Consider the following 211,839-nt stretch of genomic DNA (forward strand, 5'->3'; position numbering starts at 1 on the left):
ATTCGTGTGTGCCGATCCCCGCGGCTTTTCGCAGCTTATCACGTCCTTCTTCGCCTCTGAGAGCCCAGGCATCCCCCATACGCCCTTCTTTTGCTTGTCACACCTGTACCTATGTACAAATGCCCTCGTAATCCTTTATTATATTCTATTCTACTTCGTGTTTCTTCTTTGACTTCGCAATGACGATAAAATCGTCACGCTCCGTCCCAATATGTCAATGAACTTGTGGCGAGTCGCCACTGACAAAAATCAATCGCGAACTCTACCGCAACACACTTGAAATTTACATCTCAAGGCATTGCCTTGGTGGAGAATACCGGAGTCGAACCGGTGACCTCCTGCGTGCAAGGCAGGCGCTCTAGCCAGCTGAGCTAATTCCCCGTCATCCCAGTGATCAGTTAACAGTTATCAGTTAACAGTACTATATAACGGTAACCCAACACCTAGAATTTCCTATTTTAATGAACGTACAGCCATAAGGCTGGTCCTCGTAGTCTCAGGCAGACTCGAACTGCCGACCTCTACATTATCAGTGTAGCGCTCTAACCAGCTGAGCTATGAGACTGTTTGGCCTAATTTGCCAGTATGTTTGCATATTATAAGACAGCATAAAAGAAAAAAACAAGCACCACCAAGATACGGGACCCTGTCGATAGGTCCGTCTCTTCTCTAGAAAGGAGGTGTTCCAGCCGCACCTTCCGGTACGGCTACCTTGTTACGACTTAGCCCTAGTTACCGATTTTGCCCTAGGCCGCTCCTTGCGGTGACGGACTTCAGGCACTCCCGGCTTCCATGGCTTGACGGGCGGTGTGTACAAGGCCCGGGAACGTATTCACCGGATCATGGCTGATATCCGATTACTAGCGATTCCAGCTTCACGGGGTCGAGTTGCAGACCCCGATCCGAACTGTGACCGGTTTTATAGATCCGCGCCCCCTTGCGGGGTGGCTTCCCTCTGTACCGGCCATTGTAGCACGTGTGTGGCCCAGGACGTAAGGGCCGTGATGATTTGACGTCGTCCCCACCTTCCTCACGGTTTGCACCGGCAGTCCCGTTAGAGTCCCCATCTTTACATGCTGGCAACTAACGGTAGGGGTTGCGCTCGTTATAGGACTTAACCTGACACCTCACGGCACGAGCTGACGACAACCATGCAGCACCTTGTAATATGTCCGAAGAAAAGTCTATCTCTAAACCTGTCATACTACATTTAAGCCCTGGTAAGGTTCCTCGCGTATCATCGAATTAAACCACATGCTCCACCGCTTGTGCGGGCCCCCGTCAATTCCTTTGAGTTTCATTCTTGCGAACGTACTCCCCAGGTGGGATACTTATCACTTTCGCTTGGCCGCCGAGACCGAGGTCCCGACAGCTAGTATCCATCGTTTACGGCGTGGACTACCGGGGTATCTAATCCCGTTCGCTACCCACGCTTTCGTCCATCAGCGTCAGTACGTTGTTAGTTACCTGCCTTCGCGATCGGTGTTCTATGTGATATCTATGCATTTCACCGCTACACCACATGTTCCGGCAACTCCACAACGACTCAAGACCTACAGTATCAAAGGCAGTCCCACGGTTGAGCCGTGGCCTTTCACCTCTGACTTATAGGCCCGCCTACGGACCCTTTAAACCCAATGATTCCGGATAACGCTCGGACCCTCCGTATTACCGCGGCTGCTGGCACGGAGTTAGCCGGTCCTTATTCTTACGGTACCGTCAGCTACTTACACGTAAGTAGGTTTCTTCCCGTATAAAAGCAGTTTACAACCCATAGGGCAGTCATCCTGCACGCGGCATGGCTGGATCAGGCTCCTCGCCCATTGTCCAATATTCCTCACTGCTGCCTCCCGTAGGAGTCTGGTCCGTGTCTCAGTACCAGTGTGGGGGATCCCCCTCTCAGGGCCCCTAACCATCGTTGCCTTGGTGGGCCGTTACCCCACCAACAAGCTAATGGTACGCATGGCCATCCCTGTCCGATAAATCTTTAAACAAAATATCATGCGATATCTCGTTACCATGGGGCATTAATCCAAGTTTCCCTGGGCTATTCCCCTGACAGGGGCAGGTTCCATACGCGTTCCGCACCCGTGCGCCGGTCGTCAGCAGTTTGCAAGCAAACTCTGTTACCCCTCGACTTGCATGTGTTAGGCCTGCCGCTAGCGTTCATCCTGAGCCAGGATCAAACTCTTCATTGTAAAAAGTTGAATGTCATAAAACTTCACTACACAACAAAAGGTCCCCCGCATCAAAATGGTTCTTGTCTAAAATTCTCTTTTACGCTGTCTATACAATATGTCAAATGAACTTCTAAATCTTTCCAAAGGAGAAAAAAAACCGGGCAATACACCCCCTTGATCCTCCCCCAAAACACCCAGCCTCATCAGCTAAGCGGGTGCAAATATAGAACCCTTTTTTTCTTTTGACCAAACTATTCCCAAACTTTTTTTGAAGATTTTTAGCCCCATTCTACAAACCCCTTTAAAACAGGCTGTTTCACAAGGATTTATATCGAAAAAAAACTTTATTTTTTTTGAAAAGTATATGCCCGATAATCACATTTTAACTTATCCGAAGAACTTATTCCCTAGACATCAACTTTGGCTTCATCACTTAAACAAGCTTTGGAGTTTATTTTTATACGCTTGAGCGTAATGCCACATTCCCAAATCAGTTGGATGAACTCCATCCACCGTATCGTCCATTTTTAAACCAATCTCTTCCTTTTTCAAATAATGAAGGTTTTCAACTCCTTGCTTTTTTAATTGTAGATAAACTTGGTACTGAAGTTTATTTACTTTTTGAAAACGGTCCTTTTGTGAATCACTAACATATTCATCAGAATATCCAGCATGCTCTACCAGAAGTATAGGTGTACCTTCTCTCTTAGATCTTAGTTGATTTACAGCTTTCAATACACGTTCTTTAAAAGCTTCCTCATTCTCAATACCAAGACTTTGCCATGTAACTTGTGTAAGGTTAGGCATACAGTCTAAAATATATACTTCAGCATCTATCTCAGCGATAAGATCTATCATGGGCAGCTCCAAACGACCCGAACCACTAAAACCAAGATTAACCAAGGGTAAATTCAATGCCCTGTCCAATTGAGCTGTCCAGGCCATCCCAGGTCTTGAAGCACAAGCACCTTGGGCAATGGACGTGCCATAAACAACCATGGGTTTTTCCTCTCTAATCGATAAAAACTCAAAATCGGATTTTGACTCCACCCCCACCTCAAGATGTGTTACTTGGTTATATAGTGGTAAATACAGTCTGTACTCTCTTGGCGTCTTTTTAACTCCTATTTTCTTATAGTCATATATAATAGTATCTGAAAACTTACGAGTGGCCGCACACCATATTTCTTTTCCACTATCATCAAAAGTATAAAGGTCAACACCGCTAACTGCTGTAGCTGGCATATGATTCATACCAAAACCATCTTTTCTTTTTACCGAATACTTTACAGTAATCTTAGAACTATTTGTATTAAACCTAATCATAAGTCCTGCAGACTGCTTCCCCAAATTATAGACCCCGCTGCTAAGTTTGTTGGCAACTCGCTTAGGAAGGCGATGATAATGCTCTGCAACCTCACTAGGCCAAGCTTGACCTTCAATTATATGTTTGTTGTCATTTATTGGGTTCCACCATGTTATTTCTTCTTTTTCTTGGGAAAAACAATAGGTACAGTTTATACTTATAAGTATTAGAAGGATTTTGTTCATGATTTTCTGACTGGCGACTAATTCATTTAGTCCTTTCTTGCCCTTCAAAGATATGCACTATTACAACTTCATCACTTCCTATGATTTTAAACTAAAATAAATCAGACCAAACTATATTGTGTGCCTTACGGCAAGATGTTATCTTTGCCTCCTTATTATCATATAAAAAGGGAATGATCAAAATCACATTACCAGACGGGAGTATCAAGGAGCATCAAAACGGTGTCACTCCAATGGAGGTTGCAAAGGGAATCAGTGAAGGATTGGCGCGGAATGTTATTTCGGCCTCATTTAACGGTGTGACCGTTGAAAGCACGACCCCTTTAACCACGGATGGCAGTTTGGTATTGTACACTTGGAAGGACAAAGGTGGAAAAACAGCTTTCTGGCATTCAACATCACACATTGTTGCCCAAGCTTTGGAAGAGTTATATCCCGGAATTAAATTGACCATAGGTCCAGCCATAGAAAATGGATTTTATTATGATGTGGATTTTGGGGAACAATCCATTTCAGAAAAAGATTTTCCAGCCATTGAAAAGAAAGCATTGGAAATAGCACGTGGCAAGCATGATTATAAAATGCGAAGTGTTACCAAGGCCGAAGCACTTTCGTTCTATAAAGAGCAAGGCAATGAATATAAGGTAGAGCTTATTGAGAATCTTGAAGATGGGACAATCACTTTTTGTGATCATAGCACATTTACCGATTTATGCCGTGGTGGCCATATCCCAAACACTGGAATTGTTAAGGCCATAAAAATATTAAGTGTTGCCGGTGCTTATTGGAGAGGTGACGAGAACAATAAACAGATAACCCGTGTTTATGGGATTTCTTTTCCAAAACAAAAAGAGCTTACGGAATATCTTGAATTACTGGAAGAGGCCAAAAAAAGGGATCACCGAAAACTGGGCAAGGAATTGGAGTTGTTCACTTTTTCAAAAAAGGTAGGGCAAGGTTTACCATTATGGCTCCCCAAAGGTGCTGCCCTTCGGGAGCGCCTGGAGCAATTTCTAAAAAAAGCGCAGAAAAAAGCAGGTTATGAAATGGTGGTGACACCACATATAGGTCAAAAAGAGCTGTACGTGACCTCAGGTCACTATGCAAAATATGGTGAAGACAGTTTTCAACCCATCCATACACCAAAGGATGACGAGGAATTTTTGTTGAAGCCCATGAATTGTCCTCACCATTGTGAAATTTACAACAGCAGCCCATTTAGCTATAAAGATTTACCAATAAGATATGCCGAGTTCGGTACTGTTTATAGGTATGAACAAAGTGGGGAGCTTCACGGACTTACTCGGGTTAGGGGCTTTACACAGGATGATGCCCATATTTTTTGTACCCCCGACCAATTAAATGACGAATTCAAAAAGGTCATTGACCTATCATTATATGTATTGGGTTCATTAGGCTTTGAAAATTTTACTGCCCAAGTTTCGGTTCGTGATTTGGAAAAACCTGAAAAATACATTGGTGAAGCAGATAATTGGGAAAAAGCAGAGCAAGCCATTATCAATGCTGCGGAAGAAAAAGGGCTCAATTTTGTGATTGAAAGCGGGGAGGCTGCTTTTTACGGCCCAAAATTGGATTTTATGGTAAAAGATGCCCTTGGCAGACAATGGCAATTGGGTACCATTCAAGTGGATTATAATTTACCTGAACGTTTTGACCTTACTTATAAGGGCAGTGACAATGAACTTCACCGCCCCATTATGATACACCGTGCACCTTTTGGCAGTATGGAACGTTTTGTGGCTTTGCTATTGGAACATACGGGTGGAAACTTCCCATTATGGTTGATTCCAACCCAAGCTATTGTACTGCCCGTCAGTGAGAAACATGAAAAATATGCGGAAAAAGTTTTGAATTCGTTGGAAAATCACGAAATTCGCGCGCTCATTGATAACAGGAATGAGACGGTAGGGAAGAAAATCCGTGAAGCTGAGCTTAAAAAAATCCCATTCATGCTCATTGTTGGTGAGCAGGAAGAAGAAGCCCAAACCATTGCTGTAAGAAGGCATGGAGGTGAAGATTTTGGAAGCATCAGCTTAAGTAAGTTTTCTGACTTGGTAACTACTGAAATAAATAGTACCTTAAAGTCGTTCTAAAAATTTAGTTTAATTAAAAAGTATACGTCATAGCAATACGAAGAAGATTTAGGCCCCAACCTAGGAGGGAAAACAAAAACCCTCATAATATCAATGAAAAGATTACAGCCCCAGAAGTCAGACTTGTTGGGGACAATGTAGAAATAGGAGTATATCCCATTGCCAAAGCAATGGTCAAGGCAAGAGAATTGGAATTGGATTTGGTAGAGATTTCACCAAAAGCCAATCCTCCTGTCTGTAAAATTATAGATTACAAGAAGTTTCTTTACGAACAAAAGAAAAGGGACAAGGCCATGAAGGCCAAAGCCACCAAAGTGGTTGTAAAGGAAATTCGTTTTGGTCCACAGACCGATGACCATGATTATGAATTTAAAAAGCGACATGCTGAAAAATTCTTAAAAGATGGCGCCAAACTAAAGGCCTATGTCTTTTTTAAAGGGCGTTCCATTGTCTATAAGGATCAAGGAGAAATATTGTTATTAAGGTTGGCGCAGGAACTGGAGGAACTTGGAAAAGTGGAGCAAATGCCAAAATTGGAGGGAAAACGTATGACCATGTTCATCGCTCCAAAAACAAAAAAATAATTAAAGCGGGATGCTGAATATACTTCAGCTGTAATATATAAAGAGGAGAAAATGCCTAAAATGAAAACAAAATCCAGTGCCAAAAAGCGTTTTAAGCTTACCGGTTCTGGTAAAATCAAAAGAAAGCACGCTTTCAAGAGTCATATTTTGACCAAGAAATCCAAAAAGCGTAAGCTTAAGTTGACGCACTCTACCCTAGTGCATGAGTCAGACGTCAACAGTATTAAAGAACAATTGCGTTTAAAATAAATTGTTCAAATTACGGTACATTAATTATTAACCATGGAGTCAGGCTTTTAAAAGTGTCAAAAATTGACCGCCTGCTACAAAAAAATGAAACATTATGCCAAGATCAGTAAATTCAGTTGCTTCTAGAGCCCGAAGAAAAAAGGTGATGAAGCAAGCCAAAGGTTACTTTGGAAGACGTAAAAATGTCTGGACAGTAGCCAAAAATGCGGTAGAAAAAGCAATGCTTTATGCTTACCGTGACAGAAGAAACAAAAAACGTAATTTCCGCTCGCTTTGGATTACCCGTATCAATGCAGGGGCCAGAATGCATGGAATGTCTTACTCCCAATTCATGGGCAAGGTAAAATCCAACGGTATAGAACTTAACAGAAAAGTTTTGGCCGATTTGGCAATGAACCACCCAGATGCTTTTAAAGCAATAGTTGAAAGAGTAAAATAAGAATCAATATAAACTTACCCCGCTTATTAAAACCCGCTCAATTGAGCGGGTTTTTGTATTTTAAGGCTACTAACCCAATAAAATGTCAAGAAATGCCTCTGTAAATTGACCATTAATTGGCTCGGATATTCTTCACCCGTCTAAAAAATACCCAAAATAGTTTTTTGGTCCTTACCCTTAGCACCTGTTTGGATCAATTGCCAAAAGCGGTCAGCAACAATTTTCTTCCAGAAGCATGGTCTCGGTGTTCGCACAAATAGATCCCTTGCCAAATTCCCAAGTTCAATTTTCCGCTGGTTATGGGAACTTGAACCGAACTTCCCAATAAAGAAGCCTTAATATGAGCCGGCATATCATCCGGTCCTTCATAGGTGTGAACATAATATGGGGCATCCTCAGGGACCATTTTATTAAAATGACTCTCAAAATCAGTACGTACCGTTGGGTCTGCATTTTCATTTATGGTCAACCCTGCCGAAGTATGCTTTATGAAGACTTGTAGCATGCCTGTATTTATTTTTCGTATCTCAGGAAATGCATTGATGACAATTTCCGTTATCAAATGAAATCCCCTGGAGTAAGGCTTAAGTGTTATTTCTGACTGGTAACTTTTCATAATCGGTGAAATTAATACAAACTTTACTTCATTCCCCTATCAACCCATACCTTTGCAGCTTTAAAACACAATTATGGATTTTTCCAAAATAAAAATGGTTGTTTCCGATATGGATGGAACCCTTTTAAACTCCAACCACGAGGTAAGCAACCGGTTTTTTGAAATCTTTGAAGTACTCCGAGATAAAAATATACAGTTTGTAGCTGCTAGCGGAAGGCAGTACCACAGTATGGTGGACAAATTAAAAACAATCAAGGATGATGTTATTTTTATTGCCGAAAATGGCGCTTTCACAAAGCAAAAGGAAGATGTTTTGCTTACAACCCCAATTGACCGTTCAGATGTCAACCAAGTACTTTCCGCACTTTCCGATGTCCCTGACGTACATCCTGTCCTGTGCTGTAACAGCAAGGCATATGCAAATGGAAGTTCGCAAAGTTTTTTAAGGTTACTTTCCGAATATTACACAGAATATGAGACTGTTAAGGACCAAACCTCCGTGGATGATCAAGTCTTGAAAGTTGCAATTTACCATTTCGAGAATTCAGAAAAGCATATTTACCCTGCAGTAAAACATTTAGAAGGTCCTTTAAAAGTAAAAGTCTCCGGCTCCAATTGGGTAGATGTATCCCATAAAAATGCCCATAAAGGATACGCACTGGAAAGATTGATGCAATCACATAACATTACCTCCGATGAAATAATGGTTTTTGGTGACTATAACAACGATTTGGAAATGTTGCAGCTGTCCAATTATAGTTTTGCAATGGCCAATGCACATCCCGATGTAAAAAAAGTGGCCAAGTTTGAAACATTGAGCAATGATGATTTTGGCGTGGAACAAGTTTTGGAAAGAGTGATATGAGTGAAATTGATTTTCTTATAGAAAAATTCAACCTAGCCCTGCATCCAGAGGGAGGTTATTTTAAAGAGAGTTATAGAAGCACTGAAAAAATTGAGCAACGGGCATTGCCAAAAAACTATCAAGGAGATAGAAATCACTCCACATGCATCTATTTTTTATTGACATCAAATACCTTTTCTGCTTTCCATAAGATAAATCAAGATGAAATCTGGCACTTTTATGCTGGTTCCCCACTGAAGTTATATATCATTTCAGATTCGGGCAAGTATTCCGAACACATAATCGGGAATAATTTTTCGGCAGGACAGGTTCCTCAATTTGTTGTGCCTGGAGGTCATTGGTTTGCAGCCAAGACCATTGACGCCAACGGTTATTCCTTTGTTGGATGCACGGTAGCTCCTGGGTTTGATTTTGCGGATTTTGTTTTGCCAGAAAGAATGACATTGATCGAGAAATTTCCACAACACGAAGCTGTTATAACCATGCTTACCGCACCACAAACCTAACCCATTTCAGATGCAAAAGTCAACTCTTTTATTAAGTTTTGTTGTTTTGATTTTCAGTTCATGCAAATCGGTACAGCAAAAGAATATTCAAGTTGTTACTCTTGCAAAATCATCCAAAAGTTGGGGAGGCAAGCTATTGCCAGAGTATCCCTCAGAGCATCCTGAGGTAACAATCATCAAGGTAACCATTCCGGGAAAAACAAAATTGGACTGGCACAAACACCCCAATATAAATGCAGGAGTTCTTTTAAAAGGTGAGCTGACCGTGATTAGCGAGTATAATGATACCCTTAGGTTAAAAAAGGGTGACCCCATTGTTGAACTTGTAAATACATGGCATTATGGAGTGAACGAAAAAAACAGGCCGGCTGAAATCGTTGTCTTCTATGCTGGCACCAAGGATAGCCTGCTTTCCATTAAAAGAAAGTAATTATTATGTTTTTAAAGTTCAAAACGGTTTGTAGCCTTTTCCTTAGTGCGGTAACATTTATAACCAGACACTTAGGTCTTTTGCTTTTTCTTCCGCGCTGCGGGAAATAACACATTATTCAAAATAAGCCGGTACCCAGGCGAGGTAGGGTGTAATTCCAGTTCTGTTTTTGGGTCCCCTACCCTATGCTGGTAATCTTCAGGATCATGCCCACCATAAAACGTGAAAAAACCTTTTCCCTTTATGCCATGAATGTAACGAGCTTCTCCATTAAGCTTGTTTTCTCCTAGAATCATTACAGTTGGTTTCACCTCTGAACGGGTGAAAGCTGTGGTCTGCCCCATAAACCCCTTGACCAAGGCCGTATGGTTCTGGGTCAACATCGTAGGAATGGGGTCCCATTTGGCCGAAAATTCCATTAAAGAAAAATAATCAGATTCTTTGGGAACGTTCCTCCGCTTATTGGTCATATCAATAGACGAAAACTCATAACGTAGCGGATTACGTTCCAAAACAAAATTGGAAAAAGCAAAAGTTCTGCTAAAATCCAATTTACCCTGATAATTGGCATCAGATGGGTCACCATCGAACATGGGTTCGCAAATATCGACCCCTTCAGCAGCCAAAGCTATATCAAAACTGTCCGTTGCAGAACACATAGCAAACATAAAACCACCACCAATAACATAATTTCTGATTTTCAGGGCCACTGCCCTCTTTTCTTCAGAAACCTTGGAATAGCCCAATTTTTGGGCCAAAGCCTCAGCTTCAGTTTTCGCCTCTATATACCATGGAGCGGCTCTATACACACCGTAAAATTTACCATACTGTCCGGTAAAATCTTCATGGTGCAGGTGCAGCCAATCATAAAGTGCCAATTTATTGTCCAGCACTTCCTCATCATAAACCGTAACATACGGAATCTCGGCATAGGTGAGCACCATGGTCACAGCATCGTCCCAGGGTTGGTTACCCTTTGGGGAATACACTGCAATTTTGGGTGCTTTTTCCAGTATTACAGCTTCCTGGTTTTGGGAAGGACTGCTTATTTCATCCAAAATGGATTCTGCCTGGGCATCGGAAATCACTTCAAACGAAACTCCTCTGATTTGACATTCTTTTCGTATGGATTCTCCATCTGGCAACAAAAACGAACCGCCCCTATAATTTAGTAGCCATTGTACTTTTTGTTGTTTGGTCAGCACCCAATAGGTAATGCCGTAGGCCTTTAAATGGTTTTCTTGACCTTCGGCATCCATAGGAATAAGGATAACGGAGGCAAATGATTTAAAGGAGAATAAAAAGAGGCAAAAAAGGACAAAACCTCTCGACTGCGCTCGAGGCGACAAATAGAAAATAATCTTAAAAAGGTACGTCATTATCTGGGTCATCGTCACTGTTCATTGCACTGCCAAAAGCTTCATCCGTACTGGGAAGGTTTGGCGTGGCAAATGGGTTTTCTTCATCCGCATTCATCTTCGATTGGAATTCGAATGGGGAATCAAAGTCATCCAAGTTATCAAATTTACCCAGTGCTCCAATAAACTTTAACCTAATATTATCCAATCCACCATTACGGTGTTTGGCCACAATGAACTCTGCTTGACCTTGTGTAGGGGTACGTTCTTCATCATCCCATTCGTCAATCTTATAGTACTCCGGACGATAAATGAACGAAACAATATCGGCATCTTGCTCAATGGCACCAGATTCCCTCAAATCTGAAAGAATTGGACGCTTACTTCCCCCTCTGGTCTCAACAGCTCGGGAGAGCTGTGAAAGTGCAATTACTGGAACATTAAGTTCTTTGGCCAATGCCTTTAAGTTTCTTGAAATTGTAGAAATTTCCTGCTCACGATTACCTCCTTTTTGACTTCCACCTGCAGTCATCAACTGCAAATAATCAATTATGATAAGCTTTATACCATGCTGGGATGCCAATCTTCGAGCTTTTGCTCTTAAGTCGAAAATAGAAAGTGATGGGGTGTCGTCAATAAATAAAGGAGCTTTTTCTAAGGATTTTACCTTTACATTGAGCTGTTCCCACTCATGCTTTTCCAATTTCCCCGTTCTGAGTTTTTCAGAGGATAGCCCCGTTTCTGACGAAATTAAACGGGTAATCAACTGTACAGAAGACATTTCCAAGGAGAAGAATGCCACAGGAATTTCTGAGTTTACGGCTATGTTCCTAGCCATCGAAAGCGTTAAGGCTGTTTTACCCATACCAGGCCTTGCAGCCACAATAACCAAATCACTGGGTTGCCAGCCGGAGGTCAGTTTGTCCAATTTATCAAATCCTGAAGGAATTCCGCTTGTACCTTCTTTATTGGAAATCTCCTCAATCTTCTTTTTGGCCTGAATTACCAAATCCAAAGCAGTTTCAGCAGATCGTTTCAGATTGCCTTGAGTAACCTCGTATAATTTGGCTTCCGCACTATCCAACAAATCGAAAACATCGGTAGAATCACTATATGCATCTTCAATGATCTCGTTTGAAATCTTAATCAAACTACGCTGAATGTACTTTTGAAGAACAATACGGGCATGAAACTCAATATGAGCAGAGGAAGCTACTTTTTGAGTCAATTTTATGAGGTAAAAGTCCCCTCCCACTGCCTCTAGCTTGCCATCCTTCTTTAATTGTGCTGAAACGGTTAATAAATCCACCGGTTCCGAAGATTCGAACAATTTGAAGATGGCATCATAAATAAACCTATGGGCATCTTTGTAAAAAACATCAGGATGTAAGATATCTATTACCTCATCCACGCCTTTTTTATCAATCATCATTGCTCCAAGTACAACCTCCTCTAAATCAACGGATTGCGGAGGAATCTTTCCTCTCTCCAGATTAATGAGGGTAGACTTGTCAACTTTGTGACCAATAATCGGGCTAGGCTTGTCCATAAATGCGAATGTAGGTAATTAACCTTTAGTTAACTTTAAACTTACATCTTTCGATGTTCACAGGTCATTAACAAAATTAATGTTGAAAACTATAAATATTTGTTAATAACCCAAAAATGTTTGAAGAAAAAATCTAATAAAAAAGAATGACCGCTGAAAAACCGTAATTACCCGTTGAACACGCCCATTTCGGCATATTTTTCCATTCTTGTTTTTACCAATTCTTTTGGTGATAACTTTTTGAGCTCCTCAAAATGGGTAGAAATTTTATTCTTGACTGTCTCGAAAGTTTTTTCCCTATTGGTATGCGCGCCCCCTAAAGGTTCACGGACAATTTCATCAACAAGCTTCTGTTTTTTCATGTCCGTTGCGGTAAGTTTTAATGCATCGGCAGCTTGTTCTTTATACTCCCAACTTCTCCATAAAATTGAAGAGCAAGATTCTGGCGAAATAACAGAGTACCAAGTATTTTCCAACATCAATACTTTATCACCTACCCCTATTCCCAAGGCGCCTCCTGACGCTCCTTCACCTATTATTACTACAATGATGGGCACTTTAAGGCGTGTCATTTCCAAAATATTACGTGCAATGGCTTCTCCCTGACCTCTTTCCTCAGCTTCTATGCCCGGATATGCTCCAGGGGTATCTATAAAGCAGACTACAGGAATCCCAAATTTCTCAGCGGATTTCATCAAACGCAACGCTTTGCGATATCCTTCCGGGTTGGCCATACCAAAATTTCGGTATTGACGGGTCTTGGTGTTGTATCCTTTTTGTTGACCAACAAACATATAGCTCTGATCGCCAATTTTACCCAAACCACCGATCATGGCTTTGTCATCTTTTACATTTCTGTCCCCATGAAGTTCCAAAAAAGTATCTCCGCAAATGGCATTTATATAGTCCATGGTATATGGCCTATTGGGATGCCTTGATAGCTGTACACGTTGCCATGCAGTCAAATTTTTGTAAATATCCTTGCGGGTTTCCCCCAGCTTCTTTTCAATCTGCTGACAAGTTTCGCTGACGTCAACGTCACTTTCTTCTCCAATGACCATACATTTTTGAAGTTGGTCTTCTAGTTCTTTTATGGGAAGTTCAAAATCGAGGTATTCCATGTAAAGTTGATTTCAGAAATATGGTGGGGACAAATATAAAACTTTAAAGATGACTCCTAAAAACTTGATTTACTATTTAACGGATATAGCGATCGTCATTTAGGCTTATCGTTTGGCTTTCATCAACATATAAACCGCAAATGCCCCAAAAATAAGATTTGGGATTACTACTGCCAACAATGGTGAGAAACCAGATTGCTCTGCCAAGGTTCCAAAAACCTTATCAAAAAAGATATAGATAAAAGCCACCCCAATACCAAAAGCTAGGTTTAAACCCATTCCACCTCTGCGTTTTACAGATGAAACCGCAACAGCTATAATGGTAAGCACAAAGGCTGCAATGGGCAAGGCCCATCTTTTGTACTTTACCAATATATAAGCGTTGATATTGGAAGCTCCCTTGCTCTTTTGGTCTTCAATGAACTCATTTAGTTCAAACAAGTTTTTGGTTTCCGCTACATATGACACGGGGGTAAGATCTTCTATTTTGAAGGTAAACAAGGTATCCAGTCGCCTTTTGGTTTCAATACGTTCAACCCCATTCTCCAGTTTTCTCTTTACATAATTTGTTAATCGGTAAATACTATCTTTTTCCACCCACCTAATACCAGATGCAGAAATTTTCCAATCAAGTTTCTTATCCGCATCAAAATGCTCGTAGGTAAAATCTCTTCCATTTTTTCTGCTGGGATCAAAACTGCTCACATAGATGTAGTCGTTTTCATTCAATTGATTGAAAATATTACTGGTAATCTGAACCTGTCTTCCCTTTTTAAAATACTTGTACTCAAATTCATTAAATCCAATACTGGCATTGGGCACAATGAACATTCCCATCATAAAAATAAGAATGGCCACTAGAGTAGCTCCTAATAAATATGGTCTTAAAAACCGGGTATACGACACTCCAGAGCTAAGAATGGCAACAATTTCAGTGTTACTAGCCAATTTGGAGGTAAAAAATATGATGGACAGAAATAAAAATATAGGAAGTAACAGATTGCCGATCACCAATGTAAAATTGCCATAAAAAACAATGACTTCGCTTAATGGAGCTTCATTATCAATAATTTTCCCAATCTTCTCCGCAAGATTGGCCATGATCCCAATGGGTACAAAGAGCATAAGCATTCCCAAAAAGGTAACCAAATAGCGCTTTAAGATGTATTTGTCAAGTATCGTAAGCATTACAATCTTTTATCCATTTGTTGTACCATTTTGGTCTTCCATTCCTGAAAATCCCCTGCTAAAATACGCTCTCTTGCGGTACGCACCAACCAGAGGTAAAAACCTAGGTTGTGAATGGTGGCGATCTGCTTGCCCAAATACTCATTAGCCGCAAAAAGATGCCTTAAATAGGCCTTGGAATATTCGGTGTCCACGAAAGTGATTCCCATCTCATCAATAGGTGAAAAATCGTCTTCCCACTTTTTATTTTTGATATTTATGGTACCATGGGCCGTGAACAGCATTCCGTTACGGGCATTTCGTGTGGGCATAACACAATCAAACATATCAACTCCCAACGCAATATTTTCCAGAATATTGATAGGTGTTCCCACACCCATCAAATATCTTGGTTTGTCTTCCGGAAGAATATCGCAGACAATTTCAGCCATCTCGTACATTTCTTCCGCCGGTTCTCCTACCGAGAGCCCCCCAATAGCGTTTCCCTCAGCACCTACAGATGCAATATATTCCGCAGATTGTTTTCTTAAATCTTTATAGGTGGAGCCTTGAACAATTGGAAAAAAGCTTTGTGAATATCCATACTTAAATGGGAGCTTGTCCAAATGCGCTATACATCTATCCAGCCATCTATGGGTCATGTGCATAGATCTTTTTGCATAGTTGTAGTCACAAGGATAAGGTGTGCATTCATCAAATGCCATAATAATGTCGGCCCCAATGGTGCGCTGGATTTCCATGACATTTTCCGGGGTAAAAAAATGTCGAGATCCATCAATATGTGATTTGAAATTTACTCCTTCCTCCTTTATTTTTCTATTATTGGAAAGGGAATAGACTTGGTAGCCACCACTATCGGTCAAAATGTTTCTATCCCAGCCCATAAACTTATGAAGCCCTCCTGCTTTTTCTAAAATGCCCGTTCCCGGACGCAGATATAAATGGTAGGTATTTCCAAGGATGATATCAGGATCTATTTCATCTTTAAGCTCTCGTTGGTGCACACCTTTTACAGAAGCCACTGTGCCCACTGGCATGAATATAGGTGTCTGAATTTTGCCATGGTCCGTGACAAGTTCACCAGCTCTTGCTTTGCTCTTATCGTCTTTTTGAAAAAGGGTAAATTTCAATACGTACTTTTAAGACCGCAAATATAGCCAACTCATTTCCACAAAGCCTTAACAAAAAAATAAAGTTTTTTACTCAAAACGTTTCGTAAAATATTATAACTAAGCTTGTTTAACAATGTTAATGCCGTTACTTTTGACGCCATAAAATTAATACGATGCCGAACACGCAAGAATTAGAGAATTTAGTGACCCAGGTCCGGAGGGACATTTTAAGAATGGTGCATAAGGTAAATTCAGGACACCCAGGGGGTTCCTTGGGCTGTGCCGAATTTTTTGTAGCACTATATAATGAAATTATGGAATTAAAGGATGGTTTTGATATGGATGGTCATGGCGAAGACCTCTTCTTCCTTTCCAATGGACACATTTCTCCCGTGTATTACAGCGTTTTGGCAAGAAGGGGATATTTCCCTGTTGAAGAGCTCAACACCTTTAGGCTGATAGATTCTCGCCTTCAAGGTCATCCCACAACCCATGAGGGCTTACCAGGAGTTCGTATAGCTTCAGGATCCTTGGGACAAGGGATGTCTGTGGCCATTGGAGCCGCTTTAGCGAAAAAGCTGAATGGCGATAATCATTTGGTCTATAGCTTACACGGAGATGGTGAATTGCAGGAAGGCCAAAATTGGGAAGCTATTATGTACGCCGCCGGTAATAAAGTTGATAATCTCATTGCCACCGTAGATAGAAACTCCCAACAAATTGATGGTAATACGGAAGATGTGCTTCCTCTTGGAGATGTTGCCGAAAAATTTAGGGTGTTTGGATGGGATGTTTTAGAGATTGAAAATGGAAATGACCTAGAGCAAGTAATTGCAGGATTGAAAGAGGCTAAATCCAGGACAGGCAAAGGCAAGCCGGTATGTATTGTGATGACTACGGAGATGGGCAACGGTGTTGACTTTATGATGCATACCCATGCATGGCACGGAAAGGCCCCAAGTGATGAACAATTGGAAATTGCATTAGGACAAAACCCAGAAACTTTAGGTGACTATTAATTCGTAAGAAAAAAACATGACAAAATATATAGATCAAGGAAAACAGGATACCCGAAGTGGTTTTGGAGCAGGAATGACCGAACTGGGAAGAACTAATCCAAATGTTGTTTCACTTTGTGCCGATTTGGTTGGATCACTTAAGATTCAAACGTTCATTGATGAAAATCCAGAGCGTTTTTTCCAAGTTGGAATTGCCGAGGCCAATATGATGGGCATTGCAGCAGGATTGACCATCGGAGGTAAAATTCCTTTTACGGGTACTTTTGCAAATTTCTCTACGGGCAGGGTGTACGACCAAATCCGTCAATCCATAGCTTATTCGGGTAAAAATGTAAAAATTTGTGCTTCGCACGCAGGTATAACTTTGGGAGAAGATGGCGCAACACACCAAATTCTGGAAGACATCGGTCTTATGAAAATGTTACCAGGCATGACAGTAATAAATCCTTGCGATTTTAACCAGACCAAAGCGGCAACAATTGCCATTGCAGAGCATGAGGGACCTGTTTATCTTAGGTTTGGAAGGCCAAAAGTGGCCAATTTTACTCCTGTTGACCAAAAATTTGAGATTGGAAAGGCTTTGATGCTCAGTGAAGGGACAGATGTAACCATTATTGCCACAGGACATTTGGTTTGGCAATCGTTGATTGCTGCTGAAAATTTGGAAAAACAAGGTATTTCGGCGGAAGTAATTAACATTCATACAATCAAACCCCTCGATGATGAGGCTATCTTGGCCTCAGTAAAGAAAACCGGATGCGTTGTTACTGCCGAAGAGCATAATTATTTAGGAGGTCTTGGAGAAAGTGTTTCTAGAGTTCTTTCATCCCATCATCCTGCACCACAAGAGTTTGTAGCCACTAAGGATACTTTTGGTGAAAGTGGAACCCCAGACCAGCTTATGGACAAATATGGGTTGAACAATAAAGCCATTGAGGCTGCCGTTTTAAAAGTGTTGAAACGAAAATAGTTTTCGGTATCATCTTTGATATTCTTCAATCTATTAAAACGAAACACTTATGAAAAAAACACTTCTAGTAGCAGTGTTGTCCCTTATGGGTACAGCTGCATTTGCCCAAAGCGGAACAGGATTTGGTATTAAGGCTGGACTCAGCTACAACAAAAATGGAGATTTGATAGGCTCTGTTGGTGATGCCGGTCAGAATATTACTGAAGGTGCGGAAGGAAAGTCGGGATATCATTTTGGTTTTTGGGGAAAATTGGATTTTCCTAAAATGTACATACGTCCCGAATTGGTCTACTCAAAAACCAAGAGTTCCTATAATGTTGAAAACAGCTCCAATGATTATGACCTATCCAAGTTGGATCTTCCGGTATTGATAGGCGTTAAAATTGTTGGACCATTACATGTTTTTGCTGGACCAGCATTCCAATATGTCCTGAGCAATGACCTAGGAAACATTGAAGTTCAAGATGTTGAAAATGATTTTTCAGTTGGTCTAAATGCGGGTGTTGGCGTAAACCTAGGAAAGATTGGATTGGATGTTCGCTATGAGCGTGGGTTCTCAGAGAATGAAGCCAGAATTGTTTCCAACAACATTACTGATATTACTGGACGTGTTGATTCCAGACCTTCGCAGGTAATTTTTGCTTTGTCTTTAAAATTGTAAAAAAGGATTACATAAAATAAAAAAGGCCACTTAAAAGTGGCCTTTTTTATTTTTATCAGTTGACATCTGGGTCCAAATAATCCGGAGTTCCATCATTATTGGAATCTGGATATGGAGGGCCAATGATTTTGCCGTTGTCATCGGATATTTCATTTTTAGTGGATACCCCATCCCCGTCATCGTCCGCATCTTGAAAATTGGCAAATCTTACGTTTAATCCTGCATCTATTTCACTTTGTGAATCTGTATTGTCATCATACAAATAACCATTACCATTAACGTCTTCATCAATAGATGGGATGCCATCACCATCATGATCTGTTCTATTTAGAGTAAACAAATCTATAGAGAACATCAATGGAGTATACTGCGGAATCAACCCTTGGGATCTATTAAAATTAGCTAAACCTGAAGGAAAGATAATAAGTCCAACACCATACTCATCCACTGTTACTGTGCCATCCGGATTTTCAGTTATCGTACTTCCTTTTTTAAAATTGGGAATCCCTTCTGCAAACCCTCTGAATCCTTGTGTAAGATCTTGCAATCTTGCCAGATCAAACCAAACTGGGTTGTTTAAAGAAGCATCAAACGAGGTACCGTTCAAAAGTTTTCCCTCATACCTCACAAATACGGAGTCTGCCACGGTTGGAAAACATTCCTCACAATCTCCAGCAGTCCGTATGGCATCAAGTTCTTCCATAGTGGGTCTGGCAGAAAGGTAATAAAGGGTGTGGGGAATATCATTTTCCTCTTCACTCAATAACAATTCTGTTGATGAAATTTTGACCACAGTACTTTCAACAAATTCGGCCAACGGTCGTTTTCCGGAATTAGAGCCTGCTATGGTATCAATTTTTATTCTGTAATCAAAACCTGCAGGTGGATTTTCAAATTCATCATAGTTGTAGAAGTGGGTATCCAAAAATTCCTTTATCTCATCATCATTTTCTGGAGCCACTTCCGCCAGCAATCTTGGCGGAACGGTAGTGACACCCCCATCATCATCATTGTTGCATGAAGAAAGTAATACCACTGAAAACAAACAAACAAAAAAACCGTACTTCATCAAGTATATTATTTTAGCTGCGCAAGATACAATTTTCAGTTATTTTTGCTTATTGCATTAACAAAGATTTGCAGAGTTTATGCGAATAGACAAGTACCTTTGGTGTATTAGATACTACAAAACAAGAAACGTTGCTACCAATGCTGTTAAAAAAGGCCATATAAAAGTCAATGGGAGCGTTGTAAAACCTTCTAGGGAGATATATCCTATGGACAAAGTTGTGGTGAGAAAGAACCAAATTGAGCACCAACTTATTGTATTGGACATACCAGAAAGTCGTGTTGGGGCAAAACTGGTAGATATTTATAGAAAGAATACCACTCCCAAAGAAGCTTTTGAGCATAGTGATATGCTTAAGCATGCCAAAGAGCATTATAGAAAAAAAGGATTGGGGCGCCCAACCAAAAAAGACCGAAGGGATATTGATGGTTATTTGGATGAGTCTGAATAATTGGTTTCTTTATCTTTGGTACTTATATCCTTAATTTATGGAGAATCGAATTCTGACCCACGATCAAGTTCAGCATATCGCCAAGCGTATTGCATATCAAATCTATGAGGCAAATGTTGATGAAAAAGAAATAATTATTGCTGGAATCGATGGTAGTGGTTCGCTTTTTGCCAAAAAGATAGCCGCGGTTTTAAAAAAAATAACTGAGGCCAATATTGTATTGTGCAATATGAAAATGGATAAAAAGAATCCTTTACAAAGCGGTGTCAACATTTCGATTTCTGAAGATGCCTACAAAAACAAATCCATAGTTCTTGTGGATGATGTACTTAATTCTGGCACAACATTGATTTATGGCGCCCACCATTTCTTAAGAACTCCAATAAAACAGTTAAAAACTGCTGTTTTGGTAAATAGAAATCACAAAAAATATCCTATAAAAGCAGATTATAAGGGCATTTCGTTATCCACATCATTGCATGAGCACATTAGAGTGGAGTTTGAAACCAGAAATGATGCAGTTTATTTAGAGTAACAATTCCTTAATTTCGGATACCACCTCTTCCACTGTTTTTTTTTCATTGCCAACAATGTGTTTGGCCTGCTCGTAATATTGTCTTCTTTCAAAAAGGTGTTTTCCTATAAATTCTGGCAGTTCGTCATCTTGAAGATCTTTTACCAAAGGTCTCTGGTCTTTTTCATTTGAAATTCTTTCCACTAGGGCAGAAACAGATAATTGCAAATAAATAGAGTGGTCTGAGTTATTTAAAATAGTTTCAATATTATTACCGTAGCATGGTGTGCCCCCACCCGTGGAAAGAAGTATGGATTCATGCTCTTTCAAAACCTTTTGTAACATTTCATTTTCCAGTTTTCTAAAAAAGATCTCTCCCTTTTCAGAAAAAATTGTATCAATCGATTTTTGTTGCTCCTTTTCAATATATGTATCCAAATCAATAAACTCTACGTCTAATTCGTTGGCTAACAACCTCCCAACGGATGACTTACCGCTTGCCATATAGCCCACTAAAACTACTTTCATTTGTAAGATTTAAAAGTGATTTCAAAAAAACACAAATTTATCATTAAATCATCTTGCAAAATAGATTATTGATATTATATTTGCACCCGCTTAGAGCAACAGATACTTGTTCTAATTTTTTTGGAAGACCTGATAGCTCAGTTGGTAGAGCATCTCCCTTTTAAGGAGAGGGTCCTGGGTTCGAGCCCCAGTCAGGTCACTTTTAAAACTTCACAGATTATTAAAAAGCCCATAAATTATGGGCTTTTTATTTACATCATACTTACGGTAATACATCCTTTCATAACCTAGTTTTCTTTACTTAAGCGTCCAATAGCGCAGCTCACATAAGATTTAGCTTGACTGATTTTCGGGTTGTTCTCCCCCTCCAATGGATAGCCAAGCTTTGAAAGTTCCTTCTTTACCACCTTAAAATCTTCACTTCTCCCATATCCAAAAGAAACCTCATGAGTTTCCACATTGACAAAAACATCTTCAATATTTTTTAGAGAGCCTATTTTTTTGCTGACGGTATTTGCACAACCTCCACATTTCAAATTCTGAATTTTTACTGTTGTCCTCATTTTATATCAAATTAATAAGAACAGCAAAGTAATATCGTTTCAATCCCCAAAAAATGACAAGTGTCATTGGAGTTCGTGATAATTGTCATTTCAGTCGGATATATCCATCGGTATATTTGATAATACCCCATGTTTTCAAGGATATAGGTATGACCATTACAGCTCAAATAAGAAATAATGTCATTGATTTTCTGAGGCAGGTTGGTGGCCTTTCCTACTTCGTTGGCCGTTTCTTCAAGGAAGTTTTTAAACCTCCATTTGAATTTAATGAGTTATTGCGCCAATGCTACAATGTTGGCAACAGGTCCACCCCATTGGTTGGGATTACCGGTTTTATTATTGGACTGGTACTGACCTTACAGACCAGACCAACCATGCAAGAGTTTGGAGCAGTTTCGTGGATGCCGGATATGGTAGGCATTTCAATAGTGAGGGAAATCGGTCCAGTGGTCGTAGCGCTTATTTGTGCCGGACGTATAGCCTCGGGAATGGGTGCTGAATTAGGTTCAATGCGAGTTACAGAACAAATTGACGCCATGGAGGTTTCCGGTACAAATCCTTTTAAGTTTCTAGTGGTTACCAGGGTGGTGGCCACAACACTTATGGTGCCTTTACTTGTAATTTTTGGAGATATGTTGGCCCTTTATGGCTCTTCGCTGGTAGAATATTATAAGGGCAATGTGTCATTCCAACTATATTTTAACGAAGTATTCAATTCCCTACAATATGGAGATTTAATCCCAGCTACCATCAAATCCTTCTTTTTTGGTTTTGCCATTGGTTTGGTAGGATGCTATAAGGGTTATTACTGTAAAAAAGGCACTGTTGGCGTAGGCAAAGCGGCAAACACCGCTGTGGTCATGGCCTCCATGCTCATTTTCATCTTGGATTTGATTGCAGTTTTCATATCCGATATTTTTTATGAATTATGAAGGAGGAAATAGAAATAATCGATAAGGATTCCCAGGTTACACAGCGTGAAAAGATAATCGACATTAAAGAGCTTCAAAAGAGCTTTGGGGACAATCATGTGCTCAATGGATTCAACATGACACTCTTCAAAGGGGAAAATTTGGTGATTATGGGCAAATCCGGATCAGGTAAATCAGTCATGATCAAGTGCCTTGTCGGTTTGATGTCTCCCGACAGTGGTAGCGTAAATGTCATGGGAAAAGATTTGAAGGGCCTGGACCGCACCGCTTTGGATGAACTACGGACGGATGTAGGCTTTTTGTTTCAGGGAAGTGCCCTGTACGATTCAATGACCGTTCGGGAGAATCTAGAATTTCCCTTGCGAAGGCACAAAGACAAATTTGATGGGGCTTTGAATGTTGAGAAAAGGGTCATGGAGGCTTTGGAAAATGTTGGATTGGCTCATACTGTGGATTTAATGCCCAGTGAGCTTTCCGGAGGAATGAAAAGAAGGGTTGCTCTGGCCAGAACCCTGATCATGCAACCAAAAATTATTCTTTATGATGAACCAACCAGCGGGCTCGACCCGATAACATCAAAAGAAATCATAGAACTCATGCTTCGTATACAGGAGCAGTACAAAACATCCTCTCTGATCATAACACATGATGTGGACTGTGCACGGGTAATTTCGGACCGGATGATTTTGCTGGTAGATGGCATAAACTATGCTGAAGGAACATTTAAGGAACTTTCAAAGGTAACCGACCCAAAGGTCCGGGCCTTTTTTAAATGATACAATATGGCAAGGACAAACGCTCAAAAAACAAGGCTTGGTTTTTTTGTGGTACTCGGAACCGCTTTGATCATTATTGCTTCTTACCTAATTGGCAATAATCAAAGCCTTTTTAGCAAGACTTTTACTGTTACAACGGTTTTCAATAATGTAAATGGACTTCAACTGGGTAACAATGTGCGGTATTCAGGAATCGTTGTGGGTACCGTAAAGGGCATTGAAATGGAAAATGACAGCACCATTAGGGTACGCATGTCCATTGAGGAAAAAATGCACAGACATATTAAAAAAGATGCCATTGCGACTATCGGTTCAGATGGATTGGTGGGAAGTATGATTGTAAACATTATTCCGGGCAAAGGGGCAAGTGAAGTTGTTGGCAGCGGAGAAGAAATAGATTCGTACAGTCGTATTGGTGCTGAAGATATGTTGAGCACCTTAAATGTCACTAATCAAAATGCAGCCTTGCTCACGGCAGATTTACTCAAGGTCACCCAATCTTTAAAAAATGGAGAAGGTACTCTCGGAAAACTGTTGAACGATACCCTAATGGCACAAAATCTTCAAGAAATCGTGGTCAATCTAAAATATACCAGTGTTGAGGCCAATTCGGCGATGAAGGAACTTAATTCTATCATAGAAGCCATTGATCTGGAAGAAAGTGTTGCCGGGGTTTTGCTCAACGATTCACTAATGGCTCAAAAAATGAGAAAAACCATTCAAAATATGGAAACTTCAAGTGTTGCTATGGACAGTCTTTTGCAGAATCTTAACGGAACGGTCAATCAAATGAAGGAAGGAAAGGGTACCGTAAATTTATTGGTGAAAGACACCTTATTGGCAAACCAATTGCAACGAACAATGGATAATATTGAACAAGGCACGGAACGTTTCAATGAGAACATGGAAGCATTAAAACACAATTTTTTAACCCGCAGGTATTTCAAAAGACAAGAAAAAGAAAGCAGAAAAAAAGAGTAAGCCCCCTAATTGACAACGCTACCATCTTCCATTTCAATTATTCTATCCGTTCGCTCGGCAAAGTCCATATCGTGTGTCACCACCAACAAGGAAAGTCCCTGCTCTTCCTTGAGTTTTTTGAATATTTGGAACACATTTTCAGAATTATAGCTATCCAGATTCCCTGTGGGCTCATCTCCCATTAATATGGACGGATCATTGATCAATGCTCGTGCTATAGCGACCCGTTGCTTTTCTCCTCCGGAGATTCTTGAGGCCCTTTTCTTTGCCAAATGTCCAATGTTGAGCATTTTTAATTTTTCCATAGCATTATGCTCAATTTCAACATCCGTTTTTTCCGCTAATTTTTTGGCGGGCAGCATTACATTTTCCAGTACGCTGAACTCCGAAAGCAAATAATGGAATTGAAATACAAACCCAATATGCTTGTTGCGTATCCTTGAAAGTTCTTTCTGGGGCTTTCCTGTTACCAGCTCATTGTTCAAGAACAACTTTCCTTCATAATCGGTATCCATTGTGGACAAAATGTATAGCAGCGTAGACTTTCCGCAACCTGATTTGCCCATTATGGAAGCAAATTCACCTTTTTTCACCTCAAAACCTATGTCTTTAAGTACATGGAACAGTACTGGTTTCTTAAAGTGTTTGTTGATTTTTTCCGCTTTTAAAACTAGTCCCATTCCCTCTGGTTTAAGTACCCCTGATTATTCGGACAGGGTCTATTTTCCTTGCCTTGTTCGACGGCAGATAACCTGCAACAAAAGTGGAGATCAAAGCGAAGGTGATTCCGATGACATAAAACCACGGATTATAATTTATGGGATAAGTGGTTATGGTTGGAAGCGCTTCGGTTTCAAAAGCAACATTATCTATCAACCTTGAAAGGCCAAATCCAATGACCAGACCGCTTAATCCCCCAATGACCCCAATCAGCACTGCCTGGCTCATAAAAATCAGTTGTACATCCAAACCGGAAAACCCTGTAGCCTTTAAAATGGCAATATCCTTCATTTTTTCATAGATCAGCATGTTCAGAATATTATAGATTCCAAACCCTGCCACAATCAAAAGGGTAATGGAAACGGAGTAGGTAATCAGATTCCGAATAGTGGTTCCCGCCTCAAATTGAGCATTGGCCTCCTTAATGTCCGTAGCCTTAATCTTAAATTGTTGTTCCAATTGCCTTGCCATGGGAACCGCCAAATCCATGTTGAACAGTTTAATATTAATGTCCGTAATGTAGTTTTCTGCTTCACCCAAGATGCGTTGCACGGTTTTGAGCTTTGCAAAGCTTTGAATATTATCTACATCTGAAATTCCACTTTGATAAATACCTACAATCTTTAAAGGAAAAACATCCCCCTTTACGGTGCTGATCTGTATTCTATCACCTACATCCAAGGACATCTTTTTGGCCGCCCCTGCCCCCAATAAAATTCCATTTTCCGTGTTTTGAAGGGCCTCTGGCGTTCCCTTGACAATATAATCGTTCATATTGTATAGACGGACTTCTTCCATCACATCAATCCCGGCAAGGTTACCCCCTAGTTCTATGGAGCCGGATAAATAAAAAATCTGGGTGCGAATCTGCGGAGTAGCTCCCCTAATTGATTCATCCTTTCGCAAATGACTTAAAATTGGTAATGCATTATGGATTTTGGTCTGACTCTGTTTGGGTTTGATGGAATGGACAATATTGAATGCATCGGTATACTCCTCAAAAAAAGCAATGGGTTGTTTTACCGAAGGTTCAATCTCATTATACAAATGAATGTCTGGAGTTTGATTGAGAATAAGGTCATCCAACATTTTGTTGAGGCCTGTCATAAAGCTCACCAAGGTAATATAGGCGCCTATCCCGAAGGTAACTCCCAAGGATGCGGTCACGGTGGACTTCATTTTGGTAACCAAATGGGTTTTGGCAATGCCCAATATCACCTTCCAATTGATCATCTTTCCGGTTTTAGAATATAGGTTTCTGCATCTAATCCCGATGTGATTTCAACTTGATCCAAACTTTGTAGGCCAACAGTAACAGCAATGGGGCCATCTTCGGTCAAAACCTGGTTTCCATCCATCAAATATTCCTTTGGAATTACCAGTGTCTCCAATTTTTCGGCAATTATTATATTGGCTTCCCCTGCCAATCCGGGATACAAGACCTCTGGTGGATTCAAAAAAACAGCCTCAATGGTGAAGGTCTGTGAGCGTTCATCCTTTCTGGGATAAATCTTGTCCACTTTGGCCTCAAAAGCTTTGGAATTATATGCGTCCAGGGATATGATTACCTTCTGCCCAGTCCGTATCTTCACAATATCCACCTCATCCACCAACATTTCTATTACAAATTCATTACTTCGTCCTACCGAAGCCAAGGGTTCCATTGTGGTCACAATCTCCCCGGGACTCTTGAACAGGGCATATACCTTCCCATATATTTTACTGGTCACGGTGAAATCCTCTGTAGCAATTTGCGAAGTTCGATACATATTCTCCGCCTGTTGAAGTTGCGTGGATAGTTCTTTTTTAGTCCTATCATGTTTGCTCTTCAATACTTGTAGGTTGTTTTTTGAAAGCTCGAATGCAAGTTTTTTATTGTCATAGTCCGCTTTTGAGCCAATCTTTTTACTCCATAGGTTGTGTTGCCTGAAGAAATTGATGGAATCATTGGTAAACTTTAAAACTGCAGCATCAATCTCATCTTCAATGCTCTTGAGAATAGCTGCCGAGCCATTGTAATTTTCCTTGGCCAGTTCATAGGTCAGTCTGGCATTTTCTGAGCTTAATTTAGAAGTGTTGTTGATAATCTGAAGAATGGGCTGCCCTTTTTCCACAATATCCCCTTCTTCTACGAGGTTTTTATCCAAAATTCCAGCAACAATGGCATAGGTTTGGTACAGACTATCCGGTTGAATGGTCACAGAGGCATATACCGATTCCGTGATTTTGGTCTTTTTGGGAAGCTTTTTCTCATCCTCATTACCGCATCCCCAAAAAAGCAGTATCAAAAAAGCTATTACAAGGTGACTAAAGTTTTTCATTCTACTGTGCGGATAGATTGGTTTGCAAGAGTATAAATTCTCCAATATTAGTTCTGTCAATAGCACCGACCAGTATCTTTTTTTTGGTCACCGCCAAAAGTTCAATGTTTTTCTTCGCTAACATTTCAAATGCCGTCCAGATTTCGGTAGAGGCTTCAACCTGATCCACTTCCTTTTTCATGATCTCAATTACGGGGCGTTGGGCTTCTTTGGCATGTTTCAATACCGCTCTGTGGTCCACAGTTCCCATAATTTCATTCTGTTCAGCAACCAAAAAGTGTTTTTCGGTCCCTTTAAGTAAAATTGCAATGACTTCTTCCACCGTTGTAGATGGATTCAATATGGTGATATTGGTGAGCATGGCTTCTTCAACCAAATGCCCTTTAAGTAGAGCCCCTTGTTTTACCATTTGATTTTCACCATATGCCCCAAAGAAAATGAACAGTGCAATGAGGATCAAAAAAGGATTCAGCATCAAACCAAGTATGAAAAAGAGCACCGCCAAGATTTGACCAAGTCCAGAGGCCACTTCCGTAGCTTTTACGCGGCCCAATCTAAAGGTCAACAAAGCCCTAAAAACTCGACCTCCATCCATGGGAAAGGCAGGAATCATATTAAAGACCACCAACATTACATTGGCAACAAAAAGAAAGAAAAGAAAAGTCTGGAAGTCCGGTGCATTCACAAGTTGATTCAAAGCTTCAACATCCAAACCCAGATAACTTTGCAATGGAATAAACAATAACAAAACCATGGCAATCAAAACATTTACCGCCGGTCCTGCAAGGGCAACCAGTAATTCTTGAGCAGGTTTCTCAGGAATTTTTTCCAACGATGCAACTCCACCTATAGGCAAAAGCGTAATCTGTTTTGTACCTATTCCAAACTTTTTAGCCGTGAGGGCATGGCCAAGTTCGTGCAGCACCACACAAAAAAAGAGCACTACCACCAAAGCCATGTTCATAAAAATGGATGTTGCGTTACCCCCTCTTTGTATTTCCAAAAAGGCGACCCATAGCAATAGTAAGCTAAAAGTCCAATGGACTTCTATTCCAATGTCGGATACCTTGCCCAATTTGAGTACACCTTTCATATTTGAAGTTTTAGTGAAATTAGGTACATCCACCAATATCGGAAATGACAAAAATCATAACCCATGGTATATCAGAAGGTTACTTTTGCTATAGCTCGCAAACTGGAAGACGTATGGAAACATCAATACTATTGGCAAAGTTTTGGGGATTGTACCTGATCATCTTTTTTGTGGTACTGGTATTTAATCCAAAACGCATCCATAACATTTTCGGCTACTTAAAAGACCCCAAGTTTTTATTGATAACCGCCTTTATGGCCATTATTATGGGAATACTGAACATTTTATTCCATAATATTTGGGCAAATGACTGGAGATTGTTAATTACCCTGATCGGTTGGGTTTCCATGTTCTCTGGCATCGTTCTTTTTACATTTCCCACGAAATCGGCAGAATGGCTGCAGTTCCAAAATGTCAAGTTTTTCCAAGTATTTTACGTGTTATTACTGTTTTTGGGTGCTTTTCTACTAAGCAAAGGTTTCGGATAAATTCCATGGAACATACATCTCCATAACACAACAAAAAAGAGGAGGCTTAAGCCTCCTCTCCTATTTCTCCAAAGAAAGTGATTTCAAAATGGTTAGACCGTTTCCTTTTCTTTTTCCCTACTTCTAGTCTCGACTAATTTTGTAACCATCTCTGGAACCTTTTCTATAGCCGCTGAAAGACCGTGTGTCTTCCCAGACTCCACAAAGAAAATTTTGTCCTCCTTGGTCACCAAAAACCCTATAGGTTCTATGCCTACCCCGGCACCGGCACCCATACCTTCACCCTTTTTTCCTTTGGCTTCTGTTCCTTCTCCTCCTCCGGAGCCAAACCCCATTCCGACCTTTATAACCGGCACACATTTAAACTCTCCAAGTTCAAACTGCTCTCCAATCACAGTATCGGTGTTTGCTTCAGATTTGATAAAATCTGTAATCTGTTTCAGTAATTCTTCAAAATGTAATTCCATGACCTTAATTTTTATGAGTTAATAAATACTTTGATAATGTTTATGGGCCTATTCCTTGCCATTAGAACCATCCTGTTGTTTCCTTGAAAATTTATATTGAACCTTCCCACACGGTAATCCAAAAAATGAAATATTGGATACAATTTGGCATTCAGGACAAAATCGCCGGTATCTAAATTCAAATACAACTTTTCAAGTTTAAATGACTTTAGCAAGGCCGTAATTTGTTTGATACCAATATTGCGTTTTTTAATGAGCTTTTTTTCTCCAACTTTTTCTTTTTTGGAGTGATGACTTTTTCGTAAAGGATAAAAGTCAAAGTTCATGAAAGCTATTCGGAGTTTAATTTTGATAAATTCCAATTTGTCCGGTTCAAAACTAGCTTTGGCCAAACCCTTCAATTTTAAAAAATAGGTGTTGTCTTTGGTATCTATGAACAGCACCAATGGTGCAAACAACAGGTAGATCCCAAAAAGAACAAGCAATGTTAAAAGGAGTATCCACCACATCATCAAAGCTTTTCGCAAAGTACGTGGTTGCGACATGAAAGCTCAATGATCTGGATCACTTGGCACAAGAAATTTTCTGTGGGATAAAAATCTATTAAATGGTTGTATTAAAGCAATACTTTCCGGATTTCCCATCCTTTTCCTTCAATAAATATGGCAACCCTATCATTGGAAAGATATTTGACATGCAATGCCGGCATTTTATACCGCTTTTTTGTCATTTGTATGTTGTAGCGTCTGTCAAAAAATTCGATGATCTTTCCTTTGGAATCGATTAGGACATCATGAAATTTGAAGTCATAAATCTTTAGCTTGAACTCATTGGTCCCTCTTAAAACCTTATTGAAATACACCCCCGTGGCATACCCATTCGTAAAGGATGAAACGTTCAAAAACTGATAGTCCACCACCAATTCTCCCTGTTTATTGATAAAACCATAAATTGGAATTTCATCTTCCAATTTTTGAACCGGGCACATCCCATTTTCAAAGGAAGGGTATCTAATTCCTAATAATCCCTTATCTCTTGAATCTGCATCCTTATTCCAAACAATGTCACCTCTAAAATCAATGGCAAGCTCTCCCTTCTCATTAATGAACCCCCATTGGGTTCCTTTGCGGACAGCGGCAAGGCCTTCATTATACCCCATGATTTCGTCCAAACCCTCCAACTTTTCTTGAGCCACTATTGGGAATTGCAAAAGAAAAAATGCTGCCAAAAACATACCTGTAGTCCTCATAACTGAAAAATTTACTTGTACCAAGATATGTGGATGTATCCCAATACGAAATGATCAGGATCAACTCAAGAAAGGTCTAATTTTGTTAATTACAACATTGTAGTCGGGGCCTCATATTTGGAGATATCAAACTTCCCAGAGGTTTTCATGGCGTTGAAACCTCCTTTGACATCAATCAAGTTTTCATAGCCCATTGACCTTAAAATGGATACAAATACCATAGATCGATAACCTCCCTGACAATGAACGTAATAAATCTTTCTTTTGTCTATTTCACTAAGACTATCCTTTACATAATCCAAAGGTATATTTAGTGCATGAAGTACATGTTCGCTATTGTATTCACTTTTTCGCCTGACATCAATAATGTTAACGTGTTTTTCCTCCATGATCGAAGCCAATCGTTCTACGGAAATAGATTTTATCCGTTCCAACTGTTTCCCAGCTTTTTGCCATGCTTTTATGCCTCCTTTTAGATAGCCCAAAGCATTATCAAAACCTATGCGTGCCAAACGCGTGGCAACTTCTTCTTCCCTACCTTCATCCGTAACGATCAGCAAAGGAGTTTTCACATCAATTATAGTGGTCCCCACCCAATTGGCGAAACTTCCATCCAAACCAATATTATAGGAATCTTCAATGAAGCCACGAGCAAATTCTTGGGCATTTCTGGTATCAATGATGGTAGCACAGGTTTCTTCTTTGGCCGTCTCAAAGGCTTTCACTGTAAGTGGTTTTGTGCCTTTTTTAACTACTTCGTCTATGTTTTCATATCCCCTGATGTTCAACAAGACATTTTGTGGAAAATATCCTGGGGGTGGCGTAAGCCCCGTTAAAACACTATCTATAAACTCTTCCCGGCTCAACGAGGGATTTAAAGCATAATTCGTCTGTTTCTGATGTCCCAGGGTATCGGTGGTTTCATTGCTCATCATTTTTCCGCAGGCACTACCCGCTCCATGACCTGGATATACGATCAAATCATCATTCAATGGCATTATTTTATTTCGTAACGAATCAAACAGTAGTCCGGCCAATTTTTCCTGGGTAAGTTCAGAAATCACTTTTTGGGCCAAATCGGGCCTCCCTACATCTCCAATGAACAAGGTATCACCAGTAAATATGGAAGTGGGATTTCCGGTTTCATCGATCAACAGATAACAACTGCTTTCCATGGTATGTCCGGGCGTATGCAGCAGGCGAATGGTGGCATCTCCCAACTTAAACTCTTGCCCATCTGTTCCAGACATAAACTTGAACCCTGTTTCCATGGTCGTTGGTCCATACACAATTTGTGCTCCGGTCTTATTGGCCAAATCAATATGTCCCGAAACAAAATCAGCATGAAAATGGGTCTCAAAAACATATTTTATCTGGGCGCCCCGCTCTTCGGCCATTTTAATGTAAGGCTCAACCTCTCTTAATGGGTCAATAATGGCGGCCTCACCATTGCTCTCAATATAATAGGCTCCCTGCGCCAAACATCCGGTATATATCTGTTCTATTTTCATGATCTGTTCATTTTGATTCGTATTTATCTCTTTTTCAGCAATCAAAGATTGTAGCGGCCACAAAACTCTTGAAAAAAGCAAAGAAAAAAACTGATATAGATCAGCTTATCCTTTCATTAAAATATTTGCCAATTCAAATCGGAAAATCTTGTATACCTGATCTTGGTCATATGGATTGAACAGATGCTCTTCTATATTTGATGAAGGTCATTAATCGCATTCCCATGAAAAAGATTTTAGTCCCGGTAGATTTTTCCAAGCACTCGGAGTATGCCTTGGAAGTGGCGGCACAAATCGCCAAGGAAAAGCATATGGAAATCTGCGTTCTGCATATGATTGGTCTATCCGAATCCGTGCTTTCCAAGAACGAAGCAGAGGAATACAAGGAGGCCAAATATTACATGAAACTGGCAAAAAAACGATTCAAGCCATTCTTGAACAAAGAATATTTAAAAGGTATAAAAATATTGCAGTTGGTTCAGAATTATAAAATCTTCAGTGAAATCAACGCTATTGTCAAGGAGCTGAACATGGATATGGTGGTCATGGGGTCGCACGGAGTAAGTCGGGCCAGGGATACTTTTGTGGGGTCCAATACCGAAAAGGTGGTCCGCACTTGCGAAGTCCCCGTTCTTGTCATTAAACAGCCTAGGCATAACTTTAAACTCAATGCGCTTGTCTTTGCCTTTAATTTTAAGGATGAAATTGTGCAGACCTATAAAAGAGTCAAGGAGTTTGCCCATTTTTTCCATGCAGAGGTGTACCCTGTTTTTGTAAACACACCTTCCATTAAATTTCTGAGCAATACCAGTATTGAAGAAAAACTCATCTATTATAAAGAGCGGTTTGATATTAAGGAGAAAGTAGCTGTTTATAATGACACTTCTGTAGAAAAAGGAATCTTGAACTACGCCGAGAAGATGAATGCTGATGGAATAGCCATTCCCACCCATGGAAGAAAAGGAATTTCCCATTTTTTAAAAGGCAGCATTGGGGAAGCGATGGCCAATCATGCCAATATTCCTGTGATAACCTTCAAAACAAACACCTAAACTTTATTGAAAAAGTAGTTGCAGATTCGCCAAGGCGATGAGTTCCGCTTTATTTTTACCATAAACCGTATTGGCAATGGCATTGGCCGTATCCAAAATCAACACTTTAATATAGGAATTGAATCTCTCCTTGTACTCAGTGTAAAATGATTTGAACTCTTTAAAACTGGCCTCGGCATCTGCTTCATATTCCAACAATCGATTAAAAACAGCTTCAATCTGAAATGCGGCATCCTTACCATATTCATCTTCAATATCGTCCAGGTCAAGCCAATATTTTCTGATAAAGGTTTTCAGTTTGTCAATTTCCTCAACACGGATACTTTTATCTGCCATGGCAATATAATAGAATAGCTTTCCCAAGCTTTGGTAAAACTCATTGCCGACCATTTGTGATTCCTTCATCTTACTTCTCTTTCAACGTTCTCATCAAATGTAGGCTTACAAAATGGTTCAGGATATGACCATTATCAATTTTACATTCGTAACCTTATCACCAAAAACACTATACATGGATTATAGCTTCTTCTTGATTGGTTTTCGTATTTTTAGATGGAGCAAATGCGGTCAATTCTGTAACAGGCTGACCATCAAACAACCCTGGTTTACCTTCTTGTTTCCTCGACAGTTAGATTAATGACTTGTTGTAAAAAAGGTACGTCCAAAAGAAAAGAACATGCAAGTTTTTGAAAAAAACAGTGAAATGTTTAATCTCCTTTCCGAAGGCGTATCGGAAGGTATTGTTGTGGTAAACGAGAAACAACAAATTGTAGCGGTCAACTCAGCAACCAATGAAATATTTGGATATGGCCAAGATGAGCTTGTTGGGCAATCCCTTAACACTCTTATTCCCACTAAATACCGTCATAATCATGGAGGACATTTCAAGGAGTTCATGGTGCAGGGCAGAAAACGGAAAATGGCTGAGGGCCGTGAACTTTATGGTTTGCGTAAAGATGGTAAGGAATTCCCAATTGAAGCAGGACTCAATCCGTTCAATATAAACGGTACCATCTATATCATGGCCTTGATCATGGATGTTTCGGCAAGAAAGGCCATAGAACGGGATTTAAATCTACGAAGTAAGGCCTTGAGCTCAGCGATTAATGGAATCACCATAACAGACGTTCAACAAGAGGGTAATCCAGTCATCTACGTCAACGCTGCTTTTGAAAAGTTGACCGGTTACCCTAAAGAGGAGATTTTAAACAAGAACCTTCGGTTCTTGCAGGCACATGACTCTAATCAAGAAGGGGTCAAGGAATTGCACAATGCGGTTAGGACAGGAAACAGTTGTGAAGTTGAAATCCGTAATTACAAAAAGGACGGAACCCTTTGGTGGAACAAAATTTCCATTACTCCAATAAAGGATTCCTACGGAAACGTTACTCATTTTGTGGGTATACAGAACGATGTTACTGATCGTATTGAAGCCGAAGAGGAGCGTAATCATTGGAATAGAATTTTTGAAGAGTCCCTCAACGAGATTTATATCATTGATGCAAAAACCTTAAAGTTTTTACGAACCAATCAAGGCGCTCAAAACAATCTGGGATACAGTTGGGAAGAACTTCAAGAGTTTACACCCGTTGATATTAAGCCCGAATACAGTGAGGCTACATTTAAAAAGCTCATCTCACCCTTACAATCTGGAAAAGAGGAGAAAATTACTTTTGAGACTGTCCATCTCCGAAAAGATGGGAGCACGTACCCAGTGGAGGTTCATTTACAAAGCTCGTTTATTGAACATCAAAAAGTGTTGGTCGCCATTGTATTGGACATCACCGACCGAAAGGATTATACTGAAAAATTGGAACGAACCGTTGAAGAACGTACCAAACAGCTCCGCCAGGCCTTAGAAAAAGAGAAGGAACTAAACGAGTTGAAAACCAGGTTTCTGTCCATGGTTTCCCATGAATTTAAAACCCCTTTAAGCAGTATTCTCACCTCCACTACCTTATTATCAAAGTATACTGAAACAGAGCAACAACAAAAAAGGGACAAACATATTACCACCATAAGAAGTAAAGTAAAACAATTGGATACTATACTCACTGATTTTTTGTCCATTGAACGACTCGAAACGGGTAAGGTGAAGTACAACTTAGAGCAGTTTCCGTTGAGCAAAGTGGTCAATCAGGTCATTTACGATGCCAATCTATTGTTGAAATCAGGGCAGAAAATCAACTATCCGGAAGATATTGACGATGTTAGTATCACCTTTGATGAAAAAATCTTTGAGCTGGTCCTATCTAATCTGATTCACAACGCCATTAAATATTCCCCGGAAAACACAACAATTGAACTTAAGGCTAAAAAAAACAGTAGTAGTTTAAAGTTGATAATCAAGGACCAGGGAATAGGTATTCCTGAAAAAGAACAAAAGTTTATCTTTAATAGGTATTTTAGGGCCAACAATGCGTTGCTCAACCAAGGCACCGGTATTGGGTTGAACATAGTAAAACAGCACCTTGAAAACTTGGGAGGGAACATCACATTCACTAGTCTAGAAAATAAGGGAAGTACTTTTGTTGTTGAAATCCCTACTAACATTGAAGAACCAAAAGACAGATGAAAACAATTTTGTTGATTGAGGATGACCTAGCGTTAAGGGAGAATACCGCAGAATTGCTCGAACTCAGCGATTATATGGTTTATACAGCTCCAAACGGTAAAGTTGGCATTCAAATGGCCAAGGAAAAAATGCCGGATATAGTGGTCTGCGATATTATGATGCCTGAAGTAGATGGATATGGCGTATTGGAAGCGCTGTCAACTGATGAGGCCACAAAACATATTCCTTTCATCTTTTTATCTGCCAAAACCGAGCACAAGGAAATTAGAAAAGGAATGGATATGGGTGCCGATGACTACCTCACCAAACCCTTTGAAGAGGAAGACCTGATCAGTGCCATTGAAAGCAGGCTGGCCAAGGCCGAAATCCTTCAAAACATAATGTCGGGAAGCGCTGCTGGAAAACACGATGGAGATGAAATGCGCTCGTTGAATGAGCTGAAGAATTTTTTTGATGACAATGGCGAAATTCTCGAGTATGACAAGGGTAAAGCCATTTATAAAGAAGGGGAACATTCCAACAAAATCTTTTTGGTTCTCAAAGGTGTGGTCAAGTGCCATAAGATGGATGAGGATGGAAAAGAGCTGATTACCGCGCTGCATCGTGCAGATGACTTTTTAGGGTTCGCTTCTTTTATGGATCACGTGCCTTATTTGGAATCGGCAACCGCCGTTGAACCAACGGAACTAGCAGCCATTTCCAAGACAGAATTAAAAGGTGTGTTGGAAAACAACCATACCGTTTCACTGGAACTTATGGAGCTTTTATCTGAAAATATCACGGATTTTAAGGACCAACTGCTTCAGATGGCCTACAGTTCGGTACGAAAGAAAACCGCACAGACCCTTTTACAATTTGCCGAGATATTAAATCGAAAAGTAGAGGAGCCCATTAAAATATCACGAAGTGACCTAGCCAGTGTTGCCGGAATTGCCACCGAAAGTTTAATCAGGACCTTATCCGGTTTCAAAAAAGAAGGACTGATTGACATTGAAGGTAGGAATATTCGGATTCTTCAGTTGAAACAATTGCAGTACGTTAATTAAAAAGTGTTTATTTTATGACATTTGTCATAACTACGGTCTTTTAGCAAAGCTACTTTTGTAGCTGTGTCAAACTATTCGGCTAAAAATATCCTCGTCCCAGTAGATTTTTCCGAGAATTCTTGGAATGCCTTGTGCTATGCTGTTGCCCTTTACAAAAATGTGAAGTGCAATTTTTATATTCTTCATGTGGCCGGTTTAAAAGATTTGCCTGTGGATGCTGCAAGGATGTTTCCCATACCTACAGATTTAAAGGACCAAACCAAGTTGGACAAAAAGACTCTTTTGGACAATTTCCTAAGCAAAGCCTGTCATCATTTTGAAAACGAAAAGCATGGTTTCTATGCTCAATTGGAGCATGGCGGCCTAATAGAAGCCGTGCAAAAACAATTGTCGGAAAAACGCATAGATCTTATTGTGATGGGCACCACTGGAATTGACAAATTGAAAAAAAAGGTTATGGGAAGCAATACCGGTGCAATGATCACCCGGGTACGCTGTAATACCCTTGTTGTTCCAAAGCATGCTAAATTTAAACCTTTGCAGCGCATCACATTCCCAACCGACTTTAATATTTTTTATACCCCTAAGGTACTAAAGGACCTCTCCGAAATCCTAGATGTCAGCTCGGCCAAATTAAGTGTGCTCCATGTCTCCGGTTCCCAAATGGATTTTACCGACGGCCAAAAAACAAACAAGGACTATCTATTTGATTATTTAGAAGAGGTTTTCCCGAAAAAATATAACTTCAGTATTATTCACGACAAAAAAATAATAAATGCCATACAGGATTTTGTTCGTGAAAACAATATTGGGATGATCAGTATGATAGGTAGAAACCTGAATTTTTTACAACAACTATTTTTTGACTCTAAAGTGGAAACCATGAGTTTTCATACCATGGTACCCATGATGGTAATTCATGAGTAATCTAAATCACACACACTTAGGCTAATAGTGACATTTATCATTTGGTAATTGCCTTTTCACAGATACTTTTAGAATGGTACAAAGTGAAGAGCAATGAAAAAAATCCTTATACCCACCGATTTTTCAAAAAACGCAGATCATGCCATTGATTATGCATTAAATCTTTTTCGGTGTACTCGTTCCCATTTTTATTTTGTTCATGCCTACGCAGATGAGGTCTATGAAATAGGAAGATCAAAATCCAAGGTAGATTTGGACCTCATTAAAAGCGAATTGGAATCCAAAGCAAAATTGGCCCTGGAAAAGACCCTTGCCTATATCCAAGACCCAATATCCAACCCAAGGCACAATTATTCCATTGCAGCAGTCTTTGAATCCCTGGTGGACAGTGTCAACAATTTGGTGAATCAAGAAAACATAGATTTAGTGGTTATGGGAACCAAGGGAGTTACCATGGAAAAGACCACTTCTTTTGGAAGCAATACGGTTCAGGTTTTTAAGTATGTAAAGTGCCCTGTGCTCGCCGTTCCAGAAAATTACGAATATCAGGAACCCAAGCATATTTTATTCCCAACAGATTATCAATTGCCCTATAAACGGAGAGAACTCAAGCTCTTGGACAATATTGCAGGCTTCTTTAAGTCGGAGGTACACTGCGTGTATTTTACAAAGTTTGACACCTTATCGCACAGGCAAGAGGACAATAAACGCTTTGTTGAGGGAACACTCTCCAGGTCGTACATATTTTTTGAAAACCAACAAGCCAATACTGTGCTGGAAGGTATCTCAACGTACACGGAAAACCACAAAGTAGACATGCTGGTCATGATAAATTCAAGACACTCCTTTTTGGAAGATCTGTTGTACCGAAGTACGGTAGATAAAATGGGACTCCATACCGATGTTCCCTTTATGGTCATGCAGAATATCGCTAGATAGCATAAAATAGAAGCTATGAAACAGATTTTGATACCAACGGATTTTTCGAAAAACGCAAGGAATGCTATTGCTTATGGGCTCAATTTTCTGAAAGACCAGCAATGTAATATTCACTTTTTGCATACCTATACCCCTGCATTCTATAGAATGGACTATGTTATGGGCGGACCTACATTTAGTGCTATACCCGATCCAAGCGTAGAACTTTCACTCATTGGTCTGGAAAAATCCGTTAATTACGCCAGGGAGAAATTTCCCAATCCCAATCACAAATACAATATGCTCTCATCTTTCAACACATTGACGGATGAAATCAAAACTTCCTGCGAGAAATGGAATATTGCGCTTATTGTAATGGGTACACAGGGAGCCACCGGAGCCAAGGAGATTTTTTTGGGCACAAACACGGTTCATACCCTTAGAAAAGCACAGGTGCCCGTTTTGGTCGTTCCGGAGAAATGCGAGTACAGGAAGGTGGAGACCATTTTGTTTCCTACCGACTATTTGAGCGATTACAAAATGGAAGAATTGGAATTTCTAATAGACCAGGCAAAAATGCTAAACGCCGAGATTACAGTGCTCCATGTCAACGAAAAGGCCCACATTTCAGAAATTCAGAAAAAAAACAAGCAGTTACTTGCCGAAAAACTGAAGGATGTGAAACACAAATTTGCATGGGACAACGAAAACTTCATGCCCAATGCCATCCATCAATTCATTCAAGAAAATGACATTGACCTTTTGGTCATGATGAACAGAAAACACAATTTTTTTGAGCGGCTTTTAATCAAGCCCAATGTCGACACTATAGGGTTTCATATTACCATACCATTTTTGGTGATACCAGATACTGCTTCGGTAATAACTTAAAAACAATACGCCATGAAAAATATTCTTTTACCCACGGATTTCTCAGACAATTCTTGGAATGCCATATATTTTGCCCTAAAACTCTTCAAGAACGTTCCCTGTCAATTTTTTGTTCTGAACACCTATGACCCTAATCAAAAAAATGTGATTGGTGCACGGACTTATGTTCGTACGGGAATGATCATAGATGCCCTTGCGGAATCCTCTGAAAATGGGTTAAAAAAAATAGAAACCTACCTAAAGGAAAATCATGAAAATCCATTGCACCGTTTTGAGTTTGTTTCACTTAAAGGGGATTTAGGAAGTGTTTTAAAGGGCTACCAAAAGCAAAAAGATGCGGATTATATAGTTATGGGAACTCTCGGAGCAACCGGAGCCAAAGAAGTTTTTATGGGAACCAACTCCGTTCGTGTACTGAAATCAGTAAGGGAATGTCCCATTATTTTGGTACCCCACGCATACGACCTACAACAATTTGAGTGCATTGTCTTCCCTACTGATTTCTCTCGATTCTATGACAAATATGAACTTACACCACTTATTGAATTGGCCAAGCTAACCAATGCAAAATGCAAAGTTTTGTATTTGACACAAGAGTTTGACAAAAACGAAGTTCAGGAACAGAACCAAAAAATTCTGCAAGATCGATTGAGTGGATTGGATATTGAATTTTACGATGTGGAATACGACTCCAAACTGGCCAAAAGCATTAACAAATTTGCCCAGGAAGAGCAAGCGGATTTAATTGCCATCATACACTATCAACATACATTTTTTGAAAAACTGACCCGTGAGCCAGTGGTGAAACGTGTGGCCTTTCATTCGCAAGTGCCCCTTATGATTCTACCGGACCTCATTTAATGTACAACCCTCAATACATTGGATATGAAACATATTCTTTTGCCCACGGATTTTTCAAAAAACGCCTTAAAAGCGTGCGAATATGCTATTGCGCTGTTTAAAAAGGAAGCCTCTACTTTTTATGTGCTCCATGCCGACCCAAGTGCCACATCCACTGGTCGGGGAGCATCCCTGAACAAAGAACTCGCCAAAACCGTAGCACATCTTAAAAACATATCCACAGGTTCGGAGCACCATTTTGAAACCAAACTCCTATTGAAAGACCTGTTTGCGGGCGTGGAACGCTTTATCATTGAAAAGGATATCGACTTTATTGTGATGGGTACCAAAGGATCTTCGGCACTAAAAGAGCTTTTTATGGGAAGTAAAGCCGTAAAAATGCTCGAAAGCATCCGTATTTGCCCCATTTTAATGGTGCCAGACACCTATCAACATGTTCCTATAGAACGATTTATGATCGCCACCAACTTTGATCATTATTATGAAAGGGTGGAATTGAACCCAGTCATTCGTTTGGCAAAAAATTCTGGGGTTGAAATACAGGTCGTGCATGTAATTGATGGCGCGCCGCTGAGCGACTATCAAGAAAAATTAAAAGCATTATTGAAAAAGAAAATGAAGGGTATCAACTTCAGTTTTGAAGAAGTATCCCAAACTGAATCCCTGGCCAATACCATTACCGAACTGGTCGCAGAACGAAATGTGCATCTTTTGGCGATGATCTATCACAGGTATGGCTTTTTTAAAGAGCTGTTCGCTACAGGTGTCATCAAAAAGTTGGCCTTCAATACTTCGGTGCCCTTTCTAGTTCTACCGGAGGTGGAGTGAAATTTTAATGGGAATTTATAATATTGACCAGTTCATTTTTTTGAACCACTCCTGATTGCCTCCACACCTGTTTTCCATCTTTGAAAAGTAACATTGTGGGAACACCTCGAACCTGATACTTCCCTGCAATTTTTGGGTTTTTGTCCACGTCAATCTTTGCAATCCGTATTTGATCTCCGAGCTCCTCCTTTACCTGACTCAGAATAGGTGCCAATACTTTACACGGTCCGCACCAATCTGCATAAAAGTCAACCAAAACTCGCGGTTTCGACTTAATCAGCTTGGTAAAACTTGTTTTCATCTGTATTTCATTTTGATGGTTGAAATTTAGAAAAACCATTGCTATTGCAAACTGACCAAAATCATGGACTTGAAAGATGTCCGATAGTAACTTTGGTACATATCCACTTAATATAAACGTCATGAAAAGAGTGTTATTACCGACCGATTTTTCGGAAAATGCGTATAACGCTATCCGATATGCACAAGAACTTTACAAAGACGAGTCTTGCCTCTTCTATTTGCTGCACACCTATTCCCCACCAATTTATTATGTGGAATATGCCTCTTTCAGTTCAGAACAGATCGGGCTGGATGACTTCTACCATGCCAAGGCCATGGAACAGTTGGAAGAACTTAAACAAAACTTGGAAAACTCGTTTAAAAATCCACTGCATCAATTTCAGTTAAAAGCTGCCTTCAATACGTTGATGGACGAAGTATTGGAAATGGTAGAAAATGTGAATATAAGTGTAATTGTAATGGGCACTAAAGGTGCAACAGGTACCAAAGAATTGTTGTTTGGCAGTAACACCGTCCATGTGATCAAAAAAGCCAAATGTCCCGTAATAGCAGTTCCAGATGGGTTTGCCTATGAAACCCCTAAAGAAATTCTTTTTCCCACGGATTATGAAATATCCTATAAAACAAAAGCGCTCAAAGAATTGTTATATCTGGCCAATGAACATATTTCCCGAATCGATGTGCTCCATGTTGCCACTGGCCATCCCTTGACAGATTTACAAATTGCAAACAGGGAAAGGCTGGAAAATTTGTTAAAGCCTTTTGCTCATGTGTTCCATGATATGCCCAATAATGAGGTCATCAATGGAATCAATGAATTCCAGCTTAAAAACAAGATCAACCTCTTGGTCATGGTCATGAACAAACATACATTTCTTGAACGACTGTTCTTAAAACCTGTTATCAAAAAGATAGGTCTGAATCTTCACATTCCTTTTATGGTTATTCCTTACCCCGATTAAATTAATGATGTCATGAAAAATATCCTAGTGCCCACAGACTTTTCAAACGATGCCTATAATGCTTTGCATTATACCACTCAGCTCTTGGCCGATGAAGAATGCACATTTCATATTCTCAATGTTTATGACGAGCATGTTACGTTGAAAACCTCCAGGTTTTTGAGAGAAGGTGGGAAAGTACTGCTTAAACTAATCGCCGACGAATCCAAGGAGGGATTGACGCAAACGGTTCACAGAATCAATTTGGATACCGAAAATCCCAAACATACCTTCAGGGCAATTTCCAAAAAAGGAGAAATGCTCGAATGTATTGGATTATGTGCTTTTGACTTGGATATAGACCTTGTTGTAATGGGGAATAAGGGAAAAATGGGGGTCAAAGAAATCCTTATGGGCAGCAATACCATTCGGGCCATAGGTAGAATTAAAAAATGTCCAATACTCATGGTGCCAAAGGAAATGGAGTTCGTTGAACCAAAACAAATCACCTTTGTCACCTGCTATAAAAGAAACTTCTCCCATAATGTACTGGATCCGTTGTTATACATAGCCAGAATGCACCAGTCCTCAGTCCAAATAATGCATATTGATGAGGACAAGAAGTTAGATAAGAACCAAAAAAACAATAAGGTCATACTTGAAAAAGAATTAAGTGAGATTGAATACAGTACACATTGGAGGCCGTATTATACCGAAAAAACCAAGGTAATCAATGACTTTGTTAAGGATTTAGGTACAAACCTATTGGTCATGGTCAACTACGAACACAACCTATTGGAAAAAATCATCAGGGAACCAGTGATCATGGAAATCGCCTCATACCTTAACATTCCTTTTTTGGTCATCCCCTGTAAAGACTGACAATGGTCATTGTAAAGATGCTTACATGAGGTTAGTTTTAAAAGAATAAAAGCAAGATCATGGATAAGCGAATATTATTCCCCACGGACTTTTCACAGAATTCTTTCAATGCCATTCGCTATGGCTTGAAACTTTATGAAGATCAGTATTGCGAATTCTATTTTCTAAATGCCTTCCATGTAAACATGTACACTTTAGACAATATGATGGTTCCAGAACCGGGTGATAGTACCTATGATGCGGCCAAAAAGCAATCCGAAGAAGGCTTTGTAAAACTAAAAGCCCTCCTGAATCTACAGGAAGATAATCCAAAGCATACTTACCACACCATTTCCACCTTTAACTATCTTTTGGAAGCGGTGCGTGATACCATTGCCAAAAAAGATATTGATCTGGTCATGATGGGCACCAAGGGGCTTACAGGATCCGAGTCCAAGGCATTTGGTACCAATACCGTAAACATAATGGAGAAGATTGTAGAGTGTCCGGTTATGGCCGTTCCCGAGCAATTTGGCTATGCTCCTCCAAAACAAATTGTGTTTCCAACCGATTATAAGGCCAACTTTAAGCGAAGAGAGCTAAAATATCTCTTGGAAATAGCAAAACTCCATGACTCCCAAATCCATGTGGTTCATGTGGAACGTGAATCCAAACTCAGCAAAAAACAGGAGAACAATAAAGAGCTTTTGGAAGACATCCTCCATGGTGTGGATTTTGAAAACCATATCCTCCCGAAAGGAAAGGTGCAGGAAGCCATTTTCTCTTTTATTGAAAACCGAAAATGTGATATGATCGTTTTTGTGAATAAAAAACACTGGTTCTTTGGCAGCATTCTAGCCAATCCACTCGTAAAGGAGCTGGGGTATGACGCCACAATTCCCATTCTAGAACTTAACGATAACCCATAAAACAAAGCTTTATGAAGAATATTGGTATTTGGATGGACAAGGAAAAAGCCAAAATTGTTACCCTCAAAGATGGTAAAGAACGTATGGAGACCGTATACTCGGAAATAGAGTTTTTTAATCCAAAGGGAGGTTCGCGTTCCAAAACCAGATGGGGGCCGCAAGATGTGGTACAGGACAGTAAATATTTGGAACGTGAGAAACACCAAATAAGAAACTACTTTAAAAAACTGCTTCCGTTTCTAAAAGATGCCAACGGTGTCGCTTTGTACGGTCCGGCAGAAATTTTTGAGAAATTCAATACCGAATTGGAAGAAAATCATCCTGAATTTGCAAAAAAAGTAAAAATAGCGGCAACAAAAGATAGTATGACCGACAACCAGGTCAAAGCCATGATTCGTGATTTTTTCAAGGTTGATGACTACTGACCATTTCAACAACATTTCAGTTAAACTTTCATGTCCAAACAAGAGTTCGATATCATCAAATCTTCAGGGGAAACGGTCAGGTTTTCGGTGGACAAACTTCGGGATTCTTTAAAAGTAAGCGGCGCAAATGACCAGGTCGTAAAGAGAATTATAAATCAAGTAATGGATGAGCTTTATGTGGGTATTTCCACCAAAGAAATCTACAACCGAGCCTTTTCTATGCTCAAAAAGCAAAAATCTATTTATGCTTCAAAATATAAGTTGAAAAAGGCCATTTACGAGCTCGGTCCCACTGGTTTTCCTTTCGAACGTTTTGTCAGTGGAATTTTAGAATACTCCGGCTATGATACGGAGGTTGGTACCGTGGCCCAAGGAGTATGCGTTCCCCATGAAATTGATATCATGGCCACCAAAAATGGTGTTTTGAATATCATCGAATGTAAATTCCATGGAGAGGAAGGCCGTAAGTGCAATGTAAAGGTCCCTCTCTACATACATTCCAGGTTTAATGATGTAAGTCAACACATGAAATCCAACAAAAAAGCGGCTAGCAAAACCATCTTGGGGTGGGTGGTGACCAACACCCGTTTTACTGCCGATGCCCTAGATTATGGAAAATGTGCAGAACTGTATCTTTTAAGTTGGGATTATCCCCATGGAGATGGGTTAAGGGACAGAATCGATAGGCTTGGACTCTATCCCATTACCGTATCTACCTTACTTTCCAATCGGGAAAAACAATTTTTATTGAGCAGGGATATTGTGTTGTGCAGACAATTGTTGGGTGATATGTTCTATTTGGACCATTTGGGAATTTCCAATGGTAGAAAAGAAAGAATTTTAAAGGAAATGGACCTACTGTGTCAACTATAAAATTTTATGAAAAAGGTCAAAATCCAATTTTTGGGAGGAGCAGGAACTGTAACGGGTTCCAAATTTTATCTGGAAACTCCTGACCTTAACCTATTGGTGGACTGCGGTGTGTTTCAAGGCGCGAAAGTGCTTCGGGAACAAAACTGGCTACCCTTACCCATCGATGTATCCAAAATTGACATGGTTCTATTGACCCACGGACACCTAGATCACACAGGATATCTTCCCAAACTGGTAAAAGAAGGTTTTAATGGTACCATTCTGGGCACCTCCCCCACCTTGGCCATTACGGAAATCATACTGAGGGACAGTGCCAAAATCCATGAAGAAGAAGCTGAAAAAGCCAATAGGGAAGGATATAGTAAACATGAGCCCGCATTGCCATTGTACACTTTGGATGACGTGACCAAAACGCTCAAGCTTTTAAAAAGCGCGAAAAATGAAGCGTGGATAACATTGGCTTCCCAATGTAAAGGGCGGTTTAGATGCAATGGCCATATCATTGGATCTACTTTTATTGAATTGGACCTGTACGGAAAACGTTTTGTGTTCTCAGGAGATGTGGGTAGGATTGAAGATAGCCTTTTGGATGCTCCCTTGCGGCCCGATTGGGTGGATTATTTGTTTGTGGAGAGCACCTACGGAAATAAAAACCATCCGCAAGAGGATTTGGAGGGTATTCTTATCGATTTAATATCAAGGACCATTCATGAAAGGGGGACATTAATCATACCATCATTTGCGGTAGAACGATTGCAGTCCCTAATGTACCTGCTTTGGAAACTCTACCAAAAAAACAAGATTCCCAACATTCCGATATTTGTGGATAGCCCCATGGGAAGCAATGTATTGGATGTTTTTGAACGCTTTCCCAATTGGCACAAACTCTCCATCCAAGAATACCATAATATGTGCAATCATGTTTCCATTATAAGCTCGTATAGGGAAACTTGGGAGACCATAGACGACCCAAGGCCCAAAATAGTGATAGCCGGAAGTGGCATGGTGACCGGAGGAAGGGTACTGACTTATCTGAAACAGCTGATTGATTCATCCTCAACCACCATTTTACTTGTGGGCTTTATGGCTGAAGGAACCCGGGGAAGACAATTGTTGGAAGGAACCCATGAGTTGAAGCTTTTTGGAAAGTACCATCCTGTAAAAGCGAAAATTGTCCATTTGGAAAGTCTATCGGCCCATGCGGACCAGAAAGAGCTCTTACACTGGTTAAACAACATCAAGAATATTCCTGAAACGGTTTTTCTAGTGCATGGGGAAACTACTGCTTTAGATGCTTTTAAGGTAAAAATAGAAGACGAAAAGGGGTGGCGTTGTTACATTCCCAAGTTGCACGAAACCATTGAAATCTTAATATGATTTTATAGTTGCGGAACCCTATACCTACAATTTCACCCCATAAGATAGATCTCCGGCATCACCCAATCCGGGAACAATATATCCTTTACTGTTCAATTCCTCATCAATGGCGGCAATCCATAGTTGTGTTTCCTTCGGAAATACCTTTTCCACATGTGAAACTCCAGCCAGGGAACCAATTACGGAGATAATATGGATATTTTTTGGCGTTCCATGCTTTTTCATGGCCTTTATTACGTTTTCCAGTGTTTTGCCCGTGGCCAACATAGGGTCCGTAAGAACCAAGGTCTTTCCTTCAAGTGATGGTGCTGCCAGGTACTTGACAATGACCTCAAATTCATCATCATCATTTGGATGATGCCGATAGGCGGATATAAACGCATTTTCAGCGTCATCAAAATAACTCAAAAGACCATGATGTAAGGGCAATCCTGCTCTGAGCACGGAACACAGGACAAGCTGATCGGTGGGCAAAGCTATATTTTTAGTTCCTAGCGGGGTATTTACCACCGTATTTTCGTAATCCAGGGTCTTGCTCATTTCATAACCCAAGACCTCCCCTATCCGTTCAATATTTCGTCTAAAACGCATAGCATCCTTTTGGATGTCAACATCACGTATTTCGGAAACAAACTTTTTTAACAGGGAATTTTTTTGGTCGAATTGGTGGATTATCATCTATATCAGATTTTGTCTTCGAAGGTAAATTGGAATCGCAATGAAGCTACTAATTTTTGTCCAAAAAACCTGTATTGTTTCTTCGGACGACCATGGCCTGCCTCCGTATCTTAATTATCTAAGTTGGTGTTCTTCCACATAATGTTCCAATAGCCCTCTTAATCCCATCAGGTAGTTTTCCATGGTTTCCCTGTCAATTTCTGGCTTGTCTTCAGCCGGTATGGTCATAGGCTGTTCCTCCAGAAACTTATATAGTTCAGGATATTCCGTTTCAATTTGATTGGTCAAAAGAACAATCTCGCTTAAAATTTCCTTCATCTCTTTCATTGCTATTTTCTTTAAGGGTCATCAAACTATCTACTCCAAAGTTTTAAGAATTTCTCTCCTTCCCGATTTTTTTGAGACCTTGATTTTTCAATCTTTTTGGAGGGTTCAACTAAATTAGTCGATGGTTTCTGTCATGGAAATGACCCTTATCAATCCAAAACTTTTGTCAATGTGCTGATCTAAGTCATTTGAATCCATCTCCATTCCTTTTTTCTTTGATTGTTGATGCAAGCGCTATTCTATTTTGGATACACGCAAACAAATTTGAAACAGAAAGACAAATAAATTGGAAATACCATGGAAACAACAACAGCATTAAATGTGGAAATAAGGGAATTTCCCAAACGCACCTTCGCCTATGTATCCCATACCGGACCTTATAAAGGTGATACAGAGCTTTTCGGAAGCCTTTTTACCAAGGCATTGGTCTGGATTCAATCCGAAGGATTGGCAACCAACCCAGAAATGGAGACCATAACGGTGTACCACGATGATGAAACCGTTCCGGTGGACCAACAGCGCATAAGTGTTGGCTTTACGATTTCTGAAAGTCGAGAACCAACTGATGAAATCAACATAATGACTTTACCCAAGGGCAAGTATTTGGTCGGTTCCTTTGAAATTCTACCAGCTGAATATGAAACCGCCTGGTTTGAAATTTTTGATTATCTAAAAGATAAAAGTTTGATTCCTGCGGAAGGACCCATGTACGAATCGTATAAAAATGACCCTACGCAACATCCCGAAGGAAAGCATATCGTGGATATTTGTGTAGCACTGAAAAACTAAAGGCATGAAAAAATATCGAAATTGCCAAAGCTGTGGAATGCCTATAAAGAAAGACCCTAACAAAGGGGGCTCCAATGCCGATGGTTCTAAAAGTAAGATGTACTGTAGCTACTGTTATGAAAAAGGAGTCTTTACACAGCCTGATTTTACCGTGGATCAAATGAAACAGTTCTGCACACAAAAAATTATGGAGCAGGGTATTCCAAGTTTCTTTGCCTCCATGATGGTTTCCCGACTCCAAAAATTGCAACGCTGGAAAAACAAAACCATTAACTAGCTCAACGAAATTGGGCATCTCAAAATCAAGAAGAGATGCCCAATTTAAATGTTAAGCTGTTGTGGAATCTTCCAAAATACCAAAGCATACTTTGGCATTTACCCTATACTCCGCAATTTGATTGTTCTCCACCGTAACCTGCATATCCTTTATGTAAACAGATTTGATGTCCCTTACCGTCTGTGACGCTTCAGTGATAATGTTCTGCACTGCGTCTTCAAAACTCTTGGTCGAGTTTCCCAAAATTTCTATAACCTTTAAAACCGACATAACTCATTATTTATGGATTGTACTTCATTTTTATAAAAAGTTCCCGCCAGCATCAACTTTGGTGCGCAACATCTTATCGCCATTTACCAGTTTAAGCTTGTACTTTTTGGTTATCCCTTTATCATCATGATAACGCACTAGGTAAACATCTTTGGTTATCGTCCACCCTGGGAATCTTTTATAGATTGCTTTTTTTACCGTATTCGGTAAGTTGATATCCTTATACTTTTCAATGGTCCTCATTATTTTGCCGTCTTTGTCATATGCGGCCAAGATTTTGCCATCTGGAATGTAAAAAGTGACTTCATAGAAATCATATTCATCATGGTAGATATCAGAATTTTTGATATTATAGGCAGCAGCCTTTCGCTCCAACATTGTCACCGGGACAGATGCAACTTCCTGTGTGTTCACATTGGTCAAGTATTTATAGTTGGTTGCATACACAATTACCTCGTGTAGTTCTTCCGTCTTAATGATTTGGGAATACGCTTGAATGGTCAGTCCAAAAGCCAGTAGACCTAATAGTAGTTTTTTCATGACATTTCATATTTAAGTGTTACAAATTCCTTTTTAAGAACCTTTATGTTCATGTGGCCAAATTATAGGGAATAGGTTCCAGGGGCAATGATCTGGATCAGTCCAAAATCCTTCCCTGTATTGATTTTCAAAAGGTTATACTAATGTAGTATTGGTAAAAATAAGATGTAACTAGTAGGGATGTTGCCTACTATTCCGATGCAAAGTAAGCCTTGTACTTTTTTAGCTCATCATTGACCATTTTGATCGTTAATCTACTGGTGGTGGTTGCCCCAGAAATTCCATCTATGGTTTGTACACCTTCAAGTAAGATCTTGCCATTTTGGTTTAGCCCGAAAGGATTTTTCTCAAAATGGATAGTTGCACCCACAAATTGATTCTCAAAGGGAGAGCCCGCTATGGAAGCACCATATCCCTCGGACTCCGCCATGTGCTCAAATTCAGCTTTTTTGATTTCCAACGAATTCCTATTGATTAAAAAAATGCCTCTGATTTTTCCACCATATCCCTTGCTCACTGTCGTAACTACCACATCTTCAAAACCATCAACTTCAAAAATGGGGTAAACATCACCCTTCCCGGATTTAATCCGTGTTTTATATAATTCAATGGCTTTGTCCATATCCACACTATTCAGGGTCTCATTCCTATCAATTGTCCTAAAACCAATCTGAGAATTGATATCAATGCTATCGGACAGGGAGACCCCGGCAAACTCTACAATCTTGAATAGCTCTTTCGGTAGTTTTTTGGGTTTCTCAACCTCAACCAATGTAGGCTCATGTACTGCCTCTTTAGTCTTTTCTTTACAACCGAACAACACTGAAATGAGCAGTGCAAGTAGTAGATATCTTGTTCCCATGATCTTTGATGTTATTATTTTGAGTGCGATTTATCGGTAGATATCCATCGAGATAAATACACCATCAAAGATGCGTACTATTCAAACGTTATAAAATGATTATGATCATGCTAGGGAAAGGGCAATTTCCATCATATCCTTAAAAGAAGTTTCGCGCTCCTCTGCAGATAGTTTTTCACCCGTGACCAGAGAGTCCGAAATAGTCAATATGGCAAGGGCATTCACCTTGTGTTTGGCTGCAACCGTATAGAGACCAGCGGCTTCCATTTCTACACAGAGCACACCATATTCAGCCCATAATTTATAGGATTTGGGGTCGTCTTCGTAAAATTCATCCGAGGAAAGCACATTACCTGCATGTACGGGAATACCATTTTCACCCGCATATTGGACAGCTTCCATGAAAAGTTCAAAACTTGCCGTGGGCGAATAGTCCGAGTTTACAAATCGGGTATTGTTGATTCCAGAGGTTGTTGAGGCTGACATGGCCAGGACAACGTCCTTTAGTTTTACATGTTCTTGGTACGATCCCGCTGAACCGACCCTGATCAAGTTCTTAGCACCATAATTATTGATCAACTCATGAAAATATATCAAGGCCGAAGGTATTCCCATGCCACTTCCCTGCACCGAAACCCTTTTACCTTGGTAGAGGCCAGTATAACCCAACATACCACGTACGTTGTTGTAGCAATGTGCATCTTGTAAAAAGGTCTCTGCGATCCATTTCGCCCGTAAAGGATCTCCGGGCAATAAAACCGTATCCGCAATTTCTCCCTTTTTGGCTTTAATATGTATACTCATAAACTTGATTTTGGGGAATCTCCCATAAGTTTAGGCCCCGAAGACGTTCCTATTCGTGACACACCCATCTCAATATACTTTAGGGCCGTTTCACGATCACGAATACCTCCCGAAGCTTTGACCAAAGCGCTATCGCCAACCGCCTCCTTCATCAAGGCTATATCTTTAAAAGTGGCCCCTCCACTTCCAAAACCTGTTGATGTTTTTACAAAATCGGCTCCGGCCGAAACGGCTAATTTGCATGCTTTCTCAATCTCCTTATCAGATAAATAGCAATTTTCCAATATTACTTTGAGCGTTTTATCTCCCAATTCCTGTTTTATTTGGAATATCTCATCCCGAACTTGTTCGTCCAATCCTGATTTGAGCCATCCAATGTTTATGACCATATCCACCTCATCGGCCCCATTTTCAATGCAATCGCGAGCTTCAAAAATCTTGGCCCTGGCTGACATTCCACCCAAGGGAAAACCTATCACAGCGGCCAATTTTACTGTAGAACCCTTTAATTCGTTCTTTGCCAAGGTCACATGACAGCCATTTACGCAAACCGCCTTAAATTGATATTGTATGGCTTCCTTGCACAGTTTTTTAATGTCAGCCACCGTTGCCGTTGGGTTCAAAAGGGTATGGTCAATATAATCCTGTATGCGCATTTGAGTATTTAAGGTGATGTTCTTCAATTGCCCAAAAGGTCTTTCAACTGTTGCAGAAATACTATTTCGGACCTGTTCTTACCTGCAAAAGAGGAAGCAATGGAATCTGCGGTCTCTATAACCAGTTTTTTAATCTTTGGTCCAAACTTCTCCGGATGTTCTTTATAGAATGTTTCAAAATCCGAAAAATATGCACTTCCCTCCTTCTCCTCTTCTTGTAGCCAATCAAATACGATTTCTATTTGAAAAGCGGAATCTGTGCCAAATTCATCTTCCATTCCATCAACCTCCAACCAATGTTGTCGAACATATTTGCGCAGCCGTTTTACCTCCACAGGCCTTACCGAGCCATCCGTCATGGCCATGGCGTAGTATAATTTACCTAAATTTTGATAAAACTCGTTGCCTATTTTTTCAGAATTCAACATAACAAAAGTATTTATTCATTAACAAAAATAGGTTGATGGATTTTCTTTTTTAATGACATGCATCAGAATTGGAATCAATATTTCATTTAGTGATAAAAAAAATGTCGTGGAATGATCTGGATCATTCCATGGACGGCAATGCCTCCTTATCTTAGCACCATAATTATACGTTCTTAAAATATTGGTTAAGGTCATGGAGATAGCAATAGATTCATGGCTTAAGCGGGCAGAACAAAAATTTTATCGCCCATTTGGTTTTCCGCCTGTTTCACAGGCCACTGAAAATTAGTGTAAGTAGTGATAAAATAGATGCAACGCCTGCTGTGAGACCGGGGTACCTCGGTGCTTCGGTCTCTTCTATCGAAATCATGAAAATGGTCGTTGCCGTCGCAAGTCGACAATTACCAGAGTGAATGGATCACTTCTTGAGATGCCAAAATTATTTGATTATTGAGTTTTAGCGATAAAGTTTTGTAACCGATTGGTTTTTGTATTGATGAGAGATTTGATTTATTCATAGGAAACAGGGAGTTTAGGCTCCCTGTTTTTGTTGGTATCAATTTCCAAATTCGGCAATTCGTTTCAGTCGATTCTTATTGAGCAAGACCAGCTTTCTTTTTTTACCTACGCCCACCAATCCTTGTTCTCTAAAATCCGTTATGGCCCTAATCGTTGTTTCCTTGGCGGTCCCAATCATGCCGGCAAGGTCTTCCCTTAGTATTTCCACCCCTGTCCTTTCTTTATTCTCCTTGTCTTCAATGAAACCCTTTTTATGGAGCTCCAGCAACGCCCTTGCCGTTCTTTGTTTTACCGTGGAATATGCAACATCGACCAATTGCTCTTGCAAATGAATCATATTATTGGAAATGATGTCCAAAAATTTATTGGAAACCTCTCGGTCTTTGTACACCAGCTTGGTAAAATCTTCCTTGGGGATGCTCATCACTTTTGCATGTTCCAAGGCAATCGCCGTGTCCAAATAGGTACCTTCACTGTTCAAAAGGGAAAGTTGACCTATAAAATCACCCTTGCCGTACATTCCGGTCACCATTTCCTTCCCACTTTCCGTAACCCTGAAAACCTTAACATTACCTTCTTGGATAAAATAGAGATGATGGGCTGCATCGCCTTCTTGATAAATTTCTTCTCGATTTTTAAACTTTTGGAGTTTTCTATCCTTGGACAGCAGTTCAATTCCCAAATAAGCTGAGGCTTCCTTAATAAAATGATTTACGCCTTTGGTCGTTTTGGAAAATTTTTGCTGTAGGAAATCGGTTTTTTTAAGCCGTGTGTTTATTGCATCCAATAACTCTTGCGCTTCAAAGGGTTTAAAAAGATAATCATCGGCACCCAAATTCATTCCTTTTCTCAAATCTCCCTTTTCATCTTTTGCAGATAAAAAAATGAAGGGAATACCTGCTGTTTGTTCATCTTGGGACAAGGCCTTTAAAACGTCGTACCCATCCATTCCGGGCATCATAATATCGCTCACAATAATGTCCGGTAGCCATTCTTTGGCCTTTTGCACGCCCATTTTTCCATTTTCTGAGGCAACAACCACATAATTAGCCAACTCCAGAATTTCCATGGTGTTCTCCCGAACGTCCTTATGGTCTTCAATTATTAATACTTTTTTCATTTTTTTGAATGATTTTGGGAAAGGTCACTTTAAAAGTGCTTCCTTTATTTTCCATACTTTCAAAACTTAAGGTTCCGTTCATTAGCTCTGCATATTGCTTTACGATATGAAGCCCCAAACCGGTTCCTGCAATGTTCAAGCTGTTTTTTGCCCTAAAAAAACGCTGAAAAAGATATTGTTGTTCATTGAGCGGTATGCCTATGCCCCCATCCTCCACTTTTAGAGATACCTGTTGTTCATTTTCTTGGACTTTCAAGATGATTTTCTGGCCTTCTGCCGAGTATTTAATGGCATTACCAAGAAGATTCAAAACTATATGCCGCATGAGTTTACTATCCAAGAATACTGGTACTTTTTCTGTTTCATATTCAAATACAATGGTTTGCCCTTCTTTTTTGCTCAACTCCATTTGGTCTATCATTGATTTTGAAAAATCGACAAGATCAAACCATTCCAATTGGGCAATGGTCTTTCCCTCCTCTAGTTTACTCAAGGAAAGGAAATCGTTCAGTACCGTTACCAAGTGTTGCACATTCGATTTTATCCTGCTCAAGTGTTTTAACCTTCTCTCTTCCGACCCGGGTTGGTTTTGTTTTTCTATTAAAGTGGCAGAGGAAAGTATAACGCTCAATGGTGTCCTGAACTCATGTGAAGCCGTGCTGATGAACCTGGATTTTAAATCACTCAATTCTTTTTCCTTTTTTAGGTTTAGAAGCATATTTTTTTCGTTTTGTTTCCTGTCGGTGATATTTAGCAAAACAAAAAGTGCATAGGTTATACCTCCATTATCGGTTGAAAGCGGTGTTGTATTTATGGCGTATGGAACCCGACGGTACTCGGTTTCAAAACTCAAATGCTCACCCTTTAGGGTGCGCTTCACATATTCAATGAACAGACTCTTCCGCTGGCCGGAAAACTCTTGCAATTCTTCAATCTTGACTTTTTGAGATTTTTTTACCTGTTGCTGTACATCTTTTAATTCGGAGCCTTCCATAAAATGGATCTGCATTTCGGTATCTACCAGCAAAATGGCTCCTTTTGGAAATTTTTTGATAATGGCCATCAAAATTGCCTCGTTGGTCTCTGCCCTAAGCTCTGCAGCTTTCGCCTCATTGGTCTGCTCCACCAGTTCAACATTGGTCACTTCAAGGTCCATGATGGCTTTTTTCAGGTCTTCTGTCTTCCTTTCCACCTTTTTTTCCAATCCTTTGGAATAGGATGCCAACTCTTCAAGATTGGCCTGTAATTGCTTGCGAAGACTTATTTGTTCCACCGCCAAACTTACCAAGTTCACCATTTCCCAAATCAGCTCTTCATCTAATTCAGAAGGAGTTTTGGAGTCTTGGTGAAAAATGGTCAACACCCCCAAAATTTCGTTCTTCACATCCAAAATGGGATAGGACCAACAAGATTTCAATCCACTGCCATTGACAATATCCGCATACTTTTTCCATTTGACCTCTTGTCCAATATTTTCTTGAATCACCCTTTTCTTGTAATAGGCAGATGTGGCACAACAGCAGAAATCAGGCTTTATAGGTACGTTTTCCAATATTGCCCTTGTCAAACCTTTGGAAAGTTTTGGTGCGGTAACTTCAGATAAGGTTTTTCCTTTTGAATCAGCAGTCATGATGGCAACGATTGCATCTGGTATTTGCTTTTCAAGGATTTGCTGAATTGCTTTTACAATATGGACAAAAGAACTTCTTTTGAGCACCATTTCAAGAACATCACTTTTTGCCTTTCTTAACAATGCCCGCTTCTTTCTCTGAGTAACATCACTTTGAATGCCAATAAAATGGGTAAGCTCTCCATTTTTATTTTTGACCGGGGTTATTGACAGTTGATTCCAAAACATAGAACCGTTTTTTTTGTAATTGCGCAGTGTAACATTGCAAGATGTTCCAGACGTTAGGGCTTGTCGGATGGTTTCTATTTCTCTCTGGTGCCTATCATCACTCTGCAAAAAATTGCAGTTCATGCCCAATACCTCCTTCATCCTATATCCGGTAATCTTCTCAAAGGCTTTGTTTGTATAAATAATGGGGAATCTATCCATTTTTGCATCTGCAATTACAACACCATTGCCTACCACTTCCAATACACCCTTACCTATTTCCAGTATATCGGTGCTGCTCATTTGGGCAATGGTATTTCCTAACTTCTCTTTTTCGGTGACCTTAAAAGAAGTTTTATGCATAGTCCTCTTCTTGAAATCAAGCTCGTTCATAAAAACAGCTTTAAGTGAAGTACTTCTTGGTTACTCGTCAACCATTTAAGTCATGGCCGAAACAAATACTATCTCTAACTATATTCTTAATCCACCTAGAACTTTATGGAAAATCAAAGTTCTATTTATGTTATCTACTGGGACAGAGTGGTTCTCGTGTTGAATCTTCCAAAAATATTGGTTTATTCACTATTTGTCCATGATATTAATCATGTTGGAACAGACAAATCCCCATCTCCAAAAAACAGGGATGTTGTTGCTTTATGGCGACAGGGATTCTTAAAAAAAAATGGTCAGCTATGAAACCTCGATCACTTTTGGTTTCTGTTTTTTGGTTTCTTCTTTTTTGGCCAGTTTAAAGCTAAGAATACCATCATTGTATTTAGCTTTTACCTCTTCCTGTTTCACGCTTTCTGGAAGTTGCAATGAACGCTCAAAGGAATCGTAACTGAATTCCCTACGGGTATAGGTTTCATCCTTTTCTTCCTCAGAGGTGGTTTTTTCAGCCGAAATATTGAGGCATCCATTGTCGATGGTAATATTGAAATCTTTTTTACCAAACCCTGGGGCTGCCAATTCAATTTCAAAATTGTCATCTGTTTCTTTAATGTTCATTGCCGGATCAACGGTTTTTCCATTCCAAAAACGACCCCTTAACAAACTGTTGTCCCACATACGATTGTCAAAAAAATCGTCCATATCAAAAAAATCCGATGATATAAGACTTCTAAAAGGTCTTCTTTTAAATTTTACTAATGACATAATACTAGATTTAAGGTTACACGTTTCATTTAACTGGTTCTAAATTAGGCGCAAAGCCATCATACTGAAATGATCTAGGTCAATCCAGCAACAACCTTTTCAGTTCAAATTGAATAAATAACTACACTGATACTCGTCATTTTATTAAACTATCCTTTACCCTAAATTGTAGAAAATCAAGGCCATGAAAAATTCTTCGACAACATCGGAACGGGAAAAACTACATTGGGAAACTTTGAAATGGAAATCACATTTGCTGTTGATGGATAGTGAGTTGTATTTTATAACCCAATTGCTCAACTCCTATGCGTTTGAACAACATACACCCAATTTATTTGAGCGGCTTACGGATTATAAATCCCAAATCAAAAAAATCGAGGAAAGGAAAGACAAGCTCAAAACAAGATTGGTTTTACACGAAAGCACCCATGGTGATTTGGACAAACCATTGGAAATAACCTATAAAAATGAGCATGTAGCCATTGAAACCGAGGTGATGTCATGCATAGAGGGTTTTCAGAATCTGAAATTGGAAATTTTCAACTATACCGGCGGTATATTAAGAAAGGTCTAACCAAGCTGCTCATTTCCAAGGAAAACCCAAACTGATTTTTGTCATTCTTCATCTTGGGTCAATGGGGTACATTAGTTAAGAGTCAGTTATGACATCGGAAATTAATTAATTTTTATAGCAATGGAAAAGTCAAAAAAAAGATACAGTTACGCAGAATGGTTGAGTGCCGACGAAATGCACCGGGCATCTTTGGACTGGTTGTCCGAATTACATTTTTGTGCGGATGAACAGACTTTCTTGAACGGTCTGGTCAAATCATATACACTTCAACTCACGGACAAGAGCATTTTTGGAGATAGCAAAAAGTTGGTCAATCAACTTTTGGATCATGAAAAACAGCTTGTAAAACTGTTAGAACAAATACAAGCCCATGAAAGGCTATTGCAAATAATGATTGATGATGTTGACCAAATCAAAATGGAAAAGGCTTACGTGGAAACGCACAACGACCTTACCAACGATATCCACCAGTATCTGGTGACTTATAGGGATCTTAAGAAAAGCTTGTTCGCTTTGCTGTCAAAGATCATGAAATCCCAAAAGCAGAAAAGACTGCTGAATTAACCTTAAAAAGAACATCATGAGAAATTTACTTTCACTCGGACTCGGAATTTTGCTTTTAAGCAGCTGCGCCTCTACACAATTGGTGAGCAATTGGAAGAATCCTGACTACGTTATCTTCGATGCGAGCAAAGTACTCATTGTGGGAATGACCCAAAACGAGGATGCCCGAATCGATTTTGAGACCAAACTTAGACGTGAGTTCAGGAAAAGGGATATTGAGGCCATGCGCAGCATTGACCTTTTTGATGTTTCTTTTACTGATTCGGTCAAATCCGAACAAGAACTGGATGATGTGGAACAACAGTTGCTGGATAAGGATTTTGATGCCATTCTTTTTACCAAAGTTATAGGCTCGGAGGATTTTAAAAAGTTTAGAAAGCGAATGTCCGAAATTAACGGACTCTATGGAAAATTCAGGGAAGATTACCTGGAGCACCAACCCATTTACTACGAATCTGATTATTATGACGAATACACGGTATACCATGCCGAAACTTCACTGTACTGCATTTGTGTGGACAAAGAGAGAGAACTTATTTGGCGTGGAGGTATAGACATTACCGACCCTGTGAATATTGAAAAAACCGTGGATGAATACATCAAATTGATTGTTTTCGCTTTTGAGGAGCAAGACATTATTTTCAGAAAAGAAACAAAGGACGAGGACAATGAAAGTATTGGTTTATAGCGCCAAGGATTTTGAAATTCCCTTTTTGGAACGGGCCAACAATGGTCGTCACCAAGTTACTTATCTCAAAGAGGCATTGAACCTGGAAACAGCTTTTAAGTCCATTGGGCATAAGGCCATTTCCATTTTCTCCGGGGATGATGCATCTTCCCTAGTTCTGGAAACTTTGAAAGGTTTGGAAGTAAAATATATCTCCTTGCGTTCTACAGGCTACAACAACGTTCAGCTAAAAACTGCCAAAAAATATGAATTGAAGGTGGCCAATGTACCCGATTATTCCCCGCATGCTATTGCTGAGCATGCCGTTGCTCTGTTGTTAGCCATCAATCGTAAAATCATTAATGCCAACAATCAGGTACAAGTCTATAATTTTTTGCAGAGCAATCTAATGGGCTTCGACTTAAAAGGAAAGACCGTTGGTATTATTGGTACTGGGCACATAGGTTCGGTAATGTGCAAGATCATGCACGGTTTTGGGTGTAACGTTCTAGCGTATGATATTAAACAAAATGCCGACCTGATGGATTCGTACAAGATAAAATACACAGATTTGGAAACACTTTGTGCCCATTCCGATATCATAAGTTTGCACGTCCCCTTGAACAAAGAGACATATGACCTGATCAATAAGGAAACCCTGGCCTTAATGAAACCAAATACTGTGTTGATCAATACGGCCCGGGGTGCAATTGTGCATACCGATGCATTGATTGAAGCATTGGAGAACAATCAAATTGCCGCATACGGAACCGATGTTTATGAAAGGGAAAAAGGAGTTTTCTTTAAGGACAATTCAGAGAGTGGGATTAAAGACGACCGGCTAAAAAAATTGCTTTCTCTACCCAATGTTTTGCTCACCCCACACCAAGCGTTCATGACCGCCGAAGCTGTACAGAACATTGCCCAAACCACTTTTGAAAATATTGATGCATGGGCCAAGGGAGAAAAGTGTACAAACGAGTTGCAACCTGAAGAAAGCATTACAGAATGGGACTGAAAATTTTGGCGGTTCCCTCCTTAAGCCTTGTTCCCCAAGATCTTTGTTTGTGTTCATGGTAAGTCAGCTCTCTACTTCTAGCACAATCTTTTAAAAAATCAGCTTTCAGCTGTTGTGAAAAGTACCTATCGAAAATCAATGCATTGACCTCAAAGTTATGTTCAAAACTGCGTACATCAATATTTGCGGTCCCTATAGACACAATTTCATCATCACTAACGATGACTTTACTATGTAAAAATCCATCCGGAAAAAGAAACAATCGAATCCCTGCTTTTAACAAAGGTTCAAAATAGGAACGAACGGTCCAACCCACCAAATTGCTGTCAGCGTGCTCAGAGACCAGTAGGCGTACATCCACACCGCTCAAAGATGCAGTCTGTAATGCCAGTAAGATTTCGTTACCGGGAATTATGTATGGATTGGTGATATACACATATTGTTTAGCCTCGTTTATCATCTCAAAATACACCTGTTGAATATTAGGAAAATCATCCTCAGGGCCGCTGGACACTATCTGCACGATCTTGTCTCCATCATTTTTAAACTTTCCTTTATCAACTTCATCTCCCAAGGACAACTGCTCTTCAGCCACTAAATACCAGTCGGCTATGAAAACCTCTTCCAACTGTTTTACAGACGGGCCTGTGAGTTGCAGATGCATATCATGCCATGTGCCAAGGTTGGGGTCCCCTTTAAGGTATTTGTCAGAAATATTTATACCTCCGGTAAACCCATGGATTCCGTCTACAATGATTATTTTTCTATGGTTTCTGTAATTCAGGGAAGAAAGAAAATAATCGAATCGGAAGGGAAGAAAAGGATATACCTCAACTCCAACAGATTTAAGAGCATTCACATACCTATTGCTCAACGTATAACTTCCAATACTATCATAGATCATACGTACCTTGACTCCTTCTTTTACCTTGGATTGAAACAGCTTCAAAAGCCGATCTGCCAATTCGCCATCTTCAAAAATGTAATATTGTAAATAAATGTAGTTTGATGCCCCCTCCAGCGCTTCAAAAATAGATTCAAATGTAGTCTTGCCATCCTTTAACAAAACTGCCGAATTTTGCAGTGTTGGTTGAAATCGGCAATTCTTATTGATCAAGTCCATTAACCTGCCATATGTATGGTCAGTCTTTGATATTTCAATGGGGATTGGTTTGATTTCCCTTGAAAAAGCAACTTGTTTTTCTCTGAGTATCTTATTTTTTCTCCTATTTCTACCTAATAAGAGGTAAAGAATGATTCCACCCACCGGGATGGTAAAAATGGCCAAAAGCCAAGCCAGGGTTTTTGATGGCCTTGCTCCATTGACCAATATACCGATGACCATGGCAATTGCCACGATTATATACAAAATCACTAAAACAACTGATAGTGTCATTTTTGAAACGATTTTTTCTCAGCTCCGCGTCAAAATAAGAAGTAAGGTACTTTTTTATTATGATAAGGGTCATTCCCTTGGCATAGTTTGTTAAGGTCAATCTACCCAATCCCAACATCTTGGGGCTGTATATGGGATTATCGCAAAACGAAGGGTTTTAAATCCCGTTGGAGAATGGTATTTGGAATAGGCGATTGTTCAAAACCATAATATCAAAATTACACGGTAAATCACCCTAATCATCCAAAATTGTTAAGGAATAGTGCCTTATTGGTTTTTTGGGACATGGTTCCGTACTTTGGTAATGAAATATTAGAATCAAGGACCTAAAAAGTTAATGAATGGGCTTTTAATCGCTCGTACCCCTTTTAAAGAATGCTAAAAAATACCCTCCTGCTATTGGTCTCTGGTTTGGTTTTCTTCCAAATCAATGCCCAAAAAAAGAATGAAGCTTTTCAATTGCACATCCGAAAGACCCAGCTTCCGATTGTTATTGATGGAATAGTAGATGAGAAGGCATGGCTAGAAACCGATGTAGCCGATGATTTTTTTATGGTATTGCCCATGGACACAGGAAAGGCCAATGAACGTTCCGAAATTCGAATGGCCTACGATTCCAAAAATATTTATTTAGCGGCCACTTTTTATAATAGTGTTCCGGGAAAATATTATGTAGAATCCTTACGTAGGGATTTTTCATTTGGTAAGAACGACAATTTTTTACTGTTCATTGACCCCTTTAACAATCAGACTACGGGGTTTTCTTTTGGTTCCAATGCCTCTGGAGCGCAATGGGACGGAACAATGTTTGAAGGAGGTAGGGTAGATTTGAATTGGGACAGTAAATGGGTGTCCAAAGTCAAACAAGATCCGGAAAAGTGGGTGGTTGAAATGGCCATTCCTTTTAAATCGATAAGATATAAAGATGGTGTAACCGAATGGGGAATCAACTTTAGCAGATTGGATTTAAAATCAAGTGAAAAATCGAGCTGGACCCCAATACCGAGACAATTCCCTACAGCTTCATTGGCCTATACTGGAGTTTTGGTATGGGATGCTCCCCCACCCTCGCCAAAAACGAACATATCCGTAATTCCGTATATTTTGGGAAGAGTTACAAGTGATTTTGAAGGAGAGCGCACAACACAGGAAAAAATAGGGGGCGATGTTAAAATTAGTCTCAGCTCTTCCCTTAATCTGGATTTGACCGTAAATCCTGATTTTTCCCAAGTGGAAGTGGACAGACAGGTTACCAATTTGGACCGTTTTGAGTTGTTCTTTCCTGAGAGAAGACAGTTCTTTCTTGAGAATGCAGATTTATTTGCCAACTTCGGCTACCCTACCATTCGTCCTTTCTTCTCCAGAAGAATTGGACTGGGCGTGCCCATTAGGGCCGGTGCCAGGTTAAGTGGAAATTTAAACGAGAAATGGCGTTTGGGTGTCATGGATATGCAAACCGAAAGTATTGACAATCTTGGACTGCCCAATCAGAATTTTGCGGTAATGTCATTGCAACGTAAGGTTTTCAGCAGATCTAGTATTGGATTGATGTTGGTGAATAAAGAGTCATTGCGATATCCACAGGACACGGATTCTTTGCGTACTGTATTCCCAAAGTTCAATCGGAATCTGGGAGTGGAGTATAACCTGGCTTCCTTCAACAATCTGTGGACCGGTAAAGCCTTTTTTCTTAAATCCTTTGCGCCCAGTCGTATTGGAAATGGAATCACCCAAGCAGCGCATTTGGAATACAAAAGCCGAAAATGGAACTGGAGGTTGCAAGAACAATCCGTAGGAAAGAAATATACCGCCGAAGTGGGCTTTGTTCCCCGAAATGCTTACGTGAATATAAATTCATTCGTTGGACATACTTTTTTTCCAAAAAATGAACAGGGTAAACTGGTCAGCCATGGTCCAAAATTTAGCAGTAGTTACTTCTTTAATGAGAAGATGAAGCGAACGGACAACCTGAGCGAATTGGAGTATCTATTGAGTTTTAGGAACAGAAGCAACTTTGAAATTGGTTTTACCAACGAATATGTGGAATTATTGGCGCCTTTTGACCCAACGCGGTCTGGCAAGGATTCCTTGGCAGTAGGGACAAAACATCGTTGGAATGCAATTAAATTTGGATATTTATCAAAACCGCAAAGCATGTTTACCTATTCCGTCAGTGGTCGTTATGGAGGGTATTACTCCAATGGTAATCGTTTGAATTTAAGCAGTGAGCTCGGTTATCGCTTTCAACCCTTTGTCAGCTTAAATGGAACCCTGAGTTATAACCATATCAGTTTACCACAGCCTTGGAACACAACGGAGTTTTGGCTAATTGGTTCAGAAGTGGATATCACCTTTACCAACAAGCTGTTTTTTGCGACCCTTTTTCAGTATAATGAACAATCCAGAAACTTTAACCTGAATTCCCGTCTCCAATGGCGATACAAACCTGCTTCGGACTTGTTTATAGTATTCACCAACAACCAGCTATTGCATCCCAATAATGATGAAAGTTGGTCACTTACCTTGAAATTCAATCATTGGTTTAATTGGTAAAGGTTGGTACAACATAAATACAGAAAAATAATTTCTTGAATTTATAACCATTCTCCTCTTGATCAAACTCTCAAATTCATAAATACACCTGTCAATTGTTAATTTAGATGAACGGGCATTTTACAGAACAACATCTTTATAAAAAAGCAGTTCTATAGTAAAAATACGCCCCATGAAAAAAGTAATGTTTCTGATTTTTGTCAGTTTAACGTTTTCATCATGTACCAAAGATGATGATTCGGAAAAAGACCTCGCAAAAGAACTGAATGTCCAACAAAAAGAATTCATTGAAGAATATAAGCACGTTGTGGTTGATGACCTAAACCTCAAATGGAAAAAAGAGATCAAGCTTTTTTTAGATGGTAATATAACCGCTGATTATGAGAATATGGTCAATAGTACTTTGGCCACTTACAACAGTTTTTTCTCAGATGGTATGAAAATCACTTTAGTGAACAATTTGGATGATTCCAATGTACATCTATATAATGGACCCAAGAACGAAATAGCCTCTTTATGGACAGACATTTATAACGCAATTGACGATACTACAGTTGGGTATGGGTCTTCCTCTTGGTCCTCAAATTCTGCCGAAGGAGAGAAAATTGTCGATTCAGGAAGAATTTGGGTAGATCAAAATACGGGAATGCCGCTTTTCTCACATGAACTTGGTCATGTTTTAGGTTTGGGGCATAGCAGCCAAAAGTATTGTGATTCTTCCATTATGTGCAGCATTCCGGCTCAAGAATTTTCATCTTTTGATAAGGCAATGCTAAAAATATTATATCATCCACAAATTAAATCCGGTGCTTCCTTTGAAGAAATAGAGTCGATAATATCAGAATTATTGTTGACCAATGAGGTTGCATTATAAATCAGAGAATTGTACATAAAAAAAAGCGGAGTAAAAATCTCCGCTTTTTTTGGTTAACTTTTAAATCCTACTTAATATCTCCGTTGGAAACCTGAATCGTGATGGAGGCTCTTTCTCCTGTGGCTTTCCAAAAATTGTAGGTATCCCCCCAATAACTATCAGGTTCTCCCTTTCTGGAAAAATTTTCTAAATCCTTATTTATTGAATCAATTTTTTCCTGTCCGAGTTTTGAAGTAGAAATAATGACCGTCAAGGCGTTGAATTCTTTTTGTGAGTTTTGAACTGACGGAATCCGCTCCCCATGTTCCGTCACAAGGTCCGCGCTCGTTAATGTTGTAATACCATCTGCGGTAAACTTTCCATATTCTCCAGTGGAAACAGGGTTTTCCGCCACTTGAATAGATTCCAACTCATCTTTACCAATGAGTCCCATTACATAAAGCTCAACATTACTATATGGCAAAGAGTTTCCTCCATTGGCATTGGCTCCAAAACCATTTCTGCCATTTACCTTTCCGTGGTACGTTCCACCACCCAAATCATCAAGTTCATCAAAGCCGCCAAGCTGTCCCCCAGCGCTTGAATACCCCCAATGGCCACCTACCGTTGTAGAGAGAAATCCGTGATTGGCCCAATAATGGGCTATTTCATGTAAAAAAGGGCCGGATACAATATACTCTGTACGCGGCATGTAGATTACACTTTTTAACTTTCCATCAGAACCGTACTGAGATGTTCCGTCATAGATTGAAGATCCTATCCCCTCAACATCATTTTTAACCTTATATGATATTCCGTAATACAGATTCTGGGGTTGACTTTCCTCTACTGATAATACAAATATGAAGTCAAATTCATCATTAAAGTACTCATAGACCTTTTTTGAGACCATCTTTAGGTCACCATCGTCAGTTATAAATTTATTGTACTCCGTATCGGACAAAACAAAATTTACCAACTTCATATCTTCATCCAATACAAAGTTTTCTTCAAACTCCATGGTCTCTGGGGAGTTGGAGTCATCAGAATCTTCAGTGTTTTCAGGATTTTCAGGGCTTTCGGGTTCGTCGGTGGACGTTTCATCATCAACAATCCCTACTTCCTCCAAATTGTCGGTACTACAGGAAATGTTGGTGATTGAAAATAAAAAAAGAAAAAACAGGGCGTTTAAAAGGGTTATTCCCTTTCGTTTTGGGGCTCTTAACATAAGTGTTCAATTTAAGGTTTGAGGTATGGTTCTAACGTAGAAAAAGGCAACATATTTTACCAGCACTGGTTCTAATGAGCTGATTGACCATAACATATCAACCTAAATCAATGCATACCTATCCTAAAAAAGTTTTAATTATAGGGGAAGGATAGATTTTCCATCCCTAACATCAGAAATTAAACTCTCAATTGTGGTTTCTTCCAAATTTTTGATGAAGTAGCTGTTTGCGTCGCCAACCAAGTGATGAAGTGCACAAGGGTTTTCATTATCGCATTCTTTTAAACTCAACATGCATGAGCGCAAACGTTGCTCACCATCAATAACATCAATAATCTTAATCAATGGGATGGATTTGTTTGCGGCATCCAGATAGAATCCTCCTTTGGGACCTCGCGAAGATGAAACGATATTGTGCTTTGAAAGCTCTTGTAACAGTTTGGCCAAATAAGATTGGGGAACATTTATGCGCTCATAGATATCCTTGACCATCATTTTATTATCCACATCGGTGTTAAGTGCCAAAAAAAGGACAGCCTTCATGGCATATTTAGCAGAATTGGTAAGCATATACCTATTTTCAATTTTTATACAATACTAAAAAGATGTTTTTGTCGCAAATATGACGAATATCATATTCTAACCTAACGTTGGACAATACTTTTGGTGAAAATTTAACAATTATTGACCAATGAGAATTATTGTAAAAAACAGCGTTTTCTTTTTCATGTTACTCCTTTTAAGCTGTGGAGGAAAAGAAGAGAAAAAAAAGGAAGGCTTTGAAGTTCAAAGGCAAAAAACAACAGAACAACCCGTAAAAGCTGTTGAGACAAACACCCAAAAAGCTTCAGAGAAGGTTGATCTCACCAATAAAGGTGTGGGTCCGATTAAATCCATAACCATATCTGATGATATAGATCAAACTCTTGCAGAAGAAGGCAAAGCTGTATATGACCAAATGTGCTTGGCTTGCCATAGAATAGGCAAAAAGTTCATTGGTCCCGCTCCCAATGGTATCTTGGAAAGACGTACTCCCGAATGGGTCATGAACATGATTCTTAACCCAGAGGGCATGGTAAAAGAAGACCCGTTGGCAAAAGAACTTTTATTGGAATTTAACGGATCACCCATGGCAAATCAAGGCCTTACAGAGGAACAGGCCAGAGCCGTGCTCGAATATTTTAGAACCTTATAACACTTTACTATGAAAGTACTGACCAAAATCAAATTATCTTTTGGTTCGTTACTGGCAGTTTTCATCATACTGAGCTGTAAGAACGAAGCCAAAACGGAGACCACTGCCTCCAAAACGGTGGAAACTCAAACAAGCAGTAAAAAACAAGGACAGGCCTTCCTTAAGGATGATGAATCCCAACCCAATGTTTTGGATATTGCAGTTGGCTCACAAGATCACAGTACCCTGGTTGCAGCCGTACAAGCCGCCGAGCTGGAAAATGCACTGGTAAATGCAGGACCATTGATGGTTTTTGCCCCAACCAATGCAGCATTTGATGCTTTACCTGAAGGAACCGTGGAAAACTTATTAAAACCAGAGAACAAGGATGCCCTGGCCAACATCCTAAAATATCACGTTACACCAGGAAGATACACCAAAGATTTTCTCAAAAAGTTCAAAAAGCTGGGGCAAGCCAATAATCAAAATGTTCCGGTTGAAATTAAAGGAGATGATGTTTATGTGGGCGGAGCCAAAATTGTGGCCAGTGTTCCTGCTGGTAATGGTATAGTCCATGTTGTGGATAAAGTAATATTACCTCCTAATGAATAAGCAAAACTTTCTTAAAACAATGACAATGAAAAAAATACATTATTTAACCTTAGCTCTTGCCGGAGTTGCCATGCTGTTCACCAGTTGCAACCAACAAGGGAACAAAAGCTCTAATGGAGCTCTTTCTTCCAGTGCGGCCGAAAAAGTATATGTAGCACCAGGAGAACATGACGAATACTATGCCTTTATTTCTGGTGGATTCAGTGGGCAACTTTCAGTTTATGGACTTCCATCAGGGCGTCTCTTTAAAGTTATCCCTGTGTTTTCCCAAGATGCTGAAAAAGCCTGGGGATACAATGAAGAAACAAAGCCTATGTTGAATACTTCCCACGGTTTTATTCCTTGGGATGACTCTCACCACCCCGATATTTCCCAAACCAATGGGGAACTTGACGGACGTTACGTATTTATCAATGGGAACAATACACCGCGTATTGCCAAAATCGATTTGAGTGTATTTGAAACCACTGAGATTATCGAAATTCCAAACAGTGCAGGTAACCACAGTTCTTCTTTTGTAACCGAAAATACCGAGTATGTAGTTGCTGGTACGCGTTTTTCAGTACCTGTACCTCAAAGGGATATGCCCATCAATGAATATAAAGGAAACTTTAAGGGAGCCCTGACATTTATCAGTGTTGCTCCCGAAGATGGTAGAATGGACATCAAATTCCAATTGATGATGCCTGGATTTGATTATGACCTTTCCCACCCCGGTAGAGGTGCATCCCATGGTTGGTTCTTCTTTACTACCTATAATACGGAAGAATCTCATACATTGATGGAGGTTAACGCTTCGCAAAATGATAAGGATTTTATTGCCGCAGTAAACTGGAAAAAAATCGAAGAATATGTAAATAATGGCGGTGGAACCATGATGCCATCAAATTATGCACATAATGTATATGATGAGCATACCCATACGGCCACTTCTACTATGAAAAAAGAAGTATTGACCGTAGATCCAACCAAGGTGCCAGGCGCAGTTTATTTCTTACCCACTCCTAAATCACCTCATGGTTGTGACGTAGATCCTACGGGTGAGTACATTGTTGGTAACGGAAAATTGTCCGCCGATTTAACAGTGCACTCCTTTACCAAGATGTTGGCAGCCATAGAAAATGAGAAATTCGATGGCGAGGCCTATGGAATTCCAATATTAAAATTTGAGGATGTTTTGGCCGGTACCGTTCAAAGCGGTGGCTTAGGGCCATTACACACCGAGTTTGATGCTCAAGGAAATGCGTATACTACCTTCTTTATTTCCTCAGAGGTGGTAAAATGGAAAGTAGGTACTTGGGAAGTTATAGATAGACAGCCTTGCTATTACTCCGTAGGTCACCTGATGATACCCGGCGGTAACTCAAGAAAACCATTTGGAGATTATGTTTTGGCCATGAACAAGATAACCAAAGACCGTTATCTGCCTACAGGACCGGAAGTAACCCAATCAGCCCAATTATATGATATCTCGGGTGATAAAATGGAATTGTTATTGGACTTTCCAACTGTTGGTGAGCCACATTATGCAGCTGGTATTGCAGCGGATATTGTAAAACAAAGATCCAAGAAAATCTTTAATCTTACTGACAATAAGCATAAATACGCAACCACTTCAGATGCTAATGTTAGAGTGGAACGCAATGGAAAAGAGGTCCATATTTATATGACCATGATTAGAAGTCACTTTAACCCAGATAATATTGAAGGAGTAAAAGTAGGTGACAAGGTATACTTCCATGTCACCAATTTGGAACAGGATTATGATGTACCTCACGGGGTTAGTATGATCGGAGCCAACACATCTGAATTGCTAATCATGCCAGGGCAAACCGAAACCTTTGTATGGGAACCCAAACAAGTTGGGGTATGGCCATTTTATTGTACAGATTTCTGCTCTGCACTTCATCAAGAAATGCAAGGTTATGTTAGAGTTTCACCAGCCAATTCAAATCTTGATTTAAGCTGGTCATTAGGAGAAGATTAGATTGTTTAAATTGACTCTCATTTAGAAAAGCGGGAGGGTTACCCTCCCGCTTTTTTCAAATACACAAGTATTAAACAAATGAAAAAGAAAGCTAAAATTTTGATGTTTGCCGGTGCATTATTGCCCCTATTGCTCTTTGTGTTTCCACTTTGGAAAATAACATTGGAAGCTCCACAATATCCTACCCCTTTGGGTATGTACATCTATATCAATGATTTTGCAGATGCCAATCCACATGACATCAAAAATATCAACTTGATGAACCACTATGTAGGAATGAAGTACATTCCAGATGCCATACCTGAGTTCAAAATATTTCCAGCAGGGATTATCATAACTACTATTATTGGCCTCCTAATTGCTTTTAAGGCCAATTATAAATGGTATTTGTATTGGTTTATCCTAATGGCCGTTTTAAGTGCCGCAGGCTTATATGATTTTTATTTGTGGGAGCATGACTACGGATATGACCTTGACCCAAAAGCCATTATGAAATTTACCAATCCAGATGGATCTGTAATGGGCTTTCAACCGCCACTTTTTGGCACAAAGAATATTCTTAATTTTACGGCACACTCCTATCCTCAATTGGGAGCATTTAGCCTTGCAGCAGGAATGGGACTTTCCATGATTGCTTTCTTAATTGGAAAAAAGAACAACAAAATACAAGTAAAATGAAAAGGCAATATGGGGCTTATTTAATGATTGTTTTGGCTGCGACCATTCTTGTTGGATGCAGTACTAAGCCCCAGCCCATTGCCTATGGCTCTGATGGGTGTCATTTTTGCAGTATGACCATCGTGGATACCCAACATGCTGCCCAAATTGTTACCAAAAAAGGTAAGGCCTTTAAATTTGATGCCATCGAATGCATGGTTAATTACCGCAAAGAAATCAACCCTGATGACATTGCTCAATATGTATGTAACCATTACACAATTCCAGAAGAATTAATTGACGCCACCCAAGCAACATTCTTGATCAGTGAAGGTATTCCAAGCCCCATGGGAGCCTATTTAACTGCTTTTGATTCTGATTCTGAGGCGAAATCTGCACAAAATGAACATGAAGGTAAGTTGTTTACGTGGGATGAATTGTTGGAACACTTCAATAACTGAAATCAAAAATCTTGAGTATCAAATACTGTCATGAAGAAAACTGTACTGATTTTTCTATCTCTTTTAGGTTTCTTATCCCACGCTAAGACTATTGACATTTGTTCTTCATGTACAGTAAAAACAATCAAAGATGGTGTTGCCGCAGCTTCGGATTTTGATACCCTTCTCATTAAAAAAGGCACCTACAAAGAATTCAATATAGTAATTGATAAGCCTCTTACGCTTTTCGGAGAAAATTACCCAGTAATAGATGGGGAAGACAAAGGTGAAATCATTACCATAATATCTGATAATGTAACCGTAGATGGGCTTTTTATCATCAATGTTGGAACAAGTTACACCTCAGATTATGCAGCCATAAGGGTGGTAAAGAGTAAAAACTTTCTAATCCAAAATGTGGTTTTGGAAAAACTTTTTTTTGGTATTTATTTGGAAAAATCCAGCGATGGCAGGGTCTATCACAACAAAATTATAGGTGACGCCGTAGAAGAGTTCAATTCTGGCAACGGAATACAATTATGGTATTGTAAAAACATTGAAGTGGAGCAAAACATTGTACAACATGTTCGCGACGGTATTTATCTGGAATTCTCCGATGACATTATTATCAAGAACAACGTTAGTTCCAACAACGTACGCTACGGACTGCACTTCATGTTTTCAAACAACGATGTCTATGAAAACAACGTGTTTGAAAAGAATGGTGCCGGTGTAGCCGTTATGTTTTCCAAAAAAATAAAAATGCTCCATAATACTTTTCGTGAGAATTGGGGAACAGCCTCATTTGGTATGCTTTTAAAAGAAATCAATGATGCTGAAATAACTGGTAATTCATTTGAAGAAAATACGGTTGGCATCAGTATTGAAGGGTCCAATAGGATCAAATACCATAAAAACGACTTTATCAGAAATGGGTGGGCACTAAAAGTGAGAGGAGCCTGTTATGGCAATTCCTTTTCTTCCAACAACTTTCTTCACAACTCTTTTGACGTTTCCTACAACAGTAAACTAAACGATAACGTCTTCAATGGAAATTACTGGAGCAAATATACCGGATACGATCTGGACAAAAATGGAACAGGTGATGTTCCCTATAGACCCGTAAAACTATTTTCCTATATTGTTAATCGCACCCCGGAAACCATTGTATTACTACGGAGTTTGTTTATGGATATCATCGATTTTTCTGAAAAAGTATCTCCCGTTTTCACTCCGGATAATCTGATGGACAATGCTCCACTAATGAAAAAACTGAAATGATAGCCATAACCGACCTTCATAAAAAATTTGGAAAAAACCAGGTATTGACCGGATTGGATCTCGCCATTGAGGGTGGTGGGGTTTTTGCCGTTCTTGGGCCCAATGGTTCTGGAAAAACCACGTTGATAAAAAGTATCTTAGGGATGGTTACCATGAACCAGGGAGAAATATCGGTCTTGGAAAATCCTGTAAAAACTAAATGGAAATATCGTAAAGAGATCAATTACCTTCCCCAGATAGCTAATTTTCCGGGTAACCTTAAAGTAAAGGAGCTCATCCGGATGATTATAGATCTTAGACAAAAACCCAGTGATTCTGAAAGACTGATCGAGATGTTCAAATTGGAACCCTTTCTGGATAAAAAATTCTCAACGCTTTCCGGTGGCACCAAACAAAAGGTAAATATTGTACTTGCCTTTATGTTTGATAGTCCTTTACTCATTCTGGACGAACCTACCACAGGCCTGGATCCTGCTGCTTTGATAAAACTGAAGGAATTATTACAGGAAGAAAAGAAAAAGGGCAAGACCATTTTGGTCACCTCACATATCTTGCAATTTGTTGAGGAAGTGGCCGACGAGATTGTATACCTTCTTGAAGGAAAAATATACTTTAAGGGCAGTATTCCCCAATTGAAGACCATGACCAAACAAACCGATTTTGAACATGCCATTGTGGCCATTGCAACCCAGGAAAACCATGCTTAAGATTTTAAAATATAGTTTTTACGACCTTATGCGCAGCCGCTGGAGCTACGTATACTTCTTTTTCTATTTGGCATTGGGGTTTGTGCTGCTGTTTTTGAACAATGATGTATCCAAAGCGGTGATAACACTTATGAACGTGATAATTGTTTTGGTTCCCTTGATTGCAACCATTTTTGGGGTAATGTACTACTATAATTCCAAGGAATTTATAGAGTTATTGCTAGCACAGCCCATTAAACGTTCTTCCATTTTTCTTGGCCAATATTTGGGAGTGGCAGGCTCTTTGTCCATGAGTTTGGTACTGGGTCTGGGGATTCCTTTCATTCTTTATGGCCTTTTTAGGAGTAATGCTATCTGGGATTTCTCACTTTTATTGGTTACAGGAGGTTTTCTTACCTTGATTTTCACAGCATTGGCATTCAACATTGCGCTTTCAAACGAAAACAAGATCAAGGGGTTTGGCTACGCCGTTCTGCTATGGCTGTTTTTGGCGGTCATTTATGATGGATTGTTTTTAATGTCATTGATTGTTTTTGAGGAATATCCCTTGGATACTTTTTCATTGGTTTCCACAATGCTCAATCCTATTGATCTGTCTCGAACACTGATACTCCTAAAATTGGACATTTCAGCCTTGTTAGGCTACACCGGGGCTACTTTTAAAAAATTCTTCGGTACCAATTTTGGTTTTTTTGTATCGATGGGCATTTTAATTATTTGGACAATCCTTCCTATTTGGAGGTTGGTGCACAAAGCTGGAAAAAAGGATTTTTAGAACCAGCATTAGTCAGGACACCACAATCAATTATCGCGTTATCAGTGGGTTATATCCAATTTTCATATTGCAACGGTACATTGCGATCCATTTGCTCAAAAACAACATTTTGTTATTCTTCTAAATTTATTGTCAAAAAACGTAAAAAACGGCGATCAATCCTCTGATATTTTATATTTTGCTGGAATAATTTTTCAATAAAATGCAGATAATAGAATCTTCCGAAGTTTATGATGTAATAATCGTAGGCTCAGGTGCTGGTGGCGGAATGGCTACTAAAATTCTCTCCGAAGCTGGACTCAAGGTAGCCGTTGTTGAAGCAGGACCTTTTTTCGACCCAGCAGATCCCGAACAAATGACTCAGTTAAAGTGGCCCTACGAATCACCCAGAAGAGGTGCAAGTACAACTAGGCCCTTTGGTGATTTTGACTCGGCCTACGGTGGATGGGATATTGAAGGAGAACCTTATACAAATACTGAAAACACCGATTTTAAGTGGTTCCGTTCAAGAATGCTCGGTGGGCGTACCAATCACTGGGGAAGAATCTCCCTCCGCTTTGGACCAAAAGATTTTAAGAGAAAAGATCAAGATGGCTTAGGCGACAATTGGCCCATTGGCTATGAAGATGTTAAGCCCTATTATGATAAAGTAGATAAGTTAATTGGTGTATTTGGAACCAATGAAGGGCTTCCCAATGATCCTGATGGTTTCTTTCTACCCCCGCCAAAACCAAGATTACACGAACTTTTTTATATCAAAGGGGCTAGAAAATCGAACATTCCGGTGTACCCTTCAAGAATGTCCATGCTCACCAAAAAAATAAACAATGACCGGGGAGTATGTTTCTACTGTGGTCAGTGTTCAAGAGCTTGTCAAGTTTATGCCGATTTCTCCGCAGGGACCTGTCTTGTCTTCCCTGCTCAAAAAAACGGTGGCCAAATAGACCTCTTTGTCAACTGTATGGTTAGGGAAGTGACCACCAATGACGAAGGAAAAGCAACTGGTGTTTCCTATATCAACAAAGAAGACAGAAAAGAATACAAACTAAAAGGAAAAGTAGTGGTAATGGGTGCTTCTGCATGCAGTACCGCAAGAATTCTTTTAAATTCCAAAAGTTCACAACATCCCAATGGCTTGGGCAACAGCAGCAATATTGTTGGTAAATACCTTCATGACTCTACAGGAAGTAGCAGGGTAGCTTTTGTTCCAGACATGATGAACAGAAAAACCTATAATGAAGACGGTGTAGGTGGTATGCATGTGTACACCCCATGGTGGTTGGACAATAAACAACTGGATTTTCCCAGAGGATACCACACAGAAATTTGGGGCGGACTGGGAATGCCCAGTTATGGTTTCGGTTTCAACCCCAATGATTTCAACAAGTTCTTTGGACTTAAAGTTGGAGGTTACGGCAACGATCTTAGAAAAGATGTTAAAAAATATTACGGTTCGGTTCTTGGTATCGCGGGAAGAGGAGAATCCATTCCGCAGAAAACCAACTACTGTGAAATTGATAATACCAAAGTGGACGAATATGGTATTCCAATTTTAAAGTTCAATTACCAATGGACGGATCATGAAGTAAAGCAGGTCAAACATATGCACGACACTTTTGAGGAAATCTTTCATAACATGGGTGCAGAACCATTGGGCAGCAAGCCTGGTAAAGAGCAGAATTATGGCATCTTAAAACCGGGTGAGATCATTCACGAAGTGGGTACCACCAGAATGGGTGACAATGAAAAAACATCCGTGGTCAACAAATACCAGCAATTACATGATGTCGACAATGTTTTTATAGTGGATGCAGGTCCGTTTGTATCCCAAGCAGATAAAAATCCAACATGGACCATTTTGGCACTCTCATGGAGAACCTCAGATTATATAGTTGAACAACTCAAACAGCAAAACATCTAAGTAATGGATAGAAGAAAAAGTTTAAAATCGATTTTGCTTGGCGGTGTTGCCAGCGGATTGGCTGTCCATGGGTGTAAACCCAATCTGGATGAAACGGTTACCCAAGAAATTATAGCTTCCAACAACTATATATATGGCAGAACCCCTAAAGAAAAGGAGCTGGATGAAAAATTGTTGAAAGAAGTCTTTTTTAACGAACATGAAATGGAGACCATGGCTGTGCTCTGCAATCTGATATTACCTGCAACCGAAGATTCTGGAAGTGCTACCGATGCGGAGGTTCCTGATTTTATTGAATTTATGGCCAAGGACATTCCAGAACTACAAACTCCGTTGCGAGGTGGTTTTATGTGGTTAGATCATAAAAGTAACACGGATTATAACCTAATGTTCAAATCAGCTTCGGAAGAACAACAAAAAGCCATTTTAGATATCATAGCTTATCCAGATCCAGAAGTTCCAACTGATGAACAACCTTTGCAAATTCAATTTTTTACGCTGATACGTAACTTGACGGTAAGTGGATACTATACTACAAAAATGGGAATAGAAGACCTCGGTTATAAAGGAAATATGCCCAATGTTTGGGATGGAGTTCCTGAAGATGTTCTGGCACAGCACAATGTGGCTTATGATGAAGAATGGTTGACTAAATGTGTGGATCAAAGTAAACGAGGCATTATAGCAGAATGGGACGAGAATGGAAATCTCTTGACCTAACAGTTTCAAATAGTTTGCAAAATAGTATTGGTACAACTTAAATTTTAACGATATTTGCCCGCAAATTCCAAAGAGGCCCACGTGGTGGAATTGGTAGACACGCTACCTTGAGGGGGTAGTGTTCGAAAGGACGTGCTGGTTCGACTCCAGTCGTGGGCACTTTAACTCAATGTTTATATGGGTTTAAAGGTGCAAGGGGAAAATTAGGGGAAAACCTTGGTTTATCCCCTTTTTTGAAGATTTGTAGTTAACAGATTAAATCTACTTCCTTCCTTTCCTTTTGTTCCTAATCCTAGCAATGTAAATCACAAGAAGGGAGAGCACCAACAGTACAATTGTTGTTATTATTGCCAGCATCTCGGAAGCAGATATGCCTTGCAATTCTGGTTCTTTATCCTTATTGGAAATCAGAGAGATAACGACTGAAAATAATGTTGTCATACGTACAATTTAAGAATTATTGTTCATCCATCCCATAACTATTCGGTCAATCCGGAATAAATGTGTCGTAAACCAACATTCAGGTTTTTGTCCCTACTACTTAAATTAAAGTACAGTACCAATTTTTGGAAATCCAATTGTAGGTTAATATTTCTTATGGAAGAAAGAAATGCCAGCATTTTGTGCGTATAGTTTTCGAAAACCTTTGATTGGGCAAAATGGAACGAAAAATTGAACACCAAATTGTCCGGCATTTCCATTGTTATCAACTCGCTGTTAGCGGCTTTGTAGATATTAATGTAACTACAATCCCTTGTCATTTGTTTAAGAAGTATTCCATCATGGATAACCTCTATGACAAGATTGGTAAAAGCGAATCCCAAAGACGAGTCAACATTGCCATTAGAAAAAGAACATACAGTTTGCACAAGATCAGGTTTTGGATATTTTAGGATGTTTTTAGATTTGAATTTTATTAGAAAGAGACATACAAATAAAACAACCAAAAAGTTGTTACAAAAACTGATTTTTAACTGGAAATTGCTCTCATGGAAAATGAGAACAAGGAGCAATTATTAAAAAACCAGACCAAGCGGATCAAACAATTGCGAAGAGTAAAGGGAGTTACACAAGAGGAAGCCCTAATGATACTGGAATACAGTTCTCAAGAACTGAGCAGGGCAAGTGTGATGTTCAGCTTTCCACCATCAAACAGCTCTGTAGATACTTTGGAATTTCCTTGGGTTATTTTTTGATGAATCTTTTTAATATTTAAAAATGTCCTTGAACTTGTAAAAGATTCTTTCTGCCACACTAAGATCTTCTGTTATGATTTCAGCATTTCCAATAAGTTCCTGATCAAAAGGCAGTCTCCTATTATATGAAGTCATTGTTCCGTTAGGAAGGGAAATGTAAACAAAATAGTTTCCTTCTTTATCGGGTGATATTGATATATTCTTGACCTTGCCAGATAACATACCATGCTGTTGATAAGGGAAATTATCAAGTTTAACCAATGTCTTTTGACCCAAAGTTACCTTTCCTGCATTTTGGGATGGGATGGTCAGTTTGCCCACCAAGGTGGATCTATCTGTAGGCAATATGGAAAAAACCACTTCACCTGAATTGATATATTGGTTTACTCCCCAAAATTCTTGAAAACTTACCACTCCTTCAATAGAAGATGAGAGCACATAGGTGTATTCCCAATCTCGAATTGCCTTTTTAAGTACATTATAGGATTGTGAAAGATTGGTCAGAAAACGGGTATCATCTTCCTGTTGGTTAATTTGTGTTGTCTTTAGGTTTTGTCCGGCAGAGGAAATGGCCTCGCGCATTTGTGATATAGAAATGGCCATAGTGCTGATGTTTTTTTCCATTTGCAAGAATTCCAGCTTCTTGGCTTCATATTCCTGTTCCGAAATAACTCCCTTGCCATATAGTCTCTCATGTCGTTCAAAGTCCCTCTTTTCAAGTTTGTACTCTTGTTCCAGAACTTTCTTTTGTCTGATTTGATCCTTAAGCCTCAGTTTTATCTCCACCAAGGATTGTCGGTTCCCTGATAATTGGTTAGTGTATGGGTCCAATTCTTTCAATAAAATATAGTCCACAAAGCTTTTCTCAAAATTGATATAGGCTGTTTCAATATCTCCCAACACAAGATTGGATGTTAAATCTGTAGGAAATATAAACCCCTCGGACCTCAAGGGTAAAGTGTCCAAAATTGCCTTTAAAAAATATACATCTTCAGTATTTGCAGTGTTCCGAATAATCGCCAAACGTTGTCCAACCCCAACCGTATCTCCATTCTGTATATAAATGTTATTCAAAGCTCCAGAAAATCTTGTCACAACCCTTTCAGTAGGCTTTTCCGTAGTTACAATGATTTTAGCGGTGACAAAATCTGGATACTTTATAATAAAGGAAAGGGTCAAGATGATAATGGTAAACATAAAGATCAAGGTAATGCCCCAACGTACAATCCATGCAGGGGGGGTGGACAGTATTTCCTGTACTTCTTCTGACCTTAAATTGAGTTCCTCTATATTAGGGCTTTCTGGCATCTTTCCTTAAGCATTTAGTTTTTCAAGTTCCAATTGATTCTTCACCAAATTATAGTAAGAGCCTTTCAGTTCCAACAGTTCCTGATGTGTTCCAGACTCCGTTATCCTGCCTTCATCCATGACCACGATTTGGTCGGCATCCTTTACCGTACTCAACCTATGGGCAATAATAATTACCGTTCGATTTTCAAAGAACTTGTTCAGATTTTCCATGATTACCCGCTCGTTTTTGGCATCAAGGGCCGAGGTGGCCTCATCAAAACATAGCACGTGGGGATTCTTATATACCGCTCGGGCAATGAACAGCCGTTGTTTTTGTCCAGTACTCACTCCAACTCCTTCATTGCCAATCTTAGTGTTGAATCCCAAGGGTAGGGATTGTATAAAGTCATAAATATTGGCAATTTTGGTTGCATTTACCAGTCGTTCCTGATCAATGGTATCCTCGCCTACGGCAATGTTATAAGCAATTGTATCGTTGAACACATATCCTTCTTGCATGACCACTCCACAATAGTCGCGCCAGGCGCTATGTGAGATTCCCGATAAATACTGATCTCCATAAAGGATATTGCCTTTGTTAGGATTATAAAACTTTAATAACAACTTCATCAATGTGGTCTTACCGCTACCACTAGCCCCCACAATGGCCGTTATTTTATTTGAGGGAATTACCATATCAAGCCCCTTGATGACGTTTTCATCACTGCCCAAGTACCTGAAAAATATATTTTTTAGCACGAGTCCTTGATCTGGCTTTATTCTGTTCACCAATTGTTTTTCCCGATCTTCTTCATCCTTTTTGTCATGAATCTCTGCCAAACGTTCCATACTGATCTTGGCATCTTGGTAGGAACGGATAAAACCTACCATCTGTCCAATGGGGGCATTCAATTGTCCTATAATGTACTGTATGGAAAGCATCATCCCAAGCGTGATGTTACCTTCTATCACTAAGACGGCTGAAGTGAAGGTGATAATGATGTTCTTAAGTTCGTTAATTACGGATGACCCTACTCCTTGGGTCTGTTCCAATGCCAAACTCTGGATTGATACCTTAAACAGGCGTGCCTGAACAAATTCCCACTTCCATCGCTTCTGCTTTTCCGCATTGTGCATTTTAATCTCCTGCATCCCATTTATCATTTCAATAACCGTACTCTGTTCTTGGCTCAATTGTGAAAATCTCTTATAATCCAGTTCTTTCCTTCTTTTAAGGAAGTATAATATCCAAAGTATATATAGGATGCTCCCGATGGCGAATATTCCAAAAATGGAAGGACTGTAATAAATAAGTACCGCTCCAAAGACCACTAAGTTGAACATGGAGAACAACGTGCTCAGTGTAGAACCTGTCAACAGGTTTTCAATACGACTGTGATCATTGATACGTTGCATGATATCCCCCGTCATACGCGTATCAAAATAGGCAATAGGGAGAGCCATAAGCTTGATAAAAAAATCGGATACTAAAGAGATGTTGATACGGGTACTTAAATGCAATAATATCCAACTTCTAAACACCTCTACGCTAGTACGACCTAAAAACAACATTACCTGTGCTGCCAATACCACATAAATGAAATTGACATCCTGGTTCTGTATTCCTACATCAACAATACTTTGGGTAAGGAATGGGAAGATAAGCTGTAACAAACTTCCAACTAATAGTCCAATGCAAAGCTGAATCAATAACCCTTTATATTTAAACAGGTATTGGAAAAGAAAGCGAAGTGATTTCTTATCCATATCCTCCCAGTGTAGTTTTTTAAATTTAGGAGTGACCTCTAACAACAGAGCAATTCCCTCTTTGATATGCTCCGTCGCGTTGTTACCTATCCAACGGGTTAAAAACTCTTTTTTGGAATAGCTAATCAATCCATAAGACGGGTCTGAGATATGGACAATCCCCTTCCTTATTTTGTAGACCACTACAAAGTGGTTTTTGTTCCAATGTACAATACAGGGCAAGGGGGCATCTTCCAATTGGGTGTAATTCAACTTTACCCCAATGGACTTAAAACCTATGGCCTCTGCGGCATCACTTAACTTTAAAAGATTGCTACCTACTCTAGTGGTCTCTGAAAGTTCCCTTATTTCTTGTAGTGAAATCAATTTGCCATAGTGTTTGGCAATGATACGGAGACAAGTTGGACCGCAGTCCTTAGTATCAGGTTGTTTGTAAAAGGGAAAGCTATTTTTTTGGCTATTCATTAAATTTTCAAAAGCTACCATCGATTAATAATGGGTTAAGAATCATTAACCGATGATAGTTTGGTTCAATTATTATGAACAAGAACAACTTGCTATAACACTACCAGGACCACCAAAGTGATAACAAATGGAATTTCCCACACTTAGACAGTCTGACCCTACAGGATTTGGATATGTCCCACCAATGGTACATGTTAATGTGCAACTACCACTTCCGCCTAAAACAGTCTTCAATTGTTCTCTTTGAAGAAAATCAGCAGAATCCAAGTTCAATGCTTTTAAACTCTTTTTTTTCATGACTAAACAAATAATAAAATTAATTTTGCCTGGACGGTTTAGGTCACCCAGGTTTGTGACCATTCTTCGCGAAAGAATATCGTCCGGGCCTAGGTTTTCCTAGGCCTTTTTAGCTCTTTAATTCAAAACTTCTTTTAAATCCTCTACGCTATATTCTTTGGGCAGCTCATGCCCATTGATAAATATGGTAGGAGTATGGGTTATTTTTTCTACATCACACCACCTGCGCATAGCCTCAATTTTCTTATACTGCTCTTTTAGTTCCCCATTCATGGGATGCTTTTTGGAAAAGACCTCATAATCTTTATTATCTGCCAGATACCAATCATCTAATGCCATTTGGGTTTGTTCTTTATTTCCTTGGGCTTCAATTGCTAGAAAATGAGCTACAGCTTTTGCCTTAATATTATTTTCCTCTGCACTTGCAGTGAACAGAATTTGCAAGTTGATTTTTCCAGCTTCCATAAGTTCTTCCAAAATAGGGTGTGCTTTGGCACAAGGTCCACAATACGGGTTACATACCTTAACCACATTAAATCTAGCCGTTTTGCTGATAAAAGAGATTCCCAAACCTTCCGTACTCTTTTCAATTTTACGGCTCTTTGCCAATAAACCGCTCAACACATTAGGATTGTTCTTTATCTTCTTAAGCCCTCTTTTATATAGGTTCTTCTCCTTTTTTCCTTCCAATAAAGGTTTGAACCATTTCCAAGTAGGAATGGGCACTAACAACAGAGCGGCCAAAAGAAGAAGAGAGTCCGGCTCAATTGACCCTTGATAAAAATTTCCAAAATAAACAAGTGTAATTTCCATGAGGAGAACAGCCTGTACAATGATGCAAAACTTACACCATTGTTTTATGATCAATCCCTGATAATACAGCGATACTGCCACAACGGGTAATGTTGCAAAACTAAGATATGCCAGTAAGGTTAAGGAAGTATTTGAAAATCCATTGAAGAGTAAGAAGAATAGCGTACCAAAAAAGTAAGCAAACCCTATAAGACCAAGACTAAATTGCCCATTGAACACTTTGGAATATTTTGAATTCAATACCACCTCACAATTAACTTTTTTACCTCCGGAGCAGAAACTTTGGAGGGTGGGATTGTACTTGTCCACCTCATACCACAATAACATAACTCCAGTTATCAGTCCTATAAGCTTGAGTAGCGTATAACCAACAAAATATTGAGAATCCTCATTATTAAACAACGTAAAATCAGAAATATTTGTACCAGCCCATAACAACAAAAGAACTATTATGGCCCATTTAAAAATATCTGACATCCTTTTTTCATCAATACTCTTCTCAATGCCTGGTTCTTTGGACTGTTCATTTGACTCTACCAAAAGACAGATGCCCGTCCATCTGCTTAAAAAGTCCTTGGTAGGTAGGGCAACAGATTTTCCTTTTTCATCCAAATAGACAACTTTATCATCTGAATACTGTTTTAACACATGGAACATTCCTCCTTGATCCGATAGTTGCACAATACAAGGAAGGGGAATTTCCTTCAACTTTTCAGTGCCTATCTTCACTGCCAAGTTATCAATCTTGTACTTTTCCAATGTATCAGAGACACATAGCAAACTTGGATGTTCAGGATGGGACAGTATATTGTCTTCTAGAAATTGCCTTGTATACTTAATGTTCAGTTGAGGCAATAAATATTTTGTCGTGGATACACAATTATCCATAGTAAAGCTTTTGACTTGATTTAGGGAAACTTATTACATTAAAAGTAGGAATTATTGTATAACAATAGATTTCTTTTCTGTTAAATCATGTTAAGCAACAATTAAAATCCTGAAATTTTCATAGCGCACTCAACTGGAAATACACATTCTATATACAATAATGCGTCCTCTTGTTTAAAATCAATCCTATCCTTATTCAGTATACTTTACAATTTTATGATCATAAATTAGGTCAACTCCAATTAAAGTGTAAATTTGTTTAACGTTAATTCACAAAAGATGAACAATGTTAAAAGTTCTTTCAGCATCAGAGATATGGAAAACCTATCCGGCATCAAGGCGCACACTATAAGAATTTGGGAAAAAAGATATAATCTTTTTGCACCAGAAAGAACCACCACTAACATTAGGACCTATAGCCTTGGCAGCTTGCAAAAGCTGCTCAATATTACATTGCTGTACAATAATGGTTACAAAATTTCCAAGATTGCAAAACTGGAAGAATCACAGATTCCGATGGTTGTGCGGGAAATTGTATCCAACAACAGTGAAAAAAGTCATGCTATCAATACCTTTAAGCTGGCCATGGTCAACTTTGACCAAACTCTTTTTCTCAATACATACAACAGCCTTTTATCAGAACGATCTTTCAGGGACATCTTCAATGAGGTTTTTATTCCCTTGTTGAACGAGTTGGGTCTTTTATGGCAAACGGACACCATCAGTCCAGCGCATGAGCATTTTATCTCTCATTTGATCAAACAAAAAATATACATCAACACAGAGAAACTGCAACTGATAGAACCCTCAAAAAAGGATAAGATATTTGCACTTTTTTTGCCGGAAAACGAAATCCACGAACTTGGACTATTATACCTTAACTATGAAATAACCCTTAGGGGTTACAAATCCATCTATTTGGGACAGACTATGCCTATGGAAAGTCTTACGGATTTGTTGAAGTATTACGAGAATGTCCATTTTGTATCCTATTTTACCGTCGCACCTACCAAGGATAAATTAACTACTTATCTAAATAAATTCTCTACAACCTTAAATACCTCCAACAACGCAAAACTTTTTGTTCTGGGACATCAGATTCAATACCTTACAGAGGAGGAACTTCCAAACACCATCAAAATATTTCATTCTATTGAACAATTGACCGCTTCACTTTAATATGCTGAAAGTAACATGAAAAAAATCATCATCATCGGTTCTGGATTTTCCTCCCTGTCTGCGGCCTGCTACCTAGCAAAGACTGGACATCAAGTGGAACTGTTTGAGAAGAACGGTACCGTTGGTGGAAGGGCCAGACAATTAATCAAAGACGGTTTTACTTTTGATATTGGTCCAAGTTGGTACTGGATGCCTGATATTTTTGAAAAATTCTTCGCAGATTTTGGTAAAAAACCTTCTGATTATTACCAATTGGACAAGTTAGATCCAGCTTACAAGATTTTTTTCAAGGATGATGTAATGACCATTGGGGATTGCATGGATAAAATAAGTGCGGAATTTGAACGCATAGAATCTGGAAGCGGTAAACATTTAAAGGAGTTCATTGGTAAGGCCCAAGAGAATTATGATATTGCTATAAATAAAGTGGTGCTTCGTCCTGGTCTTTCACCTTTAGAATTGGTTACCAAAGAAACCGTGTTTCGAGTCGACCAATTTTTTAAAACTATAAGCTATGAGGTGCGTAAAAGGTTTAAAAATCCAAAACTGATTTCCACCTTGGAATTTCCAGTGCTCTTTTTGGGAGCCAAACCCAACAAAACCCCATCTTTCTATAGTTTTATGAATTTTGCCGATTTTGGATTGGGCACATGGCATCCAAAAGGAGGGATGTATGAGATTATTAAGGCCATGAAGCATCTGGCCGAGGAATTGGGTGTAAAAATCAATACCAACAGTGCTGTGGACAAAATTCTTGTCACTGATGGAAAAGTATCCGGAATACGTAGTAACGACAAAGATTATAGCACAGATATCGTCATCAGTGGAGCAGATTATCATCACTCCGAAACCCTATTGGAGAAAAAAAACAGGCAATACTCCGAATCATATTGGAACAAGAAAACCTATGCGCCTTCCTCCCTACTCTTCTACATTGGTTTCAACAAAAAACTAAAAAACATAGAGCACCACAACCTCTTTTTCGATACGGATTTTGAAAAACATGCCCAGGAAATCTATGATAGTCCCCAGTGGCCAAGTGAACCGCTATTCTACGCAAACTTTCCTTCTGTAACAGATATTTCAATGGCACCCGAAGGATGCGAGGCCGGATTTTTCCTGATTCCCATTGCACCGGGATTAAACGACACCCCGGAATTGCGCTCACAATACTTTGATATTGTAATGGATAGGTTCAGTAGACGCACCGGTCAAGATGTCAAAAATTCCATTATCTTTAAAGAGAGCTTCTGTGTAAACGACTTTATTGAACAATACAATTCTTATAAAGGCAACGCTTATGGCATGGCAAATACACTTAAGCAGACCGCCTTTTTAAGACCTAACCTCAAAAGTAGCAAAGTAAAAAATTTGTTTTTTACAGGTCAACTTACCGTTCCGGGACCTGGGGTTCCCCCGTCATTAATTTCCGGAAAACTGGTATCTGACCTGATAACCAAAAAAACGTAAGCCCTATGAAAACTATTTTTGATCGTGTTTCTTATGACTGTAGTAAAATTGTTACGGAGTCCTATAGTACTTCATTTGCCTTGGCCACAAAAATGTTGGCGACTTCCATAAGAAAGGACATCTACAATATTTATGGTTTTGTTCGTTTTGCGGATGAAATTGTGGACACTTTTCACGATTACGACAAAGAACAATTGTTTTCAAATTTTGAGCAATCCCTTGAGAATGCCCTTACCAATAAAATTAGCTTGAACCCCATACTCAACTCTTTTCAATATACATATCACAAATATGATATCCCCCACCATTTGGTCGAGGCCTTTATGAAGAGCATGCGTATGGACCTCCACAAAAAAGAATACAATACCATTGATGAGTATCAAGAATATATATATGGCTCCGCGGATGTAGTTGGGCTAATGTGCCTCTGTGTTTTTGTAAATGGTGATAAGGAGAAATACGAAGAACTGAAAGAATCGGCGATGGCTTTAGGATCCGCTTTCCAAAAAGTGAATTTTCTCCGTGACCTGAAAGCTGATTATGAAGACCTAAACCGTTCTTATTTCCCAGAAACCAATTTGGCGGAGTTGGATGAGGTATCAAAAAAACGTATTGTTGAAGAGATTAAAGCAGATTTTGCGTTAGGTTATTCGGGAATTGTAAAATTGCCAGAAGCTGCCAAGTTTGGGGTTTATACTGCATACAAATACTATAAAAAATTGCTTCAGAAATTGCAAAGCACCCCTCCCGTGGAAATAAAAAATACTCGAATTCGTGTTCCAAATTATCAAAAATTTGGACTTTTGGCCGAGTCTTACGTGAATTATAAACTACAATTGCTCTAGATGAAAGTTTTTGTTTGGATACTAATATTTCTTGCCACCTTTTCAGTTATGGAATTTATGGCGTGGTTTACCCACAAATATGTCATGCACGGATTTCTTTGGAGCCTACATAAAGATCATCATAAAAAAGACCACGACTCATGGTTTGAACGGAACGATGCTTTCTTTATTTTTTATGCGGTAGTGAGTATGGTTTGCTTTTACTCAGGGGCAGAAACCACATTTTGGTACGGATGGCCCTTGGGTTTTGGAATTCTGGCCTATGGTATTGCCTATTTTTTAGTACACGATATTTTCATTCATCAGCGATTTAAACTTTTCCGAAATGCCAACAATTGGTATGCCCGTGGTGTACGCAGAGCGCATAAAATACACCATAAACACTTAGGAAAAGAAGAAGGTGAATGTTTTGGAATGCTGGTGGTGCCCTTTAAATACTTTAAGAAATAGGCTATTCCGCCAAAAGTTTATCAAGAAGATTTCTTGTTCTTTCAGAATTCCAATTTGCGGCACCTCTTTCATCTACCACAATTTTTCCCGATTTACTTATGATATAGGTAGCTGGTATGCTCCTATAAAACAATTCATCTGGAGTTGAAGACACCTCAAAATAAACAGGTATTTTAGACTTCTTTTTTTGAAGGAATGGGGATACTTTTTCAGGCTGCTCATTGGTCACAAATGCAAATTTCACCCTATCCCCATAATCGTCATGCAATTTTTCTAGGCTTGGAAGTTCAGCCACGCAAGGCGGGCACCATGTTGCCCAAAAATTGATTAGAACAACTTCACCCCTATTCGTTTCAAAGTCAATTCCATCGCCGTTCAGGTCAACCAACTGCCAATCATAGTCCTCAAGGTTTTTTTGTTTATCACCTTCAACAATAGCCGCACTTGTGGCAAAAATCTTTCCAACAAGTACCTTAACATGGAACCCTAGCGGGGTAAACACAATTAAAACAATCGCCAATATCCAGAGGATATTGCTCATCTGATCTTTAGAAAGTTTCATTAATTATTCAGCAATCAGTTCATCCAACAGCTTGTACACCTTGGTCGTACTCCAATCAGCAATCTTTCTTTTGTAGATGACAATATTGCCTTTTTTGTCAATAAGGTATGAAGAAGGGACTTCATCAGGATTGATGGGTGTTTTCTCTCCAATAATTAAATAAGTAACCGGAAAGGTGAATCCATGTTTTGCCATAAATTCCTCAACCGGAGGCCTGTTTTCATTGGTGATGATATAAAAATCCATTTTCCCTTTATACTGATCATACATTTCTTGAACACTTACAAGTTCTGCCTCACTGGGTAACTTCCAAGATGCCCATAGGTTTATAAAAATCACATTTCCCTTAGATTTTTCAAAATTGAAAAAATTCCAGTCCGCATCTTTAAGTTTCCAATCATAGTCGGCAATTGTTTCTCTTTTAGAAGCTTCAATGACTGGTGGGGAAAAAGAAAATAACCGATTCAATAAAATTTTGCCATAATCTCCCATTGGGGTCATAAAAAAGGATAGCACAAAAAGAATCAGTGCAATATTAACTATGGTCTTTTTATTGATCTTCATTTTTTGAATTTGATCAAAACTAAAAAACTCCTGAAACAATATCAGGAGTTTTTTCAATAATCTAAAAATAGATTTATTTATGCATTCTCTTTTTTAATCACGTTCAACGCAGATCCTTCTTTGAACCATTCAATCTGGGATGCATTGTAGGTGTGATTGACCATAATGGTATCTGCACTTCCATCTGAATGAACAACTTCGAGAGTCAGCTGTTTTCCTGGAGCAAACTCTGCTATATCCACAAAGTTGAATGTGTCGTCTTCCTGAATCAGATCATAATCACTCTCATTGGCAAAGGTCAATGCCAACATTCCCTGCTTTTTCAGGTTGGTTTCATGGATCCTTGCGAAAGATTTTACCAATACCGCTGCTACACCCAAATGTCTTGGCTGCATTGCCGCATGCTCTCTTGAAGAACCTTCACCATAATTATGGTCACCTACCACAATGGTTCTAATTCCTGCCTTTTTATAGGCTCTTTGTGCATCCGGCACAGCGCCATATTCTCCTGTCAACTGATTCTTTACAAAGTTGGTTTGATTGTTAAAAGCATTGACCGCACCGATTAAGGTATTGTTTGCAATATTGTCCAAATGTCCGCGATATCTTAACCAAGGTCCAGCCATGGAAATATGATCTGTAGTACATTTTCCAAGTGGCTTGATCAGCAATTTAACGCCTTGAAGGCTTTCCGTAGCAATAGGAACGAAGGGTTCCAGAAGTTGTAATCTTTCAGAAGTTGGTGAAACCACAACCTGAACACCACTTCCATCTTCCATGGGAGCTATAAATCCTGCATCCTCAACAGCAAATCCTTCTGGCGGAAGTTCATATCCCCGTGGCTCATCCAACATTACTTCTTCACCATCCTCATTGATTAGTTTATCGGTAATCGGATTAAAATCCAAACGTCCGGCAATGGCAATCGCTGTCACCAATTCCGGGGAACCAACAAAAGCAAGTGTATTTGGGTTACCATCAGCACGTTTTGCAAAGTTTCTGTTGAATGAATGAACGATAGTGTTTCGTGGTCCATCAGCAGCTTTATCACCATAACGGTCCCACATTCCAATACAAGGTCCGCAGGCATTGGCAAAAACCGTAGCTCCAATAGAGTTAAATGTATCTATAAATCCATCTCTATCAATGGTATACCTTACCTGTTCAGAACCAGGTGTTATGGTAAACTTTGACTTTGTTTTTAAATTTTTATCTGAAACCTGTTTGGCCAAAGATGCCGCTCTTGAAATATCTTCATAGGACGAGTTGGTACAAGAACCAATCAATCCAACTTCCACATTGATAGGCCAATCGTTTGCCTTGGCAGCTTCGTTCATTTTGGAAATTGGCGTTGCCAAATCTGGTGTAAAAGGACCATTTAAATGAGGTTCCAATGTATCCAAATTAATTTCGATTACTTGGTCAAAATACTGTTCTGGATTGGCATAAACTTCAGCGTCACCAGTTAAATGTTCTTTAACCTCAAGGGCAGCATCAGCAACATCCGCTCTGTCCGTAGCTCTTAAGTAACGGTCCATGGACTCATCATAGCCAAAAGTTGATGTGGTGGCTCCAACTTCGGCACCCATATTACAAATTGTACCTTTACCCGTACAGGACATTGAAGTTGCCCCTTCGCCGAAATATTCAATGATAGCTCCTGTTCCTCCCTTAGCAGTAAGGATATCCGCCACTTTTAAGATTACATCTTTGGGCGCAGTCCAGCCTGAAAGCTTTCCAGTTAATTTAACCCCTATCAATTTTGGAAATTTCAACTCCCAAGCCATTCCAGCCATAACATCAACAGCATCCGCACCACCAACTCCAATGGCAACCATTCCTAATCCACCGGCATTTACCGTGTGGGAATCCGTACCAATCATCATCCCTCCAGGGAAAGCATAATTTTCAAGTACCACCTGATGAATAATTCCCGCTCCCGGCTTCCAAAAGCCAATACCGTATTTATTCGAAACTGATTCCAAAAAGTCAAAAACCTCATTGCTGGTTTCGTTGGCTCTTTTCAAATCCGTCTTTGCATCCACCTTTGCCTGAATCAAGTGGTCGCAATGTACTGTTGTAGGTACTGCTACTTTTGGCTTACCAGCATGCATAAATTGCAACAACGCCATCTGTGCCGTAGCATCTTGACAAGCCACTCTATCAGGAGCGAAGTCCACATAGTCTTTACCTCGTGAAAACTGTTTGGAAGGCGTTCCTTCCCAAAGGTGTGAATACAATATTTTTTCAGCGAGTGTCAAAGGTTTTCCCACAAGCTCACGGGCTTTTTCTATGCGCTCACCCATAGAGGCATAAACCCCTTTTATCATGTCAATGTCAAATGCCATTCTAGATTGGATTTAAGATTTTTGTAATTCGGCTAATTTACTAAAATACCTTCGATTTAGTAATTAGAATTTGGCAAATAAGTCGTGTAGATTTTGTATTTATAACAATTCTGAAATAATTTTTTCTTCAGAAATGCCTTCAGCCTCCGCTTTGTAGTTTTTTAGTATCCTATGTCTAAGGATTCCCATGGAAACTGCTTTTACATCTTCAATATCTGGTGAAAATTTTCCGTTTATAGCCGCATGTGCCTTTGCTCCCAATACCAAATTCTGTGAAGCTCTCGGTCCTGCACCCCAATCCACATAATTATTGATGAACTCTAAGGAGTTTTCCATGCCCGGTCGTGTTTTATTGACCAATTTAACCGCATAATCAATTACATTGTCCGGTACAGGGATTCTACGGATCAAATGTTGCACCGCAATTATTTCCTCTGCATTGAACAGTGTTCCTACCTGTACTTCCTCATCAGTTGTTGTGGATTTTACAACTTGTATCTCTTCAGCTATAGATGGGTATTTTAGCTCTATTGCAAACATAAAACGGTCCAACTGGGCCTCTGGTAAGGGATAGGTCCCTTCCTGTTCTATAGGGTTCTGGGTTGCTAGCACAAAATAGGGCATGTCCAGTTTGTGTTGTTCACCGGCAATTGTAACAGCTCTTTCTTGCATAGCTTCCAAAAGTGCTGCCTGGGTTTTGGGAGGGGTCCTATTGATTTCATCGGCCAAAATAATATTGGCAAAAACAGGACCTTTGATAAACTTAAAGTTTCTGCTTTGGTCCAATACCTCACTTCCCAAAATATCACTGGGCATTAAATCCGGTGTAAACTGAATTCTTTTGAAGTTGAGACCCAACGTTTGGGCAATAGTGTTGACCATCAAGGTTTTTGCAAGACCCGGAACACCAATCAACAAAGAATGTCCTCCCGTGTATATGGAAAGTAATATTTGTTCAACAACCTGCTCTTGACCAATTATGATCTTGGCAATTTCGGTTTTTAAAGCTTGGTGTTTTTTTACAAGATTTTCAATGGCAACAACGTCCGACATGTATTTATTCCTTTACCCAGTTGTTAGCAAAATCGCAATCTCTGTTTTCGGCATTCACATGTATATAAGTATCCTCAATATGCTCATTCATCCATTCCTTAATGGCATTGAACTGCTTTTCTCGAAGTGCCAATTCTTGAATTTTCATATAATCTTGGGCAAAATCGGCCTTGTGCTCGTCATACCGGTTGGAGATTTTCATGATTTTGAACTTGGGAGGACCGCCCCTTGGATCATCTTCTTTAAGTGGTTTGGTAATTTCCCCATCTTTGATATCACGCACCTGATTGTAAAGTGCGGGATCCATATTGGTCAGTTCAAAACGTGATCCAAAATTAATGGGGTTTCTTAGAATACCTCCGTCAAATTTGGTCTCTTTTTCATCCGAGAAATTCAATGCAGCTTCTCCAAAGGTGTATTTGCCATCCAAAATATGCTGGCGAATGGAATCCAGTTCCTTTACAGCAATATCCATTGCACTTTGCGGAACTTCTGGAATCATTAGAATGTGTCTTACATCCCTTTCCTGCCCCCTCACTTTTTCTACTAACAAAATATGATATCCAAACATAGTTTCAAATGGTTCAGAAATCTCGCCTTGCTGTAAGCTGAATGCTACATCTTTGAACTCTTTGACATATCCAGATTCTTTTGTTATTGATCCTATAAGTCCCCCTTGTGATTTAGATGGTCCTTGCGAATACAAAATGGCCTTTACATTAAAACTGGCTTCGTTGTCCTCAACATCAGCTTTTATTTGATTTAACCTGTCAATAACTTTTTGTTTTTCTTCCTCAGGTGCAGTCGGTTGCTTTACAATTTGTGCAATTTCCAGCTCTGCACCAAAAACGGGTCTTTCATTTTCAGGTATCTTATTAAAGAACTGGCGTACTTCCTCAGGGGTGACCTCAATTTCTTCAACAATCTTGCTTTGCATTTTCTCAGAAAGCATGCGTAGCTTGTTGATTTCAAAAAGTTCGGTCCTGAAACTTTCGGCATCCGGTTTTTTATAAAACTTCAATACTTTTTCCATGGAACCTACCTGCGCCACCAACTGCTGAATCTGTCTATCGCTCTGCGCATTCACTTCATCATCAGAAACCAACAGACTATCCTGTACAGCCTGATGTGCATATAAACGGTCTTCCATCAATTTTCCCAAAAGACTACATTTTGTTATATCCTGGGTAGATGCTCCCTGGCTTTTTAAATCAATCAGAGTCTTGTCAACATCCGAATCCAAAATCACATAATCCCCAATTACAGCTGCAATACCATCCAACTTTATCTTTTTGGTATTGTTCGTTGTATCCTTCTTTGCCAAAAGAGTTTCATCCGCGTCTTGTGCCTGCACATATCCCAATGTCAGCACAAAAATTGCAGCCAATATTATACTATTCCTTTTTTTCATAAACCTCAAATTCATTCTTCTTAATTGCTTCATCAATGATCTCGGTTTCCAACTTTCTTATATAATCCAGTCTTCTTCGATTTAAAATCAATTGTTTTATATCCGGTGAAATATATTCAAATGGCGCAGTATCATTGATTTCCAATACATCCGTCACCTTTCCCAAATATACCCCTAAGGAATCCTCCAATTCAAAAAATTGTGATTTTTTTAAGTACTTCTCCTCATTGAGTGATGTAAGTAAGGGTATTTCTTGCTTAACCCTTGACGCACTTACCCAAATAGAATCGTTAAAATGTATTTTTTTAAACTGGACTGCAATGGAGTCCAGATAATTTTTATCCTCGTCTTCCCAATTCTTCATTTTGGTTATCACCCCTTCCTTATCCAAAAATTGACTGGGCAATCCAACAAACCGTAGTTGTACCAACTTTTCATTAAGCTTAAAATTCTCTTTTTCCCTTTCATAATATTGCCTAAGCTGTGAGGTGGTCACTGCAGTGTCCTGAGCTTTGATCACCAATGCTTCCACGTAGGCCCTGGTGTACAAATCCGATCTATAATCCGAGACCAAACGGTCAAATTCTGCCAGCTTTTCCTCAGGAAGATTGATTTTTGACTTTGACAGCAACAATTGCTTGGATGCCCAATTGTTTATATAATCGGTAACAAAGAGGGTACTGTCCTCTGTAGACATATCTTCCCTGATCAAGGAGGCAATATCTTCTTTATACAAAAATGCATCCCCTACTCTGGCCAAGGGTTCTTTTTCTTCTTTCTCTTTAAATAGCGAACTACAGGAGGAAAAGATGAAAATCACAACAACACAAAATACTGGGGCAATATTTTTTCTAGGGAAAAACATTTCGCAAAAATAACAATTACATAATGGCTTGCAAGCAGGTTGCTTTCTCATTAACAGATTTTTATCATGTCACTTAAACTGTGGAATTTATTACATTAGTGCAACCACAGACCAAACTAGTATGGAAAAGATTTTGGATCGGAAAATAAAGATGATATGGGATTTTAGAGGACCCGGAGCTGCAGATACTGCAAAACATTATCAAAAACATTTGGAAGAGTTTATCGTAATTGAAGAACTGAAGTTCGACATTACAGGCGTACAACATTTTAGTATGACCCATAGTATTACCTATATGGTGGTGGCAGAGTTTGAAATGCACGAAGTCCGTGAAATCCTGAAACCACATAGAGGTGAGGTTTATTTGGATGACCATTGAACGTCCAATATTAAAGAATGGGGCATATGCGATACACGTATTTCTTTACAGTCCTTGTTTTGATTTCAGTAATTGTTCAATGTAAGAAGGACCAAAACATTGATCCGTTACAAAAGGTACTTGCATCAAACAATCCAATGATCAAAAAAGTGATGGACAGTGTTGATCAGTACGAAGTCCAGATCAGGTATACCCAAATTGATAGAAAAAATGAGACCATCCGTTTTACGGATTTTGATTTTCAGGTAGACAAGAACAATTATTTCTATCCGGCCAGTACGGTTAAGTTTCCCGCCGCTGTTGCCGCCTTGGAAAAACTCAACGAAATAGATTCTCTAACAATGGATACCCAATTTTACATTGAGGGAGATTCTGTGGAGACCACTTGTGCCAAGGCCATCTCCGAAATTTTTGCAGTTTCGGACAATGCCGCCAACAACAGATTAGTTGAGTTCTTGGGCCAGGATGACTTAAACCATCGCATGCAATCCCGTGGGGTTGTTCCAATTCAAATCAATCATCGTCTCTCTACCCCCAATGCTGATGAAGTGACCACCAAACCATTAATCATATATTTAAACGATTCAACAACGGTTGCCAGTGCTCCAATCATAAATACCTACCCCAACCCCATAGAATTAAACAAAACTTTAAAGGGCAACGGTTTTTATGCTGATGATTTACTTCACCTAGATCCTTTCGATTTTTCATTAAAAAATTATTTTCCCATAGAAGCGCAACATGCCTTGTTAAAGCGAATTATTTTTCCTGAAACTTTTCCCAAAGAGCAACGGTTTAATTTAAGCCAAGCGCAACATAAGTTTTTGCTCAAGGCCATGCATGCCCTTCCTAAAGATTTGGGTTATGACAGTGAAATCTATTATGATAGCTACGTAAAGTTTTTAATGTTCGGGGATTCTTCAGAACCCATGCCAGAGGATATTAAAGTTTACAACAAAGTAGGCTACGCCTATGGAACCATAACAGATTGTGCATACATCCATGATGAAAAGAACAACATAGATTTTATGGTCACAGCTACCATTTTGGTCAATAAAGATGGTATCTTTAATGACAATGCTTATGAATATGACGAAATTGGAATACCTTTTTTGGCACAATTAGGTAGGGAACTGTACAACTTTGAATTAAATCGCAAACGATGAGCAAGCTGACTTTTGATTGTTTCACAAAAAAAATCTATATCAAGGCCCCCATGGAAAAGTTATACTGGTCTTGGGGAACCTCTGAAGGAATAACTTCTTGGTTTTTGAGCGACGCGGACTACGTTTCTGCTTCAGGGGAGAAACGAGCTACAGATGAAAACATTCAACCAGGGGACACCTATACTTGGAAATGGCACAACTGGGACAGCAATGAAATTGGAAAAGTCCTCAAGGCCAATGGAACGGATTTTTTGGAAATCTCATTTGCAGACAGCAAGGTTTCCGTATCCCTAGAAGATCATGACAAAGCCGTATTGCTTGTTCTAAAACAATATGAAATATCCACAGATGAAGATAGCAAATTAAGTATTCATCATGGATGCAGCAATGGCTGGACATTTTGGTTGACCAACCTCAAAGCCTATTTGGAACATGGAATATTGCTCAATGAAACCGAATATGATCTAAGAAACATTCCTTTATCCGGTTACGAGTTTGTGAATATGTAGTACTTCCCTATCCTTCCAAAATCTCAGTAGGCGTTTCCCATTTTCCGTTAAAAAGTAAGACCTCATCAAAATTTATCCCTTCTATAGGTTTGAGCATCTCATTTTCGGAATCCCATTCAATTCTTCTTCCCAGTTTCCAGGATAATCCGGCCATGTGAGCTGATATTGCCTCATCAAAGCCCTCTTTGATTCCACAACTTACTTCACCACCATTTTTGATGACACTCAACCATTCCCGCATGTGCAGAAAGGTCGAATCTACCCGAACCCCATCAATATAGGTCCACATAAGGCCTTTATCAGCAAAATATTGCGAAGTAGCGGAGGATATGGCATCCGGTACATTTGCTGCAGGATTGTACTGATAAATTGGAATGTTCGGCCTCATTTTTTCCGCTTCCAACATATCAGCATACCGGGTAGAGGCAACATCGGGCCAAATGGTAAGCTTATTACCCAATTCCATAGTGGCATCATGTCCCATTAAAATGGTTGGTCTACCAAATGAATTGCCAAGGGAAGCACTATAACAGAACGTCATTCCTTTTTCTTTTCCCTTGGCCTGACTGCTTCCAGTTGAAAACCTAGGGAATTCCATGTTTACTTGAAGTACATCGGGTACGTTTCTACCATCATTGTGGGTATAAATACCACCTGATGCAGATACGGCATCTGGGATACCCATGTTAAGTACACAGTTCAACCGGTCGTAATCATGCGTTAGTAGGTCACCTGAAAGTCCTGAACCATAGGCCCACCATTTACGCCATCTAAAAAAATGGTTTTTGTTAAATGGAATTTTAGGAGCTGACCCTAAAAACTGTTCCCAGTCAATGGTCTGAGCACTGGCTTGGTCATGGATATCATAATTCCATGCACCGTTGTCATCATTTCTGTTGGTATTGGTCTGAATCAATGAAACATGGCCCAACGTACCTTTTTCCACAATATCCCTGGCTGTTCTAAAGCTCAAGGTCTGTCTGTGTTGATGCCCTACCTGTAGGGTAGCTTTAGATGCTTGGGCGGCTTCCTTTAAACGATAGGTTTCTTCAACCGTATGCGTCATTGGTTTTTCCACATACACATGAACATTGTTGTTCAATGCTTCAATGGCCATTGGTGCGTGCCAATGGTCCGGCGTAGCAATGACCACTGCATCTATTTCCCCACTACTAATCATTTCTTTGTAAGTGGTATACCGCTTAATTTTATTTTCAGGAGTTGAAAATGACCTCAAAGCTTTTTCCGCCCTAACATCAAAAACATCACAGATTCCTGCCAAATTCACATTGAGTTTGTTTTGTGACAAAAAGTCCTCCAATGCCTTGTTATTGGGATCTTCTTCCGCCGCTAATCTCATCTCCTCTTTCCATTCGTCAGTGGCAAAGCCCAATGATCTGCAGAGTTGTTCCCCTCGAATCCCAAAACCAATAATTCCAACCCTTACCGGATCACCACCAATTCCCGGTACAGCTGGAGGCAGGGATGGACTGATATTCAATTGGTTTAAAATCTCCGATCTTTTCTTTTTACGGTTGACCACTGAAGCGGCACCGGCCCACCAAACAGCTCCTAAAATGGGAAGTCCGCCCAATCCTTTCAATAAATCTCTTCTAGTCCAGCTCATAGCTATTGTGTTTTGGTTAATTGTCGTTTTCTAAAATGACCAAGCCCAAAAAAGTGGGCAGTTGGGTAGTTGTAAATTAAAATACAGGCCACCAGCTCAATCAGATTTTTGTTCACCAACCAGTAATTGCCTTCTACATTAATTTGTTGGACACCTGGTAATGAAGGATGAGCCAAATAGTACAGACTTAAAAGACCGATACCTATTAAAGCTCCTTTTTTTTCAAAAATTCCAAGAATAAATGTAATCCCAACCACCAAAAGTGCGGTAACATTCAAGGTGTCTACCCAATCTATTATCGCAGGAGATGTTAAGGCATGAAAAATGGATTTGAAAGGTCCTTGGGCCGAGGCAAGGTATCCAAACGAAGTCCATTCTGGATTGTACAACTTAACTATACCTTCATATAAAAAGTGCCATCCAATAAAGATTCGCAAAAGTGTAATGCTGATTTTGACCCTACGGTCGTGAGCAGTTGTGACCATAATTTGGTGTTTTTTGATTAGTATTGAACCTATCAAATCTACAACAAACTCAAAAAAGGTATCATGACATTTATCAAAAATATTTCTTCTGGAGTCAACTAGGATTGGCGGGGTATACCATAAAGGTCAAAGTCGGAAGCATCCGTAATTTCAATATCAGTAAAACCACCAACTTTTACATAATGCTGGGTAGCATCAATAAGCACTTCATTATCCACATCGGGGGAATCAAACTCTGTTCTAGCCACAAAATGGTTGCCTTCCTTACGATCAACAATACATTTAAAAGTCTTGCCTATTTTTTCTTGGTTCAGCTCCCATGAAATTTGGGACTGCAATTCCATAATCTCATTGGCGCGTTGTTGTTTTACTTCTTCGGGCACATCATCTTGCAACGAATAGGCATGGGTGTTTTCCTCATGACTATAGGTAAAACATCCCAATCGTTCGAAACGCATTGCTGCAACCCAATCTTTTAAGGTTTGAAAGTCTTCCTCGGTTTCTCCAGGATACCCAACAATCAAAGTGGTACGTATCGCCATTTCGGGAACCGCAGCTCTAAAGTCTTGCAACAACTTTGTTGTTTTTTCTTGGGTGGTGCCTCTTCGCATGCTTTTTAGGATAGCATCTGAAATATGTTGAAGTGGAATATCGATATAATTGCAGACCTTCGGTTCCTTCTTCATCACCTCCAAAACATCCATTGGAAAACCAGTAGGGAATGCATAGTGCAACCGAATCCATTCTATACCTTCTACCTTTACCAAAGCTTGAAGCAATTCGGCCAGATTTCTTTTTTTATACAAATCCAATCCATAATAGGTCAGGTCCTGAGCTATTAGAATCAATTCTTTTACCCCTTTGGCAGCCAGCTTTTCCGATTCTTCCACTAGCTCCTCGATAGGTTTGCTTTTATGCTTTCCGCGCATTAAGGGAATGGCACAAAAAGAACACGGTCGGTCACACCCCTCTGCAATTTTTAAATAGGCATAGTTTTTTGGGGTTGTGGTCAATCGTTCCCCGATCAATTCATGTTTGTAGTCCGCTCCCAAAGCTTTGAGCAAATTTGGAAGGTCACTTGTCCCAAAATATTCATCAACATTCGGAATTTCCTTTTCTAAATCCGGTTTGTACCGCTCGCTCAAGCACCCTGTCACAAAAACCTTGTCCACATCCCCGGCTTCCTTTTTTTGAACATACTCCAAAATCGTATTCACGCTTTCCTCCTTGGCATTGGCAATAAATCCGCAGGTATTAATGACCACTACATTACCTTCTTCTTCATGGGCCACCTCTTTATTATTGGCCTTGAGTTGACCCATAAGCACCTCCGAATCGTAGACATTCTTGCTACAACCAAGGGTAACCACATTGATTTTGTTCTTTTTGAGGGATTTTGTGCGCATAGTTCCTATAAATGGGGTGCAAAAATACAAAAGTTAATCCCATTGAAACCATAAGGTCAGTCCTTATAGCTTTCTGGAATTTTACGTGCTCTGACCAGAGCTTCAAAAGCAGCTCCAATAGCATATAATTTTCCTTCTTGATACTGCTTTGCAATAAAAGTTAAGTTAACGGGTTCGCCTGAATCCTTATACCCCATGGGAATTGTTAAGGCCGGATATTCTGCCACTGCGGCAGCGCCTGCATCGTAATTGTTAATGGATAAAACAGCATCCAACCTGAGCTCATTTAAAGGTGTATTGAAATAGGTCCGGCCGTTCATTTTCAACCTTTTTTTAATTGCCTTGAGTCCCTCGGTGGATGTAGTATCGGCTAAAATGCCATCAAAACGGGCCTGTCCATATGGAATTCTAACCAAACTATCTTGTAAATTAAACTCCGCTACATCTTGCACTGTTTTTATATGGAAAGAATCCCTGTTCTTTATCTGGGCTTCAATATAATGGGGAAGGTCATTTTTCATATCAATGTTCAAAATAGAAAGAAAGCCGTCAAATTTCACTTCTGGTGGTTCAAACTCAATAATGACAGCTCCGGCAGCCTTCAATTTTTCCATGGTTTGGACATAAATGGAATCGCTTTTCATGTAGTTTTTGAAAGCTCCAAACCGCATCCCCTTAAGTATGATGTTTTCGGCATACCATTGCTCTGGCCAATCCGCCTGTACAGATTTATCGTCGCTTTCATCAAAACCTCGCATGGCATCCAATAAAATTCCATTATCAATCACATTTTTGGTCATGGGGCCTGGGGTGTCCAGCGTGCTGGAAATCGGTACAATTCCGGTTCGACTTAAAAGACCCACAGTAGGTTTCATCCCCACTACGGAGTTCTGACCTGATGGCGACAAAATGGAACCTGATGTTTCTGTACCCACCGCTGCTACGGCATAATTTGCGGCCACCGAAGTTCCGCTACCTGCGCTTGAGCCTCCTGTATCAAAAACACGACGACCATACGGGTTCAGCGTTTGTCCTCCCACCGCACTTTGCCCATTTGGACAATCACAAATAAAATTCGCCCACTCGCTAAGGTTTACCTTACCCAAAATAAGAGCGCCATTCGCTTTTAGTTGCTTTACTATAAAAGCATCATCGGTCTGGTTGTGTTGCAAAGCAATGGCGCCCGCCGTTGTATTCATTCCTGCAACACCAATATTGTCTTTTAACAGAATGGGCATCCCATAAATGGGATGTTGACCTTCGGAGTTGGTATCCAAGTTTTTTGCCTCTTCCAAGATAGTTGGATTCAAGGCGATTATAGTATTGAGCGTGGTTCCATTGGGCAATTCGTACTTATAAATACGATACAGATAAAAAAGAACCAAATCAACATTACTGAATTTTCCTTTGGAAATATGTTCTTGAATGGTCAGGATATTCTGCTCCAAAACCAAAGGTTTCATAATTTCATAGGTTTCCTTTGGAAATTTGGCAACCTCAGCATACAAAGGTGTAAAAACTTCATTCTTATCCAACACTTTGGATTGAATAAACTTGTACCGCATTCGTTCCCGTTCGTGATTGGCATTATCAGCAACTTCCGCTGAATCATTGTAAGGAATCCAGAGTGGTTGTTCTTTTTCAATTTCCTCAACATCAACTAATACTGGAGACTCCTCAGTTTTATCCTTCGCTTCCTTCTTTTCCAAAAACTGACAGGATTGCAACATGAAAAAAAGTAGCGCTAAGCTTAAAGCAATTCGATTGGTATTTCTTTCCATGGCTATTTCTGTTTTAACTGTTGTTTCCAAGCATTAATGTTTTTCTGGTTCATTCGTACAAACTCATCTTTTCCAAGAGCATTGGCTATTTTCAAAGACTTTTCTGCAGATTTGACTGCGGATTCATGGTCTCCAAGTTTTGCTTCCACAAGGGACTTGACCCTATGAAAATAATAGGTGTCACCACCCAGTTCCAGTGCCTTGTTTAGGTAATCCAAAGCCCGTTGATAATCCATTCCTTGTTCCTGTAAATAACGCGCAGCCTCATAATACGTTTGCGCCGTGGGGTTTTCAGCAATCTCTTTGGCTATTTCCTTTTTCATTTGCGCATGGGTATCCACCTCAAATGGGATTTCAACCATCGTGCTTGCCCAAATCAGTTTCATATAGGCCGTATTATGGGTGATGGAGTCAAAAGTGATCAAGAAATTTTCTTGATGATATGATATTTGCTGAGGTTCGACTGAAATCCGAAACAAATCTTCCTCAGGTTTGTAGTTTGTTCTACCATCGCCCCAATGTGAGGTGTTGGTATGAAAAACAACCTGCCAAGATTCTTTCTCTGGGAAAGCATATAGCGCATAAGTACCTTTCAGCAGGGTATTCCCCATCACTTTCACATCGGAATTCACCGTTATTTTAGTACTCTCATTGGCTCCAGCCCGCCATATTCGACGGTAGGGCACTAATCCTGGTTGACCATCCTCCCTACTTCCAAAAATATGTCGCCCTTTAACCGCCGGACGAGAATATTGCACCGTTATTTTGGATAAGCCAATCTCTTGTTCAACCTCTGAAAATGGACTTGCCTTGGGATGATTAATCTGGGCTGTGCTTTGCACATAACCAAGGAGAAAGAAGAAAAACAGGACACGAAACATCATAATGTCATTTTAATCAATTGCTATTTCCCAATCATCTGTCCGGAAGGCGGAAGTGGGCAATCCGGCGTTATTGAAAAGATTGGGAAGCGCCTTGTCATAAAAGGCAAATCGTACCGCCACAGGTTCCTTCACTTCTTTAGAGTAAACTTCAACTGTATTTCCTTTAATTCTAGCCCTAGCATCAACAAAATGTTTGTTCGCACCAGCTATTTGGAATTCTTTCAACGCTTTTCCTTCCATTTTTAAACCATCCTCGGCATAATCAAAGGACAGGATAATTTTATTCCTTTTGATTTCCATGCTCTTATACACCGGTCCGCTATACACCACATCTTTCACCCCATACGTTTTGGCCAAGGCCCAAAGGGCCAACCGTCTGCCTACCTCTTGTTTGTTGGTGGGATGAATATCTTTTAGGTTTCCGATGTCATTGGTAACGGCCATTCCCGTGTTTGGTACGGAAAGCATGGTTTGTAATTGGGCATCCCGCACCACAGCCGCCTTAATATCTTTTTTGTCTTTTTCATAATCGTACGGAGCAATCTGGGCAAAATAAAACGGAAAGTCTTTCTTCCAGAGATTCCTCCATGATTTTATCAATAATGGAAAGGATTTATAATAGGACTCCTCATTGGCCCGGTTGGATTCTCCTTGATACCAAATTGCACCGGCTATATTAAAGTTCAGCAATGGATGGATCATCCCATTGTATGTTGCTCCCGGCAGATGGGGCCACCATTCGTATTCGGAAATTTGTTTAGCCGCAGCTTTAAGTTCATTATCACCTTCTATCAATGCTTCAGGTATCCAAACCTCAACTGGGGTGCCTCCCCAGTTGGAACTTATTAAACCTACAGGCACAGATAGATTTTTATGCAGTTTTCTTCCAAAGAAATAAGCGACAGAACTAAAGTTCTGCATGGTTTCCGAAGAGCAAGAGACCCATTCGCCCGGAGTATCATCTTGGGGAGTGGTAGACTTACGTTGTGGCACTTGAAAGAAACGGATATTGGCATAGTTCGCATTTTTTATTTCTTCCTCCGCGTTGTCCAATCCCATATTTGGTGTCCATTGCATGTTGGACTGACCTGAAGCAATCCAAACCTCACCTATCATAACATTGGAAAATGTAATTTCCTCATGCCCTTTAATAGTCACTGTATAGGGACCGCCGGCAGTTGGAGTTGGCAATTGCGCGGACCAAACCCCTTGATGAGCTTTGGCCGTAACTTCCATATTGTTCCATGAACCCATAATTGTGATGGTCTCACTGGGGGCTGTTGTCCATCCCCAAATGGTGGCCTCAGATTGTTGTTGCAGTACCATATTATCCGATAGGATTGTCGGTGTCCATATTTTGGCAAAACTGACATTGGCCAGTAATACTAGCATTAAAACGAATAGTTTTTTCATATTATCATGTTTTAGGATTGGTTGATTTTATCATATTGTTCGCGAATATATTTTGCCCATGTTTCATACCCTTTGGGTTGAAGGTGGATTCCATCGGTGCTTAAATCATCCTTTTTAAGGGCTCCATCTTCATTGCTGAAATATGCCTCCAAATTATGGTATTGGACATTATTGGGATAGTCAAAAGTTGATAGCTTGGCATGTATTTTTTTATATTTTCTCCTTCTATCCGATTTTGGATCTAATCCAGTAGGAAGTGGGCCAAAGAAGAATATGGTTGATTTGGGAAATTTTTTCTCTACAATTCCCAATGTATTTTTAAGTCCTTCTACAATCTCATCAACTGAATCATCTGGGAAGTTATTGACTCCAATGGCCAAACTAACTACTTTAGGATTACAGGCTTCATATTTTCCTTTTTCCAATCGCCAGGCTATATGCTGTGTTCGGTCTCCTGAAATTCCAGCTCCAATCCATTTTAGGTCTTTAAAATATGTTTCTGTGGCTTTCAGCCCCGGTTTATAGGTTACCCAACTTCTGGGGCCGCCCCATCCTTGGGTAATGGAGTTGCCAATCAATAACAAATCCACGTCACCAGAAGCTTGGCATAAAGAATCAATTTGTTTCGCCTGTGACCACCAACCCTTTCCCTCTACCCATCCTGCACCAGAGCGGTATTCTGAACCCGGAGCTGGAATGGCAGCAAAATTGGTTTTATGACCAGTAGCGCGTACAATAAAATTGACAATGGGAGTCGGGTTTTGCAAGCTATGCGGATGGTGTCCAACACCATCTTTGTAAATCGTTTTGATATTTCCTCCTAGCTCTTCAATTTTCTTTGCAAACAGTCGCGTATTTTCATCCACAGGAACTACCTCGTCTGCTTCCCCACACACATGAAGCATTGGAACACCCGATGCCGCAAAAAGTTCTGTTTTATGAATGGGCCATCCATTAAAGTCTACAGGAAGGGTGTCAGAAGCCAGTCCATATCTCATTTTGGACTGTTCCCAATCGGTTGGACTACCTTTTCCTTCTCCAAATCCGCCAGGCCAACTTTGCGCATCCAAAACAGGAGCATCCGCATAAATACATGCGACTTTATCCAAGTTTTCCGCTGCCCAATTATACACAATCAAACCGCCCCTGCTCATTCCTTCCAATGCGGGTTTCCTATTCAGACCCGCCTTGGTCATGATATCGTAACATTTATTCCATCGTTCCACAGCTTCCTGGTTTCCAAAATAGGTGCCTACCTCGCAGTAAACTATGTGATAACCACGTTCCAAAAGGGCAATATCTGTCTGGGGTTCATGTCCAAAAAAGCGGGCCCTCCACACCCAGGGTTTTGCTTTCAGAGGTCTTTTGGGTTGAACTACCTTAAGTTGAAGTCCTTCATACTCAAAATCATATTGATCAAAACCATGAAAATTTGACTTTTGGGCATCCTCAATTTGCAGTACTTGCATCAAATCAAAGGCATGGGGCTCCTGTTTTACAGTTTCATACACCCTTTTGGCGATTATTGTAGCTCCAAGTGAGGAAGGGTGTATCTTATCCGGCATTAAACCTGGATTGTCCGCAAATAATTGATATAAATCAATGGTTTCCAGATTCAGGTCATAAGCCACCTTCTGGGTCATGGGTGTAATTTTATCCGTAATGATCGGATTCCAAATACCGGTGCTATCATTGGAATAGGATGGTACTGGCAGCAAGAGTACTATTCTTGCTTTTTCATTTTCTTTTCTGAAAGATGCAATGAGTGATTTGTAGTCGGTTTCAAATTCATTCAGATGAGCCCTGTTTTGTTGCTTTGCATCATTGGTTCCAAGTTTTATAAATACGATATCCGCATTGTAATCCAATGCTTTCCTATATTCTTTGGTTTCCCAATAGGGAAGGTCTCCTTTTTTAAGTAGGGTTCGGCCACTGACTCCAAAGTTTTTAACCTCATAGGCATCACCCAACATATTTTGTAGCTGGGTGGGATAGGCATTGTTTTCACGGTCTGCCATCCCTGCACCATAGGTGATACTGTTTCCTACGCAGGCAATCTTTACAATGTTCTTTTCGTGGTTTTCTGCTTTTTTGTCCCCATTACAGCCACAAATTGACATTGCAAGTATAAAAAGGATAACAAGTTTTTTCATTGTTGATTATCTATTTTGGAGTTCCCAAAAGGTATAACACTACACCAGGACCGGATTTCACACGTTCAATTTCCCAATTATAGGTGTCTTTGTCGTCCAGACCATCCACCAAAGCCCCCATTTCATCCACAGAATATGTGCGTAATGATGAAACTACTCCATCCCAAAGTACAAACAGCGGAACAATGGGGATTAGGTAGGTGAAAATCAACCTTCCAAACTTGAAAGGTCTTATGAAAGGTGTGGTAAGCAAGACAGAAATAGGCGAAAAAAGCATGGCCAGAATGCTCGGGACACTTCGTTCTTGTGCCTCAAAAACACCAATAACACTTTTAGTGTCAACAGCATTTTGTAATATCTGTTTGGCATCCTCAGGTTTAAAATGGTGCAAGGATAAAAACTGTGTTCTAAAGCCTTTCAAGCTCTCGGGCACTTTTCTTGCATCGATAGAGGTAGTGATAAATTCAAAATTGTCCGCCTGCTTCTTGGTGTATTCAAAGGCTTTTAGGTTGGGATAATAATCCGTCAGAATAATTTTTAGATTGGGATTGGTCTTCTTGAGTTCGGAATTCAACCAAAGTAATCCACCTCCCCCACCTGAGCCCAAATCTACAATTGTATGTGTTCCACTAGCTTTGAGTCCCTTTTCTATTATCGGGATAACAGGCTTGTAAAGTTTGGCCTTATTGGATAAAAATTGAAGGAAATCGGTACCATAATCACGTAAAAACCCTGGAAACCATTTCTGGTCTTCAAATTCGAACAAATGTATTCTTCCCATGGTTTAGTTCTAGGTCGACTAAATTTAGGGAATATTTGGGTATTTTGGATGCGTGTGACCTGCGGCTAGATTTTGAAGAAAGAATCTACAAATTCATACTTATTGAAAACCTGAAGGTCTTCGATACCTTCACCAACTCCAATATATTTGACCGGAATTTGGAATTGGTCCGAAATTCCGATGACCACTCCACCTTTGGCGGTACCGTCCAATTTGGTTACGGCCAAGCTGGTTACCTCAGTCGCCTTGGTAAATTGTTTTGCCTGTTCAAATGCGTTTTGCCCTGTGGAACCGTCTAAAACCAATAAAACGTCATGCGGAGCATCGGGAACAACCTTTTGCATTACTCGCTTTACCTTGGAAAGCTCGTTCATCAAATTCACTTTATTGTGCAATCGGCCCGCGGTATCAATCAAAACCACATCAGCATTGTCCGCCACAGCTGAATTTAAAGTGTCAAAGGCAACTGACGCAGGGTCGCTTCCCATTTTTTGTTTTATGATGGGCACGTCCACGCGCTTGGCCCAAACCTCCAACTGATCAATGGCAGCGGCCCTAAAGGTATCGCCTGCCCCCAAAACCACTTTTAGACCTTGATTTTTAAATTGATTGGCCAATTTTCCAATGGTAGTGGTCTTGCCCACACCATTAACCCCAACTACCATGATCACATAAGGTTTTTTATCGGTAGGAACCGTAAATTCTGAATCTTCACCAACATGGGTTTCAGAAAGTAATCCTGCGATCTCCTCCCGTAAAATAGTATTGAGTTCTTCCGCGCCCATATATTTATCCTTGGAAACACGTTCTTCAATACGCTCAATAATTTTAAGAGTGGTGTTCACTCCAACATCGGAAGTGACCAAAACTTCTTCCAAATTATCCAAAACCTCATCATCTACTTTGGATTTACCTGCAACAGCTTTGCTTAATTTGCCAAAAAAGCTGGTTTTTGACTTTTCAAGGCCTTTGTCCAAGGTCTCTTTTTTATCCGAAGAAAATATTTTTTTAAAAAGACTCATATGCGTTCATCATCAATCGCCAAAGATAGGAAAGTAAAGGCAGTTTTATTAAACCCAATTGCGGTTTTCAACCCCTCACCCGAATCCCATATTCAGGATTCGACCTCTCCCCGGGGGAGAGGTATAGTAGGAGTTCTTTTTGATTACATACGAATCTAAACAAAAAAAGCCGCTATTAAAGCGGCTTTTAAATTTTATGAATGCATTGGCTATTTTTTGCTCAACCAATCGTTTACCAATTCTGGTGACATTACCGACTCTACAAATGTGTATGCTCCAGTTTTAGGAGATTTTACCATTTTGATGGCCTTTGTCAATCTTTTTGAACTTCCTTGAAGTGTTGCTACTGTCTTCTTTGCCATGGCCTAACTTATTTTATTTCTTTATGAATGGTCATACGCTTAAGAATAGGATTGAATTTTTTAATCTCCATTCTATCTGGCGTGTTTTTCTTATTCTTAGTGGTAATGTACCTTGAAGTTCCTGGCATACCAGACTCCTTATGTTCAGTACACTCTAAAATAACCTGAATTCTATTTCCCTTCTTTGCCATTGTATCGTACTTAAAATCTTATCTACCTATTTTTTGGAATTGATTTCCTTTAAAACAGCAGAGATTCCTTTTTTATTGATGATTTTCAATCCTCTTGAGGAAACATTAAGAGTCACCCAACGGTCTTCTTCTGGAATGTAAAATTTCTTTTTGGAAATATTTACATCGAATCTCCTCTTGGTTTTATTGATAGAAAAGGAAACGTTGTTTCCAAACATCACCTTTTTTCCTGTAACTTCACAAACTTTAGACATCTCCCTAACTTTTGAGTGATTTTATTGAGGCTGCAAATTTATGGCATTTTAATGGGACGCACAAAATTCTTTTTTAGAAATTTAAAATTTCTTTTAGCAAGAGTTCAAATGCCTTGTTCACGGACCTTTGCACAATACGTTCCCGGCTATTTCCCATAGTGAATTTCTGGGCAAATGTACGCTTTGGAGTACCGATGGCAATAAATACCGTTCCAACATCAGCATTGGAGTCACCTTTTGTTGGACCTGCATTACCAGTTGTTGCAATTGAAAAATCTGTATCCAACTTACGCTTTACATTATTTGCCATTGCCATGGCAACTTCTTCACTTACCACCGAATGTTCGGAAATCAAATTTTCCGAAACTTCCAAAAGTTTGATTTTGGTTTCGGTAGCATAGCTAACAATACTCCCCTTAAAATAAGCAGATGCACCTGGAATTGCGGTTATCTGTTCAGCAACCTTCCCTCCCGTAAAGCTTTCAGCTGTTGCCAGACTCATACCTTTTTGGGTCAACAATTTTGCCACTTGGTTTTCAATAGAGCCACTTTCCTCTTCACCATAAATGATGTCCCCAATAAGTTTATAAAGTTTCTTGACCTCTGTCTCTACTGAAGCTATTAGAGTTTGTTCATCCATCCCTTTAGCCGTAAGCCTGAGTCTAACGCGTCCTAAATTGGGAAGATATGCCAGTTTGATGAAATCTGGGAGGTTGTCCTCCCAATCTTCAATTTTATCCGCAATAGCGCTTTCCCCCATTCCATAGGTCATTATTGTTCTATGAAAAATATGTGGGCGTTCGTATTCACTGATGATTTTTGGCAATACCTGATCTTGGATCAGATGTTTCATCTCAAAAGGCACACCGGGCAGGGAAACATATGCCGTATCCCCCTTTTTCATCCAAAGTCCTGGTGCGGTACCATTGGCATTGTGCAAGACCGTGGCTTTGGACGGCACTAAAGCCTGTTTTCGGTTCAAATCTGAAATAGGGGTTGAAATGTATTTTTTGAACAATTCTTCAATATGCTCTAATACCGTGTTATCCAGTACGAGCTCGTCTTCAAAAAATTGACACAGCGTATGTTTGGTAACATCATCTTTGGTAGGCCCCAATCCGCCAGTAACAATGACCACGGAGGACCTTTTTCCTGCAACTTCCAGAGCATCCAAAATATGGTCCCTATCATCCTGTACAGAGGTAATCTGATATACCGAGACGCCAATCTTGTTCAGTTCTTGGGAAATAAATGCAGAATTGGAATCCACAATCTGGCCAATGAGAATTTCATCGCCAATAGTGATGATTTCAGCTTGCATTTATAAGTTGAAGTCTTTTTGTAATTCTGATATCACTTGAAGGACATCTTTTTTAAGTAAGGGAAACCTTTGCTCAATTTCTTCCATATTGGCAGAGCTTTTTCCCAAAGTTTCAATTTCAAGCGCAGTGGCCCGCGTCTGTTCCATTCCCAATAAATCCACATTGGGCTTTATCTTATGGGCCAGCTTGTACACATTTTCATAATCCCTTTCATTAATGGCCTTTTCCAAGCCTTCCAAATCTACAGGGACTTCTTCCAAAAATACTGAGACAACAGAGGTTATGAAATCTTGGTCTCCTTCTGCCATCTCTTTTATCTTGTCGAGGTTGTAAATCATTATCTCACATTAATTTCAAATAGCTGTTCTCCTTCGAGTATACCAGAAAGGTAATCATTTGGGCTTACTTTACCAACCCCTGCAGGAGTGCCTGTAAACAGAATATCGCCCTTTTTGAGCATAAAATAGGTGGAAACATGTGCGATAAGCTCGTCTATCTTCCACAGCATCAAGGATGTATTGCCATTTTGTACATTTTCCCCATTTTTTAACAAGGAAAACCCCAGTTTGTCAACACTTTCGTACATATTTTTTTGCATCCACTTACCCACCACGGCAGATCCATCAAATCCCTTGGCTTTTTCCCAAGGCAATCCTTTAGCTTTTAGTTTGGATTGCAGATCTCTTGCGGTGAAGTCTATTCCCAGTCCAATTTCATCATAATATTTATGTGCAAATTGTTCGGAAATATGTTTGCCCACTTTTTTAATCTTGACCAATACCTCAACTTCATAATGTATTTCCTGTGAAAATTCAGGGATATAAAAATCCTGTTCTTTGGGTAAAATGGCAGAGTCTGGTTTTATAAAGACAACCGGTTCTGCCGGACGTTCATTTTTTAACTCTTCAATATGGGCAGCATAGTTTCTACCGATGCATATCAGTTTCATAGCCAAATATTTAATTTTTTTATTCTAGGACAGCTTGTTGTTCAGTTTGCTGAGCTTGATCTGGGTAAGTACTTTTTTGGTATACAACGGAAAGTCAGCATTCAATATCCAGCCAAAATAACCCGGTTCTTTTTCCATCACTTCATCCACAGTTTTACCTTTGTGTTTGCCAAAGGCAAAAATAGGCTGTTCCTCCTTGTTCAAACCAATAAACCCAGCAAAATCCAATGATTGTTTACGGGTAGTAAACTCCGACAGTTTTTTCACATTGTTCTCCAGCTCTGGATATCGGTCCAACTGGGCCAACAATACTTCATAGGTTGCCAGAGTATCTGCCTCTGCACTATGGGCATCATCCAGGTTTTTATCGCAATAGAATTTGTAGGCAGCACCCAAAGTTCTTTTTTCCATTTTATGAAAAATGGTCTGCACATCAACTGAGACCATATGTTTCATATCAAAATCAACATCTGCACGCAGCATTTCTTCAGCCAAAAGGGGAATATCAAAACGATCGGAATTAAAACCGGCCAGGTCGCTATCCTTTATCATTTTATAAACTTCCTTGGAAAGTTGTTTGAACGTGGGTTCATTGGCAACTTTTTCATTGGAGATGCCATGTACAGCCACTACTTCCGGAGGAATGGGCATTTCTGGATTTACCAACCAGGTTTTGCTTTCCTTATTGCCGTTGGGAAAAATTTTGAGTATTGAAATCTCAACTATCCTGTCTTTGGCCACATTGGTGCCCGTTGTTTCTAAATCGAAAAAACAAATAGGTTTGGTAAGCTGTAATTGCATAGTAGGTTCTTTTATCTTGATTTGGAGAATACCCATGACAACAATTCCGGTTCTGCAAATGCATTATCCCAACTGTTATGACCAACACCGGGATAAACGGAATATTTCACATCGATATTTATGTTTTTCATTGCTTCCACCATATTAGCGGAGTATTTTTCTGGAACTACGTTATCCGAATCTCCATGAAATACCCACCAGTCAGGTTTTCTTAGTTTTTTGCTAATACCGGGGTTTGCTCCACCACAAATAGGAAATGCGGCAGCAAACATTTTGGGATTTCGGCGAACAAGCTCAAAAGTGCCCATACCTCCCATGGAAAGTCCACCCACATAGATTCTATTTTTATCAATCTTATGGGTTTTCTTCAATTGTTTTAGAAGTCCTTCCAACAGCACCATATCTGGAGTAGGCTCCGCTTTTTCATGAAAAACAAACGTTCTGTTTGGATAACTTCCTTCAGAATCCACCTTTGCCCATGAACTATTGGCAGCACATTGCGGAAAAACTACAATAGCTTTAAAATTTTCCCTAACCTCATCCTTTAGAAATAGGCTAGACCCATGAATCAGTTGCGACTCATTATTATTTCCTCGTTCTCCTGAACCGTGCAAAAATAATAACAGCGGATACGTTTGGGAAGAATCATAGTCTTTTGGCAACAAAATACGATAAGGCATTGTTTGCCCATCTTTCTCAAAAACCTTTTTTTGATAGGCTGAAAGGTCCTGTGCCATCATATTTGTGCTGAACAAAAAAAGTAGGCCCATACTTAAAGAGGCTAAAAGCTTCATGAATGGATGAATTTGATTAGACCCCTAAATTAACAATAGTGAAAGGAATAAATGTGCTTTTTATACCTAGATTTCTCTATTTATATCCCAAGCTTCAAGATAATCGGCCACAGTTTTCACGAACATTCCGCCCAAAGCACCATTGACCACCCTATGATCATAGCTATGGGAAAGGAACATTTTACTTCGGATTCCAATATATTCTCCTTGATCTGTTTCAATAACGGAAGGCATCTTTCTAATAGCTCCCAGGGCTAAAATCCCAACTTGCGGCTGATTTATGATTGGAGTTCCAAATATACTTCCGAAGGAACCCACGTTGGTTACGGTATAGGTACCGTCTTTTATCTCATCTGGTTTTAATGCATTGTTTCTGGCTCTATTTGCCAAATCGTTTACCGTTTTTGCCATACCGACCAAGTTCAGTTGGTCGGCATTTTTAATTACGGGAACAATAAGATTTCCATCTGGAAGAGCTGCTGCCATACCCAGATTTATGTTTTTCTTTTTAATGACCTTGTCCCCATCCAATGAAATATTGATCATAGGGTACTTTTTCAATGCCACGGCCACGGCCTCCATAAAAATTGGGGTAAAGGTCAACTTCTCACCTTCTCTTTCCTCAAACGCCTTTTTATGTTTGTTTCTCCAATTGACAACATTGGTCACATCCACCTCAACAAAACTTTGTACATGTGCAGAGGTAGCAACGCTGTCCACCATATGCTGTGCAATCAGTTTCCCCATACGTGTCAATGGAATGATCTCATCTCCATCCGATACGGGCACCGGAGTTGCTTTTGGTTGTTGTGCAGGCTGTTTTGGGGTTTCAATCTGAACTTTGGTTGTTGGCACTTCGGCTGTTACAGGTGCCGATTGAGCAGCTGTACTGCCATTTTTGGAACGGTCTTCCAAAAATGCCTTAATATCGTTCTTGGTTACCCTACCTTCTTTCCCGGTTCCTACAATGGCTTCCAGTTCATCCATAGAGATTCCTTCTTCTTTGGCGATATTCTTTACCAAAGGAGAATAAAAGCGTTCTGAACTTGAAAAATCTTGTGCGGGAGGGGCAATTGTTTCTTTTACTTGAGCAATTTGGGCTTCTATTTCAGCAACTGGAGCTTCTACCACATCCTCAACCTCCTCTACTGAATCTGCACCATTTGAACTCACTTCGGCAGAACCATCCGTTTGTATTACCGCTACAACTTCACCTACTTTTATGATATCGTCAACATCAAATCGTCTTTCCAACAATACACCTTCCACCTCACTTGGAACTTCAGAATCCACCTTATCCGTTGCAATTTCAAAAACTGCCTCATCCAATTCAATGGTATCTCCTACTTCCTTTAACCAAGTGGTCAATGTTGCTTCGGCAACACTTTCTCCCATTTGCGGTAATTTCAACTCAAACTTTGACATATTCTTATTTAACGAAGTGATATCGACTTATATTTTGCAAAAATACTAAAGAAATCTACTTTTTTTTAATTTATATGTATTATTTATCACCTAACTTGCCTTTATGGAGTTTTCAAAAGGAACTCTATTCAAGATACTCCTGCCCAAAGTAACCTCATCGGCATATTCCAGTTCATCCCCTACAGAAATACCTCTGGCAATGGTAGAAGTGGTCACATTTAACCCTTCCAATTGCCTGTAGATATAAAAATTGGTTGTATCACCTTCCATTGTAGAACTCAGTGCGAAAATGAGTTCTTTGACTTCTTTTTCCTTAACGCGTTGAATCAATGAAACAATGTTCAAATCTTGCGGTCCAACACCTTCCATGGGTGATATTTTGCCTCCCAGCACATGATACAATCCATTGAATTGCGATGTATTTTCAATGGCCATAACATCTCGAATATCCTCTACCACACATACCATGGTCTCGTCCCGTTTTGGGTTGGCGCAAATCTCGCAAATCTCAGTATCTGAAATATTATAGCAGCTTTGGCAAAAATTAATCTCCCCTCGCAATTTCATCAAGGCATCCGACAACAAATTGGTTCTTTCCTCCGGCTGTTTTAAAAGATGTAATACCAATCTCAATGCCGTTCGCTTGCCTATACCAGGTAGCTGGGACATTTCATAAACTGCATTCTCCAAAAGCTTTGATGAAAATTCCATACTTCTTATTCTCAAACAAAATTACGATTTTACAGTTACCAATTTACTTTTGTACTTTGCAAATCAAATTCCATATATGTCCGCCACACAGATTCTATTGCTCATTGGTGCTTACTTTACCGTACTGATGATTATTTCTTATTTCACGGGAAAAAACGACTCCAATTCAGATTTTTTTAAAGCAGGTAAGCAATCGCCTTGGTATTTAGTGGCCTTTGGCATGGTTGGCGCCTCTCTATCCGGGGTCACATTTATTTCCGTTCCTGGATGGGTAGAGGCTTCCGAATTTAGCTATATGCAAGTGGTCTTGGGTTATTTATTTGGATATTTTGTAGTAGCGTATGTATTGTTACCGCTGTATTATAAACTCAATCTCACCTCAATTTACGAATACCTTCTAGAACGTTTTGGCACCGTGAGCCATAAAACAGGGGCGTTTTTCTTTTTTATTTCCAGGGTTCTGGGCGCATCTTTTAGACTGTTTTTGGTGGCCATAGTTCTACAGCAATTTGTTTTTGATGATCTAGGGGTGCGGTTCGAATTTACCGTAATCATTTCCATATTATTGATATGGATCTATACCAACAGAGGAGGAATAAAGACCATTGTTTGGACCGATACCCTACAAACTTTATTTATGGTCCTTGCCGTTATTCTCTCCATAATTTTAATCAATCAGGAGCTAAACTGGAGCTTTGGGGAATTTTTAGCTTCTGAAGAGTTAAAAACGTACAATAAGTTCCTTTTTACCGAAAGTTTTTTAGACCGGAACCATTTTGTCAAGTCTTTTGTTGGTGGGATGTTTGTGACCATTTGTATGACGGGGCTGGATCAAGATATGATGCAAAAGAACCTTACCTGCAAATCACTTAAGGATGCCCAAAAGAATATGGTGTCCTTTAGTTTTGTTTTGGTGGGGGTTACCTTCCTTTTTATGTTGTTGGGCGCTTTACTCTACATTTACTCAAGCCAAAATGGGATATCTACCCCACTCATGGATGGGGAGCCTAAATCCGATTTGCTGTTTCCGGAAGTTGCCCTCAATGGAGGTCTGGGATTACCTTTGGCCATAACTTTTATGTTAGGATTGATTGCGGCTGCCTATAGCAGTGCCGACAGTGCATTGACCTCCCTGACAACATCTTTTTGTGTTGATTTCTTAAATGTTGAAAAAAAGGAAGAGGCTGATCAAAAAAAGATTAGAAAACGCACCCATATTGCCATGAGTGTAATGCTGATTTTGGTAATAATCTCATTCAAATATATTTTAAGTAGAAATGTAATAGACAGTCTTTTGATTGTTGCTGGATACACCTACGGTCCTTTGCTGGGGCTTTTTGCGTTTGGAATTTTCACCAAGTATACCCTCAAAGATAAATATGTATGGATTGTGGCGGTATTGTCCGTTGTCATCATTGCCACAATCGCCAATATCCCATCTTCTTATTTGGGTGGATATGTGGTTGGATATGAATTATTGCCATTAAATGGTTTGTTGACATTCTTTGGATTATGGCTTATAAGAGGGAAGAAAATTGCTTGATCAATCAGTGTATTGTCCCGTTGAAAGTAGTACAAGAGTGCATGCCACCTCAACTTTAATCCCAGCCTCGCGAAGTATCTGGTAAAACTCCGGATTTTCTGTTCCAGGATTAAAAATCACCCTTTTTGGTTTTAAATCGAGTATTTTTTGATAGTATTCTTTTTGCCGAATTGGGTTGATGTACAAAGTAATGGTGTCAATATTTTGGAAATCATCGAGCTTCCCCTTAATTTGCACCCCAGAAACGGTTCCTTCCTTTACCCCAAACGCGACTGTTTCAAGGTTGTTATCAACCAAACGATGGATGACCAAATTACTATATCTACTTGGATTTAATGATGCTCCAAAAACAAGTGTTTTAAACATTTGTTAATTTATATGTTAAACTAATTCAAAGATTGTAACTAATCAAAAAAAAACTCGTCTATTGTACGTATAAAATTAATCATTGGTAAGACTGTATTTTTTATAGTTAATGGTTAGTGTTTAGTATAGCTTATCAATGTAAAAGACCCTGGTGTTTCAATATTTGTTGGGAGCCAGGGTTTCTCTTTTCCTATTCGTCCTGCACTTTTGTCCAGCAAGGACGAAAACCCTTACAGACTTTCACAACACTTTTCATTGTTAAAAAATGTTAAACTTATTTTTCCATGTAACATCTTTCAAATAACGTCGTCTTGTAGACACTATCAATCAATCAAAAACAAACAAGCTCATGAAAAGGGTTACACTACTTTTTACGCTGCTTTTATGCAGTATTTATTCCATTAATTTATCAGCAAACAATGATTCGGAACCACCAATAGGTTCCATTTCGGGAATTGTAATTGACAATGAACTCAATCAACCCGTGGCTTATGCGGCCATTGTGGTTAAATCCGAAGATGGCAGCGAAACCATAACAGGTGGTATCACCAATGAGGATGGTAGCTTTGAAATTAAAAAGCTTCCTGAAGGTTCTTTTGTGTTGGAAGTTCAGTTTATTGGTTATAAGACCCATTCACAAAAACTGATTATCACCAAAAAGAATAGAAAAGTGAACGTAGGCACCATTACATTAATGGAAGAAACTTCGGAACTTGATGAGGTTGAAGTGGTTGCCGAACGTACCACTATTGAACAACGCGTGGACCGAAAAGTAATCAACGTTGGCAAGGACTTGACCACTGCTGGGGCCACGGCATCAGATATCATGAACAATATTCCATCAGTAAATGTAGATTCACAGACTGGTGATATTACCATGAGGGGGAACTCAAATGTGAGGGTAATGGTGGATGGGAAACTTTCCAATGTACCGGTAGCACAATTGTTACGTCAAATTCCTTCCACTTCCATTAAATCTATTGAATTGATCACTAATCCTTCCGCCAAATACAATCCGGAGGGTATGAGTGGAATTATTAATATTGTTTTGCACAAAAATGCAAACATTGGGTTCAACGGAAGCATTACTACGGGTCTTACCAAAGGTATTGAAGCAAAGTTCAACTCTTCCATAGACTTAAATTACAGAAGTGGAAAATTCAACTTCTATGGTAATTATGGCAACAACATTGGTAAATATGTCAATGATGGTACTATTTTAAGAATCGATGAAAATTCGCTTCAGGCGTTCGATTTCTTCAACAACAACAAATCGCACTTGTACAAAGTTGGGGTTGATTTCTATTTAAATGATAAAAACACGATTTCCTTCTTCACCAACCAGAACATATTTGATGGAGACGGACAGGGTATTACAGCAGTGACATATAACAATGATCTGGCAAGAAATGTCACCCAATTTTTTAACGATGTCAGTGATAACCGTAGCGAGCAATACAATTTTGACTATAAACTGGATTTCAAAAAAGAAGGACATAATATTGAGCTAGAGGTAGACCACAATCAATTTGAAAGTGGCCAGGACGCGGATTTCAGGACTTCAGGAACTTCTTTGTTCCCAGATTATATGGACTTTGTGGATACAGAACGTACACAAACCATTGCCAACTTGGATTACGTAAATCCTTTGGACAGTATTTCTAAAATAGAAGTGGGTCTGGAGTCAAGAAACTTTGAAACGGATGTCGATTATTCCTCTACTGGATTGTCTTTTAATTCCAATGGAAACTTGATTCCAACACCTAGCACGGATTTTGTTTATAACATGGACATCTACTCGGCCTATGCAACCTTTAGCCAAAATAGAAAGAAATGGTCGTACCAAATAGGCGTTCGTATTGAGGATGTTGAAGTAAAAGCGGATACAAACTCCGTAAGATCTTTTACTGATAAGTACACCCAGGTGTATCCATCTGCGTTCCTAACCTATAACCCAAATGAAAAAGACCAGTTTCAGGTAAGTTATAGCAAACGTGTGGACAGACCCGGTTTAGGACAGGTAAACCCTATCAGGGAATGGGCAACACCATTAATATCCTCTTTTGGAAATCCAAGTTTGGAGCCTCAGTTCACCAATTCATATGAGGTCAACTATACAAGAAGAATCAAAAATGGAAGTATTACTTCTGGAGTTTTCTATAGATCCATCTCTGATGAAATCAATAGAGCTGTTTATGTGGACCGATTGGATTTCAATAAATTGATTTTGACTTTTGATAATTTTGACAATACTTCCGCTTATGGATTGGAACTGTCCACAAATTATAAGGCGGCCAAATGGTGGAGCATTAATGGTAGTTTTGATTTTTATTCGCAAACCCAACGGGGAATTACAGAAAGTTTGAGTGGTGACAGCCCAAATCCAACAGAAAATGACATTGTTGTTGAAAATGTCGAAGTGGACAATGTTGCCTGGAACATACGTATGAACAATAGTTTTAAAGTAAATAAGAAACTTACTTTTCAAGCATTTGGTTTTTACAGAGGTCAAAACAGAACGCTTCAGTTTGAGGTAAGACCTATGTACTTTGTGAACCTAGGCGCTAGATATAGTTTTGCCCAAGGTAAGGGAACACTAAGCTTCAACTACAACGATATTTTTAATACCATGAGGTTTGGTTTTGATGGTCAACGACCATACCTGCAAGAAGGTGGATTTAACTGGGAGAGCAATAACGTTTATGTAGGGATGAATTATCGCTTTGGTAGTGGTAAAAACAGAGCCAAACAACGTAAAAGAAGAGACAGCAACACCAAGCAATCCAGCGGAGGAATTTTATAATACGAATTTGATTTTCCTTGATAGAGTGTTGGTTGGTTAGTCTTTCAAGGTCTATCAATTAAAAACCCGGTTTCTTATGGAAACCGGGTTTTGTTTTTATTCTAAAATGTTTGTGGGATGCCCATCCAAACTTGTGGTGTTTTTCTTTTTCCAATATTTTTTTAATCCTTCATCACCCTGTTTTTCTGCCCAATCCAACAATCCCTGCCGCTGATTCTTGTATTCCATGATAGGTACCCCCATACCACAGGATATTTGGACAAAATCAATTTTCATAGCTATCAACTGTCTACCACCTGGTATATTGGGGAAAAGATCAATATATTCTTTCCAAAAAGTAGTATCGGTATGATGTGCTTGGGCCGTACCATACAATCTCAGTATCATGGGTTCACCTTCAAACGCGCAGAACATTACCGTAATACGGTTCGTTTGGTTCAAATGTGCAGCTGTTTCATTGCCACTACCTGTCAAATTCAGCCATACCACATTGTTGTTATCCAGAATCCGAAAAGAATCCAATCCTTTGGGAGATAGGTTAACGGAACCTTCTTCCATCGCTGTGGCTACAAAAAATAGCTTTTGGTTTTCTATAAAATTGATAAGTGTTGGGTTCAGCCCGTCAAGTTTCCTCCCCATAAACCATTACCACTTAATTATTGCACTCCCCCAGGTAAACCCACTTCCAAAGGCGGCCAGAACAACAACATCCCCTTCTTTGATCTTGCCCGCTTCCCATGCCTCGGTTAAAGCAATTGGAATTGATGCCGCTGTGGTATTCCCGTAATTCATAATGTTATTGAACACCTGATCATTGGAAAGTCCAAACTTCTTTTGCACAAATTGCGAAATACGCAAATTGGCCTGATGTGGAATAAGCATATCAATATCCTGCGGGCCTAAATTGTTGGTTTGTAGCCCCTCCATAATTACCTCGCTGAACCTTACCACGGCATTTTTAAATACAAACTGCCCGTTCATATAAGGAAAATACGAGGTGTCTTCCGGGTTTTCATCCTCAATAATATCGGTAACCCATCTTTTTCCCATTCCAGGTGCGATCAGTGACAATTCTTCCGCATGTTGTCCTTCAGAATGAAGGTGGGTGGACAAAATTCCTTTTGAGGTATCTTCTTCCCTTGTCAATACCGCTGCTCCGGCCCCATCACCAAAAATTACGGACACTCCCCTGCCCCTTGTGGTCATATCCAAGCCATGGGAATGCAATTCGGAACCAATCACCAACACATTCTTGTACATACCACTTTTAATATACTGATCGGCAACCGATACTCCGTACACAAATCCAGAGCACTGGTTTCTAACATCCAAGGCCCCTACGGTTTTAATCCCCAAATCTCTCTGCACAAGCACGCCCGGACCTGGAAAATAATAATCAGGGCTTAAGGTGGCAAAAACAATAAAATCAATATCATTTTTGTCTATACCGGCACGCTCAATGGCAATTTTGGCAGCTTTCACACCCATGGATGTAGTGGTGTCCGTTCCTTTTACAACATGTCTTCTCTCCTTTATCCCTGTACGTTCCTGAATCCATTCATCACTGGTTTCCATCACTTTGGACAGATCATCATTGGTAACAACATTTTCAGGTACGTAAAACCCGAGTCCCGATATTTTTGAATTGTACATATGGTATAATTATAATATGATTATTGAAAAACCTTAGAGGTAGTTAACGGAAAAGTAAAAAATATATTCAAAGAACTAAGGGTATATCAGAAAAAATACCTCGTTGGACCATTAAACTTATTCATCCTTTTCCTCTTAGTCGCTTAAAACAAATGGTAAAAGAGAAGGCAGTTTCTAAAGAAACTGCCTTCCCAACAACCTAACCAATAAATAAACAAACTTTGTTGTAGCATAACTGTTTCATAGCAACTTTTCCACAACAATACGAATATATTAATTTTGTTTAATTTTTATGTAAAAAACTTAAACAAAATTATGTTAAAGTTTTATGATTATCTCTCAAAACTATCCATCAGTGCCAGTTTGTCATATTTAATACTCTGGTATTTTTTTTGACATCTTAAGGAAAAAATAAAGAAAACTAGTACACAATGGCCACAGGTAAAATCAATGTTTCAGTTGAAAACATATTTCCCCTAATTAAAAAGTTTCTCTACAGCGATCATGAAATTTTCCTAAGGGAGCTTATATCCAACGCAACCGATGCTACATTAAAGCTAAAGCACTTAACGTCCATAGGCGAAGCCAAGGTAGAATATGGAAATCCGATGATCGAAGTAAAAATCGACAAGGATAAAAAACGTATCCATATTATAGACCAAGGGATTGGGATGACCGAGGAAGAGGTAAAAAAGTACATTAATGAGGTAGCCTTTTCTGGAGCAGAGGAGTTTTTGGACAAATACAAGGACGCCGAAAAAGATGCCGGTATCATAGGACATTTTGGACTTGGGTTCTATTCTGCCTTTATGGTGGCGGATAAAGTTGAAATCATCACAAAAAGCTTTAAGGACGAGCCAGCAGTACATTGGACTTGTGATGGATCTCCAAAGTTCACTTTAAAAGAAGCCAAGAAAAAAGATAGAGGTACAGAAATCATCCTTCACATTGCTGAGGATTCCACTGAGTTTTTGGAAGATGCGAAAATTCGTGAGTTGTTGAAAAAATACAACAAGTTCATGCCTATCTCCATTAAATTTGGAACAAAGACAGAGACACTTCCAAAACCGGAAGGTGCTAAAGAGGATGATCCTGCCCCAACCCAGGAAGTGGATGATATCATTAACAATCCCACACCAGCCTGGACAAAGCAACCTTCTGATCTAAAAGAAGAGGATTACAAGGAATTTTACAGGGAACTATACCCAATGCAGTTTGAGGAACCCCTCTTCAATATCCATTTGAATGTGGATTATCCTTTTAACCTTACAGGGATTTTATATTTTCCAAAGTTGACCAATGACCTTAACGTTCAGAAGGACAGGATTCAATTATACCAAAACCAGGTTTTTGTAACGGACAATGTGGAAGGCATTGTGCCGGAATTCTTGACTATGCTGCGTGGGGTAATTGACTCACCTGACATTCCATTGAATGTATCCAGGTCATATTTACAGGCCGATGGAGCGGTAAAGAAAATATCTTCCTATATCACTAGAAAGGTTGCCGATAAATTGAATTCCCTATTTAAAAACAACCGTGAAGATTTTGAGCAAAAATGGAATGATATCAAAGTTGTAATTGAATATGGGATGCTTTCTGAGGAAAAATTCTTTGAAAAAGCTGAAAAATTTGCACTCTACCCTACGGTAGATGGAAAGTTCTTCACTTTTGATGAGTTAGAGGCAAAAATAAAGGACTACCAGACTGACAAGGATGACAAATTGGTGGTTCTTTATGCTTCGGACAAAGAGGCACAACACAGCTATATTGAAGCCGCAAAGGCCAAGGGTTATGAAGTACTTTTGATGGATTCCCCAATTATCTCACATTTGATGCAAAAATTGGAAACTTCTAAAGAAAAAGTATCCTTTGCCCGTGTAGATGCAGATCATTTGGACAACCTCATCAAAAAAGAGGATACAGCAATTTCCAAATTATCTGATGAGGAGAAGGATCGCCTCAAGGTGGATTTGGAAAAAGTTATCCAAGAAAAAGGGTATACGATCCAAATGGAATCCATGGATAGTTCCGCATCACCATTTATTATTACGGAGCCTGAATTTATGCGCAGAATGAAAGAAATGCAGCAAACAGGTGGTGGTGGAATGTTTGGCATGGGCAATATGCCGGAAATGTACAACCTTATCGTAAATACCAATCATGAATTGGTCAGTGAAATCCTGAACACCAAAACTGCCAAAAAACGGGAACGATTGATAAATCAATCCTTGGATTTGGCAAGATTGTCCAAAGGACTATTGAAAGGTGAAGAATTGACCAATTTTATAGCACGTAGTTATGAGATGATCAAATAGATTAAGAGATGATTCTTTAAAAAAAGTCGCAATGCTATTGCGGCTTTTTTTATTGGTAAATACCTATATCTGTCTTTCAATAAAACGCTTTAAGGTAACCATTTGAATACAGGCAAAAACGGCAAAAAGTACCACCCCCATTACAATGGTATCTGAAAAGTGAATTCCGGAAAAGATATCATAGGAAAGAAAATCAAATACTTTGTCCAATATGGTTTGGTCTTCGCCAATCCGACCTTTATAACCATAAAAGAATAGCGTGAAAATTGCAATTATTGAAAGAATTACGAAAGTCCAGCCGTTTTTGGTAATCAAGGGACTATGAATAATCTGAGGTACTTGAACTTCCCTTTCAGGAAGCTTGGACAAAACTTGACGGGTAAAATCATTTGATGGACTTTCCAGACCAACCTCCTTGATTCCATCTGCTATCCAATCTTCCATGTTTGTTTTTTTATCTTTTTCCATAACACTTGATTGTTTCAGGAGTCAATTTTTTCGACAAAACTTCCGCCAAACGTTGTCTGCTCCTATACAAACGCACCTTTATCGCATTCTCTTTTATTCCTGTAATTTTTGAAATCTCCTTTAAAGATAGTTCTTCAAAATAAAAAAATACCATCAAGGCATTGTCTTGGGGCGATAATTCCCTTAAAGCTTCTTTTACAGCGATCCCACGCTCATTCAATTCTATGCCCTTTATGATATCATTCTCTATCATAACCGTATTGAGGTCAAGGGAATCCAAGGTTGTTACCGTGATTTTTCGGTTAACTTTTAAATAATCGAGGGATTTATTGTAAACAATCCTATATAACCAGGTAGAAAACTTGGACTTTCTTTTGAACTTTTTCAAATTCTTGTGAGCGCTCAAAAAAACATCCTGGGCTATTTCCTCTGCATCTTCATGTTGCTTTACCATTCTAAAGGCTACCGTATACACCATGTGTTTGTACTTTTCCACCAATTGTGCAAAGGCATTTACATCTCCCTCTAATACGTGTTCAATTAGTTGTTGGTCCCGATCGGTGCTCATTCAGCCTATAAGACGATGGTTTTATGCCTCTGGTTACATATTTTATAAATAAATGTCGCTTTATGTAACCTCAACGCGTTGGGTATCGTCATACTAAGTGTAATCAAAAAAAGTAAAAAATGCCAGAATTAGTATTTATCTCCCTGTTTTTAATCATTTTAGGAATTTTCTATCTCTACTACTCAACCCGAAACAAAGAGCGTATGGCGCTGATTGAAAAGGGTGCCGATGCCAGTATCTTTATAGGAAAGCAGGAGAGAAGAAAAGCAGCCCCTGTTTGGAAAATTATCATTCTAAATTTATCCTTATTGCTCATGGGGATAGGTTTCGGAATACTTTTATCCACATTACTGGTTCAATATGTAGAGTATAGAACCAACGAACCAATTTATGTGGGAACAACATTCCTGTCTGCAGGCATAGGGCTTTTTATTGGTTTTTTTATGACCAAAAAACTATATCAGGAAGAGTTGGAAAGATAATGCTCCCTGCAAGAAATACTGAAAGAACCATCGCTTGTTGCGATGGTTTTTTTTATTTTCATACTATGAAATAAGCCCTGAAAACTTTTTAATTTTTTTCAGATGCTCCATAGCCAATTACATCTGACCTATTAAAACAATGAAACTTAAGTAGATGAAAGTTATCAGCACCAATATTGCCCAACCCACCAAAATACAATGGAACGGAGAAGAAATAACTACGGGCATATTTAAGCAGCCTATAAATACCCCCATTACACTTGAAAAAGAGATTGTTGCCAACGACATTATTGCGGATAGAAAAGTTCACGGAGGTATTTACAAAGCCTGTTATCTTTTTTCAAGCGATAACTATCCGTATTGGAAAGAAAAATATTCTCATTTGGATTGGAACTGGGGCATGTTTGGGGAAAACCTTACAGTTGAAGGTTTGGATGAATCCAAACTATGCATTGGCAACACATATCGTTTGGGAACAGCTTTGGTCCAAATTACCCAACCTAGGGAACCTTGTTTTAAACTGGGAGTGAAATTTGGAACGCAAGACATCTTAAAACAATTTTTAGATCATGGTTTCCCAGGAACTTATGTCAGCGTTTTGGAAGAAGGAGAAGTAACCGTTGGAGATGTATTTGAATTGACCCAAGAATCTGAGAACGCGTTGACCGTTCAACAATTCTATAGACTACTGTTTTCTAGGAAGAAAGATAAAGACATTGTAAAACTGGCCATAGAAAACCAAGCTGTGCCTTTATACAAAAGAGAGCGCTTAAAAAAGTTTTTATAAAAAGACTTACATGAAGTTGTTCTCTGAAAAAATAGCCCTAAACCTGCCGGACAGCGACATAAGTTATCAATCCAACTTTTTAAAAAGTGAAGATGCCGATGCTCATTTCAAAACATTAAAAAATAATACCCCATGGCAGCAAGACAAGATAAAAATCTTTGGAAAAGTTTATAACCAACCTAGGTTGACCGCTCTCTATGGAAACAACGGAAAAACGTATTCCTATTCGGGTATCACCATGCATCCAAATGAATTTACTCCAGAGCTGCTCGCTATCAAATTCGCCGTTGAAAAAGAGGCTCAAATTCAATTCTCAACCTGCTTATTAAACTACTATAGGGATGGGAAAGATAGCAATGGCTGGCATGCAGACAATGAAAAGGAATTGGGAAAAAACCCGGTAATAGCCTCGATATCATTGGGAGCTGAACGTTATTTTCATTTAAGGCACCAAAAGAATAAGGCCCTAAAACACAAAATAGTGTTGGAACATGGGAGTCTTTTACTAATGCAGGGAGCAACACAGCATTTTTGGCATCATCAACTGCCAAAAACCAATAAAAACATAGGAGAGCGAATTAATCTAACTTTCAGGGTAATCAACTAACTAATCAAACAGGTCGTTTAATACTTTAGCAAGCCTCAAACCTCCTTTTTGTAGCTGTTGAAATAAGATATCATTGTATTTGTATCCGTACTGATAACCCAATTTGTCTCCAACTTTGGCTGAATTGTATATTTCACCACATATCTTGTGCGACTCGTCAACCCAGTCATAAATAGTTCCCTCTTGAATTTTCTTGCGTTCTTTTCGCGATACCTGGTCTAATTCGTTGGCAAGTTCTGTGTAAGTCATACCATATGAAAGTATCAGATTCTTGTCCCAGACCCTATGCAAATTGGTTCCTTCCCCAAACCATTGCAATTGAATATCATTACCTCCTTTGTCCTCTGCCCTACTGGCATGCATGGGCTGATGCAAATCGCCGATCAGATGAATCAGCATTTTAAGGTAAAAAACCCTATCTGCCCTGTTTCGCTTCTTATCCTTCACAATACGGGTGCATTCCTCAATGGCCATTACCAAATCCCCGTATTTGCTTTTTGGGGCATCTTCGTACCGCATATCCAAAGGATAATTGACATAGTGCCATGCGGAGAACTTTGAATACTTCCGGTCCGCCTTGATCTCATCCGCAAATGTGGAAACAAAAGCCAAGCTATGTCCATCCAATAGGTCTTTCAAAGCTCGCTTGGCCTTTCCCGTAAGGTGGTTTTCTGCAATATGCCCAGTAACTCTGTGTCCAGTTTTTCCCCAATAATTGGTAAAACCCAACATGGGAAATAATAAAAAGAGGACCGTTAATCTCTTCATGATTGATGATTTTTTCAAATGTAGAAAACTGAATAGTAATTACGTAAAAAAACTTGTCAGAATTGCATTTTATAATCATTTGTTAAAGAGGGTGATTTAAGCCAATTTTTGGGATTTTTTTAACGAACCTTACTCGTAAATTTGGGCAACTAACTCAAATTATCCAATGTCAAGATTTTGTTTTGTACTCGTTACAACGCTACTCCCTTTTATATTTTTTGCCCAGACACCTCCAAAAACCTTCACGGTAAAGTACATTGACCAACCCATCAAGGTTGATGGAATACTGGATGAATCCGTTTGGGAAACTGCTGACAGTGCCCATAATTTTAACCAAAATTTCCCGTCAGATTCCATTTTGGCCACTCAAAAAACAGATATCAAAATGCTGTTTGACGATACCACTCTATATATTGGAATTAGGCAGGAGACCCAAGGCAATAATTACATAACACCTTCTTTGCGAAGGGATTACAGGGCAGGCAATAGTGATAATATCAGCCTACTTTTTGACACCTTCAATGATGGGACCAACGCTTTTTTATTTGGAATCAATCCCCTCGGTGTTCGTCGCGAAGCCCTTATTTCAGGTGGGGGTAGTGACATTAGCGGTTTTACCACTTCGTGGGATGTTAAATGGCGCGGGGAATCTAAAATCCATGATAACTATTACATATCAGAATTGGCCATTCCATTGACTTCCTTTAAGTTTCGGGAAGGAGAGACCAAGTGGCGGTTTAACAGCTATAGGTTTGATATGCAAGCCAATGAACGAAGCACCTGGATTAGGATACCGCAAAATCAGTTTATTGTCAGTCTTGCTTTTATGGGCGACATGGTTTTTGAAAAGCCGTTGGGAAAATCCAGAACCCCGTTGGCCATAATTCCATATATGAACGGAATTTCAGGTAGGGATTTTGAAAATGACATCTCAGAAAACAATTTTAAGGTGGGTGGTGATGCCAAAGTGGCCATAGGCAATGGTATGAACCTCGATATTACCTTAAATCCAGATTTTTCACAGGTAGAGGTAGATAATTTTATCACCAATCTTACACGTTTTGAGGTTTCTCTGCCTGAGCGACGACAATTTTTTATTGACAACAGCGATCTTTTTGGAAATTTTGGAGGCCGAAGGGATGCCAACCCTTTCTTCTCAAGAAGAATAGGGATTGCTAAGGACACTGCGGACAATACCATTGAAAATAGAATTATTGGTGGAGTGCGTTTAAGCGGAAAACTGAACAACAACTTACGTCTTGGTTTTTTAAATATTCAGACGGAGGAAGATGCGGCCAACGAGATTGCATCTAACAATAATATGATGCTGACATTACAGCAAAAGGTGTTTTCCAGATCAAATATTGGAATGTTCTTTATCAATAGGCAATCCTTCAATTCTCCTGATTTTTTGGATGAAAGTGAAGAATATAACCGAGTTGTTGGAGTGGATTACAATTTAGCTTCGGCCGATAATGTTTGGCGTGGTAAAGTTTATGGTCACAAGTCATTTCAGCCAGGAGATAGCGAAGGAAACTTTTCAGGAGGGGCAACTTTGGGCTTCAACACCAAAAATTATGGTTCCTTTATAGATGCCGTATATATTGATGAAGAATTTCAATCGGACCTAGGTTTTGTTCCCAGAAAAGACATTTTTAAAGTTGCAGGTAGCATTAACCGGAATTTTTGGCCAAAAAACGGTCCTGTAAATAGCCATGGCCTTGAAGTATTTTCCATTGTTACCTGGAGACCAAATTTGGATTACCAAAACACGGATTATAGAATCAATGTTGAATGGGGAGCTAACTTTAATAATCTATCCGAAATTGAAGCGACGTACACCAACCAGTTTATTTTTTTGACGGACGAATTTGAACCCACAGGAAAAGACGATGCAGTTGCTTTGCCTGCCAATACTGGGTATCATTTCAACTCTTTTGAATTGGAATATAGATCAGATCACAGAAAAGTGTTTTCATTTGGCCTTGAACCTTCCTTTGGTGGGTTTTTCAACGGAACACGATATTCGATGGAAGCATTCTTCAATCTCCGTTTACAGCCAAAGGTCAATATGTCATTGGATTTGAACTATGACCGTTTGGAATTGCCTGCTCCACATTCCCAAGCTGATATTTTATTGATAGCGCCAAGATTGGACATCACCTTCAGCAAGTCCATTTTTTGGTCAACTTTGGTCCAATATAGCAACCAAAGGGACAATTTAGGTTTCAATTCACGTCTACAATGGCGATTTGCGCCACTTTCAGATCTCTTTTTGGTCTATAACGATAATTATTTTGTGAATACCTTTATGCCAAGAAACAGGTCCATAAACCTAAAACTTACCTATTGGCTAAACATTTAGGATGACTTTTAAAATACTATGTTCAGATTTGGATGGAACGCTGCTATCCACAAAAAGTGATGTGTCTGAATTCACCGTATCACAAATACATCGAATCAAAGAGCGGATGCGAATTATTTTGGTTTCGGCCCGAATGCCAAAGTCCATGGTATACCTCCAAAAAAGGATGGGTATAGAGAAAAACCCAATCATTTGTTATAATGGTGCTTTGGTCATGCAAGAAGATAAACAGCTTAATTCCACTATAATTCCAATTGACCTAACAGCCCACTTAAACAACATCTGTAAAGCCCATAACATTAAACTTGGGCTTTATCACAAAGATGAATGGTGTGTTGGTGAAACTTCTGAACGGGTGCAAAAAGAAATTTTACATACCAAGGCAGAGCCATTATTTGAGCCTACCTTTAAAACCTTGGAAAGGTGGGAGAAAAAAAACATTGGAGCCCATAAAATAATGCTGATGAGCACCAAACCAAATATAGATGCCATTTCCTCTGAGTTGGAAAGTAATTTTTCTTCTGAGGTAAACTGTTATCGATCCAATGACACCCTCATTGAAATAGCCCCAAATGCTGTTTCAAAGCTTTTGGCCATTCAATCTTTGTTGCAGCCCAATGAATCTTTGGAGGATGTATTGGCATTTGGTGATAATTACAATGATATTGAAATGTTGCAGTGTGTCGGTTATGGTGTAGCTGTGGAAAATGGAAGAAAAGAGGTCAAGGAAATTGCAAAAAAGGTAACCCTAAGCAACAAAGATCATGGAGTTGCCCAATTTATCAAAGACCATCTTTGATTTTCCTATATTTGAGGCAATAGCTATTTAAATTCTATGAACCAACTACCATTTACCGAAGACACTATTATCTTCGGCCTTCTTTGTCTTTGTTTAGGTTTTGTTTTCTATACCTCTTCTATAAAAACTGGCTTCTGGAAAAAGTTCTACACATTTGTTCCCACTGTTCTCATGTGTTATTTACTCCCTGCAATTTTAGCTAGTACAGGTATTGTGGATGAGACCAAATCCCAAACCTATTATATAGCAAGTAGGTATTTACTTCCCGCAGCGCTTATTTTAATGACACTGAGTATAGATTTAAAAGCTATTGCAAATCTTGGCTCCAAGGCCTTGATCATGTTCCTCACCGGAACTGCAGGTATTATAATAGGTGGTCCGGTAGCGATATTGATTGTCTCCATTTTTTCCCCAGAAACCGTTGGAGGCAATGGTTTTGATGCCGTATGGCGCGGTCTTTCTACCATTGCCGGTAGTTGGATAGGCGGAGGTGCCAATCAAGCCGCAATGCTCGAGGTTTTCCAATATAACCCAAAGGAATTCTCAAAAATGGTACTGGTCGATATCGTAATGGCCAATCTTTGGATGGCCATTCTTTTGTTGGGAATAGGTAAGACCAAAAAAATTGATGGTTGGCTAAAGGCCGATACCTCATCCATTGAAGAATTAAAGGAAAAAGTGTCCACTCATACGGCTAAAATTGCCAGGGTAACTTCGCTTCATGATTTTATGATGATGCTTCTATATGCTTTTGCAGGAGTAGGAATAGCTCATTTTTTGGGGCATCACTTTGCTGAATTCTTGGAAAACAATTTTGAAGTGATCAGAAACAAAGAAAAAATACTTTCTTCCTTAGGTTCCAAATTTCTTTGGATGGTTGTTTTTGCCACAGCTATTGGTATTGGACTTTCTTTTACCAAGGCTAAAAACTATGAGGGAGCAGGTGCCAGTAAAATTGGCGGCATGTTCATTTATATCTTAGTGGCCACCATCGGTATGAAAATGGATTTGGGCAGGGTATTGGAAAATCCCGGTTTGATATTGGTTGGGCTCATATGGATTACCATACATGCCGGTCTCCTGATTTTGGTCGCTAAACTAATAAAAGCCCCCTACTTTTTCTTGGCAGTTGGAAGTCAAGCAAATGTGGGCGGTGCTGCTTCTGCTCCCGTGGTCGCGGCAGAATTTCACCCTTCTTTGACCTCTGTGGGCATTCTTTTGGCCGTTTTTGGCTATGTTGTAGGTACCGCCGGAGCTTATTTATGTGCTCTTTTAATGGAAGTTGCTTCAAAAGTTTAGCTGTGTTTCAATTTCCAAATCAAATGAACCGGTTGATTCATCAACTGAGAATAGGCATCTATTAAACAATCACATACAATACTATTGGCCAACCCTATCTTCACTGTATTAATCCATGGTGATTTAATGTTTCAGATAAAATCGCCATTACGTAATGTCAAAAGGTGGTTAGCTTTAAAATCAATTGGAGAAAAAGAAAAATTCTATACTTGTCCAGTATAGGTTTATTGATTTTCATTTGCCTTGCCTTTTCAAAGCATTTCTCCAATAACGGTTATTCCGTAAATAATCAAATCATCCAAAAGGGTAGGAAGTTGATGAACCAAGGTGACTATGTTGCCGCTGAAGAATATTTTGAAATAACTTTAGAAACTTTGCCCAGTGATGTTAATCTACACATCAACCTTGGAGTGTTGAAAAGCCTTCTTGGCAAAACCAATGAGGCAGAACACCATTTTAGAACCGCATGTAGACTGGAATGCAGTGAATCAACAAGCTTGTATGCCTATGCCAAATTTCTAGTGCTGCATAAAAGGTATGACGAAGCTGAAAAACTTCTTTTACGATCTATTGTTGTTGCCCCAGAATTCAAAAATTCCCACGTTCTATTATTGGAAGTATATCACCGAGAACAAAACTGGGAACAACTCTCAGAACTGGCCAAAAAAATTCTCAGAAGCGACCCCAAAGATTCAAGTGCCAAAAAATATTTAGATATATCAGCCAACAAAACTTCAATTATTGCTCTTTCGGAGGACGAGACCAAAAAAAATCCGACAGCTGGAAATTATTTGAAGCTAAGTCAAGAATATTACAGTCGAAACCTTTTTGCACAGTCCTTTCATGCAGTGCAGCAAGCATTGAAAATAAAAAAACAATTCCCTGAAGCACATTATCTACTGGGGCTGATTTATAAAAAACTAGGTAATACCCAAAAGGCCAAAGTTTCTTTTAGAAAGGCAGCCATTCACAATGTAAACTTCTTGCCACCAGCTAATCCACTTTATAAGTTAGATTCATATTCTTTGGCGATCCATCAATAACCCAAACTCGCTCTTTTTAGATTATCTCTATCTCTTTGGGCAACTAGTTGAAGTATTTCAATAAATATTTTGATATTTGCCACGCTAAATTTTTTCAATGAAAAGGATTCTATTTGTATTTGTATTGTGCTTGGCCATTTTATCTTGTGAGAAAAACACGGAAAACACCATGACCGTTTCCGGGAACATTAAAGGCCTTAAAAAGGGAATGCTTTACTTACAACAGTTCCAAGACTCCGCATTGGTGGTATTGGATTCCATGAAAATTGAAGGAAATGGAGCATTCACCTTTTCTCAAGAAGTTAAAAACCCTGAATTGTTTTACCTGTATCTTGAAAAAGAGGACAATAACAATATCAACGATAGAATTACATTTTTTGGAGAACCCGGAGAAATAACTATAAATACATCATGGAATACGTTTGACATTGGTCCTGAAATTTATGGGTCAAAGTCCCATGAAAAGTTTATGGAATTCAATAACATGATGACCAATTTTAATCTCCGCGAGTTAACACTGATACAACAAAGTGGGTTACCAGAATTTCAAGAAGATTCATTGGCTTTGGACTCCATCCAAAATCTGGTAAACAAAAATATCGTGAGTAAATATCGATACACACTTAATTTTGGACTAAATAATGGCGATTCTTATGTAACTCCTTATTTAATGCTTACTTCTGCCTTGGAAGCAAATCCAAAGTACTTAGATTCTGTGTATAAGGTATTAACACCAGAGGTGGCCTCATCCAAGTATGGAGAGGACTTCAAAAAATACTTAGAAAAATAAAAATTGGATTAACTTCCAAGTTTATTCAGTTCTTCAACCAATTCGGTGGCTTTTTCCTCTAACTGAACACGAATATTCTTAAAGTGTGCCTTGCTATTATCCACTCCTTTTTGGTGGATTTTATCCATGAGGTCGTCAAATATTGCGATTGCCTTGTCAATAATAACCGTGCCTTCTTCAGAATCCTTATTATTGGAACCAGCCTCCCATAGATAAACTGCCTCTATGATATCTCCTAAAACAAAATTGACGTCTTTCTTTAAATCACGAATGCTTGCCATACTGCTATTTTTTCAAATGTACTATTAAATGGTAACTTCTAAAAGTTTGGCCCCTCTGGTATCAATATGAATTGATTTGCTTTCTGCAGCAACCAATAGTGTCTCACCTTTTTTAATGGATGCCGCACCCCAATCGTTTGTAATCTCAGCCTCGCCCCCAACACACATATAAATGGTAAAGGAATCCCTATCGGAAACATCTTGATGCATTTCATCAGTAAGTTCCAAAAAATTGGTCTTAAAATAAGGGCAATCCACCATTTGGTTAACGGAGTCCTTATCATCTGCATATTTTACCTTAAAATCATCCTTTTTAGAATAATCAATGGCATCCATGGCCAAATCTGTATGTAATTCGCGTAGGTTTCCATTTTTATCCCTACGGTTAAAATCAAATACTCTGTATGTAATATCAGATGTTTGTTGAATCTCTGCGAGCAATACTCCTGCCCCAATGGCATGAATTTTTCCCGTATTTATGAAAAAGGTGTCTCCTTCGGAAACTTCCTCATAGTTCATTAGATCCAGAAGGGTATCATTTTCAAGGCTTTTTACATACTCCTCTTTTTCAACATCCTTATTGAAACCTACTATGAGCTTGGCTCCAGGGTCTGCATCCATTACATACCACATTTCTGTTTTTCCAAATGAATTGTGCCTTTCTTTGGCCAGCTCATCATTAGGGTGCAGTTGAATGGACAAATCTTGTTTGGCATCAATGAACTTAATTAGAATTGGAAAATCTTTTCCAAAACGGTCTACAACGCTCTTACCCAACAACTCCTCTGCCCTTTCATTGATTAAATTCTGTAAAGATGTTCCGCTAAAAGCTCCGTTAGCTACTTCTGAAATATCTCCACTCACTCCTGAAAGTTCCCAGCTTTCACCAGTAATATCGTTTTCTATAGGTTTTTGTAGTACGTCTTTTAATTTGGTTCCTCCCCAAAGGCGTTCTTTAAGAATGGGAGTAAATTTTAAGGGGTATAATGCCATTTCTATCCTGAATAAGTTACAAAGTTACGAGGTGTTTCGTAAAGTACCACCTCCAATTCCTTGGTTTCTTCAATGTGAGGTCTAAGTTTATTCCAAATCACCACGGCAATATTTTCAGCGGTCGGATTCAGATCTTTAAACTCGGGAACATCCTTATTAAGATTTTTATGATCCAAAGCTTCCTCAACATGCATTTTAATCAAATCCTTAAGCACTTTCAAGTCCATTACAAAGCCCGTTTCCTGATCAATTTCTCCTTCTACACTTACAATCAGATCATAATTGTGCCCATGATAACTGGGATTGTTGCATTTCCCAAAAACAGCGCTGTTCTTTTCATCACTCCAATCTGGTCTATATAATCTATGGGCGGCATTAAAGCTCGCTTTTCTGCTCACTTTAACTTTCATCTTGTGCAGTGTTTTCAGTTAAGTAATTGTAGAAACGTTCAAAGATTATTTTGAACCAGACCGTATATTCTTCCGGGTTGGCGGCTATGTCGTTTTTTATGTCTGATGGTTGCATCCACTTCCAATCTTCAACTTCTTCTGGATTTATTGATGGATATCCATTGTAGTATCCCATCATTACATGATCCAATTCATGTTCCGTCAATCCATTGTCAAATGGGGCTTTATAAATAAAGGAAAACAATTCTTTGAGTTCTGTCTGAAATCCCATTTCTTCAGAAAGTCGACGTTTGCCAGCTTCTATGTTGGTTTCTCCATCTCGTTGGTGGCTACAGCAAGTATTGGTCCAAAGCAAAGGGGAATGATATTTATCCCCTGCCCGTTGCTGAAGCATGGTCTCTCCTTTATCATTCATAATAAAAACAGAAAAAGCCCTATGCAGAACCGCTTTTTCATGGGCTTCCATTTTGGGCATCAAACCAATGGGCTCATCGGCTTCGTTGACCAATATCACATTTTCCTCTTTCATAGGGTAAAAATATGACGTTTGTCAAGAAATATCCAGATGCAGTCCTTAAAATGTTACTAAAACTGTGGAATTCTAAAAGAAGCGGGGAGATTTAAGGTTACCTAGATTTTTAATGAAATCGTATCTAAGAATTACCTCAAAGGACCCATCGTTGAAGGTTGCAGCCCCTAAATCCGTGATTTCTCGATCATAAGCAAGGCCAATGAAGAACTCATCGGATATTCTAAAACCAAACAGACCACTGAATGCCGCATCCCACCGATATGCCAATCCACCAATAAATTTTTCATTGAGCATGAAGTTCGCTGACAAATCTACCTGTACTGGTGCACCTTTGACCGCTTTGGTCAACAGCGTTGGTTTAAACTTTAAAAAAGGATTTAAATCCCAAACATATCCAGTAATTAAATACAAATTTATCTGCTCCGTAGCGGTGGAAATGGAAGCTTCATCAAAATGGGTGGTCTCCAACAATCTGGGTGCAGAGAGTCCTGCATAAAAACGTTCTGTGTGATAGTAAATTCCCGCTCCAACATTGGGAGAGAATTTATTTCTGATATCTTGCTGCGATTGCAATTGGGGGTCAATCTCAAACTCGTCCAATTCTGAATATCTGATATCCAACATATGGGCACTACCCTTAAGTCCAAAACTCAACTTGGCGTCAAATGAAGTTTGAATGGTATAGGAAAAGTCCACATCAAAATATGTTTCCGAGGTGGGCCCTATTTTATCATTGACCACAGAAATTCCCAAACCTACTCCCCTATAACCCATTGGAGTATGAAGGTTGAGTGTTTGGGTTTCAGGTGCACCATCAAGACCCAGCCATTGGTTGCGGTAGAGCGCCGCAATGCTCAAATGCCCGCGGGAACCTGCATATGCGGGATTAACACTCACTGTATTGTACATATACTGCGTATATTGAGCGTCTTGCTGTCCATGCACACATCCTATAATGCCAAATACAAGCACAAAAAACTGCTGCTGTATTTTTTTTCTAAATGTTTTGTTCTCCACAGTAATCATTTCTTTTATCTATTGATATATAGGTAACCGGAAATCTGTTTCATGTTTCCATTGGGATCTTCATAATCTATGATATAGAAATATGTGCCCACAGGAAGCTTGTTGTCCTTATCCACTGTTACCCTTCCTTCGGAAGTGCCGTCAAAAACATTTCCGGTTGTGTTGTATGCCTTGGTCGCGTATACCTGCACACCCCATCTGTTATAAATTTTTACTGTGTTGTTTGGATAATCTTCTAAGTTATTTATGGTCAGTACATCATGTATACCATCCCCATTGGGAGTTATTACATTGATTACATCTATTTCGTCTACTTGGGTAGGACCTAGATCAGGATCAAGATAATTGGGGATGTTGTCACTATCTGAATCATCATTGGCATAGTTTCCATCTCCATCCAAATCTTCATCTATAGTTTCAATACCATCGTCATCGTCGTCAGTATCTCTATAGTCAGGCTCACCATCAGTATCTGTATCGGGTAGATCTGTACTTGGGTCGTCTATCTCGTCATTGACATCCACATCGATTACCGTACTTCCTTCATAACCATCATCAAGACCGTCATTATCTTTGTCAGATCCTGTAAATACAACATCTGCTACACCGTCTTGATCTTGATCATGACCTTCAATACGATCAGGAACGTTATCATTATCACTATCCTCATCGACATAATCAGGTAATCCATCACCTTCTGAGTCAACAGGAATCAATCCAACATTTCCACCGTTCTCATAAGCATCATCCAAGCCATTGTCATTAGCATCTGTTAAGCTAGGTGAAATGTAGCCTATTGCTGTTTGCGCTTCTATATTGTCAGGTATACCATCATCATCACTGTCAATATCAAGATAATCCGGTATTCCATCACTATCAGAATCAGTTGGGTCAGTTGTTGGGTCATTGTCATTGTCCGCATTCAAATCTTCAAAACTGTCAACAATACCGTCATTATCAGCATCTAAATTAACAGCTGGTACGTTCACCAAAATAGTAACTGTAGCTGTGCTGCAGTTTCCACTTGTATCACAAATGGTGTAATCAAAAGAATCAGGACCCAAATACCCTGTGTTCGGGGTATACGTCACAAAATCATCTGAAGGGTTACCAGGTGTACCGTTATCATTGATCACTAAAGTACCATTTGTTGGTGTGGTCGCTGTCAATGTCCCAGAGGTTGGAAGATCATTGTCATTGGCCAAAATATCAATATCGACTGCAATATCTTGATCCGTAGCAACCGAATCATCAAATGCATCAACTATAGGGAGTACATCCACGGTCACAGTTGCTGTGCTGCAAGCTCCTGTTGAAGTACAGACTGTATAATCAAAAGTATCCGTTCCATTGAAATCTGCATTCGGGGTATAGGTAACTATATCATCTGATGGGTCGTTAGCTGTTCCATTGTCATTAATGGAAACTGTTCCGTTTGCGGGGTTTGTCGTTGTCAAAATGCCATCGCTGGGTAAGTCCGTGTCGTTGGCATAGATTGGAACTATTACAGAACTATCTTCATCAACAGCGATTAAATCATCAACAAGCGTTGCAGCCTCAATCATGCAAACCACGGTAAATCTCGGAAGTTGACTAACGTTTCCCGCTTTAGTAATTGTTGCTGTATACCTTTCCACCGTAGCTGTACTGGTCACCATTGGTTGGGTTTGATCTCCGGCCAAAGGCGGGCTCCAACTTACAGTTGCCCCTGATGGAATGCTTGCTGAAATATCTAAGGTCACTTCATTATCTGGAACCCTACAATCGGTCAAAATAAAATATCCCGTTGCATTAGATCCGCAAAGTGTACCATCATAGGTTGCAAAATACACGCCAGGTTGGGTAGCTTCATAAAACGAATTTGTTCCTAAGACAGTTCCCAAATCCGAAGCTTCGAACCACTGATAGTTACTTTGACCTCCTCCACTAGGTGCCTGAAGTAAAAATTGGGCATTGGAATTATTTATTCCTAAAAACAGGATAAACAATCCTATAAATAAAGACTTATGTAAGGTGTTTAATTTCAAAATCTTTTTAGCCTTTATTGTTATTATCTTACTACAAACACTACATTGATAAGTGAATTGTAATCCGTTGGTACCGCATCCACGGTGAAATTCATAATTCCGGCATCACTTACAGTAACTCCAGAAAAAACACTGGTATCATAATAGGTTATATAGTAGTGCAATTCACCTGCTGCATAGGTTGGAATAGCTGCCGGTGCCGATGGGCTTTTTACCGCAGGAGTTCCATATTGAGCCACATATTGAGCATAAAGATCAATCGGAGTACCAGGTCCTACTGTTGATGCATCAACGGCTATTGAAGGCGGATAAAAAATTCTTCCCGCCTTAGCAGTTACTTTTGTAATATCTGTCATCGCAGCGTCAACTGTAGCTTCTGAAGCCCCATCGCCATCTACATCAATATCTGTCATTTCAAAAGAGGCCCCACCATCAGTTCCAACGCTAAGTTCATTGTTAGCATCAGTACTTACCACATTAGCTGTTTCAGCAGCTCCGCCATCTTCATCGGTATAACTAATTACTCCTGTGGTGGTATTTTGAGACAATGAGGTTACCGTTTCATTGATATCTACCGCAGTAATGCCAGTTTCAGAAATTGTAGCAATACGATTACCTGTAACCGTGTTGGTTACACTTACATCGTCATCAGTAGTGATCGCTCCTACTGCGTTGTCAACATACGTCTTCACAGCCTGTTCAGTTGGGAAGTCCGTCGCCGAGTTCCCAGCCAGGGTTCCGTCGTTCGACTTGTTCGCAGAGTCCTCCTTCAATGCTATCGCAGCAGCATTGGTGGCTATGTCAGATGTATTTGTTGCAATATCCGCAGTGTTGGTAGCGATGTCAGATGTATTGGTAGCTATGTCAGCCGTGTTCGTTGCAATATCAGCCGTGTTCGTTGCAATATCCGCGGTGTTCGTTGCAATATCAGCAGTGTTTGTTGCAATATCCGCAGTGTTGGTCGCGATGTCAGATGTATTGGTAGCTATGTCAGCCGTGTTCGTAGCGATGTCAGCAGTGTTGGTCGCGATGTCAGATGCATTGGTCGCAATATCCGCAGTGTTGGTAGCGATGTCAGATGTATTGGCAGCTATGTCAGCCGTGTTCGTTGCAATATCAGCGGTGTTGGTCGCGATATCCGCAGTGTTCGCAGCTATATCGGCGCTCTCCTCAAGGGCCGATAGGTCCGCTGAAAAGCTCGTGGCCCCTTCGGTGACCGTGACCTCGTTGGTGCCCCCGTTGAACGATACCCCAGTGATGTCGTCATCCGCCGTTGCCGATATCTGCCCATCCACATAGGTCTTGACCGCCAGCTCCGTGGGGAAAAGGGTATTGGTCGCGTCCGAAAGGGTAACGTCCGTGGACTTGTTCGCAGAGTCCTCCTTCAACGCTATCGCCGCAGTGTTGGTCGCAATATCAGCAGTGTTGGTAGCGATGTCAGATGTATTGGTAGCTATGTCAGCCGTGTTCGTTGCAATGTCAGCGGTGTTCGTTGCAATATCAGCAGTGTTCGTTGCAATATCCGCAGTGTTTGTTGCAATATCCGCAGTGTTGGTCGCGATGTCAGATGTATTGGTAGCTATGTCAGCCGTGTTCGTTGCAATATCAGCAGTGTTCGCAGCTATATCGGAGCTCTCCTCAAGGGCCGATAGGTCCGCTGAAAAGCTCGTGGCCCCTTCGGTGACCGTGACCTCGTTCGTGCCCCCGTTGAACGATACCCCAGTGATGTCGTCATCCGCCGTTGCCGATATCTGCCCATCCACATAGGTCTTGACCGCCAGCTCCGTGGGGAAAAGGGTATTGGTCGCGTCCGAAAGGGTAACGTCCGTGGACTTGTTCGCAGAGTTCTCCTTCAACGCTATCGCCGCAGCATTGGTGGCTATGTCAGATGTATTTGTTGCAATATCCGCAGTGTTGGTAGCGATGTCAGATGTGTTCGTAGCGATATCAGCTGTATTTGTTGCAATATCAGCAGTGTTGGTCGCAATATCAGCCGTGTTTGTTGCAATATCCGCAGTGTTGGTCGCGATGTCAGATGTATTTGTTGCAATGTCAGCGGTGTTGGTCGCGATATCAGCTGTATTTGTTGCAATATCCGCAGTGTTGGTCGCGATGTCAGCGGTGTTCGTCGCGATGTCAGCGGTGTTCGTGGCAATATCCGCAGTGTTCGCGGCTATATCGGCGCTCTCCTCAAGGGCCGATAGGTCAGCTGAAAAGCTCGTGGCCCCTTCGGTGACCGTGACCTCGTTGGTGCCCCCGTTGAACGATACCCCAGTGATGTCGTCATCCGCCGTTGCCGATATCTGCCCATCCACATAGGTCTTGACCGCCAGCTCCGTGGGGAAAAGGGTATTGGTCGCGTCCGAAAGGGTAACGTCCGTGGACTTGTTCGCAGAGTCCTCCTTCAACGCTATCGCCGCAGCATTGGTGGCTATGTCAGATGCATTGGTCGCAATATCCGCAGTGTTGGTCGCGATGTCAGCGGTGTTCGTTGCAATATCCGCAGTGTTGGTCGCGATGTCAGCGGTGTTCGTCGCGATGTCAGCGGTGTTCGTAGCTATATCGGCACTCTCCTCAAGGGCCGATAGGTCCGCTGAAAAGCTCGTGGCCCCTTCGGTGACCGTGACCTCGTTGGTGCCCCCGTTGAACGATACCCCAGTGATGTCGTCATCCGCCGTTGCCGATATCTGCCCATCCACATAGGTCTTGACCGCCAGCTCCGTGGGGAAAAGGGTATTGGTCGCGTCCGAAAGGGTAACGTCCGTGGACTTGTTCGCAGAGTCCTCCTTCAACGCTATCGCCGCAGCATTGGTGGCTATGTCAGATGCATTGGTCGCAATATCAGCGGTGTTGGTCGCGATGTCAGCAGTGTTCGTTGCAATGTCAGCGGTGTTGGTCGCAATATCAGCGGTGTTGGTCGCAATGTCAGATGTGTTCGTGGCAATGTCAGCCGTATTGGTCGCGATGTCAGCGGTGTTGGTCGCGATATCCGCAGTGTTCGCAGCTATATCGGCGCTCTCCTCAAGGGCCGATAGGTCAGCTGAAAAGCTCGTGGCCCCTTCGGTGACCGTGACCTCGTTGGTGCCCCCGTTGAACGATACCCCAGTGATGTCGTCATCCGCCGTTGCCGATATCTGCCCATCCACATAGGTCTTGACCGCCAGCTCCGTGGGGAAAAGGGTATTGGTCGCGTCCGAAAGGGTAACGTCCGTGGACTTGTTCGCAGAGTCCTCCTTCAACGCTATCGCCGCAGCATTGGTGGCTATGTCAGATGTATTTGTTGCAATATCCGTAGTGTTGGTAGCGATGTCAGATGTATTGGTAGCTATGTCAGCCGTGTTCGTTGCAATATCAGCAGTGTTCGTCGCAATGTCAGCGGTGTTGGTCGCGATATCCGCAGTGTTCGCAGCTATATCGGCGCTCTCCTCAAGGGCCGATAGGTCCGCTGAAAAGCTCGTGGCCCCTTCGGTGACCGTGACCTCGTTCGTGCCCCCGTTGAACGATACCCCAGTGATGTCGTCATCCGCCGTTGCCGATATCTGCCCATCCACATAGGTCTTGACCGCCAGCTCCGTGGGGAAAAGGGTATTGGTCGCATCCGAAAGGGTAACGTCCGTGGACTTGTTCGCAGAGTCCTCCTTCAACGCTATCGCCGCAGCATTGGTCGCAATATCAGCCGTGTTGGTAGCGATGTCAGATGTATTCGTAGCTATGTCAGCTGTATTTGTTGCAATGTCAGCCGTGTTTGTTGCAATATCCGCAGTGTTTGTTGCAATATCCGCAGTGTTGGTCGCGATGTCAGATGTATTGGTAGCTATGTCAGCCGTGTTGGTCGCGATGTCAGCGGTGTTCGTCGCGATGTCAGCGGTGTTCGTGGCAATATCCGCAGTGTTCGCGGCTATATCGGCGCTCTCCTCAAGGGCCGATAGGTCAGCTGAAAAGCTCGTGGCCCCTTCGGTGACCGTGACCTCGTTCGTGCCCCCGTTGAACGATACCCCAGTGATGTCGTCATCCGCCGTTGCCGATATCTGCCCATCCACATAGGTCTTGACCGCCAGCTCCGTGGGGAAAAGGGTATTGGTCGCATCCGAAAGGGTAACGTCCGTGGACTTGTTCGCAGAGTCCTCCTTCAACGCTATCGCCGCAGCATTGGTGGCTATGTCAGATGCATTGGTCGCAATATCCGCAGTGTTGGTCGCGATGTCAGCAGTGTTCGTTGCAATGTCAGCAGTGTTCGTTGCAATATCCGCGGTGTTCGTTGCAATATCCGCGGTGTTCGTTGCAATATCAGCAGTGTTGGTAGCGATGTCAGCTGTATTTGTTGCAATATCCGCAGTGTTGGTCGCGATGTCAGATGTATTGGTCGCGATGTCAGCGGTGTTCGTAGCTATATCGGCACTCTCCTCAAGGGCCGATAGGTCCGCTGAAAAGCTCGTGGCCCCTTCGGTGACCGTGACCTCGTTCGTGCCCCCGTTGAACGATACCCCAGTGATGTCGTCATCGGAAATAGATGAACTATCTATCAATACCCATGAGGACGTTCCCGCACTCCATTGCAACAGTTGTCCATCAACGGTCCCATCCGCCAATTTGGATAGAGTTACGGCATTGTCCGCTATCTCAGTAGCTGTAACACCACTGGCCGTTATACCTAAAGTATAAGGACTCACTGTCGTACCTGCTCCCGAAAGGGTCAAGGTCCCGTCCGTTGCTCCCGTTACCTCATTCCCTATTACCCCGTCATTTTCAGTGACGGTAACCGAGCCCAGGTCTACCAAGGTCCAGGAAGTGGTCCCTGCATCCCATTGTATCACCTGCCCATCCGCGGTGCCATCAGCTATGTTTTCAAGCTGGACCGCATCATCGGCCAGTTTTGTATTGTCTATGGCATCGCCCGCTATCTTAGCTGTGGTGACCGCCAAATCGTTGATCTCATCCGTTTCCACTGCACTATTGGTCAAATCGACCACTCCCGTATTCGATATGGTGGCATCTCCGCTTGCGGTGACGCCAACAGCAGTATTGGTCGCGTCGCCAACAAATATCTGTCCATCATTGAGCGTGGAAACTCCACTTATCTGTGTATCGACATAGGTCTTAACGGCCTGCTCCGTGGGAAAGTCCGTCGCCGAGTTCCCAGCCAGGGTTCCGTCGTTCGACTTGTTCGCAGAGTCCTCCTTCAATGCTATCGCAGCAGCATTGGTGGCTATGTCAGATGTATTTGTTGCAATATCCGCAGTGTTGGTAGCGATGTCAGATGTATTGGTAGCTATGTCAGCCGTGTTCGTTGCAATGTCAGATGTATTGGTCGCGATGTCAGCGGTGTTCGTAGCGATGTCAGCAGTGTTGGTCGCGATGTCAGATGCATTGGTCGCAATATCCGCAGTGTTGGTAGCGATGTCAGATGTATTGGTAGCTATGTCAGCCGTGTTCGTTGCAATATCAGCAGTGTTCGTCGCAATGTCAGCGGTGTTGGTCGCGATATCCGCAGTGTTCGCAGCTATATCGGCACTCTCCTCAAGGGCCGATAGGTCCGCTGAAAAGCTCGTGGCCCCTTCGGTGACCGTGACCTCGTTCGTGCCCCCGTTGAACGATACCCCAGTGATGTCGTCATCCGCCGTTGCCGATATCTGCCCATCCACATAGGTCTTGACCGCCAGCTCCGTGGGGAAAAGGGTATTGGTCGCGTCCGAAAGGGTAACGTCCGTGGACTTGTTCGCAGAGTCCTCCTTCAACGCTATCGCCGCAGTGTTGGTCGCAATATCAGCAGTGTTGGTAGCTATGTCAGATGTATTGGTAGCTATGTCAGCCGTGTTCGTTGCAATGTCAGCGGTGTTCGTTGCAATATCCGCAGTGTTTGTTGCAATATCCGCAGTGTTGGTCGCGATGTCAGATGTATTGGTAGCTATGTCAGCCGTGTTGGTCGCGATGTCAGCAGTGTTCGCAGCTATATCGGCGCTCTCCTCAAGGGCCGATAGGTCCGCTGAAAAGCTCGTGGCCCCTTCGGTGACCGTGACCTCGTTGGTGCCCCCGTTGAACGATACCCCAGTGATGTCGTCATCCGCCGTTGCCGATATCTGCCCATCCACATAGGTCTTGACCGCCAGCTCCGTGGGGAAAAGGGTATTGGTCGCGTCCGAAAGGGTAACGTCCGTGGACTTGTTCGCAGAGTCCTCCTTCAACGCTATCGCCGCAGCATTGGTCGCAATATCAGCAGTGTTGGTCGCAATATCAGCCGTGTTGGTAGCGATGTCAGATGTATTCGTAGCTATGTCAGATGTATTTGTTGCAATGTCAGCCGTGTTTGTTGCAATATCCGCAGTGTTTGTTGCAATATCCGCAGTGTTGGTCGCGATGTCAGATGTATTTGTTGCAATGTCAGCGGTGTTGGTCGCGATATCAGCTGTATTTGTTGCAATATCCGCAGTGTTCGTAGCGATGTCAGCAGTGTTCGTTGCAATATCCGCGGTGTTGGTCGCAATATCCGCGGTGTTCGTTGCAATATCAGCAGTGTTGGTAGCGATGTCAGCTGTATTTGTTGCAATATCCGCAGTGTTGGTCGCGATGTCAGATGTATTGGTCGCGATGTCAGCGGTGTTCGTAGCTATATCGGCACTCTCCTCAAGGGCCGATAGGTCCGCTGAAAAGCTCGTGGCCCCTTCGGTGACCGTGACCTCGTTCGTGCCCCCGTTGAACGATACCCCAGTGATGTCGTCATCGGAAATAGATGAACTATCTATCAATACCCATGAGGACGTTCCCGCACTCCATTGCAACAGTTGTCCATCAACGGTCCCATCCGCCAATTTGGATAGAGTTACGGCATTGTCCGCTATCTCAGTAGCTGTAACACCACTGGCCGTTATACCTAAAGTATAAGGACTCACTGTCGTACCTGCTCCCGAAAGGGTCAAGGTCCCGTCCGTTGCTCCCGTTACCTCATTCCCTATTACCCCGTCATTTTCAGTGACGGTAACCGAGCCCAGGTCTACCAAGGTCCAGGAAGTGGTCCCTGCATCCCATTGTATCACCTGCCCATCCGCGGTGCCATCAGCTATGTTTTCAAGCTGGACCGCATCATCGGCCAGTTTTGTATTGTCTATGGCATCGCCCGCTATCTTAGCTGTGGTGACCGCCAAATCGTTGATCTCATCCGTTTCCACTGCACTATTGGTCAAATCGACCACTCCCGTATTCGATATGGTGGCATCTCCGCTTGCGGTGACGCCAACAGCAGTATTGGTCGCGTCGCCAACAAATATCTGTCCATCATTGAGCGTGGAAACTCCACTTATCTGTGTATCGACATAGGTCTTAACGGCCTGCTCCGTGGGAAAGTCCGTCGCCGAGTTCCCAGCCAGGGTTCCGTCGTTCGACTTGTTCGCAGAGTCCTCCTTCAATGCTATCGCAGCAGCATTGGTGGCTATGTCAGATGTATTTGTTGCAATATCCGCAGTGTTGGTAGCGATGTCAGATGTATTGGTAGCTATGTCAGCCGTGTTCGTTGCAATGTCAGATGTATTGGTCGCGATGTCAGCGGTGTTCGTAGCGATGTCAGCAGTGTTGGTCGCGATGTCAGATGCATTGGTCGCAATATCCGCAGTGTTGGTAGCGATGTCAGATGTATTGGTAGCTATGTCAGCCGTGTTCGTTGCAATATCAGCAGTGTTCGTCGCAATGTCAGCGGTGTTGGTCGCGATATCCGCAGTGTTCGCAGCTATATCGGCACTCTCCTCAAGGGCCGATAGGTCCGCTGAAAAGCTCGTGGCCCCTTCGGTGACCGTGACCTCGTTCGTGCCCCCGTTGAACGATACCCCAGTGATGTCGTCATCCGCCGTTGCCGATATCTGCCCATCCACATAGGTCTTGACCGCCAGCTCCGTGGGGAAAAGGGTATTGGTCGCGTCCGAAAGGGTAACGTCCGTGGACTTGTTCGAAGAGTCCTCCTTCAACGCTATCGCCGCAGTGTTGGTCGCAATATCAGCAGTGTTGGTCGCGATGTCAGATGTATTGGTAGCTATGTCAGATGTATTCGTAGCTATGTCAGCTGTATTTGTTGCAATGTCAGCCGTGTTTGTTGCAATATCCGCAGTGTTGGTCGCGATGTCAGCGGTGTTCGTCGCGATGTCAGCGGTGTTCGCGGCTATATCGGCGCTCTCCTCAAGGGCCGATAGGTCAGCTGAAAAGCTCGTGGCCCCTTCGGTGACCGTGACCTCGTTCGTGCCCCCGTTGAACGATACCCCAGTGATGTCGTCATCCGCCGTTGCCGATATCTGCCCATCCACATAGGTCTTGACCGCCAGCTCCGTGGGGAAAAGGGTATTGGTCGCGTCCGAAAGGGTAACGTCCGTGGACTTGTTCGCAGAGTCCTCCTTCAACGCTATCGCCGCAGCATTGGTGGCTATGTCAGATGTATTTGTTGCAATATCCGCAGTGTTGGTAGCGATGTCAGCAGTGTTCGTTGCAATGTCAGCGGTGTTGGTCGCGATGTCAGCAGTGTTCGTTGCAATATCAGCGGTGTTGGTCGCGATATCAGCTGTATTTGTTGCAATATCCGCGGTGTTCGTTGCAATATCAGCAGTGTTTGTTGCAATATCCGCAGTGTTGGTCGCGATGTCAGCTGTATTGGTCGCGATGTCAGCGGTGTTCGTAGCGATGTCAGCAGTGTTGGTCGCAATATCCGCAGTGTTGGTCGCGATGTCAGATGTATTGGTAGCTATGTCAGCCGTGTTCGTTGCAATATCCGCAGTGTTCGTTGCAATATCAGCAGTGTTGGTCGCAATATCAGCCGTGTTGGTAGCGATGTCAGATGTATTCGTAGCTATGTCAGCGGTGTTCGTGGCAATATCCGCAGTGTTCGCGGCTATATCGGCGCTCTCCTCAAGGGCCGATAGGTCAGCTGAAAAGCTCGTGGCCCCTTCGGTGACCGTGACCTCGTTCGTGCCCCCGTTGAACGATACCCCAGTGATGTCGTCATCCGCCGTTGCCGATATCTGCCCATCCACATAGGTCTTGACCGCCAGCTCCGTGGGGAAAAGGGTATTGGTCGCGTCCGAAAGGGTAACGTCCGTGGACTTGTTCGCAGAGTTCTCCTTCAACGCTATCGCCGCAGCATTGGTGGCTATGTCAGATGTATTTGTTGCAATATCCGCAGTGTTGGTAGCGATGTCAGATGTGTTCGTAGCGATATCAGCTGTATTTGTTGCAATATCAGCAGTGTTGGTCGCAATATCAGCCGTGTTTGTTGCAATATCCGCAGTGTTGGTCGCGATGTCAGATGTATTTGTTGCAATGTCAGCGGTGTTGGTCGCGATATCAGCTGTATTTGTTGCAATATCCGCAGTGTTCGTAGCGATGTCAGCAGTGTTCGTTGCAATATCCGCGGTGTTGGTCGCAATATCAGCCGTATTTGTTGCAATGTCAGCGGTGTTAGTAGTGATGTCAGCAGTGTTCGTTGCAATATTCGCGGTGTTGGTCGCAATATCAGCCGTGTTTGTTGCAATATCCGCAGTGTTCGCAGCTATATCGGCGCTCTCCTCAAGGGCCGATAGGTCCGCTGAAAAGCTCGTGGCCCCTTCGGTGACCGTGACCTCGTTGGTGCCCCCGTTGAACGATACCCCAGTGATGTCGTCGTCAACTTGACCCGCGAGAGCATCAATAGCATTTTGTACATTAGTTTCCCCTAAGCCTACATTATCGGTATAGGGAACCTGAGATGCATTTTGGTTGTCCGTGTTAACCAAAGCAGCAATATCTGCCAAAGCCACTGAAAATGTATTGGTATCAGAATCAGTTATTACTAGATTAGTATTAGTCCCATCAATTCCAAAAGAAGTAATAGTAGTATTTGTATCTGTTAGCGTATCACTTAAACTACTTAAATCAACATTTACACTTCCCCCATTTTCCAAAGTCAATGTCAATTCATTTGTAGCTCCATTAAACGTGAACCCAGTCAACTGCTGATCATCAGTTGAAGTTAATTCCCAAGAATCTCCATCCCAAAAGTAGATTGTCCCGGTATTGGTATTTACGTATACATCTCCTGTATCAGCTCCACCTGGTACTACAGCTCCTGGATTTGTTACCGCTGTTCCACTTAAAACTTCACAATTGCATTGGTCTTGTAAAGTCACTGTGGTTTGAGAAAAGGCAAATCCTGTGAAGAATAGTAAAACTATAACTATGATACTCTTTTTCATGGGGTTACTATTAGTTGAGATTTTATATCTTGTTTTTTGTGATCTATAACTTTTATGCATCTGTATCTTTGGGTTCAATTCCATGAATACTACTACATCTTACAAAATTACCTTTACCTATAGGGGGTGAAAATATTTGTTGTGTACGTCTAAAATCCGACGGTATAGCGGTTAAATTTTGAGGTCATCGTTATAATTATTTATGTTTTTTTTAAGGTCGTTGGTCGATAAAATCAATAATATCAACGGTTATCCAATGGATAATTCCTACAAAATCCCCTCTGATTTGTCAAGAATTTTATGGCCAAAATGTTCTGTATAAATGGCATTTCTTTCATAGCATTTTTGAATCAATTCAAACATTATAATTTTGTTATACAGAGAGTCCAAAAATGAAATCTTGGTAGTAAAAACTCTTCTAAAACTTGTTTGAATGGTACAAATTCAAAAAGCTGATTATTAAGGCAAAAGCATGTGTGGAGAAAAGAAATTAGTCTCTATTTACCCTGTAGGTAATTTTACGGTTGGTTATTACGGATGATACCTTTATTTTACTAACAGGTGAAAATTCCGAGGTAGAGTTGCCCAATGTAGCCGTTGCGGTAATTTTGTTGCTTAATGTTGCTGACGGGAAAGGGATTGTAAATTTAAACCTGTTCGTAGTATCCACATTTCCATCGGCATCTGAATACGCGGAAGAAGTGGCATCTGAATCTGAACCACTACCTTCAACAACAGACGCTATAAAAGTTTGCCCTTCACCATAATCAGTTGAAAGACCTAACTGGTTATCACCATCCGTTGCACTGCCTGCACTAATATCTGTAAGAAAAAATTCCAAGGTTGCACCTGGTCGGGACCATCCGGTAACTATCAAATTTGAACCTGAGATAAATATGGTATTGAGAATGGGAAAGTTTAAAAGGTTATTGGGTCCTGAATCACTATCCCCATTGTCATTCAAGGTAATATCGTCTCCCGCAGTTGTTGAAGCATCCAAGTCAATACCGAGTGCATCTCCCGATGTACCATTGGCATATATTGAGTTTTGACTGATCAAATTTCCTGTTCCTCCCATAACAACAATTCCTGCCCCTCCATTGCTGAATATAATATTATTTATCAATTGGGAGTTGTTTCCTGCCAGTTTAACGCCCATATCTTCTACATTACCCCCGCAGTTGCCTCCATCCTGACCAGAAGTAGTTATAGAGTTTTCAGTAATTGTTGCTCCTCCTGCAAATAAAGCACCATCAATGGCTGTAGAAGCAGATCCTTCTATCAAATTTTGTTGGATGGTTATGCCACTCCCCCCCGTCAACGTAATGGCATCGTCGCAAGCACTATTTCCGTTGTTTGCAAAGTGGTTGTTCTGAACTGTATTTGAGGTGCCACTAGTTATTAAAACTGCACTTTCGGTAGTTGTCGCAATGTAATTTCCGTCAACAACCATGTTGCCCCCCGCATTTTCTATTCCAAAATTTATATCTCCAGCATTTGTCCCCGTAGCATTTACACCTATCAGGTTTTGAGTTATGTCCAAGGCACCTGCATCAATTCGTATACCCGCATTGATATTGGCATAAATGGCCAAATTTCTTATGGTCACATTATTTCCTTGTGTTATAAAAACATCTCCTAGATCCCTATGCACCTGTATTTCTGGAAGATTATAATTTGGAAGTGCTATTGCCGATGTACCTACAGTGGTGCCTCCGGAACCAATAGTCCCGGTATTCGTATCCCCTGAATATGCTGTCTGTGTGCGTCCATCAATTATTGTATTATTGGCAGTAATATCTGATAATGGATTTCCAGCTGATATCAATATATCAAAATAACCACTACCAAAATTTGAATCCGCTGTTCGTCCAAAGGGGTCCGAAGTTGGTGGAATCATAAAAATAGAGGTGTCTTCACCTGCAGCGGGGTCAAAAATTGCATTTGTCTCTATATCCAATCCGGTTTCATCCAAATTATTGGAATTTACAATGAATTGCCCCAAAGATCCTTGCCCGTCTTCGTTTGTATTTACAATTGTATTGAAATTAAATCCAAAATCAATGCCACCTGTTCCTCCAGCTAAAACCACAACTGTACTTGTGGTCTGAGCTCCGGTCAATGTTCCTATGGCCACATCTTCAGAACTTGGAAAATTACCCCCAATTTCATCGGTAAAAGTATTTAAGGTTGTACCATCATAATCAGATCTGAACGTTTGCACCGCATAGCATGTACCACAGGTGGAACCTCCTCCCCGAGTTGAATTTATACTAGAATTGGCTACCCTTACCGTATATGTACCATCCGATATTCCACCGAACGCATATTCTCCATCTGCATCGGTTGTTTCCGTGTCTACCAAGGCCCCTAAATTGTCATATAGTTCCACGGTGACATTGGGTATTCCCACCCCTGAAGCTGTGGTCATGTTCCTCCCCGAACCGCCTGGATAATTAATATCTTCAAAAACGGTTCCTGAAATAATATTCGAAGGCACTCTTAGTACCACCGCACTTGATATTACCAAATCCTGACTCATGTCAACATTGGCGGTTACCTGCGTATCCGTGATGCTAATAAATGACGAAATATCATAGGTATCCAAATCCAATCCATAAATACCAGAGGTGTTTACCCCTGAAGTGTTATCATATATGGTTGAGTTGAAGGGGTTGTTTCCTGTTTGCCCACCATCTCCGGTAAGGATATTTGGCGTCCCTCCTCCTTGTGGTAAAATAGAAAGTTCTTCCTTGTTGGAACCAACGGTTCCATCCAATGAGGCATCTCCTTCATAGGACAAAAAGGTCGCTTTACTTCCTATAGGACTAATGGCATAAAAATTATCCAATGTAAAGGAAGTACCATTGTTTTGGGTAGCGTCAAAACCATAATAAAGGTTAATTGTGGATGTTGGCAAGCTAAAATCCTCGTAAAATATCATTAAGGACCATGCTCCTAAAACAACCGTGCTGGAACAATATGTTCCCGTATTATCTATGGTCAAATTTGTAAAATCATATGTTCCGCCCCATGGATCGGCCAATCCTGTAACCACATCGGTAACATCAGCAATATATCCATAAAATTGCGCTCCAAAAGTAAATGCACCGTACACCAAATCCGCTGATACATTTTGACCTTCAAGAGTAACATCTTGGTCAAGTACTGTACTTGAGTGTGCCCAATACAAATATGCTTTTTTAATAGTTTTGCCCGCTGGAGTAAGAATGGTGGTTAAATTACCTGAAGAGGTAGTGGTAATGCTACATGGGTCAGTAGCATCATCATTGGTCCTAAATGTACCACCAGTGAGTACATAGTCAAAATTACCCTGAAAATCATCATATAAGCTTAAGGCAACATCATTCAAGATTACCTCGTCATCATTAATGGTCCCTGTTGCTGTATCAGTAATGTTTACCTGGGTATCAGTTGTAGCCGTAAAACTTATCGTATATGTTTCAGCTGTTTCATATTCAGTATCATCGGTTATTTGAACAGTTATTGTTTCTGAGTCGCCAGTTGTACCATTAAAGTTCAGAGTGCCAGTGTAGAGTCCTGAACCAGTTGTATAATCTGTCCCTTCAGTTGCACTTACAGCTGTTATGGTATAATCCACCGTAAATGCTGCAGGCCTTGATCCACCAGTATGATTTACAGTAAATACAGCTGGGCCCAAATTTTCGTCCACAGCAACATCGCTTACTTGAATTACAGCTGCCACATCATCATTGTTTATGGTTCCAGTAGCGGTATCTGTAATATTTATAGATGGATCCGTGGTAGATGTAAATTGTATGGTATAGGTTTCGTTGGATTCTACATCAAAATCATCAGTAATCAATACTGTTATCTGTTCCGTATCACCAGCAGTTCCATTGAAGTTCAATGTTCCCGTGTAAAGTCCGGAGCCAGTTGTATAATCAGTTCCTTGTGTTGCACTTACAGCTGTTATGGAGTAATTAACGCTAAACGCTCCAGAGGCATCTGATCCTGTATGGGTAATTGTAAACACGGCACTACCGGCATTTTCACTTACTGCAACATCATCTATACTTACGCTAGAACCAATATTGGCACTGATTTGTACATTATCAAGCTGTGCCCAATCATTACTTTGCCAATCTTGGTTAGACTTTGCAAAAGAAATTGTGGTATTGTTTGATATGTAGGCTGAAATGTCCTGGGAAAAAGAACCACTTCCACTTAAGGTGGCTATCTGGGTATAACTCGCACCTCCATTGTTGGATAACAGGATTCCTAACTGACGTTGTGCTCCAAGACTGTTAGTAGTATAATCAAAACTTAAAGTTGCAGCTGTGGCGCCCGTAAGGTCAGCTGTACGAGAAATGGTTTCGCTCCAAATGTAGTCCATTCTGAGCTGATTGCTAGTAATATATATATATCCGCCAGAAGGCGAATTGTCATCACCCGACTCCGCCCAGGCATTACCAGACCAATCTTGAGTTCCGTCAGTATTTGTATAGGAAACAGCATTAAATTCATCCCTAAATGTTTGTTGTGCACTAATTTGATTTAGGAGTGTCACGCACAAAATGAGGATAAAAAATAGCTGTTTATATATTAAATGGCTTGTATAGCTCATAGACCTGGTGTATTGTACAATATCCAAATCTAATCTAAGTTGCCTATGCCTTCTAAATATTTGTTGTGAAAGGGTTAATCGATAAAGTGAACACTCATTATTGCGCTGTCAAGCAACCATCAAACTTGTACAAAGCCTATATGCAATACTTAACAATCTCTTTCCCAAGAACCTACAAGTCGATTATTTATTCAAAAATAATGAACTCGGATCTACGGTTGAGTTGATGCTTATCCTTGGAGCATGGCACACCATTTACACAGTCGTTGACCAATCTGGTTTCCCCGTAACCTTCGCCTTGCAATCTATCTGCCGAAATTCCCTTAGAAACCATATAATTTACTGTGGATTGAGCTCTTTTTTGTGACAACCAAAGATTATAGGCATCATTACCCCTACTATCCGTATGGGAATTAACCTTAATTTTTAAGCTTGGATATTTTTCCATAGCCACGATTACTTTTTGAATCTCAATCTCGGCATCTGCCCGAATATTATATTTATTCAGATCAAAATAAATGGTGCTCAATTGTAAAAGTTTCGCCAAATCATCTCCAAAACCACCAGTGACCACATCACGTTCTAAGTAAAAGTCCACGATTCGTGGTTTTCCATAAGACTTGTTCAGATATTCTTCAGCAGGAACGTAGCCATCCCTTGAAGCCCTTACAAAATTCCCTTTGGCACAATCCAAGGCCAAAACGTAATTGCCCTTTGAATCTGTTATTGTAGAAGATACTTCATTATTTTCCTCATCAATGATCTTAACCGTAGCCCCTACCAGTACTTCATTTGATATTCTATCCCTAACCGTACCGGTCACATCTTGTAAACAATCCAATACAAGGGGTTCGCTCTCCTCAAATTCATAAATATCGTCTTCTCCCATTCCTCCTGTCCTGTTGGATGAGAAATAGCCCTCTTTGGTTTCATTATTCATGATGAATGCAAAGTCATCATAATTGCCATTCACAGGTTTTCCAACGTTTACCACTGGTTCATTGAAGTTTCCAAAGGCAATTTTTGTGGCAAAAACATCCAATCCACCTAATCCTTGATGGCCATCAGAAGAAAAGTACAATACTCCATCTTTTGTAATAAACGGGAAGGTTTCCCTAGCCTGAGTATTTATATTTTTGCCAAGGTTGATAATTGGACCGTAGGTGCCATCGCCAATAATCTCCGTCATAAATATATCAGATTCCCCCACTGATCCTGGCATATCCGAGACAAAATAAAGTTTCTTTTCGTCTGGGCTCAATACGGGATGAGCAACTGAATAGGAATCGTTGTTGAAAGGGAGTTCAATGATATTGGTCCATTCGCCATTGATCAATTCAGCGCTATAAATCTTAAGTCGTATTACCCCTTTTTGGTCCTTATATTTTTTTCCATCAATAAAATTGTTCCGAGTAAAATACATGGTCATTCCATCCTTGGTCACAGCGGATGTTGATTCATGAAGTCTGGTATTTACCTCACCTTCCAACTTAATGACGGTATTGTTCGAAATACTATCGGCATTGACCTTATATAAATCCAAAAAATCTTTTGAGTTCCATGTATGTCGATATCGTGCCAAATTTCCAGTATCCCTATCTGAGGAAAAAATGAGTCCTTGTTCGTAAAATGAGGCTGCAAAGTCTGAATATTTACTATTATAACCGAAAGGTTTTATCGTATATCTTCCTGAGTTTTCCTCTATTTTGGTCAGGTAATCTTCATCATATCGACCCGTTTCCTCGCTTGTTGCGGTTATTTCTTTAAACTTTGCCATTATCTGGGATGACCCTTCATAATCTCCTAAAGTCTTTAAACTCTGGGCATACCTGAAATAGTAATCAGGTGCCGTTTCATCTGGATAGGTTTCTGCCAATTTCTTATAGACATTGGCTGCCTCCTCATATTTTGCATTGAAGTAGTACGAGTTTCCAAGACGCTTCAACAGGTCCGACGAAACATAGCCCTTGTCAAGCACTTTTTTGTAGATATCTATGGCAGGACTAAAAGAATATTCATCATAACGTTCATCTGCCTTTGCCTTAACCTTGGCCTGCTGCTTCTCATTAACCTTAATCTCCTCTTGTCCCGAGACATTGGTCAAACACCCTGAAAAAACAATAAGAAGTATAAGTATTCTTTTTAGCATATTACACTGTATTAAAAGAATCTAGGCGATACTGTTTTCTGGAATGCTTTTATCAACTCCAGTCTTAAAAATACTTCAAAGGAACCATCATTAAATTGGGTTCCTCCCAATTCTGTGGTTTCCCGGTCATAAGCCAGACCCAACATGATCTGGTCTGTAATCTGAAACCCTGCCAAAGCACTTATGGCAGCATCCAAGCGATATGCAGCACCAAAACTAAACTTGTCCGCATAAAGGAAACTTGCTGAAAGATCAACTTGTAATGGGGCTCCACCAACAGCTTTGGTCAAAAGAGCCGGTTTAAATTTAAGGTCAGCATTCAAATCAAAGACATAACCCGTTATTAAATAAAAATTGATGCGTTCCGTTGCCAAAAAGTTTACCGAATTAACATCTCCCCCTCCATTATCAAAATATTCTGTTTCTAAAATGTTGGGTGCAGAAACTCCCGCATAGAACCTATCCGTATGATAGTATATACCCAATCCAAAATTTGGCGAAAACTGGTTATCAATATTATCTTGGTTGACCACCTCTTGATCAAAATTTCTGAGGCCATTAAAATCAAGGTTCAACATATTCCCTCCAGCTTTTAATCCAAAGGATAGTTTTGCATCTCTTGAAACATCGATGGTATATGACAATACGGCATCCAAATAGGTTTCCTGGACAACCCCATCCCCAATATTATCATTGACAATGGATACACCATAACCCAACCTGCTGTTGCGTATTGGGGAATGCAAATTAATGGTAAACGTTTCTGGTGCTCCATCAAGACCTATCCATTGAGAACGATACAATCCTGCAAAACTCAACTGCCCTCGTGATCCAGCATAGGCAGGGTTAACACTCAATGTGTTGAACATGTATTGGGTGTACTGGGCATCTTGTTGGGCAAACAGGCTTTGAAATGCAATTCCAATAAACAAAAACGGAATTAAAAAGTGTTTTTTAACCATTCTACTTCAATATGTTACCTACTAATATATATGTATTCGGAGTCTGTAAAACTTCCTTCATCCGTTTCGTAGTCAAATATATAAAAATATACTCCTGCGGGAAGGTAATCATTCACGCTAAGTGTAGATCTACCTCTTGAACGTCCATCAAAAACATTGTTGATGTTGTCATAATTTTTTCCTTCATATACTGCCACTCCCCATCGGTTGAAAATTCTCAACGTGCTGGCCTTTATATTTCTAACTCCCCTAATAAAAAGAAAATCATTCTTCAAGTCTCCGTTTGGAGTTAGCATTTGATTTACTTCTATGTCTTCATCAACAGGTGGTTCAGGACGATCATCTGTAGGGTCCAAGTAGTCAGGGGTGCCGTCATCGTCACTGTCGTCATTGGTAGGGTCACCGTCACCGTCTACATCCTCGTCAGGGGTGTCGATACCGTCACCGTCATCGTCGAAGTCGCGGTAGTTGACATCCTCAGTGCCGTCCGTGTCCGGTAGGTCGTTCGCAGGGTCGTCGATCTCATCGTTCACGTCGTAGCCGTCGTTGACATCGCTGCCCTCGTAACCGTCGTCAAGTCCGTCGTTGTCCGTATCCGTGCCCGTGTACGTCTGATCGGGAATACCGTCAAAGTTGAAGTCGTTGCCCTCGTTGTTGTCCGCAACCAAATCGTTGTCACTGTCATCGTCAAGGTAGTCCGGGATCTCGTCATCGTCCGTGTTCTCGGGGGCAAGCCCGCCAATATAAGCAGAGTTCACACCGTCGTTGGCCTCATAGGTGGCCGCATCGTCATCGTTGGGCGGGATGTAGCCGTTGGTCGGCTGCCCCTCGACATTGTCCGGGATGCCGTCATCGTCACTGTCGATGTCCAGGTGGTTAGGCCTTCCATCATTGTCGCTGTCCAACGGGTCCGTCAGGGGATCGTTGTCGCCATCGGCGTTGTGGTCCTCGACCGTGTCCAATATCCCGTCGTTGTCGTCGTCAAGGTCAACACTGTCAGGTACTCCGTCACCGTCAGTGTCGTCACCGGGACCGTCGGGGTCCAGGTAGTCGGGCGTGCCGTCATCGTCCGTGTCGTCGTTGGTAGGGTCGCCGTCACCGTCAGCATCCTCGTCAGGGGTGTCGATACCGTCACCGTCATCGTCGAAGTCACGGTAGTTGACATCCTCCGTGCCGTCCGTGTCCGGTAGGTCGTTCGCAGGGTCGTCGATCTCGTCGTTCACGTCGTAGCCGTCATTGACATCGCTGCCCTCGTAACCGTCGTCAAGTCCGTCGTTGTCCGTATCCGTGCCCGTGTACGTCTGATCGGGAATACCGTCAAAGTCGAAGTCGTTGCCCTCGTTGTTGTCCGCAACCAAATCGTTGTCACTGTCATCGTCAAGGTAGTCCGGGATCTCGTCATCGTCCGTGTTCTCGGGGGTAAGCCCGCCAATGTAGGCGGAGTTCACACCGTCGTTGGCCTCATAGGTCGCAGCATCGTCATCGTTGGGCGGGATGTAGCCGTTGGTCGGCTGCCCCTCGACATTGTCCGGGATGCCGTCATCGTCACTGTCGATGTCCAGATGGTTCGGCCTTCCGTCATTGTCGCTGTCCAACGGGTCCGTCAGGGGATCGTTGTCGCCATCGGCGTTGTGGTCCTCGACCGTGTCCAATATCCCGTCGTTGTCGTCGTCAAGGTCTACACTGTCAGGTACACCGTCACCGTCAGTGTCGTCACCGGGACCGTCGGGGTCCAGGTAGTCGGGCGTGCCGTCATCGTCCGTGTCGTCGTTGGTAGGGTCGCCGTCACCGTCAGCATCCTCGTCAGGGGTGTCGATACCGTCACCGTCATCGTCGAAGTCACGGTAGTTGACATCCTCCGTCCCATCAGTGTCCGGTAGGTCGTTCGCAGGGTCGTCGATCTCATCGTTCACGTCGTAGCCGTCATTGACATCGCTGCCCTCGTAACCGTCGTCAAGTCCGTCGTTGTCCGTATCCGTGCCCGTGTACGTCTGATCGGGAATACCGTCAAAGTCGAAGTCGTTGCCCTCGTTGTTGTCCGCAACCAAATCGTTGTCACTGTCATCGTCAAGGTAGTCCGGGATCTCGTCATCGTCCGTGTTCTCGGGGGTAAGCCCGCCAATGTAGGCGGAGTTCACACCGTCGTTGGCCTCATAGGTCGCAGCATCGTCATCGTTGGGCGGGATGTAGCCGTTGGTCGGCTGCCCCTCGACATTGTCCGGGATGCCGTCATCGTCACTGTCGATGTCCAGATGGTTCGGCCTTCCATCATTGTCGCTGTCCAACGGGTCCGTCAGGGGATCGTTGTCGCCATCGGCGTTGTGGTCCTCGACCGTGTCCAATATCCCGTCGTTGTCGTCGTCAAGGTCTACACTGTCAGGTACACCGTCACCGTCAGTGTCGTCACCGGGACCGTCGGGGTCCAGGTAGTCGGGCGTGCCGTCATCGTCCGTGTCGTCGTTGGTAGGGTCGCCGTCACCGTCAGCATCCTCGTCAGGGGTGTCGATACCGTCACCGTCATCGTCGAAGTCACGGTAGTTGACATCCTCCGTCCCATCAGTGTCCGGTAGGTCGTTCGCAGGGTCGTCGATCTCATCGTTCACGTCGTAGCCGTCATTGACATCGCTGCCCTCGTAACCGTCGTCAAGTCCGTCGTTGTCCGTATCCGTGCCCGTGTACGTCTGATCGGGAATGCCGTCAAAGTTGAAGTCGTTGCCCTCGTTGTTGTCCGCAACAAGGTCGTTGTCACTGTCATCGTCTAGGTAGTCCGGGATCTCGTCATCGTCCGTGTTCTCGGGGGCAAGCCCTTCATTCCCAATTCCTTCATAAGCATTGTCCAAACCATCATTATCATCATCCTTTCCGGTTGGAGGAACATATCCTGAAGTAGTTTGCCCTTCAACATTATCGGGAATTCCATCATCGTCACTGTCGATATCTCTAAAATCCTTTATGCGATCACCATCAGAATCAATTGGCTGAAGTCCTAAACAACCACACGGGGTCAATCCGTAAGCATCGTCCAAACCATTTCCATCCATGTCCTTACCAGAGGGAGGTATATATCCAGCCGTAGTTTGCGCTTCTATGTTATCCAGAATACCATCATTGTCCGAATCAATATCCTTATAATCCCAAACATGGTCTGAATCAGTATCAACGGGAATCAAACCACCACAGCTACCAGGGGTTTCTTCATAGGCATCGTCCAAGCCATTGCCATCTACATCTTCTCCAGACGGTGCTACATAACCTGGTAAAGGCTGCGCCTCAATGTTATCTATTATTCCGTCGTCATCGGAATCTATATCCAAATAATCAGGAATCGTATCACCATCGGTATCGGTAGGATTAGTCCAATAGCAATTATCACCATCCAGATTCTCATCTTCCACAGTGTCTATGATTCCATCGTTATCAGAATCTATGTCCTTATTATCAGGGACCCCATCACCATCGGTATCTTGATAACTATAGGTTTCAGAAAAAAAGGTTTTTGGTGTACTATCAAATGATGTCATCATCAGATAAACTACAAGACCTATTGAAGAAATAAGCGTGTATGCAACCCTTTTCTTAAAATTTAAGAAAGTACTATTTTCCATAAATGATAGTTTTGGTCAACTAATCACCATGGCATCAGTGTTCTCGTAAGTGCAAGAAAATGGGGCTTTTCTTGTTGAAAATGGTTATTTGTTCAGCAAATTTAGCCTGACCAAATAAACTTTATAGGCATAATTAAAGCATTTACGGTTTATCGCCTATTTTTATCGACAAAAAGCAAATTCTTCATCATTATCAACCATATAATTTATACGTAGGGTTTTCTTAAAAAGATTACCATCAAGGAAAAAATCAAAAAAACTCCACTATGTGAAAAGTACTTTACTTTTTACTTTTAAAGGCCTTATTCGTACTTTTTTTCTCTTATTTCTATTAACAATATGGGTTAAATCTTTTATTGGATTTTAGATGCAATATTTACCCTATTTTTGCCGAAATTTTTGTAGATGGATTTTGTTCAGGAAATAGCCAGACGTAGAACTTTTGGGATAATCTCCCACCCTGATGCAGGGAAAACTACCTTGACAGAGAAATTGTTGCTGTTTGGTGGTGCCATTCAGGAAGCTGGCGCTGTAAAAAATAACAAAATCAAAAAATCTGCGACCAGCGATTTTATGGAAATTGAACGGCAAAGAGGAATTTCCGTAGCCACTTCGGTTCTTGCATTTATCTACAATGATAAAAAAATCAACATTCTGGATACACCTGGGCACAAGGATTTTGCCGAGGACACTTTTAGAACGTTGACAGCAGTGGATAGCGTAATCGTTGTCATTGATGTTGCCAAAGGTGTGGAGGAGCAGACCGAAAAACTAGTGGAGGTCTGTAGAATGCGCAATATTCCAATGATTGTTTTTATCAATAAGTTGGACCGTGAAGGCAAGGATGCCTTTGATCTGTTGGATGAGGTTGAGCAAAAATTAGGTCTGTCCGTAACCCCTTTAAGTTTTCCCATTGGAATGGGGTATGATTTTAAGGGTATTTATAACATATATGAAAAGAACATCAATCTTTTCAGTGGCAACAGCAAGCAAAACATAGAAGACACCATTGCTTTTACGGATATAGAAAATCCAGAACTTGAGAATATAATTGGTGAATCTGCCGCACAGGAACTTAGGGACAATTTAGAACTTGTAAACGGTGTTTATCCCGAGTTTGATAAAGAAGCTTACTTAAATGGTACTCAACAACCTGTTTTCTTTGGATCTGCCCTGAACAACTTTGGAGTACGGGAGTTATTGGACTGTTTTGTTGATATTGCCCCTGCACCTAGGCCAAAAATGGCGGAAGAACGTTTGGTAGAAGCCAATGAAAAATCTTTTTCCGGATTTGTCTTTAAAATCCATGCCAATATGGACCCTAAACACCGTGATCGATTGGCATTTATCAAAATCGTGTCCGGGACCTTTGAACGTAACAAACCTTACCTTCATGTAAGGCACAACAAAAATTTGAAATTCTCCAGTCCCAATGCTTTTTTCGCAGAAAAGAAAGAAATAGTGGATATCTCTTATCCAGGTGATATTGTTGGGCTTCATGATACTGGGAACTTCAAAATTGGCGATACGTTGACCAATGGTGAAAAGTTAAATTACAGGGGAATCCCAAGTTTTTCTCCAGAACACTTTAGGTACATCAACAATGCAGACCCCATGAAAGCCAAGCAACTTTATAAGGGCATTGATCAGTTAATGGATGAAGGGGTAGCTCAATTGTTTACCTTGGAAATGAACGGTAGAAAGGTGATTGGCACTGTTGGTGCCCTTCAATATGAGGTTATCCAGTATCGTTTGGAACATGAATATGGAGCCAAATGCACCTATGAAAATTTTCCAGTTCACAAAGCTTGTTGGGTAGATACCGAAGATCCTAATGGTGAAGAGTTCAAAGAATTCAAGAGGGTAAAACAAAAGTTCTTGGCCACTGATAAGCGGGGACAGCTGGTATTTTTAGCTGATTCGGCGTTTTCACTACAGATGACCCAACAAAAATATCCCACCGTCACCCTTCGCTTTACTTCCGAGATTACAGAATAGCCCACTCGCTCTAAACATCTGAAAATAAGAAAGGTTTCTACTTTTTTTGTACATTATTGGCTGTAACCAATAAAAACTTTTCTTATGAGTGATTCAAACAAACCGCCTGTTTGGTTCTGGATAGTGAGTGTTGCAGCTCTTGTATGGAACATTATGGGTGTAATGGCGTATTTGGGACAAGCATACACAAGCGTTGAAGACCTTGAACAGATGACCCAGGCTCAACGGGAACTTTTTGAAGCCCAACCTGCTTGGGTCACAGCTGCTTTTGCCATTGCTGTTTTTGGAGGTACTTTGGGATGTATTGCCCTTTTACTTCGAAAAAAATGGGCCAAACCGGTATTCTTTATCTCTTTATTGGGTATCCTAGGTCAATTTGTTTATGGTCTTTTTCTAAGTAATACAATTGAAGTTTATGGAAATCAGGCCATTTTTATGCCAATTCTAGTAATTGTAATTGGAATTTTGCTGATACTTTTAGCGAAAAAAGGCATCCAAAAGGAATGGCTAGCTTAAATTTTGTTATCAGCTATAAAATAAAAAACCTGACTAAATAGTCAGGTTTTTTGCTTTATGCTTCTCCCGTAGGTCCAAAATTTAATGGAATGGGAGGCTGTTCATAATCCTTGATGGTTCCATGTGCTTTTTCAAAGCGGGCCACATTATCGTTTAATGCCTTTAAGAATTTCTTGGCATGCTGCGGAGTCAAAACAATTCTGCTCTTCACCTTAGCCTTTGGCGCTCCTGGCATCATGCTTATAAAATCCACGACAAATTCTGATACAGAATGATTTATGATCGCCAAGTTAGAATAGATTCCCTCAGCAGTTTTTTCATCCAGTTCTATATTGATTTGCTTTTGATTTTTATCGTTCTCAGCCATTGTATATTTCTGTTTTATGTAAAAAGAAAACCCTGACAATTGCCAGGGTTTGTTTATTAGAATTTAAATTCCTCTTTTCGGGCCATGATTTCATCGTACTCTTCTTTTGAGCCAACAATGATACTATCATAATCCCTCATACCGGTACCGGCAGGAATTTTATGTCCAACGATGACATTTTCCTTCAATCCTTCCAAAGTATCCACTTTACCACTTACAGCAGCTTCGTTCAATACTTTAGTGGTTTCCTGGAATGATGCCGCCGAGATAAACGACTTGGTCTGCAACGAAGCTCTGGTAATACCTTGTAAGATCGGAGTCGCTGTAGCAGCTACGGCATCCCTTGCACTTACTAAAGTTTTATCTGCTCTTCGCAACACGGAATTCTCGTCCCTCAATGCACGGGCAGAAATAATCTGACCGGCTTTAAGGTTTTCAGAATCTCCCGCATCCTCAACCACTTTTTGTCCGAAGATCTCATCGTTCTCACGGATAAAGTCGTCTTTATGTACCAATTGATTTTCCAAGAATGTAGTGTCTCCTGAATCCTCGATACGCACTTTACGCATCATCTGACGTACAACAACCTCAAAGTGTTTATCGTTGATTTTCACACCTTGTAAACGGTACACTTCCTGCACCTCGTTCACTAAGTACTGTTGTACCGCTGATGGGCCTTTGATTGCCAAAATATCCTCTGGAGTAATGGAACCATCAGATAATGGCATACCAGCTCGAACGTAATCGTTCTCCTGTACCAGGATTTGGTTTGAAAGTTTCACCAAGTATTTCTTGATCTCACCAGTTTTGGACTCGATAATGATCTCACGGTTACCACGCTTGATCTTTCCGAAGGAAACTACACCGTCAATTTCAGAAACAACAGCTGGGTTGGATGGGTTACGCGCTTCAAAAAGCTCAGTGACCCTTGGAAGACCACCTGTAATATCCCCTGCTTTAGCAGATTTACGTGGAATCTTAACCAAAATCTTTCCTTCCTTGATCTTATCACCATCGTCCACCATAATGTGTGAACCAACAGGTAAGTTGTAGGAACGTAAAGTCTCACCTTTACCATCCTTGATCAATAGGGTCGGAATCAGTTTCTTGTTTCTTGATTCAGAAATTACTTTTTCCTGGAAACCTGTCTGTTCATCAATCTCAACTTGATAGGTAACACCTTGCTCAATATTTTCGTAAGCAATTTGACCAGGGAACTCGGAAACGATTACACCGTTATATGGATCCCATTGACAAACAACGGTTCCTTTTTTGATTTTATCACCGTTCTTAACGAACAATTGCGAACCGTAAGGAATGTTATTTGTACTCAAAGTAATACCCGTGGTAGCATCAACAACCTTAATTTCAGATGTTCTTGAGATTACAATATTGGCTTTTTCGCCCTCACTGTTCTCACCTACAACTGTTCTTAGGTCTTCAATTTCAGCTATACCATCAAACTTAACTTCCAGTTTGTTATCCTCTGAAATGTTACCTGCAATACCACCCACGTGGAAGGTACGCAACGTCAACTGTGTTCCTGGTTCTCCAATGGACTGTGCAGCAACAACACCAACGGCTTCTCCACGCTGTACCATTTTATTGGTCGCTAGGTTTCTACCATAACATTTAGCACAGATTCCTTTTGGAGCCTCACACGTCAATGCTGAACGCACTTCAATTTTATCAATTGGCGAAGCTTCAACTTTCTTCACATCAGCCTCAGAAATTTGCTGACCAGCTGCCAACACCAATTCTTCGGTCAATGGATTGTATACATCATGTAGTGAAACCCTACCAAGAATTCTTTCTCCTAGTGTTTCAACCACTTCTTCATTCTTCTTAAGCGCCTGAACCTCAATTCCACGCAACGTACCACAATCTTCAATATTGATGATCACGTCTTGGGAAACATCCACCAAACGTCTTGTCAAGTACCCCGCATCCGCAGTTTTCAAAGCGGTATCTGCAAGTCCTTTACGTGCACCGTGAGTAGAGATAAAGTATTCCAAAATCGATAATCCTTCCTTAAAGTTGGAAAGAATTGGGTTTTCAATAATCTCTCCACCACCGGCTGTAGATTTTTTCGGCTTGGCCATCAATCCACGCATACCGGTAAGCTGACGAATCTGCTCTTTAGAACCCCTTGCACCAGAATCCAACATCATATACACAGAGTTGAATCCTTGTTGGTCTTCACGAATTCGCTTCATCGCCAATTCGGTCAACATGGCATTGGTAGAAGTCCAAACATCAATAACCTGATTGTATCGTTCGTTATTGGTGATAAGACCCATGTTATAGTTCATCATAATACCATCAACCTGCTCATTGGCATCATTGATCATATCATGCTTTTCCGGTGGGATGATAATATCACCCAAACTGAAGGATAGACCACCTTTAAAGGCGAAATCATACCCCATGGATTTTATTTTATCCAAGAATGCCGCAGTAGCAGGAACATCGGTAACCGCAAGAATATCTCCAATGATATTTCTTAGCGACTTTTTGTTCAATACTTCATTAATATAACCTGCCTCTTCTGGTACAACGGTGTTGAACAATACACGGCCAACTGTTGTTGGTATAATTTGATTTACAAGCTCTCCTTCTTCATTAAAGTCCTTGGCTCTAACCTTGATTCCAGCATTCAAATCAACTTTTCCTTCGTTGAAGGCGATTTCCACTTCTTCAGCAGAGTAAAAAGTCAATCCTTCTCCTTTAATTGGAACTTCTTTGGTCGATTTTCTTTCCTTGGTCATGTAATACAGACCCAAAACCATATCCTGTGAAGGTACCGTAATTGGAGAACCGTTTGCCGGATTCAGAATATTCTGAGAAGCCAACATCAATAATTGTGCTTCCAAAATAGCCTCTGGGCCCAATGGCAAGTGCACTGCCATCTGGTCACCATCGAAATCCGCATTAAATGCCGTACATGCCAATGGGTGTAAACGGATAGCCTTACCTTCAATAAGTTTTGGCTGGAACGCCTGTATACCCAATCTGTGCAATGTGGGGGCACGGTTCAATAGTACCGGATGTCCTTTAAGGACATTTTCCAGGATATCCCAAACTACGGGCTCTTTTTTATCTATAATCTTCTTGGCAGATTTTACCGTTTTAACGATACCTCTTTCAATAAGCTTACGGATAACAAAAGGCTTGTATAGCTCTGCAGCCATATCTTTTGGAAGACCACACTCGTACAATTTCATTTCCGGTCCAACCACAATTACGGAACGAGCGGAATAATCCACACGTTTACCCAATAAGTTCTGACGGAAACGACCTTGTTTACCTTTCAATGAATCTGAAAGGGACTTTAATGGTCTGTTTGATTCTGTTTTTACCGCTGAAGCTTTTCTTGTATTATCAAAAAGAGAATCCACCGCTTCTTGAAGCATACGTTTCTCATTTCTCAAGATTACTTCCGGGGCTTTAATCTCCATCAATCGCTTTAAACGATTGTTACGGATAATTACCCTACGGTATAGATCGTTCAAATCCGAGGTGGCAAAACGACCACCATCCAACGGCACCAATGGGCGTAATTCTGGTGGAATAACAGGAACGACCTTCATGATCATCCACTCTGGATTGTTTTCCCTGTTATTTTGAGATTCACGTAGTGCCTCAACAACCTGAAGTCTTTTTAATGCTTCAGTCTTACGTTGCTTTGAAGTCTCTGTGTTTGCTTTGTGTCTTAGTTGATAGGACAATTCTTCCAAATCAATTCTAGACAACAAATCGATTAAACATTCTGCACCCATTTTAGCAACGAACTTGTTAGGGTCCGTATCTTCCAAATACTGGTTCTCCACCGGAATGGATTCCAAAATGTTCAGGTATTCTTCCTCGGTCAAGAAATCCATTTTGTTGATTTCTTCTCCTTCAGGGCCTTTGGCAATACCGGGTTGGATCACGACATATCTTTCATAATAGATGATCATGTCCAACTTCTTGGAAGGTAATCCCAACAAGTATCCTATTTTATTTGGAAGCGAGCGGAAGTACCAGATATGTGCAACGGGAACCACAAGGTTAATGTGCCCCACACGATCTCTACGTACCTTCTTTTCGGTTACCTCTACACCACAACGGTCACAAACAATACCACGGTAACGGATACGCTTATATTTTCCACAAGCACATTCGTAATCCTTTACAGGACCAAAAATACGTTCGCAGAACAATCCATCACGCTCCGGCTTGTGCGTTCTGTAGTTAATGGTTTCAGGTTTTAAAACTTCACCCCTGGACTCCGCCAAGATAGATTCTGGCGATGCCAGTCCTATGGAAATTTTGTCAAACCTTTTTGGTGCGTTATTATCTTTTATTCTAGCCATAACAATATGGAGATGATATAATTAAAAATGCTATTCAATAGTGTTCTACTCTTCCAATCTGATATCCAAACCTAATCCCTTAAGTTCGTGCATCAATACGTTGAAAGATTCTGGTAATCCAGGTTCTGGCATGGTCTCACCTTTAACAATGGACTCATAGGTTTTGGCCCTTCCGATAACATCATCCGATTTAACGGTCAATATTTCACGTAGGGTCGATGATGCTCCATATGCTTCAAGTGCCCAAACCTCCATTTCACCAAAACGCTGACCACCAAACTGGGCTTTACCACCCAATGGTTGCTGTGTGATCAATGAGTATGGCCCAATGGATCTAGCATGCATCTTGTCATCTACCATGTGTCCTAATTTCAACATGTAGATTACACCAACTGTTGCTGCTTGATCAAAACGTTTCCCTGTTCCACCGTCATACAAGTGCGTGTGTCCAAATCTTGGAACACCGGCTTCATCTGTATATTCATTGATTTGATCCAAGGTAGCTCCGTCAAAAATTGGAGTTCCGTATTTTCTGCCCAGTTTCAAACCTGCCCAACCAAGAACAGTTTCATAAATCTGACCAATGTTCATACGGGATGGTACCCCAAGTGGGTTCAATACAATGTCCACAGGTGTTCCATCTTCCAAGAATGGCATATCTTCCTGACGAACGATACGGGCAACAATACCTTTGTTACCGTGACGTCCTGCCATTTTATCACCAACTTTAAGCTTACGCTTTTTGGCGATGTAGACCTTAGCCAACTTCATGATTCCTGCAGGTAATTCATCACCAACGGAAATGGTAAACTTATCTCTTCTAAGGTTACCTTGAATGTCGTTCAACTTAATTTTATAGTTGTGCAACAAGTCGGCAACCAAAGCATTGGTCTTGTCATCCGTTGTCCAGCTTCCGCCCACCAAGTGCGCAAAGTCATCAACAGCGTTCAACATTTTAATGGTGTATTTCTTTCCTTTTGGAAGTACTTCCTCACCCAAATCGTTGATTACACCTTGTGAAGTTTTACCATTGATCAATCCAAAGAGCTTTTCAATCAAAACATCTTTCAATTGCTGGAACTTCACTTCATAGTCCATCTCCAATCTGGTGATGGCCTCTTTATCCTCAGAACGCTTTCTCTTATCCTTTATAGAACGTGAGAACAATTTCTTATCGATAACCACACCTCTCAATGATGGAGATGCTTTAAGTGATGCATCTTTTACATCACCGGCTTTATCACCAAAGATGGCACGAAGTAGTTTTTCTTCCGGAGTTGGATCCGATTCACCTTTTGGGGTAATCTTACCGATCAAAATATCACCTGGCTTTACTTCGGCACCAATACGAATCATACCATATTCATCCAAATCCTTAGTGGCTTCTTCTGAAACGTTGGGTATATCATTGGTCAATTCCTCAGCACCTAATTTGGTATCCCTTACTTCCAATGCATATTCATCAATATGGATAGAGGTAAAGATATCTTCACGTACTACTTTTTCGGAAATCACGATCGCATCCTCAAAGTTGTACCCTTTCCATGGCATAAATGCCACTTTCATGTTTCTACCTAGTGCCAGTTCTCCTTTTTCAGTAGCGTAACCTTCACAAAGTACCTGACCGTTTTTAACCTTGTCACCTTTTCTAACAATTGGTTTTAGGTTGATACTTGTTCCTTGGTTTGTTTTTCTAAACTTCACCAAGTTGTAAGTTTTGGAATCTTCTTCGAAGCTTACCAAACGCTCTTCTTCCGACCTGGTGTATTTGATTGTGATTTTTTGAGCATCAACATACTCCACAACACCATCGCCTTCTGCATTGATCAATACCCTTGAATCTGTAGCTACTTGCTTTTCCAAACCTGTACCTACAATTGGAGATTGTGGTTTTAACAATGGAACTGCCTGACGCATCATGTTTGATCCCATCAAAGCCCTGTTCGCATCATCATGCTCCAAGAAAGGAATCAAGGACGCCGAAATGGATGCAATTTGGTTAGGGGCAACATCCGTGTAGTTCACCTCAGATGGATCAACTACCGGGAAATCACCTTCTTCACGAGCAATTACCTTATCATCTTCAATTTTCCCCTTTGAATCCATTGGGATGTTAGCTTGGGAAATCTTCATTCCTTCTTCTTCCTCAGCACTCAAGTATGTGTACTCCTTGGTATTTACAACACCATTTTCCACTTTGCGGTAAGGTGTTTCCAAGAAGCCCATTGGGTTAACCTTGGCAAATACTGAAAGTGAAGAGATCAAACCAATGTTTGGCCCTTCAGGGGTTTCAATAGGACAAAGTCTTCCATAGTGTGTATAGTGAACGTCACGAACCTCGAAACCTGCTCTTTCACGGGAAAGACCACCAGGTCCAAGTGCGGACAATCTTCTTTTGTGTGTAATCTCCGCCAATGGATTGGTTTGATCCATGAACTGAGATAGCTGGTTTGTACCAAAGAACGAGTTAATTACCGAAGACAAAGTCTTAGCATTGATCAAATCGATTGGGGTAAACACCTCATTGTCACGAACGTTCATACGTTCACGAATGGTACGTGCCATACGGGCCAAACCAACACCAAACTGAGATGACAACTGCTCACCAACGGTTCTTACACGACGGTTGGACAAGTGATCGATATCATCAATCTCCGCTTTGGAGTTAATCAACTCAATTAAGTACTTGATAATGGTGATGATATCTTCCTTGGTCAAGACCTGCTTGTCCATTCCAATATCAAGACCTAATTTCTTGTTCATTCTGTAACGACCAACTTCACCTAAATTGTAACGTTGATCGGAGAAGAACAATTTGTCGATAATACCACGTGCCGTTTCTTCATCTGGCGGCTCAGCATTACGCAATTGTCTATAGATATGTTCTACCGCTTCTTTTTCGGAATTGGTAGGATCTTTTTGTAATGTGTTGTGGATAATTGCGTAATCAGATTGCGCATTGTTCTCCTTGTGAAGTAGAATGGTCTTCACATCGGCATCAATAATTTCATCCACATGCTCTTTTTCAAGAACGGTATCACGATCTAGGATGATCTCGTTTCTTTCAATAGAAACTACCTCACCGGTATCTTCATCCACAAAATCCTCATGCCAAGTGTTCAACACCCTAGCAGCCAATTTGCGGCCCAATACTTTTTTCAATCCGGCTTTTGAAACCTTCACTTCTTCCGAAAGGTCAAAGATTTCCAAAATATCCTTATCTCTTTCAAATCCGATGGCACGGAAAAGTGTGGTTACCGGTAATTTTTTCTTTCTATCAATGTAAGCGTACATAACGCCATTGATATCTGTTGCAAATTCAATCCAAGATCCTTTGAAAGGAATTACCCTGGCTGAATATAGCTTTGTACCGTTTGCATGGAAAGATTGGCCAAAGAAAACCCCTGGCGATCTGTGCAACTGGGAAACTACCACCCTTTCTGCTCCATTGATCACAAAAGTTCCACTTGGGGTCATGTATGGAATGGTACCCAAGTACACATCTTGTACGATGGTCTCGAAATCTTCGTGCTCGGGATCGGTACAATATAATTTTAGTCTCGCTTTTAACGGAACGCTATAGGTAAGTCCACGCTCAATACATTCTTGGATGGAATATCTTGGTGGATCTATAAAATAGTCTAGAAATTCGAGTACAAACTGGTTTCTAGTGTCTGTAATGGGAAAATTTTCCATGAAGGTGTTGTAGAGACCTTCATTTCCTCTTTCGTCAGATTTTGTTTCAAGTTGAAAAAAGTCTTGAAACGATTTAATCTGAATGTCCAAGAAATCCGGGTATTCCGGTATGTTCTTAGCGGATGCGAAATTTACTCTTTCAGTATTGTTTGTGAACATCAATGGACAAATTTTGATCGTGAAATATTACTGTGGGCGGTGTATGACTTTATACACTCCTTATTAAAATAGGCTAAGGCCTAACCATTATAATGGAAAGACCTTAACCAAATTTGTATGGTAAAAGCTACTATTTAAGCTCAACTTCTGCTCCTGCTTCTTCCAATGATTTTTTGATACCTTCTGCCTCATCTTTGGCAACACCTTCTTTAACAGCTTTTGGAGCGCTGTCAACGATGTCCTTAGCATCTTTCAATCCTAGGCCAGTCAATTCCTTAACTAGTTTTACAACTGCCAATTTAGAACCACCTGGAGCTTTAAGGATTACATCAAATTCTGATTTTTCCTCAGCAGCTTCAGCTTCACCACCACCAGCAGCACCGCCAGCAACAGCTACTGCTGCAGCAGCAGGCTCAATACCGTATTCTTCTTTTAATATGTCGGCCAACTCATTTACCTCTTTTACTGTAAGGTTTACCAACTGTTCTGCAAAATCTTTTAAATCTGCCATTTTTCTATCGTTTAATCAAATTTTTAAAATATACTTAGTTTATTGTGCGCGAATTATTCTTTCTCAGATAATGTCTTAAGGATTCCGGCAAGTTTACCGCCACCAGATTTAAGTCCAGAAATAACATTCTTGGCTGGTGATTGCAACAATCCGATAATATCCCCGATAACTTCCTCTTTGGACTTGATATTCACAAGTGCCTCAAGGTTTTCATCACCTACATAAACAGCTTCCTCTATGAAAGCTCCCTTTAGTAGAGGTCTATCTGATTTTTTTCTGAAATTTTTGATAAGTTTTGCAGGTGCGTTCCCTGTTTCGGACAACATCAAAGATGTATTTCCTTTTAAAACATCAGGAAGTTCCCCGAACTCCTTATCAGAAGCTTCCATTGCCTTTGCAAGCAAAGTGTTCTTAACAACTGCAAGTTTAATATTGGCTTTAAAACAAGCTCTTCTAAGGTTAGAAGTGGTTGTTGCATCCAATCCTGAGATATCCGCCAAATAAATATTAGCGTTATCAGCCAACTGTGCAGTCAAATCTTCTATTACGATTGCTTTTTCTTCTCTTGTCATAATTAAAAATATTGAACCACCAGTTACGAAACTGCCTTTGGATCTAATTGAACACTAGGACTCATGGTACTTGACAAATAGATGCTCTTCATATAAACACCTTTTGCAGCTGCTGGCTTCATTCTTACCAAAGTGTCTATCAACTCTTTGGCATTACCTGCAATTTTATCCGCAGAGAAAGAAGCTTTCCCTATAGCTGCGTGCACTATACCGGTTTTGTCCACTTTAAAATCAATCTTACCGGCCTTAACTTCAGACACCGCTTTTGCAACATCCATGGTTACCGTACCGGTCTTTGGATTGGGCATTAAACCTCTAGGACCCAAAACTCTACCTAAGGGACCTAATTTTCCCATAACGCTTGGCATGGTGATGATTACATCAACATCGGTCCAACCGCCTTTAATTTTATCCAAATATTCATCCAACCCAACAAAGTCAGCACCAGCTTCTTTAGCCTCTGCTTCCTTGTCCGGGGTCACCAATGCCAAAACCTTAACATCCTTACCGGTTCCGTGCGGAAGGGTAACAACGCCACGCACCATTTGATTTGCTTTTCTTGGATCTACACCCAAACGAACCGCCAAATCAATGGAAGCGTCAAATTTTACATTGGTTATTTCTTTTATCAAAGCTGATGCCTCGTCCAAAGAATAGAGTTTGTTTCTATCTATTTTGGCCTGAGCTTCTTTTTGCTTTTTAGTCAATCTTGCCATTATAAATTGCTTTAAGATTTTAAAAAGGTCTTTTTCCAGCTACTTTAAGTCCCATGGAACGTGCAGTACCCGCAACCATACTCATTGCAGATTCTACGGTAAAAGCATTCAAATCGACCATTTTGTCTTCAGCGATTTGCTTTACTTGATCCCATGATACTGAACCGGATTTAACCCTGTTAGGTTCGCCAGATCCTTTTTTAATCTTAGCTGCTTCCAACAATTGAACTGCCGCGGGTGGTGTCTTTACAACAAACTCGAAAGATTTGTCTTTGTAAACGGTGATAACAACAGGTAAAACTTTACCTGGTTTGTCCTGTGTACGCGCATTAAATTGCTTACAGAACTCCATGATGTTAACACCAGCAGCACCTAAGGCGGGTCCAACCGGTGGCGATGGATTCGCAGCACCTCCCCTAACTTGTAATTTAACTACCTTATCTACTTCTTTTGCCATTGTTTTTAATTAAAATGAAAGTGTGTCAATTGGAAGCAACACAACTTTATATATGTAACAGCTCTTCTTATACTTTTTCTACTTGCATATAACTGAGTTCCAACGGTGTCTTTCTTCCGAAAATTTTCACCATTACCTCTAGCTTACGCTTTTCTTCATTGATTTTCTCAACAGTTCCATTGAACCCATTGAAAGGACCATCAATAACTTTTACGGTTTCACCCAACACAAATGGAATAGCCACGTTATCCGTATTCACGGCAAGCTCATCCACTTTTCCTAACATGCGGTTCACCTCAGATTTCCTTAAAGGAACCGGATCCCCTCCTTTGGTTTCACCCAAAAAGCCAATCACATTGGTAATGGAGCGAATAATGTGAATCATTTCACCACCTAAATTGGCCTTTATCATTATATATCCCGGAAAGTAAACTCTTTCTTTGTTGATTTTCTTTCCGTTACGGATCTGTACAACTTTTTCAGTAGGAACAAGGACCTCTTCAAGGTAATCGCCAAAACCATTACGCTCCACTTCGCTTTCAATGTAGCCCTTGATTTTGTTTTCCTGACCACTAACAGCCCTTACTACATACCATTTTTTCTCCAGAACCTCAGACATATCCTAACTACCCTATTACGTTATCAAAATACAATCGAATCAATTTGCTAAAAAGGGAGTCAACACCCCAAGTTGCCAAAGCAAACAATATTGAAAAAACAGCAACCACAACCATAAGATTGGAGGCCCTTTCCCTGTTTAACCAGGTAACATTGCTCTTTAACTCTTCAAATGATTCTTTTATGTACGTGAACATAGTATTATTGTATTTTCCTGTACGGGCGGAGAGGCTTCCTTCGACTTCGCTCAGGACAGGCTTCTCGCCACAATAACTTTCATGATTTCAATTTGCACGGGCGGAGAGGCTCGAACTCCCGACACCTGGTTTTGGAGACCAGTGCTCTACCAACTGAGCTACGCCCGTAAAATTTGGCGTCTTTACTATCTCAAATTTCAGAGATGAACCACACCCGTTTATATTTACACTGAAAGGTATTCCGCATAAAACGGAACACCCTTTAGTGTAATATTTATTGTAAAATGATTAATCTAAAATCTCGGTAACCTGACCAGCACCTACCGTTCTACCACCCTCACGGATAGCGAAACGTAGACCCACGCTCAATGCGATTGGCTGAATCAAATCAACGTTGATAGTCAAGTTATCACCTGGCATAACCATTTCAACTCCATCAGGAAGACCAATGTTTCCAGTTACATCAGTAGTTCTAACATAGAACTGAGGACGATAGTTGTTGTGGAATGGCGTGTGACGACCACCTTCTTCTTTTTTAAGGATATATACCTCAGCTTTAAATTTAGCGTGCGGTTTAACAGAACCTGGCTTACAGATTACCATACCTCTTTTGATATCGGATTTTTCAATACCTCTCAAAAGGATACCTACGTTATCACCAGCTTCACCTCTATCCAAAATCTTACGGAACATCTCAACACCAGTAATTGTAGAAGCCAATTTCTCAGCACCCATACCGATGATATCTACAGCATCACCTGTGTTGGCAACGCCAGTTTCGATACGTCCTGTAGCAACAGTACCACGACCAGTAATGGTGAATACATCTTCAACAGGCATCAAGAAATCTTTATCAACATCTCTTTTTGGAAGCTCAATCCACTCATCAACAGCAGCCATCAACTCCATTACAGTGTCCACCCATTTTTGCTCACCGTTAAGTGCACCTAGAGCAGAACCAGAGATAACAGGTCCATTGTCACCATCATACTCGTAGAAAGAAAGTAATTCTCTTACTTCCATTTCAACAAGCTCTAAAAGCTCCTCATCGTCAACCATGTCAACTTTATTCAAGAAAACAACGATTCTTGGAATACCAACCTGACGCCCAAGAAGGATGTGCTCACGAGTTTGCGGCATAGGACCATCAGTTGCAGCAACAACCAAGATAGCACCGTCCATCTGAGCAGCACCAGTAACCATGTTCTTAACGTAATCCGCGTGACCTGGACAGTCAACGTGGGCGTAGTGACGGTTTTGTGTTTGATACTCTACGTGAGAAGTGTTGATAGTAATACCTCTTTCTTTTTCTTCAGGGGCGTTATCAATAGAATCAAAGCTTCTAAGCTCTGACAATCCCGCGTTAGCCAATACGGTAGTAATAGCAGCGGTCAACGTAGTTTTTCCGTGATCCACGTGGCCAATAGTACCAATATTTAAGTGCGGTTTGGAACGATCAAAAGTTTCCTTTGCCATTTTAAATAATTTTAATCTTAGTTTATATTAGTGTACAAATCGTTTTGAGCCAATGACGAGATTTGAACTCGTGACCTCTTCCTTACCAAGGAAACGCTCTACCCCTGAGCTACACCGGCGTAAAGTGTTGAATCAACTACTTTAAATAGTTCTCCCATAAATTTTGGAAGAGATTCCTGCTTTCGCAAGGATGACTTTAGAGCGGGAGACCGGGTTCGAACCGGCGACATTCAGCTTGGAAGGCTGACGCTCTACCAACTGAGCTACTCCCGCATTTTTTATTTTGGGCTTAACCCCAAAAACACTTCAATATTTCAAAAAAACTTCCCAATCCTTGAGTTATTCCGCGAATAACTTCTTGTGGGGAGAGCAGGATTCGAACCTGCGAAGGTGAAAACCAACAGATTTACAGTCTGTCCTCGTTGGCCGCTTGAGTATCTCCCCGCCTTATTTTCAATATGTTACGAGCCGATGGAGGGACTCGAACCCACGACCTGCTGATTACAAATCAGCTGCTCTAGCCAGCTGAGCTACATCGGCATTTTATGGCCTTTTTTTCCATAAAAAAGCCCGCTATTTCTAACGGACTGCAAATGTATATATTTATTTTTTTAATCAAAATAAATTTGCAAAAATTTTCACCCTGCTTTTGCCCTTAATTTTTCTTTCTTTTTAACCAGTTGTCTTTCAAGGGAGCTACAAGCCGAATCAATGGCCTCCTCAAAAGATTTGCATTGCTTTTTTACCACGAGCTGATCCCTGGGCACCAATAACTTGACCTCTACTATCTTATTTTCCTTTGCACTTGTATTTTCAACTTTCAAATAAACATCCGAACCAATTACTTTATCATAGAACACTTCCAATTTATCCATTCGCTTTTGGACAAAATCCAAGAGCTTACCATCAGCTACAAAATTTACCGATTGTGCATTTACTTTCATAAGATTTAGTTTTTAGGGCTGCTAAACTACAGCTAGATTAAACAATACAAGGAATCTATTGCTCCTTATTTCTGGGATGGGCCTTGAGGTGAACTTTTTTAAGCTCGGCTATACTATTATGTGTATACACTTGTGTAGAAGCCAAACTGGAATGACCCAATAATTCCTTTACGGAATTTAAATCCGCTCCCCTATTAAGCAGATGTGTTGCAAAGGTGTGTCTTAATATATGTGGACTCTTTTTCACCTTAGGGGACACTAAACTAAAATACTTATTTATGATGCGATAAACAAGTGTTTCGTAAATTTTAAGACCTCCTTTTGTTAAGAAAAGATATTCGGCATCCTGCAGCTTTTCCAGTTTGGAGCGAAGCAATACGTATGTTTCAAGCAAGGATTTTGTGGAAGGCAGCAATGGAAGAATCCGCTCTTTATTCCTTTTACCCAAAACCTTTAGGGTATTATTGGAGCTATAAACATCCTTCAACCTAAGATTGACCAATTCAGCTCTACGAACTCCTGTAGTGTACAACAACTCTATAATAAGTTTGTCCCTCACTCCTTCAAAATCGTTATTAAAAGGTATTTCCAATAATATCTTTTCCATTTCCATCTCAGAAAATGGCACTTCAACCTTCTTATTTGTTTTCAGGGCCTTATGTTTGGCGAGAGGCGAAGCACTTATTTGGCCTATTTTTTGCAAAAATCTGTAATACGCTTTTAGTGAGGATATTTTTCTATTGATTGTCCTATTTGAAATTCCATCGTTGACCAAAAGAACAATCCAACTTCTAACAATGGAATATTCCATATCGTCTATAGAATCCATATTGTACCCATCCCTACAAAACTCTGAAAAGGATACAATATCCTTTTCGTACGCATTCACCGTGTGTACGGAATAGTTTTTCTCCAATCTTAAATATGATATGAACGTTGATAAGGACATTATTCAAAGTTACCCAAATCCCAAACAAATAATGATAAAAACAAAAATCCCGTTGCAATTGTATTGCAACGGGATTTTCTATACTGTGTTCAAGAACCTTAAATTTCTTCCTGATCTCTAAGTCCTTGTATATATTGAGCTTTTTGTATTTCGGCTCTGCGCTTAACTGAAGGCTTTGTAAACTGTTGCCTTTTTCTCAACTGGCGCATGGTGCCGGTCTTATCAAACTTACGCTTGAAACGCTTTAAAGCTCTATCGATGTTTTCTCCTTCTTTTACTGGTATTATTAACATGGGCTACAACCTCCTCTCTTTTAAATTTTGGTGTGCAAATATACAAGTATTAAATAGTAATGCACAAATTACTTTAAAATATTTCTTGAAATAACCACTTTTTGAATTTCAGTGGTACCTTCACCAATGGTACATAACTTGGCATCACGGTAAAACTTTTCTACCGGAAAGTCCTTTGTATAGCCATATCCGCCATGAATCTGAACAGCATCATTGGCAATTTTGACACAAACCTCTGATGCATACATCTTGCACATAGCCCCAAGTTTTGTCATTGGCCTACCCGCATTCTTTAAAAATGCAGCTTTATGCAACAACAGTTCTGAAGCTTCAATTTCCGTGGCCATGTCAGCTAACTTAAAAGATATTCCTTGGAACTCACTGATTGGTTTGCCAAACTGTACCCGTTCTTTGGAATACTTTAACGCAGCTTCATAGGCTCCCTTGGACACCCCCAAAGAAAGTGCACCAATGGAAATTCTGCCTCCATCCAAAACTTTCATGGATTGGATGAAACCATCCCCAACTTCTCCCAAACGGTTTTCATCTGGGATTCTACAATCTGAAAATATCAATTCGGCCGTTTCACTGGCTCGCATACCCAGCTTATCCTCTTTTTTACCACTTGTAAACCCCGGCGTGCCCTTCTCAACAGCAAAAGCCGTCATTCCATGACTATCTCCTTTTTCTCCAGTTCGGGCTATCACCACAGCTATGTCTCCGCTTTTGCCATGGGTAATGAAGTTTTTTGCACCGTTCAAAATCCATGAATCGCCATCTTTTACAGCAGTAGTGCTCATACCACCTGCATCAGAACCTGTATTATGTTCTGTAAGCCCCCAAGCGCCGAGCCATTCTGCTGTTGCCAATTTAGGAATCCAACGCTGTTTTTGTTCTTCATTGCCAAAGGATAAGATGTGATTGGTGCATAATGAATTATGCGCCGCTACTGAAAGCCCTATGGCTGGATCAACTTTTGAAATCTCTTCCAGAATGGCCACATACTCATGATATCCAAGTCCTGAACCTCCCAATTCCTCAGGAACCAAAACCCCCATAAATCCCATTTCACCAGCTTTCTTAAACACTTCTATGGGGAAGGTCTGCGATTCATCCCATTCTAAAACATGGGGCGCTATATACTGCTGCGCAAACTCTCTTGCAGATTCAGCGACCATCTTTTGGGTCTCTGAATAATCAAAGTTTATTGTGGACAAGGTATCCGTAACCATTTAGTACAATTTTATAGGGTCAAATATAGCTTAATTCTATCAATCCTTTCTACCGGAAAAGATTCCACGTTGAGCAATTCATCCGATGAATCATACGCTCCATTAAGCTCTCGAAATGAGATTATCTTTTCAGCCAAATCTCTACTTATATAAACCAAACGGGATAATTCTTCAGCTGTTGCTTTGTTTATATTGATTTTTTGAATTGAAGGAGGGTCATTAACCCTAAATTGGTGTAGTGCACGTTGAACAACCTCGGGTTCCAACCCATAAACGTCAAACAATTGGTCATTCACCAAAAACCCTCCAAGTCTATCCCTAAACTTTATAATACGAGCAGACAACTTCTCACCTATTCCATTAATAGCCTTTAAATCTTCCGCCGTGGCAAGATTCAGGTCTTTTACTTGGAGTGTTTTCTCAAAACGAATATTGGAATGGACTTTAGCCGCTTTTTTTCTTTTGTTCCACTCTGGAAATTTAAAGGATGGTGAGATTACCATCAACAAAGAATCAGAAATTTGGGTCACTTGTTGAAACTCTTCAGCGGAGTTAATAAACCTTCCAGTTTTTCGGAAAGCGAACAATCTGTCCAGTTCTGCTGGGGACATTCCCAACATATACCCTTTGTAGTCAGTTATATAATTTGGATTGAAGGAAAAAATCTTTATAGACTCTTTTTGCAGGGCCAGAAGGCGTAAACTATCCAATTGGGATTGTGCCACTGTATTGACAACTATTTTTGAATCTCCGTTAAAAGGTTTTGTTTTAATATAAAAATATACTCCCTGAAGTATTATTATAAGAAGCAGCAAAAAGAAAATCCCACTTCGTTCTTGTTTGTTGAACTTGAAGTGGGACTTGAAATTATTCAATGTTGAGTGTTATTTGCTTTTAACAAAATTCTTTATATCGGCCACATATTTATCCATTTCCTCTCTTACTCTAGGGAATAAGAATAACAACCCTATCATGTTCGGGAATACCAGCGCCAAAATCATGGCATCAGAAAACTTGATCACAGCATCCAATGTAGCACCTGCTCCAATAATTACAAACAACAAAAACATTACTTTATAAACAATATCAGCTGTTCTTCCTCTTCCAAAAAGGAACTTCCAAGATTGCAATCCGTAGTATGACCATGAGATCATTGTTGAAAATGCGAACAGGATTATGGCAATCGTCAGTACATATCTGAATCCAGGTATTACGGAATCATATGCCATTGAGGTTAAATCAACACCGCCAACATACGCTCCTGATTCGTTAAGCAATACGGTACTTCCTACAGCATTTCCATAATCAAAAGCGCCAGCATCCATATTGAAAAAGATGATTACCAAGGCCGTCATGGTACAAATAACAACGGTATCAATAAATGGCTCCAAAAGTGCAACGACCCCTTCACTTGCAGGGTATTTTGTCTTTACTGCAGAGTGTGCAATGGCAGCAGAACCAGCTCCCGCTTCATTGGAAAACGCAGCTCTTTGAAAACCAACTATAATCACCCCAACAATTCCACCTAGTCCTGCTTCAGGAGTAAATGCTCCACCTATAATCATTCCAAAGGCGTCTCCTATATATTTAATGTTGGCAAAAATGATAACCAAAGAGGCCAATACATAAACTCCGGCCATAAAAGGAACTATTTTTTCAGTTACACTGGCAATCTTCTTGATACCTCCAATAATTACAATTCCTACCAAAATAGCCAAAATGACTCCAATGATAACACCTGTAGCGCCTCCTTCAAGGCTCAACATAGTTGAAAGCTGAACGGCAGCTTGATTGGATTGGAAGGCATTACCTCCTCCAAAGGATGCTCCAACGCACAACACTGCAAAAATGATGGCCAATACTTTTCCAAGGCCTTTCATTCCTCTTTCCTTCAATCCTTTTGACAGGTAATACATAGGGCCTCCATAAACAGTCCCGTCTTCACCAACATCCCTGTATTTAACACCCAATGTACATTCTACAAACTTGGTCGACATTCCTATTAACCCACAAACGATCATCCAAAAGGTAGCTCCAGGGCCTCCCAAGGCAATCGCAACGGCCACACCAGCAATATTACCTAATCCAACCGTACCTGATACCGCTGTTGCCAATGCTTGAAAATGGCTTACCTCTCCTTCTTGGCTTTCATCCTTAATTGTACCATGAACATCTCCGTCAACAACATTCAACTCTGTTTTTTCTGCACTATGGTGATCCAATTCATCATATTTACCTCTTACCGTATTAATGGCCAAGCCGAATTTGGTGATATTGGGAAATTTAAATCGTATAGTAAAAAATGTAGCTCCTACTATTAATAGAATCAGAACTATCGGCAGGTTGTACCCCCCAATTGAAATTGGGGTCAAAACAAAGCCCTCCCACCATGACGCAAAAGGCATAAAGGCATCGTTGACTCTTTCATCCAGGCCTTTTTCCTGAGCACTTGATAGTAATGGTAATAAAAGGGTAATTAACGTAAGAAGTCTGTACTTCATAATATGTTATTTGGTTATTTTAATTTGATGTATAGCGGGCAATATCCTAAAAAAATTCAACGGAATCAAATTTAAAAGTTATAAAACTAACCTATCTGAAACATTTGGTTGAGCTTTTTAATCTGTTCTGGTCGGCCCAAAACTATGACCTTGCCCTTGGGTTGAAGTATTAAATCTGCCTCTGGATTTATAATATAATTTCCATCAGGTTCTATATAACCTATTATAGTACAGCCGGTTCTTTTGCGCAAATCTAAATCACGAAGGGAATTACAATCTATTTGATCTGTAAAGTCTTCAATCTCTACTTCTTCAAGATTGGTGGTATTTTCTCCTTCAATGGAAAGTTTGTCCATAAATGTGATCAAATCGGGCATAACCACCAATGAGGCCATATGATCTCCTCCGATCTTATCCGGCATAATGACCTGATCAGCTCCTGCCAACCTTAATTTACTTTGAGAAGTTACCTGTGAAGCTCTACTAATTATAAAAATCTTATTGTTAAGCTGCCTTGCTGACAATACTACAAAAAGGTTAGCGGCATCATCTGGCATTGCAGTGATTAAATATTGCGCTCTGTCTACGCCTGCTTGCATTAAAATTTCATCCTCATTGGCATCTCCTTCCACAAACAAAACATCATTTTCATGCCGGTCGATCACCTCTTTATTCTTTTCTATGACAACAAAAGGTCTTTTATAGGCCTTTAATTTCTCTGCCGCTTGCATTCCATTTCTACCAAAACCACATACCACGACATGATTGGATAAATTATCTATTCGTTTTTTCACTTTTTTCTTTTTTAATATCTGAAGCGAATTTCTACCTAACAAATATTCGGTAATCACCGAAAGGGCAAAACCAAAAATAAAAACGCTGGTTACGATTAAAAATACGGTAAAAATCTTTGCACTGGGATCTAAAGGTCTCACCTCTGAAAACCCCACTGTGGTCACCGTGATAATGGTCATATAAATTGCCTCGACCCATGTAAAATCTGATATAAGTTTATACCCTATTACACCAAAAAACAATACAAGCAACATTAAACTTATTGCCCATACTATTTTGGATCTTAATAATCTTATCATAATCAAAGGTCAAAAACTGAGGTTCTTTTGGTGTAGAGCAAATCTTTGATTCGTAACCAAAATGCCATAAAAAGATATAGGGCAAAACCAAAACCAAGTGTGGCAAAAGTCAAATATATAAACGTAGTACGCACCACCCTGGCCCTTATACCAAGACGTTCAGCAATCCGCCTACAGACCTCAAAGCCTCTTTTTTGAAAGTAGTAAAGGGTATTGTAAAACAAACTCATAATTTAAAATTATGTATTTCTGTTCAATAAATGTGCTCCCAAGTTACAATGAAGGCATTTATTTTTTGAACAGTAGTTGTTGTACAATTGTATTTTGGCCTGACTCTCCAAGGCATTCTCGGTTTTAGAACCCAAATTTTCAAACCCCTTAATAATCGAATTTTTCTCTGGACTCAGCTGGGAAATCAAAAACAGTAAATCGCTGGCCGCATCCACTCCCCTTTGCTGGGAATAACAAAACCGGAGTGGAATTATGGCATTAATTATCAATAGATTAATAAAATTTTTCGAAAGCCTCTTTTTACTCTTTTTTGAAACCTTTCCAAAGGTGAAATGATTTTCCCAATACGAACTTGCCTCGGTTTTTAAAATATGATAAATATCCTGAAGAGTTTTTGCTTCCATAAGGGCAGCAAACAAATTTTGATGTCTTGCATACAAATTTGCCAATTGTGAAATACGGATAGTAGGAAAGTTCATTGGACGCAGACCAAAGAACTCGGGTTTGCTAAGTGGTGGATCAAGCTTGAATTTTTTAGACAGAAATCCATACTCTTTTTGAAGCCCAATATAATAGCTGTCTTTACAATCCTCAACGGACAATAATCCCAAATAACCAAAAAGCAGGCTTTCCATTTGGTGGATGTCATTGCTTGTTTTCCTTACCATGGAAAAACCTAATTGTGAAGCTCTTTGCAAAAAGAAATCCCCATTTAGTCTGGACCCGAAGTTTTTCATTAACATTATGAAAAGTACCCTTTCCCAATCATTATCCGATTTTTGAAGGAGCTCAAAAATGAGTTTGGACTTTTGCTCCAATCTTTCTATATAGAGTCTTTCAAGAAAATTGTTGACCAAAAAAGAATCCAGTTGCGCAAAATCCTTTTCGCAATTGATGAAACTGGGATTGAAATGCTGGAACAATTCTTGATATTTATCTAAAACGGTAGTTGAGATATAGTTTTTCAACTCTAAGGTTGGAATCTGTGTTCCATCCTTTCTAAAAACTGAAATGTCATCTTCCCATACAACGTGAAGGATTACATTATTATAATTGGAATCCGTTTCATGATGGTGTACGTACCAATCTGAAGATTTGAGGTGCATTTCTATATTGCCAGCCCATAGCTGACCACCAACCTCTATTTGAGCATTAAAGAAATCAGGTCCTGCATAAGAATTCAGGGTACCGGGATTTTTAATAACAATATGCTCTGAGGTTGATGTGGTAAGTGGTCGTCCTTGAAGCTTATCGCACCTCCATATAAAATGGAGTAGGTCTTCCTTCATATAGCTAAAATAGGAAAATGATCACCATTTTCCAGCATAGGTCAATGAATCTCCAGAATTTTCTTTGAGATAGCTATGCTTCATGTTGTTTATTTGTCGAATATGGTGATAATCGTGTGCAAGCCAGTTGCACAAAAATGAGTAAGCAGTAATTTTTCCCAAATCAGGATGGTCAATAGCGTTTTTCCATTTGGGATTAACCAATCCGTTTAACCAGATGATTGATTTTTCCCGCTCTTGCCCCAAATGCTCCAAAGCCATTTTAAAATCTCGACCTGCGTAATTTCGTGTTATGACCCATCCAGCCGGGTCTATTGGAATCAAGGGAGCTTCTGGGTTCTCCAACGCATGTTTGGTACGTGCTCTAAAATCTTCAACTTCCTCATCAATTAAATGGCACACAATTTCCAAAATGCTCCAACCTTTTGGATTGGGTTTCCAAGTGATAAATTCAAAAGGTAATCCAGAAAGCATATGCTGAAAAACCTTCCGATTTCGTTCTAGTTCGCTTATAACTTCAGCAACATCCATAAAATTTATTCGGCCACCTCGCCTTCCCAGTTCATAAATCCACCTTCAAGGTTATAGGCATTTTCAATACCAACACTGTTCATAATGGCACAGGCCTGGCCACTTCTGTTGCCAGATCTACAATAGACATAATAGTTCTTGGATTTGTCGAGTTTTTCAATCTCGTCCAAAAACTCCTGTCCTAAATAAATATCTATGTTGGTGGCTCCGGGAATATAACCTTCCTCTACTTCCTCTGGCGTTCTAACATCCAGTATGAAAGCATTGTTATCATTTTCCAGTTGTTCTTCCCATTCTTGTTGTGATAAATCTGACATCTTTAACAATTTAATTTTAGCAAAAATAAAAATCCGGAGCGTAACCCCGGATCCAAATCTGATGTAATTTTCTTTTTAAGCCTTTATTGAACACCCTATGGCCCGGGTAGTGGTCACTTTGATTTCTTTTCCCGCCAACATGGCATCCACCGCATTTTCCACATATTTTTCTCCAACCCTGGCAGCATCTTGATAGTTGTCGTCAATAGCCCCAATGTACCTTACCACATTTCCACCGGCAGTTTTTTCCAATAGAAATACATGTGGAGTCCTAGTGGCTCCGTATTGTGGATAGATTTTCTGCCCATCATCCAATACATATGGAAAGGAAAATCCCTTTTCAGCTGCGCGAACCTTCATTTTGGCAAAACTATCCCCTGGCTTTTTTGAAGGATTATTAGGATTGATAGCGATAACAGGCACGCCTTGCGATTTATATTTGGCATCCAATGCATTGATACGATCTTCATATGCCACCGAATATGGACAGGTATTGCAGGTGAAAATCACCAAAAACCCTTTGGCCTCATCATAATCCGATAAAGAAACCATGGAACCATCTACATTTTTTAGGGAAAAGTCCGTTGCAATATCCCCAATACCATACCCCTCATCTTCTGAGGTTGATTTTCCTGAAAAGGCTCCCAGTAAAATCACCAGAGCCAATAGACCTAAGGTTTTAAGCGTTTTCATGCCATTAGTTTATGAATTTGTTCAACTCCTCATTTAATTCCTCGTAGGTGAAACCCTTTCCGTAAAAACTTCGTTTATTCTTATTGTATATTAAGGTAGCAGGTATACCGCCTTCCCAATCTTTGTCAATTTTAGGAATCCATTCGTTTTGTTTGGGGTCATCCAAAATAACCACTTTGGATTTCAGGTCTTTTTTTTCAACATAAGGCTCCAATCTGGATTTCCACATGGATGGCATATCAAGACTTACCAAAACCACCTCCACGTCATTATCTTTCTGTTCTGCATTGACCCTCTCAAAATACGGAAGCTCCTCCAAACAAGGTTTGCACCAAGTGGCCCAAAAGTTTATAATATAGGTTTTCCCATCATCTCTGTTCAGCAGAGGTTTAAGGCCTTCATAATCATAAACAGGGAATTTTACCGGATCCTCAACTTCCTTTTCGACTTTGGCATAGGCTTGTTCAGAAGTTTTCCCATCTAACTTTTCTTTAGTTTTTTCACCACAGCCAATAATCAGCAATACCATAAAAACCATAGAAAACGACAAGTGTTTCATTATCTGCATTTTAGATTATTAAAAATAAATAAAGCTATTCGCAAAGAATTGATTTTAACAAAATTTTATTTGTTAAAGATAGTGTTCATGAAAATAATACCAATACATTTGTCTATACAATTGTTGTATTAACATGAATGTAGAACAGATCATAAAAACAGAAAGAAAGCTTCCTCTTAAAATGAGGACCATGATTCACCTTGCATTGGTCAGTAATAAAATCAACGAGCAATTTGCTACTGCCCTTAAACCCTATGGGATTTCAAAGCAACAATTTAACGTCCTAAGGATTTTACGCGGGCAAAAGGGAAAGCCTTCCAACCTCTGCACCATCAATGAACGCATGGTTACCAAAATGAGCAATACAACGCGATTAGTTGATAAACTTATAACCAAAGGTTATGTGGAACGTTCGGTTTGCGAGTCTAACCGACGAAAAGTGGAAATATTGATAACAGAAAAAGGCACTACTGTTTTAGAAAAGCTTGATGCCACAATGGAAAATACCGAAAACGACATCCTCGGGAATTTCACCAATAAAGAACTAGAAGAATTCAACATATTATTAGATAAATTTTAAAATGAGCAATATCCTAGAAAATAGAACATGGCGCTATGCCACCAAAAAATTTGATAACACCAAAAAGGTGTCAGATGAAAATTTGGAACTCTTATTGGAAGCCACACGATTAAGCGCTTCTTCTTACGGGTTGCAACCCTATCATCTTTTTGTAATCACAGATCCAGAAATAAGGGAAAAATTAAGACCTGTTTCCTGGGGGCAAACTCAGATTACGGATGCTTCCCACCTAATTGTTTTTGCCAATGTCACGGATTTTGGCGAGGAATTGATAGATAGCTATTTGGAAAATACAAGCACTACAAGAAACATTCCAGGCGAAGGATTGAAAGATTACGGTGATTTCATGAAATCTAAACTGCTGAATCTACCAGAAGAAACCAAGGCCGTTTGGACATCCAAACAGGCGTATATCGCATTCAGTAATATGATCCAGGCTGCGGCCGAACTAAAAATAGACACCTGCCCCATTGAAGGTTTTGAGTCTGAATCCTATAACAAAATCCTTGGTTTGGAAGAGAAAAACCTTAATGCATCGGTTGTTCTTGCTGTTGGCTATCGTTCAGAAGAAGATGAAACACAGCATTACGCCAAGGTACGCAGATCAAGAGAAGAATTATTTACACATATATAAGTCCTAATTACATTTTTTAAACAATAATTTAAGTACAATCATGAAAAAGACAATTTTAAGCCTAGCATTGACCGCCATTTTTGGTCTTTCAGCCATTGCCAATCCTATTGATGGAGAGAAAAAAACAGTGAAAACTGACAAAAGTACTGTCACTTGGAAAGCTTACAAGGTAGGTGGTTCGCATACTGGAACCATTAACCTTAAATCAGGAGCACTGGAGTTTGATGGTGAAAAACTGGTTGGTGGCGAATTTGTTGTTGATATGACAACCATAAACACCACAGATCTACAGGGAGACTATAAAAACAAATTGGACGGTCACTTAAAATCGGATGATTTCTTTTCCACAGCTTCAAATCCTACAGCAACCTTGGTATTCACCAACGTTGAGCAAAATGAAAACAACCTGTATGATGTAACAGGGGACCTTACCATTAAGGGTATTACCAAATCTATTCGCTTTGATGTGTCCATTGATGGTAATAAAGCAACGGCCAGTTTGAAAGTTGATAGAATTAAATACGACATAAAATACAAGTCCGGTATCATTGGTACCGCAAAGGACAAGTTGATCCATGATAATTTTGACCTTGTGGTCGATTTGCAGATGTAATCAGCTTTAGTTTAGTGTTTGGAAATCCCGTTCGAGACTTTCTTGAACGGGATTTTTAATTTCACAAAACAATATTTGGAAGTTAGAATTTCCTTTCTATCTTTGGAGCAATGAATTTAAGAATAGTAAATACTTGGTGGTGGATTAACTTACGTCGAATATCGTGAGCTAGTCCTTCATACCCAATAAATAATAAAAAGGCTTGTCATCACGACAAGCCTTAATTTTTTCAACCAATTTGAAAATGAAATATCAATTAGAGACCCATTACAAACAAATTCTGGCCGACACCATTACCCCGGTCAGTGTTTATCTTAAAATTAGGGACAGATTTCCCAGCAGCATCCTCTTGGAAAGTAGTGACTACCATGCCAACGATAATAGCTTTTCATACATCTGCTGTAACCCCATTGCTTCCATTAAGGTGGAAAATGAGGTAATCACACAAAGATTTCCTGATGGCTCCAAAGAAGAGTTCCCGATAACCCCAGATGTGGATGTTACCAATGTTATTCATCAATTCGGACAAAAGTTCTCTGTGCCCAGCAATGGATTCAAGTTCATTAACAATGGACTCTTTGGGTACATGTCTTATGATGCCGTACGCTATTTTGAAGATGTGGAGGTTTCCAAAAAGGAAGATTCGGTTCAAATACCAGATATCTATTATGCAGTGTATCAAAATATCATTGCCATCAACCATTTTAAAAATGAAGCCTACCTCTTTGCCCATTGCTACAATACCGAAAGTAATGTGGATGAAATAGCACAGCTTTTCAACGTGCGAAATTTTGCTTCCTATAACTTTTCAAAGGATGGAAAACCTACCTCCAACCTAAAAGATGATGAGTACAAAGAGCATGTGGCTCTGGCTAAAAAACACTGTCAACGAGGTGATGTATTCCAATTGGTACTCTCCAGAAGATTTTCACAAGGATTTAAAGGGGATGAATTTAATGTATATAGGGCTCTTCGTTCCATAAATCCATCTCCCTACTTGTTCTATTTTGATTATGGGGATTTTAAAATCTTTGGCAGTTCTCCAGAAGCACAATTGATCGTTAAAGAAGGTAAGGCCGAAATACACCCCATTGCTGGAACGTATAAAAGAACCGGGAACGATGAACAAGATGCCGAGCTCGCTAAAAAACTGGCACAAGATGACAAGGAAAATGCCGAGCACGTAATGTTAGTTGATCTAGCTCGAAATGACCTCAGCAGGAATGGAAACACCGTTAATGTGGAAACCTATCGCGAGGTGCAATATTTCTCTCATGTCATCCATTTAGTGTCGAAAGTGACTGGGCTCAAGAAGAAAGACAGTCCAACCATGAAAGTGGTAGCCGATACCTTCCCGGCAGGAACGTTGAGCGGTGCTCCAAAACATATGGCCATGCAATTGATCGAGAAGTACGAAAAAACCAGTCGTGCATATTATGGTGGAGCCATCGGGTTCATGGATTTTAAGGGCAATTTTAACCATGCCATAATGATCCGGACCTTTTTAAGCAAAAACCATCAATTGCATTACCAAGCTGGAGCCGGTTTAGTAGCCGCCTCCGATCCTGAAGCAGAATTGCAAGAAACCTATAATAAACTAGGCGCCCTAAACAAAGCGCTGGAAATTGCTGAAACCATTTAACATGGGAAGAAAGATTTTAATGATAGACAATTACGATAGCTTCACCTATAACTTGGTGCACTATTTGGAAGATTTGGATTGCGATGTTACCGTAAAACGAAACGACCAATTGACCCTTAAGGATGTTGAACCGTTTGATGAAATTGTGTTGTCACCGGGGCCCGGAATCCCAGATGAGGCTGGTTTACTTAAGGAAATTATAGAAACTTATGCGCCTTCAAAACGAATATTGGGCGTTTGTCTAGGTCAGCAAGCCATTGGCGAAGTGTTTGGGGGAACTTTAGTGAACTTGGACCAAGTATACCATGGAGTGGCGACAACAATTTCCGTGACAAAGGAAGACGCCATTTTTGAAGGCTTGCCAGAACAGATTCAGGTAGGGCGTTACCACTCATGGGTAGTCCATCCAGATTTACCGGAAAGCTTGGAAGCTACCTCTGTTGATGAAAATGGACAAATCATGTCCTTAAAACATAAAACATACGACGTTACCGCAGTACAGTTCCATCCAGAATCGGTATTGACCCCTGAAGGAAAACAAATGCTAAAAAATTGGTTAGACAAATGATTTAATATCATTCCTGTGAAGGCAGGAATCCAAATTAATTATGAAATAGATTCCGCATCAAGTGCGGAATGACAATAAACAAAAAGATGAAGGAAACTTTAAATCGATTAATAAACCACGAAATCTTGTCCAAAAGTGATGCCAAGCAAATCTTGGTCAACATTGCCAAAGGCGATTACAATACATCACAGATTGCCGCTTTTCTAACGGTATATATGATGCGGAGCATTACCATTGAGGAGCTTGAAGGCTTCCGTGATGCCCTTTTGGAACTTTGTTTGGCAGTTGACTTGGCCGAGTTCAACCCTATTGATCTCTGTGGTACAGGAGGTGATGGTAAGGACACTTTCAACATTTCCACCTTAGCTTCTTTTGTGACTGCCGGTGCGGGAGTCAAGGTCACCAAGCACGGAAACTATGGGGTATCCTCAAAATGTGGAAGTAGCAATGTCATGGAGTTTTTGGGCATTAAGTTCAGTAATGAAGCGGATTTTTTAAAGAAATCCATTGATGAGGCAGGAATTTGTGTGTTGCATGCGCCCCTATTCCATCCGGCCATGAAAAACGTGGCGCCTATCCGAAGAGAGTTGGCGGTAAAAACCTTCTTTAATATGTTGGGGCCAATGGTGAATCCCGCATTTCCAAAGAACCAGATGGTAGGAGTTTTTAATCTGGAATTGGCTAGAATGTACGGCTATCTTTATCAGAACACGGATAAAAACTTTACCGTACTCCATGCTCTGGATGGCTATGATGAAATTTCCCTTACCGGTGACACCAAGACCATTTCCAACAATTCCGAAGGCATTTTATCTCCTGTCGATTTTGGCGTAAAACGGATTACCCAAGCCGAGATTACTGGAGGAGATGATATAGCCCAATCAGCCCAAATATTTATGGACATTTTACATGGAAAAGGCACCGAAGCCCAAAACAATGTAGTCTGTGCGAATGCCGGAGTTGCGATTGCAACCGCAAATAACATCGCTCCAAAAGAAGGGTTTGACAAAGCAAAAGAGTCCCTATTGGGTGGAAAAGGATTGGAAGCATTAAAAAAATTACAAAAGCTTAGTGCTTAATGAACATACTAGACAAAATAGTAGCAGACAAACGTAAAGAAGTCGATTTAAGAAAATCATTGATTCCCGTTTCCCAATTGGAGCAATCCGTGCTTTTTGAAAGAAAAAGTCCTTCTTTGGCTAACGCATTGCGACAAAGTGCTTCGGGAATTATTGCCGAACACAAACGACGCTCCCCTTCCAAATCGGTCATAAACCAAGGTTTGAACGTACAGGATGTGGTAAAAGGTTATGAGGCTGCTGGAGTATGCGGAATGTCGGTTTTGACAGATGGCAAATACTTCGGAGGTTCTTTAGACGATTTATTGTTAGCAAGAGCGGTTGCAGCTATTCCATTACTACGTAAAGAGTTTATTATTGATGAGTATCAAATTCTGGAAGCCAAAGCACATGGCGCGGATGTTATTTTACTCATTGCCGCCATTTTGACCCGAGATGAAATCAAAACACTTTCAGAAGTAGCAAAAGACTTGGGATTGGATGTACTTCTTGAGGTTCATAATGAAGAGGAACTGCACAAATCTATCATGCCGAGTTTGGACATGCTGGGTGTGAACAATAGAAATTTGAAGACCTTCGAGGTGAGTCTGGAAACTAGCAAATCACTTTCGACCCAAATTCCAGATGATTTTGTAAAAGTTTCCGAAAGTGGCATCAGCTCTGTAGAAGCCATAAAGGAGCTTAAGCAATATGGTTACCAAGGATTTTTGATTGGAGAGAATTTCATGAAAACCGATAACCCTGGTGAATATGCCACCACTTTCATAAAAAAATTGGAATCATGAAGTTGAAAGTTTGCGGCATGAACCATAATCCTAACGAGGTTGCTCAATTGCAACCCGATTATCTGGGCTTTATCTTTTGGGAGCCCTCTTCGCGATATTTTGAAGGGGTAATGCCTGATTTACCAGCCACAATCAAAAAAGTTGGTGTGTTTGTAGACGCTTCTTTGGAAGATGTTTTGGAAAAAGCGGAAAAGCACAATTTGGATGCCGTTCAGCTTCACGGTCATGAAAGTTCAGAATTTTGCAAACACATTAAAGAAAACACTCCGTTGCTTGAGATCATCAAAGTCTTCTCCATCAAGGACACCTTCGATTTTTCCATCTTAAATGATTATGAAGAAGTTTGTGATTATTATTTGTTCGACACTAAAGGAAAGCTTCCAGGAGGAAATGGATATGCCTTTGACTGGTCTGTTTTGAACAGTTACCCTTCTACCAAACCCTATTTTTTAAGCGGCGGGATTGGGCCAGAAAGTGAGGAGGACCTTAAGTCTTTCATGAATAGTCCTGCATCAAGGCATTGCAAGGTAATTGATGTGAATAGTAAGTTCGAGATAAAACCCGGGCTAAAGAATATTGAAAAATTAAAAGAATTTAAAAAATTATTGTCATTCCGCACTTGATGCGGAATCCATCATAAATTAAAGTCAAACCAAAAAAGATTCCTGCCTGCGCAGGAATGACAAAAAAGTATGAGTTATCATGTAGACAAAAAAGGATATTACGGAGAATTTGGAGGAGCGTTCATCCCAGAAATGTTGTATCCCAATTGTGAAGAATTACGCCAAAATTATATCCAAATTATGGAAGAACCTTCCTTTCAGGAAGAGTTTCATCAATTGCTGAAGGATTATGTAGGCCGTCCTTCCCCACTCTATTTTGCAGAACGGTTGTCCAACAAGTACAACACCAAAATTTACCTAAAACGGGAAGATTTAAACCATACCGGAGCGCATAAAGTAAACAACACCATTGGGCAAATTTTAATGGCGAAACGATTGGGCAAAAACCGAATCATTGCCGAGACCGGAGCTGGCCAGCATGGCGTTGCAACGGCCACCGTATGTGCTTTAATGGGCATTGAATGTGTGGTCTATATGGGTGAGATTGACATAGCCAGGCAAGCACCCAATGTCGCCCGTATGAAAATGTTGGGTGCAGAAGTCCGCCCGGCACTTTCTGGAAGCAAAACCCTAAAAGATGCCACTAATGAAGCTATTCGCGACTGGATCAACAATCCCGTGGATACCCATTATATTATTGGGTCAGTGGTAGGACCACATCCTTATCCCGATATGGTAGCCCGTTTTCAATCTGTAATTTCCAAAGAAATCAAAGCTCAGTTATTGGAAAAAGAAGGTCGTGAAAATCCAGATTACGTAGTTGCCTGTGTCGGAGGTGGAAGTAATGCTGCTGGAGCCTACTATCACTTTCTTGATACCCCAGAGGTTGGTATTATCGCTGTGGAAGCTGCTGGCAAGGGAATCCATTCCGGAGAAAGCGCAGCCACTTCAGCTTTAGGTAAAGTTGGAATCATTCATGGCAGCAAAACTTTATTGATGCAAACTGATGACGGACAGATTACCGAGCCCTATTCCATTTCAGCAGGCCTGGATTACCCAGGCGTTGGGCCTTTACATGCTCATTTGTTCAAATCTGGTCGAGGTGAGTTCATTTCCATCACGGATGATGACGCCATGAAAGCAGGTATGGAACTTTCAAAACTGGAAGGTATTATTCCAGCCATAGAATCGTCCCATGCTTTTGCAATTTTAGAACAGAAAAAATTCAACCCTTCAGACATTGTTGTCATGAATCTATCTGGAAGAGGTGATAAAGATTTACAGAATTATATTGACTATTTTAATTTGTAGGGACTGTCATTCCTGCGGAAGCAGGAATCCAAAATAATGATTAAAAATGTACATCAATATTACGTTTACATGCTTACCAACAAAAAGTATGGAACACTGTACATTGGTATGACAAGTAATTTGGAAAGAAGGGTTTTTGAGCACAAAAACAAATTAATAGATGGTTTTACTAAAAAATACGGACTGGACACACTGGTATATTTTGAAACGTATCAATATGTTAATGATGCTATTTTGAGAGAGAAAAGATTGAAAAAATGGAAAAGGCAGTGGAAAATTGATTTGATAGAAGAAGAAAACAAAAATTGGAATGATTTGGCATTTGACTGGTTTGATTGATGGATTCCGCATCAAGTGCGGAATGACAGGACAGCCTTGATTCATTTTAAAGTAAAAAAACAAGACATAGAACATGACAATAGAAAATAGAATTCAAAAAAAACTACAAGAAGACAAAAAACTACTTTCCATATACTTCACGGCCGGGTATCCCAATTTAAATGATACGGTAAAAATCATCCAAGATTTGGAACAAAGCGGTGTGGATTTGATAGAAATTGGCCTCCCATTTAGCGACCCGCTGGCAGATGGGCCTACCATACAGGAGAGTTCAACAGCGGCGCTAAATAATGGCATGCAGTCAGAACTACTCTTCGAGCAACTCAAAGATATCCGCAAGACGGTTTCCATCCCTTTGATTATTATGGGATATTTTAATCCCGTGTTTCAATATGGTGTGGAAGCTTTTTGTGAAAAATGTCAGGAAATAGGCATTGATGGACTGATTCTCCCTGATTTACCTTTGGATGTTTACCTGAATCAATACGAATCTATCTTTAAAAAATTTGGATTGATCAATGTGTTTCTAATTACTCCCCAAACCAGTGAAGAGCGTATCCAGGCAATCGATAATGCATCTGACGGTTTTATCTATATGGTAAGTTCAGCCAGCACAACTGGGGCAAAAGAAGGTTTTGGCGCCGGACAGAAGGCCTATTTTGACCGAATTTCGAATATGCAATTGAGCAATCCCCAAATAGTTGGTTTTGGGATCAGTAATTCCCAAACCTTCAATCAAGCTACTGAAAAAGCAAGTGGAGCCATTATTGGTTCGGCCTTTATAAAACATCTAACACAACACGGAACTGAAAAAATAGCTGATTTTGTAAAGGGAATTCGTTAATTTCAACTTTGAAACTAACGAATTCCTGTCATGAAAAAACTCATCTGTTTTTTTGCCTTAATAATATCATTTTCAACCTTTTCACAAGACTCAACCGCTGTTAAATCACAAGTGGTAAAAGCCATTGATGAACTTAGAGATTTTATTTCCATTCCCAATGATGCCTTAAATGCCGATGATATTGATGATAATATTCTCTGGTTAAAACGAAAATTTACCGAACGAGGATTCAATACTGCCGTACTGGAAACAGAAAACCTGCCCTTGCTTTTTGCCACGCTGCCCATGGAAGACGCCAAACCTACCATGTTGGTATACATGCATTTTGATGGCCAGGCCGTTGACCCCTCCAAATGGAATCAACCCAATCCATATGAAACCGTATTAAAAGCACCTGATGAAGATGGTTTTAAGACCATTTCTTTTGATAGGTTAGAAAACATCAACTACAATTGGAGGCTATTCGGTCGGTCAACCTCGGATGACAAGGGGCCAATCATTATGTTTCTAAATGCTATCGACCTTTTAAAAAAAGATGGCAAGGAAATTCCATTCAACATTAAGGTAATCTTGGATGGCGAAGAGGAAAAAAGCAGCAAACCGCTGCCAAAAGCGGTGAAACAGTACCGTGAACTGCTACAAGCAGACTTTTTGGTAATTGCAGACGGGCCTGCACATCCCTCCGAAAATCCAACAGTCATTTATGGCTGCAGGGGAATCACAACCATGACGTTAACAACATATGGCCCAATCAAACCTCAACATAGTGGTCATTATGGTAACTATGCCCCAAATCCCGGTTTTCAATTGGCACAACTGTTGGCCACCATGAAAGATGCTGACGGACGGGTGACCATTCCGGGGTATTATGATGGAATTTCTTTGGACGATTCAGTTACGGAGGTTTTAAAAAGTGTACCTGACAGTGATGAGAAAATTGCAGAAAAGTTACAATTCAAATCTGCTGAAAAGGTGGGGAGTTTTTACCAAGAAGCATTGCAATATCCCTCTTTAAACATAAGAGGGTTGGGCTCTGGGTGGATAGGCCCAAAACGAAGGACCATTGTTCCTGAAAGTGCCACGGCCGAACTAGATCTACGCTTGGTACCAGAAACTGATGGCGATCGATTAAAACAATTGGTCAAAAATCATATTACTCAACAAGGGTATCATGTTTTGGACCATGTTCCTTCTAAAGAAGAACGAATGTCCTTTGATAAAATCGTGACCGTTGAAGAAGGCAATGTTATGGATGCATTCCGTACAGATTTAGACAATTCGTATGGAAAGTTCATATCCAAAACACTAAAAAGTACCTTCGGAAAAGATGTAGTCCAAATCCGGATAACTGGTGGTACAGTCCCAATTGCTCCGTTCATCAACGAATTAAAGATTCCCGCCTTCATTGTTCCCATGGTAAACCCAGATAATAACCAGCACAGCCCTGACGAAAATTTAAAGATTGGTCAACTGGCCTATGGAATCAAGGCACTTTATGGAATATTGTCTTCTGAAATGGACTGAACCAAGGTCGTCACATCCATAAAATGCAATTTAAATCGATAAGCAAAACACTGTGTATCAAGAGAATCAATATAAATCATGATTTCATCCGGGTGAACCTGTAATTCAACCCTGTTTTTCCCAAAACACCGATAGTGTTTTTAAATTCATAGTACCCAAACCACTTACTATGAAGTATACAGCATTAGTTATTGACGATTCTTCCATTCAGCGATTGGCTACATCAATTTTGATCAAAAATCATCCCGACCTAAAATTGATAGGATCCCATGGAAGTCCATATGAAGGAATCAAAGCTATTTATGACCACAAGGTTGATATGGTATTCCTAGATGTTCTGATGGATAAGGTTAACGCTTTTGAGCTGCTCGACAGTATTGAGATCAACACGGCCATCATAATGAATTCAACTTGGGCCAATTTTGCCAAAAAAGCCTTTGATTATGGTATTGATGATTTTATAATGAAGCCCATGCGTAAAACCAGATTCGAAAGGGCAGTATCCAAAATCATTAACGAAATTGAATTAAAACGAATAAAACCCGTTAAAACTTATTCTGTTTTAAAGCGATTTTCAAGCCCTGAAACCTAATTGTTCAAAAAACTTTCTGTAACGTAAACCAAGAGTTAGATACTTATCATTGATTTTCTTCGGGTACCATAACCTCAATTGATGAAAGAACGAATAATTGGAATAGATGTCGCAAGATCATTGGCCATTATTGGGATGGTCATTGTTAATTTTAAAATTGCCTTTGGCGACCATGGGAATCCACTCCTAAAATCATTTGTACAACTCTTTGAAGGTAAGGCAGCTGCAATTTTCGTTGTACTTGCAGGAATTGGGATTGCTTTCATGTCAAATTCCGCACTGGCAAACAATAATTTGTCCAAGCTTAAATCAACTAAAACAAAAATCCTGAAAAGAGCCCTATTCTTATTTGTCATTGGCTTGCTGTACATCCCGATTTGGGAAGCTGATATTTTACATTTTTACGGCATTTATATGCTGGTCACATTACTGGTTCTTGGAAGGTCAAGCAAAATGGTATTTTGGTCCGGGCTATCCCTTATTTTTATATATCCACTACTCCTTTCTGTAATTAATTACGATACAAATTGGGATTTCCAGACTTTTGAATATTCCAATTTTTGGACGGCCAATGGGTTCCTGACCAATCTATTTGTGAATGGGTTTCATCCCGTGATTCCATGGGCAGCTTTCATGCTGATTGGTTTATGGTACGGAAAACAAGATTTGAGCAATTCAAAATTTTTGAGCCGTTCTATTTGGATCAGTTTGTCCGTATTTGTAACGACATTGGTTCTTTCCAAACTTTCCATATTTATACTGGCTGAAGGAAATCCAGTTACGGAAAATGATCTAAAACAAATTCTAGGTACAAGTCCAATGCCGCCATTGCCCTTTTATATGCTAGCCAGTGGTAGCTTCTCCATTTTTGTAATATCTATTTGCATTATATTTTCTAGAAAGTTCGATAAAAATCCTATCATCCAACTCTTAAAGAAAACTGGGCAGCTGGCCTTAACATTTTACGTAGCGCATGTGGTAATTGGGATGATTGCGATTTATTTAATCGACCCAGCCAAAATGGGGAGTTATACCATTACTTTTTCTTTCCTATATGCCCTGGCCTTTAGCGCCCTCTGCATATTTTTTGCCCATTTCTGGACTAGATTCCATAAAGTTGGACCTTTGGAATGGGTAATGCGTAGCATTACAAAATAAAAACCTTAGTTCTTTTTAGGTTGAAAAAACTCCCGGTATTGCATAACCCTAAAATCAAAAGTATTAAACTCGGGGTTTGCGGTCTTTAGGTCTTTATAGAGTTGAAGACTGCCAACTGCCCTATTGGCTGCACCAGAAGGGGCCGTAAGGGAGACTGTTTTGACAGTTCTGGATTTTCTGGCACCCTTTGAAATCGGAGGTAGGTTCAATTCATGTATTCTGGGTACTTCATTGGAAACAATTTCCAGTTTTAATCCATATGCCTTCAGTTGTTTTCTGAAAAAATATTCAGGTCCATTTTTACTATTTCCACCCATAAAAAGCACAGTCTCAATATTTGGATACTCTTTGAGGTATCCAACCAAATTGCGGAGCTTTACATTTTGCATTCCCAAATCAGAGGCATCAATTTTCTGTCGTTCTGCACTGTCAACAATATCACAAACCCCTATTTTTTGCTTCAATAAAAAGTTTTTGCGCTGTTCCGTAGCTTCTTGGGTGGTTTCGAACTTAAGGTTCAATCCAAAAATCCTATCCAGAATTGGCCAAAGCATTCCATTTCTACTGCCATAACAAAAATCCACATCATCATCTTTTAACTCGCCGGTAGTAAAACGTGGGGGTGGTAAAGTACCCACAATCAATTTTGTGGCTTCCGAAAACAAAAATGGTTCGTACGGATGCGTATGAAGAAAAGGCTTTGAGCTCAAGGTTTTGAATTTGGCTTAAAATTCAAAAATAAAACAAAACCCTAAGCTGAATTCCTGCTCGCATTAATATTACCGTACAAGGACCTTGTTACAATTTTTTCGTAAAGCTCTTTGTATTCAGAATTTTGGGTGATGTAATACAAGGCATTTTGTTGTATGACCAGCAAGGGAAGTACAATCTTTTCCCTAATCTTAACCGATTCCCTAGAAACGGCTTCATCTTCCATCAAAATTTTGAGTCCGGAAATTTGGAGAAGCATCTTTTTGGACAATTGGTATTCTTCATGCAATATGTTCCAAAATTCACCAAACTCCTTGTCATCCTTCATATAACCGGTCAGGTTAAAGTTGGTCTTGGCCAAAGACATCATACTGTTCAGCATTAAAGCCTTAAAAAAAGGAACATCATTGTACAATTTTTTGACTTCCATCAGTCTTCCTTCATCCTTTAGTTTTTGCAAAGCGGTTCCCAATCCAAAATAACCTGGGACATTTTGTTTTAACTGACTCCACGAACCTACAAACGATATGGCTCTTAGATCGGAAAGTTCCAATTGCTTTTTATTCCCACGTTTGCCCGGTCTACTACCAATATTGGCTTTTGTGTAATATTTTAATGTACTACGGTGCTCCAAATATGGGATGAATTTTTCGTGCTGCTTTAAATCATTGTACGTGTCATAACTCAATTCCGAAAGCTCCTCAATCAAGATTCGCTGGCTATCGGAAATTACGTGTTCTTCCCCAAACAGATTATTGCTAAGTCCGGCAGTGAGCAACTGCTCTGAATTATGCATGAACTGTTCCTTGGTACCGTAGGTACTGGTAATGGTCTGCCCTTGTATGGTCAACTGAATCTCATGATTGGCCACATCGTTGGTCTGCGCTGCATAAAAGCGGTGGGTTTTTCCTCCCCCTCTTGCTGGTGGTCCTCCCCTACCATCAAAGAAAATGGCTTTAATATCATTCTCCTTGCACACTCTACTCAAGGTTTCTTTGGTTTTAAGTATGGACCAATTGGCCTTTAGATAGCCTCCATCCTTTGTTCCGTCAGAAAAGCCCAACATTATAGTATGCGTATTGTTCCTTCGCTCTAAATGCTCGCGATAAACAGGTGTATTGAACAATGTTTGCATCACCTCTTCTGAGGCGTCCATCCCTTTCATGGTCTCAAAAAGTGGGATGATATCAAAAGTAATCTCATCAGCTTTCCATCCACACCACCTAAACAGTCCAAAAACAAACAATACCGCATAAATATCTTCGGAATTGCTGATGATATATCGGTTGCATCCCTGCTCTCCATTTTTGGTCTGAATCTCTTTTAATTGCTGAATGTTGGTTATTGTATCTTTTACAATTTCCTCACTAAAATTGGAAGCATCAAGCTCCACATCTTTATCCAACAACCATTGCAAAAGCTCCTTTTGATTCAGTTCTTCAACGTTTTCCTTAATGGCCCCTTGCTGCTTCAGAATTGTTTCAACCACCAATGCATGTTTGCTATGATCCTGTCTAATATCCAAGGTTGCAAAATGGGTCTTGAAAATATGAACCTTATCAATAAACTGGTCCAGTTTGTTCAAATACAACTCATGGTAATCGGAAATCAATTTCTCACGAATTCCGTTCAGACGTTCAATAATTTCTTCATAGCCAATGCTTGCGGTCACATCGAACATGGCTTTGTACAATCTATTGCTCAAACCATTTAAATCGTCCTGAAGATTTTTAAAAGTCAGTTTCTTTCGCAATTCCTTGAGCTCATTATAATAGCATTTCATCAAGGTTTGCCTAAGCTCATCGGCAACCTCTTTGGTAATATCCGCAGTCACGAATGGGTTTCCATCACGGTCTCCACCAGGCCAAAAACCCAGTTTTAAAATGTTGTAATTGTCAAAATTTTCATCCCTAATATTACTTTTCACATACTGAAAAAGCTCGCCCACAGCATCGTAATACGTATTTCTTAATATGTAGATGATGTTTTTGGCCTCATCCAAGGGTGTTGGTTTCTTAGCATTCACCAAAGAGGTAAGTCCCAACTGCTGCAAGGTCAAATCTATATCATGGATTCTATCGTCATCAATTAGTGACCTCAGTTCCGCAATAATGTCCAGTACTGCAGGAGTATAAAACTGCGTAGGGTGCGCCGTAAGTACAATCCTTGCGCTAAAAGTGGACAGTTTTTTGGAAATATTTTCCCAGTTTTTGGTACGATTTACCAGTTCAAAATAATCTTTAATGGATAGTGAATTGGTGTATTCCTGCAATTTTGGAAAAGCTGAATCTTCAACACTATCATAAAGTACCACCTGACGCTCTACATATTGTATGATCCTGAACATAAAATCCAACCGCTCACGTTCATCCTTGATCTCAACAAAATGGGTGAAAAAGTGTTCCAGGATTTCCTGGGGATTTTTCCCTTCATTAAGCCCTTTTTCACATTGCTCAAACAAAAGAGGAATAAGCATCCCCACATTTTCAATATTTCTATAAGGTAGGTTTAAAAAAAGGCTGTTATAGATGTTGAACTTGTTGGTTACCGATTTTTTAAACTCTTCAAGACGTCTAGACTGCTGCATGGATTTTTCGGTTAGTGTGTTGTGTTACTTATTGAACCTTCAAAGATCGTGATAAATGCGGAACTGCCATAGATATTTTAGCTCCATCACAATTTAATGCCATGTAGTCTTCTTCCCTAACACCTTTAGTCTATCGAAAATTGAATTCTAACGCACAAACACCGGCTGGTCCTCTTTTAAGGTATGCTCAGCACTGAACATATATCCATCATAATTGAATCCCTTAATGTCATCTAAGGTTTGGGCATCTTTATCAAGAATATACCTGACCATAGAACCACGTGCTTTTTTTGCAAAAAAACTGATAACCTTAAGCTTGTCATTTTTCCAATCTTTAAAAATGGGGGTTATGACGGGGACTTTTAGTTTTTTCTCATCAATTGCACCAAAATATTCGTTACTGGCAAGATTGATAAATAATTCTTCATCTTCCAACTCAGCATTTAGGTACTCCGTCAGCTGTTTTTTCCAAAATTCATAAAGATTTTTCTTCCGGGCCACTTTCAATTGTGTACCCATTTCCAACCGATAGGGTTGAATCAAGTCCAAAGGTTTCAAAATCCCGTATAATCCCGACAAGATTCGGAGGGTATTTTGAAGTTGCTCCAGTTTATCTTCCGAAATGGAATAGGCATCAAGACCTTGGTACACATCGCCATTGAAGGAATACACAGCCGGTCTTGCATTTTCTGGCGTGAATGGTGGTGAAAATTGTTGGTTTCTTTGCCAATTAAGTTCCGCAAGCTTATCAGAAATAGACATTAATTTGGACAAAGCCTTCGGTTTTTTCTTCACCAAAACTGCATTGAGTTTCACGGATTGTTCCAAAAATTCAGGTTGGCTATATTGTGCTGTGGGCAAGGTTGTTTCAAAATCGAGTGACTTGGCCGGAGAGATAACAATTTTCATCAATTTAATTTTTAGTAAAAATAACGATGTAATTGGATTTTGGGCAATTAAGCCAAAAGGTGTTATCAATCTTACAATTGAAGAAAACTATTGTTCACTATGCTTTGCATAGTTTCGCCATTTTTCTATGCAATTGACCATGTCTTCAGGCAACTCTGAATCAAACTGCATTAGCTTTCGGGTAACGGGATGCTCAAATCCCAAAGTTTTGGCGTGAAGTGCTTGCCTCGGCAGTATTTTACAGGCATTTTCCACAAACTGTTTGTATTTGGTAAATGTGGTGCCCTTAAGAATCTTATCTCCACCATAGCGTTCATCGTTGAACAATGTGTGCCCAATGTATTTCATGTGCACCCGTATCTGATGGGTCCTACCGGTTTCCAGCTTGCATGATACCAAAGTCACATAGCCCAACCGTTCCACTACTTTATAATGGGTTACAGCTTCCTTGCCCTGTTCACCATCAGAAAAGACCATCATTTGCAATCTGTTCTTCGGATTTCTGGCAATGTGCCCTTCTATCGTTCCTTCATCATCAGTAACATTGCCCCAAACCAAGGCCAAATATTCCCGTTCGCTGCTCTTGTCAAAAAACTGCTTGGCCAAATGGGTCATTGCAGCTTCTGTTTTTGCAATGACCAAAAGTCCAGAGGTATCTTTGTCTATTCTGTGGACCAATCCCGGTCGTTCAGAACTGTTCTTTGGCAAATTGTCAAAATGATGCACCAAAGCATTGATCAGTGTACCTGAATAATTGCCATGGCCAGGGTGCACTACCATTCCTGCCGGTTTATTTACCACCAACAAGGTGTCATCTTCGTAAACTATATCAAGTGGAATATCCTCTGGGGTCAGTAAAAACTCGTATGGAGGATGTTCAAACATCACTTTGACCTCATCTCCGGCTTTCACCTTATAATTTTGCTTTACAATGTTCTCATTTACCCAAATATGACCCTGTTTTGCCGCTTGTTGAATTTTGTTTCGAGTGGCATTTTCAATAAAGTTCATCAAAAATTTATCCACCCTCAGCGGTTCTTGACCCTTGGAAGCTACAAACTTATGGTGTTCAAAAAGTTCGTCTTGGGATGGCTCTTGGTTTTCCAAAGCACTCATGATTATTCAGAATCAGCCTGTACACGGGCACTGCCAGGTATTTTGCCATTACCGCAGATCAATTCAATTTTTGATGTTTTTGGTAATTTATCGCCAGGTTTTATATACTTCCCTTTATACTTCATTCCATAAACCATATCCTTACCTAGTTCATCCCTGTAAGTCACCCTCTGTACATCCAAACCTACCGCCCTGAGCATGGATGATGCATTTCGTTGTGTTACTTGAATGATATCTGGTACAGTAACTTTTTTATATCCAGATGGGTTCACTGTAAAATAAATCTTCCTGTTGGCTTTTACTTTATTACCAGCAGGTGGATTCTGATCAAGAATTGAAAATCTGGGATAGTCCGGGTTGTAGTTGGATGAATCCAATACCTGATAGCGCAATCCTACATTCTCTACCGCCTTGCGCATATCCATTACGGACATCTTCGAAAAATCGGGAACCTCAACAAACTCTCCATGGTTTGTTGAACTCTTCAACCATTTCAATGCCAAGAAAACGAAAAGGATAAGCACTACCAATGCCAAACCTAATTGAATCAGGAAAACTCTACTTTTTAGAAAGCTCAAAAAATGTTTCATGCATACTACCTTATCGGAACAAATATAGGAAAGCCAGTCCTTTTTTCTTTACTTTGACATAGTGATATTCGACAAGCTGATGAAAAAAAACATCGCCATCATCATGGGTGGCTACTCCAGTGAATATGAAATTTCGATAAAAAGCGGCAACGTGGTTTATCAACATTTGAACAAGTCTCGGTATAATCCATACCGTATCATAATTACTACGGAAAAATGGGTCTATTTGGATGATGACAACAAAGAATCACCGGTAAACAAATCTGATTTTAGCATTGACACATCCCAAGGAAAAGTACATTTTGATTGCGTTTTTAATGCCATACACGGCACCCCGGGGGAAGATGGTATTTTACAGGCCTATTTTGAATTAATAGGCATTCCGCAAACGTCATGCAACCATTATCAAGCTGCACTTACCTTTAACAAAAGGGATTTATTAAGCGTCTTGAAACCCTATGGAATCCATTGTGCCACTTCATACTATTTAAACCTTGGTGATACCATAGACGAAAAGGCCATTGTGGAAAAAGTTGGACTACCATGCTTTGTAAAAGCCAACCGTGCAGGTAGCAGTTATGGCATTTCCAAAGTGTATAAAAAGGAAAAAATAAAGGCAGCCATTGATATTGCTTTTTCAGAGGACAATGAAGTTATCATAGAATCTTTTTTGGATGGAACCGAGGTGTCCGTCGGGGTAATAAATTATGAAAATGAGGTTAAGGTGTTGCCAATTACCGAGATAGTTTCTGAAAACGATTTCTTCGATTATGAAGCGAAATATCAAGGAAAATCGCAAGAAATAACACCTGCCAGAATTTCCAAGGTACAAGAAACCAATGTCACCAAATTAGCAGCATCCATTTATAAAATTTTAGGGTTAAAAGGGTATTCACGTAGTGAGTTTATATTTATTGGAGACATTCCGTATTTATTGGAGGTCAACACCACCCCCGGGCTAACGGAAGAAAGTATTTTACCACAACAAGCCATGGAAGCGAGCATATCACTCGAAAAGCTGTTTGGCAGTGCCATTGAAGAGGCATTACGATAGAAAACAGTATTTTTAAACAAACTTTCCAAGCATGAGACGCGCTATTTTCCCCGGTTCATTTGATCCCCTTACATTGGGGCATTATGATATTATTAAAAGAGGCATAACCCTGTTTGATGAATTGTTGATAGCCATAGGTGTAAATGCTGACAAAAAATATATGTTTTCCCTTGAGGAAAGAACAAGGTTCATTGAAGAAGCTTTTAAAGATGAACCCAAAATTAAGGTGGTAACTTACGAAGGGCTTACGGTTGATTTTTGTAAAAAGGTAAATGCTGATTTTATTTTACGAGGTCTAAGAAACCCAGGAGATTTTGAATTTGAAAAGGCCATAGCCCATACCAACAGAAAGCTTTCGGAAATTGAAACTGTTTTTTTACTTACTTCTTCGGGCAAATCCTTTATCAGCTCATCAATTGTTAGGGATGTAATCAGAAACGGAGGTGATTATACCGGTTTGGTTCCTGATACCGTGGTGGTAAAACCATAATTCCCCCTGACCCAATCATTTGTTGCACCAGTCTAGATCAATGGAAGATCCAACTGGCCAACCCTACCATTCATCGAAGAAACAACAGAATTCTAACGATTCACAACATTCTGTGACCTCTCTTCTGCAATAGCACTATTTTAGTAAGAAATTTCTTATAATTTCAAAACCCAAATCTAACCTCACATTTTGAAAATAGTTGAAACCATCCCCCGACATTACCTACTAAAACAATTGCCTAGTCCAACCGCACTGGTAGATAGCAACAACATTTTGGTTGATGCTTCGGACTCTTGGATTGCTCATTTTGAGCTGGGCACAAACAACGGTTTGGGCACAAACATTCTCGATTTCTTTTTAAAGCACAACAGTGTAAATCGCAAAGAATTGGAAAAATGTTTATCCAAAACCAAAAGATATTCCATTCGACATAAAAAAATTGATGGAGCAAATACGAAATGGTATAAAAGCACCTTTGTCCCTTGGTTCGACGAAACCGAAAATATGGTCGGCACTATTATACAGACTGAAAACATTTGCCAAGAAGTTGAAAAGGAAAAAGAGCTGGAACACACAAAAAATCTACTAAAAACAAAATCAGAGGTAGCTAAAGTTGGTAGTTGGGAATACGATATTGCTTCAGAAAAACTCACCTGGTCCAATGTAACCAAAGCAATTCATGAAGTTCCCTCAGATTACGAACCCACTGTGACTGAAGCCATAGACTTTTACAAAAGTGGCTATTGCCGAAATAAAATATCAATGTTGTTCCACAAGGCTTTGGAAGATGGCACCCCATTTAACGAGCGTTTGACCATTGTCACCCAAAAAGGAGAGGAACGCTGGATCATAGCCGGAGGAAGGGCAATTAAAAAGAACAATAAAATAGAGAAGCTTTTTGGAACTTTTCAAGATGTTCATGATCAGGTAATGGCAGAAGCTAAAACAAAGGAAAGTGAACAGCTCATGACCACTTTGATCAATAATCTGCCACTAAATGTTTTTGTCAAGGATCTTGATTCCCGAAAAATACTGGTAAACAAATCGGAATGTGATTATTTGGGCACCACCCCGGAAAACCTTATTGGAAAAACAGACTTTGACCTCTATGATCAGGAAATCGCTCAAATTTCCAGGGATGAAGACCTAGAGGTAATGCGTACGCTTAAACCCATGCTGGGGCGAGAAACCATAAATGTGAGAAAAGATGGCAGGTCCACCAATTTTTTGACATCCAAAATCCCCCTTTTGGATACAGAGGGCAAGGCTTATGGTCTCATTGGAATGAGCATGGACATTACCAATTTAAAACAAAAAGAAGATGAACTAAGGAATCTCATCAACGTAACGGCAATACAAAACAAAAAACTTATCAATTTTGCACATATAGTTTCCCATAACCTTAGATCCCATACTGCCAACTTTTCTATGCTGTTGGATTTTCTGGTCAAGGAAAAAGATGAAAAAGAGAAAGACCGAATTATGAACATGTTAACTCATGCTTCGGACAACTTACTAGACACTTTAGAAAATTTGAACGAGGTAGTTGATATAAGCACCAACGTCAATTTAGACAAGAAATCTTTAAATCTCTCCGAGAATATTACAAGGGTAAGGCAAAACTTGTCCGCTTTCTTAGAAAAAAACAAAGTAGAATTCAGGAATACAGTTCCATCGGATCTCACCGTATCGAGTGTTCCGGCCTACTTGGAGAGTATTATCCTAAACCTTATAACCAATGCAGTAAAATATAGCGACCCCAACAAAAGTCCGTTTATAGAACTAAACGCTAAAAAGCAGGACAGGACCGTTATTTTTAGCATATCGGATAACGGATTGGGCATTGATTTGGACAGATATGGTGGAAAAATCTTCGGCATGTACAAAACCTTCCACAATAATAAGGATGCCAGGGGATTAGGGTTATATATCATCAAGAATCAAATTGAGGCTATGGGTGGAAATATAACCGTGAGCAGTGAAGTGAACAAGGGAACCACATTCAATGTTTATTTCAATGAAGAAAATCAATAGCATATATATTATAGATGATGATCCAATTGCTATTTTCGGTATCAAAAAAATGCTAAAAACAATAGCTGATTGTGAAGATATTGCCGCTTTTGAAAATGGAAAATTGGCATTGGATGACCTACTGGCAAGAATGGAGAATGAAGAATCTGTTCCTGAGGTTATTTTCTTGGACATTAATATGCCCATTATGGATGGATGGGAGTTTTTGGAGGAGTTTGTAAACCTCGATGTAAAGAAAAAAATAATCATTAACGTGATTACTTCTTCCATTGATCCTTCGGATTACCAAAAGTGGAATCACTTTAGATTAAAATGTCTGCATTATCTTAATTTCAAAAATAAACCCATTTACAAAATTGACGCCAGCGATCTTAAAAGAATCAACATAGCTTCATAATGGTAATATTGTCTATTTTTATCATAAGAAATTGATTTTCTTATTTTTACTTTTAAATAGCATCCCACAACCTTGAAGTACTCAGTTCTTATTGCAATAGGGATATTTTGTTTATCCTGTGAGACCAAAACCGAAGATGAAGTAGCCTCTTACCAAACCTTTTATGAGGTTTCCCAAGGTAAAGAAACAGCAACGTATGAGGAAACTATAGCTTTCTACATAAAGTTGGCCAAAGATTTTCCAGAAATCAATATTCAGACCATTGGAGAAACAGACAGCGGATATCCTTTGCATATGGTCACATTCAACCCAGATGGGGATTTCAACTTTGATCGTTTACGAAATGAAAAAGCCATTATTCTAATAAATAATGGCATACATCCTGGAGAAAGTGATGGTATTGATGCCACGATGCTTCTTTATCGGGACTTGGCCACGAAAAAACTGCCCGCTTCCGCAAAAACAGTTTTGGTTACCATTCCCATTTATAATGTTGGAGGAGCCTTATATCGAAATTCCAATACCAGGGCCAATCAAAATGGACCCTTGGAATATGGTTTTAGAGGTAACGCCCTAAACTATGACCTCAACAGGGATTTTGTGAAAATGGATACCAAAAATGCAAAAACCTTTACCCAGATTTTTCATTTGGTAAAGCCCGACATATTTATAGATAATCATGTGAGCAATGGGGCAGATTATCAATATATCCTAACCCATCTTTTTACTCAACACAATAAAATGGGAGGTAAAATGGGTAAGTATCTGCATGAACAACTTATGCCCAGTTTGGAAGAATCCTTATCGGACAGTAATTGGGATATTACCCCATATGTGAATGTATTCAATAGACCCCCAGAGTTTGGTTTTAGTCAATTTATGGACCATCCACGATACTCCACCGGTTATACCACACTATGGAATACTTTGGGTTTAATGGTGGAAACCCATATGCTCAAACCTTATAAAAAAAGGGTTAGGGGTACATATGAACTCATGAAAAGTATGATGGACATTGTTGACAAGGAACACGATACCATCTTGTCACTTCGGAAAGAGGCTTTGGTGGAAAATCAAAATATTAAGGAGTATTATTTTAATTGGCAATTGGATACCACAAAAACCTCCACATTAAATTTTAAAGGATACGAAGCCGACCATATCACTAGTGAAGTAACAGGTCTGACCCGATTAAAATATAACAGGGACAAACCATTTACAAAAGAGACCGCCTATTACAACCATTATTTTCCTGCTGATACCATCAAGGTTCCCGCGGCATACATTGTAAAACAAAGCTGGGATGACGTCATGGACAGGTTACATGCAAATGACATCCATTATTTTGAGCTGGAAAAGGACACCGTTCTAACTGTGGAATCTTATGAAGTTTTAGATTATGATACCAGAAAGACTCCATACGAAGGACACTACCCCCATTTTAACACAACTGTGGATAAGAGTTTTTCAAAAGTAGCTTTTAGGGAGGGGGATTATGTAGTGCCGACCAATCAACCGGGAATAAGATATCTATTGGAAACTTTGGAACCCCAAGGGGCAGATTCGTTCTTTAACTGGAATTTCTTCGACACTGTACTTCAACAAAAAGAAGGGTTCTCTCCTTATGTTTTCGAAGATGTAGCTTTGGACATGTTAAAAAAGGATTCCCTGCTACGTGAAAGTTTCTTGTTGAAAAAGGCTACGGACACGGATTTTTCCCAAGATTGGTATGCGCAATTGGATTGGATCTACCAACGTTCAAAGCATAGGGAAGAGCCTTATTTAAGGTATCCTGTTTATCGAATTGCCAAAGGGAGCGGAGCGGTTGCTATTCTGCCCCAGGATTAGGCCAGTCCTTAAAAAGGATTTTAATATTGTGATATGAATTTTTCAGGGCCTTCTTGATTTTTTTGCGGCCTTTCCACTTCACTTTCATAATCCCCTCATCTTTCTGCCCTACCAATTTACCATCATAAGTGGTTGACATGGCAAACCAGTGAACTTGCTTCAATCTATACTCGCCATTTCTTCGAAAAATATGATATGTGGTCTGAAGAAATTTATCTATCAGCAAACCTTTCACCCCTGTTTCTTCTTCTACTTCCCTAATTGCCGCCTTTTCAATGGATTCCCCCTTGTCCACCTTTCCTTTAGGCAAGTCCCATTTGTCATTTCTGTAAATAAACAGCACTTTGCCTTTGGCATTGGTCACAAATCCACCTCCAGCAACTACAACAGGAATTTTATGCATGAAAACATCAAGCATTTTTTCCTCGTCTGGGTGATAAACATAAGCTTCTTTCAGCCGGCCTTTGGCCAAAGAATCTATGGCCATCAATATAGAATCACCATCTAACGTAAAGAGGTTTCCGTTGGAATTATCCTGGCGCTCATTTGTTAAAATCAGTGGAGACTCATTAACAAAAACTTTATACATTTGCGCAATGGTTTTAGACAAGGACACTGCAAAAAAAACTGCCGAACTGTTGCTGCAAATTAATGCAATTAAGTTGGAACCTGAAAATCCTTTTACATGGGCTTCAGGTTGGAAATCTCCCATTTATTGTGATAATAGAATTATGCTTTCTTACCCTGAAGTACGAAACTTTGTCCGGGAAGCAATGGCAAAACAAGTGGAGAAACTTTACGGAAAACCTGATGTTATTGCCGGAGTAGCTACCGGTGCCATAGGAATTGGAATTTTAGTGGCAGAAGCGTTAGGCCTTCCATTTGTATATGTAAGACCTGAACCAAAATCGCACGGAAGGCAGAACCAAATAGAAGGTTATTTAGAATCTGGTCAAAATGTTGTGGTAATCGAGGACTTGATAAGTACTGGAAAAAGTAGCTTAAATGCTGTCAAGGCCTTAAAAGAGCAACAAGTGAATGTAATGGGCATGATTGCCATTTTTACCTATGGGTTTTCTGTGGCTACTTCCAATTTTGAAGGTGAAAATATAAGCTTGCACACGCTTTCAGACTATAATCATTTAATCGAGCAAGCCTCTGAAACCAATTACATCAAAGAATCACATCAACAAACATTATTGGAGTGGAAAACCAATCCGCAACAATGGAAACAATAGAACAATATGCACATTGAAACTCCTAAAAAGAAAGTAGCAAAAAGTGACAAAGAGGTTTTTGATTTTTTAACTGACATCAAAAATTTTGAAACACTTATGCCTGACAACATTGACAAATTTGAGGTTTTAGATGAGAAAACCTTCAAGTTTGCCTTAAAAGGTATGCCCGAAATCATTCTTCGGCTTAAGGAGCATATTCCCAATGAAAAAGTGGTTTTAGGTGCAGCTAGTGACAAATTGCCTTTTACTTTGACTGGAAACATTGAAGCTTTGGGAGATAATGAAAGTGAAATAGGATTGAGCTTTGAAGGGGAATTCAACGCTATGATGGCCATGATGATCAAATCTCCCATCACCAATTTCATGGAAACTTTGTCGTCCAACATGGACAAAATAAGCTAATACAGGAGCGATACCTCCTTCAATCCAAATTCTTTAAATATTTTATCCTCCAACTCTATAAGGAGTTTTCCATTGGGTGACACTCCTCGGATAAAACCCATATAAATTTCACCTTTCGCACCTTTAAAGGTTGAAGGTTTATCCTTGCGAAAAAGGAGTTCTTCATATGCCGGCAACATTTGGACAACCGTTTTCTGTTCTATGCCAGTAAAATTAGATTTCAGCTTTTCCAGAATCTGGTGCAACAGCTCATCCA

199 protein-coding genes, 9 tRNA genes, 2 rRNA genes and 1 pseudogene (1 of these 211 only partly in view) are annotated in these 211,839 nt (G+C 40.3%); 92 read left to right on the forward strand and 119 right to left on the reverse strand.

What is annotated here, in order from left to right; all coding sequences use genetic code 11:
• From ACOQO1_RS01430 to ACOQO1_RS01450, 5 genes are all read right to left on the reverse strand, one after another.
• A 23S ribosomal RNA gene (locus ACOQO1_RS01430) occupies window positions 1-101 on the reverse strand; it reaches 2,725 nt to the left of the window's first position.
• Window positions 102-304: 203 nt separating this feature from the next.
• Window positions 305-381: transfer RNA gene (locus ACOQO1_RS01435), tRNA-Ala, on the reverse strand.
• Between the two features lie 110 nt (window positions 382-491).
• Window positions 492-565, reverse strand: a tRNA-Ile gene (locus tag ACOQO1_RS01440).
• A gap of 108 nt (window positions 566-673) precedes the next feature.
• Window positions 674-2,198: ribosomal RNA gene (locus ACOQO1_RS01445) — 16S ribosomal RNA — on the reverse strand.
• The 16S and 23S rRNA genes sit together here with 2 tRNA genes alongside, the layout of an rRNA operon.
• A 411-nt stretch (window positions 2,199-2,609) precedes the next feature.
• Complete coding sequence (locus ACOQO1_RS01450; RefSeq protein ID WP_420601084.1) at window positions 2,610-3,731, reverse strand: SGNH/GDSL hydrolase family protein; 1,122 nt, start codon at window positions 3,729-3,731, stop codon at window positions 2,610-2,612.
• Between the two features lie 173 nt (window positions 3,732-3,904).
• On the opposite strand from ACOQO1_RS01450, the gene thrS reads away from it, so the two are divergent.
• The 4 genes from thrS (at window position 3,905) to rplT (ending at window position 7,117) form a co-directional block, all read left to right on the forward strand.
• Window positions 3,905-5,845: a threonine--tRNA ligase gene (gene thrS, locus ACOQO1_RS01455; RefSeq protein WP_420601085.1), complete on the forward strand. Its 1,941-nt coding sequence runs from the start codon at window positions 3,905-3,907 to the stop codon at window positions 5,843-5,845.
• 29 nt (window positions 5,846-5,874) lie between these two features.
• A complete protein-coding gene (gene infC, locus ACOQO1_RS01460; RefSeq protein ID WP_420601277.1) occupies window positions 5,875-6,429 on the forward strand; it encodes a translation initiation factor IF-3 in 555 nt (184 codons plus the stop codon).
• A gap of 51 nt (window positions 6,430-6,480) precedes the next feature.
• On the forward strand, window positions 6,481-6,678 hold the full coding sequence (rpmI, locus tag ACOQO1_RS01465; protein ID WP_073181711.1) for a 50S ribosomal protein L35: 198 nt from the start codon (window positions 6,481-6,483) through the stop codon (window positions 6,676-6,678).
• Window positions 6,679-6,772: 94 nt separating this feature from the next.
• Window positions 6,773-7,117 (forward strand): 50S ribosomal protein L20, encoded by a 345-nt coding sequence (rplT, locus tag ACOQO1_RS01470; protein ID WP_420601086.1) that lies wholly within the window; start codon window positions 6,773-6,775, stop codon window positions 7,115-7,117.
• 193 nt (window positions 7,118-7,310) lie between these two features.
• Here the strand turns inward: rplT and ACOQO1_RS01475 are convergent, their stop codons facing one another.
• A complete protein-coding gene (locus ACOQO1_RS01475; protein WP_420601087.1) occupies window positions 7,311-7,733 on the reverse strand; it encodes a secondary thiamine-phosphate synthase enzyme YjbQ in 423 nt (140 codons plus the stop codon).
• A 73-nt stretch (window positions 7,734-7,806) separates the two neighbouring features.
• Here ACOQO1_RS01475 and ACOQO1_RS01480 point away from each other — a divergent pair, with 73 nt between their 5' ends.
• From ACOQO1_RS01480 to ACOQO1_RS01490, 3 genes are read left to right on the forward strand one after another with little or no spacing between them, the layout of a single operon-like run.
• Complete coding sequence (locus ACOQO1_RS01480; protein ID WP_420601088.1) at window positions 7,807-8,598, forward strand: HAD family hydrolase; 792 nt, start codon at window positions 7,807-7,809, stop codon at window positions 8,596-8,598.
• Complete coding sequence (locus ACOQO1_RS01485) at window positions 8,595-9,104, forward strand: cupin domain-containing protein (protein WP_420601089.1); 510 nt, start codon at window positions 8,595-8,597, stop codon at window positions 9,102-9,104. The genes ACOQO1_RS01480 and ACOQO1_RS01485 overlap by 4 nt, the downstream gene beginning before the upstream one ends.
• Window positions 9,105-9,114: 10 nt before the next feature.
• Window positions 9,115-9,534, forward strand: a complete 420-nt coding sequence (locus ACOQO1_RS01490) for a cupin domain-containing protein (RefSeq protein ID WP_420601090.1) — start codon at window positions 9,115-9,117, stop codon at window positions 9,532-9,534.
• A gap of 71 nt (window positions 9,535-9,605) precedes the next feature.
• On the opposite strand, the gene ACOQO1_RS01495 is transcribed toward ACOQO1_RS01490, so the two are convergent.
• The 5 genes from ACOQO1_RS01495 to tgt all read right to left on the reverse strand — a co-directional run bounded on the left by ACOQO1_RS01495 (window position 9,606) and on the right by tgt (window position 15,880).
• Window positions 9,606-10,913 (reverse strand): asparagine synthetase B, encoded by a 1,308-nt coding sequence (locus tag ACOQO1_RS01495; protein ID WP_420601091.1) that lies wholly within the window; start codon window positions 10,911-10,913, stop codon window positions 9,606-9,608.
• Window positions 10,897-12,441, reverse strand: coding sequence for a replicative DNA helicase (gene dnaB / locus ACOQO1_RS01500; protein ID WP_420601092.1), 1,545 nt, complete (start codon window positions 12,439-12,441; stop codon window positions 10,897-10,899). Before dnaB ends, ACOQO1_RS01495 begins: the two co-directional genes overlap by 17 nt.
• Before the next feature lie 167 nt (window positions 12,442-12,608).
• Window positions 12,609-13,562 (reverse strand): acetyl-CoA carboxylase carboxyltransferase subunit alpha, encoded by a 954-nt coding sequence (locus ACOQO1_RS01505; protein WP_420601093.1) that lies wholly within the window; start codon window positions 13,560-13,562, stop codon window positions 12,609-12,611.
• A 105-nt stretch (window positions 13,563-13,667) separates the two neighbouring features.
• Window positions 13,668-14,750: an LptF/LptG family permease gene (locus tag ACOQO1_RS01510; RefSeq protein WP_420601094.1), complete on the reverse strand. Its 1,083-nt coding sequence runs from the start codon at window positions 14,748-14,750 to the stop codon at window positions 13,668-13,670.
• Window positions 14,750-15,880 (reverse strand): tRNA guanosine(34) transglycosylase Tgt, encoded by a 1,131-nt coding sequence (tgt, locus tag ACOQO1_RS01515; protein WP_420601095.1) that lies wholly within the window; start codon window positions 15,878-15,880, stop codon window positions 14,750-14,752. The genes ACOQO1_RS01510 and tgt overlap by 1 nt, the downstream gene beginning before the upstream one ends.
• A 155-nt stretch (window positions 15,881-16,035) precedes the next feature.
• Here tgt and ACOQO1_RS01520 point away from each other — a divergent pair, with 155 nt between their 5' ends.
• The 3 genes from ACOQO1_RS01520 to ACOQO1_RS01530 are packed head-to-tail and all read left to right on the forward strand — an operon-like array spanning window position 16,036 to window position 18,512.
• Window positions 16,036-16,881, forward strand: coding sequence for a transketolase (locus ACOQO1_RS01520; protein ID WP_420601096.1), 846 nt, complete (start codon window positions 16,036-16,038; stop codon window positions 16,879-16,881).
• A 16-nt stretch (window positions 16,882-16,897) separates the two neighbouring features.
• Window positions 16,898-17,851 (forward strand): transketolase family protein, encoded by a 954-nt coding sequence (locus tag ACOQO1_RS01525; protein ID WP_420601097.1) that lies wholly within the window; start codon window positions 16,898-16,900, stop codon window positions 17,849-17,851.
• Between the two features lie 49 nt (window positions 17,852-17,900).
• Window positions 17,901-18,512 carry an outer membrane beta-barrel protein gene (locus ACOQO1_RS01530; protein ID WP_420601098.1) on the forward strand — a complete coding sequence of 204 codons (612 nt, stop codon included), beginning with the start codon at window positions 17,901-17,903 and terminating at the stop codon, window positions 18,510-18,512.
• Window positions 18,513-18,567: 55 nt separating this feature from the next.
• On the opposite strand, the gene ACOQO1_RS01535 is transcribed toward ACOQO1_RS01530, so the two are convergent.
• Window positions 18,568-19,581, reverse strand: a complete 1,014-nt coding sequence (locus ACOQO1_RS01535; protein ID WP_420601099.1) for an FKBP-type peptidyl-prolyl cis-trans isomerase — start codon at window positions 19,579-19,581, stop codon at window positions 18,568-18,570.
• 79 nt (window positions 19,582-19,660) lie between these two features.
• On the opposite strand from ACOQO1_RS01535, the gene ACOQO1_RS01540 reads away from it, so the two are divergent.
• Together ACOQO1_RS01540 and ACOQO1_RS01545 are read left to right on the forward strand one after the other, a co-directional pair.
• Window positions 19,661-20,032, forward strand: a complete 372-nt coding sequence (locus tag ACOQO1_RS01540) for an RNA-binding S4 domain-containing protein (RefSeq protein WP_420601100.1) — start codon at window positions 19,661-19,663, stop codon at window positions 20,030-20,032.
• A 37-nt stretch (window positions 20,033-20,069) separates the two neighbouring features.
• Window positions 20,070-20,567: a phosphoribosyltransferase family protein gene (locus ACOQO1_RS01545; RefSeq protein ID WP_420601101.1), complete on the forward strand. Its 498-nt coding sequence runs from the start codon at window positions 20,070-20,072 to the stop codon at window positions 20,565-20,567.
• Here the strand turns inward: ACOQO1_RS01545 and ACOQO1_RS01550 are convergent.
• On the reverse strand, window positions 20,559-21,074 hold the full coding sequence (locus ACOQO1_RS01550) for a shikimate kinase (protein ID WP_420601102.1): 516 nt from the start codon (window positions 21,072-21,074) through the stop codon (window positions 20,559-20,561). The two genes, ACOQO1_RS01545 and ACOQO1_RS01550, sit on opposite strands and share 9 nt — an antisense overlap.
• Window positions 21,075-21,200: 126 nt before the next feature.
• Here ACOQO1_RS01550 and ACOQO1_RS01555 point away from each other — a divergent pair.
• Window positions 21,201-21,273: transfer RNA gene (locus ACOQO1_RS01555), tRNA-Lys, on the forward strand.
• Window positions 21,274-21,361: 88 nt separating this feature from the next.
• Here ACOQO1_RS01555 and ACOQO1_RS01560 read toward each other — a convergent pair.
• A complete protein-coding gene (locus tag ACOQO1_RS01560) occupies window positions 21,362-21,637 on the reverse strand; it encodes a heavy-metal-associated domain-containing protein (RefSeq protein ID WP_420601103.1) in 276 nt (91 codons plus the stop codon).
• A 149-nt stretch (window positions 21,638-21,786) separates the two neighbouring features.
• On the opposite strand from ACOQO1_RS01560, the gene ACOQO1_RS01565 reads away from it, so the two are divergent.
• From ACOQO1_RS01565 to ACOQO1_RS01575, 3 genes are read left to right on the forward strand one after another with little or no spacing between them, the layout of a single operon-like run.
• Window positions 21,787-22,569, forward strand: a complete 783-nt coding sequence (locus tag ACOQO1_RS01565) for an MlaE family ABC transporter permease (RefSeq protein ID WP_420601278.1) — start codon at window positions 21,787-21,789, stop codon at window positions 22,567-22,569.
• Window positions 22,566-23,345, forward strand: coding sequence for an ABC transporter ATP-binding protein (locus ACOQO1_RS01570; RefSeq protein ID WP_420601104.1), 780 nt, complete (start codon window positions 22,566-22,568; stop codon window positions 23,343-23,345). The genes ACOQO1_RS01565 and ACOQO1_RS01570 overlap by 4 nt, the downstream gene beginning before the upstream one ends.
• Window positions 23,346-23,351: 6 nt before the next feature.
• Window positions 23,352-24,326, forward strand: coding sequence for an MlaD family protein (locus tag ACOQO1_RS01575; RefSeq protein WP_420601105.1), 975 nt, complete (start codon window positions 23,352-23,354; stop codon window positions 24,324-24,326).
• Between the two features lie 5 nt (window positions 24,327-24,331).
• Here ACOQO1_RS01575 and ACOQO1_RS01580 read toward each other — a convergent pair whose 3' ends face one another.
• From ACOQO1_RS01580 to ACOQO1_RS01595, 4 genes are read right to left on the reverse strand one after another with little or no spacing between them, the layout of a single operon-like run.
• A complete protein-coding gene (locus ACOQO1_RS01580) occupies window positions 24,332-25,006 on the reverse strand; it encodes an ABC transporter ATP-binding protein (protein WP_420601106.1) in 675 nt (224 codons plus the stop codon).
• 10 nt (window positions 25,007-25,016) lie between these two features.
• Window positions 25,017-26,279 (reverse strand): ABC transporter permease, encoded by a 1,263-nt coding sequence (locus ACOQO1_RS01585; RefSeq protein WP_420601107.1) that lies wholly within the window; start codon window positions 26,277-26,279, stop codon window positions 25,017-25,019.
• Window positions 26,276-27,367: an efflux RND transporter periplasmic adaptor subunit gene (locus tag ACOQO1_RS01590; protein WP_420601108.1), complete on the reverse strand. Its 1,092-nt coding sequence runs from the start codon at window positions 27,365-27,367 to the stop codon at window positions 26,276-26,278. Before ACOQO1_RS01590 ends, ACOQO1_RS01585 begins: the two co-directional genes overlap by 4 nt.
• 1 nt (window position 27,368) lies before the next feature.
• A complete protein-coding gene (locus ACOQO1_RS01595) occupies window positions 27,369-28,460 on the reverse strand; it encodes a site-2 protease family protein (RefSeq protein WP_420601109.1) in 1,092 nt (363 codons plus the stop codon).
• A 113-nt stretch (window positions 28,461-28,573) separates the two neighbouring features.
• Between ACOQO1_RS01595 and ACOQO1_RS01600 the strand changes: the two genes are divergently transcribed.
• On the forward strand, window positions 28,574-28,948 hold the full coding sequence (locus ACOQO1_RS01600; protein WP_420601110.1) for a hypothetical protein: 375 nt from the start codon (window positions 28,574-28,576) through the stop codon (window positions 28,946-28,948).
• A gap of 92 nt (window positions 28,949-29,040) precedes the next feature.
• On the opposite strand, the gene ACOQO1_RS01605 is transcribed toward ACOQO1_RS01600, so the two are convergent.
• From ACOQO1_RS01605 to ACOQO1_RS01620, 4 genes are all read right to left on the reverse strand, one after another.
• Window positions 29,041-29,415 carry a GerW family sporulation protein gene (locus ACOQO1_RS01605; protein ID WP_420601111.1) on the reverse strand — a complete coding sequence of 125 codons (375 nt, stop codon included), beginning with the start codon at window positions 29,413-29,415 and terminating at the stop codon, window positions 29,041-29,043.
• Between the two features lie 11 nt (window positions 29,416-29,426).
• Window positions 29,427-29,960: a hypothetical protein gene (locus ACOQO1_RS01610; RefSeq protein ID WP_420601112.1), complete on the reverse strand. Its 534-nt coding sequence runs from the start codon at window positions 29,958-29,960 to the stop codon at window positions 29,427-29,429.
• A 71-nt stretch (window positions 29,961-30,031) separates the two neighbouring features.
• Window positions 30,032-30,664 carry a WG repeat-containing protein gene (locus tag ACOQO1_RS01615; protein WP_420601113.1) on the reverse strand — a complete coding sequence of 211 codons (633 nt, stop codon included), beginning with the start codon at window positions 30,662-30,664 and terminating at the stop codon, window positions 30,032-30,034.
• Between the two features lie 89 nt (window positions 30,665-30,753).
• Complete coding sequence (locus tag ACOQO1_RS01620; protein WP_420601114.1) at window positions 30,754-32,175, reverse strand: MBL fold metallo-hydrolase; 1,422 nt, start codon at window positions 32,173-32,175, stop codon at window positions 30,754-30,756.
• A gap of 224 nt (window positions 32,176-32,399) precedes the next feature.
• On the opposite strand from ACOQO1_RS01620, the gene ACOQO1_RS01625 reads away from it, so the two are divergent.
• Complete coding sequence (locus ACOQO1_RS01625) at window positions 32,400-33,227, forward strand: universal stress protein (RefSeq protein ID WP_420601115.1); 828 nt, start codon at window positions 32,400-32,402, stop codon at window positions 33,225-33,227.
• A 3-nt stretch (window positions 33,228-33,230) separates the two neighbouring features.
• Here the strand turns inward: ACOQO1_RS01625 and ACOQO1_RS01630 are convergent, their stop codons facing one another.
• A complete protein-coding gene (locus ACOQO1_RS01630; RefSeq protein ID WP_420601116.1) occupies window positions 33,231-33,632 on the reverse strand; it encodes a hypothetical protein in 402 nt (133 codons plus the stop codon).
• Window positions 33,633-33,903: 271 nt separating this feature from the next.
• Here ACOQO1_RS01630 and ACOQO1_RS01635 point away from each other — a divergent pair, with 271 nt between their 5' ends.
• From ACOQO1_RS01635 to ACOQO1_RS01665, 7 genes are all read left to right on the forward strand, one after another.
• Window positions 33,904-35,802 (forward strand): PAS domain S-box protein, encoded by a 1,899-nt coding sequence (locus tag ACOQO1_RS01635; RefSeq protein WP_420601117.1) that lies wholly within the window; start codon window positions 33,904-33,906, stop codon window positions 35,800-35,802.
• Window positions 35,799-36,848 carry a response regulator gene (locus tag ACOQO1_RS01640; RefSeq protein ID WP_420601118.1) on the forward strand — a complete coding sequence of 350 codons (1,050 nt, stop codon included), beginning with the start codon at window positions 35,799-35,801 and terminating at the stop codon, window positions 36,846-36,848. The genes ACOQO1_RS01635 and ACOQO1_RS01640 overlap by 4 nt, the downstream gene beginning before the upstream one ends.
• A 129-nt stretch (window positions 36,849-36,977) precedes the next feature.
• Window positions 36,978-37,775: a universal stress protein gene (locus ACOQO1_RS01645; protein WP_420601279.1), complete on the forward strand. Its 798-nt coding sequence runs from the start codon at window positions 36,978-36,980 to the stop codon at window positions 37,773-37,775.
• A gap of 93 nt (window positions 37,776-37,868) precedes the next feature.
• The gene (locus ACOQO1_RS01650; RefSeq protein WP_420601119.1) at window positions 37,869-38,714 is read left to right on the forward strand and encodes a universal stress protein; all 846 of its coding nucleotides are present in this window, start codon (window positions 37,869-37,871) and stop codon (window positions 38,712-38,714) included.
• 15 nt (window positions 38,715-38,729) lie between these two features.
• The gene (locus ACOQO1_RS01655; RefSeq protein ID WP_420601120.1) at window positions 38,730-39,584 is read left to right on the forward strand and encodes a universal stress protein; all 855 of its coding nucleotides are present in this window, start codon (window positions 38,730-38,732) and stop codon (window positions 39,582-39,584) included.
• Window positions 39,585-39,596: 12 nt separating this feature from the next.
• Window positions 39,597-40,445 carry a universal stress protein gene (locus tag ACOQO1_RS01660; protein WP_420601121.1) on the forward strand — a complete coding sequence of 283 codons (849 nt, stop codon included), beginning with the start codon at window positions 39,597-39,599 and terminating at the stop codon, window positions 40,443-40,445.
• A gap of 24 nt (window positions 40,446-40,469) precedes the next feature.
• Window positions 40,470-41,273 (forward strand): universal stress protein, encoded by an 804-nt coding sequence (locus tag ACOQO1_RS01665; RefSeq protein ID WP_420601122.1) that lies wholly within the window; start codon window positions 40,470-40,472, stop codon window positions 41,271-41,273.
• Window positions 41,274-41,277: 4 nt separating this feature from the next.
• Here the strand turns inward: ACOQO1_RS01665 and trxA are convergent, their stop codons facing one another.
• Window positions 41,278-41,574, reverse strand: coding sequence for a thioredoxin (trxA, locus tag ACOQO1_RS01670; RefSeq protein ID WP_420601123.1), 297 nt, complete (start codon window positions 41,572-41,574; stop codon window positions 41,278-41,280).
• A gap of 121 nt (window positions 41,575-41,695) precedes the next feature.
• Between trxA and ACOQO1_RS01675 the strand changes: the two genes are divergently transcribed.
• Genes ACOQO1_RS01675 through ACOQO1_RS01700 form a run of 6 tightly spaced genes read left to right on the forward strand, consistent with a single transcriptional unit; the run spans window position 41,696 to window position 46,982 of the window.
• Window positions 41,696-42,538 carry a universal stress protein gene (locus tag ACOQO1_RS01675; protein ID WP_420601124.1) on the forward strand — a complete coding sequence of 281 codons (843 nt, stop codon included), beginning with the start codon at window positions 41,696-41,698 and terminating at the stop codon, window positions 42,536-42,538.
• Window positions 42,539-42,550: 12 nt separating this feature from the next.
• Entirely contained in the window at window positions 42,551-43,399 is an 849-nt protein-coding gene (locus ACOQO1_RS01680; RefSeq protein WP_420601125.1) for a universal stress protein, read from the forward strand.
• A 59-nt stretch (window positions 43,400-43,458) separates the two neighbouring features.
• Window positions 43,459-44,307, forward strand: coding sequence for a universal stress protein (locus ACOQO1_RS01685; RefSeq protein WP_420601126.1), 849 nt, complete (start codon window positions 43,459-43,461; stop codon window positions 44,305-44,307).
• Between the two features lie 11 nt (window positions 44,308-44,318).
• A complete protein-coding gene (locus ACOQO1_RS01690; RefSeq protein WP_420601127.1) occupies window positions 44,319-44,732 on the forward strand; it encodes a hypothetical protein in 414 nt (137 codons plus the stop codon).
• Between the two features lie 30 nt (window positions 44,733-44,762).
• Complete coding sequence (locus ACOQO1_RS01695) at window positions 44,763-45,605, forward strand: ATP cone domain-containing protein (RefSeq protein ID WP_420601128.1); 843 nt, start codon at window positions 44,763-44,765, stop codon at window positions 45,603-45,605.
• Window positions 45,606-45,611: 6 nt separating this feature from the next.
• Window positions 45,612-46,982, forward strand: a complete 1,371-nt coding sequence (locus tag ACOQO1_RS01700; protein ID WP_420601129.1) for an MBL fold metallo-hydrolase RNA specificity domain-containing protein — start codon at window positions 45,612-45,614, stop codon at window positions 46,980-46,982.
• 24 nt (window positions 46,983-47,006) lie between these two features.
• Here the strand turns inward: ACOQO1_RS01700 and upp are convergent, their stop codons facing one another.
• Window positions 47,007-47,660 carry a uracil phosphoribosyltransferase gene (gene upp, locus ACOQO1_RS01705; RefSeq protein WP_420601130.1) on the reverse strand — a complete coding sequence of 218 codons (654 nt, stop codon included), beginning with the start codon at window positions 47,658-47,660 and terminating at the stop codon, window positions 47,007-47,009.
• 114 nt (window positions 47,661-47,774) lie between these two features.
• Window positions 47,775-47,987 carry a hypothetical protein gene (locus ACOQO1_RS01710; RefSeq protein WP_420601131.1) on the reverse strand — a complete coding sequence of 71 codons (213 nt, stop codon included), beginning with the start codon at window positions 47,985-47,987 and terminating at the stop codon, window positions 47,775-47,777.
• A gap of 297 nt (window positions 47,988-48,284) precedes the next feature.
• Here ACOQO1_RS01710 and ACOQO1_RS01715 point away from each other — a divergent pair, with 297 nt between their 5' ends.
• Window positions 48,285-48,776: an AraC family transcriptional regulator gene (locus ACOQO1_RS01715; RefSeq protein WP_420601132.1), complete on the forward strand. Its 492-nt coding sequence runs from the start codon at window positions 48,285-48,287 to the stop codon at window positions 48,774-48,776.
• A 4-nt stretch (window positions 48,777-48,780) separates the two neighbouring features.
• Complete coding sequence (locus ACOQO1_RS01720; protein ID WP_420601133.1) at window positions 48,781-49,053, forward strand: zinc ribbon domain-containing protein; 273 nt, start codon at window positions 48,781-48,783, stop codon at window positions 49,051-49,053.
• Between the two features lie 51 nt (window positions 49,054-49,104).
• On the opposite strand, the gene ACOQO1_RS01725 is transcribed toward ACOQO1_RS01720, so the two are convergent.
• The 9 genes from ACOQO1_RS01725 to ACOQO1_RS01765 form a co-directional block, all read right to left on the reverse strand.
• Window positions 49,105-49,323, reverse strand: a complete 219-nt coding sequence (locus ACOQO1_RS01725) for a dodecin family protein (RefSeq protein ID WP_420601134.1) — start codon at window positions 49,321-49,323, stop codon at window positions 49,105-49,107.
• A 30-nt stretch (window positions 49,324-49,353) separates the two neighbouring features.
• Window positions 49,354-49,863, reverse strand: a complete 510-nt coding sequence (locus ACOQO1_RS01730; RefSeq protein WP_420601135.1) for a nicotinate-nucleotide adenylyltransferase — start codon at window positions 49,861-49,863, stop codon at window positions 49,354-49,356.
• A gap of 190 nt (window positions 49,864-50,053) precedes the next feature.
• Window positions 50,054-50,725 carry an FMN-binding protein gene (locus tag ACOQO1_RS01735; protein ID WP_420601136.1) on the reverse strand — a complete coding sequence of 224 codons (672 nt, stop codon included), beginning with the start codon at window positions 50,723-50,725 and terminating at the stop codon, window positions 50,054-50,056.
• Between the two features lie 105 nt (window positions 50,726-50,830).
• Window positions 50,831-51,529: a purine-nucleoside phosphorylase gene (gene deoD, locus ACOQO1_RS01740; protein WP_420601137.1), complete on the reverse strand. Its 699-nt coding sequence runs from the start codon at window positions 51,527-51,529 to the stop codon at window positions 50,831-50,833.
• Window positions 51,526-52,185: a deoxyribose-phosphate aldolase gene (deoC, locus tag ACOQO1_RS01745; protein WP_420601138.1), complete on the reverse strand. Its 660-nt coding sequence runs from the start codon at window positions 52,183-52,185 to the stop codon at window positions 51,526-51,528. Before deoC ends, deoD begins: the two co-directional genes overlap by 4 nt.
• 23 nt (window positions 52,186-52,208) lie before the next feature.
• Window positions 52,209-52,613, reverse strand: a complete 405-nt coding sequence (locus tag ACOQO1_RS01750) for a hypothetical protein (protein WP_420601139.1) — start codon at window positions 52,611-52,613, stop codon at window positions 52,209-52,211.
• A 556-nt stretch (window positions 52,614-53,169) separates the two neighbouring features.
• Window positions 53,170-54,252: a response regulator gene (locus ACOQO1_RS01755; RefSeq protein ID WP_420601140.1), complete on the reverse strand. Its 1,083-nt coding sequence runs from the start codon at window positions 54,250-54,252 to the stop codon at window positions 53,170-53,172.
• A complete protein-coding gene (locus ACOQO1_RS01760) occupies window positions 54,230-56,482 on the reverse strand; it encodes an ATP-binding protein (protein WP_420601141.1) in 2,253 nt (750 codons plus the stop codon). The genes ACOQO1_RS01755 and ACOQO1_RS01760 overlap by 23 nt, the downstream gene beginning before the upstream one ends.
• A gap of 297 nt (window positions 56,483-56,779) precedes the next feature.
• The gene (locus ACOQO1_RS01765) at window positions 56,780-57,244 is read right to left on the reverse strand and encodes an Hsp20/alpha crystallin family protein (RefSeq protein ID WP_420601142.1); all 465 of its coding nucleotides are present in this window, start codon (window positions 57,242-57,244) and stop codon (window positions 56,780-56,782) included.
• 184 nt (window positions 57,245-57,428) lie between these two features.
• On the opposite strand from ACOQO1_RS01765, the gene ACOQO1_RS01770 reads away from it, so the two are divergent.
• The 4 genes from ACOQO1_RS01770 (at window position 57,429) to ACOQO1_RS01785 (ending at window position 60,067) form a co-directional block, all read left to right on the forward strand.
• On the forward strand, window positions 57,429-57,818 hold the full coding sequence (locus ACOQO1_RS01770; protein WP_420601143.1) for a hypothetical protein: 390 nt from the start codon (window positions 57,429-57,431) through the stop codon (window positions 57,816-57,818).
• Window positions 57,819-57,938: 120 nt separating this feature from the next.
• Window positions 57,939-58,382, forward strand: coding sequence for a hypothetical protein (locus tag ACOQO1_RS01775; RefSeq protein ID WP_420601144.1), 444 nt, complete (start codon window positions 57,939-57,941; stop codon window positions 58,380-58,382).
• A gap of 16 nt (window positions 58,383-58,398) precedes the next feature.
• Window positions 58,399-59,070, forward strand: a complete 672-nt coding sequence (locus ACOQO1_RS01780) for a hypothetical protein (RefSeq protein WP_420601145.1) — start codon at window positions 58,399-58,401, stop codon at window positions 59,068-59,070.
• Window positions 59,051-60,067 (forward strand): 2-hydroxyacid dehydrogenase, encoded by a 1,017-nt coding sequence (locus ACOQO1_RS01785; RefSeq protein ID WP_420601146.1) that lies wholly within the window; start codon window positions 59,051-59,053, stop codon window positions 60,065-60,067. Before ACOQO1_RS01780 ends, ACOQO1_RS01785 begins: the two co-directional genes overlap by 20 nt.
• Here ACOQO1_RS01785 and cls read toward each other — a convergent pair.
• Window positions 60,051-61,463, reverse strand: coding sequence for a cardiolipin synthase (gene cls / locus ACOQO1_RS01790; protein ID WP_420601147.1), 1,413 nt, complete (start codon window positions 61,461-61,463; stop codon window positions 60,051-60,053). The genes ACOQO1_RS01785 and cls overlap by 17 nt on opposite strands.
• 375 nt (window positions 61,464-61,838) lie before the next feature.
• Here cls and ACOQO1_RS01795 point away from each other — a divergent pair, with 375 nt between their 5' ends.
• A complete protein-coding gene (locus ACOQO1_RS01795; protein ID WP_420601148.1) occupies window positions 61,839-64,016 on the forward strand; it encodes a DUF5916 domain-containing protein in 2,178 nt (725 codons plus the stop codon).
• 172 nt (window positions 64,017-64,188) lie between these two features.
• A complete protein-coding gene (locus tag ACOQO1_RS01800) occupies window positions 64,189-64,890 on the forward strand; it encodes a DUF2927 domain-containing protein (protein WP_420601149.1) in 702 nt (233 codons plus the stop codon).
• Window positions 64,891-64,957: 67 nt separating this feature from the next.
• Here the strand turns inward: ACOQO1_RS01800 and ACOQO1_RS01805 are convergent, their stop codons facing one another.
• Both ACOQO1_RS01805 and ACOQO1_RS01810 read right to left on the reverse strand, forming a co-directional pair.
• Window positions 64,958-66,097: a hypothetical protein gene (locus tag ACOQO1_RS01805; protein WP_420601150.1), complete on the reverse strand. Its 1,140-nt coding sequence runs from the start codon at window positions 66,095-66,097 to the stop codon at window positions 64,958-64,960.
• A gap of 138 nt (window positions 66,098-66,235) precedes the next feature.
• Window positions 66,236-66,667 (reverse strand): RrF2 family transcriptional regulator, encoded by a 432-nt coding sequence (locus ACOQO1_RS01810; RefSeq protein ID WP_420601151.1) that lies wholly within the window; start codon window positions 66,665-66,667, stop codon window positions 66,236-66,238.
• A gap of 121 nt (window positions 66,668-66,788) precedes the next feature.
• On the opposite strand from ACOQO1_RS01810, the gene ACOQO1_RS01815 reads away from it, so the two are divergent.
• The 11 genes from ACOQO1_RS01815 (at window position 66,789) to ACOQO1_RS01865 (ending at window position 76,530) form a co-directional block, all read left to right on the forward strand.
• A complete protein-coding gene (locus ACOQO1_RS01815; protein ID WP_420601152.1) occupies window positions 66,789-67,292 on the forward strand; it encodes a c-type cytochrome in 504 nt (167 codons plus the stop codon).
• 9 nt (window positions 67,293-67,301) lie between these two features.
• On the forward strand, window positions 67,302-67,883 hold the full coding sequence (locus tag ACOQO1_RS01820) for a fasciclin domain-containing protein (protein WP_420601153.1): 582 nt from the start codon (window positions 67,302-67,304) through the stop codon (window positions 67,881-67,883).
• 25 nt (window positions 67,884-67,908) lie between these two features.
• Window positions 67,909-69,870, forward strand: coding sequence for a Sec-dependent nitrous-oxide reductase (gene nosZ, locus ACOQO1_RS01825; RefSeq protein ID WP_420601154.1), 1,962 nt, complete (start codon window positions 67,909-67,911; stop codon window positions 69,868-69,870).
• A gap of 78 nt (window positions 69,871-69,948) precedes the next feature.
• Window positions 69,949-70,548, forward strand: a complete 600-nt coding sequence (locus ACOQO1_RS01830) for a hypothetical protein (RefSeq protein WP_420601155.1) — start codon at window positions 69,949-69,951, stop codon at window positions 70,546-70,548.
• Window positions 70,545-70,988: a nitrous oxide reductase accessory protein NosL gene (locus ACOQO1_RS01835; RefSeq protein ID WP_420601156.1), complete on the forward strand. Its 444-nt coding sequence runs from the start codon at window positions 70,545-70,547 to the stop codon at window positions 70,986-70,988. The genes ACOQO1_RS01830 and ACOQO1_RS01835 overlap by 4 nt, the downstream gene beginning before the upstream one ends.
• Before the next feature lie 30 nt (window positions 70,989-71,018).
• Complete coding sequence (locus tag ACOQO1_RS01840) at window positions 71,019-72,248, forward strand: nitrous oxide reductase family maturation protein NosD (RefSeq protein ID WP_420601157.1); 1,230 nt, start codon at window positions 71,019-71,021, stop codon at window positions 72,246-72,248.
• Entirely contained in the window at window positions 72,245-72,955 is a 711-nt protein-coding gene (locus tag ACOQO1_RS01845; protein ID WP_420601158.1) for an ABC transporter ATP-binding protein, read from the forward strand. Before ACOQO1_RS01840 ends, ACOQO1_RS01845 begins: the two co-directional genes overlap by 4 nt.
• A complete protein-coding gene (locus tag ACOQO1_RS01850) occupies window positions 72,948-73,730 on the forward strand; it encodes an ABC transporter permease (protein WP_420601159.1) in 783 nt (260 codons plus the stop codon). Before ACOQO1_RS01845 ends, ACOQO1_RS01850 begins: the two co-directional genes overlap by 8 nt.
• 202 nt (window positions 73,731-73,932) lie before the next feature.
• Entirely contained in the window at window positions 73,933-75,651 is a 1,719-nt protein-coding gene (locus ACOQO1_RS01855; RefSeq protein WP_420601160.1) for a GMC family oxidoreductase, read from the forward strand.
• A gap of 3 nt (window positions 75,652-75,654) precedes the next feature.
• The gene (locus tag ACOQO1_RS01860) at window positions 75,655-76,371 is read left to right on the forward strand and encodes a gluconate 2-dehydrogenase subunit 3 family protein (RefSeq protein WP_420601161.1); all 717 of its coding nucleotides are present in this window, start codon (window positions 75,655-75,657) and stop codon (window positions 76,369-76,371) included.
• 75 nt (window positions 76,372-76,446) lie between these two features.
• A tRNA-Leu gene (locus ACOQO1_RS01865) sits at window positions 76,447-76,530 on the forward strand.
• Window positions 76,531-76,850: 320 nt separating this feature from the next.
• On the opposite strand, the gene ACOQO1_RS01870 is transcribed toward ACOQO1_RS01865, so the two are convergent.
• Window positions 76,851-77,240 (reverse strand): hypothetical protein, encoded by a 390-nt coding sequence (locus ACOQO1_RS01870; RefSeq protein ID WP_420601162.1) that lies wholly within the window; start codon window positions 77,238-77,240, stop codon window positions 76,851-76,853.
• Window positions 77,241-77,360: 120 nt separating this feature from the next.
• Between ACOQO1_RS01870 and ACOQO1_RS01875 the strand changes: the two genes are divergently transcribed.
• Window positions 77,361-77,567 carry a hypothetical protein gene (locus ACOQO1_RS01875; RefSeq protein WP_420601163.1) on the forward strand — a complete coding sequence of 69 codons (207 nt, stop codon included), beginning with the start codon at window positions 77,361-77,363 and terminating at the stop codon, window positions 77,565-77,567.
• 9 nt (window positions 77,568-77,576) lie between these two features.
• Here ACOQO1_RS01875 and ACOQO1_RS01880 read toward each other — a convergent pair whose 3' ends face one another.
• From ACOQO1_RS01880 to ACOQO1_RS01890, 3 genes are all read right to left on the reverse strand, one after another.
• A complete protein-coding gene (locus ACOQO1_RS01880; RefSeq protein WP_420601164.1) occupies window positions 77,577-78,875 on the reverse strand; it encodes an HlyD family secretion protein in 1,299 nt (432 codons plus the stop codon).
• Between the two features lie 6 nt (window positions 78,876-78,881).
• On the reverse strand, window positions 78,882-81,089 hold the full coding sequence (locus ACOQO1_RS01885) for a peptidase domain-containing ABC transporter (protein ID WP_420601165.1): 2,208 nt from the start codon (window positions 81,087-81,089) through the stop codon (window positions 78,882-78,884).
• A gap of 414 nt (window positions 81,090-81,503) precedes the next feature.
• The gene (locus tag ACOQO1_RS01890) at window positions 81,504-83,087 is read right to left on the reverse strand and encodes a vitamin K epoxide reductase family protein (RefSeq protein WP_420601166.1); all 1,584 of its coding nucleotides are present in this window, start codon (window positions 83,085-83,087) and stop codon (window positions 81,504-81,506) included.
• 279 nt (window positions 83,088-83,366) lie between these two features.
• Between ACOQO1_RS01890 and ACOQO1_RS01895 the strand changes: the two genes are divergently transcribed.
• The 4 genes from ACOQO1_RS01895 to ACOQO1_RS01910 are packed head-to-tail and all read left to right on the forward strand — an operon-like array spanning window position 83,367 to window position 87,031.
• Window positions 83,367-84,266 (forward strand): MerR family transcriptional regulator, encoded by a 900-nt coding sequence (locus ACOQO1_RS01895; protein WP_420601167.1) that lies wholly within the window; start codon window positions 83,367-83,369, stop codon window positions 84,264-84,266.
• Between the two features lie 15 nt (window positions 84,267-84,281).
• Window positions 84,282-85,736, forward strand: a complete 1,455-nt coding sequence (locus tag ACOQO1_RS01900; RefSeq protein ID WP_420601168.1) for a phytoene desaturase family protein — start codon at window positions 84,282-84,284, stop codon at window positions 85,734-85,736.
• Window positions 85,737-85,741: 5 nt separating this feature from the next.
• Complete coding sequence (locus tag ACOQO1_RS01905) at window positions 85,742-86,581, forward strand: phytoene/squalene synthase family protein (RefSeq protein WP_420601169.1); 840 nt, start codon at window positions 85,742-85,744, stop codon at window positions 86,579-86,581.
• Complete coding sequence (locus ACOQO1_RS01910; protein WP_420601170.1) at window positions 86,582-87,031, forward strand: beta-carotene hydroxylase; 450 nt, start codon at window positions 86,582-86,584, stop codon at window positions 87,029-87,031. It begins immediately after the preceding gene.
• A 1-nt stretch (window position 87,032) separates the two neighbouring features.
• Here ACOQO1_RS01910 and ACOQO1_RS01915 read toward each other — a convergent pair whose 3' ends face one another.
• The 6 genes from ACOQO1_RS01915 to ACOQO1_RS01940 form a co-directional block, all read right to left on the reverse strand.
• Complete coding sequence (locus ACOQO1_RS01915) at window positions 87,033-87,593, reverse strand: TlpA family protein disulfide reductase (RefSeq protein WP_420601171.1); 561 nt, start codon at window positions 87,591-87,593, stop codon at window positions 87,033-87,035.
• A 3-nt stretch (window positions 87,594-87,596) separates the two neighbouring features.
• Window positions 87,597-88,157 (reverse strand): TlpA family protein disulfide reductase, encoded by a 561-nt coding sequence (locus ACOQO1_RS01920; RefSeq protein ID WP_420601172.1) that lies wholly within the window; start codon window positions 88,155-88,157, stop codon window positions 87,597-87,599.
• A 77-nt stretch (window positions 88,158-88,234) separates the two neighbouring features.
• Window positions 88,235-90,505, reverse strand: a complete 2,271-nt coding sequence (locus ACOQO1_RS01925) for an aconitate hydratase (protein WP_420601173.1) — start codon at window positions 90,503-90,505, stop codon at window positions 88,235-88,237.
• 99 nt (window positions 90,506-90,604) lie between these two features.
• Window positions 90,605-91,558 carry an AAA family ATPase gene (locus tag ACOQO1_RS01930; protein WP_420601174.1) on the reverse strand — a complete coding sequence of 318 codons (954 nt, stop codon included), beginning with the start codon at window positions 91,556-91,558 and terminating at the stop codon, window positions 90,605-90,607.
• A gap of 4 nt (window positions 91,559-91,562) precedes the next feature.
• Window positions 91,563-92,969 carry a peptidylprolyl isomerase gene (locus ACOQO1_RS01935; RefSeq protein ID WP_420601175.1) on the reverse strand — a complete coding sequence of 469 codons (1,407 nt, stop codon included), beginning with the start codon at window positions 92,967-92,969 and terminating at the stop codon, window positions 91,563-91,565.
• A complete protein-coding gene (locus ACOQO1_RS01940) occupies window positions 92,953-93,885 on the reverse strand; it encodes a peptidyl-prolyl cis-trans isomerase (protein WP_420601176.1) in 933 nt (310 codons plus the stop codon). Before ACOQO1_RS01940 ends, ACOQO1_RS01935 begins: the two co-directional genes overlap by 17 nt.
• Before the next feature lie 70 nt (window positions 93,886-93,955).
• Here ACOQO1_RS01940 and ACOQO1_RS01945 point away from each other — a divergent pair, with 70 nt between their 5' ends.
• The 3 genes from ACOQO1_RS01945 (at window position 93,956) to ACOQO1_RS01955 (ending at window position 95,888) form a co-directional block, all read left to right on the forward strand.
• Window positions 93,956-94,213 carry a hypothetical protein gene (locus tag ACOQO1_RS01945; RefSeq protein ID WP_420601177.1) on the forward strand — a complete coding sequence of 86 codons (258 nt, stop codon included), beginning with the start codon at window positions 93,956-93,958 and terminating at the stop codon, window positions 94,211-94,213.
• Window positions 94,214-94,350: 137 nt separating this feature from the next.
• Complete coding sequence (locus ACOQO1_RS01950; protein WP_420601178.1) at window positions 94,351-95,379, forward strand: serine hydrolase; 1,029 nt, start codon at window positions 94,351-94,353, stop codon at window positions 95,377-95,379.
• Window positions 95,376-95,888, forward strand: a complete 513-nt coding sequence (locus ACOQO1_RS01955) for an SRPBCC family protein (protein WP_420601179.1) — start codon at window positions 95,376-95,378, stop codon at window positions 95,886-95,888. The genes ACOQO1_RS01950 and ACOQO1_RS01955 overlap by 4 nt, the downstream gene beginning before the upstream one ends.
• A gap of 7 nt (window positions 95,889-95,895) precedes the next feature.
• Here ACOQO1_RS01955 and ACOQO1_RS01960 read toward each other — a convergent pair whose 3' ends face one another.
• The 19 genes from ACOQO1_RS01960 to recR form a co-directional block, all read right to left on the reverse strand.
• Entirely contained in the window at window positions 95,896-97,515 is a 1,620-nt protein-coding gene (locus tag ACOQO1_RS01960; RefSeq protein WP_420601180.1) for a Gfo/Idh/MocA family protein, read from the reverse strand.
• Window positions 97,516-97,517: 2 nt separating this feature from the next.
• Window positions 97,518-98,000 carry a DoxX family membrane protein gene (locus ACOQO1_RS01965; RefSeq protein WP_420601181.1) on the reverse strand — a complete coding sequence of 161 codons (483 nt, stop codon included), beginning with the start codon at window positions 97,998-98,000 and terminating at the stop codon, window positions 97,518-97,520.
• A gap of 98 nt (window positions 98,001-98,098) precedes the next feature.
• Entirely contained in the window at window positions 98,099-99,406 is a 1,308-nt protein-coding gene (gene rimO, locus ACOQO1_RS01970; protein ID WP_420601182.1) for a 30S ribosomal protein S12 methylthiotransferase RimO, read from the reverse strand.
• A gap of 56 nt (window positions 99,407-99,462) precedes the next feature.
• Complete coding sequence (locus tag ACOQO1_RS01975) at window positions 99,463-101,217, reverse strand: amidase family protein (protein ID WP_420601183.1); 1,755 nt, start codon at window positions 101,215-101,217, stop codon at window positions 99,463-99,465.
• The gene (locus ACOQO1_RS01980) at window positions 101,190-102,071 is read right to left on the reverse strand and encodes a DUF2911 domain-containing protein (RefSeq protein WP_420601184.1); all 882 of its coding nucleotides are present in this window, start codon (window positions 102,069-102,071) and stop codon (window positions 101,190-101,192) included. Before ACOQO1_RS01980 ends, ACOQO1_RS01975 begins: the two co-directional genes overlap by 28 nt.
• A gap of 9 nt (window positions 102,072-102,080) precedes the next feature.
• Window positions 102,081-103,484 carry a sialate O-acetylesterase gene (locus tag ACOQO1_RS01985; protein WP_420601185.1) on the reverse strand — a complete coding sequence of 468 codons (1,404 nt, stop codon included), beginning with the start codon at window positions 103,482-103,484 and terminating at the stop codon, window positions 102,081-102,083.
• An 11-nt stretch (window positions 103,485-103,495) separates the two neighbouring features.
• The gene (locus ACOQO1_RS01990) at window positions 103,496-105,637 is read right to left on the reverse strand and encodes a GDSL-type esterase/lipase family protein (protein WP_420601186.1); all 2,142 of its coding nucleotides are present in this window, start codon (window positions 105,635-105,637) and stop codon (window positions 103,496-103,498) included.
• A gap of 10 nt (window positions 105,638-105,647) precedes the next feature.
• Window positions 105,648-106,418, reverse strand: coding sequence for a hypothetical protein (locus ACOQO1_RS01995; protein WP_420601187.1), 771 nt, complete (start codon window positions 106,416-106,418; stop codon window positions 105,648-105,650).
• Window positions 106,419-106,483: 65 nt separating this feature from the next.
• A complete protein-coding gene (gene ftsY, locus ACOQO1_RS02000; RefSeq protein WP_420601188.1) occupies window positions 106,484-107,440 on the reverse strand; it encodes a signal recognition particle-docking protein FtsY in 957 nt (318 codons plus the stop codon).
• Window positions 107,441-107,649: 209 nt separating this feature from the next.
• Window positions 107,650-107,802, reverse strand: a complete 153-nt coding sequence (locus ACOQO1_RS02005; RefSeq protein ID WP_311352885.1) for a DUF4295 domain-containing protein — start codon at window positions 107,800-107,802, stop codon at window positions 107,650-107,652.
• Between the two features lie 8 nt (window positions 107,803-107,810).
• Window positions 107,811-107,993, reverse strand: a complete 183-nt coding sequence (gene rpmG / locus ACOQO1_RS02010; protein ID WP_053972430.1) for a 50S ribosomal protein L33 — start codon at window positions 107,991-107,993, stop codon at window positions 107,811-107,813.
• Between the two features lie 26 nt (window positions 107,994-108,019).
• On the reverse strand, window positions 108,020-108,247 hold the full coding sequence (gene rpmB, locus ACOQO1_RS02015) for a 50S ribosomal protein L28 (protein ID WP_130615856.1): 228 nt from the start codon (window positions 108,245-108,247) through the stop codon (window positions 108,020-108,022).
• A 73-nt stretch (window positions 108,248-108,320) separates the two neighbouring features.
• Entirely contained in the window at window positions 108,321-109,568 is a 1,248-nt protein-coding gene (locus ACOQO1_RS02020; protein ID WP_420601189.1) for a competence/damage-inducible protein A, read from the reverse strand.
• Window positions 109,569-109,907, reverse strand: coding sequence for an Hpt domain-containing protein (locus ACOQO1_RS02025; protein ID WP_420601190.1), 339 nt, complete (start codon window positions 109,905-109,907; stop codon window positions 109,569-109,571).
• The gene (locus tag ACOQO1_RS02030; RefSeq protein WP_420601191.1) at window positions 109,907-110,518 is read right to left on the reverse strand and encodes a fumarylacetoacetate hydrolase family protein; all 612 of its coding nucleotides are present in this window, start codon (window positions 110,516-110,518) and stop codon (window positions 109,907-109,909) included. The genes ACOQO1_RS02025 and ACOQO1_RS02030 overlap by 1 nt, the downstream gene beginning before the upstream one ends.
• 24 nt (window positions 110,519-110,542) lie before the next feature.
• Complete coding sequence (locus ACOQO1_RS02035; protein WP_420601192.1) at window positions 110,543-111,319, reverse strand: exonuclease domain-containing protein; 777 nt, start codon at window positions 111,317-111,319, stop codon at window positions 110,543-110,545.
• Window positions 111,320-111,330: 11 nt separating this feature from the next.
• Window positions 111,331-112,113 (reverse strand): alpha/beta hydrolase-fold protein, encoded by a 783-nt coding sequence (locus ACOQO1_RS02040; RefSeq protein WP_420601193.1) that lies wholly within the window; start codon window positions 112,111-112,113, stop codon window positions 111,331-111,333.
• Window positions 112,114-112,179: 66 nt separating this feature from the next.
• The gene (locus tag ACOQO1_RS02045; RefSeq protein WP_420601194.1) at window positions 112,180-113,538 is read right to left on the reverse strand and encodes a dihydrolipoamide acetyltransferase family protein; all 1,359 of its coding nucleotides are present in this window, start codon (window positions 113,536-113,538) and stop codon (window positions 112,180-112,182) included.
• Between the two features lie 90 nt (window positions 113,539-113,628).
• Complete coding sequence (gene recR / locus ACOQO1_RS02050) at window positions 113,629-114,249, reverse strand: recombination mediator RecR (RefSeq protein ID WP_420601195.1); 621 nt, start codon at window positions 114,247-114,249, stop codon at window positions 113,629-113,631.
• A gap of 76 nt (window positions 114,250-114,325) precedes the next feature.
• Between recR and ACOQO1_RS02055 the strand changes: the two genes are divergently transcribed.
• Window positions 114,326-115,792, forward strand: a complete 1,467-nt coding sequence (locus tag ACOQO1_RS02055; protein ID WP_420601196.1) for a sodium:solute symporter — start codon at window positions 114,326-114,328, stop codon at window positions 115,790-115,792.
• Here ACOQO1_RS02055 and ACOQO1_RS02060 read toward each other — a convergent pair whose 3' ends face one another.
• Entirely contained in the window at window positions 115,793-116,158 is a 366-nt protein-coding gene (locus ACOQO1_RS02060; RefSeq protein ID WP_420601197.1) for a CoA-binding protein, read from the reverse strand.
• Between the two features lie 349 nt (window positions 116,159-116,507).
• On the opposite strand from ACOQO1_RS02060, the gene ACOQO1_RS02065 reads away from it, so the two are divergent.
• Window positions 116,508-118,961 carry a TonB-dependent receptor domain-containing protein gene (locus ACOQO1_RS02065; RefSeq protein ID WP_420601198.1) on the forward strand — a complete coding sequence of 818 codons (2,454 nt, stop codon included), beginning with the start codon at window positions 116,508-116,510 and terminating at the stop codon, window positions 118,959-118,961.
• A gap of 96 nt (window positions 118,962-119,057) precedes the next feature.
• Here ACOQO1_RS02065 and ACOQO1_RS02070 read toward each other — a convergent pair whose 3' ends face one another.
• Both ACOQO1_RS02070 and ACOQO1_RS02075 read right to left on the reverse strand, forming a co-directional pair.
• Entirely contained in the window at window positions 119,058-119,600 is a 543-nt protein-coding gene (locus tag ACOQO1_RS02070) for a pyridoxamine 5'-phosphate oxidase family protein (RefSeq protein ID WP_420601199.1), read from the reverse strand.
• A gap of 6 nt (window positions 119,601-119,606) precedes the next feature.
• Window positions 119,607-120,614, reverse strand: a complete 1,008-nt coding sequence (locus tag ACOQO1_RS02075) for a 3-oxoacyl-ACP synthase III family protein (RefSeq protein ID WP_420601200.1) — start codon at window positions 120,612-120,614, stop codon at window positions 119,607-119,609.
• 431 nt (window positions 120,615-121,045) lie between these two features.
• Here ACOQO1_RS02075 and htpG point away from each other — a divergent pair, with 431 nt between their 5' ends.
• Window positions 121,046-122,932: a molecular chaperone HtpG gene (gene htpG / locus ACOQO1_RS02080; protein ID WP_420601201.1), complete on the forward strand. Its 1,887-nt coding sequence runs from the start codon at window positions 121,046-121,048 to the stop codon at window positions 122,930-122,932.
• 63 nt (window positions 122,933-122,995) lie between these two features.
• Here the strand turns inward: htpG and ACOQO1_RS02085 are convergent, their stop codons facing one another.
• Together ACOQO1_RS02085 and ACOQO1_RS02090 are read right to left on the reverse strand one after the other, a co-directional pair.
• The gene (locus tag ACOQO1_RS02085) at window positions 122,996-123,400 is read right to left on the reverse strand and encodes a hypothetical protein (protein ID WP_420601202.1); all 405 of its coding nucleotides are present in this window, start codon (window positions 123,398-123,400) and stop codon (window positions 122,996-122,998) included.
• A complete protein-coding gene (locus ACOQO1_RS02090) occupies window positions 123,387-123,968 on the reverse strand; it encodes an RNA polymerase sigma factor (RefSeq protein ID WP_420601203.1) in 582 nt (193 codons plus the stop codon). The genes ACOQO1_RS02085 and ACOQO1_RS02090 overlap by 14 nt, the downstream gene beginning before the upstream one ends.
• A gap of 119 nt (window positions 123,969-124,087) precedes the next feature.
• Between ACOQO1_RS02090 and ACOQO1_RS02095 the strand changes: the two genes are divergently transcribed.
• From ACOQO1_RS02095 to ACOQO1_RS02105, 3 genes are all read left to right on the forward strand, one after another.
• Window positions 124,088-124,450: a DUF6249 domain-containing protein gene (locus ACOQO1_RS02095; RefSeq protein ID WP_420601204.1), complete on the forward strand. Its 363-nt coding sequence runs from the start codon at window positions 124,088-124,090 to the stop codon at window positions 124,448-124,450.
• 154 nt (window positions 124,451-124,604) lie between these two features.
• A complete protein-coding gene (locus tag ACOQO1_RS02100; RefSeq protein ID WP_420601205.1) occupies window positions 124,605-125,237 on the forward strand; it encodes an MOSC domain-containing protein in 633 nt (210 codons plus the stop codon).
• A 10-nt stretch (window positions 125,238-125,247) separates the two neighbouring features.
• The gene (locus tag ACOQO1_RS02105; protein WP_420601206.1) at window positions 125,248-125,844 is read left to right on the forward strand and encodes an alpha-ketoglutarate-dependent dioxygenase AlkB family protein; all 597 of its coding nucleotides are present in this window, start codon (window positions 125,248-125,250) and stop codon (window positions 125,842-125,844) included.
• Here the strand turns inward: ACOQO1_RS02105 and ACOQO1_RS02110 are convergent, their stop codons facing one another.
• Complete coding sequence (locus tag ACOQO1_RS02110; RefSeq protein WP_420601207.1) at window positions 125,845-126,612, reverse strand: S1/P1 nuclease; 768 nt, start codon at window positions 126,610-126,612, stop codon at window positions 125,845-125,847. It abuts the gene before it with no gap.
• Window positions 126,613-126,778: 166 nt separating this feature from the next.
• Between ACOQO1_RS02110 and ACOQO1_RS02115 the strand changes: the two genes are divergently transcribed.
• The 5 genes from ACOQO1_RS02115 to ACOQO1_RS02135 all read left to right on the forward strand — a co-directional run bounded on the left by ACOQO1_RS02115 (window position 126,779) and on the right by ACOQO1_RS02135 (window position 132,908).
• Window positions 126,779-128,977: a DUF5916 domain-containing protein gene (locus ACOQO1_RS02115; protein ID WP_420601208.1), complete on the forward strand. Its 2,199-nt coding sequence runs from the start codon at window positions 126,779-126,781 to the stop codon at window positions 128,975-128,977.
• 1 nt (window position 128,978) lies between these two features.
• Window positions 128,979-129,776 (forward strand): HAD family hydrolase, encoded by a 798-nt coding sequence (locus ACOQO1_RS02120; RefSeq protein ID WP_420601209.1) that lies wholly within the window; start codon window positions 128,979-128,981, stop codon window positions 129,774-129,776.
• Between the two features lie 36 nt (window positions 129,777-129,812).
• Window positions 129,813-131,075 carry a DUF819 domain-containing protein gene (locus tag ACOQO1_RS02125; RefSeq protein WP_420601210.1) on the forward strand — a complete coding sequence of 421 codons (1,263 nt, stop codon included), beginning with the start codon at window positions 129,813-129,815 and terminating at the stop codon, window positions 131,073-131,075.
• Between the two features lie 209 nt (window positions 131,076-131,284).
• Complete coding sequence (locus ACOQO1_RS02130; protein ID WP_420601211.1) at window positions 131,285-132,118, forward strand: tetratricopeptide repeat protein; 834 nt, start codon at window positions 131,285-131,287, stop codon at window positions 132,116-132,118.
• 97 nt (window positions 132,119-132,215) lie between these two features.
• Complete coding sequence (locus ACOQO1_RS02135; protein WP_420601212.1) at window positions 132,216-132,908, forward strand: DUF4369 domain-containing protein; 693 nt, start codon at window positions 132,216-132,218, stop codon at window positions 132,906-132,908.
• An 8-nt stretch (window positions 132,909-132,916) separates the two neighbouring features.
• Here the strand turns inward: ACOQO1_RS02135 and ACOQO1_RS02140 are convergent, their stop codons facing one another.
• The 11 genes from ACOQO1_RS02140 to ACOQO1_RS02190 form a co-directional block, all read right to left on the reverse strand.
• The gene (locus ACOQO1_RS02140; protein WP_420601213.1) at window positions 132,917-133,189 is read right to left on the reverse strand and encodes a hypothetical protein; all 273 of its coding nucleotides are present in this window, start codon (window positions 133,187-133,189) and stop codon (window positions 132,917-132,919) included.
• 24 nt (window positions 133,190-133,213) lie between these two features.
• On the reverse strand, window positions 133,214-134,182 hold the full coding sequence (locus tag ACOQO1_RS02145) for a type I phosphomannose isomerase catalytic subunit (RefSeq protein ID WP_420601214.1): 969 nt from the start codon (window positions 134,180-134,182) through the stop codon (window positions 133,214-133,216).
• 2 nt (window positions 134,183-134,184) lie between these two features.
• Window positions 134,185-134,592, reverse strand: coding sequence for a 6-pyruvoyl trahydropterin synthase family protein (locus ACOQO1_RS02150; RefSeq protein ID WP_420601215.1), 408 nt, complete (start codon window positions 134,590-134,592; stop codon window positions 134,185-134,187).
• Window positions 134,582-135,121 carry an isopentenyl-diphosphate Delta-isomerase gene (idi, locus tag ACOQO1_RS02155; RefSeq protein ID WP_420601216.1) on the reverse strand — a complete coding sequence of 180 codons (540 nt, stop codon included), beginning with the start codon at window positions 135,119-135,121 and terminating at the stop codon, window positions 134,582-134,584. The genes ACOQO1_RS02150 and idi overlap by 11 nt, the downstream gene beginning before the upstream one ends.
• A gap of 72 nt (window positions 135,122-135,193) precedes the next feature.
• Window positions 135,194-136,150: a type IX secretion system membrane protein PorP/SprF gene (locus ACOQO1_RS02160; RefSeq protein WP_420601217.1), complete on the reverse strand. Its 957-nt coding sequence runs from the start codon at window positions 136,148-136,150 to the stop codon at window positions 135,194-135,196.
• A gap of 5 nt (window positions 136,151-136,155) precedes the next feature.
• Entirely contained in the window at window positions 136,156-138,177 is a 2,022-nt protein-coding gene (locus tag ACOQO1_RS02165) for an Ig-like domain-containing protein (RefSeq protein ID WP_420601218.1), read from the reverse strand.
• 23 nt (window positions 138,178-138,200) lie between these two features.
• Window positions 138,201-148,379, reverse strand: a complete 10,179-nt coding sequence (locus ACOQO1_RS02170; RefSeq protein ID WP_420601219.1) for a hypothetical protein — start codon at window positions 148,377-148,379, stop codon at window positions 138,201-138,203.
• 490 nt (window positions 148,380-148,869) lie between these two features.
• Window positions 148,870-152,988: a beta strand repeat-containing protein gene (locus tag ACOQO1_RS02175; RefSeq protein ID WP_420601220.1), complete on the reverse strand. Its 4,119-nt coding sequence runs from the start codon at window positions 152,986-152,988 to the stop codon at window positions 148,870-148,872.
• A 187-nt stretch (window positions 152,989-153,175) separates the two neighbouring features.
• A complete protein-coding gene (locus tag ACOQO1_RS02180; protein WP_420601221.1) occupies window positions 153,176-155,137 on the reverse strand; it encodes an OmpA family protein in 1,962 nt (653 codons plus the stop codon).
• 11 nt (window positions 155,138-155,148) lie between these two features.
• A complete protein-coding gene (locus tag ACOQO1_RS02185) occupies window positions 155,149-156,099 on the reverse strand; it encodes a type IX secretion system membrane protein PorP/SprF (RefSeq protein ID WP_420601222.1) in 951 nt (316 codons plus the stop codon).
• 14 nt (window positions 156,100-156,113) lie between these two features.
• Window positions 156,114-159,704: a gliding motility-associated C-terminal domain-containing protein gene (locus ACOQO1_RS02190; RefSeq protein ID WP_420601223.1), complete on the reverse strand. Its 3,591-nt coding sequence runs from the start codon at window positions 159,702-159,704 to the stop codon at window positions 156,114-156,116.
• A gap of 405 nt (window positions 159,705-160,109) precedes the next feature.
• Here ACOQO1_RS02190 and ACOQO1_RS02195 point away from each other — a divergent pair, with 405 nt between their 5' ends.
• Both ACOQO1_RS02195 and ACOQO1_RS02200 read left to right on the forward strand, forming a co-directional pair.
• Window positions 160,110-161,702: a peptide chain release factor 3 gene (locus tag ACOQO1_RS02195; protein ID WP_420601224.1), complete on the forward strand. Its 1,593-nt coding sequence runs from the start codon at window positions 160,110-160,112 to the stop codon at window positions 161,700-161,702.
• Between the two features lie 84 nt (window positions 161,703-161,786).
• Complete coding sequence (locus ACOQO1_RS02200) at window positions 161,787-162,218, forward strand: hypothetical protein (protein WP_420601225.1); 432 nt, start codon at window positions 161,787-161,789, stop codon at window positions 162,216-162,218.
• 55 nt (window positions 162,219-162,273) lie between these two features.
• On the opposite strand, the gene ACOQO1_RS02205 is transcribed toward ACOQO1_RS02200, so the two are convergent.
• From ACOQO1_RS02205 to ACOQO1_RS02340, 28 genes are all read right to left on the reverse strand, one after another.
• Window positions 162,274-162,585, reverse strand: coding sequence for a DUF3467 domain-containing protein (locus tag ACOQO1_RS02205; RefSeq protein ID WP_249970905.1), 312 nt, complete (start codon window positions 162,583-162,585; stop codon window positions 162,274-162,276).
• A 56-nt stretch (window positions 162,586-162,641) separates the two neighbouring features.
• On the reverse strand, window positions 162,642-166,940 hold the full coding sequence (gene rpoC / locus ACOQO1_RS02210; RefSeq protein WP_420601226.1) for a DNA-directed RNA polymerase subunit beta': 4,299 nt from the start codon (window positions 166,938-166,940) through the stop codon (window positions 162,642-162,644).
• A 45-nt stretch (window positions 166,941-166,985) separates the two neighbouring features.
• Window positions 166,986-170,795, reverse strand: coding sequence for a DNA-directed RNA polymerase subunit beta (rpoB, locus tag ACOQO1_RS02215; protein WP_420601227.1), 3,810 nt, complete (start codon window positions 170,793-170,795; stop codon window positions 166,986-166,988).
• 130 nt (window positions 170,796-170,925) lie between these two features.
• Window positions 170,926-171,306 carry a 50S ribosomal protein L7/L12 gene (gene rplL, locus ACOQO1_RS02220; protein WP_420601228.1) on the reverse strand — a complete coding sequence of 127 codons (381 nt, stop codon included), beginning with the start codon at window positions 171,304-171,306 and terminating at the stop codon, window positions 170,926-170,928.
• Between the two features lie 53 nt (window positions 171,307-171,359).
• Window positions 171,360-171,878, reverse strand: a complete 519-nt coding sequence (gene rplJ, locus ACOQO1_RS02225) for a 50S ribosomal protein L10 (protein WP_420601229.1) — start codon at window positions 171,876-171,878, stop codon at window positions 171,360-171,362.
• Window positions 171,879-171,901: 23 nt separating this feature from the next.
• Window positions 171,902-172,594, reverse strand: a complete 693-nt coding sequence (gene rplA / locus ACOQO1_RS02230; protein ID WP_420601230.1) for a 50S ribosomal protein L1 — start codon at window positions 172,592-172,594, stop codon at window positions 171,902-171,904.
• Between the two features lie 19 nt (window positions 172,595-172,613).
• A complete protein-coding gene (gene rplK, locus ACOQO1_RS02235; protein WP_249658452.1) occupies window positions 172,614-173,051 on the reverse strand; it encodes a 50S ribosomal protein L11 in 438 nt (145 codons plus the stop codon).
• Between the two features lie 67 nt (window positions 173,052-173,118).
• Window positions 173,119-173,670, reverse strand: coding sequence for a transcription termination/antitermination protein NusG (gene nusG / locus ACOQO1_RS02240; RefSeq protein WP_097047424.1), 552 nt, complete (start codon window positions 173,668-173,670; stop codon window positions 173,119-173,121).
• A gap of 7 nt (window positions 173,671-173,677) precedes the next feature.
• Window positions 173,678-173,866: a preprotein translocase subunit SecE gene (gene secE, locus ACOQO1_RS02245; RefSeq protein WP_420601231.1), complete on the reverse strand. Its 189-nt coding sequence runs from the start codon at window positions 173,864-173,866 to the stop codon at window positions 173,678-173,680.
• 95 nt (window positions 173,867-173,961) lie between these two features.
• Window positions 173,962-174,034: transfer RNA gene (locus tag ACOQO1_RS02250), tRNA-Trp, on the reverse strand.
• A gap of 120 nt (window positions 174,035-174,154) precedes the next feature.
• On the reverse strand, window positions 174,155-175,342 hold the full coding sequence (gene tuf, locus ACOQO1_RS02255; RefSeq protein ID WP_073181471.1) for an elongation factor Tu: 1,188 nt from the start codon (window positions 175,340-175,342) through the stop codon (window positions 174,155-174,157).
• A 47-nt stretch (window positions 175,343-175,389) separates the two neighbouring features.
• Window positions 175,390-175,461 (reverse strand) — tRNA-Thr (locus ACOQO1_RS02260).
• A gap of 81 nt (window positions 175,462-175,542) precedes the next feature.
• A tRNA-Gly gene (locus tag ACOQO1_RS02265) sits at window positions 175,543-175,615 on the reverse strand.
• A gap of 88 nt (window positions 175,616-175,703) precedes the next feature.
• A tRNA-Tyr gene (locus tag ACOQO1_RS02270) sits at window positions 175,704-175,786 on the reverse strand.
• 22 nt (window positions 175,787-175,808) lie between these two features.
• Window positions 175,809-175,882, reverse strand: a tRNA-Thr gene (locus tag ACOQO1_RS02275).
• Window positions 175,883-175,980: 98 nt separating this feature from the next.
• A complete protein-coding gene (gene hpf, locus ACOQO1_RS02280; RefSeq protein ID WP_420601232.1) occupies window positions 175,981-176,286 on the reverse strand; it encodes a ribosome hibernation-promoting factor, HPF/YfiA family in 306 nt (101 codons plus the stop codon).
• 55 nt (window positions 176,287-176,341) lie between these two features.
• Entirely contained in the window at window positions 176,342-177,235 is an 894-nt protein-coding gene (locus ACOQO1_RS02285; protein ID WP_420601233.1) for a tyrosine-type recombinase/integrase, read from the reverse strand.
• 98 nt (window positions 177,236-177,333) lie between these two features.
• Window positions 177,334-177,528: a 30S ribosomal protein S21 gene (gene rpsU / locus ACOQO1_RS02290; RefSeq protein WP_073181465.1), complete on the reverse strand. Its 195-nt coding sequence runs from the start codon at window positions 177,526-177,528 to the stop codon at window positions 177,334-177,336.
• A 68-nt stretch (window positions 177,529-177,596) separates the two neighbouring features.
• A complete protein-coding gene (locus ACOQO1_RS02295; RefSeq protein WP_420601280.1) occupies window positions 177,597-178,736 on the reverse strand; it encodes an acyl-CoA dehydrogenase family protein in 1,140 nt (379 codons plus the stop codon).
• Window positions 178,737-178,771: 35 nt separating this feature from the next.
• Window positions 178,772-179,635 carry a ComEA family DNA-binding protein gene (locus ACOQO1_RS02300; RefSeq protein ID WP_420601234.1) on the reverse strand — a complete coding sequence of 288 codons (864 nt, stop codon included), beginning with the start codon at window positions 179,633-179,635 and terminating at the stop codon, window positions 178,772-178,774.
• Between the two features lie 9 nt (window positions 179,636-179,644).
• Complete coding sequence (locus tag ACOQO1_RS02305; RefSeq protein ID WP_420601235.1) at window positions 179,645-181,261, reverse strand: alanine/glycine:cation symporter family protein; 1,617 nt, start codon at window positions 181,259-181,261, stop codon at window positions 179,645-179,647.
• 86 nt (window positions 181,262-181,347) lie between these two features.
• Window positions 181,348-182,355: a potassium channel family protein gene (locus ACOQO1_RS02310; protein ID WP_420601236.1), complete on the reverse strand. Its 1,008-nt coding sequence runs from the start codon at window positions 182,353-182,355 to the stop codon at window positions 181,348-181,350.
• A gap of 2 nt (window positions 182,356-182,357) precedes the next feature.
• On the reverse strand, window positions 182,358-182,585 hold the full coding sequence (locus ACOQO1_RS02315) for a PspC domain-containing protein (protein WP_420601237.1): 228 nt from the start codon (window positions 182,583-182,585) through the stop codon (window positions 182,358-182,360).
• A 9-nt stretch (window positions 182,586-182,594) separates the two neighbouring features.
• Window positions 182,595-183,875: a DUF2851 family protein gene (locus ACOQO1_RS02320; RefSeq protein WP_420601238.1), complete on the reverse strand. Its 1,281-nt coding sequence runs from the start codon at window positions 183,873-183,875 to the stop codon at window positions 182,595-182,597.
• A 21-nt stretch (window positions 183,876-183,896) separates the two neighbouring features.
• Complete coding sequence (locus ACOQO1_RS02325) at window positions 183,897-184,406, reverse strand: DinB family protein (protein ID WP_420601239.1); 510 nt, start codon at window positions 184,404-184,406, stop codon at window positions 183,897-183,899.
• A gap of 5 nt (window positions 184,407-184,411) precedes the next feature.
• The gene (locus ACOQO1_RS02330; protein ID WP_420601240.1) at window positions 184,412-184,723 is read right to left on the reverse strand and encodes a rhodanese-like domain-containing protein; all 312 of its coding nucleotides are present in this window, start codon (window positions 184,721-184,723) and stop codon (window positions 184,412-184,414) included.
• A gap of 75 nt (window positions 184,724-184,798) precedes the next feature.
• Window positions 184,799-185,416 carry a thioredoxin family protein gene (locus ACOQO1_RS02335; RefSeq protein WP_420601241.1) on the reverse strand — a complete coding sequence of 206 codons (618 nt, stop codon included), beginning with the start codon at window positions 185,414-185,416 and terminating at the stop codon, window positions 184,799-184,801.
• A gap of 4 nt (window positions 185,417-185,420) precedes the next feature.
• Window positions 185,421-185,975 carry a TlpA disulfide reductase family protein gene (locus ACOQO1_RS02340; RefSeq protein ID WP_420601242.1) on the reverse strand — a complete coding sequence of 185 codons (555 nt, stop codon included), beginning with the start codon at window positions 185,973-185,975 and terminating at the stop codon, window positions 185,421-185,423.
• Between the two features lie 190 nt (window positions 185,976-186,165).
• Between ACOQO1_RS02340 and ACOQO1_RS02345 the strand changes: the two genes are divergently transcribed.
• From ACOQO1_RS02345 to ACOQO1_RS02410, 14 genes are all read left to right on the forward strand, one after another.
• Entirely contained in the window at window positions 186,166-186,555 is a 390-nt protein-coding gene (locus tag ACOQO1_RS02345; protein WP_420601243.1) for a MarR family winged helix-turn-helix transcriptional regulator, read from the forward strand.
• A 1-nt stretch (window position 186,556) separates the two neighbouring features.
• Window positions 186,557-187,189 (forward strand): NAD(P)H-dependent oxidoreductase, encoded by a 633-nt coding sequence (locus ACOQO1_RS02350; protein WP_420601244.1) that lies wholly within the window; start codon window positions 186,557-186,559, stop codon window positions 187,187-187,189.
• A 40-nt stretch (window positions 187,190-187,229) separates the two neighbouring features.
• On the forward strand, window positions 187,230-187,802 hold the full coding sequence (locus ACOQO1_RS02355; RefSeq protein WP_420601245.1) for a YceI family protein: 573 nt from the start codon (window positions 187,230-187,232) through the stop codon (window positions 187,800-187,802).
• A 244-nt stretch (window positions 187,803-188,046) separates the two neighbouring features.
• A complete protein-coding gene (locus ACOQO1_RS02360; protein WP_420601246.1) occupies window positions 188,047-189,444 on the forward strand; it encodes an anthranilate synthase component I family protein in 1,398 nt (465 codons plus the stop codon).
• 1 nt (window position 189,445) lies between these two features.
• Window positions 189,446-190,012, forward strand: coding sequence for an anthranilate synthase component II (locus ACOQO1_RS02365; protein WP_420601247.1), 567 nt, complete (start codon window positions 189,446-189,448; stop codon window positions 190,010-190,012).
• An 86-nt stretch (window positions 190,013-190,098) separates the two neighbouring features.
• Window positions 190,099-191,091 carry an anthranilate phosphoribosyltransferase gene (trpD, locus tag ACOQO1_RS02370; RefSeq protein WP_420601248.1) on the forward strand — a complete coding sequence of 331 codons (993 nt, stop codon included), beginning with the start codon at window positions 190,099-190,101 and terminating at the stop codon, window positions 191,089-191,091.
• Window positions 191,091-191,876 carry an indole-3-glycerol phosphate synthase TrpC gene (trpC, locus tag ACOQO1_RS02375; RefSeq protein ID WP_420601249.1) on the forward strand — a complete coding sequence of 262 codons (786 nt, stop codon included), beginning with the start codon at window positions 191,091-191,093 and terminating at the stop codon, window positions 191,874-191,876. Before trpD ends, trpC begins: the two co-directional genes overlap by 1 nt.
• Window positions 191,873-192,499 carry a phosphoribosylanthranilate isomerase gene (locus tag ACOQO1_RS02380; RefSeq protein WP_420601250.1) on the forward strand — a complete coding sequence of 209 codons (627 nt, stop codon included), beginning with the start codon at window positions 191,873-191,875 and terminating at the stop codon, window positions 192,497-192,499. The genes trpC and ACOQO1_RS02380 overlap by 4 nt, the downstream gene beginning before the upstream one ends.
• Before the next feature lie 69 nt (window positions 192,500-192,568).
• On the forward strand, window positions 192,569-193,750 hold the full coding sequence (gene trpB, locus ACOQO1_RS02385) for a tryptophan synthase subunit beta (protein WP_420601251.1): 1,182 nt from the start codon (window positions 192,569-192,571) through the stop codon (window positions 193,748-193,750).
• 36 nt (window positions 193,751-193,786) lie between these two features.
• A complete protein-coding gene (locus ACOQO1_RS02390; RefSeq protein ID WP_420601252.1) occupies window positions 193,787-194,089 on the forward strand; it encodes a GIY-YIG nuclease family protein in 303 nt (100 codons plus the stop codon).
• 73 nt (window positions 194,090-194,162) lie between these two features.
• Window positions 194,163-194,933, forward strand: a complete 771-nt coding sequence (trpA, locus tag ACOQO1_RS02395; RefSeq protein ID WP_420601253.1) for a tryptophan synthase subunit alpha — start codon at window positions 194,163-194,165, stop codon at window positions 194,931-194,933.
• Window positions 194,934-194,963: 30 nt separating this feature from the next.
• On the forward strand, window positions 194,964-196,457 hold the full coding sequence (locus ACOQO1_RS02400) for a M20/M25/M40 family metallo-hydrolase (RefSeq protein ID WP_420601254.1): 1,494 nt from the start codon (window positions 194,964-194,966) through the stop codon (window positions 196,455-196,457).
• A 169-nt stretch (window positions 196,458-196,626) separates the two neighbouring features.
• Window positions 196,627-197,049, forward strand: coding sequence for a LytR/AlgR family response regulator transcription factor (locus tag ACOQO1_RS02405; protein ID WP_420601255.1), 423 nt, complete (start codon window positions 196,627-196,629; stop codon window positions 197,047-197,049).
• 81 nt (window positions 197,050-197,130) lie between these two features.
• A complete protein-coding gene (locus ACOQO1_RS02410) occupies window positions 197,131-198,207 on the forward strand; it encodes a DUF418 domain-containing protein (RefSeq protein WP_420601256.1) in 1,077 nt (358 codons plus the stop codon).
• Between the two features lie 5 nt (window positions 198,208-198,212).
• Here the strand turns inward: ACOQO1_RS02410 and ACOQO1_RS02415 are convergent, their stop codons facing one another.
• The 5 genes from ACOQO1_RS02415 to ACOQO1_RS02435 all read right to left on the reverse strand — a co-directional run bounded on the left by ACOQO1_RS02415 (window position 198,213) and on the right by ACOQO1_RS02435 (window position 204,120).
• The gene (locus tag ACOQO1_RS02415) at window positions 198,213-198,917 is read right to left on the reverse strand and encodes a uracil-DNA glycosylase family protein (protein WP_420601257.1); all 705 of its coding nucleotides are present in this window, start codon (window positions 198,915-198,917) and stop codon (window positions 198,213-198,215) included.
• Window positions 198,918-198,958: 41 nt separating this feature from the next.
• Window positions 198,959-201,505, reverse strand: coding sequence for a phosphoenolpyruvate carboxylase (locus ACOQO1_RS02420; RefSeq protein WP_420601258.1), 2,547 nt, complete (start codon window positions 201,503-201,505; stop codon window positions 198,959-198,961).
• 147 nt (window positions 201,506-201,652) lie between these two features.
• Entirely contained in the window at window positions 201,653-202,414 is a 762-nt protein-coding gene (gene yaaA / locus ACOQO1_RS02425) for a peroxide stress protein YaaA (protein ID WP_420601259.1), read from the reverse strand.
• Between the two features lie 87 nt (window positions 202,415-202,501).
• Window positions 202,502-203,530 (reverse strand): RluA family pseudouridine synthase, encoded by a 1,029-nt coding sequence (locus ACOQO1_RS02430; protein ID WP_420601260.1) that lies wholly within the window; start codon window positions 203,528-203,530, stop codon window positions 202,502-202,504.
• Window positions 203,531-203,532: 2 nt separating this feature from the next.
• Complete coding sequence (locus ACOQO1_RS02435) at window positions 203,533-204,120, reverse strand: PASTA domain-containing protein (RefSeq protein WP_420601261.1); 588 nt, start codon at window positions 204,118-204,120, stop codon at window positions 203,533-203,535.
• Between the two features lie 79 nt (window positions 204,121-204,199).
• Here ACOQO1_RS02435 and ACOQO1_RS02440 point away from each other — a divergent pair, with 79 nt between their 5' ends.
• The 5 genes from ACOQO1_RS02440 (at window position 204,200) to ACOQO1_RS02460 (ending at window position 209,943) form a co-directional block, all read left to right on the forward strand.
• Window positions 204,200-205,174, forward strand: coding sequence for a D-alanine--D-alanine ligase (locus ACOQO1_RS02440; protein ID WP_420601262.1), 975 nt, complete (start codon window positions 204,200-204,202; stop codon window positions 205,172-205,174).
• A gap of 31 nt (window positions 205,175-205,205) precedes the next feature.
• Entirely contained in the window at window positions 205,206-205,664 is a 459-nt protein-coding gene (gene coaD, locus ACOQO1_RS02445) for a pantetheine-phosphate adenylyltransferase (protein WP_420601263.1), read from the forward strand.
• A 189-nt stretch (window positions 205,665-205,853) separates the two neighbouring features.
• Entirely contained in the window at window positions 205,854-207,698 is a 1,845-nt protein-coding gene (locus ACOQO1_RS02450) for a PAS domain-containing protein (protein WP_420601264.1), read from the forward strand.
• Window positions 207,682-208,095, forward strand: a complete 414-nt coding sequence (locus tag ACOQO1_RS02455; protein ID WP_420601265.1) for a response regulator transcription factor — start codon at window positions 207,682-207,684, stop codon at window positions 208,093-208,095. The genes ACOQO1_RS02450 and ACOQO1_RS02455 overlap by 17 nt, the downstream gene beginning before the upstream one ends.
• 72 nt (window positions 208,096-208,167) lie before the next feature.
• Complete coding sequence (locus tag ACOQO1_RS02460) at window positions 208,168-209,943, forward strand: M14 family metallopeptidase (RefSeq protein ID WP_420601266.1); 1,776 nt, start codon at window positions 208,168-208,170, stop codon at window positions 209,941-209,943.
• On the opposite strand, the gene ACOQO1_RS02465 is transcribed toward ACOQO1_RS02460, so the two are convergent.
• On the reverse strand, window positions 209,924-210,532 hold the full coding sequence (locus ACOQO1_RS02465) for an NUDIX hydrolase (protein WP_420601267.1): 609 nt from the start codon (window positions 210,530-210,532) through the stop codon (window positions 209,924-209,926). The two genes, ACOQO1_RS02460 and ACOQO1_RS02465, sit on opposite strands and share 20 nt — an antisense overlap.
• Before the next feature lie 7 nt (window positions 210,533-210,539).
• On the opposite strand from ACOQO1_RS02465, the gene pyrE reads away from it, so the two are divergent.
• The gene (pyrE, locus tag ACOQO1_RS02470; RefSeq protein WP_420601268.1) at window positions 210,540-211,181 is read left to right on the forward strand and encodes an orotate phosphoribosyltransferase; all 642 of its coding nucleotides are present in this window, start codon (window positions 210,540-210,542) and stop codon (window positions 211,179-211,181) included.
• 6 nt (window positions 211,182-211,187) lie between these two features.
• The gene (locus ACOQO1_RS02475; protein ID WP_420601269.1) at window positions 211,188-211,583 is read left to right on the forward strand and encodes an SRPBCC family protein; all 396 of its coding nucleotides are present in this window, start codon (window positions 211,188-211,190) and stop codon (window positions 211,581-211,583) included.
• On the opposite strand, the pseudogene ACOQO1_RS02480 reads toward ACOQO1_RS02475, so the two are convergent.
• Window positions 211,580-211,839 (reverse strand): annotated as a pseudogene (locus ACOQO1_RS02480) (biotin--[acetyl-CoA-carboxylase] ligase); the annotation flags it as partial. The gene ACOQO1_RS02475 and the pseudogene ACOQO1_RS02480 overlap by 4 nt on opposite strands.

It is taken from the genome of Flagellimonas sp. (assembly GCF_965222555.1).
In the GTDB taxonomy this organism is placed as follows: domain Bacteria; phylum Bacteroidota; class Bacteroidia; order Flavobacteriales; family Flavobacteriaceae; genus Flagellimonas.

Coding starts and splice junctions, on each gene's coding strand:
- htpG (WP_420601201.1), top strand. CDS start 121,046: ATGGCCACAGGTAAAATCAATGTTTCAGTTGAAAACATATTTCCCCTA.
- ACOQO1_RS02075 (WP_420601200.1), bottom strand. CDS start 120,614: ATGTACAATTCAAAAATATCGGGACTCGGGTTTTACGTACCTGAAAAT.
- ACOQO1_RS02005 (WP_311352885.1), bottom strand. CDS start 107,802: ATGGCAAAGAAGACAGTAGCAACACTTCAAGGAAGTTCAAAAAGATTG.
- ACOQO1_RS01575 (WP_420601105.1), top strand. CDS start 23,352: ATGGCAAGGACAAACGCTCAAAAAACAAGGCTTGGTTTTTTTGTGGTA.
- rplA (WP_420601230.1), bottom strand. CDS start 172,594: ATGGCAAGATTGACTAAAAAGCAAAAAGAAGCTCAGGCCAAAATAGAT.
- ACOQO1_RS01915 (WP_420601171.1), bottom strand. CDS start 87,593: ATGAAACTTTCTAAAGATCAGATGAGCAATATCCTCTGGATATTGGCG.
- ACOQO1_RS01520 (WP_420601096.1), top strand. CDS start 16,036: ATGCCGAACACGCAAGAATTAGAGAATTTAGTGACCCAGGTCCGGAGG.
- ACOQO1_RS01700 (WP_420601129.1), top strand. CDS start 45,612: ATGAAAAAGGTCAAAATCCAATTTTTGGGAGGAGCAGGAACTGTAACG.
- ACOQO1_RS01940 (WP_420601176.1), bottom strand. CDS start 93,885: ATGAGAAAGCAACCTGCTTGCAAGCCATTATGTAATTGTTATTTTTGC.
- ACOQO1_RS02335 (WP_420601241.1), bottom strand. CDS start 185,416: ATGAAAACGCTTAAAACCTTAGGTCTATTGGCTCTGGTGATTTTACTG.
- ACOQO1_RS01765 (WP_420601142.1), bottom strand. CDS start 57,244: ATGTCATTAGTAAAATTTAAAAGAAGACCTTTTAGAAGTCTTATATCA.
- pyrE (WP_420601268.1), top strand. CDS start 210,540: ATGGTTTTAGACAAGGACACTGCAAAAAAAACTGCCGAACTGTTGCTG.
- ACOQO1_RS01600 (WP_420601110.1), top strand. CDS start 28,574: ATGGAAACATCAATACTATTGGCAAAGTTTTGGGGATTGTACCTGATC.
- rpoC (WP_420601226.1), bottom strand. CDS start 166,940: ATGGCTAGAATAAAAGATAATAACGCACCAAAAAGGTTTGACAAAATT.
- upp (WP_420601130.1), bottom strand. CDS start 47,660: ATGATAATCCACCAATTCGACCAAAAAAATTCCCTGTTAAAAAAGTTT.
- ACOQO1_RS02455 (WP_420601265.1), top strand. CDS start 207,682: ATGAAGAAAATCAATAGCATATATATTATAGATGATGATCCAATTGCT.
- ACOQO1_RS02410 (WP_420601256.1), top strand. CDS start 197,131: ATGAAAGAACGAATAATTGGAATAGATGTCGCAAGATCATTGGCCATT.
- ACOQO1_RS01655 (WP_420601120.1), top strand. CDS start 38,730: ATGAAACAGATTTTGATACCAACGGATTTTTCGAAAAACGCAAGGAAT.
- ACOQO1_RS01730 (WP_420601135.1), bottom strand. CDS start 49,863: ATGAAAAAACTACTATTAGGTCTACTGGCTTTTGGACTGACCATTCAA.
- ACOQO1_RS01715 (WP_420601132.1), top strand. CDS start 48,285: ATGGAAACAACAACAGCATTAAATGTGGAAATAAGGGAATTTCCCAAA.
- ACOQO1_RS02435 (WP_420601261.1), bottom strand. CDS start 204,120: ATGAAACATTTTTTGAGCTTTCTAAAAAGTAGAGTTTTCCTGATTCAA.
- ACOQO1_RS02110 (WP_420601207.1), bottom strand. CDS start 126,612: ATGAAGAGATTAACGGTCCTCTTTTTATTATTTCCCATGTTGGGTTTT.
- ACOQO1_RS01800 (WP_420601149.1), top strand. CDS start 64,189: ATGAAAAAAGTAATGTTTCTGATTTTTGTCAGTTTAACGTTTTCATCA.
- ACOQO1_RS02315 (WP_420601237.1), bottom strand. CDS start 182,585: ATGAGTTTGTTTTACAATACCCTTTACTACTTTCAAAAAAGAGGCTTT.
- ACOQO1_RS01900 (WP_420601168.1), top strand. CDS start 84,282: ATGAAAAAAATCATCATCATCGGTTCTGGATTTTCCTCCCTGTCTGCG.
- ACOQO1_RS01820 (WP_420601153.1), top strand. CDS start 67,302: ATGAAAGTACTGACCAAAATCAAATTATCTTTTGGTTCGTTACTGGCA.
- ACOQO1_RS01780 (WP_420601145.1), top strand. CDS start 58,399: ATGAGAAATTTACTTTCACTCGGACTCGGAATTTTGCTTTTAAGCAGC.
- ACOQO1_RS01965 (WP_420601181.1), bottom strand. CDS start 98,000: ATGGTCACAACTGCTCACGACCGTAGGGTCAAAATCAGCATTACACTT.
- ACOQO1_RS02170 (WP_420601219.1), bottom strand. CDS start 148,379: ATGAAAAAGAGTATCATAGTTATAGTTTTACTATTCTTCACAGGATTT.
- ACOQO1_RS01960 (WP_420601180.1), bottom strand. CDS start 97,515: ATGAGCTGGACTAGAAGAGATTTATTGAAAGGATTGGGCGGACTTCCC.
- ACOQO1_RS01920 (WP_420601172.1), bottom strand. CDS start 88,157: ATGAAGATCAATAAAAAGACCATAGTTAATATTGCACTGATTCTTTTT.
- ACOQO1_RS02160 (WP_420601217.1), bottom strand. CDS start 136,150: ATGATTACTGTGGAGAACAAAACATTTAGAAAAAAAATACAGCAGCAG.
- ACOQO1_RS01770 (WP_420601143.1), top strand. CDS start 57,429: ATGAAAAATTCTTCGACAACATCGGAACGGGAAAAACTACATTGGGAA.
- ACOQO1_RS02190 (WP_420601223.1), bottom strand. CDS start 159,704: ATGGAAAATAGTACTTTCTTAAATTTTAAGAAAAGGGTTGCATACACG.
- recR (WP_420601195.1), bottom strand. CDS start 114,249: ATGGAATTTTCATCAAAGCTTTTGGAGAATGCAGTTTATGAAATGTCC.
- ACOQO1_RS02045 (WP_420601194.1), bottom strand. CDS start 113,538: ATGTCAAAGTTTGAGTTGAAATTACCGCAAATGGGAGAAAGTGTTGCC.
- ACOQO1_RS01605 (WP_420601111.1), bottom strand. CDS start 29,415: ATGGAATTACATTTTGAAGAATTACTGAAACAGATTACAGATTTTATC.
- ACOQO1_RS01490 (WP_420601090.1), top strand. CDS start 9,115: ATGCAAAAGTCAACTCTTTTATTAAGTTTTGTTGTTTTGATTTTCAGT.
- thrS (WP_420601085.1), top strand. CDS start 3,905: ATGATCAAAATCACATTACCAGACGGGAGTATCAAGGAGCATCAAAAC.
- ACOQO1_RS02085 (WP_420601202.1), bottom strand. CDS start 123,400: ATGGAAAAAGATAAAAAAACAAACATGGAAGATTGGATAGCAGATGGA.
- ACOQO1_RS01525 (WP_420601097.1), top strand. CDS start 16,898: ATGACAAAATATATAGATCAAGGAAAACAGGATACCCGAAGTGGTTTT.
- ACOQO1_RS02350 (WP_420601244.1), top strand. CDS start 186,557: ATGAGCAATATCCTAGAAAATAGAACATGGCGCTATGCCACCAAAAAA.
- ACOQO1_RS01570 (WP_420601104.1), top strand. CDS start 22,566: ATGAAGGAGGAAATAGAAATAATCGATAAGGATTCCCAGGTTACACAG.
- ACOQO1_RS01845 (WP_420601158.1), top strand. CDS start 72,245: ATGATAGCCATAACCGACCTTCATAAAAAATTTGGAAAAAACCAGGTA.
- ACOQO1_RS02475 (WP_420601269.1), top strand. CDS start 211,188: ATGCACATTGAAACTCCTAAAAAGAAAGTAGCAAAAAGTGACAAAGAG.
- ACOQO1_RS01760 (WP_420601141.1), bottom strand. CDS start 56,482: ATGAACGAGCTTGATTTCAAGAAGAGGACTATGCATAAAACTTCTTTT.
- ACOQO1_RS01650 (WP_420601119.1), top strand. CDS start 37,869: ATGAAAAAAATCCTTATACCCACCGATTTTTCAAAAAACGCAGATCAT.
- ACOQO1_RS02100 (WP_420601205.1), top strand. CDS start 124,605: ATGAAAGTTATCAGCACCAATATTGCCCAACCCACCAAAATACAATGG.
- ACOQO1_RS01735 (WP_420601136.1), bottom strand. CDS start 50,725: ATGGGAACAAGATATCTACTACTTGCACTGCTCATTTCAGTGTTGTTC.
- ACOQO1_RS02320 (WP_420601238.1), bottom strand. CDS start 183,875: ATGAAGGAAGACCTACTCCATTTTATATGGAGGTGCGATAAGCTTCAA.
- ACOQO1_RS01710 (WP_420601131.1), bottom strand. CDS start 47,987: ATGAAAGAGATGAAGGAAATTTTAAGCGAGATTGTTCTTTTGACCAAT.
- ACOQO1_RS01955 (WP_420601179.1), top strand. CDS start 95,376: ATGAGCAAGCTGACTTTTGATTGTTTCACAAAAAAAATCTATATCAAG.
- ACOQO1_RS01925 (WP_420601173.1), bottom strand. CDS start 90,505: ATGGCATTTGACATTGACATGATAAAAGGGGTTTATGCCTCTATGGGT.
- ACOQO1_RS01985 (WP_420601185.1), bottom strand. CDS start 103,484: ATGAAAAAACTATTCGTTTTAATGCTAGTATTACTGGCCAATGTCAGT.
- ACOQO1_RS02055 (WP_420601196.1), top strand. CDS start 114,326: ATGTCCGCCACACAGATTCTATTGCTCATTGGTGCTTACTTTACCGTA.
- ACOQO1_RS01750 (WP_420601139.1), bottom strand. CDS start 52,613: ATGTTGAATTCTGAAAAAATAGGCAACGAGTTTTATCAAAATTTAGGT.
- trxA (WP_420601123.1), bottom strand. CDS start 41,574: ATGAAAACAAGTTTTACCAAGCTGATTAAGTCGAAACCGCGAGTTTTG.
- rplT (WP_420601086.1), top strand. CDS start 6,773: ATGCCAAGATCAGTAAATTCAGTTGCTTCTAGAGCCCGAAGAAAAAAG.
- ACOQO1_RS01595 (WP_420601109.1), bottom strand. CDS start 28,460: ATGAAAGGTGTACTCAAATTGGGCAAGGTATCCGACATTGGAATAGAA.
- ACOQO1_RS02345 (WP_420601243.1), top strand. CDS start 186,166: ATGATTCACCTTGCATTGGTCAGTAATAAAATCAACGAGCAATTTGCT.
- ACOQO1_RS02465 (WP_420601267.1), bottom strand. CDS start 210,532: ATGTATAAAGTTTTTGTTAATGAGTCTCCACTGATTTTAACAAATGAG.
- ACOQO1_RS02025 (WP_420601190.1), bottom strand. CDS start 109,907: ATGATTTACAACCTCGACAAGATAAAAGAGATGGCAGAAGGAGACCAA.
- idi (WP_420601216.1), bottom strand. CDS start 135,121: ATGAAAGAGGAAAATGTGATATTGGTCAACGAAGCCGATGAGCCCATT.
- ACOQO1_RS01720 (WP_420601133.1), top strand. CDS start 48,781: ATGAAAAAATATCGAAATTGCCAAAGCTGTGGAATGCCTATAAAGAAA.
- ACOQO1_RS01660 (WP_420601121.1), top strand. CDS start 39,597: ATGAAAAATATTCTTTTACCCACGGATTTCTCAGACAATTCTTGGAAT.
- ACOQO1_RS01695 (WP_420601128.1), top strand. CDS start 44,763: ATGTCCAAACAAGAGTTCGATATCATCAAATCTTCAGGGGAAACGGTC.
- ACOQO1_RS01935 (WP_420601175.1), bottom strand. CDS start 92,969: ATGAAAAAAAGGAATAGTATAATATTGGCTGCAATTTTTGTGCTGACA.
- rplK (WP_249658452.1), bottom strand. CDS start 173,051: ATGGCAAAAGAAGTAGATAAGGTAGTTAAATTACAAGTTAGGGGAGGT.
- ACOQO1_RS02070 (WP_420601199.1), bottom strand. CDS start 119,600: ATGGGGAGGAAACTTGACGGGCTGAACCCAACACTTATCAATTTTATA.
- nusG (WP_097047424.1), bottom strand. CDS start 173,670: ATGTCTGAGGTTCTGGAGAAAAAATGGTATGTAGTAAGGGCTGTTAGT.
- ACOQO1_RS01855 (WP_420601160.1), top strand. CDS start 73,933: ATGCAGATAATAGAATCTTCCGAAGTTTATGATGTAATAATCGTAGGC.
- ACOQO1_RS02205 (WP_249970905.1), bottom strand. CDS start 162,585: ATGGCTGAGAACGATAAAAATCAAAAGCAAATCAATATAGAACTGGAT.
- rpmB (WP_130615856.1), bottom strand. CDS start 108,247: ATGTCTAAAGTTTGTGAAGTTACAGGAAAAAAGGTGATGTTTGGAAAC.
- ACOQO1_RS01630 (WP_420601116.1), bottom strand. CDS start 33,632: ATGAAGGAATCACAAATGGTCGGCAATGAGTTTTACCAAAGCTTGGGA.
- ACOQO1_RS01610 (WP_420601112.1), bottom strand. CDS start 29,960: ATGTCGCAACCACGTACTTTGCGAAAAGCTTTGATGATGTGGTGGATA.
- ACOQO1_RS02140 (WP_420601213.1), bottom strand. CDS start 133,189: ATGGCAAGCATTCGTGATTTAAAGAAAGACGTCAATTTTGTTTTAGGA.
- trpA (WP_420601253.1), top strand. CDS start 194,163: ATGACAATAGAAAATAGAATTCAAAAAAAACTACAAGAAGACAAAAAA.
- ACOQO1_RS01585 (WP_420601107.1), bottom strand. CDS start 26,279: ATGATCAATTGGAAGGTGATATTGGGCATTGCCAAAACCCATTTGGTT.
- ACOQO1_RS02310 (WP_420601236.1), bottom strand. CDS start 182,355: ATGATAAGATTATTAAGATCCAAAATAGTATGGGCAATAAGTTTAATG.
- ACOQO1_RS01725 (WP_420601134.1), bottom strand. CDS start 49,323: ATGTCGGTTTTAAAGGTTATAGAAATTTTGGGAAACTCGACCAAGAGT.
- ACOQO1_RS01480 (WP_420601088.1), top strand. CDS start 7,807: ATGGATTTTTCCAAAATAAAAATGGTTGTTTCCGATATGGATGGAACC.
- ACOQO1_RS01905 (WP_420601169.1), top strand. CDS start 85,742: ATGAAAACTATTTTTGATCGTGTTTCTTATGACTGTAGTAAAATTGTT.
- ACOQO1_RS01475 (WP_420601087.1), bottom strand. CDS start 7,733: ATGAAAAGTTACCAGTCAGAAATAACACTTAAGCCTTACTCCAGGGGA.
- ACOQO1_RS01485 (WP_420601089.1), top strand. CDS start 8,595: ATGAGTGAAATTGATTTTCTTATAGAAAAATTCAACCTAGCCCTGCAT.
- ACOQO1_RS01930 (WP_420601174.1), bottom strand. CDS start 91,558: ATGTCGGACGTTGTTGCCATTGAAAATCTTGTAAAAAAACACCAAGCT.
- ACOQO1_RS02060 (WP_420601197.1), bottom strand. CDS start 116,158: ATGTTTAAAACACTTGTTTTTGGAGCATCATTAAATCCAAGTAGATAT.
- secE (WP_420601231.1), bottom strand. CDS start 173,866: ATGTTCACGTACATAAAAGAATCATTTGAAGAGTTAAAGAGCAATGTT.
- ACOQO1_RS02420 (WP_420601258.1), bottom strand. CDS start 201,505: ATGCAGCAGTCTAGACGTCTTGAAGAGTTTAAAAAATCGGTAACCAAC.
- tuf (WP_073181471.1), bottom strand. CDS start 175,342: ATGGCAAAGGAAACTTTTGATCGTTCCAAACCGCACTTAAATATTGGT.
- yaaA (WP_420601259.1), bottom strand. CDS start 202,414: ATGAAAATTGTTATCTCTCCGGCCAAGTCACTCGATTTTGAAACAACC.
- ACOQO1_RS01635 (WP_420601117.1), top strand. CDS start 33,904: ATGCAAGTTTTTGAAAAAAACAGTGAAATGTTTAATCTCCTTTCCGAA.
- ACOQO1_RS01615 (WP_420601113.1), bottom strand. CDS start 30,664: ATGAGGACTACAGGTATGTTTTTGGCAGCATTTTTTCTTTTGCAATTC.
- ACOQO1_RS02200 (WP_420601225.1), top strand. CDS start 161,787: ATGAGTGATTCAAACAAACCGCCTGTTTGGTTCTGGATAGTGAGTGTT.
- deoC (WP_420601138.1), bottom strand. CDS start 52,185: ATGCGCATACAGGATTATATTGACCATACCCTTTTGAACCCAACGGCA.
- cls (WP_420601147.1), bottom strand. CDS start 61,463: ATGACACTATCAGTTGTTTTAGTGATTTTGTATATAATCGTGGCAATT.
- ACOQO1_RS01540 (WP_420601100.1), top strand. CDS start 19,661: ATGCGAATAGACAAGTACCTTTGGTGTATTAGATACTACAAAACAAGA.
- ACOQO1_RS02440 (WP_420601262.1), top strand. CDS start 204,200: ATGAAAAAAAACATCGCCATCATCATGGGTGGCTACTCCAGTGAATAT.
- ACOQO1_RS01495 (WP_420601091.1), bottom strand. CDS start 10,913: ATGACGTACCTTTTTAAGATTATTTTCTATTTGTCGCCTCGAGCGCAG.
- trpD (WP_420601248.1), top strand. CDS start 190,099: ATGAAGGAAACTTTAAATCGATTAATAAACCACGAAATCTTGTCCAAA.
- ACOQO1_RS02035 (WP_420601192.1), bottom strand. CDS start 111,319: ATGCAATTACAGCTTACCAAACCTATTTGTTTTTTCGATTTAGAAACA.
- ACOQO1_RS02105 (WP_420601206.1), top strand. CDS start 125,248: ATGAAGTTGTTCTCTGAAAAAATAGCCCTAAACCTGCCGGACAGCGAC.
- ACOQO1_RS01665 (WP_420601122.1), top strand. CDS start 40,470: ATGAAACATATTCTTTTGCCCACGGATTTTTCAAAAAACGCCTTAAAA.
- rplJ (WP_420601229.1), bottom strand. CDS start 171,878: ATGACAAGAGAAGAAAAAGCAATCGTAATAGAAGATTTGACTGCACAG.
- ACOQO1_RS02380 (WP_420601250.1), top strand. CDS start 191,873: ATGAAGTTGAAAGTTTGCGGCATGAACCATAATCCTAACGAGGTTGCT.
- ftsY (WP_420601188.1), bottom strand. CDS start 107,440: ATGAGTCTTTTTAAAAAAATATTTTCTTCGGATAAAAAAGAGACCTTG.
- ACOQO1_RS01560 (WP_420601103.1), bottom strand. CDS start 21,637: ATGAGGACAACAGTAAAAATTCAGAATTTGAAATGTGGAGGTTGTGCA.
- ACOQO1_RS01850 (WP_420601159.1), top strand. CDS start 72,948: ATGCTTAAGATTTTAAAATATAGTTTTTACGACCTTATGCGCAGCCGC.
- ACOQO1_RS01785 (WP_420601146.1), top strand. CDS start 59,051: ATGAAAGTATTGGTTTATAGCGCCAAGGATTTTGAAATTCCCTTTTTG.
- ACOQO1_RS02175 (WP_420601220.1), bottom strand. CDS start 152,988: ATGAGCTATACAAGCCATTTAATATATAAACAGCTATTTTTTATCCTC.
- ACOQO1_RS01550 (WP_420601102.1), bottom strand. CDS start 21,074: ATGAAAGTAGTTTTAGTGGGCTATATGGCAAGCGGTAAGTCATCCGTT.
- ACOQO1_RS01545 (WP_420601101.1), top strand. CDS start 20,070: ATGGAGAATCGAATTCTGACCCACGATCAAGTTCAGCATATCGCCAAG.
- ACOQO1_RS01945 (WP_420601177.1), top strand. CDS start 93,956: ATGGAAAAGATTTTGGATCGGAAAATAAAGATGATATGGGATTTTAGA.
- ACOQO1_RS01675 (WP_420601124.1), top strand. CDS start 41,696: ATGAAAAGAGTGTTATTACCGACCGATTTTTCGGAAAATGCGTATAAC.
- ACOQO1_RS02305 (WP_420601235.1), bottom strand. CDS start 181,261: ATGAAGTACAGACTTCTTACGTTAATTACCCTTTTATTACCATTACTA.
- ACOQO1_RS01565 (WP_420601278.1), top strand. CDS start 21,787: ATGACCATTACAGCTCAAATAAGAAATAATGTCATTGATTTTCTGAGG.
- ACOQO1_RS01640 (WP_420601118.1), top strand. CDS start 35,799: ATGAAAACAATTTTGTTGATTGAGGATGACCTAGCGTTAAGGGAGAAT.
- ACOQO1_RS02120 (WP_420601209.1), top strand. CDS start 128,979: ATGACTTTTAAAATACTATGTTCAGATTTGGATGGAACGCTGCTATCC.
- ACOQO1_RS02360 (WP_420601246.1), top strand. CDS start 188,047: ATGAAATATCAATTAGAGACCCATTACAAACAAATTCTGGCCGACACC.
- ACOQO1_RS01510 (WP_420601094.1), bottom strand. CDS start 14,750: ATGCTTACGATACTTGACAAATACATCTTAAAGCGCTATTTGGTTACC.
- ACOQO1_RS02030 (WP_420601191.1), bottom strand. CDS start 110,518: ATGAAACTGATATGCATCGGTAGAAACTATGCTGCCCATATTGAAGAG.
- ACOQO1_RS01885 (WP_420601165.1), bottom strand. CDS start 81,089: ATGAATAGCCAAAAAAATAGCTTTCCCTTTTACAAACAACCTGATACT.
- ACOQO1_RS02195 (WP_420601224.1), top strand. CDS start 160,110: ATGGATTTTGTTCAGGAAATAGCCAGACGTAGAACTTTTGGGATAATC.
- ACOQO1_RS01895 (WP_420601167.1), top strand. CDS start 83,367: ATGAACAATGTTAAAAGTTCTTTCAGCATCAGAGATATGGAAAACCTA.
- ACOQO1_RS01530 (WP_420601098.1), top strand. CDS start 17,901: ATGAAAAAAACACTTCTAGTAGCAGTGTTGTCCCTTATGGGTACAGCT.
- hpf (WP_420601232.1), bottom strand. CDS start 176,286: ATGAAAGTAAATGCACAATCGGTAAATTTTGTAGCTGATGGTAAGCTC.
- ACOQO1_RS02125 (WP_420601210.1), top strand. CDS start 129,813: ATGAACCAACTACCATTTACCGAAGACACTATTATCTTCGGCCTTCTT.
- ACOQO1_RS02340 (WP_420601242.1), bottom strand. CDS start 185,975: ATGAAACACTTGTCGTTTTCTATGGTTTTTATGGTATTGCTGATTATT.
- ACOQO1_RS02020 (WP_420601189.1), bottom strand. CDS start 109,568: ATGCAAGCTGAAATCATCACTATTGGCGATGAAATTCTCATTGGCCAG.
- ACOQO1_RS02400 (WP_420601254.1), top strand. CDS start 194,964: ATGAAAAAACTCATCTGTTTTTTTGCCTTAATAATATCATTTTCAACC.
- ACOQO1_RS02090 (WP_420601203.1), bottom strand. CDS start 123,968: ATGAGCACCGATCGGGACCAACAACTAATTGAACACGTATTAGAGGGA.
- ACOQO1_RS02065 (WP_420601198.1), top strand. CDS start 116,508: ATGAAAAGGGTTACACTACTTTTTACGCTGCTTTTATGCAGTATTTAT.
- ACOQO1_RS01980 (WP_420601184.1), bottom strand. CDS start 102,071: ATGATGTTTCGTGTCCTGTTTTTCTTCTTTCTCCTTGGTTATGTGCAA.
- ACOQO1_RS01680 (WP_420601125.1), top strand. CDS start 42,551: ATGAAAAATATCCTAGTGCCCACAGACTTTTCAAACGATGCCTATAAT.
- dnaB (WP_420601092.1), bottom strand. CDS start 12,441: ATGGACAAGCCTAGCCCGATTATTGGTCACAAAGTTGACAAGTCTACC.
- ACOQO1_RS01890 (WP_420601166.1), bottom strand. CDS start 83,087: ATGGATAATTGTGTATCCACGACAAAATATTTATTGCCTCAACTGAAC.
- ACOQO1_RS02390 (WP_420601252.1), top strand. CDS start 193,787: ATGATTAAAAATGTACATCAATATTACGTTTACATGCTTACCAACAAA.
- ACOQO1_RS02405 (WP_420601255.1), top strand. CDS start 196,627: ATGAAGTATACAGCATTAGTTATTGACGATTCTTCCATTCAGCGATTG.
- ACOQO1_RS02365 (WP_420601247.1), top strand. CDS start 189,446: ATGGGAAGAAAGATTTTAATGATAGACAATTACGATAGCTTCACCTAT.
- ACOQO1_RS01690 (WP_420601127.1), top strand. CDS start 44,319: ATGAAGAATATTGGTATTTGGATGGACAAGGAAAAAGCCAAAATTGTT.
- ACOQO1_RS01805 (WP_420601150.1), bottom strand. CDS start 66,097: ATGTTAAGAGCCCCAAAACGAAAGGGAATAACCCTTTTAAACGCCCTG.
- ACOQO1_RS01810 (WP_420601151.1), bottom strand. CDS start 66,667: ATGCTTACCAATTCTGCTAAATATGCCATGAAGGCTGTCCTTTTTTTG.
- ACOQO1_RS02180 (WP_420601221.1), bottom strand. CDS start 155,137: ATGCTAAAAAGAATACTTATACTTCTTATTGTTTTTTCAGGGTGTTTG.
- ACOQO1_RS01450 (WP_420601084.1), bottom strand. CDS start 3,731: ATGAACAAAATCCTTCTAATACTTATAAGTATAAACTGTACCTATTGT.
- coaD (WP_420601263.1), top strand. CDS start 205,206: ATGAGACGCGCTATTTTCCCCGGTTCATTTGATCCCCTTACATTGGGG.
- ACOQO1_RS02135 (WP_420601212.1), top strand. CDS start 132,216: ATGAAAAGGATTCTATTTGTATTTGTATTGTGCTTGGCCATTTTATCT.
- rpmG (WP_053972430.1), bottom strand. CDS start 107,993: ATGGCAAAGAAGGGAAATAGAATTCAGGTTATTTTAGAGTGTACTGAA.
- trpC (WP_420601249.1), top strand. CDS start 191,091: ATGAACATACTAGACAAAATAGTAGCAGACAAACGTAAAGAAGTCGAT.
- nosZ (WP_420601154.1), top strand. CDS start 67,909: ATGAAAAAAATACATTATTTAACCTTAGCTCTTGCCGGAGTTGCCATG.
- ACOQO1_RS02285 (WP_420601233.1), bottom strand. CDS start 177,235: ATGTCCTTATCAACGTTCATATCATATTTAAGATTGGAGAAAAACTAT.
- ACOQO1_RS01815 (WP_420601152.1), top strand. CDS start 66,789: ATGAGAATTATTGTAAAAAACAGCGTTTTCTTTTTCATGTTACTCCTT.
- ACOQO1_RS01840 (WP_420601157.1), top strand. CDS start 71,019: ATGAAGAAAACTGTACTGATTTTTCTATCTCTTTTAGGTTTCTTATCC.
- ACOQO1_RS01950 (WP_420601178.1), top strand. CDS start 94,351: ATGATCAAAAAAGTGATGGACAGTGTTGATCAGTACGAAGTCCAGATC.
- ACOQO1_RS02325 (WP_420601239.1), bottom strand. CDS start 184,406: ATGGATGTTGCTGAAGTTATAAGCGAACTAGAACGAAATCGGAAGGTT.
- deoD (WP_420601137.1), bottom strand. CDS start 51,529: ATGAGTATACATATTAAAGCCAAAAAGGGAGAAATTGCGGATACGGTT.
- ACOQO1_RS01860 (WP_420601161.1), top strand. CDS start 75,655: ATGGATAGAAGAAAAAGTTTAAAATCGATTTTGCTTGGCGGTGTTGCC.
- ACOQO1_RS02040 (WP_420601193.1), bottom strand. CDS start 112,113: ATGAAGCTTTTAGCCTCTTTAAGTATGGGCCTACTTTTTTTGTTCAGC.
- ACOQO1_RS01875 (WP_420601163.1), top strand. CDS start 77,361: ATGGAAAATGAGAACAAGGAGCAATTATTAAAAAACCAGACCAAGCGG.
- ACOQO1_RS02150 (WP_420601215.1), bottom strand. CDS start 134,592: ATGAAAGTTAAAGTGAGCAGAAAAGCGAGCTTTAATGCCGCCCATAGA.
- rpoB (WP_420601227.1), bottom strand. CDS start 170,795: ATGTTCACAAACAATACTGAAAGAGTAAATTTCGCATCCGCTAAGAAC.
- ACOQO1_RS01990 (WP_420601186.1), bottom strand. CDS start 105,637: ATGAAAAAACTTGTTATCCTTTTTATACTTGCAATGTCAATTTGTGGC.
- rpmI (WP_073181711.1), top strand. CDS start 6,481: ATGCCTAAAATGAAAACAAAATCCAGTGCCAAAAAGCGTTTTAAGCTT.
- ACOQO1_RS01835 (WP_420601156.1), top strand. CDS start 70,545: ATGAAAAGGCAATATGGGGCTTATTTAATGATTGTTTTGGCTGCGACC.
- ACOQO1_RS01830 (WP_420601155.1), top strand. CDS start 69,949: ATGAAAAAGAAAGCTAAAATTTTGATGTTTGCCGGTGCATTATTGCCC.
- ACOQO1_RS02330 (WP_420601240.1), bottom strand. CDS start 184,723: ATGTCAGATTTATCACAACAAGAATGGGAAGAACAACTGGAAAATGAT.
- ACOQO1_RS01775 (WP_420601144.1), top strand. CDS start 57,939: ATGGAAAAGTCAAAAAAAAGATACAGTTACGCAGAATGGTTGAGTGCC.
- ACOQO1_RS02115 (WP_420601208.1), top strand. CDS start 126,779: ATGTCAAGATTTTGTTTTGTACTCGTTACAACGCTACTCCCTTTTATA.
- ACOQO1_RS01505 (WP_420601093.1), bottom strand. CDS start 13,562: ATGGAATACCTCGATTTTGAACTTCCCATAAAAGAACTAGAAGACCAA.
- ACOQO1_RS01580 (WP_420601106.1), bottom strand. CDS start 25,006: ATGGGACTAGTTTTAAAAGCGGAAAAAATCAACAAACACTTTAAGAAA.
- ACOQO1_RS01590 (WP_420601108.1), bottom strand. CDS start 27,367: ATGAAAAACTTTAGTCACCTTGTAATAGCTTTTTTGATACTGCTTTTT.
- ACOQO1_RS01795 (WP_420601148.1), top strand. CDS start 61,839: ATGCTAAAAAATACCCTCCTGCTATTGGTCTCTGGTTTGGTTTTCTTC.
- ACOQO1_RS01620 (WP_420601114.1), bottom strand. CDS start 32,175: ATGAAAATAGAACAGATATATACCGGATGTTTGGCGCAGGGAGCCTAT.
- ACOQO1_RS02430 (WP_420601260.1), bottom strand. CDS start 203,530: ATGAGTGCTTTGGAAAACCAAGAGCCATCCCAAGACGAACTTTTTGAA.
- ACOQO1_RS02355 (WP_420601245.1), top strand. CDS start 187,230: ATGAAAAAGACAATTTTAAGCCTAGCATTGACCGCCATTTTTGGTCTT.
- ACOQO1_RS01535 (WP_420601099.1), bottom strand. CDS start 19,581: ATGAAGTACGGTTTTTTTGTTTGTTTGTTTTCAGTGGTATTACTTTCT.
- trpB (WP_420601251.1), top strand. CDS start 192,569: ATGAGTTATCATGTAGACAAAAAAGGATATTACGGAGAATTTGGAGGA.
- ACOQO1_RS01880 (WP_420601164.1), bottom strand. CDS start 78,875: ATGCCAGAAAGCCCTAATATAGAGGAACTCAATTTAAGGTCAGAAGAA.
- ACOQO1_RS01755 (WP_420601140.1), bottom strand. CDS start 54,252: ATGAAAAAAGTATTAATAATTGAAGACCATAAGGACGTTCGGGAGAAC.
- ACOQO1_RS01685 (WP_420601126.1), top strand. CDS start 43,459: ATGGATAAGCGAATATTATTCCCCACGGACTTTTCACAGAATTCTTTC.
- ACOQO1_RS02145 (WP_420601214.1), bottom strand. CDS start 134,182: ATGGCATTATACCCCTTAAAATTTACTCCCATTCTTAAAGAACGCCTT.
- ACOQO1_RS02095 (WP_420601204.1), top strand. CDS start 124,088: ATGCCAGAATTAGTATTTATCTCCCTGTTTTTAATCATTTTAGGAATT.
- rimO (WP_420601182.1), bottom strand. CDS start 99,406: ATGCGCACAAAATCCCTCAAAAAGAACAAAATCAATGTGGTTACCCTT.
- ACOQO1_RS01625 (WP_420601115.1), top strand. CDS start 32,400: ATGAAAAAGATTTTAGTCCCGGTAGATTTTTCCAAGCACTCGGAGTAT.
- ACOQO1_RS01910 (WP_420601170.1), top strand. CDS start 86,582: ATGAAAGTTTTTGTTTGGATACTAATATTTCTTGCCACCTTTTCAGTT.
- ACOQO1_RS02185 (WP_420601222.1), bottom strand. CDS start 156,099: ATGGTTAAAAAACACTTTTTAATTCCGTTTTTGTTTATTGGAATTGCA.
- ACOQO1_RS01995 (WP_420601187.1), bottom strand. CDS start 106,418: ATGGGAAGAATACATTTGTTCGAATTTGAAGACCAGAAATGGTTTCCA.
- rplL (WP_420601228.1), bottom strand. CDS start 171,306: ATGGCAGATTTAAAAGATTTTGCAGAACAGTTGGTAAACCTTACAGTA.
- rpsU (WP_073181465.1), bottom strand. CDS start 177,528: ATGTTAATAATACCAGTAAAAGAAGGAGAAAACATCGATAGAGCTTTA.